The 230,686-nt window shown below is 70.2% G+C and carries 220 protein-coding genes, 2 pseudogenes and 1 riboswitch (2 of these 223 running past the window's edge); of the genes and pseudogenes, 127 read left to right on the top strand and 95 right to left on the bottom strand.

Features of this window, described 5'->3' with window-relative positions:
• From RI578_RS10545 to RI578_RS10445, 21 genes are all read left to right on the top strand, one after another.
• Positions 1–22, top strand: the end of a protein-coding gene (locus RI578_RS10545; protein ID WP_310870852.1) for an acyl-CoA carboxylase subunit beta. Its footprint begins 1,544 nt before the window's first position; only the last 22 of its 1,566 coding nucleotides appear in the window; the start codon falls outside the window, past its left edge; its stop codon occupies positions 20–22.
• Positions 23–345: 323 nt separating this feature from the next.
• Positions 346–675, top strand: a complete 330-nt coding sequence (locus tag RI578_RS10540) for a TcmI family type II polyketide cyclase (RefSeq protein WP_310870851.1) — start codon at positions 346–348, stop codon at positions 673–675.
• A complete protein-coding gene (locus tag RI578_RS10535; protein WP_310870850.1) occupies positions 672–1,943 on the top strand; it encodes a beta-ketoacyl-[acyl-carrier-protein] synthase family protein in 1,272 nt (423 codons plus the stop codon). Before RI578_RS10540 ends, RI578_RS10535 begins: the two co-directional genes overlap by 4 nt.
• The gene (locus RI578_RS10530) at positions 1,940–3,163 is read left to right on the top strand and encodes a ketosynthase chain-length factor (protein ID WP_310870849.1); all 1,224 of its coding nucleotides are present in this window, start codon (positions 1,940–1,942) and stop codon (positions 3,161–3,163) included. Before RI578_RS10535 ends, RI578_RS10530 begins: the two co-directional genes overlap by 4 nt.
• A gap of 16 nt (positions 3,164–3,179) precedes the next feature.
• Positions 3,180–3,443, top strand: coding sequence for a phosphopantetheine-binding protein (locus RI578_RS10525; RefSeq protein WP_310870848.1), 264 nt, complete (start codon positions 3,180–3,182; stop codon positions 3,441–3,443).
• Positions 3,444–3,595: 152 nt separating this feature from the next.
• Positions 3,596–4,381, top strand: coding sequence for a 3-oxoacyl-ACP reductase FabG (fabG, locus tag RI578_RS10520; protein WP_310870847.1), 786 nt, complete (start codon positions 3,596–3,598; stop codon positions 4,379–4,381).
• Between the two features lie 21 nt (positions 4,382–4,402).
• Positions 4,403–5,338 (top strand): aromatase/cyclase, encoded by a 936-nt coding sequence (locus RI578_RS10515; RefSeq protein ID WP_310870846.1) that lies wholly within the window; start codon positions 4,403–4,405, stop codon positions 5,336–5,338.
• A gap of 48 nt (positions 5,339–5,386) precedes the next feature.
• The gene (locus RI578_RS10510; RefSeq protein ID WP_310870845.1) at positions 5,387–6,214 is read left to right on the top strand and encodes a 4'-phosphopantetheinyl transferase superfamily protein; all 828 of its coding nucleotides are present in this window, start codon (positions 5,387–5,389) and stop codon (positions 6,212–6,214) included.
• Entirely contained in the window at positions 6,169–7,650 is a 1,482-nt protein-coding gene (locus RI578_RS10505; RefSeq protein ID WP_310870844.1) for an FAD-dependent monooxygenase, read from the top strand. The genes RI578_RS10510 and RI578_RS10505 overlap by 46 nt, the downstream gene beginning before the upstream one ends.
• Positions 7,647–9,632, top strand: a complete 1,986-nt coding sequence (locus RI578_RS10500) for an SDR family oxidoreductase (RefSeq protein WP_310870843.1) — start codon at positions 7,647–7,649, stop codon at positions 9,630–9,632. Before RI578_RS10505 ends, RI578_RS10500 begins: the two co-directional genes overlap by 4 nt.
• Positions 9,633–9,672: 40 nt before the next feature.
• Complete coding sequence (locus tag RI578_RS10495) at positions 9,673–10,452, top strand: SDR family oxidoreductase (protein WP_310870842.1); 780 nt, start codon at positions 9,673–9,675, stop codon at positions 10,450–10,452.
• The gene (locus RI578_RS10490) at positions 10,449–11,663 is read left to right on the top strand and encodes an MFS transporter (protein WP_310870841.1); all 1,215 of its coding nucleotides are present in this window, start codon (positions 10,449–10,451) and stop codon (positions 11,661–11,663) included. Before RI578_RS10495 ends, RI578_RS10490 begins: the two co-directional genes overlap by 4 nt.
• Positions 11,664–11,710: 47 nt before the next feature.
• Complete coding sequence (locus RI578_RS10485) at positions 11,711–12,748, top strand: methyltransferase (protein ID WP_310870840.1); 1,038 nt, start codon at positions 11,711–11,713, stop codon at positions 12,746–12,748.
• 26 nt (positions 12,749–12,774) lie between these two features.
• Positions 12,775–13,455: a hypothetical protein gene (locus RI578_RS10480; protein ID WP_310870839.1), complete on the top strand. Its 681-nt coding sequence runs from the start codon at positions 12,775–12,777 to the stop codon at positions 13,453–13,455.
• Between the two features lie 89 nt (positions 13,456–13,544).
• Positions 13,545–14,459, top strand: coding sequence for an LLM class flavin-dependent oxidoreductase (locus RI578_RS10475; RefSeq protein ID WP_310870838.1), 915 nt, complete (start codon positions 13,545–13,547; stop codon positions 14,457–14,459).
• Positions 14,460–14,582: 123 nt separating this feature from the next.
• A complete protein-coding gene (locus RI578_RS10470) occupies positions 14,583–15,350 on the top strand; it encodes an SDR family oxidoreductase (RefSeq protein WP_310870837.1) in 768 nt (255 codons plus the stop codon).
• A 10-nt stretch (positions 15,351–15,360) separates the two neighbouring features.
• Positions 15,361–16,038 carry an antibiotic biosynthesis monooxygenase gene (locus RI578_RS10465; protein ID WP_310870836.1) on the top strand — a complete coding sequence of 226 codons (678 nt, stop codon included), beginning with the start codon at positions 15,361–15,363 and terminating at the stop codon, positions 16,036–16,038.
• A gap of 1 nt (position 16,039) precedes the next feature.
• Complete coding sequence (locus tag RI578_RS10460; RefSeq protein WP_310870835.1) at positions 16,040–16,825, top strand: SDR family oxidoreductase; 786 nt, start codon at positions 16,040–16,042, stop codon at positions 16,823–16,825.
• Positions 16,826–16,974: 149 nt separating this feature from the next.
• Positions 16,975–17,556, top strand: a complete 582-nt coding sequence (locus tag RI578_RS10455) for an NAD(P)H-dependent oxidoreductase (protein ID WP_310870834.1) — start codon at positions 16,975–16,977, stop codon at positions 17,554–17,556.
• Between the two features lie 49 nt (positions 17,557–17,605).
• Entirely contained in the window at positions 17,606–18,232 is a 627-nt protein-coding gene (locus RI578_RS10450; RefSeq protein WP_310870833.1) for an antibiotic biosynthesis monooxygenase family protein, read from the top strand.
• Positions 18,229–19,350 carry an acyl-CoA dehydrogenase family protein gene (locus RI578_RS10445; RefSeq protein WP_310870832.1) on the top strand — a complete coding sequence of 374 codons (1,122 nt, stop codon included), beginning with the start codon at positions 18,229–18,231 and terminating at the stop codon, positions 19,348–19,350. The genes RI578_RS10450 and RI578_RS10445 overlap by 4 nt, the downstream gene beginning before the upstream one ends.
• 57 nt (positions 19,351–19,407) lie before the next feature.
• Here RI578_RS10445 and RI578_RS10440 read toward each other — a convergent pair whose 3' ends face one another.
• Positions 19,408–19,860 (bottom strand): MarR family winged helix-turn-helix transcriptional regulator, encoded by a 453-nt coding sequence (locus tag RI578_RS10440; protein ID WP_310870831.1) that lies wholly within the window; start codon positions 19,858–19,860, stop codon positions 19,408–19,410.
• A 259-nt stretch (positions 19,861–20,119) separates the two neighbouring features.
• Here RI578_RS10440 and RI578_RS10435 point away from each other — a divergent pair, with 259 nt between their 5' ends.
• The 15 genes from RI578_RS10435 to RI578_RS10365 all read left to right on the top strand — a co-directional run bounded on the left by RI578_RS10435 (position 20,120) and on the right by RI578_RS10365 (position 39,144).
• Entirely contained in the window at positions 20,120–21,217 is a 1,098-nt protein-coding gene (locus tag RI578_RS10435; protein ID WP_310870830.1) for an FAD-dependent oxidoreductase, read from the top strand.
• A gap of 128 nt (positions 21,218–21,345) precedes the next feature.
• Entirely contained in the window at positions 21,346–21,666 is a 321-nt protein-coding gene (locus tag RI578_RS10430; protein ID WP_310870829.1) for an acyl-CoA carboxylase epsilon subunit, read from the top strand.
• Positions 21,663–21,845 carry a hypothetical protein gene (locus RI578_RS10425; RefSeq protein WP_310870828.1) on the top strand — a complete coding sequence of 61 codons (183 nt, stop codon included), beginning with the start codon at positions 21,663–21,665 and terminating at the stop codon, positions 21,843–21,845. The genes RI578_RS10430 and RI578_RS10425 overlap by 4 nt, the downstream gene beginning before the upstream one ends.
• A gap of 45 nt (positions 21,846–21,890) precedes the next feature.
• A complete protein-coding gene (locus tag RI578_RS10420; protein WP_310870827.1) occupies positions 21,891–22,817 on the top strand; it encodes an alpha/beta hydrolase in 927 nt (308 codons plus the stop codon).
• Between the two features lie 18 nt (positions 22,818–22,835).
• On the top strand, positions 22,836–22,997 hold the full coding sequence (locus RI578_RS10415; protein ID WP_310870826.1) for a hypothetical protein: 162 nt from the start codon (positions 22,836–22,838) through the stop codon (positions 22,995–22,997).
• 75 nt (positions 22,998–23,072) lie between these two features.
• Positions 23,073–24,296 carry a methionine adenosyltransferase gene (gene metK / locus RI578_RS10410; protein WP_310870825.1) on the top strand — a complete coding sequence of 408 codons (1,224 nt, stop codon included), beginning with the start codon at positions 23,073–23,075 and terminating at the stop codon, positions 24,294–24,296.
• A gap of 59 nt (positions 24,297–24,355) precedes the next feature.
• Entirely contained in the window at positions 24,356–25,339 is a 984-nt protein-coding gene (locus RI578_RS10405) for a carbohydrate kinase family protein (RefSeq protein ID WP_310870824.1), read from the top strand.
• Positions 25,336–28,830 carry a methionine synthase gene (metH, locus tag RI578_RS10400; protein WP_310870823.1) on the top strand — a complete coding sequence of 1,165 codons (3,495 nt, stop codon included), beginning with the start codon at positions 25,336–25,338 and terminating at the stop codon, positions 28,828–28,830. Before RI578_RS10405 ends, metH begins: the two co-directional genes overlap by 4 nt.
• A complete protein-coding gene (gene metF / locus RI578_RS10395; protein WP_310870822.1) occupies positions 28,827–29,729 on the top strand; it encodes a methylenetetrahydrofolate reductase [NAD(P)H] in 903 nt (300 codons plus the stop codon). Before metH ends, metF begins: the two co-directional genes overlap by 4 nt.
• Positions 29,722–31,125, top strand: a complete 1,404-nt coding sequence (gene ahcY, locus RI578_RS10390; RefSeq protein ID WP_310875730.1) for an adenosylhomocysteinase — start codon at positions 29,722–29,724, stop codon at positions 31,123–31,125. Before metF ends, ahcY begins: the two co-directional genes overlap by 8 nt.
• 154 nt (positions 31,126–31,279) lie before the next feature.
• The gene (locus tag RI578_RS10385) at positions 31,280–32,275 is read left to right on the top strand and encodes an aldo/keto reductase (RefSeq protein ID WP_310870821.1); all 996 of its coding nucleotides are present in this window, start codon (positions 31,280–31,282) and stop codon (positions 32,273–32,275) included.
• Positions 32,276–32,552: 277 nt separating this feature from the next.
• Positions 32,553–33,935: an aminotransferase class III-fold pyridoxal phosphate-dependent enzyme gene (locus RI578_RS10380; RefSeq protein ID WP_310870820.1), complete on the top strand. Its 1,383-nt coding sequence runs from the start codon at positions 32,553–32,555 to the stop codon at positions 33,933–33,935.
• Between the two features lie 179 nt (positions 33,936–34,114).
• Positions 34,115–36,181: an IucA/IucC family protein gene (locus RI578_RS10375; RefSeq protein ID WP_399059836.1), complete on the top strand. Its 2,067-nt coding sequence runs from the start codon at positions 34,115–34,117 to the stop codon at positions 36,179–36,181.
• A gap of 73 nt (positions 36,182–36,254) precedes the next feature.
• Positions 36,255–36,980 (top strand): GNAT family N-acetyltransferase, encoded by a 726-nt coding sequence (locus tag RI578_RS10370; protein ID WP_310870819.1) that lies wholly within the window; start codon positions 36,255–36,257, stop codon positions 36,978–36,980.
• Between the two features lie 151 nt (positions 36,981–37,131).
• A complete protein-coding gene (locus RI578_RS10365; protein ID WP_310870818.1) occupies positions 37,132–39,144 on the top strand; it encodes an ATP-dependent DNA helicase in 2,013 nt (670 codons plus the stop codon).
• Positions 39,145–39,285: 141 nt separating this feature from the next.
• On the opposite strand, the gene lexA is transcribed toward RI578_RS10365, so the two are convergent.
• Positions 39,286–40,065, bottom strand: a complete 780-nt coding sequence (gene lexA, locus RI578_RS10360) for a transcriptional repressor LexA (RefSeq protein ID WP_121749622.1) — start codon at positions 40,063–40,065, stop codon at positions 39,286–39,288.
• Positions 40,066–40,630: 565 nt separating this feature from the next.
• On the opposite strand from lexA, the gene nrdR reads away from it, so the two are divergent.
• Entirely contained in the window at positions 40,631–41,182 is a 552-nt protein-coding gene (gene nrdR, locus RI578_RS10355) for a transcriptional regulator NrdR (RefSeq protein WP_310870817.1), read from the top strand.
• Between the two features lie 167 nt (positions 41,183–41,349).
• Entirely contained in the window at positions 41,350–44,253 is a 2,904-nt protein-coding gene (locus tag RI578_RS10350) for a vitamin B12-dependent ribonucleotide reductase (RefSeq protein WP_310870816.1), read from the top strand.
• A gap of 111 nt (positions 44,254–44,364) precedes the next feature.
• On the opposite strand, the gene RI578_RS10345 is transcribed toward RI578_RS10350, so the two are convergent.
• On the bottom strand, positions 44,365–44,898 hold the full coding sequence (locus tag RI578_RS10345; RefSeq protein ID WP_310870815.1) for a TerD family protein: 534 nt from the start codon (positions 44,896–44,898) through the stop codon (positions 44,365–44,367).
• A 158-nt stretch (positions 44,899–45,056) separates the two neighbouring features.
• Here RI578_RS10345 and RI578_RS10340 point away from each other — a divergent pair, with 158 nt between their 5' ends.
• From RI578_RS10340 to RI578_RS10330, 3 genes are all read left to right on the top strand, one after another.
• Positions 45,057–45,662, top strand: a complete 606-nt coding sequence (locus RI578_RS10340; RefSeq protein WP_121749626.1) for a YdbC family protein — start codon at positions 45,057–45,059, stop codon at positions 45,660–45,662.
• Positions 45,663–45,783: 121 nt separating this feature from the next.
• Complete coding sequence (locus RI578_RS10335; protein WP_310870814.1) at positions 45,784–46,443, top strand: histidine phosphatase family protein; 660 nt, start codon at positions 45,784–45,786, stop codon at positions 46,441–46,443.
• Positions 46,444–46,455: 12 nt separating this feature from the next.
• Positions 46,456–47,361 (top strand): ADP-ribosylglycohydrolase family protein, encoded by a 906-nt coding sequence (locus RI578_RS10330; RefSeq protein WP_310870813.1) that lies wholly within the window; start codon positions 46,456–46,458, stop codon positions 47,359–47,361.
• A 328-nt stretch (positions 47,362–47,689) separates the two neighbouring features.
• Here the strand turns inward: RI578_RS10330 and RI578_RS10325 are convergent, their stop codons facing one another.
• On the bottom strand, positions 47,690–49,237 hold the full coding sequence (locus RI578_RS10325) for an MFS transporter (RefSeq protein WP_310870812.1): 1,548 nt from the start codon (positions 49,235–49,237) through the stop codon (positions 47,690–47,692).
• A 186-nt stretch (positions 49,238–49,423) separates the two neighbouring features.
• On the opposite strand from RI578_RS10325, the gene RI578_RS10320 reads away from it, so the two are divergent.
• The 3 genes from RI578_RS10320 to RI578_RS10310 all read left to right on the top strand — a co-directional run bounded on the left by RI578_RS10320 (position 49,424) and on the right by RI578_RS10310 (position 51,546).
• Positions 49,424–50,044: a TetR/AcrR family transcriptional regulator gene (locus tag RI578_RS10320; protein WP_310870811.1), complete on the top strand. Its 621-nt coding sequence runs from the start codon at positions 49,424–49,426 to the stop codon at positions 50,042–50,044.
• An 81-nt stretch (positions 50,045–50,125) separates the two neighbouring features.
• Positions 50,126–50,827 carry a ribonuclease HII gene (locus RI578_RS10315; protein WP_310870810.1) on the top strand — a complete coding sequence of 234 codons (702 nt, stop codon included), beginning with the start codon at positions 50,126–50,128 and terminating at the stop codon, positions 50,825–50,827.
• 68 nt (positions 50,828–50,895) lie between these two features.
• Positions 50,896–51,546: a hypothetical protein gene (locus tag RI578_RS10310; RefSeq protein ID WP_310870809.1), complete on the top strand. Its 651-nt coding sequence runs from the start codon at positions 50,896–50,898 to the stop codon at positions 51,544–51,546.
• Positions 51,547–51,733: 187 nt separating this feature from the next.
• On the opposite strand, the gene RI578_RS10305 is transcribed toward RI578_RS10310, so the two are convergent.
• Together RI578_RS10305 and RI578_RS10300 are read right to left on the bottom strand one after the other, a co-directional pair.
• Positions 51,734–52,348 (bottom strand): hypothetical protein, encoded by a 615-nt coding sequence (locus RI578_RS10305; RefSeq protein WP_310870808.1) that lies wholly within the window; start codon positions 52,346–52,348, stop codon positions 51,734–51,736.
• A 281-nt stretch (positions 52,349–52,629) separates the two neighbouring features.
• A complete protein-coding gene (locus RI578_RS10300; RefSeq protein WP_310870807.1) occupies positions 52,630–54,795 on the bottom strand; it encodes a RecQ family ATP-dependent DNA helicase in 2,166 nt (721 codons plus the stop codon).
• Between the two features lie 143 nt (positions 54,796–54,938).
• On the opposite strand from RI578_RS10300, the gene RI578_RS10295 reads away from it, so the two are divergent.
• The 7 genes from RI578_RS10295 to RI578_RS10265 all read left to right on the top strand — a co-directional run bounded on the left by RI578_RS10295 (position 54,939) and on the right by RI578_RS10265 (position 66,015).
• Complete coding sequence (locus RI578_RS10295) at positions 54,939–56,495, top strand: DUF4192 domain-containing protein (RefSeq protein WP_310870806.1); 1,557 nt, start codon at positions 54,939–54,941, stop codon at positions 56,493–56,495.
• A gap of 209 nt (positions 56,496–56,704) precedes the next feature.
• A complete protein-coding gene (locus RI578_RS10290) occupies positions 56,705–58,888 on the top strand; it encodes a glycogen debranching N-terminal domain-containing protein (protein ID WP_399059828.1) in 2,184 nt (727 codons plus the stop codon).
• 131 nt (positions 58,889–59,019) lie between these two features.
• The gene (locus RI578_RS10285; RefSeq protein WP_210962810.1) at positions 59,020–59,778 is read left to right on the top strand and encodes an NUDIX domain-containing protein; all 759 of its coding nucleotides are present in this window, start codon (positions 59,020–59,022) and stop codon (positions 59,776–59,778) included.
• 123 nt (positions 59,779–59,901) lie between these two features.
• A complete protein-coding gene (locus RI578_RS10280; RefSeq protein ID WP_310870805.1) occupies positions 59,902–61,992 on the top strand; it encodes an ATP-binding cassette domain-containing protein in 2,091 nt (696 codons plus the stop codon).
• A 161-nt stretch (positions 61,993–62,153) separates the two neighbouring features.
• The gene (gene whiH / locus RI578_RS10275; protein WP_310870804.1) at positions 62,154–63,041 is read left to right on the top strand and encodes a sporulation transcriptional regulator WhiH; all 888 of its coding nucleotides are present in this window, start codon (positions 62,154–62,156) and stop codon (positions 63,039–63,041) included.
• A 424-nt stretch (positions 63,042–63,465) separates the two neighbouring features.
• Positions 63,466–64,998, top strand: coding sequence for an RNA polymerase sigma factor (locus RI578_RS10270; protein WP_210962813.1), 1,533 nt, complete (start codon positions 63,466–63,468; stop codon positions 64,996–64,998).
• 159 nt (positions 64,999–65,157) lie between these two features.
• On the top strand, positions 65,158–66,015 hold the full coding sequence (locus RI578_RS10265; RefSeq protein ID WP_310870803.1) for a serine protease: 858 nt from the start codon (positions 65,158–65,160) through the stop codon (positions 66,013–66,015).
• A gap of 112 nt (positions 66,016–66,127) precedes the next feature.
• On the opposite strand, the gene RI578_RS10260 is transcribed toward RI578_RS10265, so the two are convergent.
• The gene (locus RI578_RS10260; protein ID WP_055419847.1) at positions 66,128–66,358 is read right to left on the bottom strand and encodes a hypothetical protein; all 231 of its coding nucleotides are present in this window, start codon (positions 66,356–66,358) and stop codon (positions 66,128–66,130) included.
• Positions 66,359–66,798: 440 nt separating this feature from the next.
• Here RI578_RS10260 and RI578_RS10255 point away from each other — a divergent pair, with 440 nt between their 5' ends.
• The 3 genes from RI578_RS10255 (at position 66,799) to RI578_RS10245 (ending at position 71,277) form a co-directional block, all read left to right on the top strand.
• The gene (locus RI578_RS10255; protein WP_310870802.1) at positions 66,799–68,922 is read left to right on the top strand and encodes a DNA topoisomerase IV subunit B; all 2,124 of its coding nucleotides are present in this window, start codon (positions 66,799–66,801) and stop codon (positions 68,920–68,922) included.
• Between the two features lie 202 nt (positions 68,923–69,124).
• Complete coding sequence (locus RI578_RS10250) at positions 69,125–69,688, top strand: DUF485 domain-containing protein (RefSeq protein WP_310870801.1); 564 nt, start codon at positions 69,125–69,127, stop codon at positions 69,686–69,688.
• Positions 69,685–71,277, top strand: a complete 1,593-nt coding sequence (locus tag RI578_RS10245) for a cation acetate symporter (RefSeq protein WP_310870800.1) — start codon at positions 69,685–69,687, stop codon at positions 71,275–71,277. The genes RI578_RS10250 and RI578_RS10245 overlap by 4 nt, the downstream gene beginning before the upstream one ends.
• Positions 71,278–71,307: 30 nt before the next feature.
• Here the strand turns inward: RI578_RS10245 and RI578_RS10240 are convergent, their stop codons facing one another.
• From RI578_RS10240 to RI578_RS10225, 4 genes are all read right to left on the bottom strand, one after another.
• Positions 71,308–71,988, bottom strand: coding sequence for a response regulator (locus RI578_RS10240; RefSeq protein ID WP_310870799.1), 681 nt, complete (start codon positions 71,986–71,988; stop codon positions 71,308–71,310).
• Complete coding sequence (locus tag RI578_RS10235) at positions 71,985–73,682, bottom strand: sensor histidine kinase (RefSeq protein ID WP_310870798.1); 1,698 nt, start codon at positions 73,680–73,682, stop codon at positions 71,985–71,987. The genes RI578_RS10240 and RI578_RS10235 overlap by 4 nt, the downstream gene beginning before the upstream one ends.
• 237 nt (positions 73,683–73,919) lie before the next feature.
• Positions 73,920–74,870: a sucrase ferredoxin gene (locus RI578_RS10230; protein WP_310870797.1), complete on the bottom strand. Its 951-nt coding sequence runs from the start codon at positions 74,868–74,870 to the stop codon at positions 73,920–73,922.
• Positions 74,871–74,924: 54 nt separating this feature from the next.
• Positions 74,925–76,184 (bottom strand): citrate synthase, encoded by a 1,260-nt coding sequence (locus RI578_RS10225; RefSeq protein WP_310870796.1) that lies wholly within the window; start codon positions 76,182–76,184, stop codon positions 74,925–74,927.
• Between the two features lie 112 nt (positions 76,185–76,296).
• Here RI578_RS10225 and RI578_RS10220 point away from each other — a divergent pair, with 112 nt between their 5' ends.
• Entirely contained in the window at positions 76,297–77,469 is a 1,173-nt protein-coding gene (locus RI578_RS10220; protein WP_310870795.1) for a citrate synthase/methylcitrate synthase, read from the top strand.
• Between the two features lie 172 nt (positions 77,470–77,641).
• Here the strand turns inward: RI578_RS10220 and RI578_RS10215 are convergent, their stop codons facing one another.
• Positions 77,642–77,878, bottom strand: a complete 237-nt coding sequence (locus tag RI578_RS10215) for a hypothetical protein (RefSeq protein ID WP_121749648.1) — start codon at positions 77,876–77,878, stop codon at positions 77,642–77,644.
• 136 nt (positions 77,879–78,014) lie between these two features.
• Positions 78,015–78,563 (bottom strand): DUF6082 family protein, encoded by a 549-nt coding sequence (locus RI578_RS10210; protein WP_310870794.1) that lies wholly within the window; start codon positions 78,561–78,563, stop codon positions 78,015–78,017.
• Between the two features lie 319 nt (positions 78,564–78,882).
• Between RI578_RS10210 and RI578_RS10205 the strand changes: the two genes are divergently transcribed.
• Complete coding sequence (locus RI578_RS10205; RefSeq protein ID WP_310870793.1) at positions 78,883–79,992, top strand: GTP-binding protein; 1,110 nt, start codon at positions 78,883–78,885, stop codon at positions 79,990–79,992.
• On the opposite strand, the gene RI578_RS10200 is transcribed toward RI578_RS10205, so the two are convergent.
• Positions 79,989–82,445: a DNA topoisomerase IV subunit A gene (locus tag RI578_RS10200; protein ID WP_310870792.1), complete on the bottom strand. Its 2,457-nt coding sequence runs from the start codon at positions 82,443–82,445 to the stop codon at positions 79,989–79,991. The two genes, RI578_RS10205 and RI578_RS10200, sit on opposite strands and share 4 nt — an antisense overlap.
• 321 nt (positions 82,446–82,766) lie before the next feature.
• Between RI578_RS10200 and RI578_RS10195 the strand changes: the two genes are divergently transcribed.
• From RI578_RS10195 to RI578_RS10180, 4 genes are all read left to right on the top strand, one after another.
• Positions 82,767–84,119 (top strand): pitrilysin family protein, encoded by a 1,353-nt coding sequence (locus tag RI578_RS10195; RefSeq protein WP_310870791.1) that lies wholly within the window; start codon positions 82,767–82,769, stop codon positions 84,117–84,119.
• Positions 84,116–85,504 carry a pitrilysin family protein gene (locus RI578_RS10190; RefSeq protein WP_310870790.1) on the top strand — a complete coding sequence of 463 codons (1,389 nt, stop codon included), beginning with the start codon at positions 84,116–84,118 and terminating at the stop codon, positions 85,502–85,504. The genes RI578_RS10195 and RI578_RS10190 overlap by 4 nt, the downstream gene beginning before the upstream one ends.
• Before the next feature lie 192 nt (positions 85,505–85,696).
• A riboswitch (cyclic di-AMP (ydaO/yuaA leader) is annotated at positions 85,697–85,861 on the top strand.
• A gap of 12 nt (positions 85,862–85,873) precedes the next feature.
• Positions 85,874–86,638, top strand: coding sequence for a M23 family metallopeptidase (locus RI578_RS10185; protein WP_310870789.1), 765 nt, complete (start codon positions 85,874–85,876; stop codon positions 86,636–86,638).
• A 198-nt stretch (positions 86,639–86,836) separates the two neighbouring features.
• On the top strand, positions 86,837–87,532 hold the full coding sequence (locus RI578_RS10180) for a GntR family transcriptional regulator (RefSeq protein WP_310870788.1): 696 nt from the start codon (positions 86,837–86,839) through the stop codon (positions 87,530–87,532).
• A 137-nt stretch (positions 87,533–87,669) separates the two neighbouring features.
• Here the strand turns inward: RI578_RS10180 and RI578_RS10175 are convergent, their stop codons facing one another.
• The gene (locus RI578_RS10175; protein WP_310870787.1) at positions 87,670–87,951 is read right to left on the bottom strand and encodes an HPr family phosphocarrier protein; all 282 of its coding nucleotides are present in this window, start codon (positions 87,949–87,951) and stop codon (positions 87,670–87,672) included.
• A gap of 198 nt (positions 87,952–88,149) precedes the next feature.
• Between RI578_RS10175 and RI578_RS10170 the strand changes: the two genes are divergently transcribed.
• The 4 genes from RI578_RS10170 (at position 88,150) to RI578_RS10155 (ending at position 93,625) form a co-directional block, all read left to right on the top strand.
• Positions 88,150–91,041, top strand: coding sequence for a GNAT family N-acetyltransferase (locus tag RI578_RS10170; RefSeq protein WP_310870786.1), 2,892 nt, complete (start codon positions 88,150–88,152; stop codon positions 91,039–91,041).
• Between the two features lie 61 nt (positions 91,042–91,102).
• Positions 91,103–91,699 (top strand): DUF5998 family protein, encoded by a 597-nt coding sequence (locus RI578_RS10165; RefSeq protein WP_042825364.1) that lies wholly within the window; start codon positions 91,103–91,105, stop codon positions 91,697–91,699.
• The gene (locus tag RI578_RS10160) at positions 91,699–92,892 is read left to right on the top strand and encodes an alkaline phosphatase family protein (protein WP_310870785.1); all 1,194 of its coding nucleotides are present in this window, start codon (positions 91,699–91,701) and stop codon (positions 92,890–92,892) included. Before RI578_RS10165 ends, RI578_RS10160 begins: the two co-directional genes overlap by 1 nt.
• A gap of 82 nt (positions 92,893–92,974) precedes the next feature.
• Positions 92,975–93,625 (top strand): thymidine kinase, encoded by a 651-nt coding sequence (locus tag RI578_RS10155; RefSeq protein ID WP_310870784.1) that lies wholly within the window; start codon positions 92,975–92,977, stop codon positions 93,623–93,625.
• Here RI578_RS10155 and RI578_RS10150 read toward each other — a convergent pair.
• Positions 93,614–94,453 carry a VOC family protein gene (locus tag RI578_RS10150; RefSeq protein ID WP_310870783.1) on the bottom strand — a complete coding sequence of 280 codons (840 nt, stop codon included), beginning with the start codon at positions 94,451–94,453 and terminating at the stop codon, positions 93,614–93,616. The genes RI578_RS10155 and RI578_RS10150 overlap by 12 nt on opposite strands.
• Before the next feature lie 253 nt (positions 94,454–94,706).
• Between RI578_RS10150 and RI578_RS10145 the strand changes: the two genes are divergently transcribed.
• Positions 94,707–95,558, top strand: a complete 852-nt coding sequence (locus tag RI578_RS10145; protein WP_310870782.1) for a sulfurtransferase — start codon at positions 94,707–94,709, stop codon at positions 95,556–95,558.
• 231 nt (positions 95,559–95,789) lie between these two features.
• On the opposite strand, the gene sepH is transcribed toward RI578_RS10145, so the two are convergent.
• A complete protein-coding gene (gene sepH, locus RI578_RS10140) occupies positions 95,790–96,842 on the bottom strand; it encodes a septation protein SepH (protein ID WP_310870781.1) in 1,053 nt (350 codons plus the stop codon).
• Positions 96,843–97,314: 472 nt separating this feature from the next.
• Here sepH and RI578_RS10135 point away from each other — a divergent pair, with 472 nt between their 5' ends.
• A complete protein-coding gene (locus tag RI578_RS10135) occupies positions 97,315–98,163 on the top strand; it encodes a hypothetical protein (RefSeq protein WP_310870780.1) in 849 nt (282 codons plus the stop codon).
• Here RI578_RS10135 and RI578_RS10130 read toward each other — a convergent pair.
• Positions 98,087–99,406, bottom strand: coding sequence for a D-arabinono-1,4-lactone oxidase (locus RI578_RS10130; protein ID WP_310875727.1), 1,320 nt, complete (start codon positions 99,404–99,406; stop codon positions 98,087–98,089). The two genes, RI578_RS10135 and RI578_RS10130, sit on opposite strands and share 77 nt — an antisense overlap.
• Positions 99,375–100,631, bottom strand: a complete 1,257-nt coding sequence (locus tag RI578_RS10125; protein WP_310870779.1) for an MFS transporter — start codon at positions 100,629–100,631, stop codon at positions 99,375–99,377. Before RI578_RS10125 ends, RI578_RS10130 begins: the two co-directional genes overlap by 32 nt.
• Before the next feature lie 173 nt (positions 100,632–100,804).
• Here RI578_RS10125 and RI578_RS10120 point away from each other — a divergent pair, with 173 nt between their 5' ends.
• Positions 100,805–101,932: a ferrochelatase gene (locus tag RI578_RS10120; RefSeq protein ID WP_310870778.1), complete on the top strand. Its 1,128-nt coding sequence runs from the start codon at positions 100,805–100,807 to the stop codon at positions 101,930–101,932.
• A gap of 8 nt (positions 101,933–101,940) precedes the next feature.
• Positions 101,941–102,759 (top strand): inositol monophosphatase family protein, encoded by an 819-nt coding sequence (locus RI578_RS10115; protein ID WP_310870777.1) that lies wholly within the window; start codon positions 101,941–101,943, stop codon positions 102,757–102,759.
• Positions 102,760–103,096: 337 nt separating this feature from the next.
• On the opposite strand, the gene RI578_RS10110 is transcribed toward RI578_RS10115, so the two are convergent.
• Both RI578_RS10110 and RI578_RS10105 read right to left on the bottom strand, forming a co-directional pair.
• Positions 103,097–103,237: a hypothetical protein gene (locus RI578_RS10110; RefSeq protein WP_310870776.1), complete on the bottom strand. Its 141-nt coding sequence runs from the start codon at positions 103,235–103,237 to the stop codon at positions 103,097–103,099.
• A 336-nt stretch (positions 103,238–103,573) separates the two neighbouring features.
• Positions 103,574–103,747 carry a hypothetical protein gene (locus tag RI578_RS10105; protein WP_310870775.1) on the bottom strand — a complete coding sequence of 58 codons (174 nt, stop codon included), beginning with the start codon at positions 103,745–103,747 and terminating at the stop codon, positions 103,574–103,576.
• Positions 103,748–104,161: 414 nt separating this feature from the next.
• Here RI578_RS10105 and RI578_RS10100 point away from each other — a divergent pair, with 414 nt between their 5' ends.
• The 4 genes from RI578_RS10100 to RI578_RS10085 all read left to right on the top strand — a co-directional run bounded on the left by RI578_RS10100 (position 104,162) and on the right by RI578_RS10085 (position 107,733).
• Positions 104,162–104,815 (top strand): response regulator transcription factor, encoded by a 654-nt coding sequence (locus tag RI578_RS10100; protein ID WP_003993508.1) that lies wholly within the window; start codon positions 104,162–104,164, stop codon positions 104,813–104,815.
• Between the two features lie 6 nt (positions 104,816–104,821).
• A complete protein-coding gene (locus RI578_RS10095; RefSeq protein WP_310870774.1) occupies positions 104,822–106,066 on the top strand; it encodes a HAMP domain-containing sensor histidine kinase in 1,245 nt (414 codons plus the stop codon).
• Positions 106,067–106,472: 406 nt separating this feature from the next.
• Positions 106,473–106,769, top strand: coding sequence for a DUF4193 domain-containing protein (locus tag RI578_RS10090; protein ID WP_003993510.1), 297 nt, complete (start codon positions 106,473–106,475; stop codon positions 106,767–106,769).
• Positions 106,770–106,782: 13 nt separating this feature from the next.
• The gene (locus RI578_RS10085; protein WP_310870773.1) at positions 106,783–107,733 is read left to right on the top strand and encodes a hypothetical protein; all 951 of its coding nucleotides are present in this window, start codon (positions 106,783–106,785) and stop codon (positions 107,731–107,733) included.
• Positions 107,734–107,745: 12 nt separating this feature from the next.
• On the opposite strand, the gene RI578_RS10080 is transcribed toward RI578_RS10085, so the two are convergent.
• Entirely contained in the window at positions 107,746–108,207 is a 462-nt protein-coding gene (locus RI578_RS10080) for a DUF3093 domain-containing protein (RefSeq protein ID WP_310870772.1), read from the bottom strand.
• A gap of 57 nt (positions 108,208–108,264) precedes the next feature.
• Here RI578_RS10080 and RI578_RS10075 point away from each other — a divergent pair, with 57 nt between their 5' ends.
• From RI578_RS10075 to RI578_RS10040, 8 genes and pseudogenes are all read left to right on the top strand, one after another.
• Positions 108,265–108,849: a PaaI family thioesterase gene (locus RI578_RS10075; protein ID WP_055419815.1), complete on the top strand. Its 585-nt coding sequence runs from the start codon at positions 108,265–108,267 to the stop codon at positions 108,847–108,849.
• On the top strand, positions 108,846–109,424 hold the full coding sequence (gene dut / locus RI578_RS10070) for a dUTP diphosphatase (protein ID WP_310870771.1): 579 nt from the start codon (positions 108,846–108,848) through the stop codon (positions 109,422–109,424). Before RI578_RS10075 ends, dut begins: the two co-directional genes overlap by 4 nt.
• A gap of 1 nt (position 109,425) precedes the next feature.
• Positions 109,426–110,178, top strand: a complete 753-nt coding sequence (locus RI578_RS10065) for a DUF3710 domain-containing protein (protein ID WP_121749673.1) — start codon at positions 109,426–109,428, stop codon at positions 110,176–110,178.
• A 247-nt stretch (positions 110,179–110,425) separates the two neighbouring features.
• Positions 110,426–111,063, top strand: a pseudogene (locus tag RI578_RS10060) (ABC transporter ATP-binding protein).
• Positions 111,064–111,187: 124 nt separating this feature from the next.
• Complete coding sequence (locus tag RI578_RS10055; protein WP_310870770.1) at positions 111,188–113,752, top strand: sensor histidine kinase KdpD; 2,565 nt, start codon at positions 111,188–111,190, stop codon at positions 113,750–113,752.
• On the top strand, positions 113,749–114,432 hold the full coding sequence (locus tag RI578_RS10050) for a response regulator (RefSeq protein ID WP_121749675.1): 684 nt from the start codon (positions 113,749–113,751) through the stop codon (positions 114,430–114,432). Before RI578_RS10055 ends, RI578_RS10050 begins: the two co-directional genes overlap by 4 nt.
• Before the next feature lie 113 nt (positions 114,433–114,545).
• A complete protein-coding gene (locus RI578_RS10045) occupies positions 114,546–114,944 on the top strand; it encodes an OB-fold nucleic acid binding domain-containing protein (RefSeq protein WP_073731801.1) in 399 nt (132 codons plus the stop codon).
• Positions 114,945–114,947: 3 nt separating this feature from the next.
• A complete protein-coding gene (locus RI578_RS10040) occupies positions 114,948–115,751 on the top strand; it encodes a DUF3159 domain-containing protein (RefSeq protein WP_310870769.1) in 804 nt (267 codons plus the stop codon).
• Between the two features lie 147 nt (positions 115,752–115,898).
• On the opposite strand, the gene RI578_RS10035 is transcribed toward RI578_RS10040, so the two are convergent.
• A complete protein-coding gene (locus tag RI578_RS10035; protein WP_310870768.1) occupies positions 115,899–116,576 on the bottom strand; it encodes a TrkA family potassium uptake protein in 678 nt (225 codons plus the stop codon).
• Complete coding sequence (locus RI578_RS10030) at positions 116,576–117,247, bottom strand: TrkA family potassium uptake protein (protein WP_121749678.1); 672 nt, start codon at positions 117,245–117,247, stop codon at positions 116,576–116,578. Before RI578_RS10030 ends, RI578_RS10035 begins: the two co-directional genes overlap by 1 nt.
• Before the next feature lie 550 nt (positions 117,248–117,797).
• Between RI578_RS10030 and RI578_RS10025 the strand changes: the two genes are divergently transcribed.
• The 4 genes from RI578_RS10025 to RI578_RS10010 all read left to right on the top strand — a co-directional run bounded on the left by RI578_RS10025 (position 117,798) and on the right by RI578_RS10010 (position 122,784).
• Positions 117,798–119,861, top strand: a complete 2,064-nt coding sequence (locus tag RI578_RS10025) for an APC family permease (protein ID WP_310870767.1) — start codon at positions 117,798–117,800, stop codon at positions 119,859–119,861.
• 77 nt (positions 119,862–119,938) lie between these two features.
• Positions 119,939–121,291 carry a class I SAM-dependent RNA methyltransferase gene (locus RI578_RS10020; RefSeq protein ID WP_310870766.1) on the top strand — a complete coding sequence of 451 codons (1,353 nt, stop codon included), beginning with the start codon at positions 119,939–119,941 and terminating at the stop codon, positions 121,289–121,291.
• 345 nt (positions 121,292–121,636) lie between these two features.
• On the top strand, positions 121,637–121,828 hold the full coding sequence (locus RI578_RS10015; protein ID WP_310870765.1) for a hypothetical protein: 192 nt from the start codon (positions 121,637–121,639) through the stop codon (positions 121,826–121,828).
• A 68-nt stretch (positions 121,829–121,896) separates the two neighbouring features.
• A complete protein-coding gene (locus RI578_RS10010; protein WP_310875726.1) occupies positions 121,897–122,784 on the top strand; it encodes a DUF5655 domain-containing protein in 888 nt (295 codons plus the stop codon).
• Positions 122,785–123,003: 219 nt separating this feature from the next.
• Here the strand turns inward: RI578_RS10010 and RI578_RS10005 are convergent, their stop codons facing one another.
• The 3 genes from RI578_RS10005 to RI578_RS09995 are packed head-to-tail and all read right to left on the bottom strand — an operon-like array spanning position 123,004 to position 130,339.
• Positions 123,004–125,754 (bottom strand): RNaseH domain-containing protein, encoded by a 2,751-nt coding sequence (locus tag RI578_RS10005; protein WP_310870764.1) that lies wholly within the window; start codon positions 125,752–125,754, stop codon positions 123,004–123,006.
• On the bottom strand, positions 125,751–129,143 hold the full coding sequence (locus tag RI578_RS10000; RefSeq protein WP_310870763.1) for a hypothetical protein: 3,393 nt from the start codon (positions 129,141–129,143) through the stop codon (positions 125,751–125,753). Before RI578_RS10000 ends, RI578_RS10005 begins: the two co-directional genes overlap by 4 nt.
• Positions 129,140–130,339 carry a hypothetical protein gene (locus tag RI578_RS09995; RefSeq protein WP_310870762.1) on the bottom strand — a complete coding sequence of 400 codons (1,200 nt, stop codon included), beginning with the start codon at positions 130,337–130,339 and terminating at the stop codon, positions 129,140–129,142. The genes RI578_RS10000 and RI578_RS09995 overlap by 4 nt, the downstream gene beginning before the upstream one ends.
• 302 nt (positions 130,340–130,641) lie before the next feature.
• Here RI578_RS09995 and RI578_RS09990 point away from each other — a divergent pair, with 302 nt between their 5' ends.
• Entirely contained in the window at positions 130,642–131,481 is an 840-nt protein-coding gene (locus RI578_RS09990) for a hypothetical protein (RefSeq protein ID WP_310870761.1), read from the top strand.
• Here the strand turns inward: RI578_RS09990 and RI578_RS09985 are convergent.
• The 6 genes and pseudogenes from RI578_RS09985 to RI578_RS09960 form a co-directional block, all read right to left on the bottom strand.
• Positions 131,469–132,188 carry an aldo/keto reductase gene (locus RI578_RS09985; protein ID WP_310870760.1) on the bottom strand — a complete coding sequence of 240 codons (720 nt, stop codon included), beginning with the start codon at positions 132,186–132,188 and terminating at the stop codon, positions 131,469–131,471. The genes RI578_RS09990 and RI578_RS09985 overlap by 13 nt on opposite strands.
• Positions 132,185–133,396: a JmjC domain-containing protein gene (locus RI578_RS09980; RefSeq protein ID WP_310870759.1), complete on the bottom strand. Its 1,212-nt coding sequence runs from the start codon at positions 133,394–133,396 to the stop codon at positions 132,185–132,187. The genes RI578_RS09985 and RI578_RS09980 overlap by 4 nt, the downstream gene beginning before the upstream one ends.
• A gap of 9 nt (positions 133,397–133,405) precedes the next feature.
• Positions 133,406–133,579 (bottom strand): hypothetical protein, encoded by a 174-nt coding sequence (locus RI578_RS09975; RefSeq protein ID WP_199831473.1) that lies wholly within the window; start codon positions 133,577–133,579, stop codon positions 133,406–133,408.
• Positions 133,580–133,791: 212 nt separating this feature from the next.
• Positions 133,792–134,268, bottom strand: coding sequence for a hypothetical protein (locus RI578_RS09970; RefSeq protein WP_310870758.1), 477 nt, complete (start codon positions 134,266–134,268; stop codon positions 133,792–133,794).
• Between the two features lie 251 nt (positions 134,269–134,519).
• The gene (locus RI578_RS09965) at positions 134,520–134,987 is read right to left on the bottom strand and encodes an NUDIX domain-containing protein (protein WP_310875725.1); all 468 of its coding nucleotides are present in this window, start codon (positions 134,985–134,987) and stop codon (positions 134,520–134,522) included.
• 138 nt (positions 134,988–135,125) lie between these two features.
• A pseudogene (locus RI578_RS09960) lies at positions 135,126–135,518 on the bottom strand (IS5 family transposase); the annotation flags it as partial.
• A 151-nt stretch (positions 135,519–135,669) separates the two neighbouring features.
• Between RI578_RS09960 and RI578_RS09955 the strand changes: the two are divergent.
• The gene (locus RI578_RS09955) at positions 135,670–136,098 is read left to right on the top strand and encodes an NUDIX domain-containing protein (protein WP_234351774.1); all 429 of its coding nucleotides are present in this window, start codon (positions 135,670–135,672) and stop codon (positions 136,096–136,098) included.
• A 491-nt stretch (positions 136,099–136,589) separates the two neighbouring features.
• Here RI578_RS09955 and RI578_RS09950 read toward each other — a convergent pair whose 3' ends face one another.
• A complete protein-coding gene (locus RI578_RS09950) occupies positions 136,590–136,949 on the bottom strand; it encodes an ArsR/SmtB family transcription factor (protein WP_399059807.1) in 360 nt (119 codons plus the stop codon).
• Positions 136,950–137,072: 123 nt separating this feature from the next.
• On the opposite strand from RI578_RS09950, the gene RI578_RS09945 reads away from it, so the two are divergent.
• Positions 137,073–138,437, top strand: a complete 1,365-nt coding sequence (locus RI578_RS09945) for an MFS transporter (RefSeq protein WP_310870757.1) — start codon at positions 137,073–137,075, stop codon at positions 138,435–138,437.
• A 42-nt stretch (positions 138,438–138,479) separates the two neighbouring features.
• Here RI578_RS09945 and RI578_RS09940 read toward each other — a convergent pair whose 3' ends face one another.
• The 17 genes from RI578_RS09940 to RI578_RS09860 all read right to left on the bottom strand — a co-directional run bounded on the left by RI578_RS09940 (position 138,480) and on the right by RI578_RS09860 (position 152,727).
• A complete protein-coding gene (locus RI578_RS09940; RefSeq protein WP_310870756.1) occupies positions 138,480–139,022 on the bottom strand; it encodes a GNAT family N-acetyltransferase in 543 nt (180 codons plus the stop codon).
• An 824-nt stretch (positions 139,023–139,846) separates the two neighbouring features.
• On the bottom strand, positions 139,847–140,962 hold the full coding sequence (locus tag RI578_RS09935) for a DnaB-like helicase N-terminal domain-containing protein (RefSeq protein WP_053928787.1): 1,116 nt from the start codon (positions 140,960–140,962) through the stop codon (positions 139,847–139,849).
• A complete protein-coding gene (locus RI578_RS09930; protein ID WP_310870755.1) occupies positions 140,963–142,228 on the bottom strand; it encodes a DNA cytosine methyltransferase in 1,266 nt (421 codons plus the stop codon).
• Positions 142,225–143,097 carry a hypothetical protein gene (locus RI578_RS09925; protein ID WP_310875723.1) on the bottom strand — a complete coding sequence of 291 codons (873 nt, stop codon included), beginning with the start codon at positions 143,095–143,097 and terminating at the stop codon, positions 142,225–142,227. Before RI578_RS09925 ends, RI578_RS09930 begins: the two co-directional genes overlap by 4 nt.
• 95 nt (positions 143,098–143,192) lie before the next feature.
• A complete protein-coding gene (locus RI578_RS09920; RefSeq protein ID WP_310870754.1) occupies positions 143,193–143,666 on the bottom strand; it encodes a hypothetical protein in 474 nt (157 codons plus the stop codon).
• Positions 143,659–144,465 carry a tryptophan synthase subunit alpha gene (gene trpA, locus RI578_RS09915; RefSeq protein ID WP_310875722.1) on the bottom strand — a complete coding sequence of 269 codons (807 nt, stop codon included), beginning with the start codon at positions 144,463–144,465 and terminating at the stop codon, positions 143,659–143,661. Before trpA ends, RI578_RS09920 begins: the two co-directional genes overlap by 8 nt.
• 313 nt (positions 144,466–144,778) lie before the next feature.
• On the bottom strand, positions 144,779–145,543 hold the full coding sequence (locus RI578_RS09910; RefSeq protein WP_310870753.1) for a hypothetical protein: 765 nt from the start codon (positions 145,541–145,543) through the stop codon (positions 144,779–144,781).
• A gap of 81 nt (positions 145,544–145,624) precedes the next feature.
• Positions 145,625–147,418: a TraM recognition domain-containing protein gene (locus RI578_RS09905; RefSeq protein ID WP_310870752.1), complete on the bottom strand. Its 1,794-nt coding sequence runs from the start codon at positions 147,416–147,418 to the stop codon at positions 145,625–145,627.
• A 44-nt stretch (positions 147,419–147,462) separates the two neighbouring features.
• Positions 147,463–148,254 carry a DUF317 domain-containing protein gene (locus RI578_RS09900; protein WP_310870751.1) on the bottom strand — a complete coding sequence of 264 codons (792 nt, stop codon included), beginning with the start codon at positions 148,252–148,254 and terminating at the stop codon, positions 147,463–147,465.
• Positions 148,251–148,850 (bottom strand): hypothetical protein, encoded by a 600-nt coding sequence (locus RI578_RS09895; RefSeq protein ID WP_310870750.1) that lies wholly within the window; start codon positions 148,848–148,850, stop codon positions 148,251–148,253. Before RI578_RS09895 ends, RI578_RS09900 begins: the two co-directional genes overlap by 4 nt.
• Before the next feature lie 68 nt (positions 148,851–148,918).
• On the bottom strand, positions 148,919–149,746 hold the full coding sequence (locus RI578_RS09890) for a DUF317 domain-containing protein (RefSeq protein WP_310870749.1): 828 nt from the start codon (positions 149,744–149,746) through the stop codon (positions 148,919–148,921).
• Positions 149,743–150,093, bottom strand: coding sequence for a hypothetical protein (locus RI578_RS09885; protein ID WP_310870748.1), 351 nt, complete (start codon positions 150,091–150,093; stop codon positions 149,743–149,745). The genes RI578_RS09890 and RI578_RS09885 overlap by 4 nt, the downstream gene beginning before the upstream one ends.
• A 49-nt stretch (positions 150,094–150,142) precedes the next feature.
• Positions 150,143–150,982, bottom strand: coding sequence for a DUF317 domain-containing protein (locus tag RI578_RS09880; RefSeq protein WP_310870747.1), 840 nt, complete (start codon positions 150,980–150,982; stop codon positions 150,143–150,145).
• Positions 150,979–151,785, bottom strand: coding sequence for a DUF317 domain-containing protein (locus RI578_RS09875; RefSeq protein ID WP_124264737.1), 807 nt, complete (start codon positions 151,783–151,785; stop codon positions 150,979–150,981). Before RI578_RS09875 ends, RI578_RS09880 begins: the two co-directional genes overlap by 4 nt.
• Complete coding sequence (locus RI578_RS09870; RefSeq protein WP_310870746.1) at positions 151,782–152,171, bottom strand: hypothetical protein; 390 nt, start codon at positions 152,169–152,171, stop codon at positions 151,782–151,784. Before RI578_RS09870 ends, RI578_RS09875 begins: the two co-directional genes overlap by 4 nt.
• 30 nt (positions 152,172–152,201) lie before the next feature.
• Positions 152,202–152,534 (bottom strand): hypothetical protein, encoded by a 333-nt coding sequence (locus tag RI578_RS09865; RefSeq protein ID WP_143685089.1) that lies wholly within the window; start codon positions 152,532–152,534, stop codon positions 152,202–152,204.
• Positions 152,535–152,553: 19 nt separating this feature from the next.
• Positions 152,554–152,727, bottom strand: a complete 174-nt coding sequence (locus tag RI578_RS09860) for a hypothetical protein (protein WP_310870745.1) — start codon at positions 152,725–152,727, stop codon at positions 152,554–152,556.
• Between the two features lie 160 nt (positions 152,728–152,887).
• Here RI578_RS09860 and RI578_RS09855 point away from each other — a divergent pair, with 160 nt between their 5' ends.
• Entirely contained in the window at positions 152,888–153,505 is a 618-nt protein-coding gene (locus RI578_RS09855) for a hypothetical protein (protein ID WP_310870744.1), read from the top strand.
• 115 nt (positions 153,506–153,620) lie between these two features.
• Here RI578_RS09855 and RI578_RS09850 read toward each other — a convergent pair whose 3' ends face one another.
• The 30 genes from RI578_RS09850 to RI578_RS09705 form a co-directional block, all read right to left on the bottom strand.
• On the bottom strand, positions 153,621–154,376 hold the full coding sequence (locus tag RI578_RS09850; RefSeq protein WP_310870743.1) for a hypothetical protein: 756 nt from the start codon (positions 154,374–154,376) through the stop codon (positions 153,621–153,623).
• 30 nt (positions 154,377–154,406) lie between these two features.
• Positions 154,407–155,120, bottom strand: coding sequence for a hypothetical protein (locus RI578_RS09845; RefSeq protein WP_310870742.1), 714 nt, complete (start codon positions 155,118–155,120; stop codon positions 154,407–154,409).
• The gene (locus RI578_RS09840; protein WP_310870741.1) at positions 155,096–156,046 is read right to left on the bottom strand and encodes a hypothetical protein; all 951 of its coding nucleotides are present in this window, start codon (positions 156,044–156,046) and stop codon (positions 155,096–155,098) included. The genes RI578_RS09845 and RI578_RS09840 overlap by 25 nt, the downstream gene beginning before the upstream one ends.
• Complete coding sequence (locus RI578_RS09835) at positions 156,043–156,816, bottom strand: tetratricopeptide repeat protein (RefSeq protein WP_310870740.1); 774 nt, start codon at positions 156,814–156,816, stop codon at positions 156,043–156,045. The genes RI578_RS09840 and RI578_RS09835 overlap by 4 nt, the downstream gene beginning before the upstream one ends.
• Positions 156,813–157,229 carry a hypothetical protein gene (locus tag RI578_RS09830; RefSeq protein ID WP_310870739.1) on the bottom strand — a complete coding sequence of 139 codons (417 nt, stop codon included), beginning with the start codon at positions 157,227–157,229 and terminating at the stop codon, positions 156,813–156,815. Before RI578_RS09830 ends, RI578_RS09835 begins: the two co-directional genes overlap by 4 nt.
• A 107-nt stretch (positions 157,230–157,336) precedes the next feature.
• The gene (locus tag RI578_RS09825; RefSeq protein WP_310875721.1) at positions 157,337–157,786 is read right to left on the bottom strand and encodes a hypothetical protein; all 450 of its coding nucleotides are present in this window, start codon (positions 157,784–157,786) and stop codon (positions 157,337–157,339) included.
• An 82-nt stretch (positions 157,787–157,868) separates the two neighbouring features.
• On the bottom strand, positions 157,869–159,665 hold the full coding sequence (locus tag RI578_RS09820; RefSeq protein ID WP_310870738.1) for a hypothetical protein: 1,797 nt from the start codon (positions 159,663–159,665) through the stop codon (positions 157,869–157,871).
• Positions 159,662–160,804: an AAA family ATPase gene (locus tag RI578_RS09815; RefSeq protein ID WP_267080836.1), complete on the bottom strand. Its 1,143-nt coding sequence runs from the start codon at positions 160,802–160,804 to the stop codon at positions 159,662–159,664. The genes RI578_RS09820 and RI578_RS09815 overlap by 4 nt, the downstream gene beginning before the upstream one ends.
• A 193-nt stretch (positions 160,805–160,997) precedes the next feature.
• A complete protein-coding gene (locus RI578_RS09810) occupies positions 160,998–161,219 on the bottom strand; it encodes a hypothetical protein (RefSeq protein ID WP_310875720.1) in 222 nt (73 codons plus the stop codon).
• A 113-nt stretch (positions 161,220–161,332) separates the two neighbouring features.
• Positions 161,333–162,589, bottom strand: a complete 1,257-nt coding sequence (locus RI578_RS09805) for an MFS transporter (protein ID WP_310870737.1) — start codon at positions 162,587–162,589, stop codon at positions 161,333–161,335.
• A 49-nt stretch (positions 162,590–162,638) separates the two neighbouring features.
• Entirely contained in the window at positions 162,639–163,379 is a 741-nt protein-coding gene (locus tag RI578_RS09800) for a hypothetical protein (protein WP_310870736.1), read from the bottom strand.
• Positions 163,380–163,704: 325 nt separating this feature from the next.
• Complete coding sequence (locus RI578_RS09795) at positions 163,705–164,055, bottom strand: hypothetical protein (RefSeq protein WP_310870735.1); 351 nt, start codon at positions 164,053–164,055, stop codon at positions 163,705–163,707.
• Positions 164,052–164,456, bottom strand: coding sequence for a hypothetical protein (locus RI578_RS09790; protein ID WP_310870734.1), 405 nt, complete (start codon positions 164,454–164,456; stop codon positions 164,052–164,054). The genes RI578_RS09795 and RI578_RS09790 overlap by 4 nt, the downstream gene beginning before the upstream one ends.
• A 37-nt stretch (positions 164,457–164,493) precedes the next feature.
• Positions 164,494–165,717 (bottom strand): hypothetical protein, encoded by a 1,224-nt coding sequence (locus tag RI578_RS09785; RefSeq protein ID WP_310870733.1) that lies wholly within the window; start codon positions 165,715–165,717, stop codon positions 164,494–164,496.
• A gap of 54 nt (positions 165,718–165,771) precedes the next feature.
• Complete coding sequence (locus tag RI578_RS09780; protein ID WP_310870732.1) at positions 165,772–166,581, bottom strand: DUF317 domain-containing protein; 810 nt, start codon at positions 166,579–166,581, stop codon at positions 165,772–165,774.
• A gap of 48 nt (positions 166,582–166,629) precedes the next feature.
• Positions 166,630–167,364, bottom strand: a complete 735-nt coding sequence (locus tag RI578_RS09775) for a glycosyltransferase (protein WP_310870731.1) — start codon at positions 167,362–167,364, stop codon at positions 166,630–166,632.
• A 79-nt stretch (positions 167,365–167,443) separates the two neighbouring features.
• Positions 167,444–167,965: a hypothetical protein gene (locus tag RI578_RS09770; protein ID WP_310870730.1), complete on the bottom strand. Its 522-nt coding sequence runs from the start codon at positions 167,963–167,965 to the stop codon at positions 167,444–167,446.
• A gap of 670 nt (positions 167,966–168,635) precedes the next feature.
• Positions 168,636–169,154 (bottom strand): hypothetical protein, encoded by a 519-nt coding sequence (locus tag RI578_RS09765; protein WP_310870729.1) that lies wholly within the window; start codon positions 169,152–169,154, stop codon positions 168,636–168,638.
• Positions 169,155–169,171: 17 nt separating this feature from the next.
• Positions 169,172–169,969, bottom strand: coding sequence for a hypothetical protein (locus RI578_RS09760; protein ID WP_310870728.1), 798 nt, complete (start codon positions 169,967–169,969; stop codon positions 169,172–169,174).
• Positions 169,970–170,260: 291 nt separating this feature from the next.
• Entirely contained in the window at positions 170,261–170,728 is a 468-nt protein-coding gene (locus RI578_RS09755; protein ID WP_124264754.1) for a hypothetical protein, read from the bottom strand.
• 125 nt (positions 170,729–170,853) lie between these two features.
• Positions 170,854–171,621 carry a hypothetical protein gene (locus RI578_RS09750; protein ID WP_097242957.1) on the bottom strand — a complete coding sequence of 256 codons (768 nt, stop codon included), beginning with the start codon at positions 171,619–171,621 and terminating at the stop codon, positions 170,854–170,856.
• A 28-nt stretch (positions 171,622–171,649) separates the two neighbouring features.
• Positions 171,650–172,102, bottom strand: a complete 453-nt coding sequence (locus tag RI578_RS09745) for a hypothetical protein (RefSeq protein WP_310870727.1) — start codon at positions 172,100–172,102, stop codon at positions 171,650–171,652.
• A 51-nt stretch (positions 172,103–172,153) separates the two neighbouring features.
• On the bottom strand, positions 172,154–173,668 hold the full coding sequence (locus tag RI578_RS09740) for an ATP-binding protein (RefSeq protein WP_310870726.1): 1,515 nt from the start codon (positions 173,666–173,668) through the stop codon (positions 172,154–172,156).
• 45 nt (positions 173,669–173,713) lie between these two features.
• A complete protein-coding gene (locus RI578_RS09735; protein ID WP_054102488.1) occupies positions 173,714–174,256 on the bottom strand; it encodes a hypothetical protein in 543 nt (180 codons plus the stop codon).
• A 23-nt stretch (positions 174,257–174,279) separates the two neighbouring features.
• On the bottom strand, positions 174,280–174,750 hold the full coding sequence (locus RI578_RS09730; RefSeq protein WP_310870725.1) for a DUF6238 family protein: 471 nt from the start codon (positions 174,748–174,750) through the stop codon (positions 174,280–174,282).
• Between the two features lie 59 nt (positions 174,751–174,809).
• A complete protein-coding gene (locus RI578_RS09725; RefSeq protein WP_310870724.1) occupies positions 174,810–176,282 on the bottom strand; it encodes an SCO6880 family protein in 1,473 nt (490 codons plus the stop codon).
• Between the two features lie 87 nt (positions 176,283–176,369).
• A complete protein-coding gene (locus tag RI578_RS09720; RefSeq protein ID WP_310870723.1) occupies positions 176,370–177,743 on the bottom strand; it encodes an ATP-binding protein in 1,374 nt (457 codons plus the stop codon).
• A 35-nt stretch (positions 177,744–177,778) separates the two neighbouring features.
• The gene (locus RI578_RS09715) at positions 177,779–178,459 is read right to left on the bottom strand and encodes a hypothetical protein (protein WP_053928744.1); all 681 of its coding nucleotides are present in this window, start codon (positions 178,457–178,459) and stop codon (positions 177,779–177,781) included.
• Positions 178,459–178,776 carry a DUF6112 family protein gene (locus RI578_RS09710; RefSeq protein WP_053928743.1) on the bottom strand — a complete coding sequence of 106 codons (318 nt, stop codon included), beginning with the start codon at positions 178,774–178,776 and terminating at the stop codon, positions 178,459–178,461. Before RI578_RS09710 ends, RI578_RS09715 begins: the two co-directional genes overlap by 1 nt.
• A 137-nt stretch (positions 178,777–178,913) precedes the next feature.
• A complete protein-coding gene (locus RI578_RS09705) occupies positions 178,914–180,032 on the bottom strand; it encodes a C40 family peptidase (protein WP_053928742.1) in 1,119 nt (372 codons plus the stop codon).
• 512 nt (positions 180,033–180,544) lie between these two features.
• Between RI578_RS09705 and RI578_RS09700 the strand changes: the two genes are divergently transcribed.
• The 23 genes from RI578_RS09700 (at position 180,545) to RI578_RS09590 (ending at position 196,313) form a co-directional block, all read left to right on the top strand.
• Complete coding sequence (locus RI578_RS09700; protein WP_097242951.1) at positions 180,545–181,300, top strand: site-specific DNA-methyltransferase; 756 nt, start codon at positions 180,545–180,547, stop codon at positions 181,298–181,300.
• A gap of 204 nt (positions 181,301–181,504) precedes the next feature.
• Complete coding sequence (locus RI578_RS09695) at positions 181,505–182,146, top strand: DUF4913 domain-containing protein (protein ID WP_310875719.1); 642 nt, start codon at positions 181,505–181,507, stop codon at positions 182,144–182,146.
• Positions 182,143–182,628, top strand: coding sequence for a hypothetical protein (locus RI578_RS09690; protein WP_053928740.1), 486 nt, complete (start codon positions 182,143–182,145; stop codon positions 182,626–182,628). Before RI578_RS09695 ends, RI578_RS09690 begins: the two co-directional genes overlap by 4 nt.
• Positions 182,625–183,347 carry a DUF3631 domain-containing protein gene (locus RI578_RS09685; RefSeq protein ID WP_310870722.1) on the top strand — a complete coding sequence of 241 codons (723 nt, stop codon included), beginning with the start codon at positions 182,625–182,627 and terminating at the stop codon, positions 183,345–183,347. The genes RI578_RS09690 and RI578_RS09685 overlap by 4 nt, the downstream gene beginning before the upstream one ends.
• The gene (locus RI578_RS09680; RefSeq protein ID WP_310870721.1) at positions 183,344–183,847 is read left to right on the top strand and encodes a GNAT family N-acetyltransferase; all 504 of its coding nucleotides are present in this window, start codon (positions 183,344–183,346) and stop codon (positions 183,845–183,847) included. Before RI578_RS09685 ends, RI578_RS09680 begins: the two co-directional genes overlap by 4 nt.
• A complete protein-coding gene (locus RI578_RS09675) occupies positions 183,844–184,509 on the top strand; it encodes a hypothetical protein (RefSeq protein WP_310870720.1) in 666 nt (221 codons plus the stop codon). The genes RI578_RS09680 and RI578_RS09675 overlap by 4 nt, the downstream gene beginning before the upstream one ends.
• Before the next feature lie 56 nt (positions 184,510–184,565).
• Positions 184,566–185,285 (top strand): hypothetical protein, encoded by a 720-nt coding sequence (locus RI578_RS09670; protein ID WP_310870719.1) that lies wholly within the window; start codon positions 184,566–184,568, stop codon positions 185,283–185,285.
• A gap of 198 nt (positions 185,286–185,483) precedes the next feature.
• Positions 185,484–185,831 (top strand): SH3 domain-containing protein, encoded by a 348-nt coding sequence (locus RI578_RS09665; RefSeq protein WP_053928736.1) that lies wholly within the window; start codon positions 185,484–185,486, stop codon positions 185,829–185,831.
• Between the two features lie 61 nt (positions 185,832–185,892).
• Entirely contained in the window at positions 185,893–186,351 is a 459-nt protein-coding gene (locus RI578_RS09660) for a hypothetical protein (RefSeq protein ID WP_310870718.1), read from the top strand.
• A complete protein-coding gene (locus tag RI578_RS09655; RefSeq protein WP_310870717.1) occupies positions 186,348–186,776 on the top strand; it encodes a hypothetical protein in 429 nt (142 codons plus the stop codon). Before RI578_RS09660 ends, RI578_RS09655 begins: the two co-directional genes overlap by 4 nt.
• Before the next feature lie 12 nt (positions 186,777–186,788).
• Positions 186,789–187,208 carry a hypothetical protein gene (locus RI578_RS09650; RefSeq protein WP_310870716.1) on the top strand — a complete coding sequence of 140 codons (420 nt, stop codon included), beginning with the start codon at positions 186,789–186,791 and terminating at the stop codon, positions 187,206–187,208.
• Between the two features lie 30 nt (positions 187,209–187,238).
• On the top strand, positions 187,239–188,132 hold the full coding sequence (locus tag RI578_RS09645; protein ID WP_310870715.1) for a winged helix-turn-helix transcriptional regulator: 894 nt from the start codon (positions 187,239–187,241) through the stop codon (positions 188,130–188,132).
• Positions 188,129–188,644: a hypothetical protein gene (locus tag RI578_RS09640; protein WP_310870714.1), complete on the top strand. Its 516-nt coding sequence runs from the start codon at positions 188,129–188,131 to the stop codon at positions 188,642–188,644. The genes RI578_RS09645 and RI578_RS09640 overlap by 4 nt, the downstream gene beginning before the upstream one ends.
• Entirely contained in the window at positions 188,641–189,882 is a 1,242-nt protein-coding gene (locus tag RI578_RS09635) for an MFS transporter (RefSeq protein ID WP_310870713.1), read from the top strand. Before RI578_RS09640 ends, RI578_RS09635 begins: the two co-directional genes overlap by 4 nt.
• 40 nt (positions 189,883–189,922) lie before the next feature.
• Entirely contained in the window at positions 189,923–190,261 is a 339-nt protein-coding gene (locus tag RI578_RS09630) for a hypothetical protein (RefSeq protein ID WP_310870712.1), read from the top strand.
• A 56-nt stretch (positions 190,262–190,317) separates the two neighbouring features.
• Positions 190,318–191,541 (top strand): ATP-grasp domain-containing protein, encoded by a 1,224-nt coding sequence (locus tag RI578_RS09625; protein ID WP_310870711.1) that lies wholly within the window; start codon positions 190,318–190,320, stop codon positions 191,539–191,541.
• A 41-nt stretch (positions 191,542–191,582) separates the two neighbouring features.
• Positions 191,583–191,990 carry a DUF317 domain-containing protein gene (locus RI578_RS09620; protein ID WP_310870710.1) on the top strand — a complete coding sequence of 136 codons (408 nt, stop codon included), beginning with the start codon at positions 191,583–191,585 and terminating at the stop codon, positions 191,988–191,990.
• A 41-nt stretch (positions 191,991–192,031) separates the two neighbouring features.
• Positions 192,032–192,460: a DUF317 domain-containing protein gene (locus RI578_RS09615; RefSeq protein WP_310870709.1), complete on the top strand. Its 429-nt coding sequence runs from the start codon at positions 192,032–192,034 to the stop codon at positions 192,458–192,460.
• 34 nt (positions 192,461–192,494) lie between these two features.
• Positions 192,495–192,971 (top strand): hypothetical protein, encoded by a 477-nt coding sequence (locus tag RI578_RS09610; protein WP_310870708.1) that lies wholly within the window; start codon positions 192,495–192,497, stop codon positions 192,969–192,971.
• A gap of 26 nt (positions 192,972–192,997) precedes the next feature.
• Entirely contained in the window at positions 192,998–193,492 is a 495-nt protein-coding gene (locus RI578_RS09605) for a hypothetical protein (protein WP_310870707.1), read from the top strand.
• A 50-nt stretch (positions 193,493–193,542) separates the two neighbouring features.
• Complete coding sequence (locus tag RI578_RS09600; RefSeq protein ID WP_310870706.1) at positions 193,543–194,577, top strand: SpaA isopeptide-forming pilin-related protein; 1,035 nt, start codon at positions 193,543–193,545, stop codon at positions 194,575–194,577.
• Positions 194,578–195,046: 469 nt separating this feature from the next.
• Entirely contained in the window at positions 195,047–195,967 is a 921-nt protein-coding gene (locus tag RI578_RS09595; RefSeq protein WP_053928727.1) for a hypothetical protein, read from the top strand.
• 115 nt (positions 195,968–196,082) lie between these two features.
• Complete coding sequence (locus RI578_RS09590; protein WP_310870705.1) at positions 196,083–196,313, top strand: e9imm peptide; 231 nt, start codon at positions 196,083–196,085, stop codon at positions 196,311–196,313.
• Between the two features lie 9 nt (positions 196,314–196,322).
• Here the strand turns inward: RI578_RS09590 and RI578_RS09585 are convergent.
• A protein-coding gene (locus RI578_RS09585) for an IS5 family transposase (RefSeq protein WP_399059783.1) occupies positions 196,323–197,254 on the bottom strand; the annotation gives its coding sequence in 2 pieces (ribosomal slippage) (positions 196,323–196,919 and positions 196,922–197,254; 930 coding nt in all).
• 392 nt (positions 197,255–197,646) lie between these two features.
• On the opposite strand from RI578_RS09585, the gene RI578_RS09580 reads away from it, so the two are divergent.
• The 4 genes from RI578_RS09580 to RI578_RS09565 all read left to right on the top strand — a co-directional run bounded on the left by RI578_RS09580 (position 197,647) and on the right by RI578_RS09565 (position 204,891).
• Entirely contained in the window at positions 197,647–198,084 is a 438-nt protein-coding gene (locus RI578_RS09580; RefSeq protein WP_310870704.1) for a GFA family protein, read from the top strand.
• 451 nt (positions 198,085–198,535) lie between these two features.
• A complete protein-coding gene (locus tag RI578_RS09575; RefSeq protein WP_310870703.1) occupies positions 198,536–200,515 on the top strand; it encodes a class I SAM-dependent DNA methyltransferase in 1,980 nt (659 codons plus the stop codon).
• The gene (locus tag RI578_RS09570) at positions 200,512–201,786 is read left to right on the top strand and encodes a restriction endonuclease subunit S (RefSeq protein ID WP_310870702.1); all 1,275 of its coding nucleotides are present in this window, start codon (positions 200,512–200,514) and stop codon (positions 201,784–201,786) included. The genes RI578_RS09575 and RI578_RS09570 overlap by 4 nt, the downstream gene beginning before the upstream one ends.
• 3 nt (positions 201,787–201,789) lie before the next feature.
• Entirely contained in the window at positions 201,790–204,891 is a 3,102-nt protein-coding gene (locus RI578_RS09565) for a type I restriction endonuclease subunit R (protein ID WP_234351770.1), read from the top strand.
• A 135-nt stretch (positions 204,892–205,026) separates the two neighbouring features.
• On the opposite strand, the gene RI578_RS09560 is transcribed toward RI578_RS09565, so the two are convergent.
• Together RI578_RS09560 and RI578_RS09555 are read right to left on the bottom strand one after the other, a co-directional pair.
• On the bottom strand, positions 205,027–205,896 hold the full coding sequence (locus tag RI578_RS09560) for a sugar nucleotide-binding protein (RefSeq protein ID WP_053928722.1): 870 nt from the start codon (positions 205,894–205,896) through the stop codon (positions 205,027–205,029).
• Between the two features lie 196 nt (positions 205,897–206,092).
• Entirely contained in the window at positions 206,093–206,815 is a 723-nt protein-coding gene (locus RI578_RS09555) for a hypothetical protein (RefSeq protein ID WP_159037350.1), read from the bottom strand.
• A 237-nt stretch (positions 206,816–207,052) separates the two neighbouring features.
• On the opposite strand from RI578_RS09555, the gene RI578_RS09550 reads away from it, so the two are divergent.
• Together RI578_RS09550 and RI578_RS09545 are read left to right on the top strand one after the other, a co-directional pair.
• Complete coding sequence (locus tag RI578_RS09550; protein ID WP_310870701.1) at positions 207,053–208,891, top strand: AAA family ATPase; 1,839 nt, start codon at positions 207,053–207,055, stop codon at positions 208,889–208,891.
• A complete protein-coding gene (locus RI578_RS09545) occupies positions 208,881–210,590 on the top strand; it encodes an ATP-dependent helicase (protein ID WP_310870700.1) in 1,710 nt (569 codons plus the stop codon). Before RI578_RS09550 ends, RI578_RS09545 begins: the two co-directional genes overlap by 11 nt.
• 271 nt (positions 210,591–210,861) lie before the next feature.
• Here the strand turns inward: RI578_RS09545 and RI578_RS09540 are convergent, their stop codons facing one another.
• Positions 210,862–211,317: a hypothetical protein gene (locus RI578_RS09540; RefSeq protein ID WP_310870699.1), complete on the bottom strand. Its 456-nt coding sequence runs from the start codon at positions 211,315–211,317 to the stop codon at positions 210,862–210,864.
• Positions 211,318–211,934: 617 nt separating this feature from the next.
• On the opposite strand from RI578_RS09540, the gene RI578_RS09535 reads away from it, so the two are divergent.
• The 6 genes from RI578_RS09535 (at position 211,935) to RI578_RS09510 (ending at position 219,035) form a co-directional block, all read left to right on the top strand.
• Positions 211,935–213,938 (top strand): AAA family ATPase, encoded by a 2,004-nt coding sequence (locus tag RI578_RS09535; RefSeq protein ID WP_310870698.1) that lies wholly within the window; start codon positions 211,935–211,937, stop codon positions 213,936–213,938.
• A gap of 71 nt (positions 213,939–214,009) precedes the next feature.
• Positions 214,010–215,929: an ATP-dependent helicase gene (locus RI578_RS09530; protein ID WP_310875718.1), complete on the top strand. Its 1,920-nt coding sequence runs from the start codon at positions 214,010–214,012 to the stop codon at positions 215,927–215,929.
• A gap of 338 nt (positions 215,930–216,267) precedes the next feature.
• A complete protein-coding gene (locus tag RI578_RS09525) occupies positions 216,268–216,639 on the top strand; it encodes a DUF317 domain-containing protein (protein ID WP_310870697.1) in 372 nt (123 codons plus the stop codon).
• A 103-nt stretch (positions 216,640–216,742) separates the two neighbouring features.
• The gene (locus RI578_RS09520; protein WP_097921556.1) at positions 216,743–217,024 is read left to right on the top strand and encodes a hypothetical protein; all 282 of its coding nucleotides are present in this window, start codon (positions 216,743–216,745) and stop codon (positions 217,022–217,024) included.
• A gap of 78 nt (positions 217,025–217,102) precedes the next feature.
• Positions 217,103–217,789 (top strand): DUF317 domain-containing protein, encoded by a 687-nt coding sequence (locus tag RI578_RS09515; protein ID WP_310875717.1) that lies wholly within the window; start codon positions 217,103–217,105, stop codon positions 217,787–217,789.
• A 172-nt stretch (positions 217,790–217,961) separates the two neighbouring features.
• Complete coding sequence (locus RI578_RS09510) at positions 217,962–219,035, top strand: hypothetical protein (protein WP_310870696.1); 1,074 nt, start codon at positions 217,962–217,964, stop codon at positions 219,033–219,035.
• Between the two features lie 82 nt (positions 219,036–219,117).
• On the opposite strand, the gene RI578_RS09505 is transcribed toward RI578_RS09510, so the two are convergent.
• Both RI578_RS09505 and RI578_RS09500 read right to left on the bottom strand, forming a co-directional pair.
• Complete coding sequence (locus tag RI578_RS09505; protein WP_310870695.1) at positions 219,118–219,813, bottom strand: hypothetical protein; 696 nt, start codon at positions 219,811–219,813, stop codon at positions 219,118–219,120.
• Between the two features lie 94 nt (positions 219,814–219,907).
• Positions 219,908–220,351, bottom strand: coding sequence for a hypothetical protein (locus RI578_RS09500; RefSeq protein ID WP_310870694.1), 444 nt, complete (start codon positions 220,349–220,351; stop codon positions 219,908–219,910).
• 269 nt (positions 220,352–220,620) lie between these two features.
• Here RI578_RS09500 and RI578_RS09495 point away from each other — a divergent pair, with 269 nt between their 5' ends.
• Complete coding sequence (locus RI578_RS09495; protein ID WP_310870693.1) at positions 220,621–220,767, top strand: hypothetical protein; 147 nt, start codon at positions 220,621–220,623, stop codon at positions 220,765–220,767.
• Positions 220,768–220,776: 9 nt separating this feature from the next.
• On the opposite strand, the gene RI578_RS09490 is transcribed toward RI578_RS09495, so the two are convergent.
• The 8 genes from RI578_RS09490 to RI578_RS09455 all read right to left on the bottom strand — a co-directional run bounded on the left by RI578_RS09490 (position 220,777) and on the right by RI578_RS09455 (position 227,870).
• The gene (locus tag RI578_RS09490; protein WP_310870692.1) at positions 220,777–222,525 is read right to left on the bottom strand and encodes a relaxase/mobilization nuclease domain-containing protein; all 1,749 of its coding nucleotides are present in this window, start codon (positions 222,523–222,525) and stop codon (positions 220,777–220,779) included.
• On the bottom strand, positions 222,522–223,067 hold the full coding sequence (locus RI578_RS09485) for a plasmid mobilization protein (protein ID WP_310870691.1): 546 nt from the start codon (positions 223,065–223,067) through the stop codon (positions 222,522–222,524). The genes RI578_RS09490 and RI578_RS09485 overlap by 4 nt, the downstream gene beginning before the upstream one ends.
• A 128-nt stretch (positions 223,068–223,195) precedes the next feature.
• Positions 223,196–223,336 carry a hypothetical protein gene (locus RI578_RS09480; protein ID WP_310870690.1) on the bottom strand — a complete coding sequence of 47 codons (141 nt, stop codon included), beginning with the start codon at positions 223,334–223,336 and terminating at the stop codon, positions 223,196–223,198.
• Between the two features lie 193 nt (positions 223,337–223,529).
• Positions 223,530–223,721, bottom strand: a complete 192-nt coding sequence (locus RI578_RS09475) for a hypothetical protein (RefSeq protein ID WP_310870689.1) — start codon at positions 223,719–223,721, stop codon at positions 223,530–223,532.
• Entirely contained in the window at positions 223,718–225,484 is a 1,767-nt protein-coding gene (locus RI578_RS09470; protein WP_310870688.1) for a hypothetical protein, read from the bottom strand. Before RI578_RS09470 ends, RI578_RS09475 begins: the two co-directional genes overlap by 4 nt.
• Complete coding sequence (locus RI578_RS09465) at positions 225,481–226,107, bottom strand: WhiB family transcriptional regulator (RefSeq protein ID WP_310870687.1); 627 nt, start codon at positions 226,105–226,107, stop codon at positions 225,481–225,483. Before RI578_RS09465 ends, RI578_RS09470 begins: the two co-directional genes overlap by 4 nt.
• Before the next feature lie 147 nt (positions 226,108–226,254).
• Positions 226,255–226,941, bottom strand: coding sequence for a hypothetical protein (locus RI578_RS09460; protein WP_053931021.1), 687 nt, complete (start codon positions 226,939–226,941; stop codon positions 226,255–226,257).
• Between the two features lie 5 nt (positions 226,942–226,946).
• The gene (locus RI578_RS09455) at positions 226,947–227,870 is read right to left on the bottom strand and encodes a helix-turn-helix domain-containing protein (RefSeq protein WP_124264779.1); all 924 of its coding nucleotides are present in this window, start codon (positions 227,868–227,870) and stop codon (positions 226,947–226,949) included.
• Between the two features lie 1,154 nt (positions 227,871–229,024).
• Here RI578_RS09455 and RI578_RS09450 point away from each other — a divergent pair.
• The 3 genes in view from RI578_RS09450 to RI578_RS09440 are tightly spaced (at most 36 nt apart) and all read left to right on the top strand, a layout consistent with a single transcriptional unit that may run on beyond the window.
• Complete coding sequence (locus RI578_RS09450) at positions 229,025–229,495, top strand: XRE family transcriptional regulator (protein WP_310870686.1); 471 nt, start codon at positions 229,025–229,027, stop codon at positions 229,493–229,495.
• Between the two features lie 36 nt (positions 229,496–229,531).
• A complete protein-coding gene (locus tag RI578_RS09445; protein WP_310870685.1) occupies positions 229,532–230,044 on the top strand; it encodes a hypothetical protein in 513 nt (170 codons plus the stop codon).
• Positions 230,041–230,686, top strand: the 5' portion of a protein-coding gene (locus RI578_RS09440) for an MAB_1171c family putative transporter (protein WP_310870684.1). Its footprint extends 563 nt past the window's final position; the window shows 646 of its 1,209 coding nt (coding positions 1–646); its start codon is at positions 230,041–230,043; its stop codon lies beyond the right edge, outside the window. The genes RI578_RS09445 and RI578_RS09440 overlap by 4 nt, the downstream gene beginning before the upstream one ends.

Below are 230,686 nucleotides of genomic sequence, written 5' to 3'. Positions count from 1 at the left end.
GCACGGCAACCCTCCGCAGTGACCGGCCCCGGGGCACCGGTGCACGCTTCTCTGTAGTGCAGCGGTGATTCACCTGTGGAACCGGACGCGTATTTGCATCGATCGCCCTTGATATCGGGCCCGAATGCGAAGAACATTGATGTCAGAGTCCGGCGCTTTGTCGCTGCACCACGAGCTGCATCCCGAGCTGAATCCCGCTCAGGCGCCCGCTCTTTCCTTCCGGCTCGGTCCGGTTCCGGCCCGGCGTTCTTGTCGCCCGGCTTTGAATTCCCTCCTCCGGAGGCCGTGAGTTTTCCGGCGCCGTCGGCTCCGCACCAACGACTGGACAACTTGGAGAAGAATCGCATGCACAGCAACCTGATCGTGGCCAGGATGGACCTCGAGTCCGGCGGGCAAGTGGCCGATCTCTTCCGGGAGTTCGACGCCACCGAAATGCCGCACCGAATGGGAACGCGCCGGCGTCAGCTCTTCCACTACCGCGGACTCTACTTCCACTTGCAGGACTTCGACGGTGAGAACGGTTCGGAGCAGATCGAGCAGGCCAAGACCGACCCCCGGTTCGTCCGGATGAGCGACGACCTGAAGCCGTTCATCGAGGCGTACGACCCCCCGACCTGGCGCTCGCCGGCCGACGCCATGGCGACCCGTTTCTACGACTGGGAGGCGAAGGCGTGAGCGGGCGGCGCGTAGTCATCACGGGCCTGGAGGTGCTGGCCCCCGGTGGCGTGGGCACCGACGCGTTCTGGTCCCTGCTCAGCGAGGGCCGCACGGCGACCCGTGGCATCACGTTCTTCGATCCGTCGCCCTTCCGCTCCCGGGTGGCGGCCGAGATCGACTTCGACGCGGAGGCCCACGGGCTCAGCCCGCAGGAGATCCGACGGATGGACCGGGCGGGCCAGTTCGCGGTGGTCGCCGCCCGCGGCGCCCTCGCCGACAGCGGCCTCGACCTGGCCGGCAGGCCTCCGCACCGCACCGGCGTCACCGTCGGGACGGCGGTCGGCGCGACGATGGGCCTGGACGAGGAGTACCGGGTCGTCAGCGACGGCGGCCGGCTGAACCTGGTCGACCACACCTATGCGGTCCCGCATCTGTACAACTACCTGGTGCCCAGCTCCTTCGCCGCCGAAGTGGCCTGGGCCGTGGGCGCCGAAGGCGCCAACGCCGTGGTGTCCACCGGCTGCACCTCGGGCATCGACGCCATCGGCTACGCCATCGAGCTGATCCGCGAAGGCTCCGTCGACACCATGATCGCGGGCGCCACCGACGCACCGATCTCGCCGATCACGATGGCCTGCTTCGACGCGATCAGGGCGACCACGCCCCGGCACGACGATCCGGAGCGGGCCTCGCGTCCCTTCGACAGCACCCGCAACGGTTTCGTCCTCGGTGAGGGTTCGGCCTTCTTCGTCCTGGAGGAGCTGGACAGTGCCCGCCGCCGGGGCGCCCGTATCTACGCGGAGATCGCCGGATACGCGACGCGCAGCAACGCGTACCACATGACGGGACTGCGCCCCGACGGCGCGGAGATGGCCGAGGCGATCCGGGTCGCGCTGGACGAGGCGCGGATGAACCCGGAGCAGATCGACTACGTCAACGCGCACGGCTCGGGCACCAAGCAGAACGACCGGCACGAGACCGCCGCGTTCAAGAAGAGCCTGGGCGAGCACGCCTACGCCACTCCGGTCAGCTCCATCAAATCCATGGTCGGCCACTCCCTCGGTGCCATCGGCGCCATCGAGATCGCCGCGTCGACCCTCGCCATGACCCACAACGTCGTGCCTCCCACGGCCAACCTGCACGAACCCGATCCCGAATGCGATCTCGACTATGTGCCGGTCACCGCCCGGGAGCACAAGACGGACGCCGTGCTGACCGTGGGCAGCGGCTTCGGAGGCTTCCAGAGCGCGATGGTGCTGGCCCGGCCGGAAAGGACCGCCGCATGAGTGCCTCCGTAGTGGTGACCGGACTCGGCGTCGTCGCCCCCAACGGGCTTGGCACCGAGGAGTACTGGTCCGCGGCCCGGGTCGGCAAGAGCGGCATCGGGCGGCTGTCCCGCTTCGATCCCGCCCAGTACCCGAGCAGGCTGGCCGGTGAGATCCACGGCTTCACCGCCGAGGACCACCTGCCGAACCGCCTGATGCCGCAGACCGACCGCATGACCCGGCTGGCGCTCGTCGCCGCCGACTGGGCGCTCCAGGACGCCGGAGTACGCCCCGAGGAACGGCCCGCGTTCGACATGGGCGTCGTCACCTCCAGCGCGTCGGGCGGCTTCGAGTTCGGCCAGCGAGAGCTGGAACGACTGTGGGGGCAGGGCAGCGAGTACGTCAGCGCCTACCAGTCCTTCGCCTGGTTCTACGCGGTCAACAGCGGCCAGATCTCCATCCGCCACGGCATGAAGGGTCCCAGCGGCGTCGTCGTCAGCGACCAGGCGGGTGGTCTGGACTGCGTCGCCCAGGCACGCCGCCAGGTCCGCAAGGGCACGCCGCTGGTCGTCTCCGGCGCCGTGGACGCATCCCTGTGCCCCTGGGGATGGGTGGCCCAGCTGACCAGCGGCCGGCTGAGCACCGGAGAGGACCCGGAGACCGCGTACCTGCCCTTCGACCGACGGGCCGCGGGCCACGTACCGGGCGAGGGCGGCGCCCTGCTCATTCTGGAGCAGGCGGACGCCGCCCGTGCCCGCGGGGCCAAGGCCTACGGGGAGATCGCCGGCTACGGCGCCACGTTCGACCCCAGGCCGGGCAGCGGGCGCCCTCCCGCCCTGCGCAAGGCGATCGAACTCGCCCTTGCCGACGCCGGAGCCGACGCCGCGGACGTGGACGTCGTCTTCGCCGATGGCGCGGCCGTCCCCGAGCTGGACCGGACCGAGGCCGAGGCGCTGAACGAGGTCTTCGGCACCGGCCGGGTCCCGGTCACGGTGCCCAAGACGATGACCGGAGCCCTGTACTCCGGCGCCGGCGCGCTCGACCTCGCGACCGCCCTCCTCGCGATGGAGGAAGGTCTGATCCCGCCCACGACGAACACGGAGCCGGACCGGGAGTACGGCCTCGACCTCGTCGTCGGCCAGCCGCGCACCACCGAGGTGCGCACCGCGCTGGTGCTGGCCCGCGGCCACCGGGGCTTCAACTCCGCACTGGTCGTCCGCGCCGCGGACCGACTCCGCTGAACCGAAAGGAAACGCTATGGCTGACCAGGAATTCACCCTCGACGACCTCCGCCGCATCCTGGTCGAGGCGGCCGGTGCCGACGAGTCCGTCAACCTCGACGGGGACATCCTCGACACCGACTTCGAGTCGCTGAACTACGAGTCGCTCGCCCTGCTGGAGACCGGTAGCCGAATAGAGCGCGAGTACGGCATCTCGCTCGACGAGGACGTGCTCAGCATCATGCACACCCCGCGCACGCTGATCGAGACCGTCAACTCCCGTCTCGCCGTCGCCGCCTGACACGGGACCCGCCGGGCCGCGCCCGGCCATCGCCCGGCATCCACGAACCCGTCGCCGCCCCCTCCTCCTCCCGAGGGGGCGGCGGCGCGTGCGGCGGTCGTACACACCGCATCAACCACCGAGCCACATCGGACCACTGGAGACGACAGACCATGCCAGACCAGGAGAAGCGGGTCGCCCTCGTCACCGGAGCCACCAGCGGAATCGGCCTCGCCGCCGCCCGGCTCCTCGCACAGCAGGGCCACCAGGTGTTCATCGGCGCCCGTGACGCCGACAGCGTCGCCGCGACGGTGAAGGAGCTCCAGGGCGAGGGCCTGGACGTCGGCGGCAGGACCGTCGACGTCCGCTCGGCCGACGGCGTCCGGGACTTCGTGGGGGCCGCGGTCGACGCCTACGGAAGCATCGACGTACTGGTCAACAACGCCGGCCGCAGCGGCGGCGGCGTCACCGCCGACATCGCCGACGAGCTGTGGGCGGACGTCATCGAGACCAACCTCAACAGCGTCTTCCGGGTGACCCGCGAGGTCCTCAACACCGGCGGCATGCGGCACAAGGACCGCGGCCGGATCATCAACATCGCCTCCACGGCCGGCAAGCAGGGCGTCGTGCTCGGCGCCCCCTACTCCGCCTCCAAGCACGGCGTCGTCGGCTTCACCAAGGCGCTCGGCAACGAACTGGCGCCCACCGGGATCACCGTCAACGCGGTCTGCCCCGGCTACGTGGAGACGCCCATGGCCCAGCGGGTCCGGCAGGGCTACGCCGCCGCCTACGACACGGACGAGGCGGCCATCCTCGAGAAGTTCCAGGCCAAGATCCCGCTCGGCCGGTACTCCACGCCCGAGGAGGTGGCCGGCCTCGTCGGCTACCTGGCCTCCGACACGGCGGCCTCCATCACCGCGCAGGCGCTCAACGTCTGCGGCGGCCTGGGCAACTTCTGACCATCCCGAGGAGGACTGACCATGACCATCCGTGAGGTCGAGCACGAGATCACCGCGGCCGCACCGGCCGCGACGGTGTACCGGCTGATCGCCGACGTGGAGAACTGGCCGCGGATCTTCCCGCCGACCATCCACGTCGAGCACGCGGAACTGGAGGCCGGGAAGGAGCGCATCCAGATCTGGGCGACCGCCAACGGCGAGGCCAAGAACTGGACCTCGCGCCGCACCCTGGATCCGGAGAGCCTGCGGATCGACTTCCGGCAGGAGGTGTCCACCCCGCCGGTCGCGGCCATGGGCGGTGCCTGGATCATCGAACCGGTCTCGCCGACCGAGTCGCGCATCCGGCTCCTGCACGACTACCGGGCCGTGGACGACGACCCCGAGCACCTGAAGTGGATCGACGAGGCCGTCGACCGCAACTCGCGCTCGGAGCTCGCCGCCCTGCGCACCAATGTCGAACGCGCCCACGCCGAGGACGCGCTCACCTTCTCCTTCGAGGACTCCGTCACCGTCGACGGGGCCGCCAAGGACGTCTACGACTTCATCAACGAGGCGGACCTGTGGGAGCAGCGGCTGCCCCACGTCGCCACCGTGCGCCTGACCGAGGACACCCCCGGCCTCCAGACGCTGGAGATGGACACCCGCGCCCGGGACGGCTCCGTGCACACCACCAAGTCGTACCGGGTGACGTTCCCGCACCACCGGATCGCCTACAAGCAGGTGACCCTTCCGGCACTCATGACGCTGCACACCGGCTACTGGACGTTCACCGAGACCGACGCCGGCGTCATCGCGTCCTCGCAGCACACCGTCGTGCTCAACACCGCCAACATCGCCCGCGTCCTCGGCGACGACGCCACCGTCGCCGACGCCCGGGAGTACGTGCACAAGGCGCTGAGCACCAACAGCAGAGCCACCCTCGGCCACGCGAAGGCGTACGCCGAGGGCAGGCGCTGAATCCGGTGCCGGCCAACGACGGCCGGCCGAGCACCCGCGGTGACCCCGATGCCCCCCGTACTCGGTGAGCCGCCGGAGCTCACGCTGTGGCTGGTGCGCCCGCCGCCGCCGGACAGCGCCGCGGCGTCCCGGCTGGCGGCGCGCGAGCTCGACGCGGCGGAAGCGCGGCGCGCGGAGCTGTTCGTGCGGCCCGAGGACCGGGTGCAGTACGTGTCGGCGCACATCGCGCTGCGCCGGATACTCTCGGCCGCCACCGGCTATCCGCCCGAGCGGCTGCGCCTGGGCCGCGAGCCCGGCCCGTCGTCCGCGCGGCACACCGGCAGGCCCGTGCTGCGGTACCCGCCCGCGCCGGTGCACTTCTCCCTGTCGCACAGCCACGGGCTGATCCTGATCGGCACGGCCGCGGTGGTCGTCGGCGTGGATGTGCAGCGCACACCGACGATCGAGACGGTGGAGCTGTGCGGGCCCACGCTGCATCCGGCGGAGTGGCGTGAACTGACGGCGCTGCCCGAGCGGTTGCGGCCGTCCGCGTTCGCGCGGCTGTGGACGCGCAAGGAGGCCTACCTGAAGGGACTGGGCACGGGCCTGCGCCGCAGGCCGGCTCTCGACTACCTGGGCGACGGAACCGACGCCGACGCCCCGCCCGGCCCGCCCGGCTGGATCGTGCGGGACGTGCTGGTCGGACCGCGGCACGCGGCCGCCGCCGCCCTGGCCGTGGCCGCGGAGCCGCTCATCACACTGCGATCGCTGCCGGTGGCCTGTCTGTACGACGGCGCGGCGGGAGTACCGCTGGCCGCCGCCCGGCCGCTGGCTTGGAGAAGGAGAGGTTCATGGACGCTTCGGTGGTCATTGTTGGAGCGGGACCCGCCGGGCTGATGCTCGCCGGGGAACTGCGTCTCGCGGGGACCGACGTCACCGTGCTGGAACGGCACCCTCGCCGCACCGGGGAGTCCCGGGGGATCGGTCTGACCATCGGCACCATGGAGGTGTTCGACCAGCGTGGACTCCTCGGCCGGCTCGGTGAGTACGAGACCAGCGGCATGGGCCACTTCGGTGGCCTGCCGCTGGACATGGGCGTCCTGCGAGCGGCCCACGAGGCGGCCCGCACCGTACCGCAGTCGGTGACCGAAGAGGCCCTGGAGGCCTGGGCGGGCGAACTCGGCGCCGACATACGGCGCGGCCACGAGTGCGTCTCCATCGAGGACACCGGCGACGGCGTGACCGTGAAGGTGCGGCACGACGACGTCGAGGAGACGGTCCGGGCCCGCTATCTCGTCGGCTGCGACGGGGGCCGGAGCACGGTCCGCAAGGCGGCCGGCTTCGACTTCCCCGGCACCGCGGCCACGACCGAGATGCTCCTCGCCGACCTGCGGGGCGTCGACCTGGAACCGCGTATGACCGGACAGCAGATCGGTGGCGGCTTCGTGATGGTCGCCAAGCTCGCCGGCGGGATCCACCGGATCATCGTCGGCGAGCGGGGCATCACCCCGCGCCGGCGCACCGAGGCACCCGAGTTCGCCGAGGTCGCCGATCTGTGGAAGCGCCTCTCGGGCATCGACATCTCGCATGCCGAGCCGGTCTGGGTCAGCGCCTTCGGCGATGCGACCCGGCAGGTCACCGAGTACCGGCGGGGCCGCGTCCTGCTGGCCGGCGACTCCGCCCACGTGCACCTGCCCGCGGGCGGCCAGGGCATGAACACCAGCATCCAGGACTCGTACAACCTGGGCTGGAAACTGGCGTCGGTGCTGCGCGGCGACGCCTCCGAGGAACTGCTCGACACCTACCACTCGGAACGCCACGAGGTCGGACGCGGCCTGCTCGCCAACACCCGGGCGCAGAGCCTTCTGGTGCTGGGCGGTGAGGAGGCCCAGCCGCTGCGCAGCGTCCTCGCCGAACTGATCCGCTACCCCGAGGTCGCCCACCACCTGGCCGCCAAGGTCAGCGGCCTGGACATCCGCTACGACGTCGGCGGCGGCGGCAACGCGCTGCTCGGGCGACGGCTCCCGCACCTGACGCTGACCACGGCGACCGGCGGGACGAGCAGCACCGCCCTGCTGCGCGCCGGGCGCGGTGTGCTCCTCGACCTCCACGACAACGCCGTGCTGCGCCGCCGGGCCCAGGGCTGGCGCGACCGCGTCGACATCGTGACCGCGAGCGCGGACGGTCTGCCCGAGCACAGCCCGGCGGCCGGCACCGCGGCCGTACTGCTGCGCCCGGACGGCTACGTCGCCTGGGCCGCCCCCGGCAGCCACCAGGACCTGAACTCGGCGCTGACCCGCTGGTTCGGGCCCGCCGCGGACCGGCCCCGGTGACCCGGCGCGACCCGGCCACCGACACGGCCGACGTGGTCGTGGCCGGCGCCGGGCCCGTCGGACTCTTCCTCGCCGCCGAACTGCGGGCGGGCGGCGCGAACGTCCTCGTCCTGGAGCGGCTTACCGAGCCGACGGGGGAGTCGCGGGCCTCCGTCCTGCACGCGCGGACGATGGAGATCTTCGCCGACCGCGGCCTGCTGCCCAGACTCGGCGAGCTTCCCGCGGTGGGGCCCGGCCACTTCGGCGGCCTGCGCCTGGACCTCGCCGAGGCCGACCCGGACCACCCGTACGCCGGGCAGTGGGAGTGCCTCCAGTACCACCTGGAGACCGAGCTCCAGCGGTACGCGCTCGACCTGGGCGCCGCGATCCGGCGCGGGCACACGCTGACCGGACTGCGGCAGACGGGCGACGGAGTCCGGATCGACGTACGCGCACCGGACGGCCGGGCCTACCGGCTCACCGCCGGCTACCTGGTCGGCTGCGACGGAGAACACAGCACCGTGCGCGACCTCGGCGGATTCGAGTTCGCCGGACACGACGCCGACAAGGTGATGCTGCGCGCCGACGTCGCCGGCATCGACCTCGACGACCGGCGGCTCAAGCGCTATGACGCCGGGGTCGCCACCGCCTACCGCAGACCCGACGGCACCACCCGGCTCATGGTCCACCGGTACGGCGAACAGCCGGTCGGTGAACCGACGTTCACCCAGGTCACGGAGGCCTGGGCCGCGGTGACGGGGGAGGACATCGGGCACGGGCGCCCGCTGTGGCTGAACCGCTTCGGCAACGCCTCCCGGCAGGCCACCGAGTACCGGCGCGGCCGGGTGCTGCTCGCCGGCGACGCCGCACACCACCAGATGCCGGTCGGCGGACAGGCCGTCAACCTCGGTCTGCAGGACGCGGCAGACCTCGGGCCCAGGCTCGCCCGGGTGGTCACCGGACGAGCCGGGCCCGACCAGCTCGACGCCTACCACGCGGAGCGGCACCCGGCCGGCGCGCGCACCCTGGCCAACATCCAGGCCCAGGCGCACCTGCTGTTCGGCCCCGACGAGGTCACCGCGCTGCGCGGGGTCCTCGGCGAGCTCCTGGAGTTCGGCACCGCCCGCCGGCACCTGGCCCGCATGATCAGCGGCCTCGACGCGCCGGAGCCGCCCCGGCGGTCCGCACCGGTCGCCCGGCCGCACCCCTCGCACACCCACCTACCCGGAAGGTCAACCGTGGACAGGCTCACCGACAAGACGGCCCTCGTCACCGGATCCAGTCGCGGCATCGGCAGGGCGACGGCGATCCGTCTCGCCCGAGAGGGCGCGCTGGTCGCCGTGCACTACGCGGCCAACGACGAGGCGGCCGACGAGACCGTCGAGCGCATCGAGAAGGAGGGCGGCAGCGCCTTCAAGGTCCGCGCCGAACTCGGCGTCCCCGGTGACGTGCACGAACTCTTCCTGGGGCTGGAGCGCGGACTCAAGGAACGCATCGGGGAGTGCCGCCTGGACATCCTGGTCAACAATGCGGCCGTCACCTCCACCGGCTCGGCGCCCGAGGACCTCACGCCCGAGGAGTTCGACCGCTACTTCGCCGTGAACGCGAAGGCGCCGTACTTCATCGTCCAGCGGGCCCTGGAGCAGATGCCGGACGGCGGCCGCATCGTCAACATCACCACGGGCGTCACCCGCACCTCCGTGCCCGACCAGGTGGCCTACGCGATGACCAAGGGCGCGGTGGAGCAGCTCACCTTCCAGCTGGCCCGGCTGCTCGCCCCGCGCGGCATCACGATCAACAGCGTCGCGCCGGGCATCACCGACAACGGCGGCGCGATCTTCGACAACCCCGAGGCCGTCGAGGCGATGGCCCGGTTCTCGGCCTTCAACCGGGTCGGCGAGGCCGGCGACGTCGCCGACGTCATCACCTTCCTGACCACCGACGAGGCCCGCTGGATCACCGGCGCCTTCGTCGACGCCACCGGCGGCACCCTGCTCGGCTGAGCCGCCGTCACCCGAACCGACCCAGTGTGAGAGGGAGATCATGTCCTCCGAGACCGCGTCCTCCGAGACCGCGCGCATCGCCGTCGTCACCGGAGCCAACAAGGGGATCGGCCACGAGATCGCCCGGCAACTCGCCGAACTCGGCCTGGTCGTCTACCTGGGGGCCCGCGACGAGGAGCGCGGCCGGGCCGCCGAGGGCGCGCTGCGCGCCGACGGCCTCGACGTACGCTTCCTGCACCTCGACGTGACGGACGAGAAGTCCGTCGCACTCGCCGCCCAGCGGCTGGCGGAGGAAGCGGGTCTCCTGCACGTCCTGGTCAACAACGCCGGGGTCGGCGGCCCCATGCAGCCGCCCAGCGAGACCCCCGCCGACCAGGTACGCGCGGTCTACGAGACCAACGTCTTCGGCGTCATCACGGTGACCAACGCCCTGCTGCCCCTGCTGCGCCGGGCCCCGTCCGCCCGCATCGTCAACGTCAGCAGCGCGATCGGCTCGCTCTCGGCGGCCGCCGCCAACGTCGACCCGACCGGGGTGCACCCGCCCGGCGAGTTCCCGGTCATGCTCTCGTACGCCACGTCGAAGACGGCCCTCAACGCCGTCACCCTGACCTACGCCAACGAGCTGCGCGGAACCGGCATCCTCGTGAACGCCGCCTCCCCGGGCTTCGTGGCCACGGACATCAACGGGCACCACGGGGTCCTCACCACCGAGCAGGGCGCGCACATCCCGGTACACCTCGCCACCCTCGGCGACGACGGGCCCACCGCGACCTTCCTGGGCGAGGACGGAACACCCGAGGGGCAGGCCCTCCAGTGGTGACCGGCACCGCCGCCGACCCACAGGCGGCGGGCCGGCGCTGGGACGCCCGGCAGTGGACCCAACTGCTGGTGCTCTCCGGCAACATGCTCCTGGACGCCATCGAGGTGTCCGTAGTACTCATCGCGCTGCCCACCATCGCCGCCGGTTTCGGCCTGACACCGTGGGGCGCCCAGTGGCTGATGAGCGGCTTCGCCCTCGGCTTCGCCGCGCTGCTCCTGCTCGGCCCGGTCCTGTCCGCCCGCGCGGGACGGCGACGGGTCTACCTGGGTGCGATGCTGCTGTTCGGCCTGGCCTCGGTGGCGGGCGCGCTCGTCGACAGCCTGGCGCTCCTCGTCGCCGTCCGCGTGGTCAAGGGCGGCTGCGCGGCCCTGACCGCACCGACCGGCCTCGCCATCATCAACGACCTCTTCCCCGACGGGCCGGGCAGACGCAGGGCGTTGTCCGTCTACTCGCTCTTCGGCGCGGCCGGCTTCACCGCGGGGCTGCTCCTCGCGGGCCTGCTCCTGGAGGACAGCTGGCGCTGGGTGTTCGCCTTCCCCGCGCCGATCGCCCTGGCCCTGCTGCTGGCCGGCCTCCGTGTCCTGCCACGTGAGCACGGCACCCGGCCACCCCGGCCGCCACGTCTCGCGCTGCTGAAGGAACCCTCCCTGCTGCGTTCCGCACTGGGCGCCGCCTCACTCAACGGCACCTACCAGTGCCTGCTGGTACTGATGGTGTTCCAGGCCCAGGAGGAGTACGGCTGGTCCCCGTGGCCGACCGCGCTCGCGCTGCTTCCCGCCTGCGTCCCCCTGGCACTGACCGTCCCCTTCGCGGGCCGGCTCATCGCCCGGTACGGGACCCGCAGGCTCGTGACGCTCGGCGCCTTCTTCCCGCTCCTGGGGTACGCCCTGTACCTGGCCCGGCCCGAAGGCGGCCCGTACGCGCTCGGCATGCTGCCGTCCCTGCTGCTCGTCGAAGCGGGGTTCTGCTGCGCCTTCGTCGCCCTGAACACGCAGGCCGCGGCGGCGTTCGACGCGGCCGACCGGGGCGCGGCCATCTCGCTCTACCAGACCTGTGTGCAGCTCGGCGCCGGACTGCTGCTGCCGCCGGCCGCGCTGCTCCTGACCCACGGCGACGGACCCCGCCCGGCGCTGCTCCTCATCACGGCGGCCGGAGCGGTCGGCCTCGCCGCCGCGCTCGCCGGCCGCCGTCCGGTCCGGCCCGGTCCGTGACCGCTGTTCGCACCACCCGTCCACCTCACCAAGGAGGCTTTCCCACCATGGCCGTCGACGTCGAAACGTCCGAACACGCCGCCGTGAACCCCGGCCCGATCATGGGCCTCGTCCTCGGCTCCTGGCAGGCACAGATGCTGCTGGCAGCCGTCGAGCACAACGTCTTCACCGAACTGTCGAAGCAGGCGGCGACCTCCGAGGAGCTCGCCGACCGTATCGGACTGGTCCGGCTCGGCACCCACGACCTGCTCTCCGGCCTCAGCCACCTCGGCCTGCTGGAGGCTGAGGACGGCAGGTTCACCAACTCCGCGGTCGCCGAGCAGTTCCTCGTCAGCGGCCGCCCCGAGTACCTCGGCGGATACCTGCACTTCTGCCGGCAGGAGCTGAACCCCGCCTGGGGCGGTCTGGCCGACTCACTGCGCACCGGCAAGCCCCAGAACCAGGCCGCGGTCGCCGGCAACCCGTACGACAGCCTGTACGCGGACGCCGAGGCCACCGACGGCTTCCTGGACAGCATGGACCTGCTCAACACGCCCATCGCGGTGGCCATGAGCCGCTTCGACTGGAGCGAGTACACGTCCTTCGTCGACATCGGCGGCGCCCGCGGCAACTTCGCGCACCAGGTGGTCACGCACAACCCCCACCTGAAGGGCGCCGTCTTCGACCTGCCGCCGCTGGAGCCGGCCTTCGAGCGGCACATGGAGCGGCTCGGCGGCACCGCGTCGCCGGTCGCCTTCCACGGAGGCGACTTCTTCAAGGACGAGCTGCCCAAGGCCGACGTGCTCGTCTTCGGACACGTGCTGCACAACTGGGGCGTGGAGGACCGGATCAGGCTGCTGAAGCGGGCCTACGACGCACTGGAGCCCGGCGGCTCCGTCTTCGTCTACGACCCGATGGCCGGCGGGGAGCAGCCGGCCATGCACGGGGCGCTGGCCGGGCTCACCATGCTCGTCTGGTCTCGCGGCGGCCACGAGTACACCGCAGACGACCTGCACGTGTGGCTGCGGGAGGCCGGCTTCTGGCCGGAGACCGTGGAGGTCGCCGACCTGCACGACGACGTCCTCGTCATCGGACGCAAGCCGTGACCGCGCCGAGCCGCGAGGAGTCGACGATGCCCGTCACGTCCCACGCCAGGCCCGACATCGGCCGCGCCGACGTCACCACGGCGCTGGTGGAGGAGGCCGTGGGCGGCGACCCCGGGCGCCTGCCGTCCGCCGCGGCCGCGGTCGTCGCACACTGGGAGTCCGCCGAGTGGCCCGCCGGCCTCGTCGCCCTGTCCCTGTTCACCGGCACCGACGGCACGTCGCTGCTGTCCTACGCCCAGTGGTCCACGGACGGCGTGTCGGAAGCGGCCCTGCGCGAGGCGTCGCGGACCCTGCGCCCCGACTGGCAGGCACTGGGCCTCACGCCCGGCGAGCCCCGCGCCTTCGAGCTGTACCGGGTGGTGCGGCCCACCGAACTGCCCGACCCCCTCCCGGACGTCCAGTGCTACCCGGCCGCCTTCTTCGCCATGAACGACGGCGAGACGGCCCGCGCCTGGGTCGACGGACTGCTCGGCAAGGAGGAGAAGACCGAGGGCGAGGATCGCGCGTACCCGGGCGCCCTCGCCGCCAACTTCCACGTATCCGCCGACGACAGCGGGATCTTCCTGCTCTCCGAGTGGGTGTCGGAGGCCGAGGCGGTCGTCCACATCAAGGAGGTGATCGAGCCGCTCCTGGAGTACATGGGGCAGGCGGAGGCCGGAGCCGGCCGCCGCTACGCCTTCCACGCGACCGTCTCCGCGGCCGGCTGAGCCGCCGCCTGACGGCCGGCGGCAGGGCCCGGCGGCGCCCCGGGAGGGTTCGCCGCACCCTCGAACGACATGACACGAAAGGCACGACATTGTCTGCACGAGAAGTCGTCTTCGGCTTCGGTGCGCACAGCACCATCGGCGACGCGCCGGAACTGCTCGGCATGGCCCAGCTGGCCGACCGCGAGGGGCTCGACCTCTTCTCCCTGTCGGACCACCCCTACGTCGGGCAGCGCCTGGACGCGTACGCCACCGTGGGCTTCATGATCGGACGTACGCAGCGTCTCGCGGGCTTCGCGAACGTCAGCAACCTCCCCACGCGACCCCCCGCGATGCTGGCACGCACCGTGACGTCGCTGTCCGCACTCTCCGGTGGCCGCGTAGTCCTCGGCATGGGCGCCGGCGGCCTGTGGGAGCGGATCGCCGACATGGGCGTGGAACGGCTCTCCCCGTCCGACGCCGTGGAGGCCTTCGAGGAGGCGATCGTCCTCGTCAAGAAGCTGTCGGGCGGGGGACCGCCCGTCACCTTCCAGGGCCGCCACTACCGGGTGAACCAGATCGAACCGGCGCCGGTGGCGGCGCCCCCGGTGTGGACCGGCTCGGTCGGCCGCAAGTCCCTGGCCGCCACCGGCCGGGTGGCCGACGGGTGGATCCCCGGACACGCGGCGGACTGGGTCAGCGAGCGCTACCGGACGTCGCGGCCGGTCATCGACGAGGCGGCGGCGGCCGTGGGCCGCGATCCCCGCGAGATCCGCACCGTGTTCAACCTCCCCGGCCGGATCACCGACCGGCCGCTGACCGCCACGCGTGACCGCGACGGACGCTGGGTCGGCGGATCGGCCGGCCAGTGGGTCGAGGAGCTGACCTCGGCCGTAGTCGACCACGGCGCGTCGGGCTTCATGCTCTTCTCGCGCCGCGGCGGTACGCCGGACATGGCCTCCGTCGCCCGCTGGGCCGGGGAGATCGCGCCGGCGGTGCGCGAGGCCGTCGCCAAGAACGCTCCGTAGGGCGATCTCTCGTATCCCCCGGCCCGAGTCACCCGGTCACGAGACCCCGGTCACGGGCCCCTGGTCACGGGCCCCGGTCACGAGTCACACAGTCACCCAGTCCTCAGTTCCGAAGGGTTATCAATGAGCAGGCTCCAGAACAAGACGGCGCTGGTCACCGGCGCCAGTCGCGGTATCGGGCGGGGCATCGCGCTCCGGCTCGCGCAGGACGGTGCAGTCGTCGCGGTGAACTACTCCAGCAACGAGGGCGCGGCGAAGGAGACCGTGGCCCTCATCGAGGAGGCCGGCGGCCGTGCCTTCACCGTGCAGGCGCGGCTGGGTACGCCCGGCGCGGTGGAGCAGTTGCTGGCAGGGGTGGCGGCCGGCCTGGTCGAGCACACCGGCTCCAGCAGGCTGGACATCCTGGTGAACAACGCCGCAGCCACCGGGTTCGCGGGCGCGGGTCCGAGCGCGGTCACCGAGGAGATCATCGACAACTGCTACACGGTCAACGCCAAGGCGCCGTTCTTCCTCATCCAGAAGGCGCTGGAGCTGATCCCCGACGGCGGGCACATCGTCAACGTCTCCTCCGGCGTCACCCACTCCGCGTTCCCCATCCAGATCGCCTACGCGATGAGCAAGGGCGCCCTGGAGCAGATCACGCTGCACATGGCCCCGGTGCTGGCACCCCGCAACATCACCATCAACACGGTGGCCCCCGGTGTCACGGACAACGGCGACCCGGTGTTCGAGGACCCGGAGGCGCTCGAGCAGATGTCCGCCCTGTCGGTGTTCAACCGGGTCGGCGAGGTCTCGGAGGTGGCGGACATCGTCGCCTTCGCCGCCTCCGACGACGCCCGGTGGATCACCGGCTCGTTCATCGATGCCACCGGTGGCACGCTACTCGGCTGAGGAGTACCGCATGCAGAACGACATACAGGCCGCGGTGGGCTTCGCCCGCGCCAAGCCCGAGAAGGCGGCGGAACTGGGCGCGCTGCTCGTCTCCTTCGCCGAGCGGTCCCGAGCCGAGGAGGGCTGCCTCGGCAGCTGGATCAGCCAGGACGCGGACGACGCCGACCTCTTCGTCTTCTACGAGATGTGGGCCACGAAGAAGGACCTGGCCCGGCACCTCGCCCAGCCGTACATGAAGGAGTTCCTGGCCCGGCGGATGGAGTACCTGGAGAAGGACCTGGAGGTGCGCGGGCTGCACCCCGCCGACTCCGCTCCGGCACCCGCCGAGCCCGCCGACCCGGCGGAGATGAACCAGCGGTACCTGGATGCCTACGCCGCCCGTGACATCGACGCGATCATGTCGGTGTACGCGCCGGGCGCATCGGCGGTCTGGGAGCCCGGCAAGGCGGTCAGCGGCGCCGAACACCGGGAGGCCGTGGCCGAGTTCCTGAAGCGGGAACCGAAGCTCTCGGCCGAGGTGAGCGGGAGCTATGTCGTCGGCGACACCGCCGCGCTGGTCGTCGACTGGAGCATCGAGGTGCCCGGCGCGCCGGAGATGACCGGCACCGGCCGCGGACTCGACGTGCTGCGCAGGAACGCCGCGGGCGAGTGGCGCTACATCATCACCAACCCGTTCGGGAGCCTGTGACATGAGGATCGAAGGCAGCGTCGCGGTGGTCACCGGTGCCGCGAGCGGCATCGGCAGGGCACTCGCGGAACAGCTCGCCCGGGCCGGAGCCCGCGCGGTCGTCGTCTCCGACATCGACGCCGCCGGCGCCGAGAAGGTGGCCTCCGTGATCGGCGGCGCCACGCTGGCCGTGCAGGCGGACGTGGCCGACGAGGCGTCCGTCCAGGCGCTCGTCGAGCGCACCCGTGAGCGCTTCGGCGACGTCGACCTGTTCGTCTCCAACGCGGGACTCACCGTGACGGGCAGCTTCGACGCCCCGGACGACGACTGGAAACGCGCGCTCGACGTCAACATGATGTCGCACGTGTACGCCGCGCGAGCGGTGCTCCCGGCGATGCTCGAGGCGGGCCGCGGCCACCTCCTCCAGACGATCGCCGCTTGCGGGGTCCTCACCGCGTTCGGCGCGGCTCCCTATTCGGTCGCCAAGCAGGGGGCCGTGGCGTTCGCCGAGTACCTCGCGGTCGAGTACGGCGACCGGGGCATCGGCGTCTCCTGCCTGCTCCCGCAGGCGGTCAACACGCCGATGCTGGCCGCCAGCGTCAGCAGCAACGAGCAACTCGCCCTGCTGAAGGAGCACTCCGAGGTGCTGGAGCCGGAGCAGGTGGCGCTGGCCGCGCTCACCGGTGTGGAGGAGAACCGGATGCACATCTTCACGCACAAGGGCTCGGCCGACTCCTTCCGCCTGCGCGCCGACGACGCCGACAAGTGGGTGGCCGAGATGCGCGCGATCCGCAGCGGCCGCGCCTGACCTCCGACCGGGCGGCCGGCCGGCCGGCCACGGGAGGGTGCGGTGCGCGCCGAAGCGCACCGCACCCGCCGTCGTCGCCGCTCTGCCCGCGAGTCCGTTCCCTTCGCCAGGCCCGGTCCCCGGGCCCCGGATGACAGGAAGGAAAACCCATGTCTGAGCAAGTACTGCGGCTGGCCGTGATCATCGGATCGTCCCGCGAGGGCCGCACCGGCCCGGCCGTCGCGCGCTGGTTCGTCGAGGAGGCCCGGTCCTCCGCGATGTTCGACATCGACGTCCTGGACCTGGCCGGCGTCGAACTGCCGCTGTCCCTGACGCACGGCCCCGGGCCCGGGTCGGCCGAGGTGCTCGGCGCCGTCGCCGGACGCCTGGAGTCGGCCGACGCGTTCGTCGTGATCACGCCGGAGTACAACCACAGCTTCACCGCCCCGATGAAGAACCTGATCGACTGGCACCGCACGGAGTGGCAGGCCAAGCCGGTGGCGTTCGTCTCCTACGGCGGCCTCTCCGGCGGCCTGCGGGCGGTGGAACAGCTCCGCCAGGTCTTCGCCGAACTGCACGCGACCACCATCCGGGACACGGTCAGTTTCCACGGCATCCGCGAGCACATCGGCGACGACGGCGCCCTGAGCGCGCCCGGCGCCACCGTGCCCGCCAAGGTGATGCTCGAAAAGCTCCAGTGGTGGGCGGCCGCACTCAAGGACGCCCGCACCCTTCGCCCCTACGCCGCCTGATGCACCGCCGCCTGACGCACCGCCTGACGTACTTCACGAGGGAGAAGACATGAGTTCCATCCGGGTGGAGGACGGCTACTTCACGCTGTTCAACATCTTCCACACCGACGGCCCGGAAGGGCAGCAGCGGCTGATGGACCAGTGGCGCGGCCTGCCACCCGCCCACACCCAGCCCGGCCTGGTCTCGGGCAACTTCCACCCGAGCCTCGACGGCAAGTCGGTGGTGAACTACGCGCAGTGGGAGAGCGAGGAGGCCTACGACGCCTTCCGCGCGGAGTCCGGCACCCGACGGCGGCTCGGTGAAGCCCTCGCCTACTCCCGTATGGACAGCGTGGCGTGCGAGGTGGTCCACACCTGGGAGCCCGTGGTCGAACTGTCCGTGGACAAGCCCTGCTTCACGGTGGCCATCGTCGTCACAGCCCCGGCGGAGCGTCAGGCCGAGGTGCTGCGGGAGATGACGCACGACGACCCCGGCCTGGGTGAGACGCCGGGGTACGTGAACCACGCCGTGCACCGGGGCCTGACCGGCGAACACGTGATCAAGTACGCGCAGTGGCGGGACGAGGAAAGCTTCCGCGCCTTCCTGAGCCGCCCGCGGCAGCCTTCGCCGCTGGACGGGTTCAGCTCCGCCGAACTGTACTTCTGCCGACTCGAGTACGTCCGGGGGCTGTCATGACGGGTCGCGCGATGTGGCCGGAGGCCGGCCCGCTCCGTACCGCGGCCGACACGGCCGGAGGCAACGCCATGGACGCGGACGCGGCCGGGCGTCTCACCGCCGACACGGTCGAGGCGTTGGCCGCCGTCGGATTCCCCGGCGGTTTCCAGCCCGCGGGGGAGGCCGGCGCCGGGGCCACGTTCGCTGAGGTGACGAAGGCCGTGGCGGCGATCGGCGAGGGATGCGCGTCGGCCGCCTGGATCGCCTCGCTGTGGGCGTACAACGGACGCTTCAGCGCCTACCTGCCGGCCGAGGGGCAGCAGGAGGTCTGGGCCAAGGGCCCGGACACCCGGCTGGTCAGCTCCATGGTCGCGGCCGGGGTGGAGGCGGAGCCGGTGGACGGCGGCTGGACGCTGTCCGGCACCTGGCTCTACGTCAGCGGCGTCGAGTTCGCCGACTGGGCGCTGCTGAGCTCGGCCCCGCCGCGCGAGGGCGACCGCTCCGTACGGGTGTTCGCCGTGCCGAAGGACTCGTTCACCCACCAGGAGACCTGGTCGACCCTCGGCATGCGGGCCACCGGGAGTCACACCCTGGTCGTGGACCGGGCGTTCGTACCGGAGTACCGGTGTTTCGTCTGGGACGACATGCGGCAGGGGAGCCTGCCCGGTCCCGCCTCCACCGTCCATGCGGCACCGCTGTTCGCGGTGAACGGACTGACGTTCGCGGCCCCGATCCTCGGTGCCGCCCGGGGCGCCCTGGGCCTGGTCGGGCAGCATCTCGGCCGGCAGCCGAGCGGTGCCCGCGCGGCGGCCCGGGAGTCGAGCCGGATCGCCTTCGCCCGCGCGGCCGGAGAGATCGACGCGGCGGACCTGTTGCTGTCGCGGGTCGCCGCGACGGCCGACGAGGGCCGACTGGGCGAGGAGGGGGTGGCCGAACGCTGCCACCGCGACAGCACGCTCGCGGTGGAGATCCTCGTCGGGGCAGTGGACCGGCTCTTCCACGTGACCGGAACGCGAGGCCAGGCGACGTCCCACGGGATGCAGCGAATCTGGCGGGACGTCCACGCCGCGGGTTCGCACGCCGCTCTCCAGTTCGAGCCGGCGGCGCTCGGCTACACGCGGAGGCTGCTGCCGACCTGAGCACCGGAGGCTGAGCCCGGGATACTCGGGGAACCTTGGGAAGGGGACGGCCTGGGCTCAGTCGTGTGCCGGAGGCGAGGGGTCCTGTTCCACGAAGATCATGGGAACCTTGTTGTCCACCACGATGCGGCCGAGCAGACCGGCGAGCGTGTCGCGCTCGCCGTCGTCGAGCCCCTCGGGCAGCTCCGCGATCCGCCGGCAGGCGTCGGTGTAGAAGCGATCGACGAGCCGCGCGCCCTGCGGGGTGAGTGCGACCCGCACTCCGCGGCTGTCCCGCGGGTCCGCCTCGCGCCGTACCAGGCCGTTGTTCTCCGTGCGGTCCACCAGTCCGGTGAGGCTCGACTTGGCCAGCCCCAGCATCGTGCTCAGCTCGCCCATGCCGTACGGCTGCGCCATCAGCACGCACAGCAGTTGACCCTGCTGCGGCGTGAGGCCGTGCTCGCGGCTCGACTGGGCGTACACAGCGTTCACCAGGAATGAGGACCGCACCAGCGCGGTCACAATCCCCATCTGGCCCTCATCATGCTTACCCACGGGCCGAGAGTATCACGTGATCGTGAAAAGTTCGCAACGTGAACTGTAGGGCGGCTAAACCCGCCTCACCTGCATTGACTGCCCTTTCTGTTGTCTGACTGATCCCTGAAGCGCGTAACGAATTCCTGTATGTATTTAACGCATCTCTGTAGTTTTCCAGGTTGTGGTTCGGACTACGAACCACTACTGTTCGTAGTCCGAACTCAAGGTATTTTCTCTTTGGAGCGTGAATCACATGAGTCGTACGGTCGCGGTCATCGGCGGTGGCTACGGAGGCGCCGCGGTCGCCAAGGCGCTGGAGTCCGAGGCTGACGTCGTCCTCGTCGACCCCCGGGACGCGTTCGTCAACGCGGCCGGCTCACTGCGGGCGCTGACCCAGCCCGAGTGGTCGGGCAACATGTTCTTCCCCTTCAAGACGCTGCTCACGAAGGGCACGGTCGTCCGCGACCGTGCGGTCTCCGTGGACGCCAGCGGCGTCACCCTCGCCTCGGGCGAGCACATCGCGGCGGACTACGTGGTCCTGGCCACCGGGTCCGGCTACGCGTACCCGGCCAAGCCCGTCTCCGACTCCGTCAGCGAGGCGCGGGACGACCTCCGCAGGACGCACACGGAACTGCTCAAGTCGGACAAGGTACTGATCCTCGGCGCCGGACCGGTCGGTCTGGAACTGGCCGGTGAGATCAAGGAGGTCTGGCCGGACAAGCAGGTGACCATCGTCGACCCGGCCGAGGAACTGCTGCCCGGCTTCAAGCCGGAGGTCGTCGAGGACCTGCGCGGCCAGCTCGACGCCCTGGGCGTCGAGGTGCGCCTCGGCACCGCGCTGGGCGCGTCTCCGAGCACCGAGGCCGGGCAGGCGGGCACGTTCACCGTCACCACCACCGGTGGCGACGAGATCACCGCCGACATCTGGTTCCGCGCCTTCGGGACGAGCACCAACAGCGACTACCTCGCCGACGGCAAGCTCACGACCCGCAACGCCCAGGGCCAGGTCCCGGTCACCGAGAACCTCAACGTCAAGGGCCACGAGAACGTCTACGCGGTCGGCGACATCACCGACGTCGCGGAGGCCAAGATGGCCGGCTACGCGATGCAGCACGCCGAGGTGGTCGCCAAGAACATCGTCGCCCAGCTGAAGGGCGAGCAGCCCTCGGCCACCTACCAGCCGCTGCCCTTCCCGATGATTCTGCTCCCGCTCGGCCCCAAGGGTGGCGTCGGCCAGCTGCCCTCGCCCGACGGCCCGTTCGTCGCCCCGGCCGCGATGGTCTCCGAGTACAAGGGCGCGGACCTCTTCACCGGCCGCTTCATCGGGCAGTTCGGTCCCACCGCGGACTGAACCACCGCACCACCGCACCACAAGCCCGCCGCGCGAAGTCGCCGGTCCTTTGGGAATTCCCCCGCCATCGGACCGGCGAGTTCGCGCGGCGTTCGTGTTTTCCGTTCCGAGACCACGGAGATGAGGCCATGCCACCACCCTCCACAGACCACGCGGGCACCGCGGGCGACGACGCCCCGGCCGGCGGCCTTAGAAGCACCACAAGAAACACAGGGACCACAGGCACCACAGGCACCCCCCAGCCTCTCCTGCGCATAGAGAAGGGCAACCCCGACGAGGCCGAACTCGCCGCCCTCACCGCGGTGCTGCTCGCCCGCGCGGGCGTGCTCCCGGGCCGGGACGAGGAAGCCAAGCAGGCGGACCGCCGCACAGCGTGCTGGCGCCGCCTCGAACGCCGCACCCGCCCCGGTACACCGCGCAGCTGGCGCGACACCGCGCCTCGCCGATGAGGCTGCCCGGCGTACCGGAGCAGCGCACCACCCCGCACGCCGAAGGTGCCGCCGGCCTCGGAGACTCGGGCGCCGGCATCGAGGCGCGCCCGACGACACACTCCGCCGGGCCCGGGGTCCCGGTCCGCTCACTGCTGCGCCGCCGCATCGCATGGTGCCTGGTCACGACCAGGAAGTGAGGGCGGCGACCGCGCGGCCTTCCAGCGCCAGGAGCCATCGATCACATGACACAGCTGCTCAACACCATCACCACCTCCGCGGTCCGAGAGATCACGCTCGACGCCGGCGGTGTCCCGCTGTCGGGTCTGGTCGCCGAGGCGCGCCCGGGGCCCCCGAGGGCCGTCGTGGTCGCGGTGCACGGCGGCGGAATGCGTGCGGGCTACTTCGACAGCCGCGTCCGCCCCGGACTGTCCCTGCTCACGCTGGGCGCCGACCTCGGTTACACGGTCCTGGCCGTCGACCGCCCCGGCTACGGCAGTTCGGCCGCCTACTTTCCGCGAGGACAGTTGCTGACCGACCAGGCGGCGACCCTGCACGACGGACTCGCCTCCTTCACGGAAACGCGCGACACCGGTGCGGGGCTGTTCGTCGTGGCCCACTCCAACGGCGGCAAGCTCGCCCTGGCAGCGGCCGTCGAGGAGCGCGGCCGCACCCTGCTCGGGCTGGACGTCTCCGGCCTCGGCAGCCGGCTCGCGGTGAGCGCCCGTCAGCTCCCCGGCCGGAACGGACACGGTGACTGGCGCCGGCACTGGGGCTCGCTGCGGCTCTATCCCCCGGACGCCTTCCGGCAGGGGCGGCACCTAATCTCGCCGGTCCCCGAACTGGAGGCGTTGGAGGGCCCGAGGTGGCCGCAGATGTACCCGGAGATCGCCCGGAGGGTAAGGACACCGGTCCGCTTCACCTTCGCCGAGCAGGAGCAGTGGTGGCTCTCGGACGACGAGGCACTCGCCGCCCTGCGGCAGCCGCTCGCCGCGCCGAGGGTGGTGATCGCCCACCAGCCGGACGCCGGGCACAACCTCAGCCTGGGCTGGGCCGCCCGGACCTACCACCTCAAGGCCCTCGGCTTCCTGGAGGAATGCCTCCTGGTCCGGGACGCGGCACCCGCCCAACGGCGCGCCCGCGCCGTCACCCCCACGGGAGTACCCACGTAACCAGAGAGACAGGCAGAGATGAGTATCGACGTCCTGGAGCACCGCCTGGAGCGCGCGTACGAGCTCCTGGGCGATGCCGACGACCCCGGCGGGTTCCTGCCCGTCGTCGTACGGCCCGCCCTGCTGGCGGGGGAGGAGCACGACGTCCCGGACCCGTGCATCTTCCGCGGACTCGACTGAACCACCGCGAGTCGCGGTCCCGTACCCGCCCGCCCCGCACACCGACTGTTGCCGGCCTTCACCTTCTGGAGAGACATGTCCCGCCGCCTGTTCACCTCGGAGTCCGTGACCGAGGGCCATCCCGACAAGATCGCCGACCAGATCAGCGACACCGTCCTCGACGCCCTGCTGCGCGAGGACCCGGCGTCCCGCGTCGCCGTCGAGACACTGATCACCACCGGGCTCGTGCACATAGCGGGCGAGGTCACGACCAAGGCGTACGCGCCGATCGCGCAGCTCGTGCGTGACAAGATCATCGAGATCGGCTACGACTCCTCCGCGAAGGGCTTCGACGGCGCCTCGTGCGGCGTCTCGGTCTCGATCGGAGCGCAGTCGCCGGACATCGCGCAGGGCGTCGACACGGCGTACGAGAGCAGGGTCGAGGGTGCCGCCGGAGGCGGTGACATCGACGAGCTGGACCGGCAGGGCGCGGGCGACCAGGGCCTGATGTTCGGTTACGCCTGCGACGAGACCCCGGAGCTGATGCCGCTCCCGATCCACCTGGCGCACCGGCTGTCACGCCGGCTGTCGGAGGTCCGCCGCGACGGCACCGTCCCCTACCTGCGGCCCGACGGGAAGACGCAGGTCACCATCGAGTACCAGGGCAGCAGGCCGGTGCGCCTGGACACCGTCGTCGTGTCCTCGCAGCACGCCGCCGGAATCGACCTGGACGAGCTGCTGACCCCCGACATCCGCCGCCACGTCGTCGAGCACGTCCTAGCGCAGCTCGCGGAGGACGGCATCAAGCTGGAGACCGAGGACTACCGGCTGCTGGTCAACCCGACCGGCCGCTTCGAGATCGGCGGCCCGATGGGCGACGCCGGCCTGACCGGCCGCAAGATCATCATCGACACGTACGGCGGCTACGCCCGGCACGGCGGCGGGGCCTTCTCCGGCAAGGACCCCTCCAAGGTGGACCGTTCGGCGGCGTACGCGATGCGCTGGGTCGCCAAGAACGTCGTCGCGGCCGGGCTGGCGACCCGCTGCGAGGTCCAGGTGGCGTACGCGATCGGCAAGGCCGAGCCCGTCGGCCTGTTCGTGGAGACCTTCGGCACCGCGAGGGTCGCCCAGGCCCGGATCGAGCAGGCCGTGGCCGAGGTCTTCGACCTCCGTCCGGCCGCGATCATCCGTGACCTGGACCTGCTGCGGCCCATCTACGCGCAGACCGCCGCATACGGCCACTTCGGCCGCGAACTGCCCGGCTTCACCTGGGAGCGCACCGACCGGGCCCAGGCGCTGAGGACCGCCGCAGGAGTCTGACCCGGGAGTCCGACCGCAGCAAGTCGCCCGCCCGACCCGACAGAAGCTCAGGAGTTCATGTGCGTATCGCGGTGACAGGATCCATCGCCACGGACCATCTGATGGTCTTCCCCGGCCGATTCGGGGACCAGCTGATCCCCGACCAGCTCGCCCATGTCTCGCTCTCCTTCCTGGTCGACGCGCTCGAAGTGCGCCGGGGCGGAGTGGCGGCCAACATCGCCTTCGGCCTCGGCAGCCTCGGCCTGGGCCCGCTCCTGGTCGGCGCCGTGGGCAGCGACTTCGCGGAGTACGAGGTGTGGCTCAAGGAGCACGGCGTCGACACCGGCGCCGTCCGGGTCTCCGCGGAGCGGGGGACCGCACGCTTCATGGGCATCACCGACGAGGACGCCAACCAGATCGCGTCGTTCTACGCGGGCGCCATGCAGGAGGCCCGAGACATCGACCTCGGGCAGGTCATCGCCGGGCGGGACCGCCCCGATCTGGTCCTGGTCGGTCCGAACGACCCGGCGGCGATGCTCCGCCACACCAGGGAGTGCCGAGAACTCCGTCTGCCCTTCGCCGCCGACCCCTCCCAGCAACTGGCCCGCCTGGACGGCGCGGAAGTACGCGATCTGGTGGACGGCGCCCGCTGGCTGTTCACCAACGAGTACGAGGCCGCCCTGCTCCTGGAACGCACCGGCTGGGAACGCGACGACGTCCTCGCCCGGGTCGGCGCCTGGATCACCACCTTGGGCGGCGCCGGCGTGCGCATCGAGCACAAGGACGTCCCCCCGCTCACCGTCCCCGCGGTTCCCGACGCCCAGGTCATCGACCCGACCGGGGTCGGCGACGCCTTCCGGGCCGGGTTCCTCGCCGCTGTCGGCAACGGGCTGACGCTGCCGGCCGCCGCCCGCCTGGGATGCGTGCTCGCCTCTCAGGCCCTCTCGACGGTCGGCTCACAGTCCTACGCCACCGACCGCGAGCAGCTGCTGTCCACAGCCACTCACGCCTACGGAACCGACGCGGCCCGGGAACTCGCCCCGGCCCTGGAAGGCACCCCATGACGCAGTCCCGAGTCACCGCCCTGCGCGAGGCACTCGCCACCCGTGTGGTGGTGGCCGACGGTGCGATGGGCACCATGTTGCAGGCGCAGAACCCGACGCTGGACGACTTCCAGCAGTTGGAGGGCTGCAACGAGATCCTGAATCTGACCCGGCCCGACATCGTGCGTTCGGTGCACGAGGAGTACTTCGCGGCCGGCGTGGACTGTGTGGAGACGAACACCTTCGGTGCGAACCACTCGGCGCTGGGTGAGTACGACATTCCCGAGCGTGTGCACGAGTTGTCGGAGGCGGGTGCGCGGGTGGCCCGTGAGGTGGCCGACGAGTTCGCCGCGCGGGACGGCCGGCAGCGGTGGGTGCTGGGCTCCATGGGCCCGGGCACGAAGCTGCCGACCCTGGGCCATGCCCCGTACACCGTTCTGCGTGACGCCTATCAGCGCAACGCGGAGGGTCTGGTCGCCGGCGGCGCGGACGCGCTGCTGGTGGAGACGACGCAGGACCTGCTGCAGACGAAGGCGTCGGTGCTGGGTGCGCGGCGCGCGCTGGAGGCCCTGGGGCTGGACGTGCCGGTGATCTGCTCGGTGACGGTGGAGACGACCGGGACGATGCTGCTGGGCTCGGAGATCGGTGCGGCGCTGACGGCGCTGGAGCCGCTGGGTATCGACATGATCGGTCTGAACTGCGCGACCGGTCCGGCGGAGATGAGCGAGCACCTGCGCTACCTCGCCCGGCACTCGCGTGTTCCGCTGTCGTGCATGCCCAACGCGGGTCTGCCGGTCCTGGGCAAGGACGGTGCGCACTATCCGCTGACCGCGCCGGAGCTGGCGGACGCGCAGGAGACGTTCGTGCGCGAGTACGGCCTGTCCCTGGTCGGCGGCTGCTGCGGCACCACGCCCGAGCATTTGCGTCAGGTGGTGGAGCGGGTCCGCGGCACCGTTCCGACCGTCCGTGACCCGCGTCCGGAGCCGGGTGCGGCTTCCCTCTACCAGACGGTGCCGTTCCGGCAGGACACCTCCTACCTGGCGATCGGTGAGCGGACCAACGCCAATGGGTCGAAGAAGTTCCGTGAGGCGATGCTGGAGGGCCGCTGGGACGACTGTGTGGAGATGGCCCGGGACCAGATCCGTGAGGGCGCGCACATGCTGGACCTGTGTGTGGACTACGTCGGCCGTGATGGCGTGGCGGACATGGAGGAGCTGGCCGGGCGGTTCGCGACCGCGTCGACGCTGCCGGTCGTGCTGGACTCCACCGAGGTCGACGTCATCCGGGCCGGGCTGGAGAAGCTGGGCGGCCGGGCGGTGATCAACTCGGTCAACTACGAGGACGGCGACGGCCCCGAGTCCCGTTTCGCGAAGGTGACCAGGCTGGCGCGCGAGCACGGGGCGGCGCTGATCGCGCTGACCATCGACGAGGTGGGCCAGGCCCGCACCGCTGAGAAGAAGGTCGAGATCGCCGAGCGGCTGATCGGCGACCTGACCGGGAACTGGGGCATTCACGAGTCGGACATCCTCGTGGACTGTCTGACCTTCACGATCTGCACCGGTCAGGAGGAGTCCCGGGGTGACGGTGTCGCCACCATTGAGGGCATCCGTGAGCTCAAGCGCCGTCACCCGGACGTGCAGACCACGCTGGGGCTGTCGAACATCTCGTTCGGGCTGAACCCGGCTGCCCGGATCCTGCTCAACTCGGTGTTCCTGGACGAGTGTGTGAAGGCGGGTCTGGATTCGGCGATCGTGCACGCGAGCAAGATCCTGCCGATCGCGCGGTTCGACGAGGAGCAGGTCACCACGGCCCTGGACCTGATCTACGACCGTCGCCGTGAGGGCTATGACCCGCTGCAGAAGCTGATGGCGCTGTTCGAGGGTGCCACGGCCAAGTCGCTGCGGGCTTCCAAGGCCGACGAGCTGGCCGCGCTGCCGCTGGACGAGCGCCTCAAGCGCCGCATCATCGACGGCGAGAAGAACGGCCTGGAGCAGGACCTGGACGAGGCGCTGACACAGCGTCCGGCGTTGGAGATCGTCAACGAGACGCTGCTGGACGGTATGAAGGTGGTCGGTGAGCTGTTCGGCTCGGGCCAGATGCAGTTGCCGTTCGTGCTGCAGTCCGCGGAGGTCATGAAGACCGCGGTGGCCCATCTGGAGCCGCACATGGAGAAGACGGACGACGACGGCAAGGGCACGATCGTGCTGGCCACCGTCCGGGGCGACGTCCATGACATCGGCAAGAACCTCGTCGACATCATCCTGTCCAACAACGGCTACAACGTCGTCAACCTCGGTATCAAGCAGCCGGTCTCCGCGATCCTGGAGGCGGCCGGTGAGCACCGTGCCGATGTCATCGGGATGTCCGGGCTCCTGGTCAAGTCCACGGTGATCATGAAGGAGAACCTGGAGGAACTCAACCAGCGCAAGCTGGCCGCCGACTACCCCGTCATCCTCGGCGGCGCCGCGCTCACCCGCGCCTACGTCGAACAGGACCTCCACGAGATCTACGACGGCGAGGTCCGCTACGCCCGTGACGCGTTCGAGGGCCTGCGGCTGATGGACGCCCTGATCGGCATCAAGCGCGGCGTGCCCGGCGCCAAACTGCCGGCGCTCAAGCAGCGCCGCGTCAGTGCGGCCACCGTGACCGTGGAGGAGCGCCCGGAACAGGCGCCCGCGCGGTCCGACGTCGCCACCGACAACCCGGTCCCCGAGCCGCCCTTCCGGGGCACGCGCGTCGTCAAGGGCATCCAGCTCAAGGAGTACGCCTCCTGGCTCGACGAGGGCGCCCTGTTCAAGGGCCAGTGGGGCCTCAAGGGCGCTCGTGGTGACGGGCCGACGTACGAGGAACTCGTCGAGACCGAGGGCCGCCCCCGGCTGCGGATGTGGCTGGACCGGCTCCAGACGGAGAACCTGCTGGAGGCGGCCGTGGTCCACGGCTACTTCCCGTGCGTCTCGAAGGACGACGACCTGATCGTCCTCGACGAGGCCGGCAACGAGCGCACCAGGTTCACGTTCCCGCGCCAGCGGCGCGGCCGGCGCCTGTGCCTGGCCGACTTCGTCCGGGCCGAAGAGTCGGGGGAAACCGACGTCATCGGCATGCAGGTCGTCACCATGGGTTCCCGGATCGGCGAGGAGACCGCGCGGCTCTTCGAGGCCAACGCCTACCGCGACTACCTCGAACTGCACGGCCTGTCCGTCCAGCTCGCCGAGGCCCTCGCCGAGTACTGGCACGCCCGAGTCCGCGCCGAGTTGGGCATCGAGCAAGGCGACCCGGACTCGCTCGACGGCATGCTCCGCACCGAGTACCAGGGCTGCCGCTACTCCCTCGGCTACCCGGCCTGTCCCGACCTGGAGGATCGGGCGGAGGTCGCCGGGCTGCTGCGACCGGAACGCATCGGCGTCCACCTCAGCGAGGAGTTCCAGCTCCACCCCGAACAGTCCACCGACGCCCTCGTCTTCCACCACCCCGAGGCGGGTTACTTCAACGCCGGAGGAGGCCGGACCCCGTGACGACCCTTCGTGACGTCCTCGCGAGCGGACAGCCCTCGTTCTCCTTCGAGTTCTTCCCGCCGAAGACCGAGGCGGGCACCCGCACCCTGTGGGCGACGATCCGCCGGATCGAGGCCCTGTCCCCGGCCTTCGTGTCCGTCACCTACGGCGCCGGCGGCTCCTCCCGGACCCGGACCGTAGAGGTGACCAAACGGATCGCGGCGGAGACGACCCTGCGGCCCGTCGCCCACCTCACCGCCGTGGGCCACTCGGTCGCCGAACTGCGGCACATCGTCGGCCAGTACGCGGACGCCGGGGTCCGCGACGTCCTCGCCCTGCGCGGTGACCCGCCCGGCGACCCGAACGGACCCTGGACGGCGCACCCGGACGGCTACTCGCACGCCCACGAACTGGTGACCCTGGTCGGTGAGCTGGGAGACTTCAGCGTGGGCGTGGCCGCCTTCCCGGAGCGGCACCCGCGCTCACCCGACTGGGAGTCCGACATCCGGCACTTCGTCGCGAAGTGCCGAGCGGGGGCCGATTACGCCATCACCCAGATGTTCTTCGACGCCGACGACTACCTCCGGCTGCGCGACCGGGTCACCGCGGCGGGCTGCGACACCCCGATCATCCCGGAGATCATGCCCGCCACCGACGTGCGGCAGATCCGGCGCTTCGCCGAACTGAGCGGCGCGGCCTTCCCCGAGGACCTGGCGCACCGTCTGGAGGCCGCCCGGGACGACCCGGCGGCCGGTCACCGCATCGGTGTCGACCACGCCACCGCCATGGCCGACCGGCTGCTCGGCGAAGGCGCGCCCGGCCTGCACTTCATCACCCTGAACCGTTCCACGGCGACGCTCGAAATCCACGCCAACATCCACGCATCCAGGAGTTCACGTGCCCTCGCAAGCCATCACTGACGCCCCGCCGACCACGGACTTCAAGGTCGCCGACCTCTCGCTCGCCGAGTTCGGCCGCAAGGAGATCACCCTCGCCGAGCACGAGATGCCGGGGCTGATGGCGATCCGCAGGGAGTACGCCGAGGCCCAGCCGCTCGCCGGCGCCCGCGTCACCGGTTCCCTGCACATGACGGTGCAGACCGCCGTACTCATCGAGACCCTGGTAGCCCTGGGCGCCGAGGTCCGCTGGGTCTCCTGCAACATCTACTCCACCCAGGACCACGCGGCCGCCGCCATCGCCGCCGCGGGCATACCGGTCTTCGCCTGGAAGGGCGAGACCCTGGAGGAATACTGGTGGTGCACCGAGCAGGCCCTGACCTGGCCCGGTGCCGGCGGCCCCAACATGATCCTGGACGACGGCGGTGACGCCACCCTCCTCGTCCACAAGGGCGTCGAGTACCGCAAGACGGGCGAACTCCCGGCCGCCGACAACGAGGAACTCGCCGTCGTACGCGCCCTGCTGGAGCGCAGCCCCCTCGACTGGACCTCGATGGCGTCCGAGATCCGCGGCGTGACCGAGGAGACGACGACCGGCGTCCACCGCCTGTACGAGATGCACCGCGACGGCACCCTGCTGTTCCCGGCGATCAACGTCAACGACGCGGTCACCAAGTCGAAGTTCGACAACAAGTACGGCTGCCGCCACTCCCTGATCGACGGCATCAACCGCGCCACCGACGTCCTGATCGGCGGCAAGACCGCCGTCGTGTGCGGCTACGGCGACGTGGGCAAGGGCTGCGCGGAGTCCCTGCGCGGCCAGGGCGCCCGAGTGATCATCACCGAGATCGACCCGATCTGCGCCCTCCAGGCTGCGATGGACGGCTACCAGGTCACCACGCTGGACGAGGTCGTCGACAAGGCCGACATCTTCGTCACCACGACCGGCAACAAGGACATCATCATGGCCGCGGACATGGCCAGGATGAAGCACCAGGCCATCGTCGGCAACATCGGCCACTTCGACAACGAGATCGACATGGCCGGCCTCGCCAAGACCCCCGGCATCGTCAAGGACGAGGTCAAGCCGCAGGTCCACACCTGGACCTACCCCGACGGCAAGGTCCTCATCGTCCTGTCCGAGGGCCGCCTGCTGAACCTGGGCAACGCCACCGGGCACCCGTCGTTCGTGATGTCCAACTCCTTCGCGGACCAGACGCTGGCCCAGATCGAGCTGTTCACCAAGCCCGACGAGTACCCGACCGACGTCTACGTGCTGCCCAAGCACCTGGACGAGAAGGTCGCCCGGCTCCACCTCGACTCCCTCGGCGTCAAGCTGACCACGCTCCGCCAGGAGCAGGCCGACTACATCGGCGTCAAGGTCGAGGGCCCGTACAAGCCGGACCACTACCGCTACTGACGTCAATTCAGGTCGAACGGCCGGTGCAGCGGACGCATTTCGGAACCCCGCCGCGCCGCGACGGGCCGGTCAGGACCGGCCCGTCGGTTTTCGGCCCCAGCCCGGCGCTTCGCTCCCTTGCTTCGGGCGCGTACGTGGGCGTTGGCTGATCACCATGGAATACACGCAGCTTGGACGTACAGGACTCAAAGTCAGCCGACTCGTGCTGGGCACCATGAACTTCGGGCCGCAGACCGAGGAGGCCGACAGCCACGCCATCATGGACGCCGCACTGGACGCCGGCGTCAACTTCATGGACACCGCCAACGTCTACGGCCAGAGCGCGGGCAAGGGGCGCACCGAGGAGATCCTCGGGGCTTGGTTCGCACAGGGCGGCGGGCGGCGTGAGAAGACCGTGCTCGCCACCAAGGTGTACGGCGACATGCTGCCCGACGGCGCCCCCGACTGGCCGAACTACGGCCGGCTCTCGGCCCTCAACATCCGCCGGGCCGTGGAGGCCTCACTGAAGCGGTTGCAGACGGACCACATCGACATCTACCAGTTCCACCACGTCGACCGACTCACGCCTTTCGACGAGATCTGGCAGGCCGTCGACGTCCTCGTCCAGCAGGGCAAGATCCTTTACGCCGGTTCCTCCAACTTCCCGGGCTACAAGATCGCGCAGGCCAACGAGACTGCGGCGCGGCGCGGGTCCACGTTCGGCCTGGTCAGCGAGCAGTGCCTGTACAACCTCGCCGAGCGGCGGGCGGAGATGGACGTGATCCCGGCCGCGCAGGAGTACGGGGTCGGGGTCATCGCCTGGTCCCCGCTGTACGGCGGCATGCTCGGTGGCGTACTCAAGAAGGAGCACAAGGGCGGGCGCAGGACCGGGGGTCACGGCGCGCGCCTGCTCAACGACCCGGCCGTACGCGCGCGGGTGCAGTCCTACGAGGACCTTCTCGACAAGCACGGCATCGAGCCGGGCGAGGCCGCGCTGGCCTGGCTGCTGACCCGCCCCGGCGTCACCGGCCCGATCGTCGGTCCGCGTACTCGGGAGCAACTCGACTCCGCGCTGCGGGCCATCGACCTCGACCTGCCGGAGGACGTACGGGTCGGCCTCGACGAGATCTTCCCGGGTCCGGGTCCCTCGCCGGAGGCGTTCGCCTGGTGATCCGGCCGGCCGCCGCGATCGCCTCGTGCGGGCACGGCGGCCACCCGCCCCGGCGAGGATTTTCGGGGTAACCCGTAACCCGGCGAACGGCCTGCTGTTGGTAGCGGTGGGGGGCCCGCTGTCCGAGTGCGGCCCCCCGTGCCGAGGGCGCCCCGACACGTCGGGTCGCGGCTGGACAGCGGGAGGTCAAGAAGCCGTGGCGGAATCCGCGTGCAGGGGGTTTACGTCCGGGGGCGGGAACGCCGGGCCGACCGCGGGGAAGGGCGCTGCGAGTGCGGTGCCCGCGCGGGCGCGTACCACGCGGGGGAGCGCCCCGAAGCGCCAGCCGGCGCGTGAGCCCGCGGCACGCACCTACGCACGCGCCCTTCCCGTCGTACCGGTCCGGGCCCGGGGACTCACCATCGAGGGCGCCGACGGCCGCCGCTACCTGGACTGCGTCTCGGGCGCGGGGACACTGGCCCTGGGACACAACCACCCGGTCGTGCGGGAGGCGATCCGCAAGGTCCTCGACTCCGGGGCTCCTTTGCAGGTCATGGACCTCACCACCCCCGTCGAGGACGCCTTCGTCACCGAGTTGCTGCACACCCTGCCGCCCGGACTCGCCGACCACGCGCGCGTGCGATTCTGCGGACCGTCCGGTACGGACCCGGTCGCCGCCGCCGTCGGAATCGTCCGCACCGCCACCGGGCGGAATCGGGTGATCACCTTCACCGGAACCCACCACCAGGCGACCGCCGAGGCGGGCACCGACCCCGGTGACGCCTGCGACACCCGCCGCCTCCTCCTGCCCTACCCGCAGGACCTGCACTGCCCGTTCGGCGTCGGGGGAGAGCGCGGGGCCGAACTCGCCGCCCACTGGGCCGAGTCCGTCCTCGACGACCGCCGCTCGGGGGAGCAGCCGCCCGCCGGGATGATCCTTGAACCGGTCCACAGCGAAGGCGGGGTGCTTCCCGCGCCGGACGCCTGGATGCGGCGCATGCGTCGGATCACGGCGGAACGCTCCGTTCTGCTGATCGCCGACGAGACCGAGACGGGCGTCGGGCGGACCGGGGCCTTCTGGGCGGTCGAACACAGCGGCGCCATGCCCGACGTGCTGGTCCTGTCCAAGGCGATCGGCGGCAGCCTGCCGTTGGCCGCGGTGGTGCACCGCGACGACCTGCACACCGGGGGGCCCGGCGCCGGCACCTTTCGCGGCAACCAACTCGCCCTGGCCGCGGGGGCGGCGACCCTCGCCCACGTACGCGAGCACCGCCTCGCCGAGCACGCGGCCGTACTGGGGAGCCGGATGCTGACCCGACTGCGCGGCTTGGCCGAGGAGTTCCGGTGCGTCGGTGACGTGCGGGGGCGGGGCCTGATGCTCGGCGTCGAACTGGTCGCACCGGACGGTGCGCGTGAGATCCCGACCAACCGCGCGGACACAGGCCTCGCGCCGGGCGTCGCCGCCGAAGTCGCCGCCGCCGTCCGGCGGGAGTGTCTGCGCCGCGGGCTGATCGTGGACCTCGCGGGCCCGTCCGGAAACGTCGTACGACTACTGCCGCCGCTGATCGTCACCGAGGAGCAGACGTCGGCGGTCCTGGACCGCCTCGCCGACGCGGTGGCGGCGGTGGACCGAAGCCATGGCGACCACGCCCCACCGCACGGGGCGCGCGCCGCTCGCTGAGATCCGCCGCCCAGGCCACAGCACGTCACGAGGGACCCGCCTTGCACACCACCCCCACACCCCGACCGACAACCGCCGCGATCACCGGATCGCCGTCGGCCACCCCTGCCGTTGCGGCGCCGCCGTCGGCTGCCGCTGCCCATCCGGGCTCGGTTCCGGTCCGCGCTGCCCTTCCGGGCTTGGTTCCGGCTGCCGCCGGGCATCCGGGATCGGTCCCGGCCGCTGCCGGGCATCCGGGATCGGTTCCGGCTGCTGCCGCTGCCGCTGCCGCTGCCGATCCGGGCTTGGTCCCGGTCGCTGCCGCCGATCCGGGCTCGGTCCCGGCTGCCGCCGCCCATCCGGGCTCGGCCCCGGCCGCCGCGACCGGTCCGGGACCCGTTCCGGTCGCCGCCGCCGACCCCACGCCCGTAACGGCCCTCGCCACCCTCCCCGCGACCGCGCCCCCGCTCACCGCCGATGCCCTGGACCACGCTGACCCGTACACCGGGGCCCAGGCGGCGACCGTGGAGAACCTGCTGCGCTGCTGGGCGCGCGAGACCGACGCGACCGCCCCCGGCGGCGGTGTCCTCCACGTGCCGCTCCCGGCCAGCGGCACTGCCCTGGCCGTTCCCGTCCATTACTGGTCGCCGACGGGCAGGCACCGATTCGGCCTCCCGCGCCTGGCCGACGCCCCCGCCTCGGCGCCACCTGCCGACGCTGTCACGGTCGCCGCGCTGCTCGTACGGGAGACGGCCGGCGACCCGGGCCCCGACGGGACCGACCTCGTGGCGCGTGTCGCCGACTCCGTCCGCCGTACCGCCGTCTTCCTCCGCGACCGCCGGGAGGACCGCCCCTCCGAGGGCCCCGGCGTCCCCGGCGGCCGCGGCGGCGGTCCCGACCTCTTCCTCGCCGCCGAGCAGGCGCTGCTCCTCGGGCATCCACTGCACCCCACGCCCAAGAGCCGAGAAGGGCTCACGGAGGCGGAGGCACAGCGGTACTCACCCGAAGTGCGCGGCTCCTTCCCCCTGCACTGGGTGGCCGTCGCCCCCTCCGCCCTCGCCACCGACTCGGCCTGGACCGAGCGAGGTCGCCCGGTCCCCGCGCCCCTGCTCACCGCACGCCTCGCAGGGGACGGGCAGGCCCCGCCGGACGGCTACGCGCTCCTCCCCCTGCACCCCTGGCAGTACCGCGCGGTACGGCACCGACCGGAGACCGCGGCCCTGCTGGACGCGGGACTGCTCAGGGACCTCGGCACGCAGGGCGCCCCCTGGCATGCCACCTCCTCCCTGCGAACCGTTTACCGAACCGGCGCCCCCGCCATGCTCAAGCTCTCGCTGGCCCTGTACATCACCAACTCCCGCCGGGAGAACCTCCGCAAGGAACTCCACCGCGGAGTCGAGGTCCACCGCCTGCTGCGCACCGGAGTGTCCCGCCAGTGGCAGGCCGTCCACCCGGACTTCGACATCGTTCGGGACCCGGCCTGGCTCGCCGTCGACGGACCGGACGAAGCGCCGCTGCGCGGGCTCGACGTCGTCATCCGGCACAATCCCTTCCGGCCCACGGACGACGTCTCCTGCGTCGCGGGTCTCGTCGCGCCCCGGCCGTACGGGCAGGCGGACGACTCCGGCCGGGCCACCGCCCGCGTCCCGCGCTCCCGGCTGGCCGAGGTCGTCACCCGACTCGCCGGGCGGACCGGCCGACTCCGCCAAGCCGTCGCCGCCGAGTGGTTCCTGCGCTACCTCCATCACGTCGTACGCCCCGTCCTGTGGCTGGACGCGCACGCCGGGATCGCCCTGGAGGCGCATCAGCAGAACACGCTCCTCCTGCTGGACACCGACGGCTGGCCCGCCGGCGGCCGCTACCGCGACAACCAGGGCTACTACTTCCGCGAGTCCCGGCGCGCGGAACTCGACGCCCGGCTGCCCGGCATCGGCGAGCACAGTGACACGTTCGTCTCCGACGAGGTCACCGACGAGCGCTTCGCGTACTACCTCGCCATCAACAACGTGTTCGGCCTCATCGGCGCCTTCGGTTCCCAGCACCTCGCCGACGAGCGGCTGCTCCTCGCGGCCTTCCGCCGTTTCCTGGGCGATCTCGCGTCGGGCCCCGCCCCGCTGCGCAGCCCGCTGCCCGCGCAGCTCCTCGACTCGCCCGTACTGCGCTGCAAGGCCAACCTGCTGACCCGGCTGCGCGGCCTGGACGAACTCGTCGGCCCGGTGGACACCCAGTCCGCCTACGTCACCATCACCAACCCGCTGCGCGCCTGAGAACACTCCGCCGGACCCTTCACCCGCCCCCAGGCCCCCTTCCCCGCCCCCCGCCTCCCGAAAGAGCGACACCGTGGCTTCCACCGATGCGAGCGCCGACGACACCCTGGACCTGCACCTCCCCGAGGAGTTCGTCGCCCTCTTCGGGCAGGGGAAGCAGGGGGACGACCCAGCCGGGACGGAGACGACGCGGGCCGGCGACGACCTGCTCGACCGTGTCGCCGACTGGGGCCCGGCCGTCACTCCCGCGGGCGTGTTCCATCTGGCGCCCGTCCGTGTCGATCGGGACGTCCCGATCATCACCCGCTGGATGAACGACCCCGCCGTCGCCGCGTTCTGGGAACTGACCGGACCGCAGAGCGTGACCGAGGAGCACGTACGGGCACAGCTCGCCGGTGACGGGCGCAGCGTCCCATGCGTCGGCATGCTGGACGGGCTGCCGATGAGCTACTGGGAGATCTACCGGGCCGACCTCGACCCGCTGGCCCGGTACTGTCCCGTCCGGCCGCACGACACCGGTCTCCACCTCCTGATCGGCGATGGCACCGACCGCGGGCAGGGCATCGGGACCACGCTGATCAGGACCGTCACCGACCTCGTCCTCGCGAGGCGGCGCGCCTGCACGCGTGTGCTCGCCGAACCCGACGTCCGCAACACGGCCTCCGTCGCCGCGTTCCTCGGCGCCGGGTTCCGGTTCGCCGCAGAGGTCGACCTGCCCGCCAAGCGGGCCGCCCTCATGATCCGGGACCGGACGCCGCGCGCTGCCGTAGCGTCCTGTGGCCCAGTCCCGACGGCCTGATCAGTGCCGCCTCCACTCGCCGACCGGCACCCCGCCCGCCCAGGAGCCCACCCTTGTCCCCGCCCTCCCCGCGATCCGTCCCGCCCCTGCCGTCCCTCCCTCCCGCCTCGCCCGTCCGTTTGTCAGTGCCGGGCCGTAGGGTGGTCGCGCTATGACGAAGCCCTCACTCCCCGAACTCCTGCACGCCGCCGTCACCGCCGTCGGCGGCACGGAGCGTCCCGGCCAGGTGGCCATGGCCGAAGCCGTCGAGGAAGCCATCGACGGCGGCTCCCATCTGCTGGTCCAGGCCGGCACCGGCACCGGCAAGTCGCTGGGCTATCTGGTGCCCGCTCTGGCGCAGGGGGAGCGGGTCGTCGTGGCGACCGCGACCCTGGCCCTGCAGCGCCAGCTGGTGGAGCGTGACCTGCCGCGGACGGTCGACGCGCTCCATCCGCAGCTGCGCCGCCGTCCGGAGTTCGCGATGCTCAAGGGCAGGTCGAACTACCTGTGCCTGCACCGGCTCCACGAGGGAGTGCCGCAGGACGAGGAGGAGGGCCTCTTCGACCAGTTCGAGGCCGCCGCTCCCACCAGCAAGCTGGGCCAGGACCTGCTGCGGATGCGCGACTGGGCGGACGGGACCGAGACCGGCGACCGTGACGACCTCACGCCCGGCGTGTCCGACCGGGCGTGGTCGCAGGTGTCGGTGTCGTCCCGGGAGTGCCTGGGCGCCTCGAAGTGCGCGTACGGAGCCGAATGCTTCGCGGAGATGGCCCGGGAGCGCGCCAAGCTCTCCGAGGTCGTCGTCACCAATCACGCGCTGCTCGCCATCGACGCCATCGAGGGCGCTCCGGTGCTGCCGCAGCACGAGGTGCTGATCGTCGACGAGGCGCACGAGCTGGTCTCCCGGGTCACCGGCGTCGCCACCGGCGAGCTAACCCCCGGCCAGGTCAACCGCGCGGTGCGGCGGGCCGCGAAGCTCGTCAACGAGAAGGCCGCCGACCAGCTCCAGACCGCGGCCGAGGGCTTCGAGCGGCTGATGGAGCTGGCGCTGCCGGGGCGCCTGGAGGAGGTCCCGGAGGATCTCGGCTACGCGCTCATGGCACTGCGCGACGCCTGCCGTACGGTCATCTCCGCGATCGGCGCGACCCGCGACAAGTCGGTGCAGGACGAGGACGCCGTCCGCAAGCAGGCGCTGGCCTCGGTGGAGTCCGTGCACGACGTGGCGGAGCGGATCACCAACGGCTCCGAATGGGACGTCGTCTGGTACGAGCGGCACGACCGTTTCGGTGCCTCGCTGCGGGTCGCTCCCATGTCCGTCTCCGGACTGCTGCGGGAGAAGCTCTTCACGGACCGCTCGGTCATCCTGACCTCCGCGACCCTCAAGCTGGGCGGCGACTTCAACGGCGTCGGGGCCTCCCTGGGCCTCGCCCCCGAGGGCACCGAGGGCGACGACGTGCCCCAGTGGAAGGGCGTCGACGTGGGATCGCCGTTCGACTACCGCAAGCAGGGCATCCTGTACGTCGCCAAGCACCTGGCGCGCCCCGCGCGGGACGGCGACCGCGGCGACATGCTCGACGAGCTCACGGAGCTGATCCAGGCGGCCGGCGGCCGCACGCTGGGGCTGTTCTCCTCGATGCGGGCGGCCCAGCTGGCCGCCGAGGAACTGCGCTCCCGCATCCCGGAGTACCCGATCCTGCTCCAGGGCGAGGAGACACTCGGCGAGCTGATCAAGAACTTCACCGCCGACCCGAAGACCTGCCTCTTCGGCACGCTGTCGCTCTGGCAGGGCGTCGACGTTCCCGGACCGAGCTGCCAGCTGGTCGTCATGGACAAGATCCCGTTCCCGCGCCCGGACGACCCTCTGATGAGCGCCCGCCAGAAGGCGGTGGAGGAGGCCGGCGGCAACGGCTTCATGGCGGTCGCCGCCACGCACGCCGCGCTGCTGATGGCCCAGGGCGCGGGCCGCCTCGTACGGGCGTCGGGCGACCGCGGCGTGGTCGCCGTACTGGACCAGCGACTGGCGACGGCCCGGTACGGGAGCTATCTGAAGGCGTCACTGCCCGACTTCTGGTTCACCACCGACCGCAACCAGGTCCGCAAGTCGCTGGCCGCGATCGACGCGAAGGCGCGGCAGACGGAAGAGCTGGAAGAGACGGAAGCGGCGGAAGAGACGGACGGCGACTGAGCCCGGGGTTTCCCGCCGGGCGCCCGGCCGGAAACCCCGGCCCGGCCCCGCACAGCGCGGGGCCCCGGAACCGGCGCAGAGGTTCCGGGGCCCGGTCGGGTCGGCGGGTCGCTGTCGTGGCGTACCCGCCCGCCGTGGCGCTCAGACGCGGCGCAGTACGGCCACCACCTTGCCGAGGATGGTCGCGTCGTCACCGGGGATCGGCTCGTAGGCCGAGTTGTGCGGGAGGAGCCAGACGTGGCCGTCCTCGCGCTTGAAACGCTTGACGGTGGCCTCGCCCTCGAGCATCGCGGCCACGATGTCGCCGTTCTCGGCGACCGGCTGGCGGCGGACCGTGACCCAGTCGCCGTCGCAGATGGCGGCCTCGATCATCGAGTCGCCGACGACCTTCAGGACGAACAGCTCGCCGTCACCGACCAGCTGCCGCGGCAGGGGGAAGACGTCCTCGACGGACTCCTCGGCGAGGATCGGGCCACCGGCGGCGATGCGCCCGACGAGCGGGACGTACGACGCGGCGGGCTTGCCCGCGGTGTCCGTGGGCTGCACGGAGGCGGCCTGGTCGGAGCCGCGCACCTCATAGGCGCGCGGGCGGTGCGGGTCGCGGCGCAGGAAGCCCTTGCGCTCCAGTGCCATCAGCTGGTGCGCGACGGAGGAGGTGCTGGAGAGGCCGACGGCCTGGCCGATCTCCCGCATCGACGGCGGGTAGCCGCGCCGTTGCACGGAGTCGCGGATGACCTCGATCACCCTGCGTTGGCGGTCGGTGAGTCCCGAGCTGTCGGCCCGGATGCCAGGAGGTCGGCCTGGCAGGGAGCGCTTGTGCCCCTCGGGATTCGTGGCGTCGCTCATCGCGTGCACCGGCTCAGGTCGGCCCTGGGGGCGGTCCTGGGCAGTGATGGTGGCACTGTCGGCGGTGGTGGTCACGTCGGCCCCTCTCGATGGTCTCCCTGCTGCACAACGGTAGTAGCTTTCGAAAGGTTGCGCCAAACACACGTTCGAGTGAAAAATCGCGAATCGCTCGCCCGGAATGTGTTTCTGGGTGTATGGCTATCGCGGTGCCTGGCGGACAAAAGGGCCCATTGCTGTACTCTTCACCGCCGTGGTGACAACCTCGGGGAGGTCGCCCCAGTCTGCCATCCGGCATCCCGTTCGATGGCGTGGGTCCCCTCATCTGTGCGGTAGTCCCACGCCCCCTCCTCGCGGTGCCCACGGTATCTCCGCATGCGCCCGGGCGATACGCCCGTGCGTGCGCGCGTCCGCCGCGCCGCCTCGGCCGTACGACACCTGTACGTACCGGAGCGACACGCGTGCAGGGCGTGTATGTATGAGCCAATCCCCACATCTAGTGGTTGGATTGCAGCAGCAGCCCACAAGTTGTGGTCCCCCGGGTCTTCGAGCCCGCCGCGATCGCCTATGCTGGGGGCTGCTTCGAGGGGCCTGAAGGGCCTTTCGAGGCTATTGAGTCTGCTGTGAGGAGGGTTCGGAGATCATGCACTGCCCCTTCTGCAGGCACCCCGACAGCCGCGTCGTCGACAGTCGTACGACCGACGACGGCACGTCGATCCGCAGGCGCCGCCAGTGCCCTGACTGCTCCCGTCGTTTCACGACCGTGGAGACGTGCTCGCTCATGGTGGTGAAGCGGTCCGGGGTCACCGAACCGTTCAGCCGCACCAAGATCATCAACGGTGTGCGCAAGGCCTGCCAGGGCCGGCCCGTCACCGAGGACGCGCTCGCCCAGCTCGGCCAGCGGGTCGAGGAGGCGGTGCGGGCCACCGGAAGCGCCGAGCTGACCACCCACGACGTGGGGCTGGCCATACTCGGCCCGCTGCAGGAACTCGACCTCGTCGCCTATCTGCGATTCGCCTCCGTCTACCGGGCGTTCGACTCGCTCGAGGACTTCGAGGCCGCGATCGTGGAGCTCAGGGAGGCGACGGGGTATCCCGGCGAAGACGGCGACGACGCCGGCGCGGGGAGCCAGGAGAACGACCGCGGATCCACGGGGGCGGCACAGGTCCCCGAGCCCGCAGGCGCCGCCGACTGACCGGCGGGCCGGACCCGGACTTCGGCGCCCGGGCCCGGCCGGACGGCGGCGAGTGACAAAGACCTGTTGCGGGCGGTGCGAGAGATGCCCGCAACACAAGACAGAACACCGTGCCACGGGAACAATCGGGGCACTTCAGGGCGTTTTCGCCCGTACAGGGAGGCGGCATGACAGAGACGGCGAGCGGTCCGGCACGGAGTTCCCGCGCCAAGGGCACGAAGGCGGGCAAGGGACTCCGCGTCGAGCGCGTCCACACCACTCCCGGCGTCCACCCCTACGACGAGGTGGCCTGGGAGCGTCGTGACGTCGTCATGACCAACTGGCGCGACGGCTCGGTCAACTTCGAGCAGCGTGGCGTCGAGTTCCCCGAGTTCTGGTCGGTGAACGCGGTCAACATCGTCACCAGCAAGTACTTCCGGGGTGCCGTCGGCACCCCGCAGCGTGAAGTGAGCCTGAAGCAGCTCATCGACCGCATCGTGAAGACGTACCGGAAGGCCGGCGAGGACCACAAGTACTTCGCCTCGCCCGCCGACGCCGAGATCTTCGAGCACGAGCTGGCCTACGCCCTCCTGCACCAGATCTTCAGCTTCAACAGCCCTGTCTGGTTCAACGTCGGTACGCCCCAGCCGCAGCAGGTCTCCGCCTGCTTCATCCTGTCCGTCGACGACTCCATGGAGTCGATCCTCGACTGGTACAAGGAAGAGGGCATGATCTTCAAGGGCGGCTCGGGCGCCGGCCTGAACCTCTCCCGGATCCGCTCCTCCAAGGAGCTGCTCTCCTCCGGCGGCAACGCCTCCGGCCCGGTCTCCTTCATGCGCGGCGCGGACGCCTCCGCCGGCACGATCAAGTCCGGTGGCGCCACTCGCCGGGCCGCGAAGATGGTCATCCTCGACGTCGACCACCCCGACATCGAGGACTTCATCCAGACCAAGGTCTCGGAGGAGGAGAAGATCCGCGCCCTGCGCGACGCGGGCTTCGACATGGACCTGGGCGGCGACGACATCACGTCCGTCCAGTACCAGAACGCCAACAACTCGGTCCGCGTGAACGACACGTTCATGAAGGCCGTCCAGGACGGCGGCAAGTTCGGCCTGACGTCCCGCATGACCGGCGAGGTCATCGAGGAGGTCGAGGCCAAGTCGCTCTTCCGCAAGATGGCCGAGGCCGCGTGGGCGTGCGCCGACCCGGGCATCCAGTACGACGACACCATCAACCACTGGCACACCTGCCCGGAGTCCGGCCGGATCAACGGCTCGAACCCCTGCAGCGAGTACATGCACCTGGACAACACGTCCTGCAACCTCGCCTCGCTGAACCTGATGAAGTTCCTGAAGGACGACGGCAAGGGCAACCAGTCCTTCGACGCCGAGCGCTTCGCCAAGGTCGTCGAGCTCGTCATCACCGCGATGGACATCTCCATCTGCTTCGCGGACTTCCCGACCCAGAAGATCGGCGAGAACACCCGCGCCTTCCGCCAGCTCGGCATCGGCTACGCCAACCTCGGCGCCCTGCTGATGGCGACCGGCCACGCCTACGACTCCGACGGCGGCCGCGCCCTGGCCGGCGCCATCACCTCCCTGATGACCGGCACGTCGTACCGGCGCTCCGCCGAACTCGCCGCGATCGTCGGCCCGTACGACGGCTACGCCCGCAACGCGCAGCCGCACCTCCGGGTCATGAAGCAGCACTCCGACGAGAACGCCAAGGCCGTCCGCATGGACGACCTGGACACGCCGGTCTGGGCCGCCGCCACCGAGGCCTGGCAGGACGTGCTGCGTCTCGGCGAGAAGAACGGCTTCCGCAACTCCCAGGCGTCCGTCATCGCTCCGACCGGCACCATCGGTCTCGCGATGTCCTGCGACACCACCGGCCTCGAGCCCGACCTCGCCCTGGTCAAGTTCAAGAAGCTGGTCGGCGGCGGCTCGATGCAGATCGTCAACGGCACCGTCCCGCAGGCCCTGCGCCGCCTGGGCTACCAGGAGGAGCAGATCGAGGCGATCGTCGCCCACATCGCCGAGCACGGCAATGTGATCGACGCCCCCGGCCTCAAGCACGAGCACTACGAGGTCTTCGACTGTGCCATGGGCGAGCGCTCCATCTCCGCGATGGGCCACGTCCGCATGATGGCCGCCATCCAGCCGTGGATCTCCGGCGCCCTCTCCAAGACGGTCAACCTGCCGGAGTCGGCGACCGTCGAGGACGTCGAGGAGGTCTACTTCGAGGCCTGGAAGATGGGCGTCAAGGCGCTCGCCATCTACCGCGACAACTGCAAGGTCGGCCAGCCCCTCTCCGCCAAGACCAAGGAGAAGGAGAAGTCCCCGGCCGACGCTGTCACGGAGAAGACCGAGGCGGCGATCCGCGAGACGGTCGAGAAGATCGTCGAGTACCGCCCGGTCCGCAAGCGCCTCCCGAAGGGTCGTCCCGGCATCACCACCTCCTTCACGGTCGGCGGCGCCGAGGGCTACATGACGGCCAACTCCTACCCGGACGACGGTCTCGGCGAGGTCTTCCTGAAGATGTCCAAGCAGGGTTCGACCCTCGCGGGCATGATGGACGCCTTCTCCATCGCGGTCTCCGTCGGCCTCCAGTACGGCGTGCCGCTCGAGACGTACGTCTCGAAGTTCACCAACATGCGCTTCGAGCCGGCCGGTATGACGGACGACCCGGACGTGCGGATGGCGCAGTCGATCGTCGACTACATCTTCCGCCGCCTGGCGCTGGACTTCCTGCCCTTCGAGACGCGCTCCGCGCTCGGCATCCACTCCGCCGAAGAGCGTCAGCGTCACCTGGAGACGGGTTCGTACGAGCCGTCCGACGACGAGCTCGACGTCGAGGGCCTGGCCCAGTCGGCGCCGCGCGCCCAGGAACTGAAGGCCGTCGCCACGCCGAAGGCCGAGGTCGAGGCGGCCAAGCCCGCTCCGCAGCAGGCGCACACCAGCGCCGAGCTGGTGGAGATGCAGCTGGGCATCCAGGCCGACGCACCGCTGTGTTTCTCCTGCGGCACGAAGATGCAGCGCGCCGGTTCCTGCTACATCTGCGAGGGCTGCGGCTCGACCAGCGGTTGCAGCTGACGCGTAGGTCCACATGAGTAAGGGGCGCCCGCCAATGCGGGCGCCCCTTACTCATGTACGGGTCCCTACTCGACACTCATGTACGGGTCCCTACTCGACGCGCAGGCGAGGTCAGGGGCGGCGGGCCCTGCCCATCACGCGTGTGAACGTCGCGGGGTCACCCTCGAAGCCGTGGACTCCGGCCCGGAACTCCCAGGCCCCCGTCTCGTCCCGGACGAACTCCGCGACCGTCGCCGCCGTCGCGCCCAGCACGCCGCTGAAGTCGTCCGTGGCGAGGTCGGTGTAACCCTCCCTGATGCGCAGGCCCGGGTTGGTCACGTCGGTGAATGTCCGGTCCTCGGTACGCTGCTGGATCGCGACGCCCACCACCACGCGCGCGTACCGGGCGTCGAGCCGCCCCAGCTCCAGTGTCATGACCTCGTCGAAACCGAAGCCCTTGCCGTCCTTGCTGTCCCGGTTGAGATAGATGGTGCCGTCGGGGGAGCGGCTGTCGAAGTGCACCACGTAGGAGGGATCGCCGTACGGATCGTCCGCCGGATAGGTCCCGGCGACGACGTCCAGATCGGCGGGCGGCTCACCCGCCGGACTCGGGTCCCACCGCAGCGCGACCTCGACCTTGCCGATTCCCTTGCTGAGGCCGTTCACGAACTTCCCCTTCCCAGGTCCCCCGCCCTGCCCGGCCACCTCAAGTGCCGAGCGGTGACGGCCGGTTGTCCATCCTGCCACGCACAGCGAGGCAGTTGCGGGCAAGCGGTCCTCCGGAGAGTGACCGGTGCCACGTTCCCTGGCCTTACCATGGCGCGGTGCTGGTCAAGTGGATTCGCTGCACCGTGGTGGACCGCCGCGGTTTCGAGCGGGGGCAGCGAAAGTGGGCGGGGCTTCCGGGGGAGCCGGGTTTTCGGGGGCAGGGGGGTGGCTGGAGCCGGGGACGGCCGGACGTGGCGCACGTCTTCGCCTTCTGGGAGAGCCGTGCCTTCTACGACTCCTTCATGGCCCGCTCGCACGACCGGCTCGCCTCCGCCCAGGCGGGCACCTTCAAGAACGCCCAGGTCAGGCTCTTCGACTACCGGTTCGATGTGAAGACCGGGTTCGAACCGCGCTTCACGGACGCCGACCTGGTGCGGGTGGCGCTCTGCCGCGTCCACGAGGAGCGGGCCGAGCACTACGTCCTCATGCAGGAGAAGGTCTGGAACCCCGCGATGGCCGGCTCGCCCGGCATGATCCGCGGGCTGTTCGGCGAGGCGCCGGGGAACGAGTACCTGGTGTTGTCCATGTGGCGGTCGGCCGCCGAGCACGGCAAGTACCGCACCGAGCGGGTGGAGCGGCTCGCGCTGCGCGCCCAGACGGAGGCCGACATCGCGGCCCTGACGGGGGACATCGTGCAACTCGAACCCACCTGGACCGTTTGAGATCCGGACGGACTCTCCCGGCGTCGACGTGCGCCGACCGGGATGTGCGGACTGTGTGACGTACGCCGTATGGGGCCCGTTCGAGTGCTTGCTTCCGCCCGTCCCGATCTAGGGTTCTGGCATGGCACGACCACGGCGCATCGTTCTTGTCCGCCACGGCGAGTCGACGGGCAACGTCGATGACTCCGTGTACGAGCGCGAACCCGACCACGCGCTGGCCCTCACCGCGCAGGGCCGGGCGGAGGCCGAGGAGACGGGCAAGGGGCTGCGCGAGGTGTTCGGCGGCGAGCGGGTCAGTGTGTACGTCTCCCCGTACCGCCGGACGCACGAGACGCTGCGTGCCTTCAACCTCGACCCGGGACTCATACGGATACGGGAGGAGCCGCGGCTCCGTGAGCAGGACTGGGGCAACTGGCAGGACCGGGACGACGTGCGTCTGCAGAAGGCCTACCGGGACGCCTACGGCCACTTCTTCTACCGCTTCGCCCAGGGCGAGTCCGGAGCCGACGTGTACGACCGGGTCGGCGGTTTCCTGGAGAGCCTGTTCCGCAGCTTCGAGGACCCCGATCATCCGCCGAACGTGCTGCTGGTGACCCACGGTCTGGCCATGCGGCTGTTCTGCATGCGGTGGTTCCACTGGACGGTCGCGGAATTCGAGTCGCTGTCGAACCCCGGGAACGGCGAGATGCGGATGCTCGTTCTCGGTGAGGACGGCAAGTACACCCTTGACCGCCCCTTCGAACGCTGGCGGGATCCGGAACCGTACGGGATCACCGGATAGAGTGGCAGTGCGATGACCGCTCATTCATCTCCTGACGTGCGCCTGGACCGGGCCCTGTCCAGCCTGCGCGGACTGTCGGTGGGGGACGCGCTGGGCTCACAGTTCTTCGTGCCCGCGAACTACCCGCTGCTGAAATCCCGCGAGCTGCCCCCAGGCACCTGGCAGTGGACGGACGACACGGAAATGGCCTGCTCCGTGGTCTCCGTCCTGGCCGCGCGCCAGCGCATCGACCAGGACGCGCTGGCGCTCTCCTTCGCCCGGCACCACGACTTCGACCGCGGCTACGGCCCCGCGGTCAACCGCCTCCTGCGACTGGTCCGGGAGGGCGGCGACTGGAGAGAACTCGCCGCCGCGCTGTTCAACGGCCAGGGGTCCTGGGGCAACGGCGCCGCCATGCGGATCGCCCCGCTGGGCGCGTGGTACGCGGACGACCCTGAGCAGGCGACCCATCAGGCGGAGATCTCGGCCTACCCCACGCATCAGCACCGCGAGGCGGTGGTCGGCGCCATGGCGGTCGCCGCTGCCGCCGCCCTGGCCGCGGACCCCGCGGGCCCGCCCACCCCGCACGCGCTCCTCGACGGCGTCGTCGCCCTGGTACCGAAGAGCGCGGTCGGCGCCGGACTCCGCCGCGCCCGGGACATGCTCGACTACGGCGACGCGGCCACGGTCGCGGCGGTCCTGGGCTGCGGCAGACGTACGACCGCCCATGACACGGTTCCCTTCGCCCTCTGGTCCGCGGCCCGCGCCCTCGGCGACTACGAGCGCGCTTTCTGGACGACCGCCCAGGTCGGCGGGGACGTGGACACGACCTGCGCCATCGTGGGCGGAGTGGTCGCCGCCGCCGAGGCGGGAGCGCCGCCGGCCGAGTGGGCCGGGCGGGTCGAGGCGCTGCCCGAGTGGATGGTGACGTCGGCCTAGCCGGCCCGCGAGGGGCGCCGGCGGAGGGACGTCGGAATCCGCTTCGACTCTCCGTGTGCGACGGGAACTCTCCGTGACCAGCCGTCCGTTGTCGTGACATCCGCTGTGCGAGGAATGAGCCCCGCACAGTCCGGAGTGTCACGAGGGGTGGGTCATGGGGGTCTTGCCGTTGCCGGTCCTCGCGCTGCTGTCCCTCGCGCTGCTGTCTCTCGTACTGCACGCCCGGTCGAGCGCGCCGCCGACCGCGAGCCGTCGGGGCGGGCATCGGCAGGCGTGCGTGGCGCCCGCCGGTGGACACCGCCACCGCCCGGCCCGCGGTGGCGTGGCGTCAGCCGATGCCCGGCCCGGCCGAGCCGGACAGGGCCTCCAGATCGCTCTTGCGCACCCGGATCACCAGCCACGCCGTGGCCAGGGCGAGGACGGCCATGGCGGCAGCCGGTATGAAGGCCGCCGAGATGCCCTGCGCCAGCACTTCGTGCCCCCATGGCGCCGGCAGCTGGTGCGTCTGGGCGAACTCCGCCTTCTGTTCCGCGGAGCCGTTGGTGAGGAAGTCCGCCCCCTGCTTCTCCGCCTCGTCCTTGGTCGCCGTGCCGAACACCGTCGTCAGGATCGCGAGGCCGATCGATCCGCCCACCTGCTGCATCGCGTTGAGCAGGCCGGACGCCGCGCCAGCCTCGTGCTGGGCGACCCCGGAGACCGCGGTCAGAGTCAGCGTCACGAAGTTCAGGCCCATGCCGAACCCGAAGATCAGCATCGGACCGAGGACTCCGCCGACATAGGAGCTGTCGGAGCTGATGAGGGCCTGCCAGCCGAGCCCGACCGCGGCGAGTGTCGAGCCCACGACCATGAACGGCTTGGGGCCGAACACGGGCAGGAACCGCTGCGACAGCCCCGCCCCGAGCGCGATCACCACCGTGACGGGGAGGAAGGCCAGACCGGCCTGGATGGGGGTGTAGCCCAGCACGTTCTGGACGAACAGCACGATGTAGAAGAACATGCCGAACATCGCCGCGGCCAGGCTCAGCATGATCACGTACGTGCCGGCGCGGTTGCGGTCGGCGAACATCCTCAGCGGGGTGATCGGCTCCTTGGCCCGCGACTCGATGAACGCGAAGGACAGCAGCAGGACCACCGCGGCCGCGAAGGAACCGATGGTCAGGTTGTCCCGCCAGCCCTCGTCCGCGGCCCGGATGAAGCCGTAGACGAGAGACGCCATGCCCGCCGTCGAGGTCACCGCTCCGGCGATGTCGAAGCGTCCGGAGTGCCGCTCGGACTCGCTGATGTACAGCGGGGTGAGCACCGCGATCAGTACACCGATCGGCACGTTGACGAAGAGCACCCAGCGCCAGTCGAGCCACTCGGTGAGCATGCCGCCCGCCAGCAGGCCGATGGCGCCACCGCCCGCGGACACGGCCGCGAAGACGCCGAAGGCCCGGTTGCGTTCCGGTCCTTCGGGGAAGGTGGTGGTTATGAGGGCCAGCGACGTGGGCGACGCGATGGCCCCTCCCACACCTTGCAGGACACGCGCCGCCAGCAGTTGCCAGGGTTCCTGGGCGAAGCCACCGAGCAGCGAGGCGAAGGTGAACAGCAGGATGCCGGTCATGAAGACCCGGCGACGGCCGAGGATGTCACCGGCTCGGCCGCCGAGCAGGAGCAGACCGCCGAAGGTGAGCGTGTAGGCGCTGACGACCCAGGTGAGGTCCGTGGTGCTGAAGCTGAGCGCTTCTTGAATGTGCGGGAGAGCGATGTTCACAATCGTCGCGTCGAGTACCACCATGAGTTGGCAGGCCGCGATGACCGTGAGCGCGATGCCGGGACGCCCCTCCCGGCGGGCAGCTCCCGGCTTCTGGTCTTTGATCAGAGAAGAGGTTGTCACTATGCGTCCCCCACGACTGACTTAGTGAACGCTTGCGTTCACTGTTGCTTCAACGTTAGTGACTCCCCGACAGTGAACGCAAGCGTTCACTTGTGGTGCCGCCGTGCGCGTCGTCCCCCGTTGTGGCCGCGCGGCACGCCCCCTGACCCCCGAAAACCCGTTCCCCGCTTCCTGGAGACCCTCGACATGGTTGCTTCGCACTGGGCGGCCGCCTCCGCCCAGCCACCCTCCCGCAGGCGTGGCGCGGTCCTCGAACGCGCGATCCTCGACGCCGCGCTGGACCAGCTCGGCACCGTCGGCTGGAACGGCCTGACGATGGAGGGTGTGGCCGCCGGAGCCCAGACCGGCAAGGCGGCGGTCTATCGCCGCTGGCCGTCCAAGGAGGACCTCGTCGCGGACGCGCTCCGGTCCGGGCTGCCGCGTTTCGACACGGTGCCCGACCTCGGGAGCGTGCGCGAGGATCTCCTGGCGCTGTGCCGGAGGGCACGCGACGCGATGTTCTCCCGCCCCGGTTTCGCCTTGCGATCGGTGATTCACGAATGCGACAGCATGCAGGCGGAGCGTTTCCACGCGGTGATCCTCAAGGGGGTGGTCGAGCCGACGCTGACGATGCTCCGCGAGGTCATCAACCGCGGAATAGAGCGGGGAGAGGTCCGGCGCGACGCGGCGAACGGATACGTCTTCGACGCCATCCCGGCGATGATGATGTACCGCTCGAAGATTTGTGCAAGCGAATGGACGGACCAGGAGATCGAGGAAATGATCGACCAGCTGATGGTCCCGCTGCTGCGGCCCGACAGCGTCTGACTCCCGGCTGCACGCGCCCTGGTCCCGTTTGGGGAACCGGGGTGTCGCCGGAGGTTCGGGGCGGCGTACGCTAAGCACGCCATGCCGTACGAACCACCTACTCACACCGTCGAGCGCTCTCTCCGCGCCACGACCGGAGCGAAGATCATTGCCGGTGTCGACGAGGTGGGGCGCGGTGCGTGGGCCGGGCCGGTCACCGTCTGCGCCGCGATCACCGGACTGCGTCGGCCCCCGGCCGGCCTCACCGACTCCAAGCTGCTCACCATCAAGCGACGCACGGAACTCGCCGCGGAGCTGCGGACCTGGGTGACCTCGTACACCCTGGGGCACGCCTCTCCGGAGGAGATCGACGCACTGGGGATGACCGCGGCGCTGCGACTCGCGGCGGTACGCGCCCTGGAGACCCTGCCGATCCGTCCCGACGCCGTCATCCTCGACGGCAAGCACGACTACCTCGGGACGCCTTGGAAGGTCCGTACGGTGATCAAGGGTGACCAGTCCTGCGTGGCCGTCGCCGCCGCGTCGGTGCTCGCCAAGGTCCAGCGCGACAAAATGATGGCCGAACTGGGTATCGACCATGCAGACTTCGGTTTCGCGGACAACGCCGGGTATCCGTCGCCCGTGCACAAGGCCGCACTGGAGGAACGGGGACCCACCCCGCACCACCGGTTGTCGTGGGCGTATCTTGATTCGCTGCCCCAGTGGCGGCACCTCAAGAAGGTCCGCAGTTGGGTGGACGGAAGTGTTCCGGAAATCGAGGGCCAGCTCGGATTCGATTTCTGACGCTTCCGCTCGCAGGCATGTGCCACCCGCCGACGCGAGCCGCACCAACGTTTGATAAATATCAGCTCATGCCTCTCATTCCCGAGGAGCCTCAGATTCACGAGCAGGCCCAGGGTCCCCGCGCCACTCCGGCCAGCGGCCGCACCGCGCCGACCCCTCGCCCCGTACCCGGCCCCCGTCCCGTGGCTCCGCCGCGCCCCGGCCGCCCCGGTCCCGCGCGACCGGCGCCGCCGGCGCCGCCGGCGCAGCGCGCGTCGCGCGACACGGCCGCGACCAAACCCGCCCCGTCGGGTCCGGCTGCTCCGGCAGCCGCCCCGGCAGCTCCGGCCGCCCCGCAGATCCAGCTGATCCCGGCCTCTCCCGAAGGCGCGCTCGACGCCGCCGAGGAGGCCGTGGACCTGCTGCTGGACTCGGGTCGCACCCCCGGTGACGTGCTGGTGATCACCACCGGCGAACCGCACCCGTGGGCCGTCCACGAACTGTCCTTCGGCGATGCCGCCTACTGGGCACAGCACGACGCGGGCGACGACGTCTTCTACGCGGACGCCGCCGTCGCGGACCGTGCCGCGTCGAGGGCCGTGGTCGTGGTCGCGCTCAGTGGCGGCCCCGAAGCCGCTGCCGTCACCGCCCTGTCCGTGGCCCACTCCCGGGCCGGCGCCCTGCTGATCGTCTGCGGTGACCCGCAGCGGATCAACTCGGTGCTGGGCGCGGGCGTCTGAGCCAGTTCCGCCGTACGCGGCGGACGCCGGTGTGACACGGGGGCCGCGGAGTCGGCCCCCGCACGGTGGCGGCTGCGGCATGCCCGGACGGCCGACGTCCACTGGGCGACGTGGACGGGTATTGCCAGGTGCTCTCACAGACCTGGACGTCGCGGCCCTACCTCAAGGTGCACCGCGCCCGTGGCGCTCAGCGAGCCGCCGCGCGGCGCAGCACGTCCGAGGCGACGCCGCCGGTGCGCGGTGGCGGTGGCGACGTCTCCGACGTGGCGAACGGCTCCGGCGCGGACACCGCGTTGGGCCGGCGCCCCCCACGGCCCTCGCCGAGGACCTGCCAGCCGTCACGGGTCAGCGTGATGTACGCGCCGCAGCGCAGCCCGTGTAGCGTGCACGCGTCCCGCAGCCCCCACATCCACGCGCCGTCCTCCTCCGTCCAACGCGCATCGCCCTCGCGGCAGTAGAGCAGTACGGCGGTGCGCACCGGCGTGCGGCGCCGCAGGTCGTGCGGGATGACCCGGCGAAGCTGGGCGAGCAGCGCGTTGCGGAACATCCATCCGTCGGCGGGGACCCGGTGGCTGGCGAACGAGGCGCTCGCACGCAGTCGTTCGTCCGGATCGAGCACGGCCACGATCGCGGTCGCCGGCCTGGGGCGGTGCCGCGAGTGCAGTCCGCCGACGATCTCCCGTGGATTGCGCAGCAGCGGGATCCCGGCGGCGGCCCACTCCGCCGGTTCGAGCAGGCGAGTGGCGGAGGCGGCGGACGGCGACAATGAAGCCGCCGAGGACGGAGCGAATCCGAAGGTCACGTTCCTCCCTTCGGCTACGCGCCCACACTGCGGGCGGGGTCGGATTCGGGGGAGCGCGCACCGCAGTGAAGCCCTGCCGGATCACGGACGAGCCGTGCGGGGAGCGGACTTCAATTCTTCCTGTCGAACTTGGTTGCGGCAACGAGCAATTGGGGCCGGCGACCGTTATCGGATGATGCGCGTCCTATATCCCTACCCAGAGCGCACCCGGGTGACGCACGGGACGCCCCACCCGCGGCCGCGCGGAGTTCGGGTCCGGCGACGTGCGCCGCGACGGGTGATCAGCCTTGCACGGCCAGGACCAGTGGCAACACCCCCCGGGCACCGGCGCGGCGGAGCAGCCGGGCCGCCACCGCGAGGGTCCAGCCGGTCTCGGTGCAGTCGTCCACGAGCAGAATCGGGCCGTCGAGTCCGGTGAGCGTGGCGGCGAGGGCGGACGGAACCGTCAGGGTGCCGTCGAGTGCCTTGAGTCGCTGCGCGCTGTTGCTGCGGGACGCCCTGGACACCTCGCCCGTGTACTCGACCGAACCGAGCAGCGGCAGCCGGCCGACCTCGGCGATGCGTGCACCGAGAGAGTGGATCAGCTGGGGCCGGGTGCGCGAGGCGACGGTCACCACCCCGACGGGCCGCGGCCGGCCGTCGGCCGCACCCGCGGCCCAGCCGCCGGGACCCTTCGCCCAGTCGGCGAGCACAGCCACGACGGCCTTCGCTACGTCGTCCGGCACGGGGCCGTCCGGAGCCTGGGCCGAGAGCATCGGTCGCAACCGGTTGCCCCAGCCGATGTCGGACAGCCGGCCCAACGCCCGGCCCGGCTCGGCCTGTTCCCCGGCCGGAATGCGTCCCTTCAGTTCGACGCCGATGGCCGGGAGCCCGGTCGGCCACATGCGGCGGGGCTCCACCTCGACGCCGGCCCGGCCCAGATCGACCCGCGCGGCGTCGAGGGAGTCGGTGGAGGTGTCCGCGGTGAAGCGCGGGCCCGCGCAGTTGTCGCAGTGGCCGCAGGGCTTGGCCCCCTCGTCGTCCAGCTGGCGTTGCAGGAACTCCATCCGGCAGTCCGTCGTCGAGGCGTAGTCGCGCATCGCCTGCTGCTCGGCCTTCCGCTGCCGCGCGACCCAGTCGTACCGCTCCGCGTCGTACGTCCACGGCTGCCCGGTCGCGATCCAGCCGCCCTTGACCCGCTTGACCGCGCCGTCCACGTCGAGGACCTTGAGCATGGTCTCCAGGCGGGAGCGGCGCAGCTCCACCAGGGGCTCCAGAGCGGGCAGGGACAGGGGGCGCTCCGCGCCCGCGAGGATGTCGAGCGTGCGGCGCACCAACTCCTCCGACGGGAAGGCCAGCGAGGCGAAGTACTCCCAGATCGCCTCGTCCTCCTTCCCCGGCAGGAGGAGCACCTCGGCATGCTCGACACCGCGCCCGGCACGGCCGACCTGCTGGTAGTACGCGATGGGGGAGGAGGGCGAGCCCAGGTGCACCACGAAGCCGAGGTCGGGCTTGTCGAATCCCATGCCGAGCGCCGAAGTGGCGACCAGTGCCTTGACCCGGTTGGCGAGCAGGTCGTCCTCGGCCTGCTGGCGGTCCGCGTTCTCGGTCTTGCCGGTGTAGGAGGCGACGGTGTGGCCGCGCTGCCGCAGGAAGGCGGTGACCTCCTCGGCGGCGGCCACGGTGAGCGTGTAGATGATCCCGGAGCCCGGGAGCCGGTCGAGGTGGTCGGCGAGCCAGGCCATCCGGTGCGCGGCGTCGGACAGCCGCAGCACGCCCAGGCTGAGGCTCTCCCGGTCCAGCGGGCCGCGCAGCACCAGCGCGTCCGACGTACCGCCGGTGCCGAGCTGCTCCGCCACGTCGGCGGTCACGCGCGCGTTGGCGGTGGCCGTGGTCGCCAGCACGGGCACGCCGGGCGGGAGATCGGTGAGCATCGTGCGCAGCCGCCGGTAGTCCGGGCGGAAGTCGTGGCCCCAGTCGGAGATGCAGTGGGCCTCGTCCACCACGAGCAGCCCGGTCGCGGCGGAGAGCTTGGGCAGCACCTGATCGCGGAAGTCCGGGTTGTTGAGCCGCTCGGGACTCACCAGCAGAACGTCGACCTCGCCCGCGGCGATCTCGTCCTGGACCGCGTCCCACTCCTCGGTGTTGGAGGAGTTGATGGTCCGGGCGCGGATGCCGGCCCGCGCCGCGGCCTCGACCTGGTTGCGCATCAGCGCGAGCAGCGGGGAGACGATCACCGTCGGCCCGGCTCCCCGGTCGCGGAGCAGCGCGGTCGCCACGAAATAGACCGCGGACTTGCCCCATCCCGTGCGCTGGACGACCAGGGCCCGGCGCCGGTCGGCGACCAGCGCCTCGATCGCCCGCCACTGGTCCTCCCGCAGCCGGGCCGCGCCGGAGGCGTCCCCGACGAGGCGGGCGAGGACCGTGTCGGCGGCTGTCCGGAGATCCGCGTTGCTCGTGTGCTCCATGCGTTCCATACAACAGGACGGGACTGACAGCCGGGCGGTGGGGCGGGACGGCGCGGACACCGGGCGCCGCCGGGTGACGTGTCCCTGATGGGAGTTATCCACAGGGCAAAGCGGAACTTCTCAATCCGCGAGATCGTCGGGCCATGACGAACCACAGCGAAACGACTGGATCCTCCGAGAACGGCGACATCCCGGGCCCCGTGAAGCCCGGCCGCACGGCCCGCACCCGGTACGACGGCCCCGGCGACGAGCACCAGGTCACCCTGCGCACCCCCGCCGAGTTGGCCGACGCCCTGCCGTACCTGCTCGGGTACCGCCCCGAGGACAGCATCGTCCTGGTCGCCCTGCGCGACAGGGACGGACGGGGCCGTTTCGGCGGCCGGGCCCGGCTCGGCATTCCCGCGAACGCGGACGACTGGACAGGCGCCGCCGGACAGCTGGTCCACGGCCTGGTGACCGGCAGCGAGCGCCGAGGCGTGAGGCCCGAGCAGATGGTCGCCTACCTCTGCCAGGAGCCGGCGCGGGGCGAGACCGGCCGGGAGGTGATGGAGCGACTGCGGCCACTGGCCCAGAAACTGCGCGTCGAGTGCGGTGCCCTCGACGTACCGGTCGTCGAGGCGCTGTGCATCTCGGCGGGCCGCTTCTGGTCGTACTGCTGCGACGAGGAAGCCTGCTGCCCGGCGGAGGGCGTGCCCATGGGGCTGCCGGGCACGTCCGTGCTGGCCGCGGCGGCCACCTACGCCGGTATCCAGGTGCGCGGTTCGCTGAGCGAGCTGCGGGCCAGGTTGCTGCCCCGGGAGAACGCCGCGGCCCTCGAACAGGAGGCAGCCCTGGACGCGGCCGCCGTGACAGTGGTCTCCAGGATCCTCGATGACGCCGGGCGTTCGGAGGTGGCCGAGGAGACGCTCGACCTGGCGCGGCGGGCCATGCGACGCCTCACGGACGCCCCGCCCGTGTCCGGCGTGCCCGCCGAGGATCTGCGCGACGACCAACTGCTCGGGCACGACGAGGCGGCGGCGCTGATCCTCGGCCTCCAGGACCGTACGACCCGTGACCGTGCGGCGGAGTGGATGGAGGGTGACGAGGCGGGACCCGCGTTGCGTCTCTGGCGTGCCCTGGCCCGTCGCTGCGTCCGCTCCTACGGCGAACACGCGGCCGCGCCCCTCACTCTCGCGGGCTGGGTCGCGTGGTCCGCCGGGGATGAACTGGAGGCCCGGGAAGCTCTGGCCATGGCGCTCGGCGCAGATCCCGACTACCTCTTCGCCCGGCTCCTGCACCAGGCGTGCAACGAGGGCCTCGATCCCGAGTCGGTCCGCCGCTGCCTGCGAGCGGAGCGCGGGGGCCGCGGAGGCGGGGGACGCGACGCCGCGGACGGGGGAGAGCAGGGCGACGGGCCCGCGCAACGCCGTCCGGCCGAGCCTTCGTCCGCTCCGCAGGTGCCGCCCGGGCGCCGGCGCCGCACGCGCCCCGTCGTCCCGGCCGATGGAGCCCGACGCCGTGCGAGGGCGCAGGGCCGTGAGCCGGGCGGGAGGATCGGGCGTCCTCGCACTCCCGCGGGTGGTGAGCGCCCGGGCGGCGCACGGACGGCCCGAACGCGGCCGCGCGCCTCGGGGGCAGAGGCCACGGGCCGGAAGGAGACCTGCGTGGAAGGGGTAAGCGCGGGAGAGCACGCGACTGAAGGGGGCGAAGAGCGAGCCTGAAGGGGGAGGCGGCCCACGGCCCGCACCCTCATCTGCCGGGCATCCCCGCCGCAGTTCCCCGCCGCAGGCGTGACCCGGAGGACACCCGCTCCGTTCACCTGAGTGGCGGAACGCCCGGACCGGTCGGGACGCCGCACCGCAGCCGTCCGGCCGGGCCTCACACGGCGCCGTTCCGCCAGAGGCGCACCGAGCAAAGAGGGAGCCCTCCCATGCACCAGCCGACCCCGCCCTTCGCCGCCCCGGACACCTCTGCCGCCGGACGGAGGACCACGCTGCCGTCCCTTGCCGTCTCCTCGGCGCATGCCAGGAACCGCGGCTCGGGGCAGGGACAGAACCTCGGCCCGCCGACGGTCCGCTCCCGGCCGGGGGCGCCCCTCTCGTCGGCGTGGTCGGGTGCGGAGCCGGTGACCCCGCGGAGTGCGCCGTCCGCGACGCCCCACAGATCCGGGGACCTGCCGCCCGCTCACAAGACCATGATCGGCGTGGCCCTGCCCGGCCTCGTGATCTCCACGGAGCAGGGACAGCTGACCGGCCTGGGGCTGGAGGGGTTCTACCGCGCGGGCCGACGCCTGCTCTCCCGGTGCCGCCTTCGCGTGGCCGGGGGTGAGCCCGTCCCGTCGCAGGCCCGGATGACAGGCGCCCACCGTGCCTGCTTCGTGGGGACGCTTCGGACGTCGTCCGCGCCGGGGCCGGACCCGGACGTCATGGTCGAGCGGACCCGGGACGCCGACGGTACGGAGCGGATCACGCTGCGCAGTTGGTCACCCCACCCACTGCGGCTGCCGGTCGAGGTGGCCCTCGGCACGGACCTGGCCGACCTGGGATCGATCGCCGCCGGCCGCGCGGGCCCCGCCCTGTCGGCCAGTGTTCACGACTCCGGGCTGCGGTGGTCCGGCGCCGCGGGCGGCGCGTCGGTCACAGCCGTTCCGCCGCCCGCCGACGCACTGGCCTCCGCCGGACTGCTGCGGTGGGAGTTCCTACTGCCTCCGGGCGGCAGCACGAGCCTCGAACTGCGCGTACGACCGGACGGTGCGGGCCCGCTCCGGGCGGTGGGCCGCACGGCGGCCGACCCGTTGGCCTCCGCGCACGCCACCGGTGACGACCCCGCGGTCCCCGCCCTCCTGCGGACCAGCATCGAGGACCTCAGAGCCCTGTTGCTGCGCGATCCCGCACACCCCGCCGACGTCCATCTCGCGGCCGGCGTCCCCTGGCGCTGCGGTCTGGCCCCCGCCGAGGCTCTCGCCGCCGCGCGGATGACACTTCCTCTCGGCACCCGGCTCGCCGCCGGTACGCTGCGCGCCCTCGCCCGCACCCAACACCGCGGCCCCGGCCCGCGGTCCGGGATGATCCCCGGACCCAGACGTGACACCGGCCCGCACCTGCCGCCGGGCTGCACCGGCACCGAGGCGACCCTGCTCTTCCCCGTGCTCCTCGCGGAAGCCCGCCGGTGGGGGCTCTGCGAACACGAGACCCAGGAGCTGATGCCGGCCGCCGAGCGGTGTCTGGCCTGGCTGCGCACCACGGCCGGGGACGGCACGTACGTACCCGATCCGCACCCGGGTGGCCCCGTCCGATACGAGACGCAGGCTCACGCCCACCGTGCCGCCCTGCTCGGCGCCGAACTGCTCGACGACTTCGGCAGACCGGGCGGTGACGGACTGCGGCAGTGGGCCCGGCGGCTGCGGACGTCGTTCCAGCGGGACTTCTGGATCGACGACCGGGCAGGCGGACGGCCCGCGGCGGCACGAGCCCCGGACGGACGCCTCGTGCCGCACCTGAGCGCGGCAGCGGCCCACCTCCTCGACACCGGGCTGCTAGGCGGGGGCGTCCCGGCTCCGGGCCTGCTGGACCCGGTGCAGACCGATCGACTCGCCCGGCTGCTGGGCAATCCGGCCATGGACTCGGGCTGGGGTCTGCGCGGACTGGCCGAGAAGGAAGCCGGATACAACCCCTTCGGGCATCGCGCCGGGGCGGTACGTGTCCAGGAGACGGCGATCGCGGTGGCGGGTCTGGCCGCTGCCGGGCACGAGAAGGAGGCGGGCTCGCTGCTGCGCGGCGTAGTGGCCGCGGCGGGCGCCTTCGGCCACCGCCTGCCGGAGATGTACGCGGGTGAGCAACGCGCCGACGCGGGCGCGCCCCTCCCACACCCGGCGGCCTGCCGCCCCGCCGCCACCGCGGCCGCCGCCGGGGTGCTGCTGCTGACCACGCTCGCGGGCATCCGCCCCGACGCTCCGGCCAAGACCGTCACCCTGCGTCCCGTGCGCGACGCGCCTCTGGGGGAGCTCGGACTCACGGGGCTGCGGGTCGCCGGAGCGCCGTTCTCGGTCCGGGTCAGCCGACTCGGTCTGGCCATGGTCGAAGAGGCCGCCGACGGGCTGCAACTAGGAGCCTGACCTGGCGGTACGTGGCTTCGCACGGCGTCCGGGGAACGGTCGGCGAGACGCGGGCCCCAGCGAAGTGGATCAGCCGACGAAGCGGTGGCGAAGGGAGTGTTTATCGTCAGGCAGACGACTATGATCGCCGCATGCCCTACGACCCGTCAGCGTTTCCGCCCTTCGCCGTCACTGTGGACCTGGTCGTGCTGACCGTTCGCCGCCACTCCCTGTGCGCGCTGGCGGTGCGCAGGGGCGAGCCGCCGTTCCAGGGCCGTTGGGCCCTGCCCGGCGGTTTCGTGCGGGCCGACGAGGACCTGGCGCAGGCGGCGGCGCGGGAGCTGGCCGAGGAGACGGGGCTGTGCGTCCACGACCCGGTCGAACCCACCCAGGACAACGGCGCCCACCTTGAGCAGCTCGCGACGTACGGCGACCCCGAGCGCGACCCCCGGATGCGCGTGGTCAGCGTCGCCCACCTCGCGCTCGCTCCCGACCTGCCCGCACCAAGGGCGGGCGGTGACGCCAGCAACGCGCGCTGGGCGCCGGTCGAGGAGCTGCTGGAGCAGGCTGGTTACGGCCATGGCGGCGAGCCGGTGGCGCCGCTCGCCTTCGATCACGCCCAGATCCTGGCGGACGGGGTGGAGCGAGCCCGCTCCAAGATCGAGTACTCGTCGCTGGCCACCGCGTTCTGTCCGCCCGAGTTCACCGTCGGGGAGCTGCGACGCGTCTACGAGGCGGTGTGGAGCGTGGCGCTCGACCCGCGCAACTTCCACCGCAAGGTGACCGGCACGCCGGGCTTCCTCGTCCCCACCGGGGGCACGACCACCCGCCAGGGCGGCCGTCCCGCTCAGCTCTTCCGGGCCGGCGGCGCGACTCTCCTCAACCCCCCGATGCTGCGTCCCGAGGTGTGACGGCGAGCGCGGGCAGGACCCCGGAGCGAACGGCGAACAAGGGATCGACGGGGCCCGTCACTCCGTGTCCGCCAGCGCTTGACATGCCCGAAAAACCGGATATGGCACGCTATCTTGCTACGGGTGATCCAGGCCTTCGGACTGACCAGCAACCCCCGCAAGGAGCTTCCGCCCGCCGTCGACGACGTCTCCTTCGAGGCGCGCGCGGGCCACGTCACCGCACTGCTCGGAGCAGCGGGCGCCGGCAAGACGACGGCGCTCAGACTCATGCTCGAACTCCAGCACGGCCGTGGTCTCACCTACTTCAGAGGCCGGCCCCTGCACCGCATCGCCCATCCCTCACGCGAGGTCGGAGTCCTGCTGGGGGATGTGCCGGGGCACCCGGCCCGGACGGTTCGCGGCCATCTCCGCATGCTGTGCGCGGCGGCCGGGGTTCCCGTCCGGCGGGCCGACGAAGTCCTGGAGTCGGCCGAACTCGTGGGCCTGCGCGGCGAACGCCTCGGCACCCTCTCCCGCGGTATGGACCGACGCCTCGGACTGGCCTGTGCTCTGCTTCCCGATCCGCACACCCTGGTGCTCGACGACCCCGCGGGAGCACTGTCCGCCCATGAGGCCCGTCGCCTCCACGACACGCTGCGTGCCCATGCCGCCCAGGGCGGCACCGTCCTGTTCAGTACCGCGGATCCCAAGGAGGCCGCGCGTACCGCCAACCACGTCGTCACGCTCGAGAAGGGCAGAGTCGTCGCCGACCAGGAGGTGGCGGACTTCTCCCGTACACGTCTGCGCCCCCGCGTCGCGGTCCGCAGCCCGCACGCCGCCCGGCTCGCCGCCCTGCTGAGCAAAGAGGCACGCGCGGCCCGCCGTTCCGTCGAGGTCGTACGCGAAGGCGGCAACCGCCTCGCGGTGTACGGCAGTACGTGTGCCGACATCGGTGAAACCGCGTTCCGTCACGGGATCCTCGTACACCAACTGGCCGACGAGATCGGCGACATGGGTCCCGGGGCGGGCGCGGTGCCCGCGGCCCGACAGCAGGGCGTCGAAGACAGCCGGGCGCCCGACGCGGCGAACCCGACCGCCGCCCCTCGCCCGTCACCCGCCGCCCCTCGCCCGTCACCCGCCGACCCACCGCCCTCGGCCCCGGCCCCGGCCCCGCCCCCGGCCGCGACCGCCTCCGACGGAGCCGACCCGCGCCGGTCTCCCCTGGACCAGCCGCTCGACAGCCCGCAGCCCGAGGGACCACAACCGTCCCCCACCGAGCCCGCGGACGACCTCCCCGGGGCCGGGTCCGCCCACACTCCACCCGCCCACACCCCGCCCGTCCACACCCCACCCGCCCGCACCGCCCTCCGGCGCACACCGCGCCCGTTCGCCGCGCTCACTCCCGCCGCGGCGGACACCCGGAAAGCGGCGTCCTCGCTGCCGCCGCCCATCTCCGTCCGCTCCGCCCCCAGCCCCCTCAGCCCCCTCCGCTACGAACTGCGCCGCGCGGTCGGTATCAGCACCGGGTTCGTCACCGGCGCTGTCGTGCTCGTCGTGTCCGCCGTCACCGCTGTGGTCCTGGCGCGCGTCGGGCACACCCCGCAGCCACGTCTCCTGGCCGCGTGGCCGCGGGAACTGCCGCTGCCGCCCGCGGCGCTCGGGGCGGGGCTGCTCGGTGCGCTCGCCTTCGGTGACGAGTTCCGTCATCCCGCCCTGGCGGCGGACCGCGGCACCGTGCCCCGCCGGATGGGGCTGCTGACCGCCAAACTCCTCGTATCCGCGGCCACCGCGCTGGTGCTGGCCGCCCTGACGGTCGGCTGCGACGCCGAAGTGCTTCATCTGTTCTACGGACAGGAGCTCGCGAGGGTTCCCGCCGACTGGCCCGCACTGACCGCCGGTTGGCTCGGACTAGTCGTCGGGTGCGCCTGGTCCGGTGTGCTTGCCGCAGGTGTCTTCCGCTCCACCACGGCCGGGCTCGCCGCCGTGGTCGCCGTCCCCGTCCTCGTCGTACCGCTCGTACAAAGGGTCTGGGCGGGCCCGTCCGTGCGGACCGCCGCCGGTTTCCCGATGAGGGTGCGCGAGGTCCTCCTGTCGCAGTGGCCGTTCGGTGGCGAGCGGTATCTGGCCGAGGTGCTGCGCATGATCGTCCAACCCGTCGGCAGCGCACTGACGTTGTCGCTGACCACTCTGCTCTGCGCATACCTGCTCATGACCCTGCGCAGCAGGGCCCGATGACCTCCGCCTCGCCCTTCCGGTCCGACCGTGTGCGCAACTCCCCGGGGAAAGCCCATTTCTTTCCGATAAGGCGTCAATTGCGACGGGGTGAGCGATCACCCTTTCGTGTGCTTTTCACCAAAGACCTCAAGGGAGTTGAGGACGGCGCCGACAAAGGATGCGTGACTACCCTTGCGCACACCATGATGACCGCCGCCCGCTCCGCCGACTCCGGCCTCGCGAACCCGGGCGAACTCGACCGCTACCCCTACGCCGAGGCGCCCGCCGTCGACCGCGTCGGGGTGCCCGCCTGGGAAGGGGTGGAGCCCGAGCTCGGCCGCGTGGGCCGGCGCACCGCGGGCAGCCGCGGCCGCGGACTGCACGGGCAACTCGTCCAGCAGCTCGGCCAGATGATCGTTTCGGGCGACCTGGGCGCGGACCGCCCGCTGGTGCCCGAGGAGATCGGCCAGCGTTTCGAGGTGTCCCGCACCGTCGTCCGCGAGTCCCTCCGCGTCCTGGAAGCCAAGGGGCTGGTCAGCGCCCGCCCGAACGTCGGCACGCGCGTGCGTCCGGTCAGTGACTGGAATCTCCTGGACCCGGACATCATCGAGTGGCGCGCCTTCGGGCCGCAGCGCGACGACCAGCGCCGCGAGCTCAGCGAACTGCGCTGGACGATCGAGCCCCTCGCCGCGCGCCTCGCCGCCGGGCACGGGCGCGAGGACATCCAGCAGCGTCTGTCCGACATGGTCGGGATCATGGGTCACGCCATGGGTCAGGGCGACGCGCTCACCTTCTCGCGCGCCGACGCCGAGTTCCACGCGCTCCTCATCCAGATCGCGGGCAACCGCATGCTGGATCACCTCTCCGGGATCGTCTCCGCCGCCCTCCACGTCTCCGGCGGCCCGGTCACGGGCTGTGACCGGCCGAACGACGTCTCGCTGGCGCAGCACGGCAGGATCGTCGACGCCCTCGCCACGGGGGACGGCGTGGCGGCCGAGACCGCCATGCGCCAACTTCTGACCGTCCACCCCGAGGTGGAACGCGTGGTGCCCGCCCCGCGCGAGCACTGACCGCGTTCCGCCCCAACGGCGCGGGCCGGGCACGCCAGACCCCTCCTATGGCAGTGATCGGCCGGTTCGCCGGCACCGGACCCCGCGGAATCCCTGTGATTCCGCGGGGTCCGACGGTGTGGTGAGAGGCTGAGCCTCCCGGTGCGGTCAGGTTCTACTCGTTGGTGACCTTGTTTATCCGTGTTTGGCCGATTTTGAACGCTTACGGGGTGTGACTCGGGCCACGCGGATTGGGCGTAACGCTCGTGGGAACAACGCGATGACCTAAGAGGTGACAGCCGCGGAGGGAATACGGACGCCGTTCATGGCGCTGTGCATCTCCCCGGCACGCCCGCGCCGTCGGCCCACTCCCAAGCCGGCGGTCGGCTCCTGTCCATCATGGATGGGGCCGGAAGCCGTTTTCCAACGTTCCGAGAGGTTGTTCGTGTCGGCCAGCACATCCCGTACGCTCCCGCCGGAGATCGCCGAGTCCGTCTCTGTCATGGCGCTCATTGAGCGGGGAAAGGCTGAGGGGCAGATCGCCGGCGACGACGTGCGTCGGGCCTTCGAAGCTGACCAGATTCCGGCCACTCAGTGGAAGAACGTACTGCGCAGCCTCAACCAGATCCTCGAGGAAGAGGGTGTGACGCTGATGGTCAGTGCCGCAGAGCCCAAGCGCACCCGTAAGAGCGTCGCAGCGAAGAGTCCCGCCAAGCGCACCGCCACCAAGGCGGTCGCGGCGAAGGCGGTGACCAGCAGGAAGGCCACCGCCCCCGCCTCCCCGGAGGCGCCCGCCACCGACCCCGCCGTCGAGGAAGAGGCGCCCGCCAAGAAGGCGGCGGCCAAGAAGACGACCGCCAAGAAGGCGGCAGCGAAGAAGACGACCGTCAAGAAGACGGCTGCCAAGAAGACCACCGCCAAGAAGGAAGACGGCGAGCTTCTCGAGGACGAGGCGGTCGAGGAGCCGAAGGCCGCGACGGAGGAGCCCGAGGGCACCGAGAACGCGGGCTTCGTGCTGTCCGACGACGACGAGGACGACGCTCCGGCCCAGCAGGTCGCCGCGGCCGGCGCCACCGCCGACCCGGTCAAGGACTACCTCAAGCAGATCGGCAAGGTCCCCCTGCTCAACGCCGAGCAGGAGGTCGAGCTCGCCAAGCGCATCGAGGCGGGGCTGTTCGCCGAGGACAAGCTGGCGAACTCCGACAAGCTCGCGCCCAAGCTCAAGCGCGAGCTGGAGATCATCGCCGAGGACGGCCGCCGCGCCAAGAACCACCTCCTGGAGGCCAACCTCCGCCTGGTGGTCTCCCTGGCCAAGCGCTACACCGGCCGCGGCATGCTCTTCCTGGACCTCATCCAGGAGGGCAACCTCGGTCTGATCCGCGCGGTGGAGAAGTTCGACTACACCAAGGGCTACAAGTTCTCCACGTACGCCACCTGGTGGATCCGTCAGGCGATCACCCGCGCGATGGCCGACCAGGCCCGCACCATCCGTATCCCGGTGCACATGGTCGAGGTCATCAACAAGCTCGCGCGCGTGCAGCGCCAGATGCTCCAGGACCTGGGCCGCGAGCCCACCCCGGAGGAGCTGGCCAAGGAACTCGACATGACCCCGGAGAAGGTCATCGAGGTCCAGAAGTACGGTCGCGAGCCCATCTCGCTGCACACCCCGCTGGGCGAGGACGGCGACAGCGAGTTCGGTGACCTCATCGAGGACTCCGAGGCGGTCGTCCCGGCCGACGCGGTCAGCTTCACGCTCCTGCAGGAGCAGCTGCACTCCGTCCTCGACACCCTGTCCGAGCGCGAGGCGGGCGTCGTCTCCATGCGTTTCGGTCTCACCGACGGTCAGCCGAAGACCCTCGACGAGATCGGCAAGGTGTACGGCGTCACGCGTGAGCGCATCCGCCAGATCGAGTCGAAGACCATGTCGAAGCTGCGTCACCCGTCGCGCTCCCAGGTGCTGCGCGACTACCTCGACTAGATCGCGGTCGTACGAGCGGTTGTTCCAGCCGTTGTAGAAGCGACAAGGCCCGGTTCCACCAGGTGGGGAACCGGGCCTTCGCGTTGACCAGCGGGTGCGCGGTACGGCGGGCTGGATCACTCTGGGTGTTCCATCACCATCTCGGAGTGAGGAGCCTGCATGCGTCGCCTCTTTGCCCGGGCACTGGCCCGGCCGCTGGTCCTGGCGGCCGCGGCTACCGCGATACCGCTGGTGTCCGTTGCCCCCGCGTCCGCCGACAGCATCGTCGTCGGAGGCTTTCCGGTCGAAGTGTCCGACAGTCCGTGGACTGTCGCCCTGTCCAGTCGTGACCGGTTCGGAGGTACCCGGGCGGGACAGTTCTGCGGGGGAGTGGCCGTCGGCCGCACCACCGTGCTCACGGCGGCACACTGCCTGGGCGAGGAGGTTCTCGGGTCGCCGCCCGAGCAGGTGCGTGACCTGCGGGTCATCGCCGGCCGTACCGACCTGCTCTCGGACCGGGGCCAGGAGATTCCCGTCCGCGACGTCTGGGTGAACCCGGCGCACGACGACGTCAGCAACGCCGGTGACTTCGCGGTGCTCACGCTCTCCGGAGCCCTTCCCGCCGACTCGGTCATAGGCATGGCGGCGGAGGGTGACCCCGCGTACGGGCCCGAGACGGGAGCGCTCGTCTACGGATGGGGCGACACCTCGGGCGCCGGGGACTACGCGAACGGCCTGCGGGCGGCCCGCGTGCGGGTGCTCCCCGACGCGCTCTGTGAGCGGGCGTACCCGGGAAGCGACGACGGGCGGTATCTCGCCGACAGCATGCTCTGCGCCGGGGAGAACGTAGGTGGCCGCGATGCCTGTCAGGGGGACAGCGGGGGGCCGCTGGTCGCCCAGGGCAGGCTCATCGGGCTCGTGTCCTGGGGGAGCGGCTGCGGGCGCCCGGGCAGCCCGGGGGTCTACACGCGCGTCTCCGCCGTTCTGCGGACGCTGGGATGGGACGACTCCGCCTCGCGGCAGCGCGAGGGCGTCTGACGGCCACTGAGGGCCTTGCCGGACACGAGCACGGGCGGCCGCCTCCGGTTTTCGGGGGCGGCCGCCCGTTCCTCGGCCTGTGCCGGGCTGGCTCGTCGTCGGGCGCGTCGCGTCAGCGCTCTTCCTCCGGGGAAGATTCCGGAACGGCCGTCAGCCGCTCCGTCTCGTCCTGTATCTCAGCGGCGATCTTCTTGAGTTCCGGCTCGAACTTGCGCCCATGGTGAGCGCAGAAGAGCAGTTCTCCGCCGCTCAGCAGGACGACGCGCAGGTATGCCTGGGCGCCGCAGCGGTCGCAGCGATCAGCGGCCGTCAGCGGGCTTGCGGAAGTCAGAACAGTAGTCACGTCGCCTCTTCTCTAGCTCGACGAGCTGTCGTACCAGGGTCAACATCCAACCAGCCCCAAAACGTTCCCGCTCGTGGCTTTTCCTCGAAAAAACTTTCCGAGGGGCAGGCTGTTGCCGGTTGGCGGCGAATGTGCCGTATTGCGTGTCTCTGTGTCGTACGGGTTCGCGCAGTCGGTCAGTGTCAGTCCCGCCGGCTGGGTTGCCGGTTTGTTCATGAGGACGTGCCCGGAGCCTAAATGGTTCATGCCTCGAAGGGAACGTGATGTGTACTTCACCCCATCGAGGGATCGAACAGGTATGCGACGCTGGACTAGGGTGTGTCCTCGACGAGGGTGGCGTTACAACGGCTCTACCAGGCCTCGGTACCCTCTGACCGGTGAACCGAGCCGCGCCCTTACCCAGCGGGGCCCCATCTGAAATTCAGCGAGGAGCGAACCGCGTGACCGCCGAGACATCCGTGCCGTCCACTGCGCTGCTGGCAGGAGCAGACCGGGACGGATCCAACTACACCGCGCGGCACCTGCTCGTCCTCGAGGGGCTCGAGGCCGTACGCAAGCGTCCGGGCATGTACATCGGATCGACCGACAGCCGTGGCCTGATGCACTGCCTGTGGGAGATCATCGACAACTCCGTCGACGAGGCCCTCGGCGGTTACTGCGACCACATCGAGGTGATCCTCCACGACGACGCGTCGGTGGAGGTCCGGGACAACGGCCGGGGCATCCCGGTCGACGTCGAGCCCAAGACCGGCCTGTCCGGCGTCGAGGTCGTCATGACCAAGCTGCACGCCGGCGGCAAGTTCGGCGGCGGCTCGTACGCGGCCTCCGGCGGTCTGCACGGCGTCGGCGCCTCCGTGGTGAACGCCCTGTCCGCCCGGCTGGACATCGAGGTGGACCGCAGCGGGCACACGAACGCCATCAGCTTCCGGCGTGGCGTTCCCGGCGCGTTCACCGGGACGGGCCCGGACGCCAAGTTCGAGGCCGGGAGCGGGCTGCGCAAGGGGAAGAAGATCCCCAAGAGCCGCACCGGCACGCGCGTGCGGTACTGGGCCGACCGGCAGATCTTCCTCAAGGACGCCAAGCTCTCCCTGGACAACCTGCACCAGCGGGCCCGCCAGACCGCGTTCCTGGTCCCCGGACTGACCATCGTCGTCCGCGACGAGTTCGGCCTCGGCGACGGCGGCAGCAAGGGCGAGGAGTCCTTCCGCTTCGACGGCGGCATCAGCGAGTTCTGCGAGTTCCTGGCCAGTGACAGGCCCGTCTGCGACGTCCTCCGCTTCAGCGGGAACGGCAGCTTCAAGGAGACGGTCCCCGTGCTCGACGAGCACGGCCAGATGACGCCCACCGAGGTCACCCGCGACCTCGGCGTCGACGTCGCGATGCGCTGGGGCACCGGCTACGACACCACCCTCAAGTCCTTCGTCAACATCATCGCCACGCCCAAGGGCGGCACCCACGTCGCGGGCTTCGAACAAGCGGTGGCGAAGACGATGAACGAGGTGCTGCGGACCAAGAAGATGCTGCGCGTCGCCGAGGACGACATCGTCAAGGACGACGCCCTGGAGGGCCTCACGGCGGTCGTGACGGTCCGCCTGGCCGAGCCGCAGTTCGAGGGCCAGACCAAGGAGGTCCTCGGCACCTCGGCCGCCCGCCGCATCGTGAACAACGTCATCACCAAGGAACTCAAGGCGTTCCTGACCTCCACCAAGCGCGACGCCGCCCAGCAGGCCCGGGTGATCATGGAGAAGGCCGTCGCCGCGGCCCGCACCCGCATCGCCGCCCGCCAGCACAAGGACGCCCAGCGCCGCAAGACGGCTCTGGAGTCCTCCTCGCTGCCCGCGAAGCTCGCCGACTGCCGCAGCGACGACGTGGACCGCAGCGAGCTGTTCATCGTCGAGGGCGACAGCGCACTGGGCACGGCGAAGCTCGCCCGGAACTCCGAGTTCCAGGCGCTGCTGCCGATCCGCGGCAAGATCCTCAACGTCCAGAAGTCGTCCGTGACCGACATGCTGAAGAACGCCGAGTGCGGCGCGATCATCCAGGTCATAGGAGCCGGATCGGGCCGCACCTTCGACATCGACGCGGCCCGCTACGGCAAGATCATCATGATGACCGACGCCGATGTGGACGGCTCCCACATCCGCACCCTGCTGCTGACCCTGTTCCACCGCTACATGCGGCCCATGGTGGAGGCGGGCCGGGTCTTCGCCGCGGTGCCGCCGCTGCACCGCATCGAGCTCGTCCAACCCAAAAAGGGCCAGGACAAGTACGTCTACACGTACTCGGACCGCGAGCTGCGTGACACGCTCATGGAGTTCCAGAGCAAGAACATCCGGTACAAGGACTCCATCCAGCGCTACAAGGGTCTGGGCGAGATGGACGCCGACCAGCTGGCGGAGACGACCATGGACCCGCGGCGCCGCACCCTGCGCCGCATCAACCTCACCGATCTGGACTCCGCCGAGCAGGTCTTCGACCTGCTGATGGGCAATGACGTCGCTCCCCGCAAGGAGTTCATCTCCAGTTCGGCGGCGACGCTCGACCGGTCGCGCATCGACGCGTAACGGTCAGTAGCCGTACGTGACATTCGAGCCGGGCCCGGGGTCGTCGACCCCGGGCCCGGCGAGGCTCAAGGGCCGAACCCGGACGCTGCTTCACGCGTACGGGAAGGGGCTCGTGCGGCCACCCCGGGACACAGTCACCTGATGGGGTGAAGTGCGAGGGGAAGAAGAGTCGGGGATCTTCCCGTTCTGTCCATCCTTGGGCATGCAGCCAAGCAATGATCGCCTCAGCGGTGCGTGGGGTGGTCCCGAAAGCGCGGTCGACCACCGCGACGCCCCGGCCGGCGCCTCAGCCGACGCCTCTTCGAGTCCGGGATACGACGACCCGTGGTACGACGCCCTCGCCTCCGGCTGGGGTGAGCCGGCCGGTGCGGGGGTACCGGAGCCCGCGCTGCCCTCGATGTGCCGGGAGCCGGCCGGAGAGCCGCCCCGGGGCGCGGCCGACGTGTACCTGGAGGTCCAGCGCAGCGCGGCCTTCCAGGAGGTCCGCAGCCGGTACCGGAGGTTCGTGGTGCCGGCGGTGGCCGCCTTCTTCGTCTGGTACGTCGCCTATGTGGTGGCCGCCACGACGGCGCCCACGCTGATGGCCCGGCCGGTGGCCGGAGCGGTGAACGTGGCGATGGTCGCCGGACTCGGGCAGTTCCTCACCACGTTCCTTCTCACCTGGGCGTACGCCCGGCACGCCCGGCTGCGCAGGGACCGCGCCGCGCTCGAACTGCGCTGGGACACCCAGGAACTGACGCGCGGGGTGCGAGGCGGTGCGTCGTGACGGGCGATCACCAGACGCTGGCGCTGCTGCTGTTCAGTACGTTCGTCGCCGTCACCCTGGCGATCACCACGTGGGTGAGCCGCAAGAGGCAGGGCTCGGCGGAGGAGTTCTACGCGGGCGGCCGTCTGTTCTCCCCGATGGAGAATGGTTTCGCCATCGCCGGCGACTACATGTCGGCCGCTTCCTTCCTCGGCATCTCGGGGCTCATCGCGCTCTACGGCTACGACGGCATGCTGTACTCGGTGGGCTTTCTGGTCGCCTGGCTCGTCGTGCTGTTCCTCGTCGCCGAACTGGTGCGCAACTGCGGGCGCTTCACCCTCGCCGACGTCGTGGCGGCACGGATGCGGGAGCGACCGGTACGGATCGCGGCGGGAACCTCCTCGGTCACCGTGTCCGTGATGTATCTGGTGGCGCAGATGGTGGGCGCGGGCAGTCTGGTCGCGCTGCTGCTCGGCGGGACGACCGAGGCGGCGCGGACCTGGACGGTCATCGGCGTCGGCGCCCTCATGGTGATCTACGTGTCGCTGGGAGGGATGCGGGCCACCACCTGGATCCAGATCGTGAAGGCCGTGCTGCTGCTCGGCGGCACCGTGACGCTGACCGCGCTCGTCCTGGTGCGCTTCCACGGCGACTTCGACCGGCTGCTGCGCACGGCGGCCGAACGCAGCGGTCACGGCGAGGCGTTCCTGGCGCCCGGGCTGGCGTACGGCGGGGACTGGACGTCGCGCTTCGACTTCATCAGCCTGGGGCTCGCTCTGGTGCTGGGCACGGCCGGGCTGCCGCACATCCTGTCCCGCTTCTACACCGTGCCCACCGCGCGGGCGGCAAGGCGGTCGGTCGTCTGGTCGATCGGCCTCATCGGCGGCTTCTACCTGATGACGATCGTGCTCGGGTTCGGCGCCGCCGCCCTGGTCGGCCCCGGTGCCGTACGAGCGTCGAACGCCGCCGGGAACACGGCGGTCCCGTTGCTCGCCCTCGATCTGGGCGGCGGCGCGGGGTCCACCGGGGGAACGGTTCTGTTCGCGGTCGTCGCCGCCGTCGCGTTCGCCACCATCCTCGCGGTGGTCGCCGGTATCACCCTGGCCTCCTCGGCGTCGGTGGCCCACGACCTGTACGCGTCCCTGCGGCGCCGCGACGCGAAGCCGTGCAGCGAGGTCGCCGTGGCGCGTATCGCCGCCGTCGGTATCGGCGCCGTGGCGATCGCTCTCGGCCTGCTCGCCCGCGACCTCAACGTCGCGTTCCTGGTCGGCCTCGCCTTCGCCGTCGCCGCGTCCGCCAATCTGCCGGTGCTGCTCTACTCGTTGTTCTGGCGCGGCTTCACCACACGCGGTGCCGTCTGGGCCGTGTACGGCGGCCTCGTCCCCTCCGTGGTGCTCATGCTGCTGTCGCCGGTGGTGTCGGGCAGCCCGCAGGCGCTGTTCCCGGGCGTCGACTTCCAGTACTTCCCCCTGCAGAACCCCGGCCTGGTGTCGATCCCGCTGGGCTTCGTCGCGGGCTGGCTCGGCACGGTCACCTCGCGGGAGGCCCCGGACGAGGCCAAGCACGCCGAGACGGAGGTGCGGTCGCTGACCGGGGCGGGGGCCGTGTAGGAGGCGGCGGCGCGGTCGGCCCGACGCCGCTCAGGGGCGGGTCGCCCACTCGTAGCGGTGCTCCGGACGGCCGGCGTCGCCGTACTTGAGGGTCAGCCTGGCCCGTCCGGTGCGTTCCAGGAGCTTGAGGTAGCGCTGAGCGGTCTGGCGGCTCACCCCGGTCCGTTCGGCGATCTCCTGGGCGGAGAGCGCGCCGTCGGCCTTCATCAGGCACTGGCGCACGAGCTCGGCGGTGGTGGGGGAGTGCCCCTTGGGCAGCCCCGGTTCCGACGGTGCCGACAGAGCGCCGAAGATGCGGTCGACCTCCGCCTGCTCCGCCTCACCGCCGCCGTCGAGAGTGCGCCGCAGCTCCGCGTACGCCTCCAGCTTGGCGCGCAGCCCCGCGAACGCGAACGGCTTGACCAGGTACTGCAGGGCTCCCTGGCGCATCGCCGCCTGGACGGTCGACACGTCCCGCGCCGCCGTCACCATGATCACGTCGGTCTGGTGGCCGCGCCGCCGCATCTCCTGGACGACCTCCAGGCCGGTCCGGTCGGGCAGGTAGTGGTCCAGCAGGATCAGGTCCAGGCGGGGCAGCGTCTCCACACTGCGCAGCGCCTCCAGCGCGCTGTGCGCCTCGCCGGCGACGTGGAAGCCCGGGACCTTCTCGACGTAGGCGGCGTTGACCCGCGCGACCCGCGTGTCGTCGTCCACCACCAGGACCTCGATCATCGGGACTCCTCCTCGGCAGCGATGTTCACGGGGGCGGTGAGGGTGGTGGTGAGGGCGGGGGTGGTGGGGGCGGGGTCCAGGTCCGGTTCGGTCAGTGCCTCGGGCAGGACGACGACGAACTCCGCGCCCCCGCCGTGCGCCTCACGGACGGTGGCGCTGCCGCCCTGCCGCTCGGCCAGCCTGCGTACCAGCGACAGCCCGATGCCGCGCTGGCGGTGCGCCGGCGGCTCCTTGGTTGACCAGCCCGCCGTGAACACCAGCTCGCGGTGTTCCGCGGGAATCCCGGGCCCCGTGTCACGCACCCGGAGCGTGGCGGCACGTCCCCGTGCGCGCAACTCGACCTCCACGCGCGCGTGCGGCTCGCCCGCGACGGCGTCGAGTGCGTTGTCGACCAGGTTGCCGACGACCGTGACGAGCCCTCCGGGGTCGACCAGACGGTCGGGCAGTCGCGTCCGGTCGGACACCCACAGCACGACTCCGCGTTCGGCCGCGACGGTCGCCTTGCCGACCAGCAGGGCGGCGAGGAGGGGGTCCTGGATCCGCTCCGTGATCTGCTCCGCGGTGACCCGGTGATCGCCGACCACCTCGCCGACGAACTCCACGGCGTCGTCGTACATCTCCAGTTCGAGCAGCCCCAGCAGGGTGTGCATGCGGTTGGCGTGCTCGTGGTCCTGCGCGCGCAGGGCGTCGATCAGGCCGCGCGTCGAGTCGAGTTCCCGGCCGAGCTGCTCCAGCTCGGTCCGGTCGCGCAGGGTGGCGACGGCTCCGCCGTCGTCGGTGGGCATCCGGTTGGCGACCAGGACCCGCTGGCCGCGCACGGTCAGCAGGTCGGTGCCGGTCACCCGGCCGGCCAGGACGTCGGCCGTACGCCCCGCGCCGAGCGCCTCGTCGGGGGAGCAGCCGACGGCCTCGCCACCGATGCCCAGCAGGCGTTGCGCCTCGTCGTTGAGCAGTCGCACCCTGCCGCCGCGGTCCAGGGCGACGACACCCTCCCGGATGCCGTGCAGCATGGCCTCGCGCTCCGCGAGCAGCCCCGCGATGTCCGAGAAGGCCAGGTCACGGGTCTGTCGCTGGACCCGGCGCGAGATGAGCCAGGCTGCCAGCGCGCCCACGGCCAGCGCGCCGCCGGCGTACGCGAACAGCCCCGGGATGGCGTGGATCAGCCGGGCCCGGACGCTGTCGTACGCGATGCCGACCGAGACCGCGCCGACGATGTCGCCGTCGCCGTCACGCAGCGGCACCTTGCCGCGCGCGGACCGTCCCAGGGTGCCGTCGTCGATCTCCATGATCTCGCGGCCCGCCAGGGCCTGCCCGGGGTCGGTCGAGACGACGTCGCCGATCCGATCCGGATCAGTGTGCGACCATCGCACGCCCCGCCGGTCCATCACGACGACGTACTCGGCCTTGGTGGCCTTCCGGATCCGTTCCGTTTCCCGCTGCACCGGGCCGTTCGGCGCCGGCCGGGTGGTCCGCAGGTCCCGTACGACCTGGGGCTGCTGCGCCGTGGTCTGCGCGATCGCGAGTGCACGGCGCATCGCCTGGTCGTCCAGCTGGTCACCGAGCGGCGCCAGGAACAGCCCGGTCGCGAGTACGGCGACTCCCGCGGCGATCGCCAGCTGCATCAGCAGCACCTGCGAGAACACCCGCCGCGGCAGGCCGAGGCGCAGGCGGCGTACGGGGGGAGTGGGGCTCATACCCATGACGGTACGTGGGAGGTGGCGGCATGCCGTACGGGGTGTGGCGCGGATCTCCCGGGCGCTCCGGAGCGAGTGACTGGGCCGGGCCTCGCCGTCCCGCGCGTGTGCCGTTCGCCCAGAGGGCTCGCACCGTTCCCCCGGGCGCTTCCGCCGCTCTAGCGGACCGGCTCGCACGCTGTTCTCCGAGTCGCCGCCACCGCGGGGCCGGCCGCGCTCGCCCTCGGGGCCGGGACGTCAGCTCGCGAGCGCCGCCGTCACCGAAAGTTCGCGCACCGCCGTGACCTCCATCCGCGCCGGCGAGCCCAGCACCGAGGCCCCGCAGCTCTCCGGACGCGGGGGCGCCGACGCGCCCTGCGTGACGGTGACCCGCCAGTGCCGGCCGTCGGCGTGGGCCAGGGTCACCTCCCAGCGCGGTGCGGCACCGTCCGTCCGTACGACGTTCAGCGCCTGGGCCGCGTCCTCGTTCACGGCGGCGCGCACGGCCAGCTCGGCTGCCTGGCCGGGGCGCTCCCACGCGGAGTTCCCGCGGCAGCCCTCGACGACGATTCTCCCCCGCGCCGCACCGTGCAGGATCTCCTTGACGGTGTGGGCCTGGACCCGGGCGTAGGCGTATCCGTGGGGCAGCACGAGCACCGCCGGCGAGAAACGGTGGCCACCCAGATGGGTGACCTCCCACACGCCCTCGGCCCCGGACGCCGCGAGCTCGGCCGCCAACGGCCTGCCGAGGAGAGCGCAGCACCGGTCGCGCTTGCCGTTGGTGCAGACGAGAGCGAGCGGGGCGCCCGGGTGGGGGGCGCCTTCGAGAGCCGAGTCGAAGGCACGGCGATCACCCCTGCCGAGCGCGGCGAAATCGAGGGCGAGCAGTCGGCGGGGGTCGGTGAGCGTTGTGGTGTGCAACCACACGTTTCCCGGGACCGTGTGGGCCACGTACACCCGGCGCTCGGCGGGCGCGCCCCGGTCCGCGTCCGCGTGGCGCCCGGGCCTGCGGATGAGCGCGATGCGCACGCCCGTACCCTTCACCGCCGCCTCCAGGGCGCGCCCGAGCGCGGGATCCAGGTGGCTCGAAGTGAGCGCCTTGGCGCCCCACGGGCCGGGTTGTTCGAGCAGCAACCAGGTCCTCGCGACGGGTGCGGTGCCCGAAACGGGCTCGTCGAGGTTCCGGGAGACGGTTGAGCACGTACTCACAGAGGTGAGCCTAACCTGACTTGTGCCGCGGTGACTTCCAGCCGCGCCTGAACGCTACTCCGGCAGTGGCTGGGGCGGCCTCGGACCCGAGTAGAGCCCACTGGGACGCATACGCAGGGGGCGCTCCCCGTACTCCTCCAGCGCATGCGCGATCCAGCCCGCCGTACGGGCCACAGCGAAGATCGTCTCGGGTGCGGTGGGGGGCATGCCGCAGGACGCGGTGAGCACGGCGAGCGCCAGGTCGACGTTGGCGTTCAGCGGGGTGTGGCGGGCCGCGGTGGCCTGGATGTCACGGGCCGCCGCGAGCGCGGGCGCCGCCCGGGGGATGTCGTCCAGGAGCGCGAAGAGGGCACGCGCGCGTGGATCCTCGCCGGGGTAGAGCCGGTGGCCGAGTCCCGGGATGCGGCGCCCGGCCCGCAGTTCCTCCGCCACCACCGGCGCCGCGCTGCCCTGGTCGAGCACCTCCAGCAGCAGCCGGTGGGCGAGGCCGCCGGCCGCGCCGTGCAGCGGGCCCTCGATCACGCCGAGCCCGGCGGACACGGCCGCGTAGGCGTGCGCCCGGGCCGACGCGGCGACGCGCACGGCGAGCGTGGAGGCTGCCAGGTCGTGGTCGACGAGCAGGGAGAGCGCCGTGTCGAGGGCATGCACCGCCGCCTCGTCGGCGGGCCGGCCGCTGAGCCGCGTCCACAGGCGATGGGCGAGGGGGCCCTGGTCGTGCCCGGTGTGCAGTACGGGCGGCAGCGCGGCGACGAGGGTGGGGATGAGGATGCGCGCGGTGCCCAGCACGGCGTCCTCGGACAGGTCGAAGCGGAGCGGGTCCGCGGCCGCGGCGGCGATGGCCGCGACGCGCAACCGGTCGGCGGGACCGGCGTGCTCGGGCAGGGCGTCGACGGCCCGGCGGGCGACGGCCACGGAGTCCTCGGGCGCGGCGAAGGCGATGCCGGGGCGCAACCGCCCGGTCCAGAGCCACTCGGCCACCTCTTCGTAGCTGTGGCGCGCGGCGAGCTCGACCGCGTCGACGCCCCGGTAGTAGAACCGGTCGCTCTCGATGAGCGTGATGCGGGTGCGCACGGCCAGCTCCTGGCCGGAGGCCGCGGGGGTGCCGCTGTCGCGCTGGTTGCGCCGGGCGAGCGCCCGCACCTCCTCCGCGTCGAAGGTGCTGCCCCGGCCGCCTGGTGTGCGCCTGCTGCCGAGCTGGCCACGGCTGACGTACGCGTAGACGGTCTCGGGTTTCACCCCGAGCAGTTCGGCCGCCTCCTTGGTGGTCAGGCGCCGTTCGCCGGCGGCGGGGTGCTCGGGCTCTTGATCGCGCATGGGGGTCACCGTATCGATCGTGACGGTCGCCTTGGTCTGAGTATTGATTCAATCAATATTGACAGGGGTTGAGTCAACTATAGACAGTGAATTCAAGACCAGGGAGGTAATCATGTCCGTCAACCAAACCGCAGCCGCCGCAACGCTCGTCGACGTGCCGCGAGGACTCGCCGGTGTCGTGGTGGCCGACACCGAGGTCGGTGACGTGCGGGGGCTCGAGGGCTTCTACCACTACCGCCAGTACTCGGCCGTCGAGCTCGCCCGGAGCCGTGGCTTCGAGGACGTCTGGCACCTCCTGGTCCACGGCGAACTGCCGGACGCCGGGCGCGGTGCCGCCTTCGCCGCCCAGACGGCGGCCCTGCGCCGGCTCCCCGACGCGGTACGCACGGCACTGCCCGCCGTCGCCGCGGCCGGTGGCCGTTCCGGTCCGCTCACCGGGATGCGCACGGCCCTGTCGCTGCTCGGTGCGGCCCGAGGCTTCAAACCCGTGTACGACCTGTCGGCCGACGAGCGCCGCCAGGACACCATCGTGGCCGCCGCGGCCGTACCGACGCTGCTCACCGCGCTGCACCGGTTGGGGCGGGGACTCGAACCGGTGGAGCCTCGCGAGGACCTGTCGTACGCCGCCAACTACCTCTACATGCTGACCGGCACGGAACCGGACGAGCAGCGGACGCGGGCGATCGAGCAGTACCTGATCTCCACCGTTGATCACGGCTTCAACGCGTCAACCTTCACCGCGCGGGTCATCGCCTCGACGGGTGCGGACGTTGCCGCCTGCCTCGCCGGGGCGGTGTCGGCGTTGTCCGGCCCGCTGCACGGCGGGGCGCCCAGCCGGGCCCTGGACACCCTGGACGCGATCGGCACTCCCGACCGCGTCGACCCCTGGATCCGTGAGCGGGTGCTCGCCGGTGACCGCATCATGGGTTTCGGCCACGCGGTGTACCGCACGGAGGACCCGCGCTCCCGGATGCTCCGAGAGGTGGCGCGGAGCTTCGGCGGTCCGCGCGTGGAGTTCGCCGTCGAGGTGGAGCGGCAGGTCGAGGCGATCCTCGCGGAGCTGAAGCCGGGTCGCGAGCTCCGCACCAACGTCGAGTTCTACGCGGGCGTGGTCATGGAGTTGTGCGGTCTGCCGCGCGAGATGTTCACGCCGACGTTCGCGGCGGCGCGGGTGGTGGGCTGGAGCGCGAACATCCTGGAGCAGGCGCGCGATTCGAAGATCATCCGGCCGGCGGCGCGGTATGTGGGGCCGGGGGCGCCGGTCAGGGTGCCCGCGGCGGGCTGAGGAATGCGTGCGGCCTGGTGCCGTTCTGGCGCCAGGCCTCATCGGTGGGGCCGTCGAGCGGGACGGGGTGCCGAGGGCTCGACGGACGGCTGGTCCGGCGCGGTGGACGGTTGCGTGCGGCCGGGAGGGCGTGACGGGACACGGGTCGGGGTGGACGCGTGCCCGCGGGAGATCAGGCGTCGGGGATGTCCGCCTTGGCGCGGATCAGGGTCTCCCTGCTGATGACCACGATGCGTTCGTAGCCCGCACGGGAGGCATCGGCGGGGAGTTCGCGCTCCAGGGTCTCGGTGGCCTCGGTGCCGATGACGGCGAAATTGCCGTCGCTCAGCTCGAAGAGGTCCGGACAGCTGGCTCCCGAGGTACTGCCGCGCGAGCTTGGAGGCACACCGATGCGGCGCACGATTTTCAAGGGGTACCGGTCCTTACAGGTTGGGCACTGTGCTAGGGAGCACGTTACTGGGACCAGCGGTGCCGGTGTGGCTGCATGGCCGAAAGACACCCATGAGAAGCATTTCTCCCCTGAGATTGACCCGCGCCCCGGAGCATCAGACGGACGGGGGCGTGCCCACCACCCACCACTCGTCCGTGTCGGCCTCGTCCAGATCCTTGATGAGCCCGTCCACCATGCCGCCCACGCGTGACTCGGTGGATGTCGCCTTGAGGGACGCCCGCTGCTCCTTCGATGCCTCCCAGTACTCCCGCATCAGCGGGGTCTGGAAGAGCTCGCGCAAGCGCCCGAACAACTCCTCCTGGTCCAGGAGGCCCGCTTCGTAGAGGTGGTAGAGGTTGACGTACCACGCGTTCGCGTAGAAGAACTGGCGTCGCTTCTGCGCCGGGATGCCCTTGTCGTACGTGTCGATGACCTCGGCCAGAGAGGGGTCGTCGATCGCCCTGGCCAGCAACTCCCAGTGCATGCGCTGCTGATGCTGCAGCGACTTGCGCCGGATCGCCAGCTCCTCCAGCTCCAGCTGTCGCTCGTGCAGACGGGCCTTCTCCAGCCCTCGCCGGCGCGCGGCCAGCGTCACCCCCGTGGCGAGCAGCATGCCGGCCGCGGCGGAGCCGAACCTCCCCGTGATGTTCTTCCGTGTGACCATGTCAACCCCCGAATCAGGCGACCGCCCGCCGGTCGTCGAGTGCGGGTCGGCTGACGGGGACCGGCGAGCGATGTGGTGGCGCTGCCGCCTCCAGAGTGCCGAGCGGCGCTGACCGGCGGGGAGGCGGAGAGGCGGCGCACGGAGGGAAGCGAGGGTCGCACAGTCCGGCGCCATGCAAAACGTCTGCCCAGCAAGTGCTGCTAACAATCGTTCACTCCGCGGGCACTCCGCCGGCTCGTATCCTGATCAGGCAGTTCCGTACGTGGGTGTACGCCCCGCCGCGGGCCGGCGTACGCGTAGGTGAGAGAGAGGTCGCACGGTGGGGCATCGCCCGACTCCGCAGCAGATCCCGGTCGTCGTACTCGCCGGATTCCTCGGCTCCGGAAAGACCACACTCCTCAACCACCTCCTCCACCGCAGCGGAGGCAGCCGTATCGGTGCCATCGTCAACGACTTCGGCTCGATCGAGATCGACGCGATGGCCGTGGCCGGCGCACTCGGCGACTCCACCGTGTCACTCGGCAACGGATGCCTGTGCTGCGCCGTCGACGCGAGTGAACTGGACGGGTACCTGGAGCGGCTCGCCCGCCCCGAGGCCGGCATCGACGTCATCGTCATCGAAGCCAGCGGCCTCGCGGAGCCGCAGGAACTGGTGCGGATGCTGCTGGCCAGCGAACAGCACGAGGTCGTCTACGGCGGACTCGTCGAGGTCGTCGACGCCGCCGAGTTCGACGCCACGCGCGACAGACACCCCGAGATCGACCGGCACCTGGCGCTCGCAGACCTGATCGTGGTCAACAAGACCGACCGGGCTCCGGACGCCGAGCGCGTGCTCGCCCTCGTCCACTCGCTCGCGGACGGCGCCGCCGTGGTGCCCGCGACCTACGGCCGTATCGACCCGGAGTTCCTCTACGACTGCCGGCCGAGCGAGGAGCGCGTGGGGCAGCTGTCCTTCGACGACCTGCACGACCACTCCAGGGGCGGCGCCCACGCCGAGCATCTGCACGCCGCCTACGACACCCTGTCGTTCGTCTCCGACGTCCCGCTCGACCCGCGCGGGCTCATGCGGTTCCTCGACAGCCGGCCGGAGGGCCTGTACCGGATCAAGGGGTACGTCGACTTCGGCCCGTACGACACGCGGAACCGGTACGCCGTCCACGCCGTGGGGCGCTTCCTGCGCTTCTACCCGGAGCCCTGGGCGTCCGCCGACGCCCGCCGCACCCAGCTGGTCCTCATCGGCTCCGGCATCGACGCGCCGGCCCTCGGCGAGGAACTCGACGCGTGCCGCAGGGACGCCGACGCCCCACCGGCCGACGAGCACGGAATGTGGGGCGTCCTGCGCTACGTACCGGACCCCGACGGCGAGGAACCAGACGCCGAGGAACCGGGCGGCGAGGAACCGCCGCCCGGTGCCCGGGACGGGGCCTAGGCCGGTCCCGCCACCACCGCCACCGTCTTCGGCAGCGACACGCCCGAGCCGTCGCGGCGCGGGTCGATGTCCGGGAGCTGGGCGGGGGTGCCGTTCTTCTGCGCGGCGAGCGCCGGGGTGGCGCCCACCCAGGCGAAGGCCAGGCAGTCCTCGCCCTTCAGGAACCGCTGGCAGCGCACGCCACCCGTGGCGCGGCCCTTGCGCGGATACTGGTCGAACGGCGTGAGCTTGGCCGTGGTCTGGACGGAGTCGTCCAGCGTGCCGCGCGAACCGGCGACCGTGAACACCACCGCCTCCGCCGCCGGGTCCACCGCCGTGAAGGAGATGACCTTGGCGCCGTCGGCGAGCTTGACGCCCGCCACACCGCCCGCCGGACGGCCCTGCGGGCGGACCTGCGAGGCCTGGTAGCGCAGCAGCTGCGCGTCGTCCGTGATGAAGACCAGGTCCTCGTCGCCGGTGCGCAGCTCGGCGCCGCCGACGATCCGGTCGCCCTCCTTGAGGGCGATGACCTCCAATTCGTCCTTGTTGGTCGGGTAGTCGGGCACCACGCGCTTGACGACACCCTGTTCCGTGCCGAGCGCCAGGCCGGGTGAGGACTCGTCCAGGGTGGTCAGGCAGATGACCGTCTCGTCGTCCTCCAGGGTCACGAACTCCGCCAGCGGCGCACCACCCGAGAGGTTCGGCGTCGGCATCGGCTCCGGGAGCTGGGGCAGGTCCACGACGTTCACCCGCAGCAGGCGCCCGGCCGACGTCACCACGCCCACCTCGCCGCGGGCCGTGGCCGGCACCGCCGAGACGATCAGGTCGTGCTTGACGCGCTTGGCGCCGGCCTCCGTGACGAGCGGCTCGTCGTTCGCGGTGCGGGCCAGCAGGCCCGTCGAGGACAGCAGCACCCGGCACGGGTCGTCCGCCACCTGGAGCGGAACCGCGGCGACCGGCGCGCCGGACGACTCCAGCAGCATCGTGCGGCGGTCGGTGCCGAACTTCTTGGCCACCGCGGCCAGTTCGGTCGAGACGAGCTTGCGCAGCTCCGCGTCCGAGTCGAGGATCCGGGTCAGCTCCTCGATCTCCGCGTTCAACCGCTCCTTCTCCGACTCCAGCTCGATGCGGTCGAACTTGGTGAGCCGGCGCAGCGGCGTGTCCAGGATGTACTGGGTCTGGACGTCGCTGAGCGAGAAGTGCTCGATCAGGCGCTGCTTGGCCTGTGCGGAGTTCTCGCTGGAGCGGATGAGGCGGATGACCTCGTCGATGTCGACCAGGGCGGTGAGCAGGCCCTCGACCAAGTGCAGACGGTCGCGCTTCTTGCTCCGGCGGAACTCGCTGCGGCGCCGTACGACGTTGAAGCGGTGGTCGAGGTAGACCTCCAGCAGCTCCTTGAGGCCCAGTGTCAGCGGCTGGCCGTCCACCAGGGCGACGTTGTTGATGCCGAAGGACTCCTCCATCGGCGTCAGTTTGTAGAGCTGTTCCAGGACCGCCTCGGGCACGAAGCCGTTCTTGATCTCGATGACCAGGCGCAGCCCGTGCTCGCGGTCGGTGAGGTCCTTGACGTCGGCGATGCCCTGGAGCTTCTTCGAGCCGACCAGGTCCTTGATCTTGGCGATCACCTTCTCCGGGCCGACGGCGAAGGGCAGCTCGGTGACGACGAGACCCTTGCGGCGGGCCGTCACGGTGTCCACGGCGACCGTCGCCCGGATCTTGAACGTGCCGCGGCCCGTCTCGTAGGCGTCCCGGATGCCGGGCAGGCCGACGATCCGGCCGCCGGTGGGCAGGTCGGGGCCCGGAACGTGCTTCATCAGGGCTTCGAGGTCCGCGTTCGGGTACCGGATCAGGTGCCGGGCGGCCGCGATCACCTCGCGCAGATTGTGCGGCGGCATGTTCGTGGCCATGCCGACCGCGATACCTGAAGCGCCGTTGACCAGGAGGTTCGGGAAGGCGGCGGGCAGCGCCACCGGCTCGCGCTCCTGGCCGTCGTAGTTGGGGCCGAAGTCGACGGTGTCCTCGTCGATGGACTCCGTCATCAGGCTGGTGGCCTCGGCCATCCGGCACTCGGTGTACCGCATGGCGGCCGGCGGGTCGTCGTTGCCCAGGGAGCCGAAGTTGCCGTGGCCGTCGACCAGGGGGACGCGCATGGAGAACGGCTGGGCCATGCGCACCAGGGCGTCGTAGATCGACGCGTCGCCGTGCGGGTGCAGCTTGCCCATGACCTCGCCGACGACGCGGGCGCACTTCACATAGCTGCGCTCGGGCCGCAGGCCCATCTCGTTCATCTGGTAGACGATGCGGCGGTGCACCGGCTTGAGGCCGTCGCGGGCGTCCGGCAGCGCGCGGGAATAGATGACCGAGTACGCGTACTCGAGGAAGGAGCCCTGCATCTCGTCGACGACGTCGATGTCGAGGATCTTCTCCTCGTACGAGTCGTCGGGCGGCGGGGTCTTCGTACTACGGCGGGCCATCGCTGCCGGCTCCTTGCTGAAGCGTGAACGGTGATCTGACGCGGTCCATTGTGGACTGCGGCACTGACAGCGACCGACCAGGACCCGTCACGGGCTGCCCGGCCCGGCGCTGCCCGCAGGGTACGCCCTCGTCCCGCGCCTTCGCCCCGGTCGGGCCGCTGGGGCCGCCAACCCCGTTCTCGCTCTCGGCGTACGAGGTCCGGGAACTCCACCGGTGTCCCGCACGCTTGCATACAGTGGCAGGATCGGCGGAATTCCGCAGTTCCGCCCAATGATCCACCAAGTGTTTCCACCGAGAATTTCGCGATCGAAGGGACGTACATGCCCATGGGTCACACGGCCACAGCCCAGGCAGGCTCCGGCGGCCTGACAGCGACCGAGCACCGCCTGGCCAACGGCCTGCGCGTGGTGCTCTCCGAGGACCACCTGACCCCGGTCGCGGCGGTGTGCCTCTGGTACGACGTCGGCTCGCGCCACGAAGTCAAGGGACGCACCGGCCTGGCTCACCTTTTCGAGCACCTCATGTTCCAGGGCTCCGCCCAGGTCAAGGGCAACGGCCACTTCGAACTGGTGCAGGGCGCCGGCGGCTCGCTCAACGGCACCACCAGCTTCGAGCGCACCAACTACTTCGAGACCATGCCCGCCCACCAGCTGGAGCTCGCCCTCTGGCTGGAGGCCGACCGCATGGGCTCCCTGCTGTCCGCGCTGGACGACGAGTCGATGGAGAACCAGCGGGACGTCGTCAAGAACGAGCGCCGCCAGCGCTACGACAACGTGCCCTACGGCACCGCGTTCGAGAAGCTGACCGCCCTCGCCTACCCGGAGGGGCACCCCTACCACCACACGCCGATCGGTTCCATGGCCGACCTGGACGCGGCGACGCTGGAGGACGCGCGCGCGTTCTTCCGCACCTACTACGCGCCGAACAACGCGGTGCTCTCGGTCGTCGGCGACATCGACCCCGAGCAGACGCTCGCCTGGATCGAGAAGTACTTCGGCTCCATCGCCTCGCACGACGGCAAGCAGGCCCCCCGGGACGGCTCGCTGCCCGACGTCATGGGCGGGCAGTTGCGCGAGGTGGTCGAGGAGGAGGTCCCGGCCCGCGCCCTGATGGCGGCCTACCGTCTGCCGGAGGACGGCACGCGCGCGTGCGACGCGGCCGACCTGGCCCTCACCGTCCTGGGCGGCGGTGAGTCGTCCCGCCTGTACAACCGGCTGGTACGGCGCGACCGCACGGCCGTCGCCGCCGGATTCGGCCTGCTGCGGCTCGCCGGAGCGCCCTCCCTGGGGTGGCTGGACGTGAAGACGTCCGGTGACTTCGAGGTGCCGGTCATCGAGACCGCCATCGACGAGGAGCTCGCCCGGTTCGCCGAGGAGGGCCCGACGGCCGAGGAGATGGAGCGCGCCCAGGCCCAGTTGGAGCGCGAGTGGCTGGACCGCCTGGGCACGGTCGCGGGCCGCGCCGACGAACTGTGCCGGTACGCCGTCCTGTTCGGCGACCCGCAGCTCGCCCTCACCGCCGTGCAGCGGGTGCTGGAGGTGACGGCCGAGGAGGTCCAGGAGGTCGCCAAGGCCCGCCTGCGCCCCGACAACCGCGCGGTGCTCGTCTACGAGCCGACCGCCCCCGCCGACGAGAACGACGCCACCGACGAGAACGAGGAGGCGGCCAAGTGACCGAGCTCGCCACCATGGAATTCCACTCCCAGCCGCGGGCCGGCGAGCCCAAGCCGTGGGCGTTCCCGGCCCCCGAGCGCGGCAGCCTCGACAACGGCCTCACCGTGCTGCGCTGCCATCGCCCCGGCCAGCAGGTCGTCGCCGTGGAGGTGCTCCTCGACGCCCCCCTGGACGCGGAGCCGGCCGGCCTCGACGGTGTCGCCACGATCATGGCGCGCGCCTTCTCCGAGGGCACCGACAAGCACTCCGCCGAGGACTTCGCCGCCGAACTGGAGCGCTGCGGTGCCACCCTCGACGCACACGCCGACCACCCCGGCGTCCGGCTGAGCCTGGAGGTGCCGGCCTCACGCCTCGCCAAGGCCCTGGGCCTGGTCGCCGACGCGCTCAGGGCCCCCGCGTTCGCGGACAGCGAGGTCGAACGGCTGGTCCGCAACCGGCTCGACGAGATCCCGCACGAGCTGGCCAACCCTTCGCGCCGCGCGGCCAAGGAACTCTCCAAGGAGCTGTTCCCGGCCGGGACGCGTATGTCGCGCCCGCGCCAGGGCACCGAGGAGACGGTCGCGAGCATCGACTCGGCGGCCGTACGCGCCTTCTACGAGAAGCACGTCCGACCCGCCACCGCCACCGCCGTGGTCGTCGGCGACCTCACCGGCGTCGACCTCGACGCGCTGCTCGGCGAGACGCTGGGCGCGTGGACCGGCTCCGTCGCCGAAGCGCGTCCCGTACCCCCGGTGAGCGCCGACGACACCGGCCGGGTCGTCATCGTGGACCGACCCGGCGCCGTCCAGACGCAGTTGCTGATCGGCCGCACCGGCGCCGATCGGCACGACCGCGTGTGGCCCGCGCAGGTGCTCGGCACCTACTGCCTCGGCGGGACCCTCACCTCGCGCCTGGACCGCGTCCTGCGCGAGGAGAAGGGCTACACCTACGGTGTACGGGCCTTCGGGCAGGTCATGCGCTCCGCGCCCGACGGCACGGGCGCCGCGATGCTCGCCATCAGCGGCTCCGTGGACACCCCCAACACCGGTCCCGCCCTGGAGGACCTGTGGACGGTGCTGCGCAAGCTCGCCGCGGAAGGTCTCACCGACGCCGAGCGTGACGTCGCCGTGCAGAACCTGGTGGGCGTTGCGCCGCTGAAGTACGAGACGGCGGCGGCCGTGGCGAGCACGCTGGCCGACCAGGTCGAGCAGCACCTGCCCGACGACTATCAGGCCGCGCTCTACCGCCAACTCGCCGCCACGGGCACCGTGGAGGCCACGGCGGCGGTCGTGAACGCCTTCCCGGTGGACCGTCTGGTGACGGTCCTCGTCGGCGACGCGGCGCAGATCAAGGAGCCCGTCGAGGCCCTCGGCATCGGTGAAGTCACCGTGGTGGCGGCCGAGTAGCGGCACACGCGCGCGGGCGGCCCTGGTGACCGGAGTGTCACCAGGGCCGCCATTTGTCCGAATTGGGGGAGAGGCTGCCTGTCTGCCCTGTGGCGTGCGCTACAAAAGTCTTGTTGCGTTTGAGGATTGAACGCAGCCGCGTTTAGCGTCATCCGGGCTGTTCGTCAGGCAGTGCGCCGCACCCGCGGCACCGGACAGTCATCGCCGAGTCCCCGTACGGCGCGAGCCAGGGGAGCCGGGGACCCATCGCAGTCCCTGGGGTGAATCGGACGCCCGCGCGCGCAGCGAGGGGGTCCGTAGGAGACCTTCCACCTCCGAACCCGTCAGCTAACCCGGTAGGCGAGAGGGAAGGAAAGGACCAGCCTCTACATGGCGTTCACGCGCGCCACCGGGAAGCACCGTCGTCCCAGCCGGGTGCACCGCACCACCGCCCGCGCGGCGGGTGTCGCGGCCCTCGCCACCACCGGCGTCGTCGGCACCCTCGCGGCTCCGGCGCTCGCCGCCGAGCCCCAGGCGGAGCAGAGCGGACTCACCCCGGTCATCACCATCGGCGACTCCATAGCCGACGAGATCGACGCCCAGGCCACCGCGCAGGAGCAGGCGGCCCGGCACGCCGCCGCCCGTGAGGCGGCCCAGGAGGCCGCGCGCGAGCGGGCGGCCGAGGCGGCCAAGGAGGCGCGCGAGGCCAAGGAGCGCGCCGCGCGCGAGGCGGAGCGCGAGCGCCTCAACACCTTCGTGTCGCCGATCACCGCCTCCTACGTCTCCACCGCCTACCAGGCCGGCAGCTCGCTGTGGTCCTCCGGCAGCCACACCGGCATCGACTTCCACGCCTCCAGCGGTACGTCCGTGCACGCGGTCGGCGTCGGCACCGTCGTCGAGGCCGGCTGGGGCGGGGCGTACGGCAACCAGGTCGTGATCAAGATGCACGACGGCACGTACACGCAGTACGGCCACCTGTCGTCCATCGGCGTCTCGGTCGGCCAGGCGGTCGTCCCCGGGCAGCAGATCGGCCTGTCCGGCGCCACCGGCAACGTCACCGGACCGCACCTGCACTTCGAGGCCCGTACGAGCCCCGAGTACGGCTCGGACCTGGACCCCGTCGCCTACCTCCGCTCCCACGGCGTGAACGTCTGACGACGGACGGTACGACATCCGAAAGCCCCGGCTCCCCGAGCCGGGGCTTTCGCATTCATTTCCCTGGGTGGAAGCGTCGCTGACCAAAAATTATCCATGAAATCCGCCCTGCCGTCGGAATATGCGCTTGATTGGCCTAGAGTCACTGAGCACACGTCAATCGTCGACGTTTCACGGGGATTAAGGCGGAGGTCGGGCATGCGTATTCCGGCGCACTCGGTGTGCACGGCGATCCGGGACGACATCGTCACCGGCGTCCACGGACGCGGCAGTCGGCTCACCGAGGAACTCCTGGCCCGCCGCTACGGCGTCTCCCGCGTCCCCGTCCGTGAGGCCCTGCGCACGCTGGAGGCCGAAGGCTTCGTGGTGACGCGGCGGCACGCGGGCGCGTGCGTCGCGGAACCCACCGAGCAGGAGGCCGCCGACCTGCTGGAGACGCGCACGCTCCTCGAACCCCTCGGCGCCTCCCGGGCCGCCCGGCGCCGCACCGAGGCCCACCTCAAGGTGCTGCGCGGGCTGGTCAGGCTGGGGCAGGAGCGCGCCAGGCAGGGCAACAGCGAGGATCTGCGCTCACTGGACGGGTGGTTCCACGAGACTCTCGCCCAGGCCGCCGGCAGCCCTTCGCTGACGGCCTTGCTGACCCAGCTGCGCCACAAGATCGCCTGGATGTACGTCGTGGAGGCGTCGGCCGGGCCCGTGGAGTGCTGGGCGGAGCACGGTGCGATCGTCGACGCGGTGGCCCGGGGCGACGGCGAGCGCGCGCGGGCGCTCATGACGCTGCACACCGAGCGGTCGACGCCGGCGCACCGGCTGCGATTCGTCTCCGGGGGCGAGCGGGCGGAGCGTGTGAGGAAATCGCAACGTGCCGTAAACATGCCGAGCCTGCGGTATTAACACGGGCGCCGTATACAAAGAGGGAGTAATTCGGGGGCTATTTTCTGCTGCCCTGCTGCCCATAAAACGGGGGAAGCGGAAAGGGAAAACAAGAGGCCCGCCCGGAGTTCCGGGCGGGCCTTTCGGTGTCGCGTTGCTCAGACGGTCTCGGGGAGTTCCTCGAGCCCCTCGGCGACCAGCTTCGCCAGCCGGTCCAGGGCGGCGTCCGCACCCTCGGCGTCGGCGGCGAGGACGATCTCCTCGCCACCCTGGGCGCCGAGGCCGAGGACGGCCAGCATGGAGGCCGCGTTGACGGGGGACCCGTCGGCCTTGGCGATCGTCACCGGGACGCCTGTGGCCGTGGCGGCTCGGACGAAGATGGAGGCGGGGCGGGCGTGGAGACCCTCGGCCCAGCCGACGTTGACGCGGCGCTCAGCCATGTGATGCTGCCCTTCAGGTTTTCAGGGGTTTCAGGTTGTCTAGACCAGTCTTGTCTAGACCAGTTTCCCACATCGTGAAGCTTGCGAGGACGGCTGCCGCCGCCCCGTGTGGTCGTCGGACCGCGGCCTCGGCCCGACCTTCCGTCCTCCACAGACTGCCTCGCGCCGTTGTCGTACGCGAGCCGTACTCTGGGGCCCATGCAGACCTCGTCGGACCGGCACGAGTACCCCGCCCACTGGGAAGCCGACGTGGTGCTGCGCGACGGCGGCACCGCGCGCGTCCGCCCCATCACCGTTGATGACGCCGAGCGCCTGGTCAGCTTCTACGAGCAGGTCTCCGACGAGTCGAAGTACTACCGCTTCTTCGCGCCGTACCCTCGCCTGTCCGCCAAGGACGTCCACCGCTTCACGCACCACGACTTTGTGGACCGGGTGGGACTCGCGGCCACCATCGGCGGCGAGTTCATCGCCACCGTACGCTACGACCGGATCGGCGCCGGTGGAACACCCGCCTCCGCACCGGCCGACGAGGCCGAGGTCGCCTTCCTCGTCCAGGACGCCCACCAGGGGCGCGGCGTCGCCTCCGCGCTGCTGGAGCACGTCGCCGCCGTCGCCCGCGAGCGCGGCATCCGCCGCTTCGCCGCCGAGGTGCTGCCCGCCAACACCAAGATGATCAAGGTGTTCATGGACGCCGGGTACACCCAGAAGCGGAGCTTCGAGGACGGTGTCGTCCGCCTGGAGTTCGACCTCGAACCGACCGACCGCTCGCTCGCCGTGCAGTACGCGCGCGAGCACCGCGCGGAGGCGCGTTCGGTTCAGCGGCTGTTGCAGCCCGGCTCGGTGGCCGTCATCGGCACCGGCCGCACACCGGGAGGCGTCGGCCGCAGCATCCTCGGCAACATCCGGGACGCGGGCTACACCGGCCGGCTGTACGCCGTGAACAAGGCCCTTCCCGAGGCGCAGAAGGAGCTCGACGGGGTGCCCGCCTGCCGCTCGGTGCGCGAGATCGACGGGCCCGTCGACCTCGCCGTCGTCACCGTGCCCGCCGAGCACGTCCCCGAGGTCGTCACCGAGTGCGGCGAGCACGGCGTGCAGGGCCTCGTGGTGATCTCCGCCGGGTATGCCGACAGCGGCCCCGACGGGCGCGAACGACAGCGCGCCCTCGTGCGGCACGCGCGCACGTACGGCATGCGGATCATCGGGCCCAACGCCTTCGGGATCATCAACTCGTCCCCCCGGGTGCGGCTCAACGCCTCCCTCGCCCCCGAGATGCCGCGCCCCGGCCGGATCGGGCTGTTCGCCCAGTCCGGCGCCATCGGGATCGCCCTGCTGTCCCGGCTGCACCGGCGCGGCGGCGGGGTCACCGGCGTCACCGGCGTGTCGACCTTCGTCTCCTCCGGCAACCGGGCCGACGTCTCCGGCAACGACGTACTCCAGTACTGGTACGACGACCCGGAGACCGACGTCGCGCTGATGTACCTGGAGTCCATCGGCAACCCGCGCAAGTTCACCCGCCTGGCCCGGCGGACGGCGGCCGTCAAACCGCTGGTCGTGGTGCAGGGCGCCCGGCACGGCGGCGTGGCACCACAGGGACACGCGGTGCGAGCTACGCGGCTGCCCCACGCGACCGTTTCCGCGCTGCTGAGACAGGCCGGCGTGATCCGCGTCGACACGATCACCGACCTGGTCGACGCCGGGCTGCTCCTCGCCCGCCAGCCGTTGCCCGCCGGCCCGAGGGTGGCGATCCTGGGGAACTCCGAATCACTCGGCCTTCTGACGTACGACGCCTGCCTCTCCGAGGGGTTGCGACCGCACTCGCCCCTGGACCTGACGACGGCGGCCTCGGCGGACGACTTCCACGCGGCGCTCTCCCGCGCCCTGGCCGACGACACGTGCGACGCGGTGGTGGTGACGGCCATCCCGACGGTGGGGGAGGGGTCGGCCGGTGACGCGGCGCTGGCGGACGCCCTGCGGTCGGCGGCGGCCGCGGAGCCCGGCAAGCCGGTCCTGGTGGTCCACGTCGAACTGGGCGGTCTCGCGGAAGCCCTGTCCGCGGCGACGAGCACGGCGCCGCAGGCCACCACGAACACAGCGCCGCAGGCCACCGCGAGCACGGCGCCGCAGGCCACTGCTGACACGGCGCCCCGGGCGGCGTCGAGCACCCGCGAGGAGCCCCGCTCCGCAGCCCCGGCACCGCGGCCGCCCTCCGTCGAGGCTCCGGAAGGGGCCCACCACATCCCCGCCTACCCCGCCGCCGAGCGGGCCGTCCGCGCCCTCGCCCAGGCCGTCGCATACGCCCAGTGGCGAGGTGACGCCGCCGACCCCGGGAAGGTGCCGGAGTACGAGGACATCGACGAGAAGGGCGCCGCCGGACTGATAGCCGGGCACCTCGCGCGCGGGCAGGGGCTCACCCTCGGCACGCAGGAGACCTGCGACCTGCTCGGCAGGTACGGCATCCACGTCCACCGCGCCCTGCCCGCCCCCACCCCCGACGACGCCGTCGCCGCCGCGCGGACCATCGGCTACCCGGTCGCCCTCAAGGCCACCGCCCCGCACCTGCGCCACCGCGCCGACCTGGGCGGCGTACGCCTGGACCTCGCGGACGAGGAACAACTGCGCCGGGCGTACGCCGAGTTGACCGAGTTGTTCGGGAAGCCCCAGGAGCTGCGCCCGGTGGTGCAGGGCATGGCACCGCGCGGCGTCGACACGGTCGTGCGGGCGGTCATCGACCCGGCGGCCGGTGCCGTGCTCTCCTTCGGGCTCGCCGGGGCCGCCACGCAGCTGCTCGGCGACATGGCGCACCGGCTGATCCCGGTCACCGACCGGGAGGCCACCTCGCTCATCCGCTCGATCCGCACGGCACCCCTCCTCTTCGGCTGGCGCGGCTCGGCCCCGGTCGACAGCTCCGCCCTGGAGGAGCTGCTGCTGCGGGTCTCCCGACTGGTGGACGACCACCCCGAGGTCGTCGCGGTCACCCTCGAACCGGTCGTCGTCGCCCCGCGCGGCCTGAGCGTCCTCGGCGCCTCCGTCCGTCTCGCGCCCCCACCCGCCCGGGACGACCTCGGCCCGCGGACCCTGCCGGCGTACTGACCGCCACCACCCGGGGCGGGTACCGCACGAGCGTGTCTCGCAGTCGGTGCGCCCCCGTAGGATGGACGGCATGGCCAAGACCAGTACGACGACCCAGGGGCTGCGAGCGGCGATCGAGCGCAGCGGCTACTACCCGGCCCTCGTGGCCGAGGCGGTGGAGGCCGCCGTGGGCGGCGAGCCCGTCAGGTCGTACCTGGTCCACCAGGAGACGACGTTCGACCAGAACGAGGTGCGCAGGCACGTGACCGTGCTCGTGCTCACCGGCAACCGCTTCATCGTCAGCCACACCGACGAGCAGGCCGCCGACGACACCTCTCCGACGCCGTACGCCACGACCTCCACGGAGTCCGTCAAGCTCGGCCGGATCTCGTCCATCGTCGTCAGCCGCGTGGTCGCCAACCCGGAGCAGTACAAGCCGGGCACGCTGCCCCGCGAGATCGTGCTGACCATCGGCTGGGGCGCCGTCTCCCGCCTCGACCTGGAGCCGGCCGCCTGCGGCGACCCCAACTGCGAGGCCGACCACGGCTACACCGGCAGTTCGACGGCCGACGACCTCAGCCTGCGCGTCAGCGAGGCCGGGGACGGCCCGGAGACGGTGCGCCAGGCGCTCGCCTTCGCCCAGGCCCTCTCCGAGGCGACCGCGGATTCCGCCCGCTGATGGTGCAGCCCGCCGCCTGGGACACCGACCCCGAGCCCCTCCCCGTCGACTCCGCCCCCGTACCCGAGTACGGCACGGGCTCGCTCGCCGACCTGCTGCCCACCCTGGCCGCCGGCCTCGGCGTCCCCGGCATGACCGCGGGCATCACGGAGCTGACCCCGGCCGACCGGAACTGCGTGTTCCTGATCGACGGCCTCGGCTGGGAGCAGCTGCGCGCGCACCCGGAGGACGCCCCCTTCCTCAGCTCGCTGCTGGGCACCTCGCGCGGCGGCACCGGACGCCCGATCACCGCTGGCTACCCGGCGACCACCGCCACCTCCCTCGCCTCCGTCGGCACCGGCCTGCCACCGGGCGCCCACGGCCTGCCCGGTTACACCGTGCGCGATCCCGCCACCGGCGCGCTGATGAACCAGCTGCGCTGGCAGCCGTGGACCGCGCCGGGCCCCTGGCAGCCGTACCCCACCGTCTTCCAGCTCGCCCACGAGGCGGGCGTGCGCGCCGCCCAGGTCTCCTCCCCGACCTTCGCGAACACCCCGCTGACCAAGGTCGCGCTCAGCGGCGGAACGTTCCACGGGCGGCTGTCCGGCGAGGACCGGATGGACTGCGCCGCCGAGCAACTGGCCGGCGCCGACCGCGCCCTCGTCTACACGTACTACGCCGAGGTCGACGGCGCCGGCCACCGCTTCGGCGTCGACTCCGACACCTGGCGCGGCCAGCTCGGGCACGTCGACCGGCTCGTCCGGCGCCTCGCCGAGCAGCTGCCGCCGCGCAGCGCCCTGTACGTCACCGCCGACCACGGCATGATCGACGTGCCCTTCGACGAGGATCACCGCATCGACTTCGACGACGACTGGGAGCTGAAGGCGGGCGTCGCCCTCCTCGGCGGCGAGGGCCGCGCCCGGCACGTCTACGCCGTCCCCGGCGCGGCGAACGACGTGCTGACCTGCTGGCGAGAGGTGCTCGGCGAGCAGTTCTGGGTGGCGTCGAGGGACGAGGCGGTCGCGGCCGGCTGGTTCGGTCCCCGCATCGACGACCGGGTGTACGACCGCATCGGCGACGTGGTCGCCGCCGCGCGGGACGACGTCCTGCTCATCGCCTCCGAGCGGGAGCCGAAGGAGTCGGCGATGGTCGGCAACCACGGGTCGATGACCCCTGCCGAACAACTCGTCCCCCTGCTCGAAGTACGCTCCTGAAGCCCTGCTCCCCATCCCGCCCCGCTCCCATCGCATCCCGCCCCGCTTCCCGCCGCCGCTGCCGAAAGGTGCTCAACCCCTCATGCCCGAGCTGGTCTTCTTCTCCGGAACGATGGACTGCGGGAAGTCGACACTGGCTCTCCAGATCGAGCACAACCGCTCGGCGCGCGGCCTGGCCGGCATGATCTTCACCCGCGACGACCGCGCGGGCGAGGGCAAACTCTCCTCCCGCCTCGGCCTGGTCACCGACGCGGTGGAGGTCGAGGACGGACAGGATCTGTACGCCTACGTCGTCGACCACCTCTCGCAGGGCGGACGCGCGGACTACGTGATCGCGGACGAGGCGCAGTTCCTCGCGCCGGACCAGATCGACCAGCTCGCGCGCGTGGTCGACGATCTCGGCATGGACGTGTACGCCTTCGGCATCACCACCGACTTCCGCTCCAAGCTGTTCCCCGGCTCCCAGCGCCTGGTCGAACTCGCCGACCGCGTCGAGGTGCTCCAGGTCGAGGCCCTGTGCTGGTGCGGCGCCCGCGCCACGCACAACGCCCGCACCGTGGGCGGCGTCATGGTCGTCGAGGGCGCCCAGGTGGTCGTCGGCGACGTGGCCCAGTCCCCCGACGAGATCGGCTACGAGGTGCTGTGCCGCCGGCACCACCGGCGCCGTACGACCGCCGCGACGGCCCGCGCGGCGGCGCTGTCACCTGACGTGCTGCCGGTGTCACCCGCCTGAGCGACTCCGCGACCCCGCGGCCGGGCCCCGCCGGCCCTCCAGCAGCGAGAACCGCGCCCCTTCCGGGTCCGCCACCATCGCGGACCGGCCGTGGGCGGTGTCCCGGGCCGGTTTGAGTACGTGCCCGCCCAGATCGGCGAGGTGCTCCAGGGACTCCTCCGCGTCGGCCACCTCGAAGTACGTCACCCAGTGCGGCCCCCGGTCACGCGGCAGGGCGTTGCCGACGCCGTGGATGCCGGCGACGGGGCGGCCTTCGAGGCACAGCGTCACATAGTCGAAGTCGGCGGAGACCTCCGGCACCAGTTCGAAGCCGAACACCGTCTCGTAGAACTTGGCGACGCTCGCCGACTCGAAGGTCATCAGCTCGTTCCACGCCGGTGTGCCGGGCACGTCCGTGACGGCCGTGCCGAGGTGCGCCGCCGCCTGCCAGATGCCGAAGACGGCGCCCGACGGGTCGGAGCCGATGGCCAGCCGGCCGGCCTCGCCCGCGTCCAGCGGGCCCACGCCGATCGTGCCACCGCACAGGCGTACCGTTTCGGCCGTCCGGTTGACGTCGTCGGAGGCGAAGTAGGGCGTCCAGGCGATGGGCAGATGCCGGTCCGGGGGCAGTTGGCCGATACCCGCCACCTCGCGCCCGTCGATCAGGGCCCGCGCGTACGGGCCCAACTGCTGAGGGCCGGGCTGGAACTCCCAGCCGAACAGCGCGCCGTAGAACTCCTGGGTCGCGGCCGGTCCGTGCACCATCAGACTCACCCAGCAGGGTGTGCCGGGCGTGCGCCGGGCGTTCGTCTCGCCGTTCCGGCCGGCCGACCCCCGTGCGTCGGTCATCGTCACTCTCTTCTCGGCCCTCCGCGGGCCGTGCGTCCGCTTCCGCCTGACGGATTCCGCTTTGACGGACCTGCGCGCCGATGCCGGCACCGGATCCGGTGCCGCACGTCTCGGGCGCGCCCGTGGGGCAGCCCGGGGCTGTACGGGTAGTACAGCATGTGCCCGAACCCGTACGCCTCGTGATCGGTACTGTCCGGCGGGCAGAGTAGCCCGACATCGACGCGGCGGCCACTCGGTACGCCAGGATGGGGCCATGAACGCCACCATCTCCGCATCGCAACTCGTGACCGAACTGGCGGACGCGAACCCGCCGGTCCTGCTCGACGTCCGCTGGCAGCTGAGCACGGCCAAGGCGGCCGGCGCTCCGCCGTTCGACGGCCGGGCCGAGTACGCCGCCGGGCACCTTCCCGGTGCGGTCTTCGTCGACCTGGACAGGGAACTCGCCTCCGCGCCCGGCGGAGGCGGCCGGCATCCGCTGCCCGACGTGGCGGTGTTCGGCGCGGCGATGCGCCGCGCGGGCGTGTCGTCCGGCCGGCCGGTCGTCGTGTACGACGGCGGCCAGGGGTGGGCGGCGGCTCGCGCCTGGTGGCTGCTGCGCTGGACGGGTCACCCGAACGTGCGGGTGCTGGACGGCGGGTTGCCGGCCTGGAAGGCGCCGCTGTCGACTGACGTCCCCACGCCCACGGAGGGCGACTTCACTCCGGAGCCGGGCGCGGCGGGGTTGCTGGACGCCGACGGGGCCGCCGCGCTGGCCCGCTCCGGGGTGCTGCTCGACGCCCGCGCGGGGGAGCGGTACCGGGGCGAGGTCGAGCCGATCGACCCGGTGGGTGGCCACATCCCGGGCGCCGTGTCCGCGCCGACGACGGACAACGTGGCGCCGGACGGCCGGTTCCTGCCCGCGGAGGAACTCCGCGCCCGCTTCAAGTCGTTGGGCGCCACGGAGGACGATCAGGTGGGTGTGTACTGCGGCTCCGGCGTGTCGGGCGCCCACGAGGTGCTGGCGCTGGCGGTGGCGGGCATTCCGGCGGCGCTGTACGTGGGCTCGTGGTCGGAGTGGTCGTCGGATCCGGGCCGGCCGGTCGCCGTGGGGCCGGACCCGCAGTAGGCCTGGCGGAGGAGTGGTGGGGCCGGGTCCCGGGCAGGCGGGGCCCGGTCCAAGCGTGTGAGGCCGGGCCCCGAGCAGGTGGGACCGTGTTCAAGCAGATGGGGCCGCGTCCGCAGCAGGGGGTTGGCCCCGAGCGGAGCAGACGAGGGCCTGGCGGTGCAGGCCCGGGACAGGGGCGGCGAAGCCGCAGCGGGGCCCCACCACCGAGTCGGCCCCGACCGTCGAAGACCGCTACTCCTGCTTCTTCCGCCGCGTCCCGAACACGATCTCGTCCCAGCTCGGCACCGCCGCCCGGCGGCCCGGACGGACGCCGTCGGCCTCGGCCTGACGGTCGGTGGAACCGGTGAGACGGTCGCGGTGGCTCGCCACGGAGCGCGGCATGAGCACGTCGGCATAGGCGGAACCGGCCGACGCCGCAGGTGCCGGGGGTTCCTCCACCTCGGGCTCCTCGACCGGCTCCTCCGCCGGTTCCGGAGCGCGCTCGGGCACCACCAGGTCGCCCCGGAAGCTCGGTACCGCCTCCAGCAGACTGGTGAGGGAGTCGCGCTCGGCCGAGGCGGTGGCCGCGGTTTCCTCGGCGGGCTCGGACGGCGCCGGAGGCAGGCTCGGCCGCTCCCGCTGCTCCCGGTCGAGAGTGCGGTCCAGTGGCCGGTCGCGCGGCAGCCGTGCGATGCGCGGGACGAACGGGAAGCTGGGCTCGGGCGCGGCGAGGTCGTCGGTCTCACCGATCAGCGCGCGCGCCTCCGAGTCGACGGCCTGGACGAGCCGCCGGGGCGGGTCGTACGTCCAGCTCGCCGAGTGCGGCTCGCCCGCGACCAGGTAGACCAGGAGGACTTCCCAGGTGCCGTCGTCGCGGCGCCAGGAGTCCCACTGGACGGTGTCCTTGTCGGCGCCGCGCAGCACCAGCCGCTCCTGGACGGCCTCGCCGAGGGGCGGTCCGGAGTTCTCGCCGGGACGGCGGACGGGGGTCTTGCGGGCCCGCTCCGCCATGAAGGCGCGCTCGGCCAGCACGGGCCCCTCGAAGCGCCGTACGCGGTCGACGGGGATGCCGGCCATCTGCGCGACCTCTTCCGCGGTCGCGCCGGCACGTATACGCGCCTGGATGTCGCGTGGGCGGAGATGACTCTCCACCTCGATCTCGATCTGGCCGAGGCGGGGACGGTCGCCGCGTACGGCGGCCCGGAGCCGCTCGTCGATCGGAAGCGTGTACTCCGTGCTGTCCGCAGCCTTCAGCACCAGCCGTGTGCCGTCATTCGAGACGGCCACGACACGCAGTTCGGGCATGGGGACCTCCCGGGTGGTGCCTGCCGACGTCACGTGCGTCGCTGCTTCCGCTCTGTCGAGTGTGGCCTGCCCGGGTGCAGCCTGCCACAACCTTGCCGAGTTGCCCGGCGTGTCGGGCACGGGCCCTGAATCGCCGTTATGGCACGGTTACCTATTCGCAACGCTAAGTGACCGAACCCGTCACCCTGTGCAACTAGCCCCCTCCCGGCGGTCCTTCAAGGTCCTGAACCCCCTGTCGGGAGACCGGACCCAGGGCTCGCAACAGTACTCCATTCGGGCCACGTGCGTGGATTGGCGCGCCGCCCAACTTCCGTCAAGGGGTGGCGCTCGGCCGTCCCCGGCGCGATTCCGGCGATCTTGGACGTGGCGTACTTCACGGAATCACCCGAAACGGAACTAATGGTTTCGCCCCCACGTCCCTTTCTCGTGCAGTTGATCGATCACGTACGGGAAAGACAGGCAAGGTCCGGGGATGCGTGAAAAGCCCGATGGAGCAGGCGAAACGGATACGCGTGCGGAGGTGAAGTCCAAGCGAATCGACCTGAGCGTGCCCCAGGTCGCCGGCAGCGCCCTCGCGGCGGTGGTGGCCGCCAAACTCGCCTCCTCCTTCGGCGTGTACGGCACGATCCTCGGGGCCGGTCTGATCAGTGTCATCGCCACGTGCGGGGGCTCGGTCCTCCAGCACTTCTTCAAGCGCACCGGTGAGCAGATGAGGGTGAAGCGCGCCGTCGGCGCCGTGCGTACCGGCGGTCCGGCCGCGCCGGTCCCGGGCGAGTTCACCAGAGGCACCGTCTACCGCGCGCGGACCACGGGCTGGAAGCGTCCGCTGGTCGCGGCGGCCCTCGTCTTCGGCGTCACCATGGCCGGGATCACCACGTACGAACTCGCCTCCGGCGAGAGCCTGAGCGGCGGCCGCAGCACCACTGTCGGCAGCGCCGTCACCGGCCACGGCAAGTCCACGCCGAATCCGGAGGAGTCGGGCGATTCCGGTGGATCAGAGGACTCACACGACAACCAGGACAAGCAGAGCTCCGGTGGGCCCGGTGGCTCGGAGGACTCCGGTTCCGGCGGCGACACCCCGGCGGCCACCCCGTCCGGTACCCCGGGCGGATCCGGCGACGGCACGTCGTCGGGCGGCGGCTCCACCGAGGACGGCGGTACGGCGTCCAGCCCGACGCCCACCCCGGACGCCGACGGAACCGACGGCTCCGACGACGCCACGAGCCCGGCCCCCGATGCCTCGGCTACGGCCCCAGAACCCGGCGCAAGTAGTCGTTCCGGAACAGACGATCAGGGTCAAGACGGTCCCGCAGCGCCGTGAACTCGCCGAAGCGCGGATACACCCGCGAGAAGTACTCGGCGTCCCGAGTGTGGATCTTGCCCCAGTGCGGCCGCCCCTCGTGCGCCGTGAAGATGCGCTCGGCGGCGGTGAAGTACGCCTGGTAGGGCGTGCCCCGGAACATGTGGACGGCGATGTACGCGGTGTCGCGGCCCGATGCCGTGGACAGCGTGATGTCGTCGGCCGGAGCCGTACGCACCTCGACCGGGAAGCTGATCCGGAGCCGTGACCGGTCGACCATCGTCCTCAGTTCGCGCAGCGTCTCCACGACGGCCTCGCGCGGAACGGCGTACTCCATCTCCACGAAGCGCACCCTGCGCGGAGATGTGAAGACCTTGTAGGGGGTGTCCGTGTACGTCCGCGCGGACAGCGCCTTGCTGGAGACCCGGGCGATCGTGGGAACGGTGGCGGGCACCGCGCGGCCGACCCAGTTGGCCGCCTGGAAGACGCCGTTGGACAGGAACTCGTCCTCGAACCAGCCCTGGAGCCGCCCCACCGGCTGCTCGGGGCCGGCGCTGCGGTTGTTCCGCTTGGTGTTGGTGCTGCCGGTGTGCGGGAACCAGTAGAACTCGAAGTGCTCGTTCTCGGTACACAGTTCGTCGAAGTCGGCGAGGACACGATCGAACGGCATCGGTTCCTCGCGGGCCGTGAGCAGGAAGATCGGCTCCACGGCGAAGGTGATCGCGGTGACGACGCCCAGTGCGCCCAGCCCGATCCGGGCGGCGGCGAACAGGGCGCGCTCCTCGTCGGTCCCCTGCTCGGAACAGGTCAGCACCGAGCCGTCCGCCGTGACCATTTCCAGGCCCCGGATCTGGGCGGCGATCGAGGCCGAGTCGCGGCCCGTGCCGTGGGTGCCGGTACTGGTGGCCCCGGAGACGGTCTGGTCCATGATGTCGCCCATGTTCGTCAGCGACAGACCCTCCCGCGCGAGGGCCAGGTTGAGCCTCTTGAGCGGTGTGCCGGCCTCGACCGTGACCGTCATGGCGTCGCGGTCGATGCTGCGGATGCCGGTCAACAGTTGAGGGCGTATCAACACACCGTCCGTCGCGGCTATGGACGTGAAGGAGTGCCCGGTGCCGACGGCCTTGACCCGCAGCCCGTCCTCGGCCGCCCGGCGCACGGCCTCGGCCAGTTCGTCCACGGAGGCGGGAGTGACCTCCCGCGCGGGGCGCGCGGAGACGTTGCCGCCCCAGTTACGCCATGTGCCGTTCTTCCCGCTCGTCATCCCGCTCGCTGTGCGTGTGCTGCTCAACGGTCCCTCCCCGACGCGGTTCCGGCCGCTTGAGCCGGCGGTACCCGAGGAAACCGACCGCGACCGCGACGGCCCCGGCCACCGCCGGAACCCAGTACCCCGCGCGCGCCCCGGAGGCGTCGATCACCCAGCCGCCCGCGGAGGAGCCGAGCGCGACCCCGACCGCGAGGCCGGTGCTCACCCAGGTCATGCCTTCGGTGAGCTGCGTGCGTGGTACGTGCTCTTCGATGAGGGACATCGTCGTGATCATCGTGGGAGCGATGGACAGACCCGCAACGAACAGCGCCGCGGCCAGAAACAGCAGGTTTCCGACCAGTAGGAGGGGGATCATACTCACGGCCATCGCACAGACGCCCAGCAGCCAGCGCCGTTCCGGCGGCCCGGCGAAGCGCATCAGCCCGAAGATCATGGCCGCCGTGCACGAACCCGCCGCGTACAGGGCGAGTACCAGGCTGGCGGCGGCCTTGTGCCCCTCCTCCTCGGCGAAGGCCACGGTGACCACGTCGATGGCCCCGAAGATCGTGCCCGTCGCCGCGAACGTGACGACCAGGACCTGGAGTCCCCGGGAGCGCAGCGGGGTGCCGCCGCCCTTGTGTTGGCGCGGATGCGGCTCCGGCTCGGTGGCACGCTGCGCGGTCAGCCAGAAGACGCCAGTGGCCAGGAAGCAGGCGGCGAGCAGCGGCCCGGCCTCCGGGAACCAGGCGCTGGACAGGCCGATGGAGATGATCGGCCCGAAGATGAAGCAGATCTCGTCCACCACGGACTCGAACGAGTACGCGGTGTGCAACTGGGGGGTGCCCCGGTACAGGGCCGCCCAGCGGGCCCGGACCATCGCGCCGAGACTCGGCACGCAGCCGATGCCGACGCAGGACACGAACAGCACCCAGTCCGGCCAGCCGTAGTGCGCGGCCGGCAGCAGCACGGCCGCCGCGGTGAGCGACACGAGGGTCGCCGGGCGCAGCACTCGTCGCTGGCCGTACCGGTCCACCAGACGGGAGACCTGCGGTCCGGCCACGGCGGCGGCGAGCGCGATGGTGGCGGACAGGGCGCCGGCCAGTCCGTACCGCCCGGTGAGCTGCGAGATCATCGTCACCACGCCGATGCCCATCATCGACAGCGGCATCCGGCCGAGGAAGCCCGCGGTCGAGAAGGCCTTGGTGCCGGGGGCGGCGAACAGGGCGCGGTAGGGGCTGGGCAACGAGGTCTCCGGAACGGCTCGGTAACAGCTCAGAAGCGGCTTAGTAAGGTGCGAACGCAGTCGATACAGCTTACTCGTCCGACCGTCCGGAAACAGCCCCGCGGAGCTGGCGAAACACACGGTCGGTACCCCGCCGTTTTCCCGCTGTCAGTGCCGGGTGGCAGGATCGAGACATGCCAGACGTGCTCGATGCCAACCCCTACGACGCCCTGCTCCTGCTCTCGTTCGGCGGCCCGGAGGGCCCGGACGACGTGGTCCCGTTCCTGGAGAACGTGACACGCGGGCGCGGCATCCCCAAGGAACGCCTCAAGGAAGTCGGTCAGCACTACTTCCTCTTCGGCGGGGTCAGCCCCATCAACGACCAGAACCGCGCCCTGCTGGACGCCCTCCGCAAGGACTTCGCCGAGCACGGTCTGGACCTGCCGGTCTACTGGGGCAACCGCAACTGGGCGCCGTACCTGACGGACACCCTGCGCGAGATGGTCCGCGACGGCCGCCGCCGCATCCTCGTCCTGGCCACCAGCGCCTACGCCTCGTACTCGGGCTGCCGGCAGTACCGCGAGAACCTCGCGGACGCGCTCGCCGCCCTGGAGGCCGAGGGCCTGGAGCTGCCGAAGATCGACAAGCTCCGGCACTACTTCAACCACCCGGGCTTCGTCGAGCCCATGGTCGACGGAGTCGTCCGGTCCCTCGCCGAGCTGCCCGAGGAGGTCCGGGACGGCGCGCACATCGCCTTCTCGACCCACTCGATCCCCACCTCCGCCGCGGACACCTCCGGCCCGGTCGAGGAGCACGGTGACGGCGGGGCGTACGTACGCCAGCACCTGGACGTGGCGCAGGTGATCGCCGACGCGGTCCGCGAGCGCACCGGCGTCGACCACCCCTGGCAGCTCGTCTACCAGTCCCGGTCCGGCGCCCCGCACATCCCGTGGCTGGAGCCCGACATCTGCGACCACCTGGAGGAGCGCCACGCGGCCGGCGTCCCCGCCGTGGTGATGGCCCCCATCGGCTTCGTCTCCGACCACATGGAGGTCCTGTACGACCTCGACACGGAGGCCACGGCCAAGGCGGAGGAGCTGGGGCTGCCGGTACGCCGTTCCGCCACCGTCGGCGCCGACCCGCGGTTCGCCGCCGCGGTCCGGGACCTCGTCCTGGAGCGGTCCGCCGACGAGCGCGGGCAGGAGGTCGCGCCGTGCGCCCTCGGAGCGCTCGGCGCGAGCCACGACCTGTGCCCGGTCGGCTGCTGCCCCGCCCGCGCCCCCCGCCCCGCCGCCGCGGGCGCCGACAGCCCCTACGCGTGAGGAGCCCCGTGACCGACGTGACGCCCGACCCCCTCCACACCGAGCTGCTGAAGATCGCCCAGGAGGCCGCCCACCGTGCGGGCGAGCTGCTGCGCGACGGCCGCCCGGCCGACCTCGCGGTCGCCGCCACCAAGTCCAGCCCGATCGACGTGGTCACCGAGATGGACATCGCGGCGGAGAAGCTGATCACCGGCCTGATCGCCGACCGCCGCCCCGACGACGGGTTCCTGGGCGAGGAGGGCTCCGCCACCGAGGGCACGAGCGGCATCCGCTGGGTCATCGACCCGCTCGACGGCACGGTCAACTACCTGTACGGACTGCCCACCTGGGCGGTCTCCGTCGCCGCCGAGCAGGACGGCGAGCGGGTGGCCGGGGTGGTCGTCGCACCGATGCGGGGCGAGGCCTACCACGCGGTACTGGGCGGCGGAGCCTGGGCGACGGGCGCCTGGGACGGCGAACGCAGGCTCGCCTGCCGCTCCGCGGCGCCGCTCGACCAGGCCCTGGTCTCCACCGGCTTCAACTACGTCGCCGACGTCCGCGCCGAACAGGCCGAGATCGCGCGGCGGCTCATTCCGCTGGTGCGCGACATCAGGCGCGGCGGCTCGGCCGCGATCGACCTGTGCGACGTGGCCGCGGGACGCCTCGACGGCTACTACGAGCGCGGTCTGCACCCCTGGGACCTCGCGGCGGGCGACCTGATCGCCCGGGAGGCGGGCGCGGTGACCGGTGGACGCCCCGGTGACCGCCCGTCCGGAGCCCTGACGATCGCGGCCACCCCGGACGTCTTCGAGCCCCTCCAGCGGCTCCTGATGGACTTCGGCGCGTAGGCCTCCGGCGGTTCGGCGGACGGCGTCAGCCGGCTCCGGAAGGCGTGCGCCCGCTCCGTGCCTACGCCGTTCCGCGGGGCACCCCGGCCCCGTGGCGGACGGTCCCGCGGGGTGCCGCCCGCGGGGACTTCGGCGCGTAGGCCTCCGGCGGTTCGGCGGATGGCGCCGGCCGGCTCCGGAAGGCGTGCGCCCGCTCCGCGCCTACGCCGTCCCGCAGGGCACCCCGGCCCCGTGGCAAACGTCCCCGCGCGGTGTCACCCGCGACCGCACCGGCACGGCGGCCGACCGCGACGATCGGCCCGACGGCGGGCACCGGGCCCGCGGGCGCCCTCGTGGCTCAGGGCGCGGCGGCCGAGCCCGACTGCGCGTCCGGCGCGGGCACCTGGCCCGGCGCCCCCGAGGCCGTCACCTTGTGCACGGGCGCCGAACTGCTCGCCCAGCGCCTCGACCTGATCGCCGCCCGACTCGACGTGGTCACGGCTCGTACCCGCTCCGCCGGGCCACCCGACACCGTCGCGGACGGCCCCGTGGGTCGTCCCCGCGGCCCTACAGGCGTGGCGGCCGCCCCCGGCCGCCGGCCCGACGCCGCACCCGGCTCGGTACGCCGCCCCTGCGCCGACCGGCCCCGGCGTTCACGCCCCGCCAGCTCACCGCCGGACGGCAACCTGCCGCACATCGGCCCCGCCCGATATCCGTCCCGCCGGGGCGGGTCCTCGCCCGGCGCCCACGCCCCGCCTGCTCACCGCCGGACGGCACCCCGCACGACGAGGCCCCGGCGCTGGATCCCGCCGGGGCCTTGTCGATCACGGGCCGATCAGACGCCGGTCGCGCCGACCTCCACACCGTGCTCGGCGGCGAGACGGCGCAGGTCGTCGAGCTCTCCCAGCTCCACCTCGACGAGGAACTCGTCCCCCTCGTCGCGGGCCCGGGACAGGTCGGTCTCAGTCGTCTGTATGCGCTGCAGAAGTCCTGCGGTGAAAGCGTCCATGCTGCGCCCCCTCGTCCTGGGTCGTGGGTCGGTGGCACGGGGGTGTGCCGTTCGGAAGGGACGATCACGTCTCCGGTGGAGTGCCCAGCGCAGCCCTGCCGGGCGGCGACGGTGCCGGACACCCACGCCCGCTCTGCGGAAGCGGACCGCGGCGTACCGCGCGGTAACGCGGTACAGGCAGAGCGTGATCGCGGGGTGTAAAGCCGTCCTCCCCCCGCTCCCTTCCGCGGAAACCTCAACCCCGCGAGAAAATCTCGCATTCCCGGTTCCTCACCGGCCTTCCTCCCGCCCCTCACCCGTCTTACAGCCGACTTATGGCCGAAAAGGGCAGGATGGAGGCAACACACCCACCAGCCCCCTGCCCTCGTGCGTCCGAGAAGCGCTACGCGGGTGGACACAGGAAGGACAAGCGACGTGCGCGTACTCGTCGTCGAGGACGAGCAACTGCTCGCCGATGCGGTGGCCACCGGACTGCGCCGGGAGGCCATGGCCGTCGACGTCGTGTACGACGGTGCGGCCGCCCTGGAGCGCATCGGCGTCAACGACTACGACGTGGTCGTCCTCGACCGCGACCTCCCGCTCGTGCACGGCGACGACGTGTGCCGCAAGATCGTCGAGCTGGGCATGCCCACGCGCGTGCTGATGCTCACGGCCTCGGGTGACGTCAGCGACCGGGTCGAGGGCCTGGAGATCGGCGCCGACGACTACCTGCCCAAGCCCTTCGCGTTCAGCGAGCTGATCGCGCGCGTGCGCGCCCTGGGCCGGCGTACCAGCGTGCCCCTGCCGCCCGTCCTGGAGCGGGCCGGCATCAAGCTCGACCCGAACCGCCGCGAGGTCTTCCGGGACGGCAAGGAGGTGCAGCTCGCGCCCAAGGAGTTCGCCGTGCTGGAGGTGCTCATGCGCAGCGAGGGCGCGGTCGTCTCCGCGGAGCAACTGCTGGAGAAGGCCTGGGACGAGAACACCGACCCGTTCACCAACGTCGTGCGCGTGACCGTGATGACCTTGCGCCGCAAGCTGGGCGAGCCGCCCGTCATCGTCACCGTCCCCGGCTCCGGCTACCGGATCTGATCGACCGTGGCGACGACACCCGCGCCCCCCGGGGCGCCTCCGAAGCCCACCTGGGACCCGCGCTCGGCCACCCCGCTGCCGTGGCTGCGGCCCACCATCCGGATAAGGCTCACGCTGCTGTACGGCGGCATGTTCCTGATCGCCGGCATCCTGCTGCTGTCGATCATCTACCTGCTGGCCGCCCAGGCGGTACGCACCGGCAACCAGCCGCTCTACAAGATCGTCAACTTCCAGGACCTGGAGGTCGCGAGCAGCGACTGTCCCGGGGTCACCAACGGCAACCTGTCGCTGTCGCAGTTCAACGCCGCGATCAGCGACTGCATCGACCACCAGCGCCAGGTCGCCCTGGACCGGCTGCTCAGCCGCTCGCTGCTGGCCCTGCTCGGCCTCGCCGTGATCGCCTTCGCCTTCGGCTACGCCATGGCCGGACGCGTCCTGTCGCCGCTGGGCCGGATCACCCGCACCGCGCGCGCGGTGGCGGGCTCCGACCTCTCCCGGCGGATCGAGCTGGACGGCCCGGACGACGAGCTGAAGGAGCTGGCGGACACCTTCGACGACATGCTGGAGCGGCTGCAACGGGCCTTCACCGCCCAGCAGCGCTTCGTCGGCAACGCCTCCCACGAGTTGCGCACACCACTGGCGATCAACCGCACCCTCTTGGAAGTGCACCTCTCCGATCCGAACGCCCCGGTGGAGCTGCAACAGCTCGGCAAGACACTGCTGGCCACCAACGAACGCAGCGAGCAACTCGTCGAGGGCCTGCTGCTGCTCGCCCGCAGCGACAACCAGATCGTCGAGCGCAAGCCGGTGGACCTCGCCGAGGTGGCCGGCCAGGCCATCGACCAGGTGCGTGCCGAGGCCGAGGCCAAGGGCGTGGAGATCCGCGGTACGCGCGAGCCCGCCGTGGTCCAGGGCAACGGCGTCCTGCTGGAGCGGATCGCCCTGAACCTCGTACAGAACGCCGTGCGCTACAACGTGGCCGAGCAGGGCTGGGTGGAGGTCACCACCGCGGTCGAGAACGGCCAGGCGGTCCTGGTGGTCACCAACACGGGCCCGGTCGTGCCGGCGTACGAGATCGACAACCTCTTCGAGCCGTTCCGGCGGCTGCGCACCGAGCGCACGGGCAGCGACAAGGGAGTCGGCCTCGGCCTGTCCATCGCGCGGTCGGTGGCCCGCGCGCACGGCGGGCACATCTACGCACAGCCGCGCGAGGGCGGAGGGCTCGTGATGCGGGTGACGCTGCCCGTCTGAGATCATGACCCCGACATCTCACCGAGACCCGAGGATGTTCACTTTGAGCGGAATTTCCAGGCCACCGGCCCTGGAGTCGCCTGTGTGATCGATCACAGAGGAGGCTTTCCCGCCATCTACTCTCCGTGATCATGCACCCTGTCGGAAAGCCGGGAAAATCCTGGTTTTCAGGGGTCCTGATCACGGGAAGTACACGGTGAGACGCCTTTGAAGTGCGGCATTCGGACCGTGTACGGTCCCCATCGCCATCCAAGCCGATCACTCATGAGGGGTCCGGTTGGGTGTCGATTGAGTAACAGACCTTGATGTGAGGCAAAATCTCCGCCTCGGGTCGGGCACAAGTCCGGCCTCTCACGCGTTACGTGCGCTGGAGACACCCGCAGACACCCAGAGGGGGAGAGCGACCATGGCAACCGATTACGACACTCCACGCAAGACCGACGACGATGTCGACTCGGACAGCCTCGAAGAGCTGAAGGCGAGGCGGAACGACAAGTCCGCCTCGGCCGTCGACGTCGACGAGTTCGAGGCCGCGGAAGGCCTCGAACTTCCCGGCGCCGACCTCTCGAACGAGGAACTGGCCGTCCGTGTACTTCCGAAGCAGCAGGACGAGTTCACCTGCATGAGCTGCTTCCTGGTGCACCACCGCAGCCAGCTGGCCCGGGAGAAGAACGGCCAGCCGATCTGCCGCGACTGCGACTGAGGCGGGGTCGGCCGTGACTGGCTCGACCCCTCCCTGGAAGCGCCGCTTCTCCAGGCGGGAAGCGGACCAAGGACCGTCCGACGGTCCCTACGGCGCGCGTGACGACGAGCGGGGCCCGACCGATACGGGGACGGCCTCGCTCGACTCAGTGGTCGACCGGGGTGACCTCCCGGCGACCGCCAGGACGTCGGCACCCGCTGCCCGGCGACGGGCAGCGGCGTTCCGGCACAAGGCCGGACAGGGGGTCCGCAACGGCGGTCAGCGCGCCAGGGCCGCCCTGGCGCACCTCGCCGACCGGATCATCGACCTGGCGCCGCGCGTGCCCGTACGGGACCTGGCGACGCTCCGCAGGCAGTTCCCCGGTCTCGGACCCGAGGAGCTCGCCGACCGGCTGGTGGCAGGCGCGGCCAAGGGCACCGCGACCGTCGGAGCGGGCATCGGCGCGGCCGCGATGATGCCCGTACCGCCCGCGATGCCCACCGAACTGGCCGCCGAGATCACCGGCGTCGCGGCGATCGAACTCAAGATGATCGCCGAACTCCACGAGGTCTACGGCGTACGACCGCCCGGCAGCCTCGCCCAGCGCAGCACCGCGTATCTGAACTCCTGGTCGGACGAGCGCGGCGTCGACGTGTCCAAGCCGTCGACGCTCGGTGCGGCCATGAACAGCCACATGAAGCGCCAGCTCCGTCAGCAGATCATGAAGCGGATGGTGCGCAACCTGCCGAACCTGATGCCGTTCATGGTGGGCGCGGCCGTGGGCGCCGTCATGAACCGCCGCGACACCAGAAAGCTGGCCGACAGGATCCGGGCGGACCTGCGCAAGAAGCAGGTGCCGTGGAACGCCCTCGGCGAACTCCCGGCGCTGGAGGGGCCGCGGGACGCCCTGGACATGGGCGCCCTCACGAAGGGACTCGGCCCGGAAGGGCTCGGCCGCCGCCCCGGAGGGGACGGCGGGCACTGATCCCGCTGGGTGCTAGGCCGCCGCCTTCGCCGCCGTCAGGGCCGCCACCAGCCGCTCCGGCTCGCGGGTCGACAGGTACAGGTACGGAGTCGGGTCCTCCGGATCCGTGACCAGCACGCGCACGGCCCTCGGGATGTAGGCGCGCAGCAGCAGGAAGGCGCGGGTGTCGGCCTTGTAGGTGCGCCAGGCGCGGGCCTCCTCCGGATCGAGGATCTCCGCCTCGCCCAGGGCCGAGACCGGCACCTTCGCCTCGCCCGCGATCAGCGAGCCGCCCACGACCCGGATGCGGACCGCGCCGTACGAACTGGCGGCCACCGCCGCCACCGCCGTCCCGCCGGCCAGGCCGCCCAGCATCGGCAGCGTGCCGAAGGGCAGCAGGATCAGGGCGAACGAAAGCCCCACCAGGAAGGAGACCAGCCACCAGGAGCGCGGCGCGGTGAGGCGTTCTTCGTACGGGGCGGTGGAGAGCTGCATGAACCAAGCTTGGCACGGTAGCGGTGTTCGGCCGACGCGCGGGTAAGGTCTGCGCCTGTGAGTGGTACTTCCCCAGGTCTTCAGCCCCCCGCCGACGCCGTGAAACCCGTACGGCACCCCGACGCGCCCGCCCCCGGCGAACTGCTCGGCGCGCACTACGGCCAGTGTTTCGGCTGCGGTGGCGACCAGCCCCACGGACTGCACCTCCAGGCGCGGGCGGGTGAAGGCGTGTCGATCACCGCCGAGTTCACCGTGCAGCCCGCCCACCAGGGCGCCCCCGGCCTGGCGCACGGCGGCGTGCTGGCCACCGCCCTGGACGAGACCCTCGGTTCGCTGAACTGGCTGCTGCGCACGATCGCGGTGACCGGACGGCTGGAGACGGACTTCCTGCGGCCCGTGCCCGTCGACACGACGCTGCACCTGGAGGCCGAGGTGACCGCCGTGGCCGGCCGGAAGATCTACTCCACCGCCACCGGACGGATCGGCGGCCCCGACGGGCCCGTGGCCGTCCGCGCCGACGCGCTGTTCATCGAGGTCAAGATCGATCACTTCGTCGACCACGGCCGCGAGGAGGAGATCCGTGCCGCCATGGACGACCCGGACCAGGTCCGCCGCACGCGCGCCTTCGAGGTGAACCCGTGACCCTCCCGAACCCCGGGCAGCGCGAGCCCAGGCCGGAACTCGACGTCCTGATCCGCCGCGTCGACCCCGACGTACCGCTCCCGACGTACGCGCAGCCCGGCGACGCGGGCGCCGATCTGCGCACCACCGTCGACTGCGAACTGAAGCCCGGCGAACGCGCCGTACTGCCCACGGGCGTGTCTGTGGCGCTCCCGGAGGGGTACGCGGCCTTCGTGCACCCACGTTCCGGGCTGGCCGCCCGCTGCGGTGTCGCCCTCGTGAATGCCCCGGGGACGATTGATGCCGGGTACCGTGGGGAGATCAAGGTGATCGTGGTGAATCTCGACCCGCGCGAGACCGTGCGGTTCGAGCGCTTCGACCGGATTGCCCAACTGGTCGTCCAGCAGGTCGAGAGGGTCCGCTTCCGCCAGGTCGCGGAGCTTCCCGACTCGGTGCGGGCCGGAGGGGGCTTCGGGTCCACCGGCGGCCACGCCGGGTTGGACCGTGCAAGCGGCACAAGCGGTCAGGTCGCCGAGGGCGGCCCGACGGGTGGGAATCGATACGCTTCGGTCGTATCCGACCGGGAAGGACAGTGACGTGTTCGGACGTCGCAAGAAGAGGGATGCCGCCGAGGACGCGGCCGGCGAGACCGAGCAGGTCGTCGACAGCGTCGACACCGAGGCGGACGAAGAGCCCGAGCGGGTGCGGCTCGAGCCCGAACCGCGGCCCGACGGGCCCTGGGACAGCACCGAGGTCCGCGACCCGGCCGAGGGCCGGGTGGACCTGGGCGGCCTGTTCGTACCCGGAGTCGAGGGCATGGAACTGCGCGTGGAGGTCGCGGGCGACGCGATCGTCGCCGCGACCGTCGTGCTGCGCGACAGCGCCATCCAGCTGCAGGGTTTCGCGGCGCCCAAGCGCGAGGGCATCTGGGGCGAGGTGCGTGAGGAGATCGGCTCCGGCATCACCCAGAAGGGCGGCATCATCGACGAGGTCGAGGGCCCGCTGGGCTGGGAGCTGCGTGCCCAGGTCCCGGTGCAGCTGCCGGACGGCACGGGCGGCTTCCAGGTCGTACGGTTCGTCGGTGTGGACGGCCCCCGCTGGTTCCTGCGCGGAGTGATCTCGGGCCAGGGCGCGGTGCAGCCGCAGGCCGCCGGTCTGCTGGAGCAGATCTTCCGGGACACGGTCGTGGTCCGCGGCGACGGCCCGATGGCCCCCCGCGACCCGATCGTCCTCAAGCTGCCGAACGACGCGCAGATGGTCCCCGAGGGCGTCCAGCAGGAGGAGGGCTCCCGCTTCGCCGGCGGTATGGGCCAGCTCCAGCGCGGACCGGAGATCACCGAGGTCCGGTAGGTAAAGTCTCCGTACGGTTTTCCGTACGCGCGTGAGCGTCCGCACGCGCGCGTGAAGGGCCGCGCCCCGCTGGGGGCGCGGCCCTTCCGCCGTCCTCGGCACACCCGTAGCGGCGGCGAGGGCGTCGGAGGGGCCTGCCGGACGGGCCGGGAGCCCCCCCCACGCGCCCGACGATCCGGGCCGGACCGTTGAACGGCACAGGGTCCGCTCGCGATACCGGCGCCCGGTTTCCGGCGGGGGAGGGCACATGAGCCAGGTGGTCACCGAGACCATGGTGCGCGTCGCGGGCGCGCGGAAGTCGTACGGCCACGGCGCCGCCGCCGTACACGCCCCGCGCGGCGTCTCCTTCGAGGTGCCGCGTGGCGAGCTGGTCGCCCTCAAGGGGCGGTCCGGGTCCGGGAAGACCACGCTGTTCAACATCGCCGGCGGTCTCGACGTACCCGACGCCGGACGGGTCGAGGTCGACGGCCGCGACCTGGCCGAGCTGGACGAGGACGGGCTGCTCGCCCTGCGCCGGGACCGCGTCGGCTTCGTCTTCCCGTCCTTCGGGCTCCTCCCGATCCTCACGGCCGCCGAGAACGTGGGCGTACCGATGCGGCTGCGCCGGCTGTCCGGCGGCCAGCAGCTGGGGGTGCCCCCAGGCAGTTCAGGCCCTGGGGGAGGGTCGCCATCGCCCGCGCCCTCGCCAACAGCCCCGCCCCGCTCGTGGCCGACGAACCCACCGGTCAGTCGGACGCGGAGCTCGCCCACGCCGTGATGGAGTTGCTGCGGGCGGTCGTACGCGGTGAGCGGGTCACCGCCCTGGTCGCCACCCACGACGCCGCACCGCTGGACCTCGCCGACCGGGTGCTGGAGCTGCGGGACAGGGAGATGGCCGGGCCCTGACGGCCGCGGACGTCAGAGTTCCGTCAAAGAGCACCCTCATCCCGTACCCCGCCCCGATTTGTCGGGATTGCTCGCCGTAAGGTCGACGCTGCGCAATCAGCGTTGACCGGAAGACAATGAGGCCATGGGACGCGGCAAGCTTCGGATCTACCTCGGCGCGGCGCCGGGCGTCGGCAAGACGTACGCGATGCTGTCCGAGGCGCACCGCCGTACGGAGCGGGGCACCGACTGCGTCGTGGCCTTCGTGGAGCACCACGGCAGGTCGCGCACCGAGGTGCTGCTGCACGGCCTCGAGCAGGTGCCGCGCCGGGAGCTGGAGCACCGCGGCGCGCTCTTCACGGAGCTGGACCTGGACGCGGTGCTGGCCCGGGCCCCCAGGGTGGCCCTGGTGGACGAGCTGGCCCACACCAACGTCCCCGGTGCCCGCAACGCCAAGCGGTGGCAGGACGTCGAGGAGCTGCTGGCCGCCGGGATCGACGTCGTGTCGACCGTCAACATCCAGCACCTGGAGTCACTCGGCGACGTCGTCGAGTCGATCACCGGGGTGAGACAGCAGGAGACCGTGCCGGACGAGGTGGTGCGGCGCGCGGACCAGATCGAACTGGTCGACATGTCACCGCAGGCACTGCGGCGGCGCATGGCCCACGGCAACATCTACCAGCCGGACAAGGTCGACGCGGCCCTGTCCAACTACTTCCGCCCCGGCAACCTCACCGCCCTGCGCGAACTCGCGCTGCTGTGGGTGGCGGACCGGGTCGACGAGTACCTGCAGCAGTACCGCAGCGAACACCGCGTGTCGAAGATCTGGGGCTCGCGCGAGCGCATCGTGGTCGGCCTGACCGGCGGCCCCGAGGGCAGGACGCTGATACGGCGGGCCGCGCGCCTCGCGGAGAAGGGCGCCGGCGGCGAGGTGCTGGCCGTGTACATAGCCCGCAGCGACGGGCTGACCTCGGCCTCCCCGAAGGAACTGGCGGTGCAGCGCACCCTGGTGGAGGATCTCGGCGGAACCTTCCACCACGTGCTCGGCGAGGACATACCGGCCGCCCTGCTCGACTTCGCGCGCGGCGTCAACGCCACCCAGATCATCCTCGGCTCCTCGCGCCGCAAGGCCTGGCAGTACGTCTTCGGCCCCGGCGTAGGCGCCACGGTCGCCCGCGAGTCCGGCCCCGACCTGGACGTCCACATCGTGACCCACGAGGAGGTCGCCAAGGGCCGCGGACTGCCGGTGGCCAGGGGAGCGCGGCTCGGCCGCTCCCGGATCGTCTGGGGCTGGTTCGCGGGCCTCGGCGGGCCGGTGCTGCTGACGCTGCTGCTGAACGCCGTTCACCTCGGGCTCGCCAACGACGTCCTGCTCTACCTGGCGCTGACCGTGGCCGCCGCCCTGCTGGGCGGGCTGTACCCGGCGCTCGCCTCGGCGGCGGTCGGCTCCCTCCTGCTGAACTGGTTCTTCACGCCCCCGGTCAACCGGATCACCATCGCCGATCCCAGGAACATACTCGCGCTCGCCATATTCGTGGGCGTCGCGCTCTCCGTGGCCTCGGTCGTCGACGTCGCGGCCCGGCGCACCCACCAGGCAGCCCGGCTGCGCGCCGAGTCCGAGATCCTCTCCTTCCTCGCGGGCAACGTCCTGCGCGGCGAGACCAGCCTGGAGGCCCTCCTGGAACGGGTCCGCGAGACCTTCGGAATGGAGTCGGCCGCCCTGCTGGAGCGGGAGGGCGACGTGGCCCCCTGGACCTGCGCCGGCCGGGCCGGGGCGGGACCGCCGGTCGAACGCCCCGAGGACGCGGACGTGGACATGCCGGTCGGGGACCACATGGCGCTCGCGCTGTCCGGCCGTGTCCTGCCCGCCGAGGACCGCCGGGTGCTGGCCGCCTTCGCCGCCCAGGCCGCCGTCGTCCTGGACCGGCGGCGGCTGCGCGAGGAGGCCGACCGGGCCCGCGCGCTCGCCGAGGGCAACCGCATCCGCACGGCGCTGCTCGCCGCCGTCAGCCACGACCTCCGTACCCCGCTCGCCGGGATCAAGGCGGCGGTCACCAGCCTGCGCTCCGACGACGTGGCGTGGTCCGAGGAGGACGAGGCGGAACTCCTGGAGGGCATCGAGGAGGGCGCCGACCGCCTCGACCACCTCGTCGGCAACCTGCTCGACATGTCCCGCCTCCAGACCGGTACGGTCACGCCGCTGATCCGCGAGATCGACGTCGACGAGGTGGTGCCGATGGCGCTCGGCGGGGTGCCCGAGGGGAGCGCCGAACTGGACATCCCGGAGACGCTGCCCATGGTCGCCGTCGACGCCGGGCTCCTGGAGCGGTCGATGGCCAACCTGGTGGAGAACGCCGTCAAGTACAGCCCCGCCGGCCGCACCGTCCTGGTCGCCGCCAGCGTCCTCGCGGACCGCGTCGAGGTGCGGGTCGTCGACCGGGGGCCGGGGGTGCCGGACGAGGCCAAGGACCGGATCTTCGAGCCCTTCCAGCGCTACGGCGACGCCCCGCGCGGCGCCGGTGTGGGGCTCGGCCTGGCCGTGGCCCGGGGCTTCGCCGAGGCGATGGGCGGCACCCTGAACGCCGAGGACACCCCCGGCGGCGGTCTCACCATGGTGCTCACCCTTCGCGCGGCGGGCTCCCCCGGACCCGCGACACCGCACTCCGCGAGACCGTACTCCGCGACAGCAGAAAGGCAGGCCGCCCGATGACCCGGGTGCTCGTGATCGACGACGAACCGCAGATCGTGCGTGCCCTCGTGATCAACCTCAAGGCCCGGCACTACGAGGTCGACGCCGCCCACGACGGTGCCACCGCCCTCCAGCTCGCCGCCGCCCGCCACCCCGACGTCGTGGTGCTGGACCTCGGCCTGCCCGACATGGACGGCGTCGAGGTGATCAGGGGGCTGCGCGGCTGGACCCGGGTACCGATCCTGGTGCTGTCCGCCCGGCACTCCTCCGACGAGAAGGTCGAGGCGCTCGACGCGGGCGCCGACGACTACGTCACCAAGCCCTTCGGCATGGACGAACTGCTGGCCCGGCTGCGCGCCGCCGTCCGCCGGGCCGAGCCGGTCCCGGGCGGCGAGGACGACGTGGTCGTGGACACCGCGGAGTTCACCGTCGACCTGGCCGCGAAGAAGGTGAACCGGGGCGGGAAGGACGTACGGCTCACCCCCACCGAGTGGCATCTGCTGGAGGTGCTGGTGCGCAACACCGGACGCCTGGTCAGCCAGAAGCAGCTGTTGCAGGAGGTGTGGGGGCCGTCGTACGGGACGGAGACGAACTACCTCCGGGTCTACATGGCGCAGCTGCGCCGCAAGCTGGAGGCGGACCCGGCACACCCGCGGCACTTCATCACGGAGCCCGGCATGGGGTACCGCTTCGAGAAGTGAGCGACAGGTGAGCGACAGGTGGGCGAGGTGATCGAGGCGAGCCGAAAGTGAGCCTCGCGATACCGGTCCGGAGAGGGTGTCTGGCTGTCGGTGCGCCCCGGTACGCTTCAGATATGAGTGCTGCTCCGCGTTCCGACAAGCCGGTGGGCCGGTTCCGGCGCATGTTCGACCGGCTCTCCTCGTCGCAGGAGGACCTGGAGTCCGAGGAACTGCGCGAGGACGCCGACACCGCCGGCTGTACCCGTATCTGCGACTGTCAGGACCGGCAGATCGTGTCGGTTACTGGTACCTTGCGCACGGTCACCCTGCGACCGCGTGCGGGCGTCCCGGCCCTGGAGGCCGAGCTGTTCGACGGTTCCGCCGCCCTGGACGTGGTGTGGCTGGGCAGACGCTCCATCGTGGGCATAGAGCCGGGGCGCAAGCTCATCGCATCGGGCCGGATCTCGATGAGCCGGGGCCGCCGGGTGCTCTTCAACCCGAAATACGAACTGAGACCCCTCGGACGGGAGTAGCCGGTGACGTCGCTCGACAAGCCGACCGAAGACACCCAAGACACGGAAGCCGACGACGCCCGGGCGGTGACGGAGGCCGCGCTGTTCGAGGCGTTCGGCGGCGTGCGGGGCATGGTCGAGACGGTGCTGCCGGGCCTGCTCTTCGTCACCATCTTCACCCTCAACAACGACCTGCACATGTCCGCGATCGCGGCGCTCGCCGTGTCGCTGGTGCTGGTCGTGGTCCGGCTGGCGATGAAGGACACCGTCAAGCACGCCTTCGGCGGGGTCTTCGGCGTCGCCTTCGGCGTGGTCTTCGCGATGATGACCGACAACGCCAAGAACTTCTATCTGCCGGGCATGCTCTACACCCTGGGCCTGGCGATGGCGTACATCGTCACCTCGCTGGCCGGGGTGCCGCTGATCGGCCTGATCCTCGGCCCGGTCTTCAAGGAGAACCTCTCCTGGCGCACCCGCAACCCGGGCCGCAAGAAGGCGTACACCAAGGCCAGCTACGCCTGGGGTCTGATCCTGCTCGGCAAGAGCGCCATCCTCTTCCCGCTGTACTGGTGGGCGGACACCGAGCAGCTCGGCTGGGTCCTGGTCACCCTGAAGATCCCGCCGTTCCTGCTCGCCGTATGGCTGACCTGGGTGTTCCTGGCGAAGGCGCCGGCCCCCATCGACGTGTTCGCGGAGATGGAGGCGGCGGAGAAGGCCGAGGAGGAGAGGGCGGAGCGCGAGAAGGCCGAGCGCGAGGCCCGGGGGGGCGAAGCCGTGGAGTCGTCCGCCGCGGACTCCGCAGGCGGCGGCAGGCACCGCAAGGACTGACGGCGTACGACGGTGGGGCGCCCGGAGATCTCCGGGCGCCCCACCGTCGTACGCGGGCCCTGCGGCCTCGTACGCGGGTACTCGCGTTTCGTCGTACGCGGGACGGATCCCGCGTTTCGTCGTACGCGGACGGATCCTGCGTCGGCTTCAGCGCGCGGCGTCGGTCCGCCGCGCCGACAGCAGGTCCTCCAGCTGCTCCTCGCGGGCCTGAGCCGCCACGAACAGCAGCTCGTCGCCCGCCTCCAGGGAGTCCTCCGTGGACGGCGTCAGCACCCGGGTGCCGCGGATGATCGTGACCAGCGAGGTGTCCTCGGGCCACTCCACGTCACCGACCTGGATGCCGGCCAGCGCCGACTCCTCCGGCAGCGTCAGTTCCACCAGGTTGGCGTCGCCGTGGCTGAAGCGCAGCAGCCGGACCAGGTCGCCGACGCTCACCGCCTCCTCCACCAGGGCGGACATCAGCCGCGGGGTGGAGACGGCGACGTCCACGCCCCAGGACTCGTTGAACAGCCACTCGTTCTTCGGGTTGTTCACCCGGGCGACGACGCGCGGAACGCCGTACTCCGTCTTGGCCAGCAGGGAGACGACCAGGTTGACCTTGTCGTCGCCCGTCGCGGCGATGACGACGTTGCAGCGCTGGAGCGCCGCCTCGTCCAGCGACGTGATCTCGCACGCGTCGGCGAGCAGCCACTCCGCCATCGGGACGCGCTCGACCGAGATGGCGGTCGGCGCCTTGTCGATGAGCAGGACCTCGTGGCCGTTCTCCAGCAGCTCGCCCGCGATCGAGCGGCCGACCGCGCCGGCTCCGGCAATGGCGACCCTCATCAGTGACCGCCCTCCTCTTCGGGACCCTTGGCGAACGACGCCTCGACCTTGTGGACCTCGTCGGCGCGCATCATCACGTGCACCAGGTCACCCTCCTGCAACACCGTCTGCGAGGTCGGCAGGATGGCCTCCCCGAGCCGGGTGAGGAACGCCACCCGCACACCGGTCTCCTCCTGGAGCCGGCTGATCTTGTGGCCGACCCAGGACGCCGAGGTGTGCACCTCGGCGAGCTGGACGCCGCCGGTGGGGTCGCGCCACAGCGGCTCGGCGCCCGAGGGGAGCAGCCGGCGCAGCATCTGGTCGGCCGTCCAGCGGACGGTGGCGACCGTGGGGATGCCCAGGCGCTGGTAGACCTCGGCGCGGCGGGGGTCGTAGATACGGGCGGCGACGTTCTCCACGCCGAACATCTCGCGGGCCACGCGGGCGGCGATGATGTTCGAGTTGTCGCCGCTGGAGACCGCGGCGAAGGCGCCGGCCTCCTCGACGCCCGCCTCGCGCAGGGTGTCCTGGTCGAAACCGATACCGGTGACCCTGCGGCCGCCGAACGTGGAACCGAGGCGACGGAACGCGGTGGGGTCCTGGTCGATCACGGCGACCGTGTGCCCTTGCTGCTCCAGGGTCTGCGCGAGGGCCGAGCCCACGCGCCCGCAGCCCATGATGACGATGTGCATCGCCTCACACCCCGCTTTCTGCGGGCCCGCCGGCCTCTGTGGATGTCCTGCTCATGTCTCTCTTTCGGCTCGCCTGGCGACACGTCGCGGCCAGTGTGCGGGCCGCAGGGGAACATCATGCCGGTGAGCACCGACGCTGACGCCTCTCGGGGCCCCGGGAAGCCGGATTCCCCGTCCGGGAAGCCGGGTCCGCCTGTCCGCACCCAACGTATCGGCAAGCCTCCAGGGCCCGCAGCGGCCGTCTCACCCCCCGGCCGACGACCCCCGCCGGCCGATGCTGCGGATGCTGGCGAGAGTCAGGATTCCGAGGCCGACGAGCGAGGCGGCGCCGCCGATCAGTTCTGCGCTCAGGTGCATGGGACCTCCAGGGGCGGCAACGGCCGGGAAGCGAACGGCAATCGGACGGTGCTTGTCATATAGGCATGCCAACCCCGCGGCCTGCGGAATCCGCAGCCGCACCACCCCCCGAATTCACCCGTAGAGCAGACGGCGGGCCGATCGGGGGTGGCGGGTGGGCGGGCGCCCGTTCGAACGCTTACGATCCTCTGTTGTGTCCAAACTGACCGACGTGCCCAAGCGGATCCTGATCGGGCGCGCACTGCGCAGTGACCGGCTGGGGGAAACGCTCCTGCCGAAGCGCATCGCCCTCCCCGTCTTCGCCTCCGACCCGCTCTCCTCCGTGGCGTACGCGCCCGGCGAGGTGCTGCTGGTCCTGTCCATCGCGGGCGTGTCGGCGTACCACTTCAGTCCTTGGATCGCGGTCGCGGTCGTCGTGCTGATGTTCACCGTGGTCGCCTCCTACCGGCAGAACGTGCACGCCTACCCGAGCGGCGGCGGCGACTACGAGGTCGCCAACACCAACCTCGGGCCCAAGGCCGGCCTGACGGTGGCGAGCGCGCTGCTGGTGGACTACGTCCTGACCGTCGCCGTCTCCATCTCCTCCGGCATCGAGAACCTCGGCTCCGCGATCCCCTTCGTCGTCGAGCACAAGGTCCTCTGCGCGATCGCCGTGATCCTGCTGCTGACGCTGATGAACCTGCGCGGGGTCAGGGAGTCGGGCACCCTGTTCGCGATTCCGACCTACGTCTTCGTCGCGGGCGTCTTCATCATGATCGCGTGGGGCGCCTTCCGCGGCCTGGTGCTCGACGACACCATGCGCGCCCCGACGGCGGACTACGAGATCAAACCGGAACACGGCGGTCTGGCGGGCTTCGCCCTGGTCTTCCTCCTCCTGCGCGCCTTCTCCTCCGGCTGCGCCGCCCTCACCGGCGTCGAGGCCATCTCCAACGGCGTCCCGGCCTTCCGCAAGCCCAAGTCGAAGAACGCGGGCAACACCCTCGCGCTGATGGGCCTGCTCGCCGTCACCATGTTCTGCGGCATCATCGCGCTGGCCGCCGCGACCGACGTCCGCATGTCGGAGAACCCGGCCACCGACCTCTTCCACAACGGCGTCGCGCTCGGCTCGGACTACGTCCAGCACCCGGTGATCTCGCAGGTCGCCGAGGCGGTCTTCGGCGAGGGCAGCTTCCTGTTCATCGTGCTGGCCGCCGCCACCGCGCTGGTCCTCTTCCTCGCCGCGAACACCGCGTACAACGGCTTCCCGCTGCTCGGCTCGATCCTCGCCCAGGACCGCTACCTGCCGCGCCAGCTGCACACCCGCGGCGACCGCCTGGCCTTCTCGAACGGCATCGTGCTCCTCGCCGGCGCGGCGATGCTCCTGGTCTTCATCTACGGCGCCGACTCGACCCGCCTCATCCAGCTCTACATCGTCGGCGTGTTCGTGTCCTTCACGCTCAGCCAGATCGGCATGGTCCGCCACTGGAACCGCCACCTGGCCACCGAACGCGACCAGACCAAGCGCCGCCGCATGCACCGCTCCCGCGCGATCAACGCCTTCGGCGCATTCTTCACCGGGCTCGTCCTGGTCGTCGTACTGGCCACGAAGTTCACGCACGGCGCCTGGGTCGCCCTGCTCGGCATGTGCATCTTCTTCGCCACGATGACGGCGATCCGCAAGCACTACGACCGCGTCGCCGAGGAGATCGCCGCCCCCGAGGACCCCGACGAGGCGCAGACCGACGACATGGTGCGCCCCTCCCGCGTCCACTCGGTCGTCCTGATCTCCAAGATCCACCGCCCCACCCTGCGCGCCCTCGCCTACGCCAAGCTCATGCGCTCCGACACCCTGGAGGCGCTCAGCGTCAACGTCGACCCGGCGGAGACCAAGGCGCTGCGCGACGAGTGGGAGCGGCGCGGCATCGCCGTACCGCTGAAGGTGCTGGACTCGCCGTACCGGGAGATCACCCGCCCGGTCATCGAGTACGTCAAGAGCCTGCGCAAGGAGTCCCCGCGCGACGCGGTCTCGGTCATCATCCCCGAGTACGTCGTCGGCCACTGGTACGAGCACCTGCTCCACAACCAGAGCGCCCTGCGCCTCAAGGGGCGGCTGCTGTTCACCCCCGGCGTCATGGTTACCTCCGTCCCCTACCAGCTCCAGTCCTCCGAGGCCGCCAAGCGCCGGGCCCGCAAGCGGCAGGACTGGAACGCGCCCGGCGCGGTCCGGCGCGGACCGGCCCAGAACGACCGGGCGAAGGAGTCCTCGTCGTCGACGTAGACTGGACGGCTGTTGTCCTTTGACGTTCGTCTGCCGGCGTCCGTCTCTCGTCGTCCGTTCTCTGGAGTCACCCCGCCATGCAGGCAGAACCGAAGAAATCGCAGGCGGAGTCCCAGGCGGTCTCGCTGGTGGGCCAGGAGTACGAGGTCGAGATCGGCCCCGTCGCCCACGGCGGCCACTGCATCGCCCGTACGTCCGAGGGACAGGTGCTGTTCGTCCGGCACACGCTGCCCGGCGAGCGCGTCGTGGCCCGGGTGACCGAGGGCGAGGAGGGCGCCCGCTTCCTCCGCGCGGACGCGGTCGAAATCCTGGACGCCTCCAAGGACCGCATCGAGGCACCGTGCCCCTTCGCCGGTCCCGGCCGCTGCGGCGGCTGCGACTGGCAGCACGCCAAGCCGGGCGCCCAGCGCCGCCTGAAGGGCGAGGTCGTCACCGAGCAGCTCAAGCGCCTCGCGGGCCTCACGCCCGAGGAGGCCGGCTGGGACGGCACGGTGATGCCGGCCGAAGGCGACAAGCTGCCCGCCGGCCAGGTCCCGTCGTGGCGCACGCGCGTGCAGTACGCCGTGGACGCCGAGGGCAACGCGGGCCTGCGCAGGCACCGCTCGCACGAGGTGGAACCGATCGACCACTGCATGATCGCCGCCGAGGGCGTCAGCGAGCTGGGCATCGAGCAGCGCGACTGGATCGGCATGGAGTCGGTCGAGGCGATCGCGGCGAGCGGCTCGCAGGACCGCCAGGTCATCCTGACCCCCCGCCCGGGCGCGAGGCTCCCCCTCGTCGAACTGGACCGCCCGGTCTCCGTCATGCGCGTCGACGAGAAGGACGGCGGCGTCCACCGCGTCCACGGCCGCCCCTTCGTCCGCGAACGCGCGGACGACCGCACCTACCGGGTGGGCAGCGGCGGCTTCTGGCAGGTCCACCCCAAGGCCGCCGACACCCTCGTCCTCGCGGTCATGCAGGGCCTGCTTCCCCGCAAGGGCGACATGGCCCTCGACCTCTACTGCGGCGTGGGCCTCTTCGCGGGCGCCCTGGCCGACCGCGTCGGCGACAAGGGCGCGGTCCTCGGCATCGAGTCCGGCAAGCGCGCCGTCGAGGACGCCCGGCACAACCTCGCCGCCTTCGACCGCGTCCGCATCGAACAGGGCAAGGTCGAGGCGGTCCTGCCGCGCACCGGCATCGACGAGGTCGACCTCATCGTCCTCGACCCGCCGCGCGCGGGAGCGGGGCGGAAGACGGTCGAGCACCTGTCGTCGCTGGGGGCACGGAGGATCGCGTACGTGGCGTGTGATCCCGCTGCGCTGGCCCGGGATCTGGGGTACTTCCGCGACGGGGGGTATCGGGTGCGGATGTTGCGGGTGTTCGATCTGTTCCCGATGACCCACCATGTCGAGTGCGTCGCGATCCTTGAGCCTGCCGCAAAGGGTGTCTGACCTGCTGTTTCGCCGAGTGTGCGTTATGTGCGCTGTGGGCGTTACGGGCGATATCTTGACGCATGAGCGACGCACGTGACGCACGTCTGACGCACGTCGGCCCCAAAACATGACAGGTCGTCAGACGCGTGAAAGCCGCCTCCGAGCCCGGATAACTTCGGGCACGGAGGCGGCTTTCGCGTACTGACAGAGAGCCGCGGGGCGGACTTGGGCTGGCGCCCTCGCCCTGCACCTGGGAATGCCACACTCATCCCATGGCTGAAGGCGACACGGATTTCTTCTCCGGCGGCGGCCCCACCAGCAGGATCGCCGTCTCCCCCACCGTCAGAACCCTGCAGGCTATTCGTGGTCGATAAGCGTGGCGTATCTGCAAACCTAGAAAGGGCTGCACAGCGCCAGATCGAGCGCGACAGCTTGAACGACCTGATCGCCGAGTTCGACCAGGCCAACGGCCCGGCCGATCCCGAGGTCGTGGCTGTCAAGCGAGCCAAGATCACCGGGAATGCCCCCTTAACCGAGACCAGGGCAGCCGCGTGACCGGCGCCCTCGGAAATAACCCTGCGGTCCGCGACGTTGCCGTCTGGCATCGTGGTCGTGAAGGGGGAGTGGTGGGTCTGAAGCTGTTCAACACGAAAGGTGGCCTAATCGAGGTAATGCCGCATCTTGCTGAGGTTGAGGCAGATGTGCAGGCCCTCATCGAGGCGCACATGGACACGATGCTGGGCGTGCGGTTCCTGGCGAGCGAGTACGTCATCGACTGCGTGGATGGCGGACGCATCGATTCGCTGGGGCTCGATGAGAACGGTGCACCCGTCATTGTTGAGTACAAGCGGGGCACTGACGCAGGGGTGATCAACCAGGGCCTCTACTACATGGCGTGGCTCATGGCCCACAAGGACGCCTTCCGGAGCCTGGTTCGCGATCGGTTCGGGGCTGAGGCCGCCTCCCAGGTCCTGTGGAGCGCGCCACGGCTGATTTGTGTCGCCGGCGACTTCACCCGCTACGACGCACATGCGGTGCGCGAGCACCGGCGCAGCATCGACCTGGTCCGCTACCGGTACTTCGACGACGACCACATCGGCCTGGAGACGGTGGCTTCCGTCACCGGGCAGGCGGCGGTTTCCAGACGGTCTCGCCAGCGCGCGGCCAGGCTGCCGCTGACCCGGAAGCAGGATGGGGCAATGGCGGAGCTGGCCGAGGCGGTCGACGAGGCGCTGCTCGGACTCGGGGACGGCATTACCCGGATCCAGCGCAAGCAGTACGCGGCCTACCAGCGGCTGCGGAACTTTGCGTGCCTCATCCCGCCGCAGCAGACCAAGCTCCTCGTCTACCTCAAGGCCGACCCGAAGGAGGTCGACCTCGTTCCAGGTTTCACCCGGGATGTGACGGGGCTTGGCCACCATGGCACGGGTGGCTTGGAGTTGCAGCTGCGTTCGGAGCGGGATCTGGAGCGTGCCCAGGATCTGTTCCGCCTCAGCTACGCCGCGGCATAGCGGTCCGGCGTTCGGCGCAGTCGTGCGTCGCCGGGATCCGGCGTTGTGGGGTGCTGTCGTGGTGTTGCCTTTCGACACGACGGATGGAGAGTGGCGGTGGAGCTATAAGTATTCGGCGGATCCCCGGTTTCGGTAACCGGGGATCCGCCGCTATATTGCCGTGCTCCTGTTGCCGGACTGGTCGCGGGCGACGGCGGTATCGACTTGCCTGCCAACGCGTCAGGTGTTGGCAGGGTCCGGCACCGCGATGGGCGCTTCTGGTTCTTCGCTACTACGCCGGTAGTAGGGGTGGTCGGTATCGATCTGTTTCGCCAATCGGGAGGGCGAGGGTTCGGTTTGTCGGCCGTCCCAGCTGACACCCTGATTGATGAGGACGATGCCTCCCTTACCGATCAGATCCGCGTCGGCGTTGTCCGCGGTGGGAATCACTGTGAGACGTACGGCTGTGTGCGCGTATCCGTTCTTCCCTTGCCGCTGGGCGGCTTCCGGCGCGAATCGCGAGTACTCCGCCCCGAAGCGGCCGGGAGGGCCGGCGGCCCAGGGGCGCGGCACGGTGGTGAGGAGGAAGTCGGGGAGGTAGCTCGATCCGTCGTCGGACACGAGCTGGAATGGGCTCTCGGTGGTCTTCGTCCGCTCCCACTTTCCATTCTTGCCCCAGACGTAGCCGCCAGTCGGCCTTCCGATGCGTTCGATGTCTGTGATGGTGCGGACGACGGCGAGGGGGCGTTGGGTTCGGGGAAGACCGTGGCCGGGGAGCCATGAAGCGGGCCTGGGCAGATCTGCGGGTGGCTGCTGTCCAAGGCTTTCGTCTCGGAGACCGGCCCAAGTGGGCTCGCTGGTATCGCCATTGACGTAAATGACCATAGGGGCGGCGTGAGGCAGCTGGGTGCGTGCGGCCAGGAGCGCAGCTTCGGTGATCTGTGCTGCTGCCGATGCCTGGTGGCTTTCGTCTCCGATGGTGGGGAAGCTGGATACGTCCAGTCCGAGGTCAGCGGAGTGAACGGCAAGTCGGGTCTTGCGGTAGGGCTCCCATCGCGAGGTGATGGGGGAATAGGCCCACGTAGTCCATGGCTCGGTCACACCGCCGACGGGCCGGATGGCTGTGAGCACGATGGTGAGCGGGGCGGGTTTGGTGTTGCGCTGCCCGTACTGGCGCGGCTGGGCGTGCCGTCGGATGTGGATGCCGATGTGCCAGTAGTCAGGGAGCGGAAGCTTCCCGAACGCGGTGCCGAGTCGGTGGTCGATGACACCAAGCCCGCGGAACAGGTCGCGGACGGCGTTCTCCGTGGAGTTGGCCAGGCCGCTCTCGCGCGCTTTGGTCTCTCGTTCGATGAAGTACGGCTTGCACGGCTCGCCGTTCTTCTTGACTGTGGGCACGGGAGGGGGAGCCTGTTTGATGTACTGCGAGCCGATCTCGAGCCTGGCGAGTGCTGCTTTGGATGGCCACTTGCCGTCCCCGGCCTCCGCCTTCATCTTCTCCTCTGGCGTGGGGTACTTCCGATTGGGGTCCCATTCCGTCTCGCAGATGGCGGCGATGACCCGGCCTTCTTGCTGGAAGGGTGCCAGACGTTCGTCGAGTTGCCGCTGTCTGCGCTCCGCGGTGGCCGGCCCGTGTGCGAGGGCGCCCACCTTGTCCTCCAGAAAGACAACGTCGACACGGTCGGGGATGACGTTGTCCTTCACATCGCCGTCAGAGGCAACGAAGTCGTCTCCCAGGTGCCACTGGCGTGCGATCTCCCGTTGGACACGAGATCGGACTTCGTCGTTGTGGTAAAGCACCACAAGGAGGAGCCGGTCGATGCCTGCGGCGTCCATGGCGGCAGGAAGGTGCTCGGGCAGGATCGGCCCGCTCGTACGCACGCCGGTCTTCGTCGTGGGAACCGAGAGGCCCGGCACCTCGATGTAGACGGGGCTCTGGTCCCGGTATGCCTCGCAGTGCTGGTCGATGTGGGACTCGATCCGCCGGAACATCTCCATTCCGTGGCCGCGGCCCAGGCCGGGCGTGGTGATGCTCTCGGGCGCCACGGCCCGGACAGCACCGAGCGGAGTCCCGGCCGCAATGGCGCTCTCCTCCAGTTCGTCGGGGAATGGCGGTACATGGCGAGTCAGGCGCGGCAGTCCGGCCAGACGCCGACTGGCCGCTACAGCGGGCACGTTCAGGCGCCGATTCCAGGGTGGCCCATCGGTGTGGGCGGACACGGCGAGCGGCTGGTCGGGGTTGGAAAGCAGGACCGTGGCGACGCCGTACCAGCGGTTGGCCAAGAGTGTGGTGACGGCGTTGACGGTGACGGCGTGCCGGGCGGAGTGCCCTGCGGCTGCGGTTCCGATCTTGATACGTGGCAGGAGGCGGTACAGCCGTCCCTCTGCGTCCGGTGCGCTGGGCAGCTCGTGGCCGATGGCAGCGAGAGTCCCATCGGTGCAGAGCACGAAGCGGGTCGGCTCCTTGCCTCCGAGCTTCCATTCGATGGCGGCCAGGTCTTCGGCCAGGCGCCAGCGGGCCAGTTCACCTGGCCACCAGGTCAAGGTGCGTCGTCCGGCCACGGAACGGGGTAGGGCGGGGTAGGGCAGGGCTGGTGCCGCTGCGATCAAGTCGGCCAGCTGCAGTACGGCTTGCTGCCCGGACCCGTCGGGGAGGAAGGCTTCACCCCAGTAGGCAAAGACGTCACGCCGGTCTTCGTCGGTCATCTCGGCGGCGGTGAGGAGTTGCGCCTGTCCGTTGCTGACGTCCCAGCGCGCCCAGGTGCCCAGCACAGCACGCAGGATGGCTTCGAGGGCTCGATACGGAGGCTGGACGTCCTGCCTCTTGTCGCCCACACGCTCTTTGTATGCGCGGCACATGTCGTGCCACAGGCCGAGTGCGTCGGGGCCGGGGCGGTAGGCGAAGACGGTGCCCAGGACCGCCGGGTGGGTGCGGTATTGCAGCAAGCCGGCGCGCTTGCGGTGTTCGTCTCCGGGGGGACACAGGGTCATGCGGCTACTCCGAAGTGTTCTGGGTACCCCTTGCGCAACCCGGTGAGCAGGTGCGGAGCCTGGGCGTAGTCGAGGAACTCCTCGGCGGTGCGCCCGTAGGTGCGGCCGGTTCCGGTGAGTTCTTGGGGGGTGTAGCTCTCGTAGAGCTCGCGTACGAGGGTCGGCAGGTCTGTTCCCCAGGTGGAGTCGTGGAAGGCACCGTCGATGAAGTGGAGTTCGACGTGGGTCTGACCACGTCGGCCCCGGCCGGCCAGTTGGATGCATTGGCCGAGGACGGTGGCGATCAGTTCGCTGCGCAGGTCTTCGGGGAGTGCTGTGAAGCGCTTGGGGGCGGCGAGAATGGTTCGGAGGCGAGTTCGGGCTGTCTTGCGGACTGCGGCGAGGCGCGCGGCCGGAGTGCCGTGGTCGGTCGTGGAGCGCCAGGCGCAGGCGGCGATGCTGGCGGACAGGGCGGCCGGTTCATCGACGGGCATGACGGGGCGGATGGCCAGAGCGATGAGCGTGATCGCGGATTCGCGTTTGCCCGAGGGGGCCGTGGTGAGGATGTTCAGGCCGCGCTCGGTGCGCGGGAGCGGTGAGATGAGCACGTCGCCGCCGCGGTCGGCGAGCTGGGAGAACTGGTCGCGGGTGACCAGGGTGATGGCGTCGGGAACCGCCGGGAGGCCGGGGTCGTCCGTGTCGGGGGTGGCCACGAAGATTTTCAACCTGTGCCCCAATGCGAGGGCGGCTTCGTACAGAGCCGTCGCGAACAGGCGGGCCTGCCTGTAGGAGTTGACAGCGATCAGGGCGCGGGCTCGGTGGGCGGTGGCCACGTCGGTCGCGAGGCGCTGGAGGTCGCTGATGAGGGTGGGTGCGTATCCGCCGGCGAGCGCGGCGACGCGTTCGTCGCGCTCGTGGAAGGGCGTACTGCCCACGGCCAGGCCGCGATTGTCGACCATGGGCGTGCTGCGGAAGATGCTGAGCCCTCCCCGCTGGGCGTCTGGCATGGCCCACTGCGGCTCGGCCAGCAGATGGGTGCGGGCGGCCCGCGGAAGGTACCCAGTAGCCGACATCCCCAACACGACCCGGCGGTGGCCAGCGAGGGCCAGCGAAACGATGTCGCCCAGGAAGGCGGTCTCGGTGTGTGGGTCACCCCGCAGGACTTCCATGAGCAGGCACGGTTTGGCTGTGGTGTCATCGAGCCCCTCGAACCGGAATCCGCTGATCTGCTGTCCCAGCGGGCCGAACGGCACCACATTTCCGGTGTCGCGATGGCCGACCGTGTCGGCAAGCGTGGACGCCCCGTCGATGGCGTGGCCAGCGAGTTCCCCCGCGCGGTCGGCGAGGTCGAACACCGCGTGGTTGAGTGCGGTGAGCCACGCCTTCATCATCACCGCGTGGAAGACGCCGCCCGCAAGGCCCGGCGCCAGCTCCGGTGGCTGCTGCCGTTCCTGGTCGTCACTGCGGTTCGCGGCGTCGTCCGCCGACAGAGCTTCGCCTGCCGTCTCTGATTCCTGCTGGGGCGCGCGGTCGCGAGCAAGCTGCATGACGGCCTTATCGATGACCGCCCGCAGCTCCTCTTTGATCGTGTCGAGTTCCCACAGGCCGCTCTCGTCGAGGCTGAGCATCCTCTCCAGTAGGTGGGGGACCGGCCGCAGTCTCGGTGGTAGGACTGCGGGGATGACACGGTCCTCGGGCCGGGCAGCAACGGGGGGCAGCAGGGCCTGGAGATGGTCCATCTGTTCTTCGGATGCGCTCGCCGTGGCATCGACGCCGATCAGGTTGTCCAGGAGTTCCCGGTCCCACCGGTGCGGCTGATACCAACGGCGCCGGTCTCTGAGGACCTGACGCATCCGGCGAGGATCTTGCCCGGCCGCCAGTGCCCGAGCTTGACCGATCTCCGTGCAGATCTCCCCGCTGCTGACCAGATCGAGGAGCTGCTCGGCGAGCCACACCGCTCTCGTCAGTGGACCTCGTGACTCCACACGCAACCGTGAGGGAGCGCGGTGGAGATTGTCGCGAACCTTCCGTAGGGCCGTGTTCGGATCGCTGACGGAAGCAAGGGTCAGGCTCTGCGAGGCATCGAAGCCACGGGACTGATAGGCGTCGACCTCGTCGATGATCACGAGGTGCGCGCGGCGCAACAGCAGCTCCCGAACGCTGACCTGCCGGCGCAGTTCGCCGTCGACCAGAAGCGGGATCTTGACCATCCCGCGCTGAAAACAGGCATGCGTGGTCACGACGATCTGAGCGGAACACGCGGCGCGGACATGAGAAAACTTGTCACACCGGTTCACATAGGGGCACAGCGAGGCACCCTTCGGGCCGTCGGGATCCGTATGGCGCAGGCTGGTGCAGGGTTCTTGCCCGTCACCGAAGCCGTCCGGTCCGTCCATCTGCGCTGTGACCGCGCACCCGTAGCCGGACTCGGACAGCCGCTCCACGAGGTCCTCCGGCATCTGCGACAGAGCGGTCTCGTCGTCGACCGCCTTGTGCGCGGTCTGCAGGGTGAACTCATGCCGGCTCCCCGGCGCGATCAGGGGCGTAACCGCCACATCGAGCTTCAACGCCTTCAGCTCGCGGCGCAGCGTCTCCACCTCGCCGAAGACGTCGTTGTTGTCGCTGACGAGAAGAGCAACGGTCTTGCCCTCTCGTGCCAGTTGCTTTGCCTGGGCGCGAGCGAAGACGTTCTTTCCCACGCCGGTCGGCGCACTCAGATGTCGCATGGGGCCCGGATCCATCAGCACGGCGGAAGTGGGCAGCTGCGTTCCCGACCCCATCGTGCCGCTCAGCAGAAGGCCGACCTGGTGCTCGCGGAAGGCAGGTCCCTCCATGGCCTCGTCGGTCTTGCGCGTGAGCCAGCCCAAAAGGTTCGTGTCGACGGAAATGGGTCCCGTGACGTCCACCGTCGTCACCACGGGTGGTGCATATCCCACCTTGAGTTTGTCGAAGGCGAGCTGGACGGGCCCCCGGCGGCTCGCCGCGACCCAGCCGCCTCCGGTGGCCACTTCGACCCGCACCGGGCGTTCCTCCAGCTCCAAGAGCCGGTCCGCCGAGTCCAGAGGGTTCTGTCCGTGCCGCGGGTAGACCTCTACCATCCGCCAGCCGTCGCGGGCACCCGGTGCATAGCGGTGAACGACGGGGTCTTCCCACTGCTGGTCAAATCCCTTGCGGACACGTCGCTGCAGCGAAGACAGATCTGCCTCAGCGCGTGACCGTTGCGCCACGACGCGGCCGATACGTTGCTGCTCCTCGTACGGAAGGTGATCCCATTGCGGCCATACCTGCGCCACCTGCCCCGACAGCAAAACATGCGCGTCTTCGATCCGGACCACCGCCCGCCCTTCGGCGTCCTTTGCAGGGAAGTACTGCTCGGCCAGAGCCAGCGCAGCAGCCAGAACACGGCTCATGCCGCAATCACCTCGTTGATCAGCGCCACATCGGTGATCACCCGAGCGCCGAGCGGCCCCAGGACGCGGGCGAGTACTCCGGTGTATCCGCTGAGGTGCTCGGGGATGACCAGGATCAGCCCCGAGCAACCCTCTGGATCGGCACGCATCTGCTCAGCGATGCCCTGCGGATCCGCCCACGTCTTCACATCGACGCGCCAGGTGACACCGTTTTTGGTGATGTGCAGGTCGTAACTGTCGCCATAAGGCCACAGCAGAACCTCCGCGCCAGCCGCTTCGGCGAGGTCCTTCAGCTCGATCTCCAGCAGACCCGGGACGACGATCCACTGCCACAAGCCGTAGGACAGGGCGACGTGCCCTTCAACCGGCAGCAGCTCCGGGACATCGCGAATCTCCCCGCCGCACGGCTCGAGCCGCCACCGACCGTCCCGCGATGTCATCCTGAACCGGGCGCCACGCTCAACATGGCGCACGTCCTCACAGAGCAGCTCGGCTGTATGACGGCCCTTGGGGATGGCACGCATAGTCCAACGACAGAGCGGGCATGAAGCCCACCAACCCGCAAACTGACGCATCGGCGAGATGGCCGTGTACACCCCGAGATCCACCAGATGCGCATGCCGGGCCAGGGCCCGCCGCGTCATTGCGGGGCTGAGAATCAAGGTTTCGCGCCCCTGCGTATAGGCGGCGAATCCGGCATCCAGCAGGGCGCGGAACACCGCGTGCTGCACCGCCTCAGCGGTGATGCGCGACAACCTGGTGCCCACCGGCAGTTTGCCCAACGCGCGTAGCAAGCTGTGTACGTGCCGTAGGTCAGCACCCATCCCGGGTACGTCCTGGGCCTTCTCCGAGGCTTCCATCACCAGCCGGATCAAGACTGCGGTGGCCGTGCCGTCGTCCTCCAACAGACGCTCGTCGTAGATCTGTGACCACGAGCCCGGACCGGGCAGCAATTCTCCGACCGGGGCACGGCGTAGTCGATCCAGGAAGTTGGGGAACGACGCGGCCTCGCCGAAAATCCCACACGCACGCATATACCGGCCGTGGCACTCCATCAGTAGTCGAACGCGTGCACGCACGTCGCCTTCGGGGGTGCACCACGTCATGGCTGCGATGACACAGGCATCCAGGGCTTCACGTTGCTCCTGATCAAGTTCGTCGATCTCGCCAGAAACCACATCGGCGGCAGCAAACACAGGGGAAGTCCTCGTCATCCATGGGCCCGTCAAATCACTGTCAACGCACCTGAGTATCACGAGGAAGATCACCCCGAATTGTGGTCGCGCGAGCGACGCACTGAGCGGTCATGTCACGCTGAGCGCCTCGAACTCTCATAGCAAGGCGGTTACTTACTGAGCATCACTCCAACGCAGCCCGCGCGGCGCGACTGCGATAATCCACCCGCAGGGCCGAGGCTGCCAACGCATACCTTGTTGACGCGGTCCTACGGCATCCGAAGAGCGCACTGGTGCACCTGTGGCTTGGTACGTTCTGGCGTATGACGCTGCGTTCAGTGGATTTGCGCAAGGAGCCTGTAGAGGCCGTACTGGATCGCGCCGAGCGAATGTTGGGGGTGCGACTCGATCGCGAGACTGTGGCGCGTAAGCGGCGGTCTGTGGGGGCTCGTACGGACCGCAGTACGTGGGTGCGCATCGAGCGGCGTGGGCTCGACCGGATCAGGGTTCAGGGCGGGGATGGCACCGCGTCCGCGGACGGCCTGCGCGGGATCGCCAAGCCGGCCTGGTTCGCCGGTGTCGCGTGGCGGGACGAGGTGGATCCGGTGATGTGGCGGGCGGATGAGACCGGGCTCCTGCCGGATGCACCGGTGGGCAGCGCCATCGTGGCGAAGGGCCCTCAGCTGTCCGAAGAGTGGTGGGCTTCGCTGAATGCTTCGTTGGATGCCCTCGCTGCGCAGCACACGAATCGGATCGCGACACCGGATACCGAGACCGTTACGCAGGAACTGGTCACGGGTACGATCCACGACGTCTTCGCCGGCGTCGACACGGCAGTGGCCGAGTGGCGGCCGGCTCATGGGGATCTCAACTGGGCAAATATGACGACCCCAGTGTTGTGCCTGTTTGACTGGGAGGACTGGGGCATGGCTCCGCGCGGCCTGGACGCGGCACATCTGTGGGGAGCCTCCCTTGCCGTCCCGGCTCTGGCTGATCGCGTCCGCAGGGAGCGGCGCGACGATCTGGCGAGCCGGGACGGCAAGCTGATGATGCTCTTCGTCGCCGCGAAGATCCTCGGCCCGTACGCCGATCCCGAGGACCCTCGCCTGGTCCCTGCGCGGAAGATGGCAGAGCAATTGCTGCAGGAACTTCAGGTCGCCTGACGGGCCTTGAGGAGCTGCCGGTAATCCTGGACAATCTGGTCATCCACCTCGAACGTCAGAGCTTCGGCCAGCTCCCGCAGGTGTTCGACGTTGTCCGTGCCGACGGCTACCGCGTCGACCCGAGGCAGGTTGTAGGCAGAGCGGAACGCGGCCTGGGCCTTCGTGACCGAGGCGGAATCCCGCAGGAAGACCCCCGGATCGAAGCGCTCCCACACCTCCTGGGTCGCATTTCCGCAGAAGGGGCTCATGCCCCATACCTGCGACGGACGCCACCTCGTCACCAGGGATTCGGCCGCTTCGAGGATGTCGATCCCGACCAGTAGCCCCGCACGGACCATGAGGACATCAGGGCACGGCACGTCGAGGTCCACGAGCGGGCGCGGATCCCAGGTTGAAACGCCCCAGGAAAGGCAGAGCCCTGCTCGCACGGTGTCGGCCAGGGCCGAGCATGCCTGCGCCAGCGTCTCGCCGTCCGTTACCGAGTGCTCCGGGTTGTGGAGGAACACCACGTCCGGCTCCCGCCCGAGGCCCTTGATTGCCTGCTCGACGGCGCTGCGTAGCCGGGTGGGATCGAGGCTGTGCCCCTCGGGGAAAAATCCGACCTTGGTGGAGACCGAGAACTTCGGCAGCAGGTCACCGGCCGTTGCCTTCAGGACCTCGTGGGAGCGATGGTGATGGTAGTTGGACGCGGTGTCGAGGTGTGTCACGCCGAGGTCGGCGGCTGCTTCGAGTAGGTCACGGGCGTGACCAGACCGGTGTAGCCCGAGGACGATTCTCCCGTCAGCGGTTCGCACAGCCCCTCCGTGATCAGCAGGTCGGCCAGAGTGGTGATGTCCTCGGATGTGCCGTCGAGATAAACCGGGTGGCCCGACAGAAGTGTTCGGAGGCCCGCTTCTGCGCGCTCATGGAAGGTCAGCCGCTTCCCGCCACCGCAGACTTGGACCGTGTCACCGCTTCGGACGATGGATGGCGCGAACTCGGTGACGGCCGCGACCCCATCCGGCCGGCCGAAGGCAGTCACATACGGCAGGTGGCGTGCGGGCGGGGTGCTGGACCTCAGTTCGTCCAGGTAGCGCTCGGGGCTGTAGTCGGTGGCCAGGGCGCTGAGCTTGTCCGTCAGCACCTTGTGCGTGGCTCCTTCCTCGCTCTCCAGGTTTTGGCGGAATGTCTCATCGGCGCGGGCTGCGTCGGAGAGGAAGTTTGCCCACGTGACGCCGGTCCGTTTGGTGAACCCGAACGTCACATGCAGCGAGTGGCCCCTGCTGCCGGAGCCGAGGCGGGTGGCGGTGTGCCAGTAGCCGCGGGGGATGTGCATGACGTCTCCAGCACGCATGGTGCCCTTCCACAGCACTTCCTCGGAGGGCGTGCGGTTGCGTTCTGCGTCGCGGTACATCGGCGCCGGCCGAGACGGGCCGCGCACCTCCCACGATTTCTCGCCCGAAATCTGTACGGCGATGACCTCGTGATCATCCCAATGCAGATGGAACCCGTCGGTTTCGCCGACCGCCAGGTATGCGTTCGCGGAGGTCAGCTCCCCCGACCACCAGCCCAGGGCTCGGCAGGCGACTTCCAGTGTCGGGTCGAAGAAGTCCACATGGTCCAGGACAACGGTGCCCCCCTCGTTAAGGATCCTTCCCAGGGCCGCCATGTCGGCCTGACTCACGGCCTGCCTACGCCGGTTGACGTTGGCGGACAGGAACGTGGACGGGTGAATCTCGTCGCCCTGGGCGTAGCAGCGCAGTTGCGGATTAGATAAGTGGCGGCGCTTGATCAGGTCTAGCAGCTTGTGCGGGGTCAACAGCCGTGCCGGTAGCTCCGGGTCCGTGAGACGGCCGCGTGCGAACGCGGTCCCCACGGAACCCGGCCCTGCCCAGCCGAGAGCCTTCTCGATATGGGTGACGAGCCGGTGCTCCATGGGTTCCCCTTACTCCTTCGGGAGGTTCAGGTCACGGTTGTCTCCGTCGTCGCCCGCACTGTTCTGCGAGCTGGTGACGTCGGACCGCTCCGACTCACTGCGGTCGTGAGCGGTCGCCAGCTCCTCCACGGCGATCAGAAGCGCGGGGCTGGTCCCCGCCTGTGAGGATGTCTTGTCTGCCATCTGCCATCTCCTCTCGGCTTCTCCCGCCCAGCTCCGGGCGAAAGGTCTGAGTAAACCCGCCTTCCGTGCATGGCAGTAGAGCGAGAATCGGACAGGTGTGCGATGGCGTGCCATGGGGCCCGGTCCCTGCTCGCCGATGGCGCCACGGGTTGGGCCGACAGCGCACACGTCGTACGGGTCGGTCTCGTGGCCTGCGGCTGAGTGGCTAAGCGTCAGACGGGGCCGCGCGCCTGGGCCGATGCGAGACTGCTTGCGCGGGTCAGTGCCGCCTTGCCGCGCTGGCGCCCGGTGTGGGGGGCGTGGCTGATGACGTTGTGGTGGCGGGTGCGGGCCGTGATCGCTGTCTGCGTAAGTCCGTTCGCCACCTCGAAGGCCACGCCGTGCAGCACCAAGGCTGCGGCATGCGGAGAGAAGTGGAGCGTCCAACTGGGGGTGTGGACGTCGCCGGCCCAGAACGTCCACGCGGCCAGGGCGCTGGGGTGGGTCTGAGCGGCGAAGGCGTCGAACTGGACACCGACGGGATGACCCCCGGGGGCCTGCCAGCGGATCCAGTGGCCGTCGACGGTGTGTTCCCATCCGGCGTCAGCCAGGGGGCGCGTGGCCTCGTTGATGGTTTGCTCGGAGACTGGACTGCCCGCCGCGGTCTTCGAAGCGACGCCGGAGGCGAGGCTGTCGAGGAGCACGCGCATGATCTGAACGGGGACCGTGGTGGTCGAGGTCCGACCAGGTGCGTTCCCTGCCAAGTTCAGCGTGTTGATCAAACCGCGCACCCTGGTCAGGGCGGAGACGTCATTCCCCGACCTGGTGTGACTCAATGATCTTGCGGATGCCAGTTCGCAAAACGCCGTCCCACCGCTCGGCCAGCCGCACGAGGTGGGTCGTCTTGCCCACGTTGTCAGGGCCGTTGAGGCTGATGAAGTCCTGGGCCCCGCGTCATCGCTCACGCCTCGCGGATCGGGGTGTCGAGGACGGAGACGATCGCGTCCGTGTTCGCGGCGATGAAGTCGGCCAGCTCCGGGGGCATCAGGTTCAACTCACGTATGGCCTCGGCGGTGAATGGCACCTGGACCACCTCGTACCCGCCCCGCTCCGGCTTGGCGAACTCCGTGCCCGTACGGGCGGACAGGTCCATCGACCCCAGACGGGCGGCGAAGATGTGCTGGACGCCGATGCCGTCTTCCAACTGGCCGGTGATCAGATGGACGAGCTCGGCGCGCTCGAGCTTGCCTCCGAGTTCCTCGAACACCTCGCGGTGCAGGGCCGCCTCGATGGTTGCGTCGCTCTCCTCGACCCCGCCACCTACCGAGACCCAGTACGGATCCCTGCCCGGCTTGGTGCGCTTGATCAGGACCAGCTCGTCGCCGTCGAGGAGGATGGCGCGGGCGTTGCGCTTGACGATGTCGGTCATTCCGTTGGCTCCTTCTGAACGCGGTACGGGAGAGAACGGGCGGAGCGCCGCTTGGTGGCGGTCGGTGCTCCCCGGCTCGGTGGACTCAGCATGGTGCAGACCGGGTCCAGGGAGTGAGGTAGGAGCGCTGCAGCCGTCTTTTCCCGGCAGCACCGGCGCCGTCTTACGGGCCCCGGCGGCGTGCTGGTGGGCCCGACAGGAGGTCGAAATCGACGCTCACCATCGACCAGTCGATCCGGCCTTCCGCGTCGGCATCGGCCAGGACAGCCGCGAAGATCCTGTCCCACATGCCGTCCGCCGACCAGCGTCGATGCCGCTCGTACACGGTTTTCCACGGACCGAAACGCGTAGGCAGATTCAGCAGGAGGATATTGCCGTCCTCTCCCGCCACGGCACCCCGGTGCGCAGCCGATACAGGATGCCGTTGATGACCCTGCGGTGGCTGGCCCAACGGCCGCCGCGCTTCCCGGACTTCGGCAGATGCAGCTTCAGCCGGGCCCACTCCACATGTGTTAAATCTCCCCGCCCCATGCCCATGCCAACGACCCGAGACCGAGACGGTCACAAGATCCGTCGGACAGACCCTAACCAGGACAGAGCCCGGTGTGTGGGGTTCACCCTTCAGCACGGAGGTGATGTCGGCGTTCACTCCGCGCCGGTTTGCGAGCGGTAGCGTCGGCGGATGCATACACGTGTGACGGGCATCGTCATCGAGGACGGCAACATCCTCCTGCTGAACCAGGACACCGACGGCCCCCGGTCCTGGTCCTTGCCCGGAGGCAAGGTCGAGGACGGCGAGACCCTTGAAGAAGCGCTGGTCAGGGAAATGCGAGAGGAAACCGGCGCCGAGGTGGAGATCGGCCGGCTTCTGTACCTGTGCGACAACACGGGTGCTCACGTCGTGCACGTCACCTTCGAGGCCCGCCTCGTGGGCGGGCGGGTCGGGGATGCAGGGGAGGGTGCGGACACGCGGCCGATCCGGGGCGTCGAGTTCGTGGCGCTGGACGACCTGCCGAGCCGCGGATTCAGTGACGTGTTCGTGAAGCTGTGCCGGGACCGCTTCCCGGATGCCGGGTCGTACATGGGGCCGAAGTCCGCCATCGGGCTATGAACCCAGCGCGCTGAGCAGCAGACGTTCGAGCCCGCCCGGTGTGGACCGGGCGGAGCTCTCGGCGGCATCGACCCACTGATTGAGCCGCTGCGCCAGCTCCCAGGCGCCGAGCCGGGCGGCGTCATCGGTGTGGGGGGTCGCGGACCCGGCGCACGCCCATGATGAGAGATCCCGTTGCTGCTCATGCCGCCCTGCTGCTCCGGCTCGACTTTCGAGCGAGCGTCCGCAGCTCCATTCGGGCTGCCGATGCCCGGCCGGGCACCGTGTTCCAGTACGGGTGCCACCACACAGTGACGGACAGCTTGAGTAGCCGGCGTCGCAGGGCGGTGTTGTGGGCTGAGTTGAATATGGCGAGCGCCCGGTAGGCGGCGTGCCTCTCGCGCTCGGCCTGCACGAGTGTCCTGTCGCATTGAACGTTGAGCGATCTCACTGAAGTTTGAGCGACGGCCGACGCCCGAACTGGTCCGCCGAGCAGAGCCCGGAGGCGGGAGTCAGTCGTGGGCGGCGGCGCCGGTGACACGGTGATCGGCGTGGCTGAGGGCCTCGATGACGAGCCGGCGCAGGTGCCCGTCCGTCAGTCGGTAGACGACGTGCCGACCCTCCCGGCGCGTGTCGACCAACCCGGCCAGTCGCAACTTCGCCAGGTGCTGGCTCACCCCGGTCCGCGATGCGGTGCACCGCTCACTGAGGGTGCCGACGTCGGCCTCCTCCTGGGCGAGCAGCCACAGCAGGTGCAGGCGGGTGGAGTCCGCGAGAAGCGCGAACACCCCGGCGGCCTCGGACAGCCGCCTCTCGTCAACCGCTTGCTGGTGCGCAGATGACGCAGGTGAAGGTTCCTTGCTGATGGACACTCCCACACCCTAGGCCGCGCAAGGCCATACCCGGCCACCCATCCAGTCAACATGTGCACACCTGCGCACATGATTGGTACGTTGGCGAGGCGGGGAACGCTCCTCGCAGCGAGGGGGACCCGCATGCTCACAGTGCTGCGCAACCGCGCCTACCGGCACTTGTTCACCGCCCACGTCGTCGCTCTGGCCGGCACCGGGCTGGCCACGGTCGCCCTCGGACTGCTCGCCTACGACATCGCCGGACCGCGCGCGGGATCGGTGCTCGGTACGGCGCTGGCCATCAAGATGGTGGCTTACGTGGGCCTGGCCCCTGTGATCGCCGCGCTGGCCGAGCGGGTGCCGCGCCGGGCTGTCATGGTCTGGTCGGACGTCGTGCGCGGGGGTGTGGCGCTCGCTCTGCCGTTTGTGGATCAGGTCTGGCAGGTCTACGTGCTTGTCTTCGTCCTGCAGGCGGCCTCGGCCGCGTTCACGCCGGCGTTCCTGGCTGTCGTCCCCGACGTTCTGCCCGACGAGCGCGACTACACCCGGGCCCTCTCGCTGTCGCGGCTCGCCTACGACACCGAAAGCCTCTTCAGCCCGGCCCTCGCTGCGGCGCTGCTGACCGTCACGACGTACAACTGGCTGTTCCTGGGGACCGCGGTGGGGTTCGCGGCCTCCGCGATCCTGGTTCTCTCCGCCGTTCTGCCCAAGCGCGCCGCGGCGGCCGGCATGCGGCACCAGGGCGGAGTCCAGGGCAGGGTGACGGCGGGGATTCGGCTTCTCCTCGGGGCACCGGCGCTGCGTTCTCTGCTCTGGATGGATCTCGCGGTCGCGGCGGGCGGCGCGCTCGTCCTGGTCAACACCGTCGTCTACGTGCGCGGTCACCTGGCTCTGGCGGCGGGTGATGTGGCCCTCGCTCTTGGCGCTTACGGCGGCGGCTCCATGGTGGTGGCCCTGTTCCTCCCGCGCGTCCTGAGGCACGTTCCTGACCGGAGGGCGATGCTCGCAGGGGTTCTCGCTCTGCCGGGCGTCTTCGCAGGAGCCGCCCTGGTCACCGCGGCGCGCACCGGAGACTGGCGCTGGCCCGCCCTGCTCACCCTCTGGGCCGCGTTCGGCGCTGCCGGCTCTCTGGTCCTGACCCCGGCCGGGAAGATCATCAGGCGGTGCACGTCCCCCGAGCGCCGCACGGCCGCCTTCGCGGCGCACTTCTCCCTCTCGCATGCCTGCTGGCTCGCCACCTACCCACTCGCCGGATGGCTCGGTGCCGCCGCCGGCCTTCAGGCGTCCGTGCTGGCCCTGGCCGCCGTCGCGCTCGCCGCTGCGGTCCTCGCCGTTCGCTCCTGGCCCGCCGACGCCGCGGAAGCCCCGGCGCCCGTTGCACACAGCGAGGGCGCGCACGTCCACGCCAATCTGCCCGCGACACACCCGCACCTGGCGGACGCCGTGCTCGCTCCCGGTGGCTTTCGCCACCACCATGCGCCCCGGGCAGACCGTCTCCATGCCGCATGAGGCGCGTACCTGCACCGGGCACAGGAGCACCGCGGCTGCAGTTCACAACGGGGACAGCAGCATGAGCACCTCGTCACGGTCATCGTCCGGACCGAGCCGAAGAGCCCCGGGCCAGCGTCCGACCTCCTTCCAGCCGAGCCGTCCGTAGAACTCCTCCAGCCCCACCCCTGCACGGGCGGCGAGATGGAGCTGCTCCAAGCCCATCTCCTTGCGAGCAAGGGTGCGGACCTCCCGCATCAACTGCATCCCGAGTCCGCGACCGCGTACCGCGGGGCGGGTCTGCACGTGGTGCACGGTCCCCCAGTGCCGAACGAGTTCGAACGGATCACGGCGCACATTCAGCCAGCCCGCCAGCTCCCCCTCGACGTGAACGACGAGAAGCCGGCTCGTCTCCGGCGCCAGGGCCTCCACGAGCACCTCGACGGCCGACACCGTCTGCGCAAGGTCCACGGGAGGGAACGGAAAACCTGCGGCGCCCCCAGCATTGGTCACCTCGACCCAGCAGGACGCCAGCTCCTCAACGAGAGAACCGGATACCTGCTCCGGGGCGGTCAACTGGACGAATTCGGCAGCGGTCTCGATCACCGAGGGATCTTGGCACGCCCGCCGCTTCACACACCAGGCCCTTGGCCGGGGTCCGGTTCCATTGCGGTGGGACGCGGTGGCCAGTCCCGCAACAGGAGCGGGCTCCCCGGTCACCTTCGGCAGCAGGCGGAGCCGCTAGGTCCGCGTTCACCAGGCTGATGGGGGGCGTCACAACAACCCCCGCACCCAGAAGCGTTCGCTGCTCAAACTTGAATGAGACGAACCTGCCGGTCACCAATGTTCAGTGAGAACGCTCAATCTTCAATGCGACAGGACAACGAGGTCGTCAGGGATGGGGGGCGTGGCCATAACTCGATTAGAGCACACGTTCGAATTAGGGTGCATTCTCGCGTGCCTCCAGCGGGGGCCGCTTCGTCCAGCCAGTGCTCAGCGTGCGAGGTGGGTGGGGCGGAATGCCATGGCCGCTGGGGCGGATGGCGGTGTGGTTCCGAGAGTGGCCTTGTGCTGGAGGGTGGTTGGCTGGGGTTGGCGGGTGCCGGTTCCTTGGGCGAGGTTCTCCGCTCGTCGCGCAGCTCGGGGGTGATGTCCACGGTGATGTTCTCGGCTTGCAGGGCGCGTGCGGCTTGCTCGGCGTAGTGCGGGTCCTCGCGGTCGATGCGTGCCATGACCATCGTCTGTTCGTCCAGCGACTCGAAGCCGTGGATGGTGAGAAGGGCGTGGATCGTGCGGGTGGGGGTGCCTGTGATGGTGACGGCGCTTGAGCGGTCCTGGTAGGTCGAGGCGGATGTGAGGGTCGGCTTCGGGGTGCGGCAATCTGGTCTCGTTTCGCGGCTCCGGCCGGCGCGGGTCGGCCGGATCGGGAGTCATCGGTGTGCTCGTGCTGTCGTGGCTCGGGGCGGCGGACCGGCGCGGGAGACGGCCGGGCTGCGCGGGGCACGAGGAGTCGTCGGTGGTGTGGGGGCGGTGCTGAGCTGCCAGCGGGTGCGCAGGGCGGTGAGGTCGGCCAGGGCACGGCGGCTGCCGGTGATCAGTTGGTGCGGGGTGTTGGCCGGGTCCTCGGCGTAGGTGGCGATCCGTGTGGCGACGTCGCAAGCGCGGGTCAGCAGGGCGCGTTGAAGGATGCGTTCACCCCAGTACTCGGCTGACCCGACGGGTGTGGAGACCAGAGCCATCAGGTCACCGGCGGCGAGGTCACCGGCCGTGAGAAGTCCGCGGTGCTGGGCTTCCCAGAGCACGGTGACCGGGTCCACGGGCTCTGCGCGGTGGACCAGCGAGGTCAGGCACTGCCACAGGGTTGCGTGCAGGGAGTGCGCGAAATCGTCGGGCTGGAGCCAGCGCATGCCCTTCAGCGCTGTCGGGTGCGCAGTGGCGGTGGCGAGGAGGAGTCGTTCCTCGTCGAGGACTTCCTCGCTGCTGCGCGCCGTGGGCTGTTTCGGCAGGACGGTGCGCGGCAGGGAACCGGGGTGCGGGGCGAACTGTCCGGCGAGCGTGTCCAGGAACTGTGCGAGGGCGTCGGCCTGGGCCAGGGCGGCGACGGCCCGGTGGGGCAGGGTGGCGTCGGTCGCGGTCTGGGCGAGTCGCTGGGCGTGCATGAGCAGCGTGCGCCGGGCGTGATCGGAGTGGATCATCCGGGCGTACGTCGGCGCGTGCTGGGGCCACGGGCAGACCTGGACGAGGGTGTGGAGGTAGGAGACGGTCAGCCCGGGGGCATGGGGGCGGGCCGCGTCGAGGACGGAGTTGAGCCAGGCGGGATCGGAGCGGTGGGCCTCCGGCTCGGGCAGCGGCACCGTGCGCATGGCCTGGAAGAGAGCGCCGTGGGCGTGGTTGCTGAACTGCTCCGCTTCCAGGCCACGGATGTCGGGAAGCCGGTAGGGGTCCAGGAGGAGCGCACCGAGCAGGGACTGCTCTGCGTAGTGGACGGGCCGCGGAGAAGGGAGGTCGTCCAGGTCGTCCTCGTACGGGTCGGTGGAGTGGGGCATCTACGCGGCCAGGGTGACGTCGTCGGGGTGGAGGGCCTTGCCGAGGTGCGGGGCCAGCAGATGGGCGGCGAGCCGGGGCGGCACCGCGTTGCCGATCTGGCCGAAGACCTGGCCCTTGTTCCCGGCCCAGGGGTAGTCGGCGGGAAAGGTCTGCAGGCGGCCGGCTTCGTGGGCGGTGATCCGGATGGACTCCGGCGCCGACTGCTGCTCGCCGGTGGTGCTGGGAGCGGGTTCGGCGATCCAGACGCATTCGTTCGCTCGATGACCGAAGAACAGGGTGCCGGCCGGCTCGTCGGACCGGCGTACGGTCGCGTTGGACTGGTTGTTGCTGCGCAGTGACCATGACCAGCGGTGTGCTTCGCCGGTGAATGTGGGGGCAGGCTCGTCGGTCGGCCGGTTCTCCCAGGCACCGTGCCGAGCCGTCCACCCCGCGCCTTCCCGGCGGGACTGCAGGATGAGGGTGCTCTGGGGCTTCCAGGTTCCGCGGTCGCGGGCGTCGCTGAGGGTCTTGCGTGATCCCGACGGGAAGGGCTCCGGGCCGCCTCCCGGGCCTCCGCCGGCGCACACGGTCGGCACCGGTCGGTCGGTGGCGCCCCAGCCGAGGGCTTCGGCCATGGACACCCACCGGGCGCGGCCCGGCCCGAACAGCGACTCCGGCTCGGCGACCTTGGCGTGTGTGGGCGGCGGCGGCTCGGCGGTGCGGGTGCGGGAGGCGAGCAGAATTGCGCGCCGTCTCGTCTGCGGTACTCCGTAGTCCGCCGCGTTCAGGATCCCGGTCCACACCGAGAAGCCCCAGCTGCGCAGGATCGCGGCGTACTGACGCCACAAGGGCAGGACGTCGGGGACTTCCTCCATCGCGATCCACTCGGGCTGGCCGTGCTGGTGCAGGGCGTGCAGGTAGCGCATGGGCTCGGCGGCGAGCAGGGAGCGCTCGTCTTGGCAGGCGGTGAGGAGCTGTTCGCGGGTGTCGCGGCCGAGGGAGAGATCGGCGACGGCCTGGTGGACCAAGGGCTGGTCGAGGAGTCCGAGGCGTTTGCCGGCCATCGACCATGCCTGGCAGGGCGGGCTGGCGATGAGTCCGGTGGTTCTTCCGAGGAAGGGCCCCACCGGGTACATGGCGACGTCGGTGCGGATGGTCAACTGATGTGCCGCCGCGCGGGTCTTGCAGGCCCACTCGTCCCGTTCCAGGCCGAGTTCGCGCACCCCGAGGATGGTCAGGGCGTGGCTCCAGCCGCCGGGGCCGGCGAACAGGTCGAGCACGATCACGTGGCCAGCCCGAAGTCGTCCTGCGTCAGCGGGTCCGCGTCGCCGCGGCAGGCCCAGGGCGAGCAGCCGTCTGTGACGCCTTCTTCCAGAGTGGCGGGGCCTTTGTCACCTCCGAGTTCCTGGCGGATGGCGGCCCATTCGGCGGCCGTGACGTGATCGATCGGGGCTTGCCCGAGAGGGAGGCGGGAGCGGTGCAGGAACGCCTCGCCCAGCAGTCGGTTGCCGTTGGCCTTCGCGCGAGCGTTGCCCTGGCGGATGGCGTCGTCGAAGGCCACCACGTCCGCCCACTCGGCAGGCGAGGTGTCGCGAATGTGGCGCCATTGCGCGTTGCCGTGGAAGGGACATCCCAGGCAGCTGCTCTTGGGGGTGTCCGCCAGGTTGAGCGAAGCCAGGTACCGGATGCAGTCGGTGCGCGACCAGCCCATGTCGATGAGCGGGTGCCGGTTGCGCATGTACTTCACGTCCGCGTCCTTGGCGCGGTGGAACTCGTCGGTCGAGATGCCGACCCACTGCTCGACGAACACCTCCCGCGGGATCCGGGCGGGGTAGGGGTAGCCGAGGAGTGCTCTGACCTGCTTCTTTATTGGTTTGATCTTATATTCGCCGGTGCACTGCCGTCGGGCCATCCCGGCCTTGCCGTCCTGGTTGAGGATGTGGAGCGGCATGGAGGCGAAACGGTGGTGCGGGTCGAGGGCGTCGTTCCGGATGTTGCCGGTGGACACGCGCAGGACGGGGATGCCAGCCGAGGCGGCTATCTCACGCTCCAAGCGGTCGAGGTGGTCATAGACGGCGCGGGGCTCCCATCCGGTGTCGGCAAAGATCGCGTAATCGACCTTGGGAAGGACGCCTTCGGCGGACAGGGCGAGCAGGGTGCTGGACTGGACTCCGGCGCCCAGGGACAGGGCGCGGAACTGGGGCTGTTCGGTGATGGTGGGTCCTGGAGGGCGTGGGGAGCGGAGGGGCCTCAGCTCGCTGGCGGTGCGGGTACGAGTGCGGCGGGCGGCTGGGAGTGGTCTCGGCGCAGCGGGCGGCACAGGGTGAGGAGGCCGTCGAGCAGGTCGGCGGCCGAGGCGACGAACTGCTGCGGAGTGGGCCGGAGCAGCACCGGCGGAGACGTCGCGGCGTAGGCTCTGCGGCGCTGGTTCTCGACGGCGCGCGCCAGGGCGGCGGTCAGTTCCGCGCTCGCGTCCTGGGCCGCCTTGGCGGTGCGTGCCACACGGTCGAGGCGGAGCAGCTGCGCGGACGAGTCGTGCGACGGCTCCAGCTCCAGGCCGAGGAAGAGGTGTAGCGCATTAGCTGCGAGTGCCTGGGCTTCGATGACCCGGGCGGTCAGGACCCGCGCGCAGTCGATGGGGGTGTGGCGCAGGGACTGCTGAAGGGAGCGTGCGTCGGCCGCGATCTGATCAAGAGCATCGTGGGCGCTTAGGGTCTCAGGCATCGGGTGCCGTGCCGATCCGGGTGCGCAGGGCCTGGGCGAAGGCGGCTGTCACGGATCCGGCCGGGGCCGGGTCCGACAGCAGGGCCCGGACGATGGGCGTGCCGATGACGACGGCGTCGACCAGTGGCGCCACGCTGGCGGCGAGGCCGGGGCTGGAGATGCCCACGCCAGAGACCACGGGCAGTGGGCTCGCGGTGCGCAGCCGCTGGATGAAGGTGTCGAGGGCCGTCAGGTCGAGCGGGCCCTGGTAGCCGGTGGGGCCGGTGCTTGCGGGTGCGTAGAGCCAGCCGGACGCGCCGTCGACCGCGGCAGGAAGGTCGGTGTCCTGAGTGGCGCGCGGGACGAGACGCGGCGCGGACAGTCCTGCGGTGTGGGCGGTGTGGGCGGCGTGGTGCCAGCGGAGCGTCTCGTCGCGAGGCAGGTCGACAACCATCACTCCCGCCGCTCCCGCGTCGGCGAGCAGGCGAGCCAGGTGTTCGGGACCGTGGCGGCGGACGGGTTCCCAGTAGGTCATGACCACCGTCGGCCGCAGCGACGCGGCGTGTGCCACGGCGCGGACGGTGCGGTCGATGACGTCCCCCTTGAGCAGGGCGCGGTGGTAGGCGGACCGGATGAGGAGGCCGTCGAGGGCCGGGTTGGCACAGGGCAGGCCGATCTCGAACAGGTCGGCCCCGGACTGGGCGAGGTGATCGAGCTGGCGGCACTGGACGTCCGTCTGGTGCACGCCGGCTGGGAGGAACACTCCCAGTGCGCACCGGGGTTGGGTGAGGAGCGTGTGGAGGCGGTTGGCGGTTGCCAGGATGTGTCCTTCTCAGTGATTGGGACGTCGCAGGTCAGCGGCGACGGTCGACTGACGGGGTGGACGTAGTTGCGGCGGTGCGTTGTGCGGCGGGATGGGGGGCTGGCTGGGGCGGCGCCGCGCGTGCAGGTGGTTCGGCGGTGAAGGCGCGATAAACGGTGTCGAGGCCGTCGGCGAGGGCGCGTATACGGTCCGTGGCGTCGCGAAGCCATTCCCAGGCGAAGGTGGGGAGTTGACGCCAGTGGGCGTGGTTGCGTGCCCATTCGAGGATTTCGGCGGCGTTGCGGAGCTGCTCGGCGAACTGCTTGATGGTTCAGCGGCTTCGGGCGGTGGCCTGCGCGGTGGCCGGGAGGGGGCGGGGCGTCGTCCCGGGCGCGGCGCTCGGCCTTGCCGGGGGCAGTTCGATGACCGAGGCGAGGGAGGTGATGCCTGCCGCGGTGAGGCGTACGCGGTCCTGGGGCGGGCCGCCGACGTAGGCGGCGTGCGCCGAGTTCGTGGTTCTCTCGACCAGGCCCTTCGCCTCCAGGGCACGCAGGGTGCTCATCAGTACCTTGGGCTCGCGGGAGCGTGTGAATTCGCGGTCGAGAGAGCTGCCGGCCACGACGTGCCCGCGGGCGATCTCGGCCAAGGCGTCGCTCTGAACGGCAGTCAGCCGTTGTTCGGCGACCGGAGCGGAGGCCCAGCGGCGCCTGCGCGTCTCGGCGGCCAAGGCCACCGCGCAACTAACGGCCGCTTCCGGGGCCAGGGCGGTCAGCCCGCGAGCCGTCCCGGCACGAAGGTCCCCGGAGGCGGTGGCGAGGAAGGCGAGCTGCTGCAGACGCATGACCGTCTCGGCCAGCTCCACGCTCTCGTAGAGCCGTTCACCTTGGATCGCCTTGATCGCGGACTGGGTGTCGGTTGCCAGGCGCAGCGCCGAGGCGGCGTGGGTGTCCGGCCCGGACGGGGCGGTGGTGCGCAGGAGGAGATCGAGCGCGTCATTGTGCTGGGTGTACTGGTCGGCCAGATGGAGCAGCCGCTCGACGGGGGTGGGCGGCGGCGGGACGTCGAACAGCAGGGCTTCGGCGGGCGGCTCGGTCATGAGCGCCGCCGCACGGGCGGGCAGGGGGCGATGAGTCTCTTCTCCAGTCGAGTGGGGCGGAACGGCCGGCGCGGTGACGGGTTAAGCGGCCGGGCCGAAGTCGCTCTGCTTCGGTACCGCCTTGGCGACAGCGCGTTCGGTGATGCCCTTGGACGCGCGGGCGGAGGCGGCGGAGAGTTCGCGGGCGCCGGGCTCGAGATACCAGGGGCGCAGGTCGAGCATGGCCGCTCGCAGGCCGGTGGCGAACGCGAGCGCGGTGCCCTTGGGCAGGGCGCGGATGGCGTCGGCGGCCAGGATTCGTTCCTGCCGCATCGACACGGAGGTGGACTTCCCCGAATCCGAGGTCGAGGTTGAGGTCGTCTCGACATCGTGGTCGCCGATCAGGCGGGACAGCTTGTCCGCGAAGTCCGGGTCGTCGATGCCGGAGCCGATGACCTTGATGGTGGAGGCGCTCCACATGGCGTCCATGCCGGCGTCGCCCCACACTTTCTGGCCCTGGCGGTAGGACTGCAGGATCGTCATCGGGATGATGCCCCGCGAGCCGAGGTGGGAGTACAGGTCAGGCAAGTCTGAGATCTTGCACACGTTCGCGGCCTCGTCGAGGATCGCGAGCATCGGCGGGTCGAGGCGTCCACCAGCACGTTCGGCCTGAGCGGTCGCGGCCCGCATCACGCTGTCCGCGCACGCGGCGATCAGTGCGCTGGCACCGCCTCCGCCGTCCTTCGACAGCAGGTAGAGCGTGTCCTTCGAGGTGACGAACGTGGACGGCGTGAACTCCGGCACGTTCTTCTGTGGGGTGACCCAGGCGGCGATCTCCGTGTTGAGGAGGGCTGCGGCGTACTGGCGGGCCGTCTCGTAGATGCCGTCGCGTGTCTCGGGCGGCCCCTCCACCGTCCCCTTGAGCTGAGCGGCGACTGCGGCGAAGCCGTGGTCACGCAGGATGTCGAGCGGGGTTCGGTCGGCGGGGAAGGCGAGCCAGGCCATCACGTCGGTGATCGGCCTCTCGGCGAGCGCGGCTGCCAAGAACAGCTGGCTCAGGATGTTCGACCCGGCCTTGGACCAGAAGTCACCCTGCTGACTGGCGTCGACGCTGGCGGCGAGGAAGTGGCCGGCAAGGCGCCCGGCACCGTCGAGGGTTTTGGCGTCGGCCAGGGGATTCCACCACATCGCTCGTTCGGCGTGGGCGATCTGCTGCGGGTCCATCGACCAGGTCCGGCCGACGGCTGCCCGTGCGTCGATCGTCGCGGTGTAGGCATCCCCGGCGGCCTTGTTGGAGGTGAGCAGGACAGGGCCGGGAGCGGCCAGGATGGAGGGGATCGCCAGGCTGGTCGTCTTTCCGGAGCGGGGCGCCATGATCGCGACGGCCACGTCCTCGTATCCCATCCGCACCTCGTACTTGGTGCCCTGGAGGTTGCCGAGCAGGATGCCGGAATCGGCTGCCTCGATGTGCTTGGCGTCCTTCAAACTCGGGCGTAGAGAGCGGGCCTTGGCGGTGATGGCCTTGGACATCAGGGGTTCGATGTCCTTGTGTTTGGCCATGCCCACGACGCGCTTCTTGCGTCGGCTTCCGCCGTCCTTGTGCCGCTTGTAGAGCACGGCGGCGGTGACGGCGAGGGACAGCAGCAGGGCGCCGGGAACGATGCGTGTCCCGATCAGTAGGGACGTTGCACCGAGGTGGGGCCACAGCTGCTCGGGATGGAGCAGGGCGGCGACGGGCTGGTACGGGGCACCGGTGTCGGCGTCGGTGATCCGGGCGGTGATGGTGCCGCCCACCCAGGACAGGTTGGCCAGGGGGACCGCGATGGCAAGGGCGACGCCCAGGACGCGGAAGGCTATGTCGTATCCGTCGGTGGACGTGGAGTTGGGCTGGGGCAAGGGACTGTTCCAGGGAGCGTGGAGGTGGGGCGCGGGGGTGCCGTTCAGCGGGCTCGACGCGCCGTGGGGGCGTGCGGCGGAGCGGGAGGCGCCGACGGCGGCACTGCGGGGTTCCGCTGGGCGAGGGCGGTGGTGCGGTTCCTGAGCGCGAAGGCGACGGACTCTGCGCTGACCTGCCGTGTGCTGGTACTGCCGTGAGTGACGGCCAGAGGGGGAACGCGGTGTGGATGCCGGATGAGGGGCGTCGTGTCGGCCAGCGCGCCGAAGAACGCGGAGGCCACGTGGGAGGGGGTGTTGCCGTCTGCATACGCGCGCCAGATGGCGGGGAGGTGATGGACGGACGTTTCGACGATCCAGCCGGCGCTGCGTCCGCTCTCGTCGACGATCCGGTCGACCCGTGCCAGGCCGTCGGGGGAAGTCATCCCCTTGGGTGAGGTGCGACCGTCGTGGTGGTGGGAAGCATGCCAGCCCGCCGTGCGCAGCGGATCGTATGGGTCGACCGACGCCGTCGGCGATGGGGCGGGGGCGGTGAGCGTGTCGGTGACCGCGGCGATGATCTCGACCGGAGTCTGGGCGTCGAAGGTGATCTCCCAGGCGCGTTGACCGCCGTGATGCGCATGACGCAGGGTCCACCACGGCTCGGCCGGGTCCGGGTCCGGCACGATCCGCAGCTGGGCTAGCTGGTCGGGGCTGGTGAGGATGACCCGCGGCACCAGCGGATCTCCGGCGGTGCTCCAGCCGCAGGCACGGCGGAGGGGAACAGTGACCCAAGCCGGGTCGCCGCTACCGGCCAGATAGCGGGGCGATATGAGCGTCTGCTCGATGGACTCGGTCACGGTGCCCACCGCCGTACAGGGGCAGCAGCGGTGGGTGCCGGAGGGGCGGCGACCGCCGTGGGTGCGCCGGTCTTCGACTGCCGTTCGGCCAGCGCGTTGACGGCGAAGAGGGCCTGGCCGTGGATCGCCCACTGGTCCAGGTAGTGCCATGCTTCCGCGTAGCTCTCGGCGAGCGGTTCCTCGTACGCCGCCGTGCCGGGCCGGGCGCTCTCGGGCAGCGCGGCGCGTACGGTAAGCCAGTCGTCGTGGACGGCGTACAGGCATTCCGTGGCCTCATGCAGTTCCCGTACCTGCCAGGCGAAGCGCCGCGTACGGTCGGATACCGACAGCTGGGCGAGCTGCTGTTCGGCGACATGCACCAGTTCGTCGGCGTGGTAGTAGACGCGGCCGAAAGCGGCCAGGGTGTGGGCGTCGCGTTGCTGCTGGCGCAGGCCGTATGCGTCCTCGTCGTGGGGCTGGAACGTTTCGGGGTCGGAGTGCCGGGCGGAGTAGTGGTCCCAGGCAGTGAGGATCTGCCGGCTGTGCCGCAGGTAGAGCGCGAGCTGGCTCAGGTAGAGCCGGTGCTCCTGGCTCCCGGGTTCGAGTGAGATCGTCAAGAAGGGCCTTCGGGCGTGCGGTTGTGGTCGGGGCGGGTGCGGAGCGGTTGGGGGCCGCTCCGCACCGTTCAGCGGCTTCGGGCCGCGGGCGCGGTCGCCTCGGCGCCGGGCGCCGAGGCCGGACGTGTGGTGGGTGCGGAAGTGCGGCGGGTCTTGCGGGCGGCGGTCCGGATGGCCTTCAGCCGCGCGTCGTGGGCGGCAGCGAGCTGATCACCCTGGGCTCCGCGTTCCACCTGCATGACCAGGTGGGAGTGGGGGACGTCGTAGTGGCCACGGGAGATGGGGACCGGATCGGTGAGGGCGGCGGCGAAGCCTGCGAGCAGGTGGCGAGGGGTGCGGTCGTCGAAGTACGCGTGCCACAGCCGGTTGTGGCCGCCGAGCCCGGTGGGCAGTGCGACTTCGGCAGTCCAGGCGAAGTGGTCGCTGGTCAGCGTGGCCGACCGCTCCATGGTGGTGATGCCGTCCGGGTGACGTGCGTGTTCGTTGCCTCGTTCGTTGCGTTCGTAGGTCCAGCCGGCCGCCTGCAGCACGGGCCAGATGTCCGGCTCGGTGTCGGGCAGGGGGCGCAGGAGCGCGTCGGTGAATCCGGCGATGATCTCGGCGGGCGTGTTGCCGCCGAAGGACGCGTACCATCCGCCCCACTGCGTCGAGGAAATGCGCCACCAGGAGCCGTACGTCTCCGGTGTGGGTTCCAGGACCAGCGTGTGTCGGTAATCGGGGCTGGCGAGAACGACGTGCGGAAAGTCGGGGTCGCCGAAGTTCTTCCATCCGCCGGCTCGTAGCGCCTGAGTGACATGGCGCGGGTCGCCGGGTCCGGCGAGGTGGCGGGGTGTGGTGTCGAACCAGATTCGGGACCAGGGGTTGTCGGCCTTGCTGGCGATGTAGGGACGCGTCACGTGGTCGGCGGCTGTCCGGCTGCCTCGGACGTGTAGCCGCGCAGGCGCTGCACGTCCCAGTGCAGGACATGCCAGTCGGTGGCCTCCTGGGCGGCCTCCCGGAGTCCGGTGATGATCAGGCGGATCTCGTCGGTCTCGGCGCTGGTCTGCTGGGCGATGAGGCGCGCGGCGCTGCGCAGGACATCGCCGAGCAGGATGGGCACGCCGGTGTCCTCGTCGAGGAGCCCGGCGAGAAGCGGCAGTACGTCGGATACCGGCGGATGGGTACGCAGGTAGTCCTTGGCCTGGGCCAGGGTGGCGGTCGCCTGCGCGACCTGGTCCGCGCTGGGCACAGAGGGGTTGGGCATCAACGTCCTTCGTGAAGGGGGAAAGAGGAGGGCGTACGGGCGCGCCTGGTCAGCGCTGCTTCTTGTGGCGGGGCTGCCTCTGGGGAGGGGGCGGGGCCGGTGCTGACGGTGACGGATCGGGCGGGCCGGGACGCTGAGCGGCTTCGAGGCGCTGCAGATGCCGGCGACGGTGCTGTTCCGGGGTGACGACGCTCCGGTGGGAGTCGAGGTATCCGAACGTGAGGGCCGTGGTCTGGCCCTCGTCGCGCAGCAGCGGGCCGGGCTCGGTGAGCGCGGTGACGAATCCGGCGAGCGCGGCGGCCGGAGCGGTTTCGTCGATAGAGGCGTTCCAGATCCACCGATGCTGCCCGTCGGAGAGGGGGACGGAGACCTGGACGGTCCAGCGCCAGCGGGGTGTTTCTGAGATGGCGGAGACCCGGGACAGGAGGGCGGTTTCGTCCGGGGACAGGGCGGCCTGCTCCCTGCCTGCCAGCCGGGACCAGCCCCGGCTGGCGGGGAGGTGCCACAGGTCCGTGTCCGTTTCTGGGTGCGGGGCTGGGCTGTCGAGGGCGTCGGTGAACCCCGCGATCATCTCGACGGGCGTGTGACCGCCGAACTGGGCGGACCACATGCGGTTCTCGGCCGGGTGGATCCGCCACCAGGCGCTGTGTGCGTCGGGTTGGGGCTCCAGCGTGAGGTGCAGGCGGTGGTCGGGGCTCTCCAGCAGGACGTGCGGGAAGCCGGGCACCGAGTGGTTGTTCCAGCCGGACGCGAGCAGGTGCTCGGTCACATGCCGGAGGTCGCCCCCGCCGGCCAGGTGCCGCGGCGAGACCTCGTCCAGCCAGCGGACGGTGTTGACGCGATGCAGGGTGGGGCCGTTGACGCGGGAGTAGAAGCGTTCGTGGCTCACCGCGTCCGCCCGGCCTTGGCGTAGGGGCGTGCTCCGGGGCCTTGAGGGCGCGCCTTGTTGGTGGCGAAGGCGTTGCTGGCCCAGGTGGCGGCGCGGGCCGCAGTGATCCGGGCCTGTTGCCAGGCGCTGAGCTGCGAGGGGAGCACGGACACGGAGGTGGTGCGGATCTTCTGGGAGGGCGGCACGTGGCCGAGGGGCCGCATCACCGGCTGCGGATCGGCGAGCGCGGTGCTGAACGCCTGTACGAGGTGCATCGGTGTGGTCGGCGTGAACACGGCCTCCCACACCCGGCCGTGTTCATTGCGGGCGCCAGCCCACCAGTGCGCCTGTCCGGGAGCGGACTGGTGAAAGCGGACGAACGCGTCTCCGTCGGGGCTGCGCGCGGTGAAGTGCTGTCCTCGCTCGGTTTCCCAGCCCTGTTGCTGGAGGGGTTCCCACACGTTGGGGGCGTGCGCGGATCGGGGCCGGGTGAGCGCGTCGGTGACGCCGGCCACGATCTCGACGGGGACTTGGCGGCCGAGGGTGGCGTGCCATGCCTCCTGCGTCGCGGTCTGCTTCCCGCTGATGGTCCAGCCGCCGGGCTGGGTGAACGGGTCGTATCCGATGCGCACGGACTTGTCGGGGCTGTCGAAGACGGCCGGTCCGCCGTTCTTGGACCTGTCCTTCCACCCGGAGGCGCGCAGGAACTCGGTGACGTAGCGCACGTCGCCGCCGCCGGCGAGGTGGCGGGGCTCGACGAGGTAGTGCTGCTGGGGCTGCTGACTGGTGGGGCCCCAGCCGGCCCACTGCTGGTTCTTCTTCACCGGCGCCGCCTGATGACCATCGCGGACGCGACCGGCGCAGAGGTCGGCCTGCTGGAGGGGGCGGTGGGCTTGGCCATCTGCTTGATCGTGCCGGTGTGTTCGGCGAGGTCGCCGCCCACGCTGTCGAGTTCGTTGGCGGCGCGGCCGAGGGCCAGCCAGACCTCGGGGGGCAGGACGCCGTGCTCGGAGTGGACCTTCGCGAAACGCGATCCGGTTTCGACGAGTTGGGTGACCTCGCCGAGGATGCCGGTGTCGTAGTCGAGGACGCCTGCCAGGATCTGGACCGCCTCGTGCGGCGGCGCCAGGGCGAGGAGGCGACGGAGCTGGCCGAGCTGCCTGGCGATGGCTTCAGCCAGTTGTACGGAAGGGAGGTTCGAGTCGGTCATGGGCCTCCTGAACAGGGCGGTTCGGGGGTGTTAGTCGTGGTGGCGGAGGCGGTAGCTGTCGACGAGGAGGAGGGCGTCGCGGCGGCGGGCTTCGTCGAGTGCTGCCTCGGGGCGTCCGCCGGCCAGCGGAATGGTGCGTTCACCGCTGCCGACGGTCACGGCGCGCAGGTATCGGCGGAACAGAGCGGTGGCCAGGCGGGGTTTGCGGCTGGTGCTGATGGGCGGTGGTGTGCGGTCGGGTTCGTCGGTGACGGGGGCTCCTGGTGAGGGCGGGTGCCGGCCCCGGTAGTACGGGGCCGGCGTGGTCGGGTGGCCAGCGGGTACGGCGCGCACGCGCAGAACGCGGTGCGGAGGCCGGGGCATGCTCCTGGTGCTGGTCGTCTCACCGGCGCCGGGTGCCTGGCGGACGCTCGGTGGTCCGGGCTGCGGCCACGGCCGGCGGCGGTGCCGGGACGTTCTGGTTGCGCATCGCCGTGGCGGCGTCGGAGTAGGCGGCGGAGTCCCAGACGTCATCGGTGATGTGGACCATGTATCCGGCCTTGTGCAGCCAGGGCACCGCATGGGTGGCGAGCTGCTTCTTCGCGGCCTCGTCGAGGTGGCCGGGCGCTTCGTGCCAGATGTAGACCGGCCCGGCGATGGCCAGAGTCTGGCGTTCGAAGCCGAGGCGGTCGAGCAGGGTCAGGAGCTGTTCGGGTGCTCCGGTTTGGGGTGTCGGCGTGGACGGTGTCGGTCAGGGCCTTGCGGTAGATCGTGACGTCGGTGCCTTCGTCGTCGGCACGGTTTCCCACGTGAGGGTGGCTCCTACGGGTCGTGGCTATCGCCGTCGCGCAGACGGCGCGGCCGAGGGGGCTGGAGGGGGGGACGGTCTTTCCGAGAGCGGCGGCCGACGGGGTGTGCCGGGCGGCCTGGTTGCAGATCTGCTTGATCCGCCGGGCGTGGTTCGACAGGTTGCTGGTGATCTCCATCAGCCGGTCCGCCGGTCCTTCATCGAGGCCGGCTTCGCGGCGCTCGCCCCACGTCGCCCATGTGGAGATCAGGAACTGCACCAGCTGCGGGAGCAGCCCCTCCTCCGGGGCGGCGATCTCTGCCAGGACGGCGGCGACGTCTTGGTCGGTCTCGGCGGCACGGGCACGCTCGGCGAGTCGGTCGAGTTAGCGGCGGGCAGCCTGCCGGTCGCCGTCGGGAGCGGCCAGGGTGTTCAGGGAGGGGTCGAGACGGACGCTGTACCCGGCGAGAAGCAGGGCGTGGGCTGCGGCCGTGGCGCCATGGCGCTGGTGCTCGACCGGCATGTGGTGCGGGAGGCGGTGGTAGTCGCGGCCGGCCCTCGGGGCTGAGTGGAAACCGCCGCACGGGGGTCGCCGCCGATCGCGACGACCAGCTGGGTACGCGGGTCGCGGGTGATGGTGACGTCGTCCAGGGCGAAGAAGGTCGGTTCGTCGTCGCGGCGCGTCATCGGCTTCGGTGCGGGGCGGCGACCGTCGGGGTCGGCGGCGCGACCGAGGCGGTGCCCAGTGCCGGCCGGGCCTGCGGGTGACGCAGGACAACGCCGATGCCCAGTTCGTTCAGTCGGGCCCCAGCAGCTCGTGCGAAGGCGGCCTGGTGGGCGGTGTCGTCACCGGACAGTACGAAGGCGTCCCGGTCCGGGTCGAACATGAAGCCGTTTTCGACCAGGGCCCAGGTGATGTCGGGACGGTCGGGCTTGTCGACGATAAGCGAGCCGTCAAACCAGGTCATGACGATGCGTTGAGGCTCCGCCTGGGGCAGTGCCAGCCGGTCGGCGTTGCCACGGACTTGGGCGAGGGCTACGTAGTACCTGGGCAGCAGGTCGAACATGACATCATCAGCGGCGCTGAACGGATCGGGGTCGACCGCGAGACCGTCGGGCTCGCGTACGCCGTGGAACGCCTCCTCCGGTGCGTCGTCGGGGGCCAAGGCGGCGATGAGGTATCCCTCGCCGCGGCCCGGCTGCTCGGCGACGAAGAGGCGGGTGCCGTCATGTCGGTGCAGCACGGCGCAGTGGTCCACATTGCGTTTGGCCAGGGCGTCGGCGACGTCATTCATGTCCCACACGCGGTCGGTGAGGACGTGGTGGACGTTGAGGCCGCCACGGTCCGGGTGGTAAGTGCTGGTCCAGTCGCCGGGCAGTTCGCCGGCCAGGACGGCTGCGAACGAGCCGAGGCCGGTGTCGGGGGTGGGGTCGTGCATGGTCTCCTCAGACAAGGAAGGGGAGCGGGGTCAGTGCCGGAGGCGTGCCGCGGGGGCAGGCGCGGCAGGCGGTGCGACAGGGCTGGTAGCCAGGTGCGGTGGAGGCGGCGGGCAGGCGCAGACGGAGGATGCTTCGCGTTCGTCCGGTCCGACCTCGGCGGCGCAGGCGCGGCGCTGGGGATGGTCCTGGTGCCGGTCGGCGAGGTCGTTGCGCATGTGGGTGAGGTCGGACCAGATGACGCCGAGCCGGTGCTCGACGAGGTACTGCAGCCGCGTGGCGGTGTGCGGATCCGGGGTCTGGCCGAGGTCGGAATAGAACGCGGCAGCCGCGGTGAGGACCTCGCCGAGGGCGATTAGCACGCCGTCGTGGGAGGCCGTCAGCTCGGTCAATACGTCGGAGACCTCGGCGCTGGTGGTGGCTTCGTGGATCTGCTCGGCGAGGTGCGCGACCTGTGATCCGAGCGGCAGATAGTGAGGCTCGCGCGTTTCGGTGTCGAAGGCTTCGTCGGCCTCGACGTGATATCTGACGGCGCGGAGCCGGGCGACGGCGCGGATGGCGAGACGCTTCTCCTCCGCTGCGTCGAGGGCCACGGGCAGGCGGTGATAGGTCTCGTGGAGGCGGACGACAGGGACGAAGCCGGTGCGCTGCAGAATGCTGTGGGCTTCGGGATCGCCGCCGCGGGCGAGGACTTCCCCGGAGTGCTCGTCGCGCCCCAGGGTCAGGGAACGATCGGCAAGGGCCAAGTGCGGGTTCTTTCTGACGGGTCAGCGGGCAAGGCGGGCGCCGGGCCGGACGGGGGCTGCCGCTGCCCGGTACGGCGGGAGTGTCGGTCGCGCCGGGGCCGCTGGGGCGGTGGGCAGAGCGGCGACGGTGGCATCGAGATCCTGCTGGATCCGTGCAGGCGGCTTGCGATCAATTCCAACTGATGCGCGCTGCCTTGGGCCTGAGCGTGCGGAAGACGACCGAGGCGATGAGCCGCGTGCTCGACGAGACCGCGGACGGTGGACAGCGGTCCGGTGTTCTCGTCGGCGAGTTGCCCCAGCAGCTCGGCGAGTTGCGTGGTGGCGTCAGCCACGTCGGCCAGCGGGGTGGCGCGCCGGGCGAACCGCGCGGCCGAATCCGGGTCAGGGCCTCCGGTCAAGGGCGAGATGAGGTCCAGCTCGGTCTCGATGCGTCGGCTCTCGGCGGCCAGGAGCGCGAGAAGCCGATGTGGCTGCGCTGTCCATGTGCCGTCCGGCCGGATGAGGTTGGCGAGCAGATGGAGGCGTCCGGGCTGTGCCTGAACGGCGATCCAGCGGCAGCCCTGATCGTCACCGGGTCGCTGGATGCCGGCGGTGCGGGCGATCCGGTGGGCGATCTCGGACCACTCGGGGCCGGTCAGTTCACGGTCGTCCGGGTGCAGGCGCACATCCGCGTGCCAGATGGCGCGGCGGTCGCCCTGCGGACTGACGGCGTCGGGGTGGCACCAGTTGGGGTCGTCCAGGTGCTCGCCGAACTCGGCGGTCGTCCAGACCTGCCCCTCGTCGAAGGAGGTGTACACCTCCAGGTTGCCGCAGTGGGCGACCACCGTGTGGTCGGTCAGGCCCTCTTGGTCGCTGATCGGACGGCCGAGGGCTTCGGTGAGCGGCTCGACGGCGCTGATGTCGCGCTGTCCGATTCGGATGATCACGGGGTGGTTTCCGGTCGGTTAGGGATGAGGAGGGCCAGATCGTGCGCCGTTGTGATCAGGGCGCGCTCACGTACCAGGTCGGCGTGGACTGCCAGTTCGCCGGGCGGCAGCAGCTCCAGGGCGTGGTCGATGGCGGTGAGGGCCTCGGGATAGTGGCCCAGAGCGCGCCGTGCCGAGGCCATGCGGAACAGTGCGATCGGATCGTCGAGCCCGCCTTTGGGGAGCAGCCCTACCAGCATCAGCAGCAGGGGTGCTCGGCCGGGAAGAAAAGTGCCCAGCCACACGCCGTGCAGCAAGACGTGCAGGGACTTGGGGTGGCCGGGTGCGGCCACGAGGACCCGGTGCAGGACGGCGAGGCCGTCGGAGCGTGACTGCCCCAACCGTGAGAAGCCGTACAGGGCTTCGCTGTAAGGATCCTCGTTCAGCACGCTCACCGGCACCTTGTTCATGAGCGATTCGATGTCGCGGCAGCGAAAGTCATAGCGAAGACCGGTCAGGTACAGGTGCCGGTACGTCCGCCACATCACGGGGCCGGAACTGGCGTCGGTGACGTGCTCGGGGGAGAGCGCGACCAGAGCGCTGCTGCCGGCGGCACGGGCCTGCCAGGCGACGTCGGCGCATACTTCGGCCGACTCCTGCCACGTCGCCTCGATCTCGCGCAGAGCCTCGGCGAGCAGCGTCGGCCACTGGTTCCCGGTGATCGCCTCGATGGCCGCCGAGGCCGCACCGTTCAGGGCCGCGGCGCGCTCCGAGCTGAGTGTCAGGGTCACTGGCCGCTCCGGGCGTCGGCGACGTGCACCACCTGGTTGAGGTGGGTGACCGAGTACCAGCCGCAGTCGACGTCCTCGTCGGCATCAGCCAGGCGCGGGACCAGGTACGTACGCAGCGCCTGCTGGTAGATGAGGCAGTCCGGGCACCGGCTGGAGAGGTGGACGAGGTAGCGCGGGTGCGCGGTGATGTACGTGCGCTCGCCTCCGGACGGGTCGAACAGGCGCCAGCCGTCCTCGTCGGTCGGGGTGTGCCACGAGGGGGTGACGACCTTGTAGGCATCGCCCCACAGTTCGCTTCCGGAGGTGCCCTTGAGGATGACGACTTGGTCACCGGGCCGGAAGTGGGCGTGGGTGATGTCCCGGTCGGGGGTGACGATGTCACCGGGGGCATGCGGCTGGCGGGAAACGGGCACGGCTGGGTTCCTTCCACGAGGTACGCGGGGAGGCGGTGGGAGGAACAAGGATCCGGACGATCCCCGGTTTCGGTAACCGGGGATCGTCGGGTATACAGCCTCGTGTTCTACCGGAACGGGTTCTCGGTACCGATGTCGTCGGACGTGGCAGCGTCAAGGAGTTCGGGCAGGTCAGAGCCCTCAGCGTCCCGCTGGTCGATCCACCATCCAGCGCGGTCGACGGTGCGGATCTTGTCTTCCAGGACGGCCCAGTCGCCCTCGTCCCAGGTGCCCTCGCTCACCAGCGCGCCGTACGCGGCGGTGACGAGCTGGTGACGGGAGCGCTCGCCCCAGGCGAGCGCCTTCTCGGGGCCTTCGAGCGGCGGCATGTCGAACTGCTCGGCCCACTCGCGGGCAGCCTGCTGCTCCTCGGCGCGCTTGGCAGCGAGCCATGCCTCCTTGGATTCCGTGTCGGATTCGCGGGCGGCCTTCCAGCAGTCGGTGCAGTCGCGGCCTTCGAGCCAGCGCGCGAATCCGGCGCGCCGGTCGGCGGGACGGTTGGACAGGTCGTGCGTCACTTCGTGTCCACAGCTGTGGACAATTTTCCAGGTGGTGCGGATTGCCACGTGGTTGTTCCTGCTTTCTGTCTTCGGCGTCGTCTCAGCGTGTCCTGCGGATGGCGTCTGTGGCCGCCGTGGCTATGGCGACGGGAGCGCTGGAGGGCCGGGGCAGGTGCAGCAAGGTAGTCCCCGGCAAGTGGCGGGACTTTGCGGTGAGGGTGAGTTGGAGTACGGCGCAGCCGGCGGTTGTGAGCTGCTTGACGCGGGTGACGGCCGCAGCGGTTTCGTCGCTGCCGTACCGGGCGTCGGTGACGATCACGAGGAGGCGGCCTGCGCCGGGGCGGCTGAGGTCGAGGCCGTGGTCGAGTGCGTCGATGGCGTCGCCGAGGTTGTGGTGGCCGCCGGTGGCGTCGAACGTCGTCACGCGCTCTGGTGCTCGGTGGGTGGGTCGGGTCAGTGCGGTCAGGTGCTGGTCGTAGGCGATGGTGGCGGTACGGGAGTCGGGGTCGGTCAGGGCTGCTGCGCGTGCCACGATCCAGGCAGCGGACGCGACGGGCTTGCAGGCGGCACGCATGGAGCCGGAGACGTCGACGGCGATACCCACACGCAGCGGTGGGGTGGGGGAGTTCCGTCGGCGGACGTGGGTGAACGGTTCCGCGGTGGGGACCGACCCGGCCGCGCGCTGGGCGTCGCGGGCGAGGGCACGGCCCATGTTGAGGCGGCCGGGCGGAGTGGGGCTGGTGGTCCGTTCCTCGGCCCGCTCGCGGTAGGCAGCGGCGCGAAGGGCACGGCTCAGGCGCGCGGCGGCGCTCTGCTCGGCGGCGGTCGGCTTGCGGGTACCGGTGACCGGGTTGCTGCGGGGCGCCGGTGTGCCGTCGGGGCGGACGGTGCCACGGGCGGTGAAGACGCCCTTGGCGGTGGCGGCGGCTTTGCTTCGCTGGCCGGCACGCTGGGCGCGGTCCTGAGCCTGCGCCTTGGACTTCGCGGCCACGGCGTTGGCCGCTGCGTCCTGTGCCGCGAGGTCGGCGGCGTCAGTGGCTGCCGTGCTGTCCATGACGACCCCCACGGCACCGGACAGCAGGTCGGCGAGGTTCTCCGGCATGGGCAGGGCGGGGGCCGCGGTGTCCAGAGCGTCGCACCATTCTTGAGCGTGCGCGAGCATGGCGGTGGCGTCGTGGTCGGCGGTCTGGTGGGCTGCGGTCCAGATGCGGGTGAGGGTGGCCAGCAGGTTTGCGCCCAGTACCTTTTCGCACAGATCGGCGACGGCCCGGGTCTCGCCGGCGTCCAGGATGCCGACGTCACGGCGGCCGAGGATCAGGGCGGCCACACCGGCGGCGTGCTCGATGCCCTGGAGGGTGGGGTGGGCGATGTCGGGCATGACCAGGGTTCGGGCACTGGTGCGCAGGTACGTGCGGTCCGTGGGCCGCGTGACCAGGTGCGCACCTTCGACACGGCTCTCCTCCAGCAGCAGCGCGGCCTCGACGACACGGGGGTCGGCTCCGGCAGGCACCGTCCAGACCGAGTGGGTCGCGTGCGCGGCCTCGTGGACGAACACGCCCCAGGCGGCGGGGTACCGGTCCTCGTCGCCCACGATCTGCGGATGGATCTCGTGGGGCTGGAGCGGGGCGAACAGACGGGCGTCGAACTCGACCTCGCCCAGCGTGGGGAAGTATGCGGCCGGTGCGCCGCTGCGCGTGCCAGGGCGGCAGGTGACGAGGAGGTCCTGGCGGCCGGAGAGGGCGACGAGCCGGTCGCCGAGCTCGGCTCCCACCCGCAGCCACGCGTCCGGGGAGGAACGGGGTTGCGCGGGCGGGGCGCCGTCGTCGTCCCATCGGGCGAGGTCGGCGTCGTCCTCCGGCGTGGTGGCGGGGGACTGGACGTGGTGGTGGGCGCTCATCGCGAGCGGCCCCGGTGTGCGGAGACGGTGCTGCCCGGGGGCTGCCGGGCGGCTGAGGCGGGGAGCTGCTTGCCGAGGGTGAGGGGCGCGATCTTCGTGACGCCGACAGTCTTGATGATGGCGGCGGCGACGGCGTCGCGATCCTCCGCAGGGGCGATGCCGACGAGGTTCGCGAGCGCGGCCTTGGTGCCGAGGACGGCCTCGGTCTTCTGATAGCTCAGCAGCTCTCGCAGTTGGGGGGCCCAACCCAGCTCGCCGAGTTCGACCTGGTGGGCGAGGTGTCTGGCGACCCGGACGACCCGGGCATCGATCCTCAGCGCCTTGGCGAGGTCATAGTCCGTGCCGATCTGAATCTGCACGCTGAACCGGGACGACAGCGCCTCCGTCAACACCGCCCCGTGGACCCCGGGATTGTGGCCCGCCACCACGTAGAAGCCCGGCTCGGCCTTGATCGTCTCGCCCTTGTGGGCCTTGACCTGGATCTGCCTGCGCCCGTCCATCGCGGGATACAGCGCCGCCAAGACCATCGGCGAGATCAGAGTGGCATCGTCGATCAGCAGGGCGCGGCCCTCGGTCATCGCGGTGACCAGCGGACCGTACTGGAAGACGTAGCCTCCGCTGTCGGCCTGTGTGTACTCGCCGACCAGGTCGCCGACCGTGGTGTCGCCGTCACCGGCGACGGTGAGCAGGTCCGGGAACGCCGCCTCCACCAGCGACGTCTTGCCGGTGCCCGGAGGGCCGTAGAGCAACACCGGCACGTCGGCGTCGCGCAGGCGATTCAACGCCTCGACGTCGGGCAGATCGGCCAGCTCCCTCGGGTGGTAGAGCTCGCCCCCCGCGCGGCGGATCGGGCCGGTCTGCCTGGGTGTGGCGGCTGCGGGAGTGGTCGTGCGGGCCGTGGCCGCCTGGGCGCGGGGAGAGTGGGTGCCCGGTGGGCTGATCACAGCGGTCTGCGCGGCTGCGGCGGTTTTCGCGTTCGCGCGGAACTCCGGTTGTCCGGTTCCGCCTTGGTCGGCCTCGCCGCGTCGCACGAGGGTGAGGGCGGCGTTGCGGACGGCGCCGTGGGAGTGGCCCAGCTGCCGGGCCATGTCCCCGATGGTGAGCGTGTCCGCCGGCCGGTCGGCCAGCAGTCGGGCCACCTTGGCCCGTAGTTCGCCGCCCTTGGTGCGCGCTGGACTGGTAGGCGTCCTGGGTGTGGTCAAAACGAGGCCCCCTCAACAGGCGCGGTGCGGGCGGGGTTGGCGAGGCGCTGGAGAGGCTGGCCGCTCTCGGAGCGGATCACGGACTGGGCCGACATCGGCGACCGGGCCAACCGGGGCGTACCGTCGGCGCTCACCGGCCGACCGAGGGCGCGGTCCAGGTGCACGGGATGGTCGGCGACGAGCAGCTCGCTGGCTGCCGAGCAGGGCCGTGCGTCCGCTCCGTACCGGGCTCCGTCGCTCGGCAGGCGCAGCCGGGCGTCTCTTCGAAGCCGTCCTGGAGCAGGATCCGCCGGGCGGCGGCGTTGTAGCCGGTGGTGGTGATCTCGCCGGTGATGGTGTGCCGGATCGTCATGAACGGCTCTGCTTGTGCTTCGGGCAAGGCGGATCTCCTATCGGTGGTGGTGGGAAAGCGGTGGGGTGTTGGGCGAAGGCGAGGCGGGCCCGGAGCTTCCATTCGCGCGCGGGTCAGCGATGCGCAGCGTGGGCCGGGGCGCGGCGGCGCCGTCCACGGGGACGCGGTTTGCCCGGGGTGGCGAGGCGACGGCGGGTGCAGAGCAGTACTCCCAGGCAGGCGACGGATCCGGCGGCCGGGAGCGCGGCGGCAAACGGGCCGGTGGACAGGACGCCCGCGAGGGCCGTGCCAGCGGCCTGCCCGGTGCCGACCGCGGTGATCAGCCAGGCGTACGCCTCGGTGCGGGTGCCGGCGGGGGCGAGCGCGTCCACGGTCAGGAACGCGCTGGTGATCAGCGCGGTGAGGAAGAGGCCCGGCAGCGCCGTGAACGCGGTCGCGGCGAGCGGGCCGGGGCCCGAGGTGAGCGGCACCCAGGCAGAGGCGAACAGAAGCGCTGCGGTGACGAGTTGACTGCTCAGACGGCCCGGCCAGCGGCGTCGGCCGTACATGATGCCGCCGACGAGGCTGCCGATGGACAGTGCTGCCGGGATCAGTCCGGACAGCAGAGCCATGCCATGCCGGTCGGCCATCGCAACCGCCCACACGTTCATCGAACCCAAGGCGAAGCCGACACCGCCGACGGCAAGGGACAGCAGTCGCAGCCCACCGTGCTGCAGGGGCCCGAGGAACCCTCCGGCACGTGCGACGGCGGGATGCCACGCCCTGGACGGCGCGGCACTGAGCACCGTGGTTGCGCCAAGCAGTCCCAGCACCGCGGTGACCGTCATGGCCATGCTGGGACCGTGCACGGCGGACAGCAGGGCGACCAGCGGCGGGCCGGCGACGTAGATCAGCCCTTGGGCTCCGGTGTCGAGCGCGAGCGCGGCGCGCCGCCGCTCGGGATCCGGCAGCACGGCGCCCCACAGTGCGCGCAGGTTCGCCTCCAGCGGGGGCGTGCTCAGACCCGCGAGGACCACGAGGCCGGCCGCGAGCGCCGGCTGGAGGACGGCGTAGATGTACGGCAGCAGCAGGAGACAGACCGTGGTGATCAGGACGGCGGCGGCCGTGACCCGGGTCTGCCCGCGACGGTCGACCATCCGTCCCAGGGCCGGCTGTCCGATGGCGCTGGTCAGCCCGTACAGCGCGCACAGCAGCCCGCCAGCCGCGAGGGATCCGCCCTGCTCGGCGATCAGGAGGAGGATTGCGACGGGGGCCATGCCGTTGGGCAGCCGCCCGGTCAGGGTGCCCACCAGCAGCCGGGCGACGTGGCGCTCGGCGAGCAGCCGCCGGGAAGCGGAGCGGGCCGGCGGGCGGCTGGTAAGGGAATTCAACGCGGGTGCTTTCCGTGATCGGTCTGGGCTGGGCGGCGGCAGTGGAAGGTCAGCGGGTCCGTCCGGGAGCAGCGACCGCTGTCGGAGGCTTGGGCGGCGTGGCGGTGGCGACGGCCGTGCGGGAGGGCTCCTCGGCCGGACCGACGCTGGTGGCCCGGACCGCGTCGACCAGGTCTTCGCCGGACTCGAGCCACAGGGCCATCGCTTCGTCCATGCCGCCCGGCTCCCCGTTGTCTCGGGCGCCGGCGTCGGCCTGAACCCGGGCAACGAGGATTTCGAGGCGGACGAGGACACCCGTCTCCGGTACGGCCAGTGGCTTGCCGTCGCCCCGGCGGGTCGCCTCGATCAGGTAGGGCGCGTGGGTGAGGAATCGGTCCAGCGCGGCGTCGAGGTCCACGGTGGGCACGGTCCCCGGCTCGGCATCTCGCACCCAGTGCAGGTCTTCCTGCACTTCGCGCAGCCTTGCCAGGAGCACCAGTTGCTCGAATTCCGGCAGGAGGCGTGAGCGCGCGTCGGCAGCGGCACCGTGGGCGGTGGTGGCGATGCTGGTGCGCGGCGCGCCGGTCCCGACTACGTAGACGTGGTCCGGGGAGGGCAGCAGGGTGCCGACCAAGTAGCTTCCGTCCCACGGACGTTCGGTCAGGAGGAGTTCGGTGCCGCCGCCGTCGCGCAGGATCGCCGCACAGGAGGTGTGGTACTTCGACAGCGCGGACAGCGCGGGGCTGGCCTCCAACACCCAGTCCAGCAGGTGCGCCGGGATGGATCCGTCCGGGTAGTGCTCGATGTCCACCTCCCACGGGCCGGGCAGGCCCTCGGCGACGGCGTGCGCGATGTCGCCGAGATAGGGACGCTCACTGGTGATGACCTTGGCCTGGCAGTCGCGGGCCGTCTCGTGGAGCTGGGTGAGTGCTGCACGTGCTTGGGCATGGTCGCCGAGGGGCAGTCGATGGGCCTCGTCCTGGTGCCGGGTGAACCCGACCAGTTCCAGGGCGGTGGTGGCCCACCGGTGCCGCTCGCCGCTGGGGAGCGCGACGATGGTGTTGCCTGCGGCGAGGTGGAGGGTGATGGCGGCGGAGGAAGTCAGGACGGCGGGCTTTCGTGTCGGGGGCGTCGGATCAGCGGCGCTGCCGCCGCGAGGCGCCCGGGGGTGCGCACTGAACGGTCATGGCGGCCTTCGTGCGGCGCTGCGCCGACGGTGCGCTCGCCGAGGGCGGGGCGACGCGCAGGTCCTGATCTAGGTCGACGTGGTAGCGGGCAGCGGTGAGCATCTCGGCCGCCCAGCTGGCGTGCTCGTTCTCCCAGGTACGGCCCAGGTCGAAGGGCAACCGGATCCACACGCCCCGCAGCGTGGGGTAGGTGTCGAATCCGGCGCGGGCCAGGACGCTCGCGGCGAAGGCGTCGACCGCACCTTCGACTTCGACCTGGCCGCCCCGGCCGCGGATGATGCGGATCGGTTCGCCGTTCATCGGCCTAGCCCCTTCCCGGCCGTCTGGGCGCGGCCGTTGACGGGGACGGAGGCGGGTTGCGGCGGCGCAGCCCCGGGGATCGTGGTGGTCGGGGCGGTGAGCCGCTGCGGGGACCGGGTGGCTGCAGCCAGCGCGATGCGGTTGCGGCGCTCCATCAGCCCGTTGCGTACAGCGGGTTGCGGTGGGCTGGCGCTGCGGCCCGGGTCGAGGGAGTAGTCGGCCTGGACCTCGTAGCCGTGCCGACGAAGGTCGTGCACGGCCTGGCGGGTACGGCGGATACCGTCCTGCTCGGGGTGGGTGAGCCGGTACAGACCCGGGGTGTCGGGGACGGGCTCGAACTGTTCACGGACCAGAAACCAGTCGGCGAGGTGCGCGGGGATGTTCGCGGTCGCGGCGGCCACGAAGCCGTGGTCGGGATGGGCGCCGAAGCGGAAGTGGTCAGACAGGGGCGAATCCTTTCTGTGAGCGGTCAGCGGTCAGCGGTGCGCCAGCGCGGAGCGCGGGGCGGGCAGGGGGCGCGGGGCGGGCGGTAAGGATTCGCGGGGTGGGCGCGGACAGCGCGGCCGGCACACCCGGTACGGCGGCGCGGGCCTGGCGCTCGAACGCTTCGCTGTCGGCGAGCCACGTCTCGATCGCGGGCTGGACGGCGAGGCCGAGTTGCCCGCGGACCTGACTCCATTCATGCGCTGGCAGCGTGCGGGGAATCGAGTACAACTCCTGACGCAGGTCGTTCCACTCGTCCCAGGCGTCCTGGCTGAAGGCGAGCGCCTCGCGCAGACGGGTCAGGGCCGCCGTGTCTTCGGGCCAGGGGGTGGCGTCGGGACGGCAGCGGGTGAGCAGGAGCGGCGCGTGTTCGAGCACGGCGCGGTAGGACAGCCAGGCGTGGTCGGCGAAGTCCCTTTCCATGCCCGCGATCAGGCGGGAGTCGCGGAGCGGGACGCCGTCGCTGTACCGGCCGGATTCCTTGATCACCTGGAGGGTCTGGTGTTCTTCCCGGATGCGCTCCAGGGCACGCAGGATGTTGTTCAGGTCCTGGTGGTGCAGGGCGCGCCGGTGGGCGGGCAGGAACGTGTCCGCGACGGCGCGGGCGGCGAGAGCGGGATCTGCGGGCAGCACGATGCTGTGCGGCGTGGTCGGGTCATCGTGCGGGTCCTCTTGCTCCCGGTCGGTGAGCGCGCCCAGGAGGTAGCCGCTGCGGTGGCCTGGACGCTCGATCAGCAGCAGCTCGGTGCCCGAGCCGTTCTTCAGGACGGACGCGAACGGGATGCGGTGGTCTTCGAGGGCCCGGTACATCTCGCCGGCCTCCCACAGCATGGGCCAGAGGTCTTCCTGCCACAGCGGGTGGGAGTAGATCTCCAGTTCGGCACTCCAGGTGCCGGGCAGTTGTGCGGCGATCTCGGTGCCGAAGTCGCCGAGGTAGGGCCGGGTGCTGGTGGTGATGGTGGCGCCATGTGCGTGGGCGTGATGCACCAGAGCGCTGGCGGTGCGTCGCGCGGCCTGCGGATCGGTCAGCGGGGCGATGGACGCACCGTTGGGCAGGCGCGCGAATCCGGCTTCTTCCAGTGCCCGGTTGGCCTGCTGGTACTTCTCGCCGTGCGTGATGGCGACCAGGCCCAGGTGGCGGCTGGTGGTGAGGGTGATCTCGGCGGTGGGGTTGGGCATCAAGGTCCTGGTGGGTCGAGTCCGCAGGAGCGTGTTCGTCCAGAGGGACAGGGCTCAGCGGGTCTTCGGGGCGCGCTTGGGCTCGGTGCGGCGTGGCGGCCCGCCGTGGGGAGGCTGCGCCGTGGGACGCCGGGATGGCGATGAGAGGCGTTCGATGGTCACCAGCGGGGCGACGGCGGCGGGGAACGGGAAGGACGTGGAGCGCAGAGTGGGCCGGGGATCGAGCGTTTCGGCGGCGACCGCGTGCAGGAGCAAGGGCGGCGTCTTGTCCGTGAACGAGATGTCCCACAGGTGCCCGAGGTCTTCTGGGGAGGCGGCCAGGTGCCAGGTGACGGATGTGTCTCCGTGGATGGGCGGCGCCGACGAGTCCACGGGGCGGCTGACCACGGCAGCGTGTCCGTCGTGCGAGATGAATCCGGAGAGTCCGAAGTCGTCGAAGTGGGCCCAGGAGTCGGCGTCGACGTAGAGCTCCAGCAGGCCGGGCTCGGCGCCGATGCCGTAGACGACGTGATCCGGATCGGTGGCCAGTTCGCCTGCCAGGGTGCCGAGGAGCCTGGCGACGCATTCGATCGGCACGAAACCCCCGATATCCGCCCGCCAGCGCTCAGCCGCTTCTTCGTCGGTACGTGCCGTGATCACCATGTGAGGGCCTCGGCCCACGGCTGCTTGGTCGTGGCGGATCGTGATGCGCCGGCAGGGGCTGGTGACGGTCAACGACGACGCGTCGGTGTGTGCGCTCCACGCGGTTTCCTCGGCGAAGATGTCGAGGAGCTGCTGGTGGTCGGTAGGGAGGCTGGCGGCCAGATAGCGGGGAGAGATGAGGATCTTCTCCCCGGGCCTGTCCTGGTCGGGGTCGTTGGGCATGGTTCTTCCGGTGGGATCGGGGAGCGGGTGGCGAAACGGGGGCCTCAACTACGCGAGGGAGGAGGCGGCATCGCGGCGAGGGTGCGCTGCGGCGTGCAGGCTGGCACCAAAACCGTGGGCGAAGACTCGCGCCCTTTCTTCCAGCTCGGCGTAGGAGTCCTGCGCCGTCATCTGCGCGGGGCGCTTGCGGTACCGGTAGACCGGAACGGGCAGCAGGATCCCTGGGGCGAGGCAGGTGACGGCGAGGGCGCAGTAGTCCTCTCCCTGTACGAGGCCGCCCATGGGTGCCGCGCGCACCAGGTCGGTTCGGGCCAGGAGGGTGGTCGGGCCGAGCGGGATGGTGTCGGCCGGGTCCTTCCAGTACCGCCATACGTCTCCGGCCTCATGTCGGCCGGGCGGTGTCGGGCACCGCCACAGGGTCGTGGAACCGTCGTGCAGGTCCTCGCTGTATCCGGCACACCAGCCCACCCCGGTCTCCTCCAAGGTGCGCAGCCGCAGCGCCATGGCCCAGTCGGTGAACTCGTCGTCGTCATCCGCCCAGTTCACGTACTTGGTCCGGACGTCGTTGAGAGCCAGGTTGCGGGCGCATGCGGCGCCGACCGGGCGGGGCAGGGCGAGGATGCGGACGCGCGGGTCGGCGGCGAGGGCGGCGGGCAGCCGGGTGGGGTCGGCCCCATCAAGGGCGACGACGGCCTCCCACGGGACGCTCTGGCGGCACAGACTGGCGTGCATGGCAGTGAGGAACGCCAGTCGTTCTGGGCGGAGTTGGGTCGCGATGACCACGGTGATCTTCGGGTGAGAGTGCAGGGACAGAGGGCTTCTCCGGACAGGCGTGGATCGGGACGGTGCGGTTTTCCGGGGGCTACCGGCGGGCGGACTTGCGGGACGCCGGGGCCGATGAGGGAGCGGTGGCGGACAGGCGCGGGGCGACGCGCGGCGGCACGACCGGAGCCTGGGAATCCGGGTTCCATGCGCCGGGGTCGGTGCGGATACGGCTGCGCGGGTCGGTGTCCCACCCGACGACGGGTCCGCGGTCGTACGCCAGCAGGCCGATCACTTCGATGCCGGTCTCGTGCAGGACGTAGGCCCACGCCAGGTCGCCGGTGCCGTCCTGGGTGATCAGTTCATGCTCGGCCGGGGTGCCGTTGGTGTTGTACACGTTGGTGAGCTGACGGCTGGGGAACTCATCGCCCCCGGTCAGCGAGCGGCGCAGCGCGTCGGGTGCGCCGTCGAGGAGATCCGTGCCCAGCTCCTCCCAGCCGATGTGGACCTCGTCGATCAGGTGCCGGGCCATCGCCTCCAGGTCACCGGCGAACCGGTATCGGAAGGCGGCCAGCAGCAGCGGGAGTTTGCTGTCGGGGTAGCCGTCGAAGTGGACGTACATGCCGGCGTAGCCGGTGGAGGTGGGGCGGGCGATGACCGCACGGGTGGACAGATCGGTCTCCTGGGGTGGGGCTGGTCAGTGTGAGCGGGGGCGCGCCGTCGGGGCGGTCATCGGCTGGGCTGGGGCGCCGGGCGTACGGGCGGTGGCGCGAGGCGGCGTGGTGGCGGGGATCGGCTGGTCGGGCCGCCAGAGGCAGGCGGTGTCGCGGAACCGCACGCGGGGGTCGGTGCCCCATGCGACGAGGGGGCCGCGTCCCGCGCCGGGCTCGCCGATCACCTCGATGCCGTGCGGGTGGAGGACATAACCCCAGTTCAGTCGCGATGCCGTCCGCTCGGTGTAGATCAGCGGCGGTTCGTTCGCGCGGGCCGGGTATCGCTTGCCGGGTTCGTCGTGCTCGCCGACGAGGTGTTGGCGCAGGGCCTCGGGTGCTCCGTCGAGGAGTTCGGTGCCGAGGTAGGACCAGCCTTCTGGTGCGTCGGCGATGAGGTATGCGGCCAGGGCGTCGGTGTCGCCGGCGAACCGGTTCTGGTGTGCGGCGAGCAGCAGCGGCAGTTGATGACTGGGGTAGCCGTCCCAGTGGACGTACGTTCCGGCGTAGCCGGTGGTGCCGGTGGGGCGGGCGATGACAGAACGAGTGGACAGAGGATCTTCCTGTCGTGGGCGGGGTGGGTCAGCGGGAGGTGCGGCGCGTGGGCGCTGCCGGCGTGGCAGGTGCCGCCGCGACGGACGGCGCGGGTTGCGCGGGTGCTGATCGGTTCGGGCGCCGGTAGATGCTGGCCAGGTGGTCCTCGCTCAGGTAGGCGAGCTGATCACCGAGTGCGGACAGCTCCTCGGCGTGCTGGCGGTAGCGGGCGGCGAAGCCCGGTTCCTGGTTGCGCTCGCACCACTCGGCCGCGGTCTCCAAGAACAGGTGCAGCTCGCCGAGACCGCTGTGCCCGTCACCGAGGACGGCCTGCGCGACGGTGTTCAACTCGGCGGACGAGCGCGCACGGTAGACCTGCTGGGTCCAGTTGCTGATGCTGTGACCGGCGTCCCCGGTGGGGAGCGATTCGCTGAACTCTCGCGCGTCGTAGGCGGCCCAACGGTGCAGGTCGTCGACGGTCGGCCGGTTCTCCCGATGGGCGGTGACCTGCTCGGTGGCGCGGCCGACGTTGTCGTACAGCTCGAAATCAGGGTGGGGCAGGGACAAGGGGCTCTCCCGGTCGGTTAGGCGCGGTCCGTGCGAGCGGAGCCGACGGGCGGACCCGAGGCGTCGGTGCGGGCGCACTTGTAGCCGATCAGGCGGGACGGGGCGGCCTTCGCCGGCACGGTGGCGGCGTCGGCGCAGACGAACGTGTACGTCACCGACGTGCGCGGGATGCCGTGCAGCCAGGCGTTGTCGTCCTTGTCCGGGTTGATCTGCAGTCCGGAGTGCGCGACGGCGTCGGTCTGCGTGTGGGTGTGGGCGAACAGCAGGAGTGCGCCGCCGTCGGCGGTCTTCAGCGCGTAGGCGTCCTTGAAGGCGTTGGTGCCGCCGGCGAAGGTGGTGGTGCCCAACTTCCCGAACTTGCGGGTCGTTTCCTCGTGGACCTTGATCTGCTGATTGCTGGCCTTGGTCGGGGCGAAGACCTTGGTGCCGGTGTTCGTCCCGCCGGTCGCGAAGTTGTCGATCACTGCGGTGCGCAGCACGTCGGCGTCGGCGGCGAGCTGCTTGTTGCCGGTGGCGGCGACCGCCGTGGCGTAGCCGCTTCCGTCGAGGACGATGTCCGGCAGCTTCGTGCTGTCGAGGTCGACGACGGTGGCCATCTCCCACCGCTTGTCCTTCGGCTGCTCGGCGAAGACGGCGATGCGGCTCGGGTCCTTGCCCTTCTCGCCGGAGAGCGCGGCGGCGAACCAGCGGTCCTGGCCGGCCGTGAAGCGCGGGATGTACAGCTTGGCGCTGGAGGTGTCGTACGACCACGGCTTGTACGGCTTGCGGTCGGCCTTGGGCAGGCCCTCGGTCTCGGTGTAGTCGGAGACGGACATCGCGTACGTCGGGCCGTCCTCGACGGTGTCGAGCAGGGCGCGGTCACGCTGCGCGTTGGCCTTGTTGTTGATCTTCGAGTAGTTGGTGATGACGGCGCGAGCCTGCGCGTCACTGAGTGCGGGAGTCAGCTTCGGGACGGCAGGCGTGGAGGCGGACTTCGCGTCGGCCGGGGTGTCGTCGCCGCTGGTGCAGGCGGTGGCGGCAGTAGCGAGCAGCGCGGCGGAGACGAGCAGGGGCAGGGCGCGGAGGGCGGTGCGGATGGAGGTGCTCCAGGGGTTTGGGCGGGTGGATCAGCGGGTGCGGGAGGCGGCTGGGCTGGGCCGAGGGTGGGGGGTGGTGACGCTCGGGCTCGTGCTGCGGGACGGGGCAGGCGGAGCGGTGAGCCGGTCGGCTGCCTGGTGGAGTCGGGCGCCCGTTTTGTTGAGCCGACCGCGGGCGCTGTCGATCCGGGCGTGCAGCAGGGCGCGCGTGGATTCGATGGCCTCGCTGCGTTGCGTCGAGCGGGGTGAGGCGGCGAGCTGGTGGAGGGCTCCGGCGTGGCCGACGGCTTCACCGAGGTCGGCCAGGGCGTGTCCCAGCGCGCCGACCGCGCGCGTGAGCTGGGTGACCTTGAGCCGGATGGTGTCCGACTCGGGGTTGCGGTCGCGGCGTACGGTGCGGTCGGCGAAGGCTGCCGCGGTGGTGATGTGGGTGATCAGTCCGGCGATGTCGCGGACCCGGTCGTCGAGGTCGTCGAGGTTGTCGCTGCCGGAGTGCACCGCGTTGGTCAGCGGCAGTTCGTCGGCCGTGTTGTGGATGTGCTCAGCCAGCGAGTGCAGCTGGCTGCTGTCGTCGTAATTGAAGGGCAGGAAGGGCTCCTGAACGGGGCAACGGGACGGTGTGATCAGCGGACGGCGCCGCGTGCAGCCGTGGGTGGCGCGGCCGGTGGCACCGTGGTCGTGGTCGGTGCGGCGTGGCGCAGGTTTACGCCGATGCCCTTCTCCGCGAGGCGGAGGGCGACTGCCTGGATTCGCCGGGCGCGACCGTCCTCGCCGTACGCAGCGGGCAGCAGGAAGGCTGCCTGGTGCGGGTGGTACTGGAAGCCATGGGCGTACAGCGTCATGCGCGCCTCTTCCGGCACTCTGGCGTACGGCGTGCCGAGCGCTCCGTCGTCGTACCAGGTCAGCGTTACCACTTGGGCGACCTGCGGCGGAGCCTGCCGATGTGGGGGCTCGGGCTGCTCGGCGGCGTTGCGGCGTACCGCCTGGCGGGCCTGCTCGTAGCGGGGCAGGACCCTGCGGGCGATGAGGGCTGCGGCGCGCGCGGGATCGTTGGGGACGACGATGCCGTTCGGCTCGTCGACCCCGTCGAAATGGTGCGGCTTGATGGCGGCGTCGTCGGGCTCGAGCGGGGCGACGACGAACTGGTGCGGATAGCGCGGCCGGTCGGCGAGGTAGAGGTGCTGCTGATCCGGGCCGTGCAGTACAGCGTCGTGTCCGAGCACGAACTCGGTGGCGACATAGCTGACGTGGCCGGCGTCCCAGATCTGTTCGGCCACGGGGAACTGGTCGGGGTAGGTGAGGTGACGGTGGTATTCGCTGGTCCATGCGCCGGGCAGGCGGTCGGCCAGGCCGGCGGCGAAGATGTCCAGGTCGGTGCGTGCTGAGGGCATGGGCTCCTGACGGAGTGGTGAGGCGGGCCTATCTGCCGCGCGCCACACGGGCAGGTGGCGTGACCGTGGGCGCCGAAGCGGGCACGGCGCTTGGGCGGTACGCCCGGGAGGCGGCGTCCTCGGAGGCTGTCACCTGCCGGTAGGCGTCGATGGTTTCCTTGAGTCGGTCGACTGCGTCGTCCCGACGTGCGGCGAGGATGTCGATCTGTGTGCCTCTGTTCTGCAGGACACCCAGGGAGTTGATCGACGTGTTCCCGGCAGCGGCGCGCGTAAGAATGGATGCCGCGTTCTGGGCGGCGGCGGTGAACTGCTCGTGTACGTGGTCCAGGTGGCGCGCGGCCGTGTGGACGAGATCGGCGATGACCAGCTCGGGGCCTTCGGTGTGCAGGCGACCAAGGAACCGAGGCGAGGCGCCGAGGGATTCGTGCACCATCTGGGAGCCGGGGCCGGCGGATGGTGGAAGGCTGGTTGGGTTGTCCATGAAGGTGGGGATCCGGGGATTGAGGGACGGCTGGCACGTCTCGACGGACGATCAATGCATTCGGGCATCCGTATCGAAAAGGGCCAATTCGTGCGAATGTAGCAGATGTTGAACGATGAAGGATCGTCCGGCGACCTTCCACAAGCCCCTGCCGCGGTTGAGGTGCGAGATCGCGTCGGCTTCCACCGAGGTCAGCCCCAACAGCGCGGCGGCGGCGTGTAGTTGGTCGGTCTCCTGCCGGTAAATGATGCGGGTGGAGCAGTCGGCGAGCAGGCCCTCGGCCAAGGCACGTCCGCGGGATCCGGCGTCGCCGGCGGTGAGCAGGTCGGACAGCCGGTGGATCACCATCAAGTTGGCGATGCCCAGGCCGCGGCTCAGCTTCCACTGGGACTGCATCCTCGCGAGCAGGCCGGGGTGGCGCATCAACCGCCATGCCTCGTCGTAGACGATCCAGCGCCGGCCGCCGTTCGGGTCGGACAGCGCGGATTCCATCCACGCGGAGGCGCAGGTCATGGCGAGGACGAGTGCGGTGTCGTCGCCGGAGCCGCCGAGACGGGACAGGTCGATCGTCAGCATGGGCGAGTTGGGGTCGAAGGCCACGGTGCTGGGGGCGTCGAACATTCCGGCGAGGTCGCCGTGGACGAGGCGGCGCATGGCGTGGGCGAGGTCGCGGGAGGCGTCGCCGAGGCGGCCGGACATGACGCCGCCGGCCGTGTCGAGTTCGTCGGGGTTGTTGAGGGTGGCGGCGATGTCGCCGAGCAGCGGGGTGCGTCCGCTCGCGGCGGCGCGGGTGACGACAGCGTCCAGGGCGACGTCGAGGCCGGTGTGCTCCATCGGCAGAAGGTCCCGCCCGAGCACGGTGCGGGCCAGGGAGCCGAGCAGCAGCAGACGCCTTTTGCGGATCTCGCCCGCCCAGTCGGCCTCGGAGACGCTGTTGGGCCGCGGCGCTGCGTCCAGCGGGTTCAGCTTGCCTGGCAGCCCCGGTCCGAGCGCGATGGAGGTGCCGCCCAGCGCCTGCGCCACGGGCGTCCACTCTCCCTTGGGATCACATGGGACGTAGACGCGGTAGCCGAAGGCGATGGAGCGCAGCGCGAAGCTTTTGGCGAGCGCGGACTTGCCCTGTCCGATGACCCCGGCCAACAGCACGTTGGGGTTGGTGAAGCCGTCGATCTTGCCGTACAGCGCGAACGGGTCGAAACAGAAGGAGGCTTCGGCGTGCACGTCGCGGCCGATGTAGATGCCCTCGGCCCCCAGCCCGCCCTCGGCGAGGAAGGGGTACGCCCCGCTCGCCGTGGCTGTGGTCATGCGGTGGGCAGGCAACTTGATCTTGTTGTTGCGGGAGGACGCCGGGCCTGGGCGGCCTGCGGGCGGGAAGAGCGGCGACGGCATCTCCTGCTCCTCCGCCCCGGCTCCGGTGGTGTGGGCGGCTGCTTCGACGCGGGCCTTTGCGGCGGCTTCGGCGAGTTGCCGGCGGGCAGCTTTTCGGGCGGCGCGGTCGGTGCCATGCGGCGTGAACAGGGGGCTGGCGCTGGCGCGGCGGGCTCGGCGCGTGGGCCGGTGACTCATGGCAGGGCGGCTTTCACAAGGTGGCGGTCTGGAGCGGTGCGGGGGTCAGACGCGGGGGGAGGCGCTGAACAGGAGCGGCTTGCGGTAGCCCGTGCCGTCGCCCGACCAGTCCAGCTCGATGTAGCCGTCGGCGAGGTACTGGTACCGGCCGCTGGCCTTGGTCTTGAGGGTTCCGGTCTTGTAGCTCCCGTTGCCATTGCCGCTGCTGTGTTCGAGCGCGTGCTCCAAGCCCGTGTAGTTGGCGTACTTCACGACCGGGTCCGTGCCGGCGGTGGACTTCTTGGTCTGCAGGTGGAAGCGCGCCTTGTTGAAGGTGAGGCTGCTGTGCTGGTTGGCCGCGTAGGGGCCGTCCCAGTTGACCGTGGCGGTGGTGTAGATGTAGCCGCCGCTCCGCTTGGCGCAGAGCCGCACGTCGAAGTCCCAGTTGTCGGAGTCGGGGCCGGTGTACGACGGGTCGTCGACGGTGTAGCTGCTGGTCGTGCAGTGGTAGCTGGCGGCGGACGCAGGCGTGGCGGTGGCCAGCGCGGCCGTGCCGGCGAGGGTGGCGAGGAGGGCGGCGGTGGAGGTGGAGCGCTTGAGCTTGCGCATGCAGGGCCTTTCGGTGGAGCGGGTTACTGGGCGCAGGTGGTGGTGTGGCCGGGTGCCGGGGCGTTGAGGTCGGCCGGAGTGGTCTTGCGGCGGACGACGTGGCCGGCGGCGAGGTGGCGCTGGCAGATGGTCAGGACGGGCGGTCCCTCGGGGAGCCGCTCAGGGTGGCACTCGGTATCCGTCGGGGCCGCGTCCGCCACGGGCAGGAGGTGGAAGGCGTCGTGCACGGCGGCGGTGGCCTGCCACAGCCGGGTGTGCGCGGTGGCCAGATGTCGGCCGGCGGCGGGATGCGGCGGCCGGGTGGTGTCGGCGAGCTGGTCGAGCAGCTGGTGCAGCGAGGTCAGATGGGCGTGCAGCACGTCGAGGTGCACGCGGTCCGCAGGTGAGGCGGGGCGTTCAGCGCGCGGGGCGCGGGCGCGTGTGTGGTGGCGGATGCCGGCGCTGGCGGCCCGCAGGTACGGGTACGCGTCGCCGACGGGGATGGCAGAGGTCAAAGGGGAAGAGTTCCTTCCTGCCGCGGTGGCAGGACGTCGGCGGGTGGCCGGGCGGGGGGCTACAGGGCCGTGCGGGCGAGCGGCAGGGCGCCGAGCGTGAAGGCATCGGGCTGCTGGAAGTTCAAGCGCCGCAGGTCGACCTGGGCGGTGACGGCAGCGGTCTCGATCTGCGCGCAGGCGGCGTCGAGCAGAGCGTCGGTCTCGGCGGAGACGGTGAGGAGCCCGGTCAGGGCCACATCGGCGTGTCCGGCGATCAGCTGGCGCTCGCGGGTCTTGACGTCCGCGTACTCCACGCTGTCGGCCTCGGAGTCGACCTGCCCGCGCCGCGACCTCTCGTTCGCGTCGGCGATGATGGCGGCCTTCTTGCGCTGGACGTCGCGCATCGCGGACTCGAGCCCTTGGGGCACGTATATAAGGGAGAGGGTGCGCCGGACTCCGGCGGTGAACATCAGGCCGTGCAGGAAGCCGGCGGATGTCTCGGTGCGGGGCCAGTCCTCGACCCAGTAGGTGGCGTGCCGGGCGGTGTCGGTGGCGAGCCGGTCGTACTCCTCGACCTGGACCACGGGCCCGGCGGCGGCCGGGTCGGCTTCTGCCCGTCCGGACTCCGACCACTGCTGCAGTGCGGACAGTGCCTTGGGGTCGTAGGCAGTGCGGATGACGGCGGCGATCTCGCGCGCAGAGAGCCAGCCGGTCACCATGAGTCCGGCGCTGCGCGCGGCCTGAGCGATGGAGCTGGTGGTCTGTTCAAGCACGGTGAAGGCGCCGGGTAGCCCGCCGCCGGCCTGGCTGATGAGTCGCTTGGCGGCCTTGAGGTCGAGGGAGATCGCCACGTATGCCTCGTGCGGGGCGGCGGCGGGCCCTGCGGAGGCGACCAGATCGCTGTAGACCTGCCCGGCGACCGGTGTCTCGGGGTGGCCCTGCTGGCTCCAGTAACGGGAGAGGGTGTCGCCGCTGTCGGGCACGGTGCGCTCCAGCACCTGCACGGTTGCGACCTGTCCGGTGCGGGCGATGCCAGCGAGCGCGCGTCCCCAGCTGCTCACGTTGTGGTTCTGGGTCGCGGGATCGAGAAGGGCGAAGGCCCTGCTGGAGACCCGGGCGACGGCGGTCAGGGTCTGCCGGTGCGGGTCATGCACGGCGGCGGCGCCATTGACGGAGTCGCCGGGGGTGACCACCCGCAGCGAGGCGGCGGTGCCGGGCAGATGCAGGACGCCGTCGTGGCGGGGCCGGGTGACGGGCCGGGCGAGCCACAGGGTCTGGCCGGTGCGGCGCCGCTGGGCGAAGCGCACGACGATCGGCGCCCAGTCGATCAGCGAGCGGCCGTGTCGACGGATGGCGACCAAGGCGGCGACCACGGCCCACAGCGGTGTCAGGGCGATGGCGCCGAGCAGGCCGGTGGAGACCACGGTGGCCAGCAGAAGCGCCAACGCGCATGAGACCAGGACGAGTTGGGGCAGCGACAGGCCGAGCAGGATGCCGCGCTTCGACCGGTGGGGGAATTTGACGGTGAGCGGTGTGACGGTGAGATCAGACAAGGGCCGTTCCGGGGGTGCGCGGGCGGTGGCCGGGGCGGCACGCGGCGGCAAGTGCGCGGCGCGTGCCGCCCCGGAGTCGGGCAGGGGCTACAGGCCGGCGGGCGGGGGCGGCGGCGCGCCGGTCCCGCTGGAGGTACTGCCTGAGTCCGGTGCCGGTGGAGCGCCCTGGGGCGGGGGCGAGGATGCTCCGGCGCCGGGCTGCGACATGAAGCCACTGCCTCCGCCGGAGGGCGATCCGGAACCGCCGCCCCCTCCGGGGGCACCGCCTACCTGACCGCCGGTGTCGTCGCTGGGACTGGTCGGGGGCGCCTGGACGGCCTTCTCCAGGCCGTTCTTGAGCCCTTCGGCCCCGGAAGAACCCTGCGAACCCTGGCCTTCCTTGCCGCTGTCGCCGCCGGTGGGGTTGGCGGCGATGTCGCCCGGGAACCCGCCGCCTCCGGCGGCATCGGGGCCCTGCGGGGCGCCGCCCGCTCCTGCTCCTGCTGCCGCGCCGCCCGTGCCGGCGGTGGCCGCAGCGGCAGCGGCCTTGCGGCCGGCCTTCTCGGCGTGCTGCCGGGCGAGCTGAGCGCCGGCGCCACCAGCGCGGTGAATCGATTCTCCGTCCGTGCCCTCGGCCGCCCAGTGCACGAATTTGAACGTGGCGTACGGGCAGAGCAAGACCAGAACCATGATCACGATGCCTGCCATGACGTCGGCGAGTGCTCCGAGGCCGTCCTTGGCCTCGGTCTTGCCCATGGCGGCGATTCCGAGCACGAAGATGATGGTCATCAGCAGTTTGCTGACCACGAGGGTGGCCGTGGCTTCGATCCAGCCGCGGCGCCACCGGCGGGCGGCCTCCCAGCCGCCACCCGCGCCCGCGAAGACCGCGAGGGTGACCATGACCAGAATGCCCACTTTTCTGACCATCATGACGCACCAGTAGAGGAAGGCTCCGCAGGCTGCGCCGAGTCCGGCGAACACCGCGACCAGCCAGCCCAGGCCGGACAGGGCTCCGATCTGGGACACCTTCACGATGCGGCGGACGGCCGTTTCGATGTTCAGGTGCGATGCGGCGAACAGGCCGTCGGACAAGGCATCGACGACTTCGATGGCGACCGTCGTCAGGGCGATGGCGCAGAAGGCGAACAGGACGCCCGACATCGTGCCGGTGAATGCCTGGGCAAGTGCCTGCCCGTCGCGCTTGACGGCGGCCCGGATGAGCTGCGCGCAGAACGTCCCGACCAGGATGACCAAGCCGATCGGCAGCAGCATCTCGTAGTTGTCGACGAACCATCCGGCCCGCAGATCGACCTTGGTGGTGCTATTGACGGCCTTGGCGGCCAGGTCGGCCGCTGCGGCGGCGAGTTCGCCGGCGCTCTTGGCCATCCAGTCGCCGATGGCTTTGCCGGGATCGCTCGCGAAATCGACGGCCTCACCGACAGCGCACAGCTTGTCCGCGAGAGGGAAGTCGCAGAAACCCAAGGGAAGTTGTCCTCCTTACTTATCGGCGGGGTGGGTCACTGCGTGACGCTGGGCGCGACGGCGGCGAGGCGGCAGTCGTGGCTGGGCCGGCACTGCACGGCGAGGGTCACGGCGCGCTCCTCGGCTCCGCCGCCGCCCTTCTTCCACTCGATCTGCTGGCGCCCGTTGACGGTGACCACGTAGATGTACGCCTCAGTGATCGCGGAGGGGTCCTCGGCGAGCGCCTGCTTGAACGCGCCGGGGTAGTGGCCTTCGGTGACCGTGCCGGTGGCGTGCTGGTTCTGGTCGGCCATGCGTGACCACAGCAGCGGGTCGGGCACCTGGCCGGAGACCGACGCCCAGTCGGCGTACTTGGCCTCCTTGGTCATCCACGCGCCCATGCCCGCGAGCTGCTGGTCACGGTCGGTGTCGCGGGTGTCGTACGACCAGAGCATCGCCGCTGCCGCCTTGGCGAAGGCGACCGGTTCGCTGATCTGCGGTGGCTTGGGAACCGAACCCGACCCGGCCGCGGGCTTCGGGGCGGCCTCGGAGGGTGAGGAACTGCTCGACGGGGACGGTGCGCCGGTGCTCTGGTCGTGCTCGCCGCGGCCGGTGAACCAGGCGGTGGTGGCGGCGATGATGAGCAGCGCGGTGATGACCAGGGCGACGGTCGCGACGCGCTTGTTGGCAGACCAGGTCACGCCGTACCCGGACAGGGAGGGGAATCGCTTCTGCATCAGTGGACCTGCGACCCCAGGCTGGAGAAGAAGGCCACGATGCCGTTGGCGGCGCCGAGGCCGAGCGCGGCGCCCGCGGCTACGACGGCGCCCTTTTTGCCGTTGGCTTCGGCCTGGTGGCCGCCGGTGTGGTGGCCCCAGGCCCAAACGCCGAGGGACACGGCCAACGCGCCCACGACGGCGATGATCCCGAACATGTTGATGCTGTTGACGACGTTCTTCAGCACGGCCAGGCCGGGCAGGCCGCCGCCCTTGGGGGAGATGCCTGGGTCGTAGGCGAGGAAGACGACGGCGCGGTCTGCAAGAGGTATGGGCATGGGTGTGGCAGGGCTCCTTGCGTACGCGGGCCGGGCAGGGGCCGGCGAGAGAGGTGAGCGAAGGGGGGAGTGGCGCGCGGGGCGCGAGAGGAGCGCCCGGCGGGGCCGCCCGGGTGGTGTCCGGGCGGCGTGTGGCGTCAGAGGACGCGGCGCGCGGCGAGGATGTCCCAGTCCTTGATCGGAGCGATCCGGGTGGGCTTTGATGTGCGTGGTGCCTCGATGACGAGCCCCTCGCCCATGTACATCCCGACATGCTCGGGCCGGGCGGCGGTGCCGCGGCTGAAGATCAGGTCTCCGGGCTTGAGGTTCTTCGCCGAGACGGCTTTGCCCTCGTTGACCTGCGTGTACGTGGTGCGGGTGAGCTTCACGTCGGCGTGCGCGTACGCCTGCTGCATCAGCGAGCTGCAGTCGCAGCGCTTCATCGGGTCGGGGCCGTGGGAGTCGGTGCAGGACCCGCCCCACTGGTAGAGCGTGCCGAGCTGGTGCATGGCCCACTCGATGGCCGCGCGTGCCTTGGGATCGGCGTCCTTGGGGATCTTGTATCCCTTCGGGACTTTGCCCTCGGGGATCCGTCCGAAGGACGTGCCGTCCTTGTCCGGTTTGCAGGTGTCGGTGCTGGACGCGGACTCCTTGTCCTTGACGGGCTCGTCCTTGCCGGCGTTGGGGAACGTGGTCGCGATGGCCTTCTGCAACGCGGTGGCGAGGTCCTCCCACTGCGCGTACGCGTCCGGGTAACCGGACCGCTGCACGGCCTGTGCGGCCTGGGTGACCTTCATCTGCTGCCAGCCGTCGACCTTGAGCAGATGCTTGTAGAACTGCTCGGACGCGTACACCGGGTCACGGATCTGCTGCCCGGTGCCCCACCCCTGGCTGGGGCGCTGCTGGAAGAGGCCGAGGCTGTCCCGGTCTCCGGAGTTGAGGTTGCGCAGCCGCGACTCCTGCATCGCGGTGGCGATGGCGACGATCTGGCCCTTCTTGGGCACGTCGAGGCTCAGACCGGTGGCCACGATGGTCTGTGCGTTGGGGATCTGCTCGGCCGGAAGGTCGAGGCCCTGGATGTGGATGTCCTTACCGGAGGCACCGTCGAGGAGTTTGGTGACTTCCTTGGTCACCTCGGCGCTGTCGAGGCCGGTCAGGCATCCGCTGAACGAAGCGGTGGTCGCGGCTTCGCTGGAGGACGCCATCACCATGGCGGTGCCAGAGAGCAGAAGCGGGGTGAGGACGACGACGCCGAGGCCGGCGGCTATGCCCTTCAATCCGGCCTGCCTCCCGGCAGACGGTCACGGGGAGCGGGCAGGGGAGGGTAGAGCGATGTCACAAGCGAGGTCCTTGGTGAAGTCCCGGCGGCGCGTGCGTCGTTGAGGAAAGGGCGCGACGGCCGGGGTGGTGGGTAGATCGGGGCCCGGGTGCACGGGTGCGAGTTGCCGCTCGCACCGGCAGGGGGCGTCGGGTCAGGTGTGCCAGGACATGGGAAATCTCCGTGAAGGCAGGGACGGGGATGTGCCATCGACGGTGTTCGTCGGGCAGTTCCAAAACAGTAAGGGCGGCTCCCCGGTTGCCGAAATCGCTTCTGATCGAGGCTCTGTCTCGGGGTTTTCGGCGGCGATAGCGCTCAACCGGGGATCGTGCCCTACAGTTTTGGCTCCTCCCCTCGCCTCCCCGCTGCGCGGACCGCGGAGCCTTCCTGCCCGCATTCGGTTCAACGGGTCTCATCCAGGCGAGCCGGAGTGTCTATCCCTCTCCACCCGAACCGAATTGGGGTATCTCTTTGCCTTTTTCCCTGCACCAGGGCGACGCACTCGGCGTCCTCGCCGAGCTGCCGGACAACTGCGTCGACTCCGTGATCACCGACCCGCCGTACAACAGCGGCGGGCGGACGGCGAAGGAGAGGACCTCCCGGTCCGCGAAGCAGAAGTACACCTCCGCCGACGCCGGGCACGAGCTGCCGGACTTCACAGGCGAGAACATGGACCAGAGGAGCTACGGCTTCTGGCTGACCCAGATCATGACCGAGGCGCACCGGCTCACCAAGGTCGGCGGCACGGCGCTGCTGTTCACCGACTGGCGGCAGCTGCCCATCACCACGGATGCCATCCAGGCCGCCGGATGGCTCTGGCGCGGCGTGCTCGCCTGGCACAAGCCGCAGGCCAGGCCGCAGAAGGGACGCTTCACCCAGAATTGCGAATTCATCATCTGGGCGAGCAACGGACCGATCGACGCGGCCCGCAACCCGGTCTACCTGCCCGGCCTTTACAGTGCCTCGCAGCCCAGCGGCAAGGCTCGGCAGCACATCACACAGAAGCCCGTCTCCGTCATGCGTGAGCTGGTGCAAATCGCTCCGCCAGGAGGCACGGTGCTCGACTTCACCTGCGGATCCGGCTCGACCGGCGTCGCGGCCCTGCTGGAGGGCCGCGATTTCATCGGTGTCGAGAAGAGCAAGACCTATGCCGAGATCGCCGCCGACCGGCTCACCGAGGCGCAGCAGCAGACCCTTACCCAGGACGACTTGACCCTCGTGGTCTGAGGCGTCTTCTGCAGGGGCGGCGCGGCTCGGAGCGCGCTCTGTATGTGCCCGCTCGTGCCGCGCGCAGAGTTATAGCAGCCAAGTCCCGGTTACCAAAACCGGGGATTCTCCGGATGGTAGGAGCCGCAATTCACGCCCTATGGCTGCGGCTCAAGGAGGTCCTTTTTCGTGCCTGAATCCATAAACCCCCCGGACGACGGGGAGATGGAACCGGTCCGGCTTCCGGACTCCGACCTGGAAAGCATCGAGGCGAGCGTCCGCAAACTGCTGGACCAGTCCGCGGAGCAGGCCCGCCAGCTCGACAGCCTCGCCTCCGCGCCACCGCCTGCGGACTCGCCGTTCGGCGCCTTCGGGATGCCGGGCATGTCGGGGTTCGCGGGCCTGCCGTCTCCGGCAGCCCCGCCCGAGCCCCGCCCGATCCTTGAGCTGGAGGGCGAGGAGTACGAAGACGAACTGGACTCCTTGTCCGACTGGGTGGATGACTTCCTCGTCCGGGTCTACGGGGCGGAGGTCACGACTGCCGCCCCGTGGTGCGAGCAGTGGCAGGAACACGCCGATGTCGTCGCCTGGCTCCACGCACTATGGCTCGCGTACCAGCAGCACAAGGACCCGGAGGCGGGGCCGGCCGGTTTGTTCGTGTGGCACCGGGATTTCCTCACCCACGCCATGGCCACCGTGCGGGCGGCCGGCGGGCCGCTGTCGGCGTGCATGACCGATCCGGACCGGCCCGCGCACCGCCTGCTGCCCGGCCCGCCGCCTTCGAACCGGACCACCACCACGACCGAGGAGCCCGAGGAGCCTGAGGAGCCCGAGGAGAACAGCGAACTCGACCAGGCCGACGGATGACGGGCCGCGAGGACCGGCCGGCCTTCGGCCTCTCCTTCGACCCCCGCGCCCTGACCGACCTGCTCCAAGCCCCCAGCGACATCCGGGACCTGGCCCTCGCCCAGCTCCAGGACGTGGTCGATGCACGCCTCTTCGGCACCAAGCTCACTCGCGATCTCGTCGGATGCCGGAAGGTCTACGTCGATCACCGCAACGCCTGGCGCATCGTCTACGCCCAGCGGCCGGCGCCCGCGAATTCCACGCACACCACCGAGATCCACGTCGTGGCTGTACGTCCGCGCGAGGCCCACGACGTGTACGACACCGCCCGTGCCCGCCTGGGCATCAGGCGGCGCCCGCTCGGAGAGCGCACCCATGCCGCTCGCACCCGCTCACCGCAGCTGACCACGCGGCAACCCGTACCCAAGCCCGGTCCACCGCCCTATGCGGTGCCTGGACTTCCCCGACCCGCCTCCCCAACCCTGAAGGGCCCTGTTCGTTGACGCAGTTCCCCACCCTGATTGACCAGATCGCCGCCGCCGTACTGGCGCCGGCCGAGGTCACCGAGAACCCGCAGCACCGCGCCATCCTCGACGTGTTCGTCGAGATCCAGGAATTCGACCGGCAGCTCGCCGAGCTGGCCGCCGCCGACCTGCCCGGGGTCAGCGCCGGCGAGCAGCTGGACACGCTGACCGACCTGCTCGTCGAGCGCATGGCAGCGGGGGCCGAGCTGAGCGCACTGCTGTCCACCTCCTGCTGCTGCGCCGCCGCGTTTGAGCCCGACCCGCCGGGTGAGTACGACCCGGCGGAGGGCGACGAGCACGACTTCGACCCGGATTTCGAGGGCTTCGACGACTTCGACGACTTTGAGGACTTCGAGGGCCTGGAGGGCATGGCCGAATTCGACGACCTCCACGAGGAGGCGGTCGAGGACTTCCTGTCCTGTCCCGGTCGCCCGCAGACCATCGTCTACGCCTGCCTCGATGTCTTCGACGCCCACGGCTCCCCGGAGTACGTCAGCTCCGCGGAGCTGGTCGAGCGCCTGCGTGAACTGCCCGGTCGCGCCGATGCGCGGTGGCGCTACTCTGACCTCAACGCTCTGCGGCTGTCCCTGATCCTGCGGCGCTCCCACGGAGTCCAGTCCCACAGGCCGCGGGCGGCCGACGGCAGCCGCTACCGGGCGTTCCGGCGCGCGGACCTGCTGGGCGCCCTCGCGGAGTGACCCTGCTGACGCACCCCGCCCTTGCGCAGACCCGCCTGGTGACAGCGGCGGACGGGGACCTGGTCGCCGCCTTCCACGCGCAGTGCTCCGAGGCGAACCTGCTGCGCCGCTGGGGCCGGACTCGCCTCCTGCCCCGTGACCTGACACGGCTGCTCGACCAGGCCAGATGCTGGATCGGGCTCGGCGCCGACGGGCGGCCACTGGCCCTCGTCTGCGTCGGGCCCGCCAGCCGGGAGCCAGGCGTCGCCGACCTCGGACTGCAAGTCGCCGACGACCGGCACCGTCAGGGCATCGGCACGGCCCTTGCCTGGCAGGCATCGGCCGTCGCCCGCGCGCGCGGAGCGCACACCCTCGCCGCGTTCACGCAGGCGTCCAACACAGCGATGCTCCACCTCATGGACAGGCTGGGCCCGACCCGGCATACCCGCGACGGCGCGTACGTCGAGGTCCGTGTCGCTCTGGACGCGTCTGCTCCGGATCCAGAAATCCCTCCACCATGACCTCATCCCCTCCCGACCGGCTCACCCGGACCGCCCTCGACCACCGGATCGAGACCGCGGTGGGCCGGAGCGTCGAGGAGCTGCGGCAGCACCGCGACGACGGTCTCCTCGACGCACCGCACGCCGCCTTGGCAGATGCTCACCGCGACCTCGTGGCGGCCGAGCGGGACGTCGGCTTCTACCGCGTCCGGCTCGCCCGCCTCGCCTCCAGCGATTTGCCCGTGGACCAGGCTCTGTTCGCCCGGATCGACCGCACCCTCACCCAGCTGGCCCAGGCCGCCCGCCTACGAGAGGCGAAACAGACCACGGCCGCCGCCGCTCTGGAGCCGATCGAGGCCGGCGCTCCCCGGCAGATCCCGACCAAGGACGTCGCGGCCCTGCTGGCCATCGCCCAGGGCGCCAAGCTCCACAAACACCTCGTCACCCACCGGCTGGCCGTGGCGACGCTCACGCGTACCCGTATTTCCTACGCCCAGCTGCAGCGCCTGGAGGCGAACGGGCTCGTGGAGCGCGACAGCTCGCACCCGATGCAGGCCGGACAGCCCGTCACCCTCACCGACGCCGGCCGAGCCGCCCTGACCGCTCCCCGCCGCGCCGGCCCACCCAGTGCCGCGCCGTCTCCGCCACCGGCCCTTCCAGCCGTTTCCCGTCCCCGCCGCTGAACGGCGCCGTGCACGCCACGCGCACGGTGCCCAGGCGTCATCGAACGAAAGCCACGATGCCCAGCTACGAACCCGACTTCCGTCTCGACGCATACGAAGCCGTCAACAACAATGTCGCCGAACAGTTCTGGGGGAGCATCGGCATCGAGCAGGACGATATGACCGTGCTCGCCGAGCACCACAGCGCGGACGGAGAGCACAGCTTCTTCGTCATGCACAACCGGGCCGTCACCTGGGGTATCCCCGGGGAACCCCAGATCGCCGCCCTGCACCTCAAGCGCGACCCGGCGACCCGCACCTTCCGTTTCGCCAGCGAGATGCTGCCGCTGCCGTCCATGGCGCAGTCCTGGCTCGTCGCCCGCGGCTGCCCCGAGGAGGAGATCCTCCTGCCCGACGGTATGGGCACCGCCCCCGCGAACGACGCCACCCGCGTGCTGGAGAAGCGTCTGCGCAGTGACGGCGACCACTTCGCGCTGCTCACCAGCTACACGTACGACAGCGAGCCGATCGAGACCACCGTGCTGCTGCGGGCACTCGACGAGAAGGCGGCGCTGCCCTTCCGCGTGCTGCTCGAAGAGGTCGACAGCGACGCATGGACACACACTCTGCGCGAAGGCGGCTTCCAGACGTTCGAGGCCGCCACCCAGTGGTGGGAAGCGCACTGGAGGGGCGACAAGCCGCCGCTGCCCGCAGCCTCACCTGCGGCCCGGCACGGCACTGTTGCGGCCACCGGCGTGCCGGCCCGCCCCGCCCCGCCGCGCGGACCGAGCCGCTGAACTCCCCTCAGCGCACACGCCTTTCTGTCTTCGAAACCGACGGAATGCCGCACGGTGCGTGTGAGGCGGCGCGGAACATAGCACGCAATCCCCGGTTACCGAAACCGGGGATTCTGCGGACTCTTGTTATCAGCCCGTACGGCATCCGCCTGGGGCTATTTCCGCATTCCTTCTCCATCGTCAGTTAGGACAAAATCCGTGCGCATTACTCGCGTTGCCGCTGCCGCAGCGGTCTGTGCGGCACTCGCACTGCCCGCCGTCACCGCTACGGCCGCCAACGCCGCAGCCCCGGGCGCCGTCGCTGCCTCCACCTCGTGCCACAAGGCAGACCCGTACAAGGTGCACGGTACGAGCGCGGTCACCATCCGCTCGAAGGCGTCGTCGAAGTCGACCGCCGTCGGAGTCCTCTACCGGACCCACAAGTTCACCGTCCACAAGAAGACCAAGACCGGCTCGTGGGTCTACATCACGGACAAGAAGACCGGCGTAACGGGCTGGGTGTCCGGCACGTACGTCTACCGGACCGTCTACATGTGCCTGGACTAACCAGCCGCGCCCCAATTTCCCATTGCTGCACCGGAATCCTCGAAATGAAGGGAGCCACGCTGTGCCCGACACCAGCGAGGACGTGATGAGCGTCCTCACCGAGCGCATCGAGGACCGATTCCAGATGCCGCTCGCCGACCTGCGCCGGGCGGTTGAGGCGGCACCGCAGGCCAACCCCGAGGCCACCACCCTTGTGCACTGGCACGGCCTGCTCACCGAAACGCAACAGGCACTCGACACCGCGGAAGACGCGCTCGTCGAGGCGCTGGGCACCCAGCCGGCGGACGTACTCGACGATCCCGTCATGGAGTTGGCCCACCAGGTCAACTCCGCTGTCGCCTCCCGCGACGGCCGCGCCATGGTCGTGAACTACCTCCTCGACCCCGACGCACCCGGTAAGCGAGGCCCCGGCGCGTGGCGCGGTGCGTCCCCCGCAGCCCGTCGTGCTCCGGCTCTGCCCACCTCCCCGCCCACGCTGCCCAGCGCGCGGAACACGACCGCGCGAGGGGCAGCACGGTGAGCGTCATCGACAAATCGACCAGCCGCGATGCGGCACTGCAGGAAGCGTTCGGCACCGAAGTGAACGCGCTGTACGCGCAGTCAGCCTGCGGTGAGGCGAATGCCGCACTCCAGTGCGCACTGGAGTTGCGGAGCTTCCTCGCCGTCGCCGAGGAGCACCTGGAGCGGGTGCACAACATCGCCGAGTCCGACTGCCAGATGGGCGAGCTGTCCAGCGACGACTTGCACCGTCACGACCAGTGGATTGAGGCCGCTGAGGCCAATTGCGACCTCTACGGATCCGCCCTCGACGAGCTGCTCCTCACCATGCCGCCGCCGGGCCACCCGAACGTTCCGCGCGCCGGGCCGCGACCCAAGGTCACCGCCACAGCGCCGCCCGCCCCGGCCGGACCCCGAGCCGGGGCGGTGCGGGCCCGACGCCCCTGAAAGCCACACCGATTGCCCCAGCCAGACGACCCTGCCCACGCCGTTTCCCAAATCATCGCCCAGCGCATCGAGGCGCTGTACGGACAGCCGCTCGCTGAACTCGAAGCCCTCGCCGACGTCCCCGAGAGCACCCTGCTCGCCGCCCTGACCGGCAACCACAGCGCCCTGGCCTTCGCCGAACGCAACATCGCCTTCCAGCTGGAACGCCTGCGCGAACTCACGTCCCCCGACAGGGAGATCGGCCCGTTCGACGCCGGCCACATCCTCGACTGCGCCCGCCGCATCGCGGAGTCCGTCGCCACCCGCGACGCCTACGCCAAGAGCACCGGCGCCGTCCTGGGCGGCCTGCGCCGCGCCACGGCCCCGGACACCCAACCCCCGGCTCCGCCCGTGCCCGCGGCCCCGACGGCCGCCGCCTCCCGCACCCGCTGATCCACTCGTACCGCTTGAGGAGCCCCTTCCTTGGCCACCACCGCGCCGCCCCCCTCCGCATCGCACGACCTCTCCGGCGTCACCAAGACCCTGGATCTCCTCGTCCCGCGCTGGAGCGTGTGGGTGCTGATGACCCTCTCCTCGCAGACACTGCGCTACGCCGAGATCAAGCCCCGGCTCCCGTGGCTCGCGGACGGACAGCTCCACCCCCGGCTGCGCCACCTCACCAGCGCCGACGTGGTCGAACGCACGGAGTACGCCCCACGCCACGTCACCTACGGCCTCACCAGCCGCGGCGCCGCGCTGATGCCGGTCCTCGCCACGATCGCGTCCTGGGGCGACACGTATCTGGAGAAGGACACGGTCGCCAACAAGACCACCGGCGAGATGGAGCCCGAGCGGATCCCGCCGGCCCAGAACATCGACGACGCGCTCGCCCTGATCGCGCCGCGGCACGCCACCCCGATCCTGTGGTCCCTGCAGGCCCGGGGCAGCGCGACCGCCAAGACCCTGGCCACCGAAGCCATGCCCGGCTACGGCCTGACCGCCGTCTACAAGCCGCTGGAGCGACTGGCCGCCGACGGCCTCATCACGGCCAGCGGCTCCGGCGACTACCAGCTGTCCGCCAGCGGCCGGGCACTTTCCCCCGTCTTCCAGGCGATCTCCGCCTGGGCCACCGCCCCGCCCGCCGAGACCGATGCCCGCCGACCTCGGGGGCAGGGCCCGGCCCCTTCGCAGAACCGTTCCGGCCCCTGGGCGACCACCCCGTCGCGGCGTACGACACCCGCAGCTCCCGCAGTACGGTCCGCCGGCCCCGCCCTGACCACCACGGCCCCGGACAGCCCGGCGTGGAAGACGGGCGACCTCTTCTCCCACCAGATACCGGCCCGTCCGGTCTCCCCGACAGGAGGCCCGCGCCGATGACCCGCGCCCTGCCCGACAGCCTCCTGCACGAACGCCGCGCCATTCGGACCCTCACCCTGCCGGGCCTGATACGCCTGATCACCGAGATCGACGACAACGGTCCCATCAGCCACCGGCGCGGCAGCCTGCAAGGTGCCTTCGGCGATCTCACTCCCGGGCAACTGCGCCACGCCATCGACACCGCCCGCGCCCTCCACCTGGTCCACTCCGACGAAACGACCCCCGACCGCTACCGGCTCACCGAGAGCGGCGAGGCCCTCGCCGAGGTCTACGACACCGCGGCCCGCTGGGCCCGCGCCCGCCAATTCCCCGCCGTCACCGTCGACTTCGTCACCCGGGTTCAGCACACCCTCCAGCTGCACAGCCGCGACCCGCACCCGAGCGGGCCGACGCCGGAGCCATCGGCACCTCGCAGTGCCCTGACCGACTGGCTGCAGCCCAACCCCCGCGCCCTGGATCACGCCGACGCCCGCTCCTCGCAGGAGCCGGCGGAAGGCGGGCGCGCTGCGTGAGAACCCGTGTCGGACCGCGGCATGCCCGCCGCCCGGTCCCCACCCTGCTGCGCGGCATCTACCTGCCCCGCAGCATGGACGCCGGCGCGTTCGCCATGACCACGTACGGCATCCCCCTGCTGGTGCTCGCCACCACCAACTCCGCCGCACTGACCGGTCTCGCGTTCGCGCTGGAGTGGATCCCGCGCCTCGGCGCTTTCGCTCTCGCCGGGGCGATGACCGACCGCTACGGCACCACCCGCGTCTTCCGCCTCGCCTCCGGGGCACGAGCAGTCGTCGTCCTGGCCGCGGCGCTGGCTCTGCCCGAACTGCAGGGCGGTCTCAGCACCACCATCACGGTCATGGCGCTCGCCGCCCTGACCGGCGTGCTCACAGAGTTCTCCTACATCGCCGCCGAAACCGCGGGCGGCGTGGCCAGCCGAGCGGCCGGCGAGCGTGCCCACCGCGTGCAGTCCGTCCTGCTCGGCATCGACCAGGTCGGCACCCTGGCCGGACCCGCACTCGCCGGCCTGCTCCTGGAGCAGGCCGGGGCATCCGGGATGCTGACCACGATCGCCGCCTTCTCCCTCCTCGCCTGCGCGTTCGCCCCCCGGCAACACGTACCGCAGCGGACTGCCGCCCCGGAGCCGATCCTCAAGGGGCTGCACACCGGCTGGACCACACTCAAGTCGCTCCCCGCGCTGGCCTGGCTGATCACTGGGCTGACCTTGTCGAACCTGGCTGTGGGCCTGCTCCAGGCCGCGGCCCCGGTGATCGTGGTCAAACAGCTCGGACACTCCAGCGCAGACGTCGGCGTGATCTGGTCCGTAGCCGCCGCAGCAACACTGGTCACGGTCGCCGTCTGCCGACGCGCCATCGACCGGTGGGGCCTATGGCCGGTCGGTGCTCTCTCCGCCTCCATCGCCGCCAGCGCCTGCCTGGCTGTCTCACTGACCCACACCTACACCGCGTACCTCGTGCTGATCGCGGTGCTCATGGCCAGCGAGGGCGGCATGACCGTCGTACTGCGCACGCTGCGCTCCCATCTCATCCCCGCCGAGGTGTTCGGCAGCACCCTGGCGTTGACGATCCTCGTCCTCCTGCTGCCCTTTCCGGTGGCCGGCGTCCTCATTGCCGCTGTGCCGCCCACCCTGCTCGGCCACGTGATCACCGGCTGCGCCGTTCTGCAGGCCCTCGGCCTGTTCATCGCCTTCGCGCGCCTGCGCACCCTTCCCGGCCTGCGCGCCTCCCTCGCCTGACCTGCCGGCCGCCCCACCGTTCACCTTGGAGACCCATCCGATGCGCACGACCGACGCCACGGCGACCCAGACCGTACTGCCGGTGTTTCGTCCCTCGCTTCGCGCTGGCTCCCGGCCCACGCTCACCGACCAGTTCCTGGCCTTCGACTGCGAGCACCCCTACGTCTACCGGGCCCTGGAGCGGCTGACCGCCGAACGGATAGCCGCCGGGGCCACCCGCATCGGGCTCAAGGGCCTCTTCGAAGAACTGCGGTGGCGGCTGCCCCAGGGCGTGCGCGGCCTCAACAACAACTACACCGCTTTCTACGCCCGCAAGTTGATCGAGGACCACCCCCACTGGGCTCCCGCCTTCGAGCTGCGCCGCCGCCGCACCCCCTGAACTCCTGCGCGTCACCTCTCAACTACGCCTCAGCTCATCCACTTTGGAGTGCCTCCTTGCTCTCTCGCACCATCCTCGTCACGACGACCTCCGGTCCGGAGGCGCAGGCGTACCGCGGCTACTGTCTCGAAAGCGTCTCCGCGTCCTACGACATCGTGCTGATCACCCCCGGCGAGCCCACGTGGGAAAAGGAATTCATCAGCGACTTCGAGATCGCCGACCCCGACGACGCCGAGGCGCTCGCCCAGGCCGGTCGGGCCCTGGCCGACCGCCACCAGCTGGCTGGCGTAGCGACGTGGACCGAGTGGTACCTCACCCAGACCGCCCGCCTCGCACGCCGGCTCGGCCTGCCCACGAACAGCCCGGAGGTGATGGAGGCGGCCCGCAACAAGGCCACCGCCCGCACCTTGTTCGCCCGGCACGGAGTCCCCTCGGCCTCCTCCATGACCGCAGGCACACTGCTGGAGGCAGCGCTTGCCGCCGAGACCATCGGCTACCCCATCGTCCTCAAGCCCGCTGCCCGCGCCGCCAGCATCGGCGTCATCCGCGTGGACCGCGTGGAGGAACTGCCAGCCTGCTTCGAGTTCGCCTCGGCGGGAGCGCGCGACGGTATCGAAAGCACCCACGTCCTGGTGGAGGAATTCCTCGACGGCCCGGAAGTGAGCGTCGAGTGCGTCACGCACCGCGGCCACACCACGGCGGTCGCCGTCACCCGCAAGACCCTCGGCGACCCGCCGTTCTTCGAAGAGGTCGCCCACTGCGTCGACGCGGCCGACCCACTGCTCGCCCAGGTCGCCCCCGTCGCCGCGGCAGCCGTCAAGGCGCTCGGCATCACCGACGGCGTCCAGCACGTCGAGATGCGCCTGGTGAACGGGCGCCCGCGCCTGGTCGAGGTCAACGCCCGCCTGGGCGGCGACATGATCGGCCACCTCGTGCGCCTGGCCACCGGCGTCGACCTGCCCCGCGCCGCCGCTGACGTGGCCTGCGGACTGGCTCCCGACCTCACTTCGACACGCAGCCGGGCGGCGGCGATCCGGCTGGTCTACCCCGCTTACTCCGGCACCCTCACCGAGCGCCGCCTCGACGACGACTTCCCCTGGCTCGAGCGCGTCAGCTTCCAGCGGGAAGTCGGTGACCGCCTCGTCCTGCCGCAGGACGGCGGAGACATGTTCACCGCCCGCATCGGCTACCTGATCACCACCGGCGCCAACGCCGCAGACGCGCAGGCCCGCTCCACCGAGGCGTACCGGCACCTGGCCGTCCAGGTCACCCCCGCCTAGAGCCTGGCCGCGCGCCCGCCCCGACCCTCCCGGATGTCCAATTGACCGATCCCGACCTCGACATCGACGGCGATGTCTACGTCTTCCCCCGCTACCTGGCCGGTACCACCGGCATCGGCGACCCTGCCCTTGAGCCCTTGATGCAGCTCGGCTGGGAGCTGACCCACGACGACCTCGGCAACGCCTACCTCAACGCCCCCGACCACAAGGTCCGTCTCGGCTTCCTGCCCGAAGGCGACGACGACGGACTGTGGCGTATCAACGCCTATGCGGATCGCTTCGGGCCGCCCGCCTGGGGCGTCAGCTTCAACGACAGCTGCCCCACCGAGTTCGTCACCGCCTTCACCACGGCCCTGGCCCAGGCATACCAGGACGGGACCGAGCACTACCTCGCCCAGCCCGACCCCACGGACCCGAACTCGCCGCCTTCAACGCGGTCGCCCCTCTGATCAACCGCGGCTGGCAGATCCAGCATCCACGGTGGGGTGTGATGGAACTGCAGACCCCGGACGGGATGGCCGGCCTGGAATACGCCACCGGCCGGCTCGACGCGGAGAGGGAACTCACCACGCTGGAGGCCCGCTGGTACATGTGGGGCGGCCCGAAGAACGGATACGCCCGCTGGTACGCCACCGCCTCCACCAACACCCCGACGCCGCTGGTGAAGGCCATCACCCAGAGCGTGTCCGACCCCGCGCCGCTGCCGCGCTGGAAGGACTTCCTGTCGCGCGGACTGCGTGATCACGCCCAGCTCGTGCCCGTCACACCGCCGCCGCCCCCGGTGCCCACACCCCTCGACGTCCACCGCACCGCGCCGAGACGGCGTCCCGCACTCACCACGCGCAGCGTCCCGCGCTGGAGCACCACCACGACCCCTTCAGCGCTCCTGCCCGCCCGTCCCTCCAGCCCGCGCCGCTGACCTGCCAGATCGCCCACTTTGCCTGTGAGGTCATGTGCCCCTTCACGCACAGCAGTTCTTCGATGACGTCCTCGAACTGTCCTTCTACCAGTACGCCATCGTCGGCGACGCCCTGTACGCAGCCCCGCAGCCAAACTCGGAGCTGCGGCTGTGCATCGGATTCGCCCCGACCATCCGCCACGGCGAGTACGACGGACTGCGCCTTCGTGTCGTCCACCCCGAGCAGGGTGTCCTCGACACCGCGATCCTTCGCTTCGCCGATCACGGCACCTTTGAACGCCGCGACACCGCCCGCGGGCTCGTGGCCGGCCGCGACGGCTACGCCGTCATCCGGGACTGGCATGCAAACAGCAGTCAGCCGCCGTGGCACGGCGCGGACGGCACGGGGCTGCGCACCGCGATCGAGCAGTACGCCCACGTCTGGTTCCCGGAGCGTGCCGTGTCCCGACGGCCAGCCCGACCGGTCGCCCAGCCCACACCCACCACCGCGTTTTCGCCCCGCAGCCGCTGACCACCCACCTCGCCACGGAGTTCCGGATGTCCCCGCCCCGATGGTTCCCCTCGCACCGACAGCCACCGCCGGCCACCGCGGTCTCTGGCCCGCCTCCGCCGTCGGGCCCGAACGGATTCTGGATCACGGATCCTGCGTTCCGTGACCGGCTGCACAGCGCGACACTGACCCTCCTCGACATCGTCGAGGACTGTCTGAACGATGACGACGTCCCGCTTACCGAAGTCCTCGGCGGTGCCCGCGACCACGCCGAGCACATGCTCGGTGTCCCCAGCACCTACGGCGTCCTGGTCGAAGCCGAGGCCGCAGCGCAGATCGTGCAGGCCGCCGGCATCGAGGCAGGCTCCCCCTTCGGTCTGGCCATCGCCCAGGGCCTGTCCGGCATCGAGCAGCTGCCCGTACAGCAGCAACAGCAGCTCGTCCGTGCCGCAGCCCGCAGATACGCGATCACCGCGCCTTCCCGTCCACCGGCCGCCCCGGCGACAGCATCTCCGTGTCCGGCGCCTGGCCGCTCCCGCTGAATCACCACCCTGCTCCATCAATCGCACGTGTTCCCTTGGAGAGTCCCTACTTGCGCATCCGCTCCGTTCGCACCCTTCCAGCTGCTGTGGCCGTCGCCGCCACCATGACCGGCAGCCTGTCCTGGGCGCCGACCGCCTCGGCTCAGAGTCCCGAGCCCACCCCGTCCGCTTCCGCGTCCTCGACTCCGAAGAGCGCGGCCGAGACGGAGTCCGGCGGTGTGGCCATCCTGAAGAAGGACCCCGGCGGCGACGTCCTCGCCGGGGCGGCCTTCACTCTCTTCGACTCCGCGGGGAAGGAGGCCGCCAGCGGCAAGACCAACGCCCAGGGACAGCTCGCCCTGCAGGACCTCGCTCCCGGGGTCTACCGTCTCAAGGAGATCTCCAGCGGCAGCCCGTTGCATGACACTGTCGACGACCAGGACGTGATCGTCACTCCCGGCGCCGACACGCCCCTGACGATCGTGGATCCGTTCAAGGACGCCTCGGTCCTGCTGAAGGCCAAGGACGACAAGACCGGCAAGCTGCTGGCCGGGTCCACGGTCAACATCGGCAGCGGCGACAAGACCCTCCTGACGCTGACCACCGGCTCCGACGGCACGGCAAGCGGCAAGCTGCCCCTCAATTCCCGTACCAGCGGCGACTTCTGGGTCAAGCAAGTCAAGGCGCCCGACGGCTACGAGATCTACAAGCCGTCGAAGGCGTTCAAGGCCAAGCCGGACGATCCCGTGACGGTGACCGTCACCAACGCCAAGACCGCCACCACCCCGCCGCCCACGGAGAAGCCCACCGACAAGCCGAGCGACAAGCCCACCGACAAGCCGAGTGACCGGCCCACGCCGGACAAGCCCGGCAAGGACGAGGGCACCCCGGCCCCGTCGGCTTCGGCTTCGGCCACGGACACCCCGACCACCGACGAGACCGCGTCGAGCACCGCGGCCCCCACCCCTGCGGGCTCGCTCGCGCACACCGGCGCGGACGCCACCCCGTGGATGATCGGCGGCGCCGGAGTGCTGATCGCCGCCGGCGGAGGCGCCCTCTACGCGGCCCGCCGACGTCGTAGGGACGACTCCACCGACGAGAAGTAACCTCTCCCGCCACACCGCTGAAGGCCCCCGGAATCAGGATGATTCCGGCGGCCTTTGCGTGGGTGCGTAGGACGGGCAGGCCGAACGGCTCGCATCCAGTGCTCTACCCGATCGCGCTGCCCCGGTTCTGGAGGGCGTCCGCTCAGGTCAGCACGAGGAAACAGACATGTGGACCAGTTGGAGGAGCTCGCGGACCAGCCCGCCGGCCAACGTGGCGGAAGCGGCGTAGAGCGCGGCTTGCCCAAGGCCCTCGACAAGACGGTGGCGGGCGCGACGCCGCTTTGGGGCCGGGCGGTGCGTACGGTGGGTCATGACGGTCTCCGTTCAGGGGATGAGTCGGCTGCCCCCGCACCGCGTGTTCCTGGCAGGGATACGGTGCGAGGCGCAGTTTCTGCTGGTCCCAAGCCTTATGGCTGACGTGCGTTGAATGCAGCTCCCGGGGCTTGAATCTCGATGTAAGTTCGGTGCCATGAACGGGAATCGGGCCATCACGTGGGTCGAGGGAACTTCGGCCGATCTGGTCGCCGACGCGCTCGCGCTGGGCGTGAAAGCCAGTCCCCGGATGGTGACCTCCTGGGTCGAGGACGGCATGCTGGCCAATCCCGAGCCGCGTAAGACCTGCGCGCACGGCAGCGATCCGCGGGTGTTCCCGCCCGAGCAACGCGAGTTGTTCACCAGACTTCTCGGGGCCCGAGAGCGCTCCCCGCTGGGGCGCATCCCGCAACGCTCCCTGATCCGTGTCGTGCTGTACCTGTGGCTGATCGACGACGCGATCGTGTTCACGTCGCAGGCGCGCCGTGCCTGGCGCACGCATGCGCGCGCCACGGGCCAGACGACCGCCGTCCGGCGAAGCCAGAACGTCCGTGCCATCGTCGAGCAACTTGCCCACCCGTCAGCCACTCTCAAGCAACGGCGCGCTGCCCAGCTCGTCCTTGAGGAGGGCGAGCGGACCGGGCGGATCGAAATCGACAGACTGACCTCGGTCCTCACGGAGTTGTACTCGCCCTGGCCAGTCCAGCCGGGTATGCCGAGGATCGAACGAGCCCTTCCCGGCCCGTTCGGGCCGGTCTCCGTCCAGCACCACATCGCCATCTGGAAGGCTCGTCAGCAAACAGTCCGCCGCCTCCGGCACGAGGAGATCGACGAAACCGAACTCGATCGGGTGCGCGCCGTCTACAGACCGATGTGGGCCGACTACCAGGCCCGCCGGCCCGCCATGGCGACCATCGGCGGCGGAGAGTTCGCGGCGTACTTCGCAGAGCCCGCCACCATGGAGGGCCGCGCGATCGAGGCGGTCGATGCCTTCGTGGGAACCCTCGCAGGCGAACTTGGGCTGATTGAAGCCGCGTCCCGTGCTGCAGAGACGGCACGCCTCAGACTGACGCGCTGACGGTCACCGTGGCCGCTTCACCGCTTCACCACCGCCCGGCTGTCCCACGACCTCCACCTAGGACCTGTCCGGGCGATCACACGTCCCGATACGGTGGCTGCGGCGGAGGGACCTGATGAGTGCAGTGGAGATGAGCCGTGCGGAGGCGGTCACGCTTGTGCAGCGGATCATGGATGTGGGCTGCGCCTCCGACGACGAGGTGGCCGGCTGGCTGGACAGGCTCGACAAAGCCCTCGCCTGCCCGTCCGGTCACGTCAGTGACTTGATCTTCTGGCCGCCGGAGGGGGACCTTTCGGCTGATGAGGTGGTCGATCAGGCCCTGGCGTACCGGCCGATCGTTTTGTGAGGCCGGGGCTCAACTCCGAAGCCAGATCAGCAGAGCTGCGGTGGTTACGGTGCCGAGGAAGACGTAGCCGCGCTTGTCATAGCGAGTGGCGACGGCCCGGGACTGCTTCAGCCTGTTGATCGTCCGCTCCACGGTGTTGCGCTTCTTGTACCGCTCTTCGTCGAAACCGGGTGGCCGTCCGCCGCGCGAGCCTTTGCGTAGGCGGGCGGCCTGGCTGTCGGTCTTCTCCGGGATCGCGTGCCGGATGCCCCGGCGCCGCAGGTACTCACGGCACGGGCCGTTGCTGTATCCCTTGTCCGCCGCAAGGCTGTCGGGCTTCGTGCGGGGCCGACCCGGACCGACCCGCGGAACGCGGATCTTCGCCAGCACCGTCTGGAACTGGGTGCAGTCCGCCCGCTGCCCTGCGGTGACGACCAGGGACAGCGGACGGCAGCGGCCGTCGGCGCTCAGGTGGAGTTTGCTGGTGAACCCGCCCCGCGAGCGGCCCAGGCCCTCACCTCCTGCACCACCTCCACCAGACGGGCGAGGAGGCTCTGCCACGGTGTTTCGGGCTGATGTTCGCCTTCTTCGGCCCCCTTTGACGCGGGTGCCGGCGGCGGATCGATGCGGGCACCGGCCGCGTGCTGGTGAGCCCGCACGATGGTGGAGTCGACCGAGATGTCCCAGTCGATCTCGCCGGCGGCGTCCGCGGCGGCCTGGACCTGCTGCAGCAGACGCTCCCACGTGCCGTCGGCCGACCACTGCCGATGCCGTTCGTAGACGGTCTTCCAGGGGCCGAACCGCTCTGGAAGATCCCGCCACTGCACTCCGGTCCGAACTCGGTGCAGGATCCCGTCGATCACCTGCCGGTGATCCCGCCACCGGCCACAACGTCCGTTGCTGACCGGCAGGAACGGCCGCAGCCGTTCCCACTCGGCATCCGTCAAGTCGCCCCGCCCCATGCCTGACACAACGAGACATCAGTCAGACAGTCACATGATCGGGCGGACAAGTCCTAGGCGGCTCGACGGCCGTGACAGACCACGGCCGGAGCCCAGGAGGCATTTTCTCTTGTCAGATTCCCGGGCTGTTGTACATGGGCTGGCACTGTGCGTTCGGGTGGGAGTTTCCGGAATCGACTTGGTGGACAATGGACGGCGCCGTCAGGTCCCCAGCCCGACCTGCTGCCCGGCATTCCGCCGATGACGGACGGCCGTTCTCGCATTTGAATGAACACGCGGCACCTGAACATGCGGACCCACCAGTCGCAGGGCCGTACCAATAGCGGCCTGGCGATCATAGAACCGATGACACGCTGAGGGCCTAACTTGCCGAAAAGCACGGGAGTCACCTTATGAACACCAGTCCCACCGCCGAAGCCCAGGGAGCCGAACCAGCCGAAAAACGTACCGGCGGTTGTCTGTGCGGCCGTATCCGCTTCACCACTCGAGGTCCGGCTGTCTTCCCCCACACCTGCTTCTGCCGCCACTGTCAAAGGCTTGGCGGCTCGCCGGTGATGTGGTGGGTGGGATTTGAGACAGTCACCTGGACCGGTGAGGGCGGCGAGCCGACCTGGTACGAGACCTTCGAAGGCAAGGCGAAACGCGGCTTCTGCCCGACCTGCGGCAGCCGCCTTGCCGCGATCGATAGCGACATCCCGGAGATTGGCATCAACGTCACCGCTCTCGACGACACCTGCGGCCCAGACCTCGAGCCGATCCACGCGTCCTTCCGAGGCAACGCCGTGCACTGGCTGCCACCGGTGCCGGAGACCGAGCAAAGGGCCGGCTGACCGACCGCGCATTGGTCGGCGACACCACCTGCTGTAGCGATGCCCATCCACCGGATTGAACGGGCACCCCACGACGGTCTGCTGTAGACCACGCACTGCTCGCGCGGGGACAGGGTGGCCGGGTAGATCCTCCAGGCGGGCCGCTCCAGGTCCACTTTGTCCAGATTGATCTACGGCGGCCCGGCGGGTTCCTGGATCTCGACAGCAGCCAGAGATTAGCGGGCTCCGCCCGCCGCCGCGGCCCGATCGGCAGCCAGCGGGGCGCAGGGGGCAGTAGCGGTCAGTTGTCGTCCCAACCAGTCGTCGTGCCGCCGAAGTAGGGTCAGCCCATCTTCTGTAACGGGGCCGGTGCTGTCAGTGGCACCATTTACATTTTGGTGTGCAGACCAGCACCGTCACTGGTCAGTCTCTCAGCGGGTGCCTTGCATCCGTGCTAGGAAGGACAACTTAAGTGGTCGACCTGCAGAAGGACGTCTGGGCCGTCGCCGACACGCTGCGCGGGGTCTATGCCCGCAACAAGGCAGGTGACGTCATCCTGCCTATGACGATCTTGCGGCGCCTGGAGTGCGTCATGGCGCCCCACCGCGCCCAGGTTGCCGCGATCGTTGCTCAGCAGCCGAACGAGACGCTGCGTGTGAAGATGATCAAGTCTTTCACTGGCGGTGTGAAGTTCTATAACACGACGACGCACACCCTGGCCACGGTGTACGACTCTGGCGACGACATGGCCGACAACCTGCTCGAGTACGTGCGCGGGTTTAGCAAGGACATCGACGTATTTGCGAACTTCCACCTGCCCCAGCACATTGAGCGGATGAGGAAGGGCGGCATCCTCGCCACGATCGTCCGCCAGTTCCGCGACCTCGACCTATCTCCCGAGACTGTGCCGAACTCCAAGATGGGCGAGCTGTTCGAGCACCTCATCTACATGGACTTCGAGTCGTCCAACGCTGAGTCCGGTGATCACTACACACCCCGCGATGCGATCAACCTGCTTGTCGACTTGCTGTTCGCCGAGGATGACAACGCGCTGGCCGGCGACGCCATCCGCAGCATTTACGACCCCACCGTCGGCACCGGCGGCATGCTCAGCGTGGCAGAGGAGCACCTGCAGCGCATGAACCTGGATGCGGAGCTACTCCTGTACGGGCAGGAACTGCGATCTGAGTCGTACGCCATGTGCCGCTCCGACATGCTCGCCAAGGGCCAGAATCCCCAGAACATCGTGCTGGGCAACACCCTGACCAACGACCTGTTCCCTGATGACAGCTTCAACTACATCCTCTCCAATCCGCCCTACGGCGTGGACTGGAAGAACATCGCGGAGGACGTGGAGAAGGAGCATAAGAGGGGCTTTAGCGGTCGCTTCGGGGCTGGTCTGCCCCCGACCTCTGATGGCGCCCTGCTGTTCGTGCAACACGCGATCGCCAAGATGAGCCCCCCTGACGGCCAGGACGGCGGCGCCCGCGCCGGTATCGTTCTGAACGGTTCTCCGCTGTTCTCTGGCGGTGCCGGGAGCGGCTCCAGCAATATCCGGGGATGGTTGCTGGAAAACGACCTGGTCGAAGCCATCGTCGCCCTCCCGAACGACATGTTTTACAACACCGGAATTCCCACGTACCTATGGATCTTCGACAACAAAAAGCACCGTGAGCGCAAAGGGAAAATGCAGCTCATCGACGCCACCGCCCTGGGCGTCAAGATGCGTCCGTCGTTGGGCTCCAAGCGCATTGAGATTGACGAGGCCGCCCGTAAGCGCGTGCTCCAGCAGTACGCGGACATGGAGTCCTCGGACACCTCCAAGATCTTCGAGAATCTCGATTTCGCCTCTTGGCAGATTACCGTCGAGCGGCCCCTGCGCCGGAACTTCGAGACAACCCCCGAGCGTGTCGTCCTCGTTCAGGAGCACAAGGGACTCGGTAACATCGATGGCCTCATCGGCGCCCTGAACTCCTTCAACGGGGGCCAGTACCTCAATCGTGAGGACTTCCTTAACGACTTGGGTAAGCACCTCGGTTCCCGTGGTATTAGCCTGACCTCCGCCCAGCGCAAGACCCTATGGCAGATCCTCGGTGAGCGAGATGAGAATGCCGACATCTGCCGATTCCAGTCCGGCAAGAACAAGGGGAAGCCAGAGCCCGACGCCTCCCTGCGTGATACCGAGAACATCCCCTTCGGCTGGAACGGGTACCCCAAGAGCCACGACGCCAAGGATGCCACTATCAAGGCGTACTTCGATGCGGAGGTAAAGCCGCATTTCGGGGACGCCTGGCTCGACCACACCAAGACCAAGGTGGGCTACGAGATTCCCTTCCCCCTCCATTTCTACAAGTATGTCCCCCCGCGCACCCTTTCTGAGATCGATGCCGACCTCGACGATTCCCTGCAGGAGATTCTCGGCCTGCTGCGCAAGGTGGAGGAAGGCAAGTGAGCACCCCTCTTCCCTGGGGAGACACCCAGAAGCCGTGGGCATTCGGTCAGGTCAAGCATCTGGGCAGCGTCACCCTGGGCAAGATGCTTCAGGCGAAAGACACCGGTCAAGACGTCTTGGCTCCGTACATGAGGGCGGCCAACGTCCAGCCCGACGGTGTGCTCTCGCTGGACGACGTTAAGAAAATGTGGTTCTCGCCCGGTGAGCTGAACAGTCTCAGCCTTCGGCAGGGCGACGTCGTTGTGGTCGAGGGCGGACAGGGTGGTTTCGGCCGTGCCGCGTACGTCGGTGAAGACCTCGACGGATGGGGGTTCCAGAACTCGATCAACCGAATCAGGTCGAGCGCTGATAGTGACGGGCGATTTCTTGCGTACTACCTGATCGCCCTGCGTGCAACGGGGTTCATCCGAAGGTATTGCAACATCGTCTCCATGCCGCATCTGACGGCCGAGAAGCTGGCCGCCATTCCCCTCCCGCTCCCATCAGGTCTCGAGCAATGCGCCATCGCCGATCACCTGGATCGGGAAACGATGGAGATCGACAGCCTTATCGCTGCGCAAGAGCGATTCGTAAGGCGGTTGCACGAAAGGCGGGACGGGCTTGTCGAGCACCACATTCTGCGAGGTGTTGACCCACTCCACGTTGGGACCCAGTCTCCCGTTCCGTTCCTTCCCGTCGGACGCAATTACGAGGTTGTGCTCGGGAAGATGCTTGACGCCGGTAAGGAGGTTCGTCCCACCGACAAGATGCTCCCGTACGTTCGGGCAGCGAACATCCAGGACTCAGGACTTGCACTCGAAGACGTTAGGGAAATGCCGTACTCGCCTTCCGAAATTCGGCGACTCGACTTGCGTGCAGGAGACGTCCTAGTGGTTGAGGGCGGTTCAGTCGGAACCAGCGTCGTTCTCGGTGAGGACATGCCTGGCTGGTCGTTCCAGAAGACTGTGAACCGGGCGCGTCCCACGGGTCAGGTAGACCCTCGGTTCCTGGCCTACACGCTCCGGATCTATCGGGACCGAGGGATTATCAGCGTCCTCGGTAACAAGTCGACGATTGCTCATTTCACCGCTGAGAAATTGCGAGCTCTTCGCATTCCTTCCCCGCCTCTCGCCGACCAGCGTCAGATCGCAGATCACCTGGACCGGGAGACGGCGAAGATCAACAAATTGATCGCGGAGACACGGCGACACATGGGACTCGCGAAGGAGCGTCGTATCGCGCTCGTCACAGCGGCCGTGACCGGACAGATCGACATCATGAAGGGGGCCTGAGCCGTGGTGGACTTGACGTATGAGGAGCGGTTCGAGCGGCAAATCTGTGAGCACCTCGAGGCTCACGGGTGGCTGTACTCACCGAACGGGGAGGGGTATGACGCGGAGCGTGCCCTGTTCCCGGAGGACTTGTTCGACTGGTTTGAAGACCTGGACCCTCAGGCGTGGAAGCGCAGTACGGGTTCCGGCCCGCGGGCGGAACCGGCGAAGGAGGCTTTGCTGGACCTTGTCGTGCAGCTGCGCTCCACACCGTTGGACAACAAGGGCGGTGGCCCTGGCGGAACCCTGCAGTTGCTGCGCTCGGACGTTCCCATAGGGCTGCGGGACGAGCTGAAAATGGTCCAGTGGCGCCCGGCGGACCCGACGAACGCCACCCGCATGGCCGCCTACGACAAGGTGCGCCTGCGGATCATGCGGCAGGTGTACTACTCGCGGCAGAAGCCACACGACAGCATCGATCTGGTCGCGTTCATCAACGGCATCCCGGTTGCCACGTTCGAGCTGAAGACCAACTTCAAGCAGTCGATCGACGCCGCGGTCAAGCAGTACGCCCAGGACCGCAAGCCCAAGGGAGAGCCACTGCTGGCGTTCGGCACCGGGGCGCTCGTGCACTTCGTGGTCACCGAGTCCGAGGTCCGTATGACCACCCAACTGGACGGCGAGAACACCTACTTCCTGCCATTCAACAAGGGCAACAACGGTGGCGCGGGCAACCCAGTCAACGAGCACGGGCCGGCCACCGCATATCTGTGGGAGCAAGTGATGGCCCGCGACACGTGGCTGGACATCTTTGGGTCCACGCTGTTCGTGGACGTTAAGACCAGCACGAACGCGATTACGCGGGAGCGTAAGACCTCGACCAACGTGATATTCCCGCGCTTCCACCAGTGGCAGGCCGTCTCGCGGATGGTCGAGCAGATCAATGCTGAGAACGTGGGTGGACGGTTCCTCATCCAGCACTCAGCAGGGTCGGGCAAGACGAATACGATCGGATGGACCGCACACCGCCTGTCGAACCTGCACGACCACACCGGGCGCAAGGTCTTCGACACGGTGCTGGTGATCACCGACCGCACGGTGCTCGACGATCAGATGCAGCGCGCGGTCCTGCAGATCGAGGGCAAGCCGGACTACGTCTACAACGTCGACAAGCGGGCCCGCACCGACGAAGGCTCCAAGTCCCGTGCCCTACTTAAGGCACTTCAGGACCGTCGCCGCATCGTGGTGGTGACCATCCAGACCTTCCCGGCTGTGCTCAAGCTTCTGGTGCAGGACGACTCTCTGGCCGGGCACCGGTTCGCGGTCATCGCGGACGAGGCACACTCCTCGCAGGCCGGCGCCACGGCAAAGAAGGTGCGTCAGGTCCTGCGCGCCGGAGGCCAGGAAGTCGACGAGGGGGCAGAGGTCGACACCGAGGACACGATCAACGTGTTTGCCGATGCCCCGACCCCCAACGTGTCGTTCTTCGCGTTCACCGCTACCCCGAAGCCCAAGACGATCGAACTGTTCGGGCGCCGCAAGACGCCCGAGGCTAAGCCCTCCGCATTCGACGTGTACTCGATGAAGCAGGCCATTCAGGAAGGATTCATCCTGAACGTCCTGCCTCGTTACCAGAACTACGGGACCGTTTACCAGATCGCCGAAGCAATCAAGAAGAACGGTGTCAACGTCTCCGCCGACGACGAGGACAACCTGGTCGAGAAGACCGCGGCGGCCAAGGCGTTGAAGCGGTTCGTGCGCCTGCATCCGACGAACATCGCCCAGAAGGTCGAGATCATCGTCGAGCACTTCCGGGTAAATGTGGCCGGTCTGCTCGACGGCCACGCGAAGGCCATGATCGTTACATCGGAGCGCAAGCATGCGCTGCGGTACAAGCTGGCAATCGACAGGTATATCAAGTCCAAGGGGTACGACCTGGGCACCCTTGTTGCCTTCTCCGGAACCCTTGACGACCCGGAGTCCGGTATTCACGACGAGGTCTCCGAAGCCAAGATGAACCCGGGTGCAGGACCGGACCTAGCCGAAGCTTTCACCGAGCCTAATTACCGCGTCATGATAGCCGCGGACAAGTTCCAGACCGGGTTCGATCAACCGTTACTGTGCGCGATGTATGTCGACAAGCGTCTGGACGGCATCCAAGCGGTGCAGACCCTCTCACGCCTGAACCGTACCTTCCGGACGGGCAAGCTGGTGAAGGACAGGGTATTCATCCTTGATTTCATCAACGAGCCAAAGGACATCCAGGCTGCCTTCGCGCCGTACTACGAAGAAGCCGAGATCGAAACCGAGACCAACCCCAACCAACTCCACGTGCTGGCAATGGGGCTGCGCACCTTCGGAATCTTCGACACTCAGGACGTGGACCAGTTCATTCGAGGCGCTCAGGCGGGTGACCGCAACGCGATCACAGCCGCGATGAGTCGGGCCCAGGACCGGTTCGCCCACGCATGGGATCAGGCCCAGGGTGACGAGGACACTCAGGCCGAGGAGCGGCTGGGGCAGTTCCGTAAGAACGTCTCCTCGTTCGTGCGGCTGTACGACTTCCTGTCCCAGGTGTACGACTACTCAGGCTCCCCACTGGAAGACCTGTGTGCGTTCTGCCGTGAATTGGCCCAATGGATCCACGCCGAGCGAACCCACGATGACATCGACATCTCAAGCGCTCGGCTGGTAGCTATCGAGCAGAAGGACAAGGGCCTCACGAACGCCTCGGTCACCGAGAAGGGCGACAAGCTGGCGGGGCCGAGCGCGCTGGGCACGGCCAAGGTGAAGGACCCCGAAATGGTCCCGCTACTTGAGGTCATCGACACCCTCAACACCCTGTTCGACGACCTGTCGGAGTCCGCTGTCGCCGGTCTGATGGCGCTTGTCATCCAAGCTGCGAAGTCGGATGAGGTGCTGAGGTCGCGGGCGCTGGAGAACAGCCTGGAGAACTTCTTGAAGTCCGAGAAGGTTCGTGACCGGATCCTCGACACCCTGCTTGCTGCCCCCGGTGAGCTAGGGAGGGTAGTGGCCGAGGTCGTCGGCGACGGCAAGGGCCTGGACAGCATCATTGCAGGCGCCTTCCATGGTGTGCGCCTGGACGCGGGGCAGGAGGGCATCTGAGAAAGGGGCGAAGCCCTCTGCGTCTGGGCCGGGAGGGTCATCGCGTCGTCGCCATGACTGGCCGCACCAGTCGTATTCGGCGCGGATGCTGAAGCGCCCGATGCGCTTTCGCCGAACTGCGCGTGCGTCGTCCTTCTACCGGCGCCCGTGTGGCGCGCGGTCGGCGGGCTGCGCCGTCCAGGCCGTGGGGGCGAGGAACTGGTGCGCGCCCCGCAGTGTGGTGCGCAGCTTGCGCTGTGTCGAGCGGCTGTCTAGGCGGATGTCGAGGGGGCCGGGAAGGGTGCTGTCGGCCCGTAGGCCGGTGGGCAGTCGTGATGCGTCGAGTCCGTCGCGTCGAGCGATGAGCACGCCCAGCTCGTACCGGCTGAGAGCCCGGTTCCCGCCGAGGTGGTGGACGCCGGTCGTGTCTCCCGACGCGAGTTCGAGGAGCGCTGCGGCCAGATCGCTCGCGTGGACCGGGCATCGGACATCGTCTGTGAAGAGGACTCCGTCGCGGGTGCCGGCGGCCAGTTCGTGGACGGTGCGTTCGTGCTGGGATTGTCCGTCACCGATGATCAGCGAGGTGCGGGCCACGGCGGCGTCCGGATGGAGCAGAAGCACCGTTTCCGCGGCGGCCTTCGCCGCCCCGTACGGGGTGATGGGGTCGGGCCTGCAGTGTTCGTCGTAGGGAACATGGCTCTTGCCGGAAAAGACGGCGTCGGTGGAGACCTGGATCATTCTGCTTCCGGCCTTCGCCGCGGCGATCGCGAGACGGATGGGTCCCTCGGCTGTGACCGCCCAGTCGGCCCCGCCACTCGATGCATTCACGATGACGCGAGGGTTCACCTCGGCCACGACCGCTTCCACGCTTCCTGGATCTCGCAGGTCGAGGCTGCGCCAAGTAACCCCCGGAGCACTGCCGGGCCTGGTCGTATAGGTCGCGGCCGTCGTGCGCCCCACCGATACAGCTTGCCGAACCAGCTCGGTGCCCAGGAACCCGGACCCACCCACGATCAGCAGCGTCATGAGGCGACACCCTAAACCCGTCAGCGCCCAGTGATGGCGAGAACGTGGGCGGAGGCGCGGATGAGGGCCGCGTGCGTTTTCGCGATGCGCGCCACGGCGAGGAGCGCATAGTACAAGAGGTCGCGGGCACTGCCACGGACACCAACATCGTGAAGTGCAGCCCGGCCAGTCGGCGTCGGCATCCGTGAATGAGCGATCACGTGGTTGTCCGGCCGGCACTGCTCCGGCTAAAGAACGCGGAGACCCTTGCCCACCGCCCGGGCCGCTCGCCACTGCGTGGATGATCTCGGCGGTTCAGGTGCTCCTGCGCGGCCTGCGTGAACCGCTCGATCGCGGCGAGCAGCTCCTCATGACGCGTCCAGGAGCGCTCCGGGTCCGGCGGGGCGGCTGCTCCGGCCACGCGCTCGCTACGCCCCGCCTGCCGAAGCGTACGGAAGAGGCCGGTCGTGGCGGCGCGCACCTGCCGCGCGGCCTCGGCTACCTCGGCGGGCCCTTCGAGCTCCACATGCTGGACAGCCGCCGATACCGGGTTCGGATTGTTTACCGCCGATATGCGGTCCCGGAAGTCCGCTTCCGCCGCGGCCTCTCTGGCAGTCTCCCTGCGGGAGAGACTGTCTGTGTTCGCGACCGCCCTGTCCATCCCCCTGGCCAGCCGAAGGACCGGGTGTACCTCGGTCGCGTAGCTCTGGGCTGCCGTCATGAGCTGTACGTAGGCTTCCCTCTGTGCCGCGCGGCGGGCCGTGTCGAGGGGGCCGAGGTAGGCGCTGGCCGCTTGAGCGAGCCCGGCTTGGACAGCCGCTGCGGCTTGCCGTCGCGCACCACGAACGGTGAACATCCCGGTGAGGGCCGCGCCCACCACGGCTCCTCCGGCGCCCATGACGGCGGTGGCTGTCTCCTGTCCCATACCCCACAAGCTCATGTCCCCGATCTTCGCCTACGGTGCCGCAGTTGGTCCCGGAATCGTAGGCAGCAGAGCTTCGTGCGCCCGCTGCATTCTTCGCATATAGAGGCGGTACGAAGATCCCGCTTGTCGTAGAATCGTCTCGGTTTCGTCGGGGGATGCTTTCTATCTGTCCTGTGGCGACGGCCTTCGCGCGAGGAAGCGTCAGGGGCGGCGAGTCAGCTGCGCCCTGCTCCCTCGAAGAGAGGGAGCAGCATGCAGGTACAGCGGGTGACCCTGGAGAACTTCCGCGGCGTGAAGGGCGGGACCGTTCACCTGGATGGCCACTCCTTGTTGGTCGGCTCGAACAGCGTCGGCAAGTCGACTGTGTGTGAGGGGCTGGAGCTCGTACTCGGGCCCGAGCGCATGTTCCGACGGCCCGTGGTCGACGAGTACGACTTCTACGGCGGGTGCTACCAGGAACGGGAGGGCAAGCTGCCCGAAGTGAGGATCGAGGTGGTCCTCACCCATCTTTCCGACGCCGCCGAGCGCCGGTTCGGCAACCATCTGCGCCGCTGGTCGGCGCGGACGAGCGACTTCCTCGATACAGTCCCCGACGCGGTTGAAAACGCCGAGACCGGCGAATGGTGCCTACCGGTAGTCTTCCTCGGCCGCTACGACCCTCAGGAGGACGACTTCGTCGGGGGAACGTTCTTCGCGCACCCCGAGAGCGTCCCGGATGGCCTTGACGGGGAGGAGGCCGGCCTGGGCGCAGGGCTGAAATCCTTCACTCGGGAGGACAAGCGGCACTGCGGATTCCTCTATCTGCGACCGAACCGCACCGGCAGCAGAGCACTTACTTTTCAGCGTGGCTCCCTCCTGGACACGATCGTGCGACTGGAGGCAGAGCTGGCGGGCCCGCTGTGGGAGAAGGCGCTTCGTGACCTGGACCAAGTCGCAGTCGCCGCGGCCGAATCTGGTTTCGGAAAGATCCGTACTGAGATACGCGACCGCGTCGACCGCTTTGTCAGCCTCGGCGACACCGCCGATCCGGTCGATCTGAAGGCGTCTGAACTCACCCGTGAACACCTGCGTGAGGTATTGCGCCTGTTCATCGCTACCCAGCCCGGGCCGCACGCCGTGCCGTTCAACCGGCTGAGCACCGGATCGCTGAACCTGCTGGTGTTCGCCCTGCTCACCTACATCGCCGAACTTAAGGGCGACAAGTCGGTGATCTTCGCGATGGAGGAGCCGGAGATAGCGCTCCCGCCGCACGCGCAGCGCCGTCTCATCGACTTCGTGGTCAAACGCATGGGCCAGGTGATCGTCACCTCTCATTCGCCGTACGTGATCGAAAAGTTCGAGCCCTCCCGCATCGTCATGATCAGCCGCGACTCAGAGGGCGCACTCAGGAGCAACCGTGTCGTCCTGCCTGGTGACTTCAAGCTGAAGAAGTACCGCGACAACCGCCGGCAGTTCGCTGAGGCTGTCCTGGGCCGTGCCGTACTGGTGGTGGAAGGCGCTGCGGAAGCGGCACTGTTCCCGGCCGTCTCGGACGTGCTGGAGGCGGACCCCGCCGTCACAGGCTACGTCCCTCTGGACCTTGCTGGCGTTACGATCTTCGACGCTCAGAACGACGTCTCTGTGCCCTTGTTCGCCCCCGTCTTCAAGGGATTGGGCAAGCCGGTCTACGGGATCCACGATCAGCCCGACAAGCCGCTCGACGCGAAGGCTGCGGCCAAGACTGCCGACTTCACGCACTACACGGTGCTCAACTACAAAAGCGTCGAGAAGCTGCTGGTCGCCGAAGTGCCGGTTGACGCCCAGCGTCGCTTCCTCGCCGCCGTGGCCCAGCGCACGGACTATCCCTCCGGATGTGCACGCCCCGACCCGTCTGCCACGGACCCGGCCGTGAGCGCCCTCACTTATGACGTGCTGTGGGCCCGCAAGGGTGACGGCTATGCCGCGCTGCTCATCGCTGAGTGCCAGGGCCACAGCCAACTCCCCGCTGCACTGGCCGATCTTCTTCTCCGGATCGACCGCGATCTGGGGACCCCCGCGAGCGGGGGAGAAACCAGCGACACAGCGCACTCGGACGAGACCGATGAAGATTGACTCGGTCCGGCAAGAGATCCTCGATGCTCCTGGCCACCTTCTGATCGTCGGCGGCCCAGGCTGCGGCAAAACCACCATCGCTCTTCTCAAGGCCCAGACGAGGCTGGCCGCCCTCGAACCCGAACAGCGCGTAGCTTTCCTCAGCTTCTCGCGCGCCGCCGTACGCCAGATCACGGACCGAATGTCCGGAGTCCTGAACCGGGCCAGCCGCCAACGCCTGGAAGTACGAACTTTTCACGCCTTCTTCCTCGACGTCGTACGCAGCCACGGACGACTGCTCACCGGCCGGCCTTCTTCGTTCATCGCGCCCGACCGCGAACGGCAGATCCAGGCGGACTTCGACGGCGATTGGAAGAGCGAGCGCCATCGCCTCGCGACTGAGGAGGGCCGCTACGTCTTCGACCTCCTCGCTGGCACAACGGCGACCCTCCTGGAGCGTAGCGCCGCTCTGCGCGCCCTCTACAGCAGCATCTATCCACTGATCATCGTCGACGAGTTTCAGGACACCAACACCGACCAGTGGCGCGTGATCAAGGCCCTCAGTGGCACCTCCACTGTCATCTGCCTCGCCGACCCTGACCAGCGCATTTTCGACCACCTGGACGGCGTTGAAGAGCAACGCCTCGATGACGCCGTGGCGCACCTCGCCCCCAAGCCCTTCGACTTGTCCAAGGACAACCATCGCAGCCCCGGCGGCGGACTACTCGACTACGCCAACGCAGTCTTGAACAACGCCCCCCACCCTCAGCCAGACAACGTCCGCACCTGGACCTATACCCCTGGCTACGGCGTTCCCTGGCAGACCCGTGTCCACAAGGGGGTCGTCGCCGTGCGGGATCACCTCGCCACCCAGCTGGGGCGCACTCCGACGATCGCCGTCCTCGCAAGCGTCAACTCCCTGCTGGGCCAGGTGTCCGAGACCCTCGACACCGACACCGACACCGGAGAACTCACACTTCCTGCAGTTGAGCACGCTCTGCAATGGGATCCCGAACTGACCGCAGCGGCCGGCTACGTCGTCGCGTCGATCATGGAGTGGCCAGGTCTACCTCGCGCGGAGGCTATCGCCCGGACCGTGCAGTCCCTTGCCGACTTCTACCGGGTTAAGCTGACCAGCGGCACGGTCGGCGCACGCGGCAAGATCAAACCCTTGGAGAACGGGCTCGTCGCATTCACGAGTGGCAAGACCATCCGTTCCAAGAGCGTCAAGGCTGTGACTGCTGCCTACGATGCTGGGATCTCCTACATTGGGCAACCGGTCGCCGACTGGCAGACCGCCCGTGACCGCCTCCGCGGCTCCAGCGAACTCGCAGAAGTCCTCAAACACACGCGCCTGCTGCGCCTACTCCACGCTACCGACGCGATGGCCTGGGGCCTGTCTGATGCCTGGGACGGTCAGTCCACCTACAGCGAAGCCGCAGCCACAGTCCGCGCCGTCCTTGCCGCCGAATCCCTCACTGCAGCCCAACAAGCGCCAGAACCAGTCTCCCTGATGAGCATGCACCGCTCCAAGGGCAAGGAATTCGACGGTGTCGTAATCGTCGAAGGGCCCTACACAGGCACTTTGCTCGACCCCAGATGGGACCCTGAACGTATGCGCGCCCAGAGACGCCTCCTGCGCGTCGCCATCACGCGGGCGCGTTTCGTGGTCCTCTTCGTCCGCCCTCAGGGCAGCCAACGTCTCACGGCAACGCGCTAACCCCGCCTCCGATGTCGCTCTTCGCGCCAGCTGTAGGCACCGACGACCACGAACTAGCACGGCGCTGTTTGCCCCAGCCGATGCCGCACTGGCGCGCCCAGCGTCCCCACCTCTCACGGCTAGATGCACTGTCAGGGGAGCCGAAGTGGCTGGGTTCGCTGTCAAACGTCTGGGTCGTTGTGGTGAGCGACAGTTCGTGCCCTTTGGCAACCAAGCAAGGCGATTGACATGGAAGCCAGGCCGTCAGGGAGAGAGGAGTGTGCCGCGTACATCAGGCTGCGGTTCCGTTGCCCACAGGTCGTGTGCGATGCAGACGCTGGAATGCTTTGATCAGCTCGCGTTCCATCCCCTCAGAGCCGAAGGGATCATGGTCGGGAGCAAGGGAGTACACGCAGACGCCACCGCGAGCCATCAGCCATTCGTACGCAGCGTGCCCCGGCCACCGGTCGAAAGGACCTCTCAAGATCATGCCTCGATGCTGGCCGACCCGGCCCCGCACTCCACGTTGCTGTGCGGCTTTGCCGAAGTACACGATCGAAGACTCGCCGACTGGATAGGTGATGGGCTCGTCCCCGCTGATCAAGAAGGCGTAGACACCTCGTTCGGTCGGAACGCTGGCCGGCCACTCCTCGATCATGTCGAACATCCCGCCGAACGGCTGCCAGCCATGGGGCTCCAGGACCTCGGTGTTCAATCGCTGCAATGTGGCATCTGGGTGCTCCGTCACGTGGAAACCCTACGTACGCGCACTGACACTGGGCCGTGACCCTTCACCGGCGGCGGGAGACCAGGGTGCCCGGGGATCTCCCACCTCTTGCTCCGAGCCGTCCTAGCCTGCTCGGCGCGCACGGCTCGGTTCACTGTCAAAGCCTGGGTTGAGTGGCAACGGACAGTTCTGTCGGTTGTCATTTAATCGAGTGGTTTGACAGCGAACCCAGTCGGACGGGGTGAGCGCACTGCCGATGCGGTACGGCCGTACCAGCAGGAGCGAACGGGGCATGCCATACATCGAGGCGCCGGGAAGGCCGTACGCGAGCGTCGGCGGCGTCACCTGCTGGACTGCGCGACGTCCAACTTCGAGGACGCGGTTCCGGTAGGAATTTTTCCCGTGGTCGAGGGGTGCGCGCTGGTTCCAGGGCATCGGGCGGTGCCGGGCGGCGCCGACCCGGCAGCGCACTGGTCCGTCCGCGCTCGCGGGTTGTCGCTTCGTCGGAGGGCGGGGGAGGGAACCGGGCCTCAAGAGGGCATCTCCGCCGTAGCATGGTGCCGCCTGTTTGGCAGGTCGCCGAGGCGTGGGCTGAGCGTCACTGCCAGGAGAATTCTCGCCGATGAACCAGGAGAACGATGCAGCTTCGTCGCCTTCGTATCCGGAGTTTCCGTAACTTTAAGGACCTGGTCATAGATCCGTTCCCAACGCCGGCCGTGATCGTCGGCGAGAACGGTGCAGGCAAGAGCAACTTGCTGCACGCCCTGCGACTGGTTCTTGATCCAGATCTGCCAGACCGGCGCCGGGATCTGCTGCCGGAGGACATCCACGACGGCTCTCCCACCCTGGCCGAGGGGGCGGAGGTCACTGTGGAAATCGAACTCTGCGGCTTTGAGGACGATCCCGATGCGCGGAGCGAACTCGACGGGGCCATCGTGAGCGTGGATCCGCTTGCCGCCCGGCTCACATACCTGTTTCGACCCAAGCAATCGGCGGCACTTCTGTTGGGCGAGGAGGAGGCCGAGCCGCTGACACCGAACGACTACGAATGGACCATCTTCGGCGGCACGGACCCGAGTAACAGCATGCTCGGCGCGAAGAAATATGCCGCGCTGTCGGTTCTGCCAGCACTGCGGGATGCCGAGAGCGACTTCGCGCGCCCAGAGCGCAGCCCGCTGACGAGACTGCTGCGCGAGCTTCCCCCATCACAGAGCAGCATCGACAAGACACTGGAGGCGATGCGCAACGCACGAGAGGATCTCGGCCGCGATGCCAACGTCCAGCGTGTCGCCGACCTGATTCGGGCGCGCGTCACCACCATGGCCGGGCCCCGGCTGAATCTCGATCCGTCTCTGGCTTTCATCGGGCGCGATGAAGATCTGCTGCGCAGCATCCGGTTGTTCATCGACCCATCCGCCACTAGGGGCGTTGATCGGACCTCAACGGGCACCGCCAACGTGCTCTACCTGGGGCTCCTGCTGGAGTGGCTGGGCCTACGCCGGGGCGCCGTAAATGGCGAGGACACCCTGCTGGCGGTCGAGGAACCAGAAGCCCATCTCCACCCCACCTTGCAGCGGCACCTGTTTGCCCACCTCCTCGCCCAGCCCAACCGCCTGCTGCTGACTACCCACAGCCCGCATATCGCCGCCGTAACCCCGCTGCCCAGCCTGGTGCTCTTGTTGGATGGCGTTGCTGGGTCCGAGGCGCGTGTCATGTCCCCCGACCTACTCACGGCGCCCGAGCGAGCGGACCTGCAGCGGTACCTCAACGTCAACCGGGCAGAACTGCTCTTCGCACAAGGCGTCGTTCTCGTTGAAGGGATCGCTGAGACCTACGTCTTGCCTGCGCTCGCCCGATCCGCCGGGTTCAACCTTGACGCCCACGGCATCGTCGTCGCCAGCATCGACGGAACGGATTTTGCTCCCTACGCAAAACTTCTGGGCCCCTCCGGGTTCAACCGCCCCTTCAGCGTCCTGACCGACGGCGACGCCGTCGACACCGAGGACAAGGAGAAGTATCGACGCGAACTGGGCCTGAAGCGTGCCCTCGGCCTGTTGAAAGTCCTCACCGATGCAGCCACGGCCGATACGTATGAGGAGGCGTTGGGCGTTCTGCAGGAACAGAACCTTCCGGACACCGGAGGTTCGCGGACGGGGCGCTGGGATCTCGTCACCGCCGCCGCGGGCTTCGGCGTCTTCGTCGGCCCGGACACCCTGGAGACCGACCTTGCACCGCTGTTGGGCAAGGAGATGAAAGCCACCTTCAACGAACTCGCTAACGGGCGGGCACGCCGCGAGAACTTCGCCAAGGCCGTGGACCAGGTCTCCGCTGGGCCTTCTACCGCCATCCAGCGCGACGCCATCGTCTCCCGTGTCGAGCGCGATCCTGTCAGCAAGGGCCGCTTCGCCCAGCGGCTTGCAGCCCACGTCGAGCAACTCGATCTACCCACTCGGATCCGGGAATTGCTCAGTGTCTCCTCCGAGCAACCCGTGAGCCAGGCAGACCTGCTGGGTCTGCCTGGCTGCGGACCTATGCTGGCGCTCTTGGACGATCTGCGCCGCCGCTACGAGCACCTGCCCCTGGCCCCCACCCTTGAAGAGACCAGTGGATCATCTCCCGGCGAACAGGGGACGAGTACATGACCTCTGCCCCGCCCGTCCGTGAGTCTGCGGCAGACGGCTCTACTCTGCCGCCGGAACACACCGTGCAGCTGATGCCGGACCCGGCATCACTCCTGCTGCCTCCGGCCTTGGCCCAGGAGATCGCCGACTTGCATCCGCGACAACGTCAGGCTGTACATCATCAAGGCAACCTGGTTCTCGTGGCTGGCCCGGGAGCGGGAAAGACACGCACCCTCGTGGCCCGCGTCGGCCAACTTCTGGCGACTACCAGCCCTCACCGCGGGATCGCCGCGATCACCTACACCGATGCAGCAGCCGCCGAAGTCGCCACGCGACTGCGAATCCTGGGCATGCGCCCCGGCCGACGGCTGGCCAGCCGCACCGTGCACGCCTTCTGCCTACACCACATTCTGCGGCCGTACGCACGATTCACTACCGTGCCGTACGCCGACGACCTGCCCGTCCTCAGCGACACCGAAGCCAACAAACTCTGGGCCCAGGCCACGTACACGGCTGGCCTGCCGGTGAAGGACAAGCCAGAAGCTCTGTTAACCAAGATCCGGCGTCTCATGGCCGCAGGACACAACCTGCAGGGCTACCAGCACCAATACGTGAATGCCGTCCACCTCTACGAGCAATCTCTGATCGACCGTGGCTGCTGGGACTTCGACGCCATGCCAGGCCGAGCGCTGGCTGTACTCCGGGCCAGCGAGCCCGCCCGCGACATGCTCTCAGCCCGATTCCCCCACCTCGTCGTCGACGAATACCAAGATCTCAATCCCGTCCTGCACTCCGTGGTCACCGAACTCCTCATGGCCGGAGTCCAGGTGACCGCTGTCGGCGACCCCGACCAGACCATGTACGCGTTTCAGGGCGCTGACATCCGGTTCTTCAAGGAACTCCACGAGCGAGATGATTTCACCACTATCCAGCTACTGGTGAACTTCCGTAGCGGCAGCAATCTGGTGGCCGCAGGCCGCGGCGTGCTGGGCAGAGACCCCGGCTACAGAGCCGATCCGGATCAGGAAGCACCCGGAACCGTCACCCTCGAAAAATTCCCTGATGAAGACGACAGCGATCTCGTCGACCACGCGCAACGCACCGTCGACGTCATTCGCCAGCGAATCGCAGCAGGCACCTTGCCCGAAGATATTGCCGTGCTCTATCCGGGCAACAAGAACCTCCTAAAGCACCTCACTCAAGCCCTCCAAACGGCCGACCTGCCCTGCGACATGGAGCGCACCCGCAAGATCCCCAGCGGACCTCTCGCCGACTTCGTCTCCGCCTGCACCGCTCGCCGGCTGGCCGGCCCTGTACCCGGACCTGAGGACCTGCCGCCGCATGCTCCCGATGGTGAGGTTGGAGGTACAACGGATTCACCGTCGGAGCCCGCACGGCGCCGGGCGTCGGTGGAACAGGCCAAAACGGTCCGAGAACTAGCTTCCACATGGCATCACCGCCGACAGGCCGCGGGTATCACCCTGGAGGAGGAAACACCGCGCAGCCTCGCCCGGGATCTCCTGACACTGCTCGACGCCCCCGACCGCGAAGCCCCAGAGGATGACACGACGGCCTTCCTCGACCTCCTGCTCGCACACCTCAGCGTCGACCAGCTAGCCAGCCTCGCTCCCGATCTTCGAGACCAGCAAGCACCGAGTGCTCTCCGAACTGCGGCAGCAAGTGGCCTGACAATGGCGGAGCTTGCCGGCGAACGTGCCCCCGGCCGCATTGTGCTGACTACTTACCACAGCGCCAAGGGGCGGGAATTCTCGGTCGTAATCCTTCCCGGCCTGGTCGACGGCCTCATGCCCTTCTACTTCGCGAACCAGAACCTGACGACCAGATCCCACAAGGAGCAACGCCGCAACTTCTATGTCGCAGTCACCCGGGCCCAGGATGAAGTCGTCCTCATTGCCGGTGACCGCTTCACCGACCCGTACCACGGCGTACGAACCGAAGGACGATCCCGGTTCGTCGACGACATCCTCAACCAGGCATCGAATTCGGCCTGAACCCCACGCTCGGCCAGGCAGCCGCCAGGTCAGTCTGATGCAGACGCCTAGGCGCTGCCCGGGCTGGAACCAGGGCGCGGTCAAGATAGACATCCGTGGCGCCAGTGACTCGTCGCGCGGGGTGCTGATGACGGACGTAGCCCGTCCCCCATCCGACCTTGGCGGGCTCGACTCACTCGCAGACGACTGGGTTCGCTGTCAATCGCCTCGTTTGGATGACAAAGGACAAGTTCGCCGGTGGCAGACAAGGAAGATCGCCCAAAGGACTGGTGGACGCTGCCACGGCATGTCAACCTAAACGACCTTCCCGTAAAACCCCAGGTCAGAGAGGTGATGCTGTGGCATTGAATGCGGCGCAACCTGGATTCGCCACGACGGTCGCGGCCCTGCGGCTCCGCTCCTGGAAGTTGGGCGCCGGCCAGCCGATGGACGTGATCGACCAGTTCACGGACGCCGACTTCACCCGCATCGTGGATGACCGGGCCGACGTGCACGTCAGCTCGCGCGACGGCCGGTTCTATCTCGGCTACTTCCCGGACGGCCGGCCCGGCGGTGCCGATGGGGACTGGGTGACGGGCGAGGGCTGGGTGATCGCCGTCACCGGTACCGCGGGTGTGCCGGGGTACCGGATGGCCTTCGGTACGGACACGCCGGCGGAGATTGTCGCCGCTGTCGTGGCCCGGGTCATGGCCACCTCCCGGCCCCTGTGACCTGCAGTCCCCTTCTCTCCGTACGTGACGCGTACGCTGCCTCTGCTCTCGCGGCCCTGTCCGCCACCGCTAGGAGAACGCCTTGGACCCGCACTCGCCCGAGATGACCGTCGGCGACATCCTCGACCTGCTGTCCGCCTGCGACCGCGACACGCCTGTCCGGCTCGCCATCAACCCCTTCTTCCCCATGGCCCACCGCCTGGGCGCTGTGCACAACACAGTCGACGAGCGCGGCCGGCCGATGGTCTACATCGCTGAGTCCGAGGAGGCCGAGCAGTTCGGCCCCCTGCCGCCTGCGGTGGCTGTGGCTCTGACCTGGCAGGAGCCGGTCGAGGCACCCCGACGCCGCCGACGCGGCGCGACCGGGCCGAACACCGGCCAGTGATCCATCCCCGAACGTACGGAGGCGCCCCTGCACCCGCACCACCCCATCGAGCCCTCCCACCCCGACTCGCCGGACCCGCTGTACTGGGTCACTCCGCGCCACCTGGCCGGCGATGATGGAGTCCTTGCCGAGCGGATCGGCGACACCCTGACCGGCCTCGGTTGGCGCATGTGGCCGACCTCCCGCAACACCCTGCTCTACGTGAGCCCGGACGGACTGCGCGGCGCCGAGTGGATCCTCGCCGCCTACCCGTTCGAGCTGGGCGGACTCCCTGTGGCCTGGCAGCTGTCGGCCCGTCCCCACGCCGCCTCGGCGCTGACCGAGTGGAACGCCTACTTCACTGCCGGCGTCCCGCACGAGGCCCTCGCCGACCTCCTGCTCGCACTCGACGCCTGCGCCACACCCGATGCGGGGTTCGAGGGCGCCGAGTCGGTGCTCACCGCGCTCGGCGCGCGGGGTTGGCTGCGCGACATGGACCGTCCCCGCACGACCGCGGCGGACCCCGGCTTCTCCGCCAGCGTCTCGCTCGAGATACTTCCGCCGCTCATCCACGACGCCGACCCCCGGGACGACCTTCTGGGGTGGCAGGCATGGGCGGAACCCGTGCTGGGAGCGCCGTACCTGTGGTGTGCGAGCTTCAGCGCGAGCGCCCCGCACGAGCTGGTCGCCGCCTTCGCCTCCTCGCTGGCCGCACCTGGCCCGGTGCCGCGCCGGAGGCTGCCCGAAGGCGCGGAGGACCGCCTCACCGTCGTCCACCGCAGCTGACGACGATCGCGGGCGGTCGAAGAACGGGATACATGGGGTGATGCCCGCCCCTCCAGGCCCGGTGGTTCCACTCTCTCCTCGGGAGCGGAACTGCCGGGCCTTCGGCGTACCCGCGTCGGGGAGGCGGCGGCGCCGTGAATCCAGGAACCGGGCCCTGAATAGGATCGCTCCCGTGGCAGTCAAACTGATAGGTAAAGGACCACTGCGCGGCTACCTCCTGGAGGAGGTGCTGGCCTGGTTGCTGCGATCCAGCGGCTTCGAAGTGCTCACGGCCAACGACGATAAGGACAAAGAGCCTTGGAAGGTCCTTAAAGAGGACAAGAATGGCTTGCTGGTCCGTGGGCGCGGGGCGTGGCATCAGGTCGACGCGCTCGGGCAGTTCCGGTACGTCCCGCCGTTCTCGCTGCCTGTCCGCCTGTTCGTCGAGGCGAAGTATCTGACCTCGACGCGCGTAGGTCTGCCGACCGTGCGCAACGGTCACGGCGTGATTCACGACGTGAACGAAGGCGAGACCACTACGCTCACCGCTGCGGGTACGGGCCGGCCGAGGACGCGGTACCGCTACAACTACGCGATCTTCTCCACGTCGGGCTTCAGCAAGGAAGCCCAGGACTACGCGCTGGCCCATCAGATATCCCTGATCGACCTCTCCGCTCCGGACTTCGCCGTACTGCGGAACCTTGTCCGGATCGCGGCCGACACGATTCACGCAGCGCTCGAAGCCGCGCCCGCAGGCGAGCGGCCGAAGGTGCACCAGATACGCGCGTACCTTCGCGGCCCACTGCTGGATATGTACGCCGAGGACGCATACCTGCCCGATCAATTCCGCGAGCCGCTCGATGAACTCGCCCAGGCGCTGCACAGCCGGTCCACGTTGGGTCTTGTGCTGGCCTTTCCCGCAGCACCGTTCGTTCTGGGGCTGGCGTCGAATGACCTGTACGGTTTCGTGAATTACGCGAGAGAACACCCCACGCACGCCGTGCGCGTGCGGCGACTGCCTCAGTCGGCTTCGCATCCCGTCTGGGAACTGCGCTCGGCCGAGCACCCGGACGTATACGCGTTGAGGTTCAGCCTGCCGGAACGGGTGGAATCCTGGATCGTCGAACAGGACGAAGGAATGCCGTCACGAACCCGGTATGTGAAAAGAAGCATGCTCTCGACCATGACCCTGTACTGGATGGACGGGGAGCACGCGCAGACATTCCAACTGCGCTACGAGCCTGGCGAACTGCGCCTGGCGGGCTGATCGGCTCATAAGCCGAAACCCCGGTGTCCGGGCCTGTCGGACGGACAGGCCCGGACACCGGGGTTTCGGACGGTGGAGCGGGTCAGTGTGCGGTGCGGGCCTTGGTGAGCGCCTTGTCCAGGTGGGCGTCCACGAGGCCCGGCGAGCCGGAGACGATCACCAGTACGTTGCCGGAGCGGATCGCCGTCTGCTTGACGACGCTGCGCTGCCCGCCGGCGGAGTAGGTGAGCAGCTGGCTCCACTGCTCGTCGCCGAGGTCGGGCGCGGCCGTCTTCTGCGCGCCCATGTCGATGACGGTGCTGCCCGACGCCACCTGGTAGGACGGGCAGGAGACCATCGCATTGAAGACCTTCCCGATCCCGTTGGACAGCTTCGTCGCGCTGTCGCTGTACAGCTCCTCGCTCACCTCGGAGTTGGTGCTGCCGGCGTAGGTGAAGGACGCCTTCGCCTTGCGGGTGAAGTCGAGGGTGGCTCCGGTGGCCGCGTCGCTGCCGAGCTTTTCCAGCTCCGGGCAGCCGATGACGGTGACGTCGTCGTGCTGGTCAGCGGCCTGGGGCTTGCGGGTGTAGCCCTCGCCCAGGTCGCTCTCGTTCAGCAGCCGCTCGTTCAGCTTGGCCGACGAGAGCGGCGCGGACGCGGTGGCGCTGTTACCGCCCCGGTGTGCGGGTGCGGAGGACGCGGCCGAGGTGCCGGCGGGCTCGGTACTGCGGGAGCAGCCTGTCAGGGCGAGGATGGTGAGGGCGCTCAGGGCGAGGGCGGTCGTGGTGGAACGGCGCATGCGAAAACCCCTTGTGATGCGAGATGGATGGTCTGACCAGGTCGGTCCTCCGGGTGCCGACGAACGCAGGGGTGGGGGAAGGGGTTTCGCGACTTCAGTGGCCGAGGTGGCGCAGGCCCTCGTCGAGGGTGGCGTGGAAGTGGTCGACCGGACCGGAGTTGCGGTTGTACCAGGCGGTGTCCAGGCGGGACTCCTTGACCTCGTGGCCGGCCTCGCAGCGCAGCCACACCGAGTCGTCACGCATGTTGAAGACGATCCAGTTCCGGTACGCGCCGCAGTGGCACTGGTGGACTTCACCGTCGATGACGAGCGGCAGGTCCCAGCGCATCATGAACCCCGAGACGTCCTGGCGGGACGGCGCCCGGAAGTCTGCCGGCAGGAAGTCGGGCATCACCGTGGACTCCGGCGCGGCAGGTGCCGGCGCTGCGCGGGGACCGGGGCAGTCCGGCAGCGGCAGCTCGGTGTGCATCGCCAACACTGCCTGGCCGGCCCGCTGGGCTTCACGGAATTCTCGGTCCGCACGCTTGCGTCGGAACATGCCGTCTCCCTCTCTCTCGTCTCGCCTGCACGAGGAGAGTGCCGCAATCCCCTGACCTGCTGCAACTCTAGAAATGTTGAACGCGGACGACTTGCCGGAGGACTTCGGCACGGCACCTGCGGACGGGGCGTGGGCCTCTGTTTTCATTCCAGATCGGTTGCGGCACGTGCCGTTTTGGGCGGACGGGCGTTGCCCCGAGCATGCGAGGCACAGGTTCTGCAACGTTCCCGACGCAGCTGAGCGGCGCGTACTGGCTGGAGTCGCCGGTTATGGAGCACGCGACCGGCTGCCGGTGCTCCGGCACCCGCGATCCGCAGCCTGAACTGCGGGATCGCCGGGTGCCGGAGGCGCGCACCGTCATGCTGTGCATCGCAGGCGCCACCGTGGTCATCGCGGTGTGCGCCTCGGCGCTGTAAGCGCGGTGCTCAGCGCCGGGGTTCTCTCGTGCCGCTCCGCTTGGCCGAGGCGTTCTGCGACGGAGCCGTCGCCTTCTTCCGCGTCTGTCCCTTCGATGCGGCCTTTGCCGTACCGCTCTCCGGCCCAGTCGAGGCGTCCGCGGGCAGATCAGCCATGCGCCGCAGCCGCCATACCAGCACGTCACTGATCGATTCTGCGGTCTCCAGCTCGCGCCGCTCCATGGCTTCCGCCAGGAGCGCGGCGGGGTCGTGGCCGGCGTTCTCGACGTCGACGAGGGTGGCGGCCAGGGCGTACCAGCCGGGCTCGGCGAGGACCTGCCCGGCCAGTTCCGGCACCGCCTGTCGGAGATCGGCGGCCTGCTTGTGCTGGAGGGACTGGGACAGGCGGCGACCGCGCTGGTGCATCACGCCGAGGTGCAGCGGCGCGGCGGCCTGGTAGGCGGCGCGCAGGTGGTCGGCGGCCTGGCGGGCAGCAGCGGCCTGCTGGGCGTGCTCCTTCTTCCCGTGCCAGTGGGCGGCGGCGCTGACCAGGAAGAACGCCATGTCGATGAGCATGGCGGTGGTGGCACCGTCCTCCCCGCGGCCGAGGGCGGGACCGCCGTAGACGAGATCGCGGGCAGCCTGACGCAGGGCACGGTCGTGGCCTCGCTCGGCCTGGACGTGGGAGCGGGTCGCCCGCTCGAACGCCCAGGCGGCATCTCGCAGTTCACGGCGGGTGTGCGCGGCCGATGTCTTGGCGAGCGCGTCGAGGACCTCGCCGGCTGCGGCGAGGTGCGCGGCGATCTGTCCGTCGTCGCCCTGGTCGAGGATCAGTACGGCCTGCCAGACCGCTGTCGTCGCCTGCCGCCGAGCGGCCGACGGGCTGATACGGGGCGAGCCGGAGGAGCGGTCCGTGGTGGCGTCGCTGTGGTGACCGGAGGCGTCGGCAGCCCACCGCTTGCGGATGCGGGGCAGGGAGAGGTCGGGCGCGAGGGTGGAGCCGGAATAGTAGATCGGCTCCTGGTCCTCGTTGCGGTCGTCCGGCAATGCGACCTTGTAGCCGAGCAGGTCGCCGGAGGGTGCGGTGCGCTGGCGGATCAGGAGGCCGGCGGCGGCCAGGCGGTCGAAGAACTCCTCCTCGCTGGCGACTCCGGCTGCTGCGCGGCGCACGGTCTCGCGCAGCTCCTCGCGTGGGGTGCGTTCCTTGCCCTGGCGGTCCGCCTTGTGGCGTTCGGCGCTGGTGGGGCGCTTGGCGGCGGTTCCGTCGCCGACGTTCAACCGGCGTAGCCCGTAGTCGATTTCGACCTTTCGGGCTTCGGTCTGGGAGCGGGCGCCGTCCTGGCGGATGCGGGCCTGGCGGCCGTCCTCGCGTACGACGGTGGCGACGATGTGGATGTGATCGTCGGCGTGGCGGACGGCTGCCCAGCGGCAGGCGGCGTCGTCGCCTTCGGGGGCGATGCCGGTGGCGGCGACCATGCGGCGGGCGATGTCGGCCCACTGCTCGTCGGCGAGGATCGGGTCCTCGGGCGCGGCGCGTACGGACAGGTGCCATACGTGCTCGGCGGGCCTGGCGCTCTCGGGCAGCGCCATGACGGGCTGGTCGAGCAGGCGCTGCAGGTCGCCGTACGTGGCCTTCGGATCGCGGCCAGGGTCGGGTGCCTGGCTGTCCCACGCGGCGACGAGGTGCGGATCGATGTGCTCCTCGGCCCTGCCGGGACCGTACAGGTAGGCCACCAGGCCGCGGGTGTCCGTGCCCATGTCGTGGACTTTGGGGATCATGCAGCCGGGCGCTCGCTGTCCAGGTAGTGCTGGGTGAAGTTGTCCACGCGTCGAGCGGCACGGTGTACGGCGGAGAGGACCGCTTCGGCGTGCGGGGCGTCACCACCTGAATTGAGCGTCTTGGCAACCTGGTTGACGTTGTTGCCGACCTGTCCGAGGTACCGCCGCAGGCTGAACAGCTCGGCGAGCATTTCGCGTTCGCCGGCGATCTCGGCTGCCGTGCGCGTCAGGTCGCGCGCGGCGCTGAGGGCTGCGTGGGCGAGGAAGCCGGACGGCGTCATGGCGCACGCGGCTGCGGCGTCGAGGACGGACTGCTTCTCGTCGTCGTTGAAGCGGCTGGTGATCAGGTGCTTGCGCTTGCTCGACTTGGTCTTCGGCGTGCGGTTGCGCGCGGGTAGCTGGCTCGACGGCGCGCTCGCGTGGTACGTGCAGTGTGGGTTGTGGCACGGGTGGGTGGCTGTTTGCTCCTCCTGGGGATGCCGGCCGCCCTCGGTCGCATCCCCTCGGTCCGGCGCCCCCCGGCGCTGGACGTCCTCCGCCACCCCTGGGGCGGAGGACGCGAGAGTAGTACTCCCAACGGGAGTACTACTCTCGCACCAACTTGCTCGCGGTGAGGTCGAGTTGGATTCCGGCTCACCGTGCGCGTGAGTGGGGGGTGTCGTCGGGTTCGTCATCGGGTGGGGTTCCTCGTGGTGCGGATGCGGTGCTGGATCTCGGCGGCGAGTTCGACCATGGCGGTCGGGCCGTCGAGGAGGCGGACTGGGGACTCGGGGCGGTCCTGGGTGAGCCACTGGCCGTTGGGGGCCAGCACGGCTGCGTGTAGGAGCTGGTGCCGTACGAGCACTTCCGCCCAGGCGCCGGCCTCGGCGGTCGACGGGGTGCGCGTACGCGGATTGCGGGCAGGAATGGCGATCCTTCCATCACAGGGGGTGGGTGGCCCGACCGAGGCCGGGCCACCCGGCGAAATACGGAGGGCAGGCGCGTGACCTGCTCCTTTGCAGGTGTCAGCCGCACTCGGGACAGAGGTCGAGGTGCCGGTTCAAGGCCCGCGCCATGTTCCGCTTCACCGAGAAGGCGTTCTTCGCACTCGTCTTCGCCGACGTCGACCCCTGATGACGCTCGGAGTGACCGCGCAGGAACCGGATGTCCTGCTCAAAGCCGGACTTGATGGTGGCGAACCGATGGCAGGTCTTCATCGGGCCGTGCTCCTTGTCGTGGTGGTGGCCGCCTCGTCCCGTAGCCGCTGCAGGACCGGCGTCAGGCGGTCGTTCCGGCCGCCCTGGATGTTCTGGGCGCGGAGGATCTCCCGCAGCTGGGGACGGGTGACCGACGCGTTGCCGTCCCGCTCCAGCAGCGCGGGCACGTGGGGACGAACCCGTTCGACCATCTGCTCGACGGTCAGCCGGGGCCCGTTCCGCGGACGCTTGGCCTTCCCGGCGCCCGGACGGTTTCGGGAGCCCTTCTGCGGCTGCTTGCGCCGCAGGGGGACGGTGTGGGGACGGTCCCCGTTGGGCTCGGTCCCCGTTTCGGTGTTGGGGTGTTCCCGGTCCCCGTTGTCGTTGGGGACGGTGTGGGGACGGTCCCCGCTGGGCTCGGTCCCCGTTTCGGTGTCGGGGTGCTCCCGGCCCTCGTCGTCATTGGGGACGGCCGCCGGGGACGGGCCACCGTCCCTCTGTGCTGCGACTTCGTGGACGTTGCCGCCCGCGCCATAGCCAGCCTCACCGGTCCCCGGGACCACTACGGGGCCCTCCGCCTTCGCCTCTTCACCCTGGCCGGTCAGACGCGAGTCGCGCACACCGATGCGGTCCCCGTTGTCGTTGGGGACGGTGTGGGGACGGTCCCCGTTGGGCTCGGTCCCCCTTTCGGTGTCGGGGTGTTCCCGGTCCCCGTTGCCGTTGGGGACGGCGTGGGGACCGTCCCCAACGGGCTCGGCCGCTGTCCCCGTGTCGGCCGCGTCCCCGACAGTGCGGTCCCCGATCGAGGCCGTGATTCGGGGACCGGCCTCGGGGACCGTCCCCGTCGGGCTCACGTGTTCCTCGGGGGTCATCCGAGTCCCCGGGGCCGCAGCGAGAGGGGACCGGTCCCCACGGTGGTCGCCCTGCTCCCACGAAGGCTGAGTCCAAGGGGACGGCAGGGCGACAGAGGCGAGGGCCGCAGCGTGCCGGCGGGCGGCCAGCTGCTCCAGAAGCGCACGACGCTGGTCAGGATCGGTGCCGACCCCGGATCGTGAAAGGGCCGTCTCGAGCCGCCGTTCGATCCGGCGCCCGTGACGATTCTTGCGATCCTTCTCCGGCATCTTGGCCAGCCGGGACGCGAGGGCCCCTGCCCGCTCCGTGGCGCGCTCCCGGGTGATCTGGGCGGCATCGCGGTTCCGCGTGGCGACACCCAGTCGGGAGAGGAGACGTTCCCGCACTTCGCGCCCGAGCGTCGCCAGCAGCCCCTGCGAGGAGGCGTCCGGCTTGTGCAGCCGCAGCTCGATACCCATGGCCAGATGCCAGAGCATGGCCGCCATGACCGGACCGACGATCGCTCGCACGGTGCCGCCGACCGGCCCTGATTCGGCGTACGCCGGGATGATTTGCACCCCGGTGAGCACCCAGACCAGGGTGCCGGGAACGCCGGGCGCGCCTTGATTGCGCAGGTTCTGGCGGGCCAGCAGAGCGTTCGCGAACAGCGCCAGCTCGGCCGTGGAGAAGAAGGCAGCCCGTTGCACCGTGTCGGTCATGCCGAGGTAGTCAGCGGCGAAGAACCAGCTGGTCTCCGCGCTGTATGCCGTGCAGCCCAGCGCCGCGAGGGCAGCGACCCAGACCGTGGGGGTGCCGGCGCGCGGGGCGCCTGCCCGTGTCCGGTTGCGTCGGATCGACCATCCGGCCAGCACCAGGGCGAGCACCCCGACAGCCGCGACAGCGTAGACGGGATCAATACCGAGGGGCAGTGACATGGCGATGGGGTGAGTCATGCGGCCTTTCGGAGAGCGGCGATCAGGGAGTGGGTCTGAACCTGGCGGGGCACCTGCACCGGCGAGGCGGCCTCTTCGTCCTCGGCCGTTTCGTCGTCGGTCGGCTCGGTCTCGTCGTCCTGGTCCCAGTAGCGGTCGCGGTCGGCGACAGCGTGCGCGGCGTTGCGCATCAGGTCACGCGCCCAGTCCAGGTCGAGCCGCAGCGTGAAGGCGAGGCGCTCGGGGCTCCAGCCGCGGACGTACGCGTGGCGGGTGACGGCCTCGCGTTCGGCGTCGCTGAGGTGGATGTCGCGCCCTTCGAAGGCCGCCTTCACTCGGCTGTAGTCCAGGCGCTTGTTGACCTTGGCGTGCCAGGGGCGGCGCTCGTCCTCGGTGAGGCCGCCCCACATGCCGTGCCTGATCTCGTTGTCGAGGGCGTAGTCGAAGCACGCCTTCCTCACCGGGCACTGGCCGCAGATCGACTTGGCCTCGTCGATGGCCGCGCGGTCGCGGGCCGCGTGGAAGAACAGCGCGTCGATGACCTTGGCCGGCATGTTGTGGCACAGTCCCCGGGCCTGCCAGCTGTGGTCGGCGATGCCACGGATGGTCGGGGCCGGGGAGTCGTTGGTGGTGATGTGGCGCAAGAGAGTCTCCGAAGGGCGCCTCGGTCGGCGCGGTTCGCTCGGCACCGGTGGTAGCGGGGTGCGGCGGGGCTTGGCGAGGCGGGCTTGGGGCACGGCGGCGGGCCGTACCGCTTGGAGGAACGTTTCTGCGTGGAGGCGGCGGCCGGGTCAGGCAGGTATGGCCTGGGCTTGAGCGGCCAGGGCGTCCTCGACGCGGGTCGGATGCGGCTCGATGCGCGGTTTGGTGTTCCGGTTGCGGACACCTCCACCGCTCCGTTCGCGGCAGGGCTCGCCCTTCGGGGCGCGGCACCTCTCGCACGGGACGCTGAAGATGTCGGGTCCGCCGGCGGCGATGGCGGCTTCGCGGGCGGCACGGGCCGGACGGAAGGGCGCCAGTTCGGCTCGTACGGCGTCCGGGACGTAGGTGCCGACGGCCTTGAGCATCCTTTTCAGGCCGGGGTGGGGTTCCCCGGTCGTCACTCCGCGGTGCGGCGACGGGGCGATCCGCCCGGTCACGACGGCGTCGCGGGTCGCGACAAGCTCCGCCCGCCAGGCTTGCGGGTCGTCGGGGTCAGCCATCGGCGTCGGATCGGTGTGCCGGCCCAAGCGGTCGCGGTAGTGGGCGTTCCACTCGCGGGCCACATCGGCGGGCAGGATCGGGTACGGGGAGGCGACGACGCGCTTGCGCACCACGTCGCGTACATCCCAGCCCTGGCCGGTGGTCATGGGTACCTCGCCGAGCAGCTCGTGCCACATGGCGAGCTGGTCGCGGGCTTCACCCGCATCGGTGCGGATGGTGCGCGGGTCCAGGCGGCCGACGTAGGTGAGTACGGCAGCAACTTCACGGCGGTCCACGGTCGTTACTCCGTTCCGGTCGGTTCGTCGACGGCGGCGAGCAGAGCGGCCATGTGCGCTTCGGAGCGGGTCATGCCGGCCTGTGGGGCGGGGCTGCCGCCGGGCAGGGCGTAGAGGTTCGGGCGCTGTGGTGTGGGGGTGTGCTCGCGGTCGATCCAGGACCGCCAGTCGGCAGCCCAGACAGCGGCGGAGCGAGGGCTCCAGGCGGCGCGGTAGTGGCGCCATTTCGCGTCGGCGGCCTGCAGGCCCTGCTCGCCGAGGCGTGCCAGGTGTCCCTGCTGCTGGGCCCAGGACAGACTCGCGTCGTCGACCTGCCAGTCGGTGGCCGAGGTGAGGTCGGCAGCACTACTGCTGCTGTACTTACGGTTCACCTTCGGTTCACTACAGTTCTGGGGGTCAGTTTCTGACCCGGAGGGGGGTCGGTTTCTGACCCGGGGAGGGGTCAGATTCTGACGAGGGGGTGCAGATTTCGACCCGGTCAGATTCTGACGACGGGGGCCCGATTCAGACCCTGCCTTGAGGCAGATGCGGTGCTTGCGCAGTCGCTCCTCGTCCAGGTCGTCCAGGTCGGGAGCGGGGTCGGTGTCCGCCAGCGGTTCGACGTCCTCGACGCGCAGCTCGGGGTCGGCCTTCTGGGCAGCCGCGACCTTCGCGAGCCAGGCAGCGGGGCGCGGCATGCGGTACACCGTGCTGTGCTGGGGGCCCTCGAAGTCGGCGCATATCTCCAGGTCGCCGCCTGCGACCAGTGAGGTCAGGGCGCCGCGCACGGCGTTTCGGCTGGCGTGCGTCCGCTCCATCAGCTCGGTGAGGCCCGCGTAGGCGACGCACTGCTCGTCGGGGATCCGGTCGGCGATCGACAGGAGGACCAAGCGGGCCGTGCCACGGCTGGCACTGCTCTCCCAGGCCCACTTACGTGCCTGCCCGCTCATCGGGACACCGCCTTCACGAGGTGCGTGAGCATGGGTGTCGACGACGCGGGAGACAGGTGAGCGGGGGCGGCTGCCGCGCAGGCCAGGAACGCTGGCCTTTTGCGCAGGGCAGGCGGCATGTAAGACTCTCCTCTGTAGTGAAAGCCGCGCCGGGGTGCCCGTAGGAAAGGTCCGGTGCGGTAAAGGTGGGTAATCTCCGCCCTTGCCGGGGCGGGAGTGCCGTCAGGCGGCCGGCGTCCGGGAGTTAGTAGCTCCATGGGCGCCGTCGCTGTTTTCGGGGCTATGCAGCCCTGCTGGCTCGCGCGTTCCGCATATGGCTCCTTATGCCGTCTACTGCTGGGCGGGGTGCCCGGCGGGGGACGACGAACATATGCAGGCTGTGGCGCAAGATCCAGACCTTGCTAAAGGACTCTCTACAAGTCGCGCGGGAGGGCGTCGGCACCTGCGCCTGCAGGTGGGGGTGCCGGGCCGGGAGGCGGGCAGCGCCATGATCGCCCCGACGGACTTGGAGATGATCACCGCAGCGCCCCCTCGCGTCTCATGCGACCACGGTTTGTTGGACCAATTAGCCAAGCCTCACCGGGGCGTCATCGGTTGGCCTTCGCCCGATTTGACGGGATAGATCGCTCTGGCGGCCGGCGGCTCGGGAGATGTCTTGGTGCATGCCCGGGTACATGCGCACGAACCCGCGACAACGCTCAGGCATGGTCGTTAACCCGTCCGCCGGTAGCAGAGAGTCACCGTGCGCTCGGTCGTCGGAGTCGCGTGTCGGGATCGGTGCGGACCGCCCCCCGGCGTCGAGGGGCACCGTTGCCGCGGTTGCCCCAAACGTCGAGAGCGTGCCATTGTGTCCGAATTGCAGCGGGTGTCTAATATTCCCCGCCACAGGAAGACGATGTGGATGAGGTGTTTCCACGTTCGCCTCCACGCTTTCCGGTCGAAGATCAAATACTGGTGCGCCAGGCGTGACTTATGTCGCTAGGGAAATGTGGCTCGCGCCACGTCGCCCGGTGCCTTCCTGCCGGTAGAAACGGGCAGGCCGACCCGAAATGGGCGGCGCGTGCCACGCGGAAACGTGCTGGCGAGGAAGAACTTTCCATACGCGGGATCGCGCCGTCAACTGGTGTTTATGGCGAGGTAGTGTGGTGGTTGAAGTGACGACGAAGTCCACCCGGAAAAGGATCATGGAAGAGTCGACCGAAGGTCAGGTCACCCCCCAGGGGCTCATGGACCGCCTAAACCGCCTGTTCGATACGGTGCACCCGCCCGATCGCGGTCCCTTTAGCAACGCCGAAGTGGCCGAGCTGATGGAGAAGCGAGGGCTGGGCAAGCTGTCCGCGCAGTACCTGTGGCTCCTGCGGACCGGGCAGCGCGATAACCCGACGAAGCGTCACCTTGAAGCGCTCGCAGGGTTTTTCGGGGTGGATCCCGCTTATTGGTTCGACGATGCCGTTGCCGAAAAGACAGTGCAGGAGCTGGAGTTGCTCGCCCTGCTTCGCGACGCGAAGATCAAGAACGTTCTTCTTCGCCTATCCGACGTCTCAGCGGACGGAAAGGACGCCGTCCTGGGGATCGTCGAGAGTGTACGAAAATCCGAGGGGTTGCCACCCTCAACTGGCGCGTAAGTCGGCCTTAGTGCAGCAAATGATCAAGGAAAAGTAATGTGGTCTGTACGCAGGCTGCGCCGGCCTGACCTCTTGGCCGAGCTGCGGCTCCCGCACGTCACCAATATCCGCGATCTCAGCGAAGAGGTCTCACGCCGCACGGGACGGAACGTGGTCCTAGAGCCCCGTGAGCAGGCACCCTCCGTGTGCGGGGCATGCGCCGTCACGGAGAGTGCCTTCTACGTGTACTACGACCCGCGGACCAGCTGTCTGCACCAGGACCACATCATCGCCCACGAGTTCAGCCACCTGCTGCTCGGCCATCACAAGAATCGCCCGGCCTCCGCGCTCTCCTCGACGATCTTCACCAGTGTCGGTTCGGCCACCGTGGAGATGATGTTGGGGCGTACGAAGTACGAGGAGGACGAGGAGCGGGACACCGAGCTCCTCGCCTCGCTGCTCCAGCGCCGGATCATTGACCGGTGGCTCCGCAGCGACGAGTCCTCCGGGGACGAAGTCCAGGATCGGGTCACGCACACACTCCTGCGCCGACGGGAGGCCCGGCCGTGAAGGACTTGCTCCATCCGATCAGCCTCGTTGTCGCCACGCTCGGCTTCCTCTGCCTCCTGCGGGACGTGCCGACCCGCCGCCGAGACCCCGCCTCCACCGCGCTGGCCGCTGTCTTCCTGCTGTCAGGGTTGTCGTTCCTGTTCTCCATCACCCCGATGTGGAACTACCTCGACCGCGTGCTCGGCACCGTCAACCTTTCCGTACCCCTCGCCCAAGGGTGCGTAGTCGCGCTCCTCGTCTGTCAGCAGGTGGTTCTCACGTACTGGGGGTCTCCGCCCGACGTCGCCCGCCGGCGCAGTCGCCGGTGGCTCGGGGCCGGCTTTGCCGTGATCGCCGGGCTGTTGGTGCTTTTCGCCCTGCTGACGCCCAGCGCGCCGCACCCCATCGACTTCACGCTCTACTACGCGCACGACGACTGGTACGCCGCGTACCTCACCTTGTACGTCACGGCCTACACCATCGGGGAACTGCTCCTCGCCCGCGCCTGCTGGCGTCTGGCCCGCCGCAGCAAACGTGGGTCCGTCCGGGTCGGCCTGCGCATCGTCGCCCTCGGCGCGACCGTCACCCTCGGATACAGCGCGGTCCGTATCGGCAACGTGATCGCCGGCGCTTTCGACACCTCCCTCGCAGAATGGGAGAGCT

The organism is Streptomyces sp. BB1-1-1 (assembly GCF_031597775.1).
Taxonomy (GTDB): domain Bacteria; phylum Actinomycetota; class Actinomycetes; order Streptomycetales; family Streptomycetaceae; genus Streptomyces; species Streptomyces thinghirensis.
Note: the sequence above shows the minus strand (reverse complement) of the source record. Positions and strands in the feature narration are given on the sequence as shown.

What these genes read in the sequence shown, in the direction of transcription:
- RI578_RS09615 (WP_310870709.1), top strand. Translation starts at nt 192,032, where the DNA reads ATGGAACTGCAGACCCCGGACGGGATGGCCGGCCTGGAATACGCCACC.
- RI578_RS09780 (WP_310870732.1), bottom strand. Translation starts at nt 166,581, where the DNA reads ATGCCCAACGACCCCGACCAGGACAGGCCCGGGGAGAAGATCCTCATC.
- RI578_RS10105 (WP_310870775.1), bottom strand. Translation starts at nt 103,747, where the DNA reads ATGGACGCTTTCACCGCAGGACTTCTGCAGCGCATACAGACGACTGAG.
- RI578_RS10485 (WP_310870840.1), top strand. Translation starts at nt 11,711, where the DNA reads ATGGCCGTCGACGTCGAAACGTCCGAACACGCCGCCGTGAACCCCGGC.
- RI578_RS09455 (WP_124264779.1), bottom strand. Translation starts at nt 227,870, where the DNA reads ATGAGCGGGCAGGCACGTAAGTGGGCCTGGGAGAGCAGTGCCAGCCGT.
- RI578_RS09490 (WP_310870692.1), bottom strand. Translation starts at nt 222,525, where the DNA reads ATGATCCCCAAAGTCCACGACATGGGCACGGACACCCGCGGCCTGGTG.
- RI578_RS10310 (WP_310870809.1), top strand. Translation starts at nt 50,896, where the DNA reads ATGCCTCTCATTCCCGAGGAGCCTCAGATTCACGAGCAGGCCCAGGGT.
- RI578_RS10175 (WP_310870787.1), bottom strand. Translation starts at nt 87,951, where the DNA reads ATGGCTGAGCGCCGCGTCAACGTCGGCTGGGCCGAGGGTCTCCACGCC.
- RI578_RS09935 (WP_053928787.1), bottom strand. Translation starts at nt 140,962, where the DNA reads ATGCCCCACTCCACCGACCCGTACGAGGACGACCTGGACGACCTCCCT.
- RI578_RS09760 (WP_310870728.1), bottom strand. Translation starts at nt 169,969, where the DNA reads ATGTCCGTCTCCGACTACACCGAGACCGAGGGCCTGCCCAAGGCCGAC.
- RI578_RS10180 (WP_310870788.1), top strand. Translation starts at nt 86,837, where the DNA reads ATGCGTATTCCGGCGCACTCGGTGTGCACGGCGATCCGGGACGACATC.
- RI578_RS09690 (WP_053928740.1), top strand. Translation starts at nt 182,143, where the DNA reads ATGACGGGCCGCGAGGACCGGCCGGCCTTCGGCCTCTCCTTCGACCCC.
- RI578_RS10465 (WP_310870836.1), top strand. Translation starts at nt 15,361, where the DNA reads ATGCAGAACGACATACAGGCCGCGGTGGGCTTCGCCCGCGCCAAGCCC.
- RI578_RS10420 (WP_310870827.1), top strand. Translation starts at nt 21,891, where the DNA reads ATGACACAGCTGCTCAACACCATCACCACCTCCGCGGTCCGAGAGATC.
- RI578_RS10145 (WP_310870782.1), top strand. Translation starts at nt 94,707, where the DNA reads ATGAACGCCACCATCTCCGCATCGCAACTCGTGACCGAACTGGCGGAC.
- RI578_RS09710 (WP_053928743.1), bottom strand. Translation starts at nt 178,776, where the DNA reads ATGCCCATACCTCTTGCAGACCGCGCCGTCGTCTTCCTCGCCTACGAC.
- RI578_RS09945 (WP_310870757.1), top strand. Translation starts at nt 137,073, where the DNA reads ATGCTCACAGTGCTGCGCAACCGCGCCTACCGGCACTTGTTCACCGCC.
- RI578_RS10120 (WP_310870778.1), top strand. Translation starts at nt 100,805, where the DNA reads ATGCCAGACGTGCTCGATGCCAACCCCTACGACGCCCTGCTCCTGCTC.
- RI578_RS09520 (WP_097921556.1), top strand. Translation starts at nt 216,743, where the DNA reads ATGACCGTCGGCGACATCCTCGACCTGCTGTCCGCCTGCGACCGCGAC.
- RI578_RS09555 (WP_159037350.1), bottom strand. Translation starts at nt 206,815, where the DNA reads ATGAGCTTGTGGGGTATGGGACAGGAGACAGCCACCGCCGTCATGGGC.
- RI578_RS10470 (WP_310870837.1), top strand. Translation starts at nt 14,583, where the DNA reads ATGAGCAGGCTCCAGAACAAGACGGCGCTGGTCACCGGCGCCAGTCGC.
- RI578_RS09550 (WP_310870701.1), top strand. Translation starts at nt 207,053, where the DNA reads ATGCAGGTACAGCGGGTGACCCTGGAGAACTTCCGCGGCGTGAAGGGC.
- RI578_RS10430 (WP_310870829.1), top strand. Translation starts at nt 21,346, where the DNA reads ATGCCACCACCCTCCACAGACCACGCGGGCACCGCGGGCGACGACGCC.
- RI578_RS10510 (WP_310870845.1), top strand. Translation starts at nt 5,387, where the DNA reads ATGCCCCCCGTACTCGGTGAGCCGCCGGAGCTCACGCTGTGGCTGGTG.
- RI578_RS10300 (WP_310870807.1), bottom strand. Translation starts at nt 54,795, where the DNA reads ATGGAGCACACGAGCAACGCGGATCTCCGGACAGCCGCCGACACGGTC.
- RI578_RS10080 (WP_310870772.1), bottom strand. Translation starts at nt 108,207, where the DNA reads ATGCAGCTCTCCACCGCCCCGTACGAAGAACGCCTCACCGCGCCGCGC.
- RI578_RS10210 (WP_310870794.1), bottom strand. Translation starts at nt 78,563, where the DNA reads ATGGTCACACGGAAGAACATCACGGGGAGGTTCGGCTCCGCCGCGGCC.
- RI578_RS10450 (WP_310870833.1), top strand. Translation starts at nt 17,606, where the DNA reads ATGAGTTCCATCCGGGTGGAGGACGGCTACTTCACGCTGTTCAACATC.
- RI578_RS10035 (WP_310870768.1), bottom strand. Translation starts at nt 116,576, where the DNA reads ATGAGGGTCGCCATTGCCGGAGCCGGCGCGGTCGGCCGCTCGATCGCG.
- RI578_RS10425 (WP_310870828.1), top strand. Translation starts at nt 21,663, where the DNA reads ATGAGGCTGCCCGGCGTACCGGAGCAGCGCACCACCCCGCACGCCGAA.
- RI578_RS09770 (WP_310870730.1), bottom strand. Translation starts at nt 167,965, where the DNA reads ATGTACGTCCACTTCGACGGCTACCCCGACAGCAAACTCCCGCTGCTG.
- RI578_RS10525 (WP_310870848.1), top strand. Translation starts at nt 3,180, where the DNA reads ATGGCTGACCAGGAATTCACCCTCGACGACCTCCGCCGCATCCTGGTC.
- RI578_RS09470 (WP_310870688.1), bottom strand. Translation starts at nt 225,484, where the DNA reads ATGACTCACCCCATCGCCATGTCACTGCCCCTCGGTATTGATCCCGTC.
- RI578_RS09535 (WP_310870698.1), top strand. Translation starts at nt 211,935, where the DNA reads ATGCAGCTTCGTCGCCTTCGTATCCGGAGTTTCCGTAACTTTAAGGAC.
- RI578_RS09740 (WP_310870726.1), bottom strand. Translation starts at nt 173,668, where the DNA reads ATGAGTCACCGGCCCACGCGCCGAGCCCGCCGCGCCAGCGCCAGCCCC.
- RI578_RS10185 (WP_310870789.1), top strand. Translation starts at nt 85,874, where the DNA reads ATGGCGTTCACGCGCGCCACCGGGAAGCACCGTCGTCCCAGCCGGGTG.
- RI578_RS10415 (WP_310870826.1), top strand. Translation starts at nt 22,836, where the DNA reads ATGAGTATCGACGTCCTGGAGCACCGCCTGGAGCGCGCGTACGAGCTC.
- RI578_RS10130 (WP_310875727.1), bottom strand. Translation starts at nt 99,406, where the DNA reads ATGACGAGCGGGAAGAACGGCACATGGCGTAACTGGGGCGGCAACGTC.
- RI578_RS10495 (WP_310870842.1), top strand. Translation starts at nt 9,673, where the DNA reads ATGTCCTCCGAGACCGCGTCCTCCGAGACCGCGCGCATCGCCGTCGTC.
- RI578_RS10045 (WP_073731801.1), top strand. Translation starts at nt 114,546, where the DNA reads ATGAGTGCTGCTCCGCGTTCCGACAAGCCGGTGGGCCGGTTCCGGCGC.
- RI578_RS10330 (WP_310870813.1), top strand. Translation starts at nt 46,456, where the DNA reads ATGACCGCTCATTCATCTCCTGACGTGCGCCTGGACCGGGCCCTGTCC.
- RI578_RS09975 (WP_199831473.1), bottom strand. Translation starts at nt 133,579, where the DNA reads ATGGCAGACAAGACATCCTCACAGGCGGGGACCAGCCCCGCGCTTCTG.
- RI578_RS10265 (WP_310870803.1), top strand. Translation starts at nt 65,158, where the DNA reads ATGCGTCGCCTCTTTGCCCGGGCACTGGCCCGGCCGCTGGTCCTGGCG.
- RI578_RS09590 (WP_310870705.1), top strand. Translation starts at nt 196,083, where the DNA reads ATGAGTGCAGTGGAGATGAGCCGTGCGGAGGCGGTCACGCTTGTGCAG.
- RI578_RS10285 (WP_210962810.1), top strand. Translation starts at nt 59,020, where the DNA reads ATGCCCTACGACCCGTCAGCGTTTCCGCCCTTCGCCGTCACTGTGGAC.
- RI578_RS10435 (WP_310870830.1), top strand. Translation starts at nt 20,120, where the DNA reads ATGAGTCGTACGGTCGCGGTCATCGGCGGTGGCTACGGAGGCGCCGCG.
- RI578_RS09580 (WP_310870704.1), top strand. Translation starts at nt 197,647, where the DNA reads ATGAACACCAGTCCCACCGCCGAAGCCCAGGGAGCCGAACCAGCCGAA.
- RI578_RS10440 (WP_310870831.1), bottom strand. Translation starts at nt 19,860, where the DNA reads ATGGGGATTGTGACCGCGCTGGTGCGGTCCTCATTCCTGGTGAACGCT.
- RI578_RS09505 (WP_310870695.1), bottom strand. Translation starts at nt 219,813, where the DNA reads ATGCGCCGTTCCACCACGACCGCCCTCGCCCTGAGCGCCCTCACCATC.
- nrdR (WP_310870817.1), top strand. Translation starts at nt 40,631, where the DNA reads ATGCACTGCCCCTTCTGCAGGCACCCCGACAGCCGCGTCGTCGACAGT.
- RI578_RS09630 (WP_310870712.1), top strand. Translation starts at nt 189,923, where the DNA reads ATGCGCACGACCGACGCCACGGCGACCCAGACCGTACTGCCGGTGTTT.
- RI578_RS10030 (WP_121749678.1), bottom strand. Translation starts at nt 117,247, where the DNA reads ATGCACATCGTCATCATGGGCTGCGGGCGCGTGGGCTCGGCCCTCGCG.
- RI578_RS09445 (WP_310870685.1), top strand. Translation starts at nt 229,532, where the DNA reads ATGTGGTCTGTACGCAGGCTGCGCCGGCCTGACCTCTTGGCCGAGCTG.
- RI578_RS09475 (WP_310870689.1), bottom strand. Translation starts at nt 223,721, where the DNA reads ATGAAGACCTGCCATCGGTTCGCCACCATCAAGTCCGGCTTTGAGCAG.
- RI578_RS10005 (WP_310870764.1), bottom strand. Translation starts at nt 125,754, where the DNA reads ATGACCCTGTGTCCCCCCGGAGACGAACACCGCAAGCGCGCCGGCTTG.
- RI578_RS10155 (WP_310870784.1), top strand. Translation starts at nt 92,975, where the DNA reads ATGCCCGAGCTGGTCTTCTTCTCCGGAACGATGGACTGCGGGAAGTCG.
- fabG (WP_310870847.1), top strand. Translation starts at nt 3,596, where the DNA reads ATGCCAGACCAGGAGAAGCGGGTCGCCCTCGTCACCGGAGCCACCAGC.
- RI578_RS09810 (WP_310875720.1), bottom strand. Translation starts at nt 161,219, where the DNA reads ATGACGATCCGGCACACCATCACCGGCGAGATCACCACCACCGGCTAC.
- RI578_RS09785 (WP_310870733.1), bottom strand. Translation starts at nt 165,717, where the DNA reads ATGCCCAACCCCACCGCCGAGATCACCCTCACCACCAGCCGCCACCTG.
- RI578_RS09795 (WP_310870735.1), bottom strand. Translation starts at nt 164,055, where the DNA reads ATGAACGGCGAACCGATCCGCATCATCCGCGGCCGGGGCGGCCAGGTC.
- RI578_RS10050 (WP_121749675.1), top strand. Translation starts at nt 113,749, where the DNA reads ATGACCCGGGTGCTCGTGATCGACGACGAACCGCAGATCGTGCGTGCC.
- RI578_RS10335 (WP_310870814.1), top strand. Translation starts at nt 45,784, where the DNA reads ATGGCACGACCACGGCGCATCGTTCTTGTCCGCCACGGCGAGTCGACG.
- RI578_RS10445 (WP_310870832.1), top strand. Translation starts at nt 18,229, where the DNA reads ATGACGGGTCGCGCGATGTGGCCGGAGGCCGGCCCGCTCCGTACCGCG.
- RI578_RS10365 (WP_310870818.1), top strand. Translation starts at nt 37,132, where the DNA reads ATGACGAAGCCCTCACTCCCCGAACTCCTGCACGCCGCCGTCACCGCC.
- RI578_RS09545 (WP_310870700.1), top strand. Translation starts at nt 208,881, where the DNA reads ATGAAGATTGACTCGGTCCGGCAAGAGATCCTCGATGCTCCTGGCCAC.
- RI578_RS10000 (WP_310870763.1), bottom strand. Translation starts at nt 129,143, where the DNA reads ATGAGCCGTGTTCTGGCTGCTGCGCTGGCTCTGGCCGAGCAGTACTTC.
- RI578_RS10220 (WP_310870795.1), top strand. Translation starts at nt 76,297, where the DNA reads ATGTCCGTCAACCAAACCGCAGCCGCCGCAACGCTCGTCGACGTGCCG.
- RI578_RS09605 (WP_310870707.1), top strand. Translation starts at nt 192,998, where the DNA reads ATGTCCCCGCCCCGATGGTTCCCCTCGCACCGACAGCCACCGCCGGCC.
- RI578_RS09560 (WP_053928722.1), bottom strand. Translation starts at nt 205,896, where the DNA reads ATGACGCTGCTGATCGTGGGTGGGTCCGGGTTCCTGGGCACCGAGCTG.
- RI578_RS10455 (WP_310870834.1), top strand. Translation starts at nt 16,975, where the DNA reads ATGTCTGAGCAAGTACTGCGGCTGGCCGTGATCATCGGATCGTCCCGC.
- RI578_RS09640 (WP_310870714.1), top strand. Translation starts at nt 188,129, where the DNA reads ATGACCCGCGCCCTGCCCGACAGCCTCCTGCACGAACGCCGCGCCATT.
- RI578_RS09885 (WP_310870748.1), bottom strand. Translation starts at nt 150,093, where the DNA reads ATGCCCAACCCCTCTGTGCCCAGCGCGGACCAGGTCGCGCAGGCGACC.
- RI578_RS09735 (WP_054102488.1), bottom strand. Translation starts at nt 174,256, where the DNA reads ATGCGCAAGCTCAAGCGCTCCACCTCCACCGCCGCCCTCCTCGCCACC.
- metK (WP_310870825.1), top strand. Translation starts at nt 23,073, where the DNA reads ATGTCCCGCCGCCTGTTCACCTCGGAGTCCGTGACCGAGGGCCATCCC.
- RI578_RS09750 (WP_097242957.1), bottom strand. Translation starts at nt 171,621, where the DNA reads ATGCCCTCAGCACGCACCGACCTGGACATCTTCGCCGCCGGCCTGGCC.
- RI578_RS09820 (WP_310870738.1), bottom strand. Translation starts at nt 159,665, where the DNA reads ATGAGCGCCCACCACCACGTCCAGTCCCCCGCCACCACGCCGGAGGAC.
- RI578_RS09980 (WP_310870759.1), bottom strand. Translation starts at nt 133,396, where the DNA reads ATGGAGCACCGGCTCGTCACCCATATCGAGAAGGCTCTCGGCTGGGCA.
- RI578_RS09920 (WP_310870754.1), bottom strand. Translation starts at nt 143,666, where the DNA reads ATGCCTGAGACCCTAAGCGCCCACGATGCTCTTGATCAGATCGCGGCC.
- RI578_RS10315 (WP_310870810.1), top strand. Translation starts at nt 50,126, where the DNA reads ATGCCGTACGAACCACCTACTCACACCGTCGAGCGCTCTCTCCGCGCC.
- RI578_RS09970 (WP_310870758.1), bottom strand. Translation starts at nt 134,268, where the DNA reads ATGCGCGTGCTCCTCGACAGCCTCGCCTCCGGCGTCGCTTCGAAGACC.
- RI578_RS10200 (WP_310870792.1), bottom strand. Translation starts at nt 82,445, where the DNA reads ATGGCCCGCCGTAGTACGAAGACCCCGCCGCCCGACGACTCGTACGAG.
- RI578_RS10515 (WP_310870846.1), top strand. Translation starts at nt 4,403, where the DNA reads ATGACCATCCGTGAGGTCGAGCACGAGATCACCGCGGCCGCACCGGCC.
- RI578_RS09595 (WP_053928727.1), top strand. Translation starts at nt 195,047, where the DNA reads ATGAACGGGAATCGGGCCATCACGTGGGTCGAGGGAACTTCGGCCGAT.
- RI578_RS09670 (WP_310870719.1), top strand. Translation starts at nt 184,566, where the DNA reads ATGCCCAGCTACGAACCCGACTTCCGTCTCGACGCATACGAAGCCGTC.
- RI578_RS10170 (WP_310870786.1), top strand. Translation starts at nt 88,150, where the DNA reads ATGCAGACCTCGTCGGACCGGCACGAGTACCCCGCCCACTGGGAAGCC.
- RI578_RS09530 (WP_310875718.1), top strand. Translation starts at nt 214,010, where the DNA reads ATGCCGGACCCGGCATCACTCCTGCTGCCTCCGGCCTTGGCCCAGGAG.
- RI578_RS10235 (WP_310870798.1), bottom strand. Translation starts at nt 73,682, where the DNA reads ATGAGCCCCACTCCCCCCGTACGCCGCCTGCGCCTCGGCCTGCCGCGG.
- RI578_RS09745 (WP_310870727.1), bottom strand. Translation starts at nt 172,102, where the DNA reads ATGGACAACCCAACCAGCCTTCCACCATCCGCCGGCCCCGGCTCCCAG.
- RI578_RS10385 (WP_310870821.1), top strand. Translation starts at nt 31,280, where the DNA reads ATGGAATACACGCAGCTTGGACGTACAGGACTCAAAGTCAGCCGACTC.
- RI578_RS10530 (WP_310870849.1), top strand. Translation starts at nt 1,940, where the DNA reads ATGAGTGCCTCCGTAGTGGTGACCGGACTCGGCGTCGTCGCCCCCAAC.
- RI578_RS09695 (WP_310875719.1), top strand. Translation starts at nt 181,505, where the DNA reads ATGGAACCGGTCCGGCTTCCGGACTCCGACCTGGAAAGCATCGAGGCG.
- RI578_RS10150 (WP_310870783.1), bottom strand. Translation starts at nt 94,453, where the DNA reads ATGACCGACGCACGGGGGTCGGCCGGCCGGAACGGCGAGACGAACGCC.
- RI578_RS10165 (WP_042825364.1), top strand. Translation starts at nt 91,103, where the DNA reads ATGGACGGCATGGCCAAGACCAGTACGACGACCCAGGGGCTGCGAGCG.
- RI578_RS09870 (WP_310870746.1), bottom strand. Translation starts at nt 152,171, where the DNA reads ATGACCGACTCGAACCTCCCTTCCGTACAACTGGCTGAAGCCATCGCC.
- RI578_RS10460 (WP_310870835.1), top strand. Translation starts at nt 16,040, where the DNA reads ATGAGGATCGAAGGCAGCGTCGCGGTGGTCACCGGTGCCGCGAGCGGC.
- RI578_RS10480 (WP_310870839.1), top strand. Translation starts at nt 12,775, where the DNA reads ATGCCCGTCACGTCCCACGCCAGGCCCGACATCGGCCGCGCCGACGTC.
- RI578_RS10225 (WP_310870796.1), bottom strand. Translation starts at nt 76,184, where the DNA reads ATGCGCGATCAAGAGCCCGAGCACCCCGCCGCCGGCGAACGGCGCCTG.
- RI578_RS09500 (WP_310870694.1), bottom strand. Translation starts at nt 220,351, where the DNA reads ATGTTCCGACGCAAGCGTGCGGACCGAGAATTCCGTGAAGCCCAGCGG.
- RI578_RS09910 (WP_310870753.1), bottom strand. Translation starts at nt 145,543, where the DNA reads ATGACCGAGCCGCCCGCCGAAGCCCTGCTGTTCGACGTCCCGCCGCCG.
- RI578_RS10295 (WP_310870806.1), top strand. Translation starts at nt 54,939, where the DNA reads ATGACGAACCACAGCGAAACGACTGGATCCTCCGAGAACGGCGACATC.
- RI578_RS10055 (WP_310870770.1), top strand. Translation starts at nt 111,188, where the DNA reads ATGGGACGCGGCAAGCTTCGGATCTACCTCGGCGCGGCGCCGGGCGTC.
- RI578_RS10505 (WP_310870844.1), top strand. Translation starts at nt 6,169, where the DNA reads ATGGACGCTTCGGTGGTCATTGTTGGAGCGGGACCCGCCGGGCTGATG.
- RI578_RS09495 (WP_310870693.1), top strand. Translation starts at nt 220,621, where the DNA reads ATGGAGCACGCGACCGGCTGCCGGTGCTCCGGCACCCGCGATCCGCAG.
- RI578_RS10240 (WP_310870799.1), bottom strand. Translation starts at nt 71,988, where the DNA reads ATGATCGAGGTCCTGGTGGTGGACGACGACACGCGGGTCGCGCGGGTC.
- RI578_RS09675 (WP_310870720.1), top strand. Translation starts at nt 183,844, where the DNA reads ATGACCTCATCCCCTCCCGACCGGCTCACCCGGACCGCCCTCGACCAC.
- RI578_RS10540 (WP_310870851.1), top strand. Translation starts at nt 346, where the DNA reads ATGCACAGCAACCTGATCGTGGCCAGGATGGACCTCGAGTCCGGCGGG.
- RI578_RS09715 (WP_053928744.1), bottom strand. Translation starts at nt 178,459, where the DNA reads ATGCAGAAGCGATTCCCCTCCCTGTCCGGGTACGGCGTGACCTGGTCT.
- RI578_RS10250 (WP_310870801.1), top strand. Translation starts at nt 69,125, where the DNA reads ATGCAGCCAAGCAATGATCGCCTCAGCGGTGCGTGGGGTGGTCCCGAA.
- RI578_RS10350 (WP_310870816.1), top strand. Translation starts at nt 41,350, where the DNA reads ATGACAGAGACGGCGAGCGGTCCGGCACGGAGTTCCCGCGCCAAGGGC.
- RI578_RS09865 (WP_143685089.1), bottom strand. Translation starts at nt 152,534, where the DNA reads ATGCCCCGGCCTCCGCACCGCGTTCTGCGCGTGCGCGCCGTACCCGCT.
- RI578_RS10195 (WP_310870791.1), top strand. Translation starts at nt 82,767, where the DNA reads ATGCCCATGGGTCACACGGCCACAGCCCAGGCAGGCTCCGGCGGCCTG.
- RI578_RS09850 (WP_310870743.1), bottom strand. Translation starts at nt 154,376, where the DNA reads ATGCACGACCCCACCCCCGACACCGGCCTCGGCTCGTTCGCAGCCGTC.
- RI578_RS09990 (WP_310870761.1), top strand. Translation starts at nt 130,642, where the DNA reads ATGACGCTGCGTTCAGTGGATTTGCGCAAGGAGCCTGTAGAGGCCGTA.
- RI578_RS10135 (WP_310870780.1), top strand. Translation starts at nt 97,315, where the DNA reads ATGCGTGAAAAGCCCGATGGAGCAGGCGAAACGGATACGCGTGCGGAG.
- RI578_RS10160 (WP_310870785.1), top strand. Translation starts at nt 91,699, where the DNA reads ATGGTGCAGCCCGCCGCCTGGGACACCGACCCCGAGCCCCTCCCCGTC.
- RI578_RS10020 (WP_310870766.1), top strand. Translation starts at nt 119,939, where the DNA reads ATGCAGGCAGAACCGAAGAAATCGCAGGCGGAGTCCCAGGCGGTCTCG.
- metH (WP_310870823.1), top strand. Translation starts at nt 25,336, where the DNA reads ATGACGCAGTCCCGAGTCACCGCCCTGCGCGAGGCACTCGCCACCCGT.
- RI578_RS10320 (WP_310870811.1), top strand. Translation starts at nt 49,424, where the DNA reads ATGGTTGCTTCGCACTGGGCGGCCGCCTCCGCCCAGCCACCCTCCCGC.
- RI578_RS09955 (WP_234351774.1), top strand. Translation starts at nt 135,670, where the DNA reads ATGCATACACGTGTGACGGGCATCGTCATCGAGGACGGCAACATCCTC.
- RI578_RS09965 (WP_310875725.1), bottom strand. Translation starts at nt 134,987, where the DNA reads ATGACCGACATCGTCAAGCGCAACGCCCGCGCCATCCTCCTCGACGGC.
- sepH (WP_310870781.1), bottom strand. Translation starts at nt 96,842, where the DNA reads ATGCCCGAACTGCGTGTCGTGGCCGTCTCGAATGACGGCACACGGCTG.
- RI578_RS10290 (WP_399059828.1), top strand. Translation starts at nt 56,705, where the DNA reads ATGCACCAGCCGACCCCGCCCTTCGCCGCCCCGGACACCTCTGCCGCC.
- RI578_RS10090 (WP_003993510.1), top strand. Translation starts at nt 106,473, where the DNA reads ATGGCAACCGATTACGACACTCCACGCAAGACCGACGACGATGTCGAC.